This window comes from Flexivirga sp. B27 (assembly GCF_052905685.1).
Genome location: NZ_JBPYUM010000002.1, coordinates 397,349 through 624,627, shown reverse-complemented (window position 1 = coordinate 624,627; position 227,279 = coordinate 397,349). Strand labels below are relative to the sequence as shown.

Annotated in this window: 222 protein-coding genes, 3 tRNA genes, 1 pseudogene and 1 riboswitch (2 of these 227 running past the window's edge); of the genes and pseudogenes, 95 read left to right on the top strand and 131 right to left on the bottom strand. The window is 68.0% G+C overall.

Going from position 1 to position 227,279, the window contains the following annotated elements:
- The 4 genes from ACSZL9_RS11830 to fabF all read left to right on the top strand — a co-directional run.
- Positions 1-627: the 3' portion of an ACP S-malonyltransferase gene (locus ACSZL9_RS11830; protein WP_446665691.1), read on the top strand. Its footprint begins 297 nt before the window's first position; 627 of the gene's 924 nt are visible here — the last part of the coding sequence; the start codon falls outside the window, past its left edge; its stop codon occupies positions 625-627.
- A gap of 50 nt (positions 628-677) precedes the next feature.
- A complete protein-coding gene (locus tag ACSZL9_RS11825) occupies positions 678-1,757 on the top strand; it encodes a beta-ketoacyl-ACP synthase III (RefSeq protein WP_446665690.1) in 1,080 nt (359 codons plus the stop codon).
- Positions 1,758-1,918: 161 nt separating this feature from the next.
- Positions 1,919-2,167 carry an acyl carrier protein gene (locus tag ACSZL9_RS11820; RefSeq protein WP_446665689.1) on the top strand — a complete coding sequence of 83 codons (249 nt, stop codon included), beginning with the start codon at positions 1,919-1,921 and terminating at the stop codon, positions 2,165-2,167.
- A gap of 116 nt (positions 2,168-2,283) precedes the next feature.
- On the top strand, positions 2,284-3,528 hold the full coding sequence (gene fabF, locus ACSZL9_RS11815; protein ID WP_446665688.1) for a beta-ketoacyl-ACP synthase II: 1,245 nt from the start codon (positions 2,284-2,286) through the stop codon (positions 3,526-3,528).
- A 97-nt stretch (positions 3,529-3,625) separates the two neighbouring features.
- On the opposite strand, the gene ACSZL9_RS11810 is transcribed toward fabF, so the two are convergent.
- A complete protein-coding gene (locus ACSZL9_RS11810; RefSeq protein ID WP_446665687.1) occupies positions 3,626-4,141 on the bottom strand; it encodes a DUF3145 domain-containing protein in 516 nt (171 codons plus the stop codon).
- Positions 4,142-4,511: 370 nt separating this feature from the next.
- Between ACSZL9_RS11810 and ACSZL9_RS11805 the strand changes: the two genes are divergently transcribed.
- From ACSZL9_RS11805 to ACSZL9_RS11785, 5 genes are all read left to right on the top strand, one after another.
- The gene (locus ACSZL9_RS11805) at positions 4,512-5,636 is read left to right on the top strand and encodes a sugar ABC transporter substrate-binding protein (RefSeq protein ID WP_446665686.1); all 1,125 of its coding nucleotides are present in this window, start codon (positions 4,512-4,514) and stop codon (positions 5,634-5,636) included.
- Positions 5,637-5,805: 169 nt separating this feature from the next.
- Positions 5,806-6,588, top strand: coding sequence for an ATP-binding cassette domain-containing protein (locus tag ACSZL9_RS11800; protein ID WP_446665685.1), 783 nt, complete (start codon positions 5,806-5,808; stop codon positions 6,586-6,588).
- Positions 6,585-7,943 (top strand): sugar ABC transporter permease, encoded by a 1,359-nt coding sequence (locus ACSZL9_RS11795; protein ID WP_446665684.1) that lies wholly within the window; start codon positions 6,585-6,587, stop codon positions 7,941-7,943. Before ACSZL9_RS11800 ends, ACSZL9_RS11795 begins: the two co-directional genes overlap by 4 nt.
- Positions 7,900-9,174 carry an ROK family transcriptional regulator gene (locus tag ACSZL9_RS11790; RefSeq protein ID WP_446665683.1) on the top strand — a complete coding sequence of 425 codons (1,275 nt, stop codon included), beginning with the start codon at positions 7,900-7,902 and terminating at the stop codon, positions 9,172-9,174. The genes ACSZL9_RS11795 and ACSZL9_RS11790 overlap by 44 nt, the downstream gene beginning before the upstream one ends.
- A 33-nt stretch (positions 9,175-9,207) precedes the next feature.
- Positions 9,208-10,041, top strand: coding sequence for a hypothetical protein (locus ACSZL9_RS11785; RefSeq protein ID WP_446665682.1), 834 nt, complete (start codon positions 9,208-9,210; stop codon positions 10,039-10,041).
- Between the two features lie 28 nt (positions 10,042-10,069).
- On the opposite strand, the gene ACSZL9_RS11780 is transcribed toward ACSZL9_RS11785, so the two are convergent.
- Entirely contained in the window at positions 10,070-10,594 is a 525-nt protein-coding gene (locus ACSZL9_RS11780) for a general stress protein (RefSeq protein ID WP_446665681.1), read from the bottom strand.
- Between the two features lie 104 nt (positions 10,595-10,698).
- On the opposite strand from ACSZL9_RS11780, the gene ACSZL9_RS11775 reads away from it, so the two are divergent.
- On the top strand, positions 10,699-11,430 hold the full coding sequence (locus ACSZL9_RS11775) for a lysoplasmalogenase (protein WP_446665680.1): 732 nt from the start codon (positions 10,699-10,701) through the stop codon (positions 11,428-11,430).
- Here the strand turns inward: ACSZL9_RS11775 and ACSZL9_RS11770 are convergent.
- Complete coding sequence (locus ACSZL9_RS11770) at positions 11,402-12,595, bottom strand: helix-turn-helix domain-containing protein (RefSeq protein ID WP_446665679.1); 1,194 nt, start codon at positions 12,593-12,595, stop codon at positions 11,402-11,404. The two genes, ACSZL9_RS11775 and ACSZL9_RS11770, sit on opposite strands and share 29 nt — an antisense overlap.
- Positions 12,596-12,664: 69 nt before the next feature.
- Between ACSZL9_RS11770 and ACSZL9_RS11765 the strand changes: the two genes are divergently transcribed.
- The 3 genes from ACSZL9_RS11765 to ACSZL9_RS11755 are packed head-to-tail and all read left to right on the top strand — an operon-like array spanning position 12,665 to position 16,014.
- The gene (locus ACSZL9_RS11765) at positions 12,665-13,774 is read left to right on the top strand and encodes a ferredoxin reductase (RefSeq protein ID WP_446665678.1); all 1,110 of its coding nucleotides are present in this window, start codon (positions 12,665-12,667) and stop codon (positions 13,772-13,774) included.
- Positions 13,775-13,801: 27 nt separating this feature from the next.
- Positions 13,802-14,989: a fatty acid desaturase family protein gene (locus tag ACSZL9_RS11760; protein ID WP_446665677.1), complete on the top strand. Its 1,188-nt coding sequence runs from the start codon at positions 13,802-13,804 to the stop codon at positions 14,987-14,989.
- A gap of 20 nt (positions 14,990-15,009) precedes the next feature.
- Positions 15,010-16,014, top strand: a complete 1,005-nt coding sequence (locus ACSZL9_RS11755; protein ID WP_446665676.1) for a 2-dehydropantoate 2-reductase — start codon at positions 15,010-15,012, stop codon at positions 16,012-16,014.
- A gap of 37 nt (positions 16,015-16,051) precedes the next feature.
- On the opposite strand, the gene ACSZL9_RS11750 is transcribed toward ACSZL9_RS11755, so the two are convergent.
- Together ACSZL9_RS11750 and ACSZL9_RS11745 are read right to left on the bottom strand one after the other, a co-directional pair.
- Positions 16,052-16,801, bottom strand: coding sequence for a DinB family protein (locus ACSZL9_RS11750; RefSeq protein ID WP_446665675.1), 750 nt, complete (start codon positions 16,799-16,801; stop codon positions 16,052-16,054).
- Between the two features lie 52 nt (positions 16,802-16,853).
- Positions 16,854-16,927, bottom strand: a tRNA-Ile gene (locus ACSZL9_RS11745).
- Positions 16,928-17,111: 184 nt separating this feature from the next.
- Here ACSZL9_RS11745 and ACSZL9_RS11740 point away from each other — a divergent pair.
- The 4 genes from ACSZL9_RS11740 (at position 17,112) to ACSZL9_RS11725 (ending at position 20,515) form a co-directional block, all read left to right on the top strand.
- Positions 17,112-17,894 carry an amino acid ABC transporter ATP-binding protein gene (locus ACSZL9_RS11740; RefSeq protein WP_446665674.1) on the top strand — a complete coding sequence of 261 codons (783 nt, stop codon included), beginning with the start codon at positions 17,112-17,114 and terminating at the stop codon, positions 17,892-17,894.
- 93 nt (positions 17,895-17,987) lie between these two features.
- Positions 17,988-18,833: a glutamate ABC transporter substrate-binding protein gene (locus tag ACSZL9_RS11735; protein WP_446665673.1), complete on the top strand. Its 846-nt coding sequence runs from the start codon at positions 17,988-17,990 to the stop codon at positions 18,831-18,833.
- A 105-nt stretch (positions 18,834-18,938) separates the two neighbouring features.
- The gene (locus ACSZL9_RS11730) at positions 18,939-19,619 is read left to right on the top strand and encodes an amino acid ABC transporter permease (protein WP_446665672.1); all 681 of its coding nucleotides are present in this window, start codon (positions 18,939-18,941) and stop codon (positions 19,617-19,619) included.
- A complete protein-coding gene (locus tag ACSZL9_RS11725) occupies positions 19,616-20,515 on the top strand; it encodes an amino acid ABC transporter permease (protein WP_446665671.1) in 900 nt (299 codons plus the stop codon). The genes ACSZL9_RS11730 and ACSZL9_RS11725 overlap by 4 nt, the downstream gene beginning before the upstream one ends.
- Positions 20,516-20,606: 91 nt before the next feature.
- Here ACSZL9_RS11725 and ACSZL9_RS11720 read toward each other — a convergent pair whose 3' ends face one another.
- From ACSZL9_RS11720 to ACSZL9_RS11655, 14 genes are all read right to left on the bottom strand, one after another.
- Positions 20,607-21,155: a putative immunity protein gene (locus ACSZL9_RS11720; RefSeq protein ID WP_446665670.1), complete on the bottom strand. Its 549-nt coding sequence runs from the start codon at positions 21,153-21,155 to the stop codon at positions 20,607-20,609.
- Between the two features lie 40 nt (positions 21,156-21,195).
- Entirely contained in the window at positions 21,196-21,435 is a 240-nt protein-coding gene (locus ACSZL9_RS11715; RefSeq protein ID WP_446665669.1) for a hypothetical protein, read from the bottom strand.
- Positions 21,432-21,809 carry a hypothetical protein gene (locus tag ACSZL9_RS11710; RefSeq protein ID WP_446665668.1) on the bottom strand — a complete coding sequence of 126 codons (378 nt, stop codon included), beginning with the start codon at positions 21,807-21,809 and terminating at the stop codon, positions 21,432-21,434. The genes ACSZL9_RS11715 and ACSZL9_RS11710 overlap by 4 nt, the downstream gene beginning before the upstream one ends.
- On the bottom strand, positions 21,806-22,132 hold the full coding sequence (locus tag ACSZL9_RS11705; RefSeq protein ID WP_446665667.1) for a PadR family transcriptional regulator: 327 nt from the start codon (positions 22,130-22,132) through the stop codon (positions 21,806-21,808). The genes ACSZL9_RS11710 and ACSZL9_RS11705 overlap by 4 nt, the downstream gene beginning before the upstream one ends.
- A 170-nt stretch (positions 22,133-22,302) precedes the next feature.
- A tRNA-Asn gene (locus tag ACSZL9_RS11700) sits at positions 22,303-22,375 on the bottom strand.
- A gap of 62 nt (positions 22,376-22,437) precedes the next feature.
- Entirely contained in the window at positions 22,438-22,956 is a 519-nt protein-coding gene (locus tag ACSZL9_RS11695; RefSeq protein ID WP_446665666.1) for a hypothetical protein, read from the bottom strand.
- A 77-nt stretch (positions 22,957-23,033) separates the two neighbouring features.
- On the bottom strand, positions 23,034-24,917 hold the full coding sequence (gene dnaG, locus ACSZL9_RS11690) for a DNA primase (RefSeq protein ID WP_446665665.1): 1,884 nt from the start codon (positions 24,915-24,917) through the stop codon (positions 23,034-23,036).
- A 58-nt stretch (positions 24,918-24,975) separates the two neighbouring features.
- The gene (locus ACSZL9_RS11685; protein ID WP_446665664.1) at positions 24,976-25,680 is read right to left on the bottom strand and encodes a DinB family protein; all 705 of its coding nucleotides are present in this window, start codon (positions 25,678-25,680) and stop codon (positions 24,976-24,978) included.
- A 116-nt stretch (positions 25,681-25,796) separates the two neighbouring features.
- Complete coding sequence (locus tag ACSZL9_RS11680) at positions 25,797-26,861, bottom strand: NAD(P)H-dependent flavin oxidoreductase (protein WP_446665663.1); 1,065 nt, start codon at positions 26,859-26,861, stop codon at positions 25,797-25,799.
- Between the two features lie 45 nt (positions 26,862-26,906).
- Positions 26,907-28,145: a deoxyguanosinetriphosphate triphosphohydrolase gene (locus ACSZL9_RS11675; RefSeq protein ID WP_446665662.1), complete on the bottom strand. Its 1,239-nt coding sequence runs from the start codon at positions 28,143-28,145 to the stop codon at positions 26,907-26,909.
- Positions 28,142-28,612 (bottom strand): hypothetical protein, encoded by a 471-nt coding sequence (locus ACSZL9_RS11670; RefSeq protein ID WP_446665661.1) that lies wholly within the window; start codon positions 28,610-28,612, stop codon positions 28,142-28,144. Before ACSZL9_RS11670 ends, ACSZL9_RS11675 begins: the two co-directional genes overlap by 4 nt.
- Entirely contained in the window at positions 28,612-29,031 is a 420-nt protein-coding gene (locus tag ACSZL9_RS11665) for a DUF3806 domain-containing protein (RefSeq protein ID WP_446665660.1), read from the bottom strand. The genes ACSZL9_RS11670 and ACSZL9_RS11665 overlap by 1 nt, the downstream gene beginning before the upstream one ends.
- Positions 29,028-29,306 carry a DUF2277 domain-containing protein gene (locus tag ACSZL9_RS11660; protein WP_446665801.1) on the bottom strand — a complete coding sequence of 93 codons (279 nt, stop codon included), beginning with the start codon at positions 29,304-29,306 and terminating at the stop codon, positions 29,028-29,030. The genes ACSZL9_RS11665 and ACSZL9_RS11660 overlap by 4 nt, the downstream gene beginning before the upstream one ends.
- 93 nt (positions 29,307-29,399) lie before the next feature.
- Positions 29,400-30,161: a DoxX family protein gene (locus ACSZL9_RS11655; protein ID WP_446665659.1), complete on the bottom strand. Its 762-nt coding sequence runs from the start codon at positions 30,159-30,161 to the stop codon at positions 29,400-29,402.
- Between the two features lie 137 nt (positions 30,162-30,298).
- Here ACSZL9_RS11655 and ACSZL9_RS11650 point away from each other — a divergent pair, with 137 nt between their 5' ends.
- Positions 30,299-31,126, top strand: coding sequence for a sulfurtransferase (locus tag ACSZL9_RS11650; RefSeq protein ID WP_446665658.1), 828 nt, complete (start codon positions 30,299-30,301; stop codon positions 31,124-31,126).
- A gap of 19 nt (positions 31,127-31,145) precedes the next feature.
- Here ACSZL9_RS11650 and pdxR read toward each other — a convergent pair whose 3' ends face one another.
- A complete protein-coding gene (pdxR, locus tag ACSZL9_RS11645) occupies positions 31,146-32,558 on the bottom strand; it encodes a MocR-like pyridoxine biosynthesis transcription factor PdxR (protein WP_446665657.1) in 1,413 nt (470 codons plus the stop codon).
- 38 nt (positions 32,559-32,596) lie between these two features.
- Between pdxR and ACSZL9_RS11640 the strand changes: the two are divergent.
- A pseudogene (locus tag ACSZL9_RS11640) lies at positions 32,597-33,832 on the top strand (amino acid permease); the annotation flags it as partial.
- A gap of 35 nt (positions 33,833-33,867) precedes the next feature.
- Here the strand turns inward: ACSZL9_RS11640 and dusB are convergent.
- Complete coding sequence (dusB, locus tag ACSZL9_RS11635; protein ID WP_446665656.1) at positions 33,868-35,085, bottom strand: tRNA dihydrouridine synthase DusB; 1,218 nt, start codon at positions 35,083-35,085, stop codon at positions 33,868-33,870.
- Positions 35,086-35,305: 220 nt separating this feature from the next.
- Here dusB and ACSZL9_RS11630 point away from each other — a divergent pair, with 220 nt between their 5' ends.
- The 5 genes from ACSZL9_RS11630 (at position 35,306) to ACSZL9_RS11610 (ending at position 39,733) form a co-directional block, all read left to right on the top strand.
- Positions 35,306-35,611 (top strand): EthD family reductase, encoded by a 306-nt coding sequence (locus ACSZL9_RS11630; RefSeq protein ID WP_446665655.1) that lies wholly within the window; start codon positions 35,306-35,308, stop codon positions 35,609-35,611.
- Positions 35,612-35,703: 92 nt separating this feature from the next.
- A complete protein-coding gene (locus ACSZL9_RS11625) occupies positions 35,704-36,408 on the top strand; it encodes a GntR family transcriptional regulator (protein WP_446665654.1) in 705 nt (234 codons plus the stop codon).
- A gap of 73 nt (positions 36,409-36,481) precedes the next feature.
- The gene (locus tag ACSZL9_RS11620) at positions 36,482-38,038 is read left to right on the top strand and encodes an NCS1 family nucleobase:cation symporter-1 (RefSeq protein ID WP_446665653.1); all 1,557 of its coding nucleotides are present in this window, start codon (positions 36,482-36,484) and stop codon (positions 38,036-38,038) included.
- A gap of 43 nt (positions 38,039-38,081) precedes the next feature.
- Entirely contained in the window at positions 38,082-39,011 is a 930-nt protein-coding gene (locus ACSZL9_RS11615; RefSeq protein WP_446665652.1) for a universal stress protein, read from the top strand.
- Positions 39,008-39,733 (top strand): aspartate/glutamate racemase family protein, encoded by a 726-nt coding sequence (locus tag ACSZL9_RS11610; protein ID WP_446665651.1) that lies wholly within the window; start codon positions 39,008-39,010, stop codon positions 39,731-39,733. Before ACSZL9_RS11615 ends, ACSZL9_RS11610 begins: the two co-directional genes overlap by 4 nt.
- Positions 39,734-39,853: 120 nt before the next feature.
- On the opposite strand, the gene ACSZL9_RS11605 is transcribed toward ACSZL9_RS11610, so the two are convergent.
- The 4 genes from ACSZL9_RS11605 to ACSZL9_RS11590 are packed head-to-tail and all read right to left on the bottom strand — an operon-like array spanning position 39,854 to position 43,543.
- The gene (locus tag ACSZL9_RS11605) at positions 39,854-40,459 is read right to left on the bottom strand and encodes a response regulator (protein WP_446665800.1); all 606 of its coding nucleotides are present in this window, start codon (positions 40,457-40,459) and stop codon (positions 39,854-39,856) included.
- Positions 40,460-40,497: 38 nt separating this feature from the next.
- The gene (locus ACSZL9_RS11600) at positions 40,498-41,760 is read right to left on the bottom strand and encodes a sensor histidine kinase (protein ID WP_446665650.1); all 1,263 of its coding nucleotides are present in this window, start codon (positions 41,758-41,760) and stop codon (positions 40,498-40,500) included.
- 26 nt (positions 41,761-41,786) lie between these two features.
- A complete protein-coding gene (locus ACSZL9_RS11595; RefSeq protein ID WP_446665649.1) occupies positions 41,787-42,599 on the bottom strand; it encodes an ABC transporter permease in 813 nt (270 codons plus the stop codon).
- 2 nt (positions 42,600-42,601) lie between these two features.
- Positions 42,602-43,543, bottom strand: coding sequence for an ABC transporter ATP-binding protein (locus ACSZL9_RS11590; protein ID WP_446665648.1), 942 nt, complete (start codon positions 43,541-43,543; stop codon positions 42,602-42,604).
- A 168-nt stretch (positions 43,544-43,711) separates the two neighbouring features.
- On the opposite strand from ACSZL9_RS11590, the gene ACSZL9_RS11585 reads away from it, so the two are divergent.
- Positions 43,712-44,023 carry a DUF6703 family protein gene (locus ACSZL9_RS11585; RefSeq protein WP_446665647.1) on the top strand — a complete coding sequence of 104 codons (312 nt, stop codon included), beginning with the start codon at positions 43,712-43,714 and terminating at the stop codon, positions 44,021-44,023.
- Positions 44,024-44,029: 6 nt separating this feature from the next.
- Positions 44,030-44,434: a Fur family transcriptional regulator gene (locus ACSZL9_RS11580; RefSeq protein WP_446665646.1), complete on the top strand. Its 405-nt coding sequence runs from the start codon at positions 44,030-44,032 to the stop codon at positions 44,432-44,434.
- A 7-nt stretch (positions 44,435-44,441) separates the two neighbouring features.
- Here ACSZL9_RS11580 and ACSZL9_RS11575 read toward each other — a convergent pair whose 3' ends face one another.
- On the bottom strand, positions 44,442-44,858 hold the full coding sequence (locus ACSZL9_RS11575) for a type II toxin-antitoxin system VapC family toxin (protein ID WP_446665645.1): 417 nt from the start codon (positions 44,856-44,858) through the stop codon (positions 44,442-44,444).
- Positions 44,851-45,078, bottom strand: a complete 228-nt coding sequence (locus ACSZL9_RS11570) for an AbrB/MazE/SpoVT family DNA-binding domain-containing protein (protein ID WP_446665644.1) — start codon at positions 45,076-45,078, stop codon at positions 44,851-44,853. Before ACSZL9_RS11570 ends, ACSZL9_RS11575 begins: the two co-directional genes overlap by 8 nt.
- Positions 45,079-45,199: 121 nt before the next feature.
- On the opposite strand from ACSZL9_RS11570, the gene ACSZL9_RS11565 reads away from it, so the two are divergent.
- Positions 45,200-46,600 carry an MDR family MFS transporter gene (locus ACSZL9_RS11565; RefSeq protein WP_446665643.1) on the top strand — a complete coding sequence of 467 codons (1,401 nt, stop codon included), beginning with the start codon at positions 45,200-45,202 and terminating at the stop codon, positions 46,598-46,600.
- Positions 46,601-46,663: 63 nt separating this feature from the next.
- Here the strand turns inward: ACSZL9_RS11565 and ACSZL9_RS11560 are convergent, their stop codons facing one another.
- Positions 46,664-47,455: an isoprenyl transferase gene (locus ACSZL9_RS11560; RefSeq protein ID WP_446665642.1), complete on the bottom strand. Its 792-nt coding sequence runs from the start codon at positions 47,453-47,455 to the stop codon at positions 46,664-46,666.
- Positions 47,452-48,201 carry a DNA repair protein RecO gene (gene recO, locus ACSZL9_RS11555; RefSeq protein ID WP_446665641.1) on the bottom strand — a complete coding sequence of 250 codons (750 nt, stop codon included), beginning with the start codon at positions 48,199-48,201 and terminating at the stop codon, positions 47,452-47,454. The genes ACSZL9_RS11560 and recO overlap by 4 nt, the downstream gene beginning before the upstream one ends.
- A 283-nt stretch (positions 48,202-48,484) precedes the next feature.
- Here recO and ACSZL9_RS11550 point away from each other — a divergent pair, with 283 nt between their 5' ends.
- Both ACSZL9_RS11550 and ACSZL9_RS11545 read left to right on the top strand, forming a co-directional pair.
- Positions 48,485-50,035 carry a phytoene desaturase family protein gene (locus ACSZL9_RS11550; protein WP_446665640.1) on the top strand — a complete coding sequence of 517 codons (1,551 nt, stop codon included), beginning with the start codon at positions 48,485-48,487 and terminating at the stop codon, positions 50,033-50,035.
- Positions 50,036-50,074: 39 nt separating this feature from the next.
- Positions 50,075-50,710, top strand: a complete 636-nt coding sequence (locus tag ACSZL9_RS11545; RefSeq protein WP_446665799.1) for an alpha-ketoglutarate-dependent dioxygenase AlkB — start codon at positions 50,075-50,077, stop codon at positions 50,708-50,710.
- 54 nt (positions 50,711-50,764) lie between these two features.
- On the opposite strand, the gene ACSZL9_RS11540 is transcribed toward ACSZL9_RS11545, so the two are convergent.
- Positions 50,765-51,319 (bottom strand): GNAT family N-acetyltransferase, encoded by a 555-nt coding sequence (locus ACSZL9_RS11540; protein WP_446665639.1) that lies wholly within the window; start codon positions 51,317-51,319, stop codon positions 50,765-50,767.
- Between the two features lie 98 nt (positions 51,320-51,417).
- Here ACSZL9_RS11540 and ACSZL9_RS11535 point away from each other — a divergent pair, with 98 nt between their 5' ends.
- On the top strand, positions 51,418-52,416 hold the full coding sequence (locus ACSZL9_RS11535; RefSeq protein ID WP_446665638.1) for a serine hydrolase: 999 nt from the start codon (positions 51,418-51,420) through the stop codon (positions 52,414-52,416).
- Between the two features lie 19 nt (positions 52,417-52,435).
- Here ACSZL9_RS11535 and ACSZL9_RS11530 read toward each other — a convergent pair whose 3' ends face one another.
- Positions 52,436-53,041, bottom strand: a complete 606-nt coding sequence (locus ACSZL9_RS11530) for a hypothetical protein (protein WP_446665637.1) — start codon at positions 53,039-53,041, stop codon at positions 52,436-52,438.
- A 126-nt stretch (positions 53,042-53,167) separates the two neighbouring features.
- Here ACSZL9_RS11530 and ACSZL9_RS11525 point away from each other — a divergent pair, with 126 nt between their 5' ends.
- Positions 53,168-53,953 carry a maleylpyruvate isomerase family mycothiol-dependent enzyme gene (locus tag ACSZL9_RS11525; RefSeq protein WP_446665636.1) on the top strand — a complete coding sequence of 262 codons (786 nt, stop codon included), beginning with the start codon at positions 53,168-53,170 and terminating at the stop codon, positions 53,951-53,953.
- A gap of 23 nt (positions 53,954-53,976) precedes the next feature.
- Here the strand turns inward: ACSZL9_RS11525 and ACSZL9_RS11520 are convergent, their stop codons facing one another.
- From ACSZL9_RS11520 to leuA, 3 genes are all read right to left on the bottom strand, one after another.
- On the bottom strand, positions 53,977-57,342 hold the full coding sequence (locus ACSZL9_RS11520; RefSeq protein ID WP_446665635.1) for an ATP-binding cassette domain-containing protein: 3,366 nt from the start codon (positions 57,340-57,342) through the stop codon (positions 53,977-53,979).
- Between the two features lie 36 nt (positions 57,343-57,378).
- Positions 57,379-57,864: an AAA family ATPase gene (locus ACSZL9_RS11515; RefSeq protein ID WP_446665634.1), complete on the bottom strand. Its 486-nt coding sequence runs from the start codon at positions 57,862-57,864 to the stop codon at positions 57,379-57,381.
- 138 nt (positions 57,865-58,002) lie between these two features.
- Entirely contained in the window at positions 58,003-59,751 is a 1,749-nt protein-coding gene (gene leuA, locus ACSZL9_RS11510) for a 2-isopropylmalate synthase (RefSeq protein WP_446665633.1), read from the bottom strand.
- 477 nt (positions 59,752-60,228) lie between these two features.
- Here leuA and ACSZL9_RS11505 point away from each other — a divergent pair, with 477 nt between their 5' ends.
- The 5 genes from ACSZL9_RS11505 (at position 60,229) to ACSZL9_RS11485 (ending at position 65,631) form a co-directional block, all read left to right on the top strand.
- Entirely contained in the window at positions 60,229-61,413 is a 1,185-nt protein-coding gene (locus ACSZL9_RS11505) for a sensor histidine kinase (RefSeq protein ID WP_446665632.1), read from the top strand.
- A 23-nt stretch (positions 61,414-61,436) separates the two neighbouring features.
- A complete protein-coding gene (locus tag ACSZL9_RS11500; protein WP_446665798.1) occupies positions 61,437-62,066 on the top strand; it encodes a response regulator in 630 nt (209 codons plus the stop codon).
- 189 nt (positions 62,067-62,255) lie between these two features.
- Complete coding sequence (locus ACSZL9_RS11495) at positions 62,256-63,023, top strand: ABC transporter ATP-binding protein (RefSeq protein WP_446665631.1); 768 nt, start codon at positions 62,256-62,258, stop codon at positions 63,021-63,023.
- On the top strand, positions 63,020-64,429 hold the full coding sequence (locus ACSZL9_RS11490; protein WP_446665630.1) for an FtsX-like permease family protein: 1,410 nt from the start codon (positions 63,020-63,022) through the stop codon (positions 64,427-64,429). Before ACSZL9_RS11495 ends, ACSZL9_RS11490 begins: the two co-directional genes overlap by 4 nt.
- A 50-nt stretch (positions 64,430-64,479) precedes the next feature.
- Complete coding sequence (locus tag ACSZL9_RS11485; RefSeq protein ID WP_446665629.1) at positions 64,480-65,631, top strand: M4 family metallopeptidase; 1,152 nt, start codon at positions 64,480-64,482, stop codon at positions 65,629-65,631.
- Between the two features lie 11 nt (positions 65,632-65,642).
- Here ACSZL9_RS11485 and ACSZL9_RS11480 read toward each other — a convergent pair whose 3' ends face one another.
- The 6 genes from ACSZL9_RS11480 to ACSZL9_RS11455 form a co-directional block, all read right to left on the bottom strand.
- A complete protein-coding gene (locus ACSZL9_RS11480) occupies positions 65,643-66,389 on the bottom strand; it encodes a class I SAM-dependent methyltransferase (RefSeq protein ID WP_446665628.1) in 747 nt (248 codons plus the stop codon).
- Positions 66,390-66,463: 74 nt separating this feature from the next.
- Positions 66,464-68,164, bottom strand: a complete 1,701-nt coding sequence (locus tag ACSZL9_RS11475) for a hypothetical protein (protein ID WP_446665627.1) — start codon at positions 68,162-68,164, stop codon at positions 66,464-66,466.
- Positions 68,165-68,173: 9 nt separating this feature from the next.
- Positions 68,174-69,085: a GTPase Era gene (gene era, locus ACSZL9_RS11470; RefSeq protein WP_446665626.1), complete on the bottom strand. Its 912-nt coding sequence runs from the start codon at positions 69,083-69,085 to the stop codon at positions 68,174-68,176.
- 29 nt (positions 69,086-69,114) lie between these two features.
- Entirely contained in the window at positions 69,115-70,428 is a 1,314-nt protein-coding gene (locus ACSZL9_RS11465; RefSeq protein WP_446665625.1) for a hemolysin family protein, read from the bottom strand.
- Between the two features lie 5 nt (positions 70,429-70,433).
- Positions 70,434-70,931: an rRNA maturation RNase YbeY gene (gene ybeY / locus ACSZL9_RS11460; protein WP_446665624.1), complete on the bottom strand. Its 498-nt coding sequence runs from the start codon at positions 70,929-70,931 to the stop codon at positions 70,434-70,436.
- On the bottom strand, positions 70,928-72,031 hold the full coding sequence (locus tag ACSZL9_RS11455; protein WP_446665623.1) for a PhoH family protein: 1,104 nt from the start codon (positions 72,029-72,031) through the stop codon (positions 70,928-70,930). The genes ybeY and ACSZL9_RS11455 overlap by 4 nt, the downstream gene beginning before the upstream one ends.
- Positions 72,032-72,207: 176 nt before the next feature.
- On the opposite strand from ACSZL9_RS11455, the gene ACSZL9_RS11450 reads away from it, so the two are divergent.
- Entirely contained in the window at positions 72,208-72,564 is a 357-nt protein-coding gene (locus tag ACSZL9_RS11450; protein WP_446665622.1) for a hypothetical protein, read from the top strand.
- A 196-nt stretch (positions 72,565-72,760) separates the two neighbouring features.
- Here ACSZL9_RS11450 and ACSZL9_RS11445 read toward each other — a convergent pair whose 3' ends face one another.
- From ACSZL9_RS11445 to ACSZL9_RS11435, 3 genes are all read right to left on the bottom strand, one after another.
- Positions 72,761-73,546 (bottom strand): class I SAM-dependent methyltransferase, encoded by a 786-nt coding sequence (locus ACSZL9_RS11445; protein ID WP_446665621.1) that lies wholly within the window; start codon positions 73,544-73,546, stop codon positions 72,761-72,763.
- 95 nt (positions 73,547-73,641) lie between these two features.
- The gene (locus ACSZL9_RS11440; RefSeq protein ID WP_446665620.1) at positions 73,642-75,048 is read right to left on the bottom strand and encodes a DUF222 domain-containing protein; all 1,407 of its coding nucleotides are present in this window, start codon (positions 75,046-75,048) and stop codon (positions 73,642-73,644) included.
- Between the two features lie 587 nt (positions 75,049-75,635).
- The gene (locus tag ACSZL9_RS11435; RefSeq protein ID WP_446665619.1) at positions 75,636-77,009 is read right to left on the bottom strand and encodes an MFS transporter; all 1,374 of its coding nucleotides are present in this window, start codon (positions 77,007-77,009) and stop codon (positions 75,636-75,638) included.
- Between the two features lie 103 nt (positions 77,010-77,112).
- On the opposite strand from ACSZL9_RS11435, the gene ACSZL9_RS11430 reads away from it, so the two are divergent.
- Positions 77,113-77,877 (top strand): ArsR/SmtB family transcription factor, encoded by a 765-nt coding sequence (locus ACSZL9_RS11430; RefSeq protein WP_446665618.1) that lies wholly within the window; start codon positions 77,113-77,115, stop codon positions 77,875-77,877.
- Positions 77,878-77,888: 11 nt separating this feature from the next.
- Here ACSZL9_RS11430 and ACSZL9_RS11425 read toward each other — a convergent pair whose 3' ends face one another.
- The 3 genes from ACSZL9_RS11425 to hrcA are packed head-to-tail and all read right to left on the bottom strand — an operon-like array spanning position 77,889 to position 80,816.
- Positions 77,889-78,626, bottom strand: coding sequence for a 16S rRNA (uracil(1498)-N(3))-methyltransferase (locus ACSZL9_RS11425; RefSeq protein ID WP_446665617.1), 738 nt, complete (start codon positions 78,624-78,626; stop codon positions 77,889-77,891).
- 12 nt (positions 78,627-78,638) lie between these two features.
- A complete protein-coding gene (gene dnaJ / locus ACSZL9_RS11420) occupies positions 78,639-79,766 on the bottom strand; it encodes a molecular chaperone DnaJ (RefSeq protein ID WP_446665616.1) in 1,128 nt (375 codons plus the stop codon).
- 24 nt (positions 79,767-79,790) lie between these two features.
- Complete coding sequence (gene hrcA / locus ACSZL9_RS11415) at positions 79,791-80,816, bottom strand: heat-inducible transcriptional repressor HrcA (RefSeq protein WP_446665615.1); 1,026 nt, start codon at positions 80,814-80,816, stop codon at positions 79,791-79,793.
- 185 nt (positions 80,817-81,001) lie between these two features.
- Between hrcA and ACSZL9_RS11410 the strand changes: the two genes are divergently transcribed.
- From ACSZL9_RS11410 to nadC, 5 genes are all read left to right on the top strand, one after another.
- On the top strand, positions 81,002-81,880 hold the full coding sequence (locus tag ACSZL9_RS11410) for a DUF3097 domain-containing protein (RefSeq protein WP_446665614.1): 879 nt from the start codon (positions 81,002-81,004) through the stop codon (positions 81,878-81,880).
- Positions 81,881-81,969: 89 nt separating this feature from the next.
- Complete coding sequence (locus ACSZL9_RS11405) at positions 81,970-82,899, top strand: NUDIX hydrolase (protein WP_446665613.1); 930 nt, start codon at positions 81,970-81,972, stop codon at positions 82,897-82,899.
- A 138-nt stretch (positions 82,900-83,037) separates the two neighbouring features.
- The gene (nadA, locus tag ACSZL9_RS11400) at positions 83,038-84,024 is read left to right on the top strand and encodes a quinolinate synthase NadA (RefSeq protein WP_446665612.1); all 987 of its coding nucleotides are present in this window, start codon (positions 83,038-83,040) and stop codon (positions 84,022-84,024) included.
- A complete protein-coding gene (locus ACSZL9_RS11395; RefSeq protein WP_446665611.1) occupies positions 84,024-85,472 on the top strand; it encodes an L-aspartate oxidase in 1,449 nt (482 codons plus the stop codon). Before nadA ends, ACSZL9_RS11395 begins: the two co-directional genes overlap by 1 nt.
- Complete coding sequence (gene nadC, locus ACSZL9_RS11390) at positions 85,469-86,347, top strand: carboxylating nicotinate-nucleotide diphosphorylase (RefSeq protein ID WP_446665610.1); 879 nt, start codon at positions 85,469-85,471, stop codon at positions 86,345-86,347. The genes ACSZL9_RS11395 and nadC overlap by 4 nt, the downstream gene beginning before the upstream one ends.
- A 264-nt stretch (positions 86,348-86,611) precedes the next feature.
- On the opposite strand, the gene ACSZL9_RS11385 is transcribed toward nadC, so the two are convergent.
- The gene (locus ACSZL9_RS11385; RefSeq protein ID WP_446665609.1) at positions 86,612-87,034 is read right to left on the bottom strand and encodes a winged helix-turn-helix transcriptional regulator; all 423 of its coding nucleotides are present in this window, start codon (positions 87,032-87,034) and stop codon (positions 86,612-86,614) included.
- Positions 87,035-87,172: 138 nt separating this feature from the next.
- On the opposite strand from ACSZL9_RS11385, the gene ACSZL9_RS11380 reads away from it, so the two are divergent.
- Positions 87,173-87,820, top strand: coding sequence for an FMN-dependent NADH-azoreductase (locus ACSZL9_RS11380; RefSeq protein WP_446665608.1), 648 nt, complete (start codon positions 87,173-87,175; stop codon positions 87,818-87,820).
- 63 nt (positions 87,821-87,883) lie between these two features.
- Here ACSZL9_RS11380 and ACSZL9_RS11375 read toward each other — a convergent pair whose 3' ends face one another.
- Together ACSZL9_RS11375 and ACSZL9_RS11370 are read right to left on the bottom strand one after the other, a co-directional pair.
- Positions 87,884-88,384 carry a DinB family protein gene (locus tag ACSZL9_RS11375; protein WP_446665607.1) on the bottom strand — a complete coding sequence of 167 codons (501 nt, stop codon included), beginning with the start codon at positions 88,382-88,384 and terminating at the stop codon, positions 87,884-87,886.
- 43 nt (positions 88,385-88,427) lie between these two features.
- Positions 88,428-88,973 carry a DinB family protein gene (locus ACSZL9_RS11370; RefSeq protein WP_446665606.1) on the bottom strand — a complete coding sequence of 182 codons (546 nt, stop codon included), beginning with the start codon at positions 88,971-88,973 and terminating at the stop codon, positions 88,428-88,430.
- Positions 88,974-89,059: 86 nt separating this feature from the next.
- Between ACSZL9_RS11370 and ACSZL9_RS11365 the strand changes: the two genes are divergently transcribed.
- Complete coding sequence (locus ACSZL9_RS11365; RefSeq protein WP_446665605.1) at positions 89,060-90,079, top strand: RNA polymerase subunit sigma-70; 1,020 nt, start codon at positions 89,060-89,062, stop codon at positions 90,077-90,079.
- Here ACSZL9_RS11365 and hemW read toward each other — a convergent pair.
- Positions 90,073-91,305: a radical SAM family heme chaperone HemW gene (gene hemW / locus ACSZL9_RS11360; RefSeq protein WP_446665604.1), complete on the bottom strand. Its 1,233-nt coding sequence runs from the start codon at positions 91,303-91,305 to the stop codon at positions 90,073-90,075. The two genes, ACSZL9_RS11365 and hemW, sit on opposite strands and share 7 nt — an antisense overlap.
- Positions 91,306-91,426: 121 nt before the next feature.
- On the opposite strand from hemW, the gene ACSZL9_RS11355 reads away from it, so the two are divergent.
- Positions 91,427-92,410 (top strand): N-acetylglucosamine kinase, encoded by a 984-nt coding sequence (locus ACSZL9_RS11355; protein WP_446665603.1) that lies wholly within the window; start codon positions 91,427-91,429, stop codon positions 92,408-92,410.
- Positions 92,411-92,419: 9 nt separating this feature from the next.
- Here the strand turns inward: ACSZL9_RS11355 and ACSZL9_RS11350 are convergent, their stop codons facing one another.
- The gene (locus ACSZL9_RS11350) at positions 92,420-93,502 is read right to left on the bottom strand and encodes a YeiH family protein (RefSeq protein ID WP_446665602.1); all 1,083 of its coding nucleotides are present in this window, start codon (positions 93,500-93,502) and stop codon (positions 92,420-92,422) included.
- Positions 93,503-93,573: 71 nt separating this feature from the next.
- Between ACSZL9_RS11350 and ACSZL9_RS11345 the strand changes: the two genes are divergently transcribed.
- Entirely contained in the window at positions 93,574-94,455 is an 882-nt protein-coding gene (locus ACSZL9_RS11345; RefSeq protein WP_446665601.1) for a LysR family transcriptional regulator, read from the top strand.
- A 6-nt stretch (positions 94,456-94,461) separates the two neighbouring features.
- Here ACSZL9_RS11345 and ACSZL9_RS11340 read toward each other — a convergent pair whose 3' ends face one another.
- The 3 genes from ACSZL9_RS11340 to lepA all read right to left on the bottom strand — a co-directional run bounded on the left by ACSZL9_RS11340 (position 94,462) and on the right by lepA (position 97,760).
- Positions 94,462-94,926 carry a hotdog fold domain-containing protein gene (locus tag ACSZL9_RS11340; RefSeq protein ID WP_446665600.1) on the bottom strand — a complete coding sequence of 155 codons (465 nt, stop codon included), beginning with the start codon at positions 94,924-94,926 and terminating at the stop codon, positions 94,462-94,464.
- A 206-nt stretch (positions 94,927-95,132) separates the two neighbouring features.
- Positions 95,133-95,915, bottom strand: coding sequence for a tRNA (guanosine(46)-N7)-methyltransferase TrmB (gene trmB, locus ACSZL9_RS11335; RefSeq protein WP_446665599.1), 783 nt, complete (start codon positions 95,913-95,915; stop codon positions 95,133-95,135).
- Positions 95,916-97,760, bottom strand: coding sequence for a translation elongation factor 4 (gene lepA / locus ACSZL9_RS11330; protein ID WP_446665598.1), 1,845 nt, complete (start codon positions 97,758-97,760; stop codon positions 95,916-95,918).
- Positions 97,761-97,969: 209 nt separating this feature from the next.
- On the opposite strand from lepA, the gene ACSZL9_RS11325 reads away from it, so the two are divergent.
- Complete coding sequence (locus ACSZL9_RS11325; protein WP_446665597.1) at positions 97,970-98,614, top strand: hypothetical protein; 645 nt, start codon at positions 97,970-97,972, stop codon at positions 98,612-98,614.
- 57 nt (positions 98,615-98,671) lie between these two features.
- Here ACSZL9_RS11325 and ACSZL9_RS11320 read toward each other — a convergent pair whose 3' ends face one another.
- Positions 98,672-99,913: an MFS transporter gene (locus ACSZL9_RS11320; protein ID WP_446665596.1), complete on the bottom strand. Its 1,242-nt coding sequence runs from the start codon at positions 99,911-99,913 to the stop codon at positions 98,672-98,674.
- 211 nt (positions 99,914-100,124) lie between these two features.
- Here ACSZL9_RS11320 and aceB point away from each other — a divergent pair, with 211 nt between their 5' ends.
- From aceB to ACSZL9_RS11285, 7 genes are all read left to right on the top strand, one after another.
- Positions 100,125-101,726: a malate synthase A gene (gene aceB, locus ACSZL9_RS11315; RefSeq protein WP_446665595.1), complete on the top strand. Its 1,602-nt coding sequence runs from the start codon at positions 100,125-100,127 to the stop codon at positions 101,724-101,726.
- Position 101,727: 1 nt separating this feature from the next.
- The gene (locus tag ACSZL9_RS11310) at positions 101,728-103,200 is read left to right on the top strand and encodes an FAD-linked oxidase C-terminal domain-containing protein (RefSeq protein WP_446665594.1); all 1,473 of its coding nucleotides are present in this window, start codon (positions 101,728-101,730) and stop codon (positions 103,198-103,200) included.
- Positions 103,200-104,417, top strand: coding sequence for an FAD-binding oxidoreductase (locus ACSZL9_RS11305; RefSeq protein WP_446665593.1), 1,218 nt, complete (start codon positions 103,200-103,202; stop codon positions 104,415-104,417). The genes ACSZL9_RS11310 and ACSZL9_RS11305 overlap by 1 nt, the downstream gene beginning before the upstream one ends.
- The gene (locus ACSZL9_RS11300) at positions 104,417-105,742 is read left to right on the top strand and encodes a (Fe-S)-binding protein (protein ID WP_446665592.1); all 1,326 of its coding nucleotides are present in this window, start codon (positions 104,417-104,419) and stop codon (positions 105,740-105,742) included. The genes ACSZL9_RS11305 and ACSZL9_RS11300 overlap by 1 nt, the downstream gene beginning before the upstream one ends.
- Positions 105,739-106,326: a type II toxin-antitoxin system PemK/MazF family toxin gene (locus tag ACSZL9_RS11295; protein WP_446665591.1), complete on the top strand. Its 588-nt coding sequence runs from the start codon at positions 105,739-105,741 to the stop codon at positions 106,324-106,326. Before ACSZL9_RS11300 ends, ACSZL9_RS11295 begins: the two co-directional genes overlap by 4 nt.
- A 239-nt stretch (positions 106,327-106,565) precedes the next feature.
- Positions 106,566-107,897 (top strand): acyl-CoA dehydrogenase family protein, encoded by a 1,332-nt coding sequence (locus tag ACSZL9_RS11290; RefSeq protein ID WP_446665590.1) that lies wholly within the window; start codon positions 106,566-106,568, stop codon positions 107,895-107,897.
- A gap of 70 nt (positions 107,898-107,967) precedes the next feature.
- Positions 107,968-109,215 (top strand): acyl-CoA dehydrogenase family protein, encoded by a 1,248-nt coding sequence (locus ACSZL9_RS11285; RefSeq protein WP_446665589.1) that lies wholly within the window; start codon positions 107,968-107,970, stop codon positions 109,213-109,215.
- Positions 109,216-109,369: 154 nt separating this feature from the next.
- Here ACSZL9_RS11285 and ACSZL9_RS11280 read toward each other — a convergent pair whose 3' ends face one another.
- Both ACSZL9_RS11280 and ACSZL9_RS11275 read right to left on the bottom strand, forming a co-directional pair.
- On the bottom strand, positions 109,370-109,516 hold the full coding sequence (locus tag ACSZL9_RS11280; RefSeq protein ID WP_446665588.1) for a hypothetical protein: 147 nt from the start codon (positions 109,514-109,516) through the stop codon (positions 109,370-109,372).
- Between the two features lie 151 nt (positions 109,517-109,667).
- Positions 109,668-110,033: a GntR family transcriptional regulator gene (locus ACSZL9_RS11275; RefSeq protein WP_446665587.1), complete on the bottom strand. Its 366-nt coding sequence runs from the start codon at positions 110,031-110,033 to the stop codon at positions 109,668-109,670.
- A gap of 209 nt (positions 110,034-110,242) precedes the next feature.
- On the opposite strand from ACSZL9_RS11275, the gene ACSZL9_RS11270 reads away from it, so the two are divergent.
- The 6 genes from ACSZL9_RS11270 (at position 110,243) to ACSZL9_RS11245 (ending at position 117,733) form a co-directional block, all read left to right on the top strand.
- Positions 110,243-111,550 (top strand): sugar ABC transporter substrate-binding protein, encoded by a 1,308-nt coding sequence (locus ACSZL9_RS11270; protein ID WP_446665586.1) that lies wholly within the window; start codon positions 110,243-110,245, stop codon positions 111,548-111,550.
- Between the two features lie 33 nt (positions 111,551-111,583).
- On the top strand, positions 111,584-112,498 hold the full coding sequence (locus ACSZL9_RS11265; protein WP_446665585.1) for a carbohydrate ABC transporter permease: 915 nt from the start codon (positions 111,584-111,586) through the stop codon (positions 112,496-112,498).
- On the top strand, positions 112,495-113,319 hold the full coding sequence (locus ACSZL9_RS11260; RefSeq protein WP_446665584.1) for a carbohydrate ABC transporter permease: 825 nt from the start codon (positions 112,495-112,497) through the stop codon (positions 113,317-113,319). The genes ACSZL9_RS11265 and ACSZL9_RS11260 overlap by 4 nt, the downstream gene beginning before the upstream one ends.
- Positions 113,316-114,860 (top strand): glycoside hydrolase family 3 N-terminal domain-containing protein, encoded by a 1,545-nt coding sequence (locus tag ACSZL9_RS11255; RefSeq protein WP_446665583.1) that lies wholly within the window; start codon positions 113,316-113,318, stop codon positions 114,858-114,860. The genes ACSZL9_RS11260 and ACSZL9_RS11255 overlap by 4 nt, the downstream gene beginning before the upstream one ends.
- A gap of 146 nt (positions 114,861-115,006) precedes the next feature.
- Positions 115,007-116,635 (top strand): hypothetical protein, encoded by a 1,629-nt coding sequence (locus ACSZL9_RS11250; RefSeq protein ID WP_446665582.1) that lies wholly within the window; start codon positions 115,007-115,009, stop codon positions 116,633-116,635.
- Between the two features lie 36 nt (positions 116,636-116,671).
- Positions 116,672-117,733 carry a DUF4185 domain-containing protein gene (locus ACSZL9_RS11245; RefSeq protein WP_446665581.1) on the top strand — a complete coding sequence of 354 codons (1,062 nt, stop codon included), beginning with the start codon at positions 116,672-116,674 and terminating at the stop codon, positions 117,731-117,733.
- Between the two features lie 37 nt (positions 117,734-117,770).
- On the opposite strand, the gene ACSZL9_RS11240 is transcribed toward ACSZL9_RS11245, so the two are convergent.
- Positions 117,771-119,162 (bottom strand): malic enzyme-like NAD(P)-binding protein, encoded by a 1,392-nt coding sequence (locus tag ACSZL9_RS11240; RefSeq protein WP_446665580.1) that lies wholly within the window; start codon positions 119,160-119,162, stop codon positions 117,771-117,773.
- A gap of 189 nt (positions 119,163-119,351) precedes the next feature.
- Between ACSZL9_RS11240 and ACSZL9_RS11235 the strand changes: the two genes are divergently transcribed.
- Genes ACSZL9_RS11235 through ACSZL9_RS11210 form a run of 6 tightly spaced genes read left to right on the top strand, consistent with a single transcriptional unit; the run spans position 119,352 to position 126,420 of the window.
- Positions 119,352-120,128: a hydroxypyruvate isomerase family protein gene (locus tag ACSZL9_RS11235; protein WP_446665579.1), complete on the top strand. Its 777-nt coding sequence runs from the start codon at positions 119,352-119,354 to the stop codon at positions 120,126-120,128.
- Positions 120,129-120,167: 39 nt separating this feature from the next.
- Complete coding sequence (locus tag ACSZL9_RS11230; RefSeq protein WP_446665578.1) at positions 120,168-121,088, top strand: 2-hydroxy-3-oxopropionate reductase; 921 nt, start codon at positions 120,168-120,170, stop codon at positions 121,086-121,088.
- The gene (gene gcl / locus ACSZL9_RS11225) at positions 121,085-122,863 is read left to right on the top strand and encodes a glyoxylate carboligase (protein ID WP_446665577.1); all 1,779 of its coding nucleotides are present in this window, start codon (positions 121,085-121,087) and stop codon (positions 122,861-122,863) included. Before ACSZL9_RS11230 ends, gcl begins: the two co-directional genes overlap by 4 nt.
- Positions 122,864-122,898: 35 nt before the next feature.
- Complete coding sequence (locus ACSZL9_RS11220) at positions 122,899-124,080, top strand: glycerate kinase (protein WP_446665797.1); 1,182 nt, start codon at positions 122,899-122,901, stop codon at positions 124,078-124,080.
- Positions 124,077-125,534, top strand: a complete 1,458-nt coding sequence (gene allB, locus ACSZL9_RS11215; protein WP_446665576.1) for an allantoinase AllB — start codon at positions 124,077-124,079, stop codon at positions 125,532-125,534. The genes ACSZL9_RS11220 and allB overlap by 4 nt, the downstream gene beginning before the upstream one ends.
- Before the next feature lie 31 nt (positions 125,535-125,565).
- The gene (locus tag ACSZL9_RS11210) at positions 125,566-126,420 is read left to right on the top strand and encodes a fumarylacetoacetate hydrolase family protein (protein WP_446665575.1); all 855 of its coding nucleotides are present in this window, start codon (positions 125,566-125,568) and stop codon (positions 126,418-126,420) included.
- A gap of 14 nt (positions 126,421-126,434) precedes the next feature.
- Here the strand turns inward: ACSZL9_RS11210 and ACSZL9_RS11205 are convergent, their stop codons facing one another.
- From ACSZL9_RS11205 to ACSZL9_RS11165, 9 genes are all read right to left on the bottom strand, one after another.
- Positions 126,435-126,926, bottom strand: a complete 492-nt coding sequence (locus ACSZL9_RS11205; RefSeq protein ID WP_446665574.1) for a DUF4395 domain-containing protein — start codon at positions 126,924-126,926, stop codon at positions 126,435-126,437.
- Between the two features lie 167 nt (positions 126,927-127,093).
- Positions 127,094-127,732, bottom strand: a complete 639-nt coding sequence (locus ACSZL9_RS11200; protein ID WP_446665573.1) for a methyltransferase domain-containing protein — start codon at positions 127,730-127,732, stop codon at positions 127,094-127,096.
- A gap of 570 nt (positions 127,733-128,302) precedes the next feature.
- Positions 128,303-128,375, bottom strand: a tRNA-Ala gene (locus tag ACSZL9_RS11195).
- Positions 128,376-128,507: 132 nt separating this feature from the next.
- Entirely contained in the window at positions 128,508-129,332 is an 825-nt protein-coding gene (locus ACSZL9_RS11190) for a siderophore-interacting protein (RefSeq protein ID WP_446665572.1), read from the bottom strand.
- 918 nt (positions 129,333-130,250) lie between these two features.
- The gene (locus tag ACSZL9_RS11185; protein WP_446665571.1) at positions 130,251-130,796 is read right to left on the bottom strand and encodes a DUF4442 domain-containing protein; all 546 of its coding nucleotides are present in this window, start codon (positions 130,794-130,796) and stop codon (positions 130,251-130,253) included.
- Positions 130,793-131,455 carry a histidine phosphatase family protein gene (locus ACSZL9_RS11180; protein ID WP_446665570.1) on the bottom strand — a complete coding sequence of 221 codons (663 nt, stop codon included), beginning with the start codon at positions 131,453-131,455 and terminating at the stop codon, positions 130,793-130,795. The genes ACSZL9_RS11185 and ACSZL9_RS11180 overlap by 4 nt, the downstream gene beginning before the upstream one ends.
- Entirely contained in the window at positions 131,452-131,808 is a 357-nt protein-coding gene (gene rsfS / locus ACSZL9_RS11175) for a ribosome silencing factor (RefSeq protein WP_446665569.1), read from the bottom strand. Before rsfS ends, ACSZL9_RS11180 begins: the two co-directional genes overlap by 4 nt.
- The gene (nadD, locus tag ACSZL9_RS11170; RefSeq protein WP_446665796.1) at positions 131,805-132,413 is read right to left on the bottom strand and encodes a nicotinate-nucleotide adenylyltransferase; all 609 of its coding nucleotides are present in this window, start codon (positions 132,411-132,413) and stop codon (positions 131,805-131,807) included. Before nadD ends, rsfS begins: the two co-directional genes overlap by 4 nt.
- Positions 132,414-132,415: 2 nt before the next feature.
- Positions 132,416-132,610, bottom strand: coding sequence for a hypothetical protein (locus ACSZL9_RS11165; protein ID WP_446665568.1), 195 nt, complete (start codon positions 132,608-132,610; stop codon positions 132,416-132,418).
- Positions 132,611-132,786: 176 nt separating this feature from the next.
- Here ACSZL9_RS11165 and ACSZL9_RS11160 point away from each other — a divergent pair, with 176 nt between their 5' ends.
- The gene (locus ACSZL9_RS11160; protein ID WP_446665567.1) at positions 132,787-133,791 is read left to right on the top strand and encodes a hydroxyacid dehydrogenase; all 1,005 of its coding nucleotides are present in this window, start codon (positions 132,787-132,789) and stop codon (positions 133,789-133,791) included.
- A 141-nt stretch (positions 133,792-133,932) separates the two neighbouring features.
- Here the strand turns inward: ACSZL9_RS11160 and ACSZL9_RS11155 are convergent, their stop codons facing one another.
- The 10 genes from ACSZL9_RS11155 to ACSZL9_RS11110 all read right to left on the bottom strand — a co-directional run bounded on the left by ACSZL9_RS11155 (position 133,933) and on the right by ACSZL9_RS11110 (position 145,970).
- Entirely contained in the window at positions 133,933-135,228 is a 1,296-nt protein-coding gene (locus ACSZL9_RS11155; RefSeq protein WP_446665566.1) for a glutamate-5-semialdehyde dehydrogenase, read from the bottom strand.
- 131 nt (positions 135,229-135,359) lie between these two features.
- Entirely contained in the window at positions 135,360-136,166 is an 807-nt protein-coding gene (locus ACSZL9_RS11150; protein ID WP_446665565.1) for an SDR family oxidoreductase, read from the bottom strand.
- On the bottom strand, positions 136,163-136,981 hold the full coding sequence (locus ACSZL9_RS11145; protein ID WP_446665564.1) for a DedA family protein: 819 nt from the start codon (positions 136,979-136,981) through the stop codon (positions 136,163-136,165). Before ACSZL9_RS11145 ends, ACSZL9_RS11150 begins: the two co-directional genes overlap by 4 nt.
- 77 nt (positions 136,982-137,058) lie before the next feature.
- Complete coding sequence (gene proB / locus ACSZL9_RS11140) at positions 137,059-138,210, bottom strand: glutamate 5-kinase (protein ID WP_446665563.1); 1,152 nt, start codon at positions 138,208-138,210, stop codon at positions 137,059-137,061.
- On the bottom strand, positions 138,203-139,741 hold the full coding sequence (obgE, locus tag ACSZL9_RS11135) for a GTPase ObgE (protein ID WP_446665562.1): 1,539 nt from the start codon (positions 139,739-139,741) through the stop codon (positions 138,203-138,205). The genes proB and obgE overlap by 8 nt, the downstream gene beginning before the upstream one ends.
- Positions 139,742-139,881: 140 nt before the next feature.
- On the bottom strand, positions 139,882-140,148 hold the full coding sequence (rpmA, locus tag ACSZL9_RS11130) for a 50S ribosomal protein L27 (RefSeq protein ID WP_446665561.1): 267 nt from the start codon (positions 140,146-140,148) through the stop codon (positions 139,882-139,884).
- Positions 140,149-140,244: 96 nt separating this feature from the next.
- The gene (rplU, locus tag ACSZL9_RS11125) at positions 140,245-140,553 is read right to left on the bottom strand and encodes a 50S ribosomal protein L21 (RefSeq protein ID WP_446665560.1); all 309 of its coding nucleotides are present in this window, start codon (positions 140,551-140,553) and stop codon (positions 140,245-140,247) included.
- A 181-nt stretch (positions 140,554-140,734) separates the two neighbouring features.
- Positions 140,735-143,434, bottom strand: a complete 2,700-nt coding sequence (locus ACSZL9_RS11120; protein ID WP_446665559.1) for an Rne/Rng family ribonuclease — start codon at positions 143,432-143,434, stop codon at positions 140,735-140,737.
- A gap of 303 nt (positions 143,435-143,737) precedes the next feature.
- The gene (locus ACSZL9_RS11115; RefSeq protein WP_446665558.1) at positions 143,738-144,445 is read right to left on the bottom strand and encodes a TIGR03936 family radical SAM-associated protein; all 708 of its coding nucleotides are present in this window, start codon (positions 144,443-144,445) and stop codon (positions 143,738-143,740) included.
- A 13-nt stretch (positions 144,446-144,458) separates the two neighbouring features.
- Positions 144,459-145,970, bottom strand: coding sequence for an MFS transporter (locus ACSZL9_RS11110; RefSeq protein ID WP_446665557.1), 1,512 nt, complete (start codon positions 145,968-145,970; stop codon positions 144,459-144,461).
- A gap of 105 nt (positions 145,971-146,075) precedes the next feature.
- Here ACSZL9_RS11110 and ACSZL9_RS11105 point away from each other — a divergent pair, with 105 nt between their 5' ends.
- Positions 146,076-146,657 carry a TetR/AcrR family transcriptional regulator gene (locus ACSZL9_RS11105; protein ID WP_446665556.1) on the top strand — a complete coding sequence of 194 codons (582 nt, stop codon included), beginning with the start codon at positions 146,076-146,078 and terminating at the stop codon, positions 146,655-146,657.
- A gap of 175 nt (positions 146,658-146,832) precedes the next feature.
- Complete coding sequence (locus ACSZL9_RS11100) at positions 146,833-147,108, top strand: hypothetical protein (RefSeq protein WP_446665555.1); 276 nt, start codon at positions 146,833-146,835, stop codon at positions 147,106-147,108.
- Between the two features lies 1 nt (position 147,109).
- On the opposite strand, the gene ACSZL9_RS11095 is transcribed toward ACSZL9_RS11100, so the two are convergent.
- Both ACSZL9_RS11095 and ACSZL9_RS11090 read right to left on the bottom strand, forming a co-directional pair.
- Complete coding sequence (locus tag ACSZL9_RS11095; RefSeq protein WP_446665554.1) at positions 147,110-149,134, bottom strand: PhoX family protein; 2,025 nt, start codon at positions 149,132-149,134, stop codon at positions 147,110-147,112.
- Positions 149,135-149,362: 228 nt separating this feature from the next.
- The gene (locus ACSZL9_RS11090) at positions 149,363-149,731 is read right to left on the bottom strand and encodes a VOC family protein (protein WP_446665553.1); all 369 of its coding nucleotides are present in this window, start codon (positions 149,729-149,731) and stop codon (positions 149,363-149,365) included.
- Positions 149,732-149,805: 74 nt separating this feature from the next.
- On the opposite strand from ACSZL9_RS11090, the gene ACSZL9_RS11085 reads away from it, so the two are divergent.
- Positions 149,806-150,264, top strand: coding sequence for a MarR family winged helix-turn-helix transcriptional regulator (locus tag ACSZL9_RS11085; protein ID WP_446665552.1), 459 nt, complete (start codon positions 149,806-149,808; stop codon positions 150,262-150,264).
- A 2-nt stretch (positions 150,265-150,266) separates the two neighbouring features.
- Here ACSZL9_RS11085 and ACSZL9_RS11080 read toward each other — a convergent pair whose 3' ends face one another.
- From ACSZL9_RS11080 to ACSZL9_RS11035, 10 genes are all read right to left on the bottom strand, one after another.
- Entirely contained in the window at positions 150,267-152,222 is a 1,956-nt protein-coding gene (locus tag ACSZL9_RS11080; protein WP_446665551.1) for a TIGR03960 family B12-binding radical SAM protein, read from the bottom strand.
- A gap of 281 nt (positions 152,223-152,503) precedes the next feature.
- The gene (locus tag ACSZL9_RS11075) at positions 152,504-154,336 is read right to left on the bottom strand and encodes an AMP-dependent synthetase/ligase (RefSeq protein WP_446665550.1); all 1,833 of its coding nucleotides are present in this window, start codon (positions 154,334-154,336) and stop codon (positions 152,504-152,506) included.
- Positions 154,337-154,368: 32 nt separating this feature from the next.
- Positions 154,369-155,334 (bottom strand): bifunctional riboflavin kinase/FAD synthetase, encoded by a 966-nt coding sequence (locus ACSZL9_RS11070; protein WP_446665549.1) that lies wholly within the window; start codon positions 155,332-155,334, stop codon positions 154,369-154,371.
- A 35-nt stretch (positions 155,335-155,369) separates the two neighbouring features.
- Positions 155,370-156,251: an energy-coupling factor ABC transporter ATP-binding protein gene (locus ACSZL9_RS11065; protein ID WP_446665548.1), complete on the bottom strand. Its 882-nt coding sequence runs from the start codon at positions 156,249-156,251 to the stop codon at positions 155,370-155,372.
- On the bottom strand, positions 156,241-157,170 hold the full coding sequence (cbiQ, locus tag ACSZL9_RS11060; protein WP_446665547.1) for a cobalt ECF transporter T component CbiQ: 930 nt from the start codon (positions 157,168-157,170) through the stop codon (positions 156,241-156,243). Before cbiQ ends, ACSZL9_RS11065 begins: the two co-directional genes overlap by 11 nt.
- The gene (gene cbiM / locus ACSZL9_RS11055) at positions 157,167-158,282 is read right to left on the bottom strand and encodes a cobalt transporter CbiM (RefSeq protein ID WP_446665546.1); all 1,116 of its coding nucleotides are present in this window, start codon (positions 158,280-158,282) and stop codon (positions 157,167-157,169) included. Before cbiM ends, cbiQ begins: the two co-directional genes overlap by 4 nt.
- Positions 158,283-158,407: 125 nt before the next feature.
- Positions 158,408-159,310 (bottom strand): tRNA pseudouridine(55) synthase TruB, encoded by a 903-nt coding sequence (truB, locus tag ACSZL9_RS11050; RefSeq protein WP_446665545.1) that lies wholly within the window; start codon positions 159,308-159,310, stop codon positions 158,408-158,410.
- Positions 159,307-159,738 (bottom strand): 30S ribosome-binding factor RbfA, encoded by a 432-nt coding sequence (rbfA, locus tag ACSZL9_RS11045; RefSeq protein WP_446665544.1) that lies wholly within the window; start codon positions 159,736-159,738, stop codon positions 159,307-159,309. Before rbfA ends, truB begins: the two co-directional genes overlap by 4 nt.
- A gap of 53 nt (positions 159,739-159,791) precedes the next feature.
- On the bottom strand, positions 159,792-160,820 hold the full coding sequence (locus ACSZL9_RS11040) for a TRM11 family SAM-dependent methyltransferase (protein WP_446665543.1): 1,029 nt from the start codon (positions 160,818-160,820) through the stop codon (positions 159,792-159,794).
- Positions 160,821-160,844: 24 nt separating this feature from the next.
- Positions 160,845-161,702 carry an AraC family transcriptional regulator gene (locus tag ACSZL9_RS11035; protein WP_446665542.1) on the bottom strand — a complete coding sequence of 286 codons (858 nt, stop codon included), beginning with the start codon at positions 161,700-161,702 and terminating at the stop codon, positions 160,845-160,847.
- 78 nt (positions 161,703-161,780) lie between these two features.
- Between ACSZL9_RS11035 and ACSZL9_RS11030 the strand changes: the two genes are divergently transcribed.
- Entirely contained in the window at positions 161,781-162,164 is a 384-nt protein-coding gene (locus tag ACSZL9_RS11030) for a VOC family protein (protein WP_446665541.1), read from the top strand.
- Positions 162,165-162,195: 31 nt separating this feature from the next.
- On the opposite strand, the gene ACSZL9_RS11025 is transcribed toward ACSZL9_RS11030, so the two are convergent.
- The gene (locus ACSZL9_RS11025) at positions 162,196-163,242 is read right to left on the bottom strand and encodes a hypothetical protein (RefSeq protein ID WP_446665540.1); all 1,047 of its coding nucleotides are present in this window, start codon (positions 163,240-163,242) and stop codon (positions 162,196-162,198) included.
- Between the two features lie 169 nt (positions 163,243-163,411).
- On the opposite strand from ACSZL9_RS11025, the gene ACSZL9_RS11020 reads away from it, so the two are divergent.
- The gene (locus ACSZL9_RS11020; RefSeq protein ID WP_446665539.1) at positions 163,412-164,386 is read left to right on the top strand and encodes a zinc-binding dehydrogenase; all 975 of its coding nucleotides are present in this window, start codon (positions 163,412-163,414) and stop codon (positions 164,384-164,386) included.
- A gap of 3 nt (positions 164,387-164,389) precedes the next feature.
- Here the strand turns inward: ACSZL9_RS11020 and ACSZL9_RS11015 are convergent, their stop codons facing one another.
- A complete protein-coding gene (locus ACSZL9_RS11015; RefSeq protein WP_446665538.1) occupies positions 164,390-164,608 on the bottom strand; it encodes a hypothetical protein in 219 nt (72 codons plus the stop codon).
- A 44-nt stretch (positions 164,609-164,652) separates the two neighbouring features.
- Entirely contained in the window at positions 164,653-165,525 is an 873-nt protein-coding gene (locus ACSZL9_RS11010; protein WP_446665537.1) for a Gfo/Idh/MocA family protein, read from the bottom strand.
- A gap of 65 nt (positions 165,526-165,590) precedes the next feature.
- Between ACSZL9_RS11010 and ACSZL9_RS11005 the strand changes: the two genes are divergently transcribed.
- Together ACSZL9_RS11005 and ACSZL9_RS11000 are read left to right on the top strand one after the other, a co-directional pair.
- Complete coding sequence (locus ACSZL9_RS11005) at positions 165,591-165,941, top strand: ArsR/SmtB family transcription factor (protein WP_446665536.1); 351 nt, start codon at positions 165,591-165,593, stop codon at positions 165,939-165,941.
- Between the two features lie 6 nt (positions 165,942-165,947).
- A complete protein-coding gene (locus ACSZL9_RS11000) occupies positions 165,948-166,475 on the top strand; it encodes an SRPBCC domain-containing protein (RefSeq protein WP_446665535.1) in 528 nt (175 codons plus the stop codon).
- A 141-nt stretch (positions 166,476-166,616) separates the two neighbouring features.
- Here the strand turns inward: ACSZL9_RS11000 and infB are convergent, their stop codons facing one another.
- From infB to rimP, 4 genes are all read right to left on the bottom strand, one after another.
- On the bottom strand, positions 166,617-169,481 hold the full coding sequence (gene infB / locus ACSZL9_RS10995) for a translation initiation factor IF-2 (protein WP_446665534.1): 2,865 nt from the start codon (positions 169,479-169,481) through the stop codon (positions 166,617-166,619).
- A gap of 203 nt (positions 169,482-169,684) precedes the next feature.
- Positions 169,685-170,047: a YlxR family protein gene (locus ACSZL9_RS10990; RefSeq protein WP_446665533.1), complete on the bottom strand. Its 363-nt coding sequence runs from the start codon at positions 170,045-170,047 to the stop codon at positions 169,685-169,687.
- Entirely contained in the window at positions 170,028-171,038 is a 1,011-nt protein-coding gene (nusA, locus tag ACSZL9_RS10985; protein ID WP_446665532.1) for a transcription termination factor NusA, read from the bottom strand. Before nusA ends, ACSZL9_RS10990 begins: the two co-directional genes overlap by 20 nt.
- A gap of 18 nt (positions 171,039-171,056) precedes the next feature.
- Positions 171,057-171,578, bottom strand: a complete 522-nt coding sequence (gene rimP / locus ACSZL9_RS10980; protein ID WP_446665531.1) for a ribosome maturation factor RimP — start codon at positions 171,576-171,578, stop codon at positions 171,057-171,059.
- Between the two features lie 133 nt (positions 171,579-171,711).
- On the opposite strand from rimP, the gene ACSZL9_RS10975 reads away from it, so the two are divergent.
- Both ACSZL9_RS10975 and ACSZL9_RS10970 read left to right on the top strand, forming a co-directional pair.
- Positions 171,712-172,029: an ArsR/SmtB family transcription factor gene (locus ACSZL9_RS10975; RefSeq protein ID WP_446665530.1), complete on the top strand. Its 318-nt coding sequence runs from the start codon at positions 171,712-171,714 to the stop codon at positions 172,027-172,029.
- Positions 172,026-172,442, top strand: a complete 417-nt coding sequence (locus tag ACSZL9_RS10970) for an SRPBCC family protein (RefSeq protein WP_446665529.1) — start codon at positions 172,026-172,028, stop codon at positions 172,440-172,442. Before ACSZL9_RS10975 ends, ACSZL9_RS10970 begins: the two co-directional genes overlap by 4 nt.
- Positions 172,443-172,537: 95 nt before the next feature.
- Here the strand turns inward: ACSZL9_RS10970 and ACSZL9_RS10965 are convergent, their stop codons facing one another.
- Genes ACSZL9_RS10965 through ACSZL9_RS10930 form a run of 8 tightly spaced genes read right to left on the bottom strand, consistent with a single transcriptional unit; the run spans position 172,538 to position 180,459 of the window.
- Positions 172,538-173,416 (bottom strand): ABC transporter permease, encoded by an 879-nt coding sequence (locus ACSZL9_RS10965; RefSeq protein ID WP_446665528.1) that lies wholly within the window; start codon positions 173,414-173,416, stop codon positions 172,538-172,540.
- A complete protein-coding gene (locus tag ACSZL9_RS10960; protein ID WP_446665527.1) occupies positions 173,403-174,194 on the bottom strand; it encodes an ABC transporter ATP-binding protein in 792 nt (263 codons plus the stop codon). Before ACSZL9_RS10960 ends, ACSZL9_RS10965 begins: the two co-directional genes overlap by 14 nt.
- 2 nt (positions 174,195-174,196) lie before the next feature.
- A complete protein-coding gene (locus ACSZL9_RS10955) occupies positions 174,197-175,300 on the bottom strand; it encodes an ABC transporter substrate-binding protein (RefSeq protein WP_446665526.1) in 1,104 nt (367 codons plus the stop codon).
- A gap of 28 nt (positions 175,301-175,328) precedes the next feature.
- Positions 175,329-176,624, bottom strand: coding sequence for a sulfate adenylyltransferase subunit 1 (locus tag ACSZL9_RS10950; protein WP_446665525.1), 1,296 nt, complete (start codon positions 176,622-176,624; stop codon positions 175,329-175,331).
- 2 nt (positions 176,625-176,626) lie between these two features.
- A complete protein-coding gene (gene cysD / locus ACSZL9_RS10945; protein ID WP_446665524.1) occupies positions 176,627-177,541 on the bottom strand; it encodes a sulfate adenylyltransferase subunit CysD in 915 nt (304 codons plus the stop codon).
- 31 nt (positions 177,542-177,572) lie between these two features.
- The gene (gene cysC / locus ACSZL9_RS10940; protein WP_446665523.1) at positions 177,573-178,130 is read right to left on the bottom strand and encodes an adenylyl-sulfate kinase; all 558 of its coding nucleotides are present in this window, start codon (positions 178,128-178,130) and stop codon (positions 177,573-177,575) included.
- Complete coding sequence (locus ACSZL9_RS10935) at positions 178,127-178,819, bottom strand: phosphoadenylyl-sulfate reductase (protein WP_446665522.1); 693 nt, start codon at positions 178,817-178,819, stop codon at positions 178,127-178,129. The genes cysC and ACSZL9_RS10935 overlap by 4 nt, the downstream gene beginning before the upstream one ends.
- Positions 178,816-180,459, bottom strand: a complete 1,644-nt coding sequence (locus tag ACSZL9_RS10930) for a nitrite/sulfite reductase (RefSeq protein WP_446665521.1) — start codon at positions 180,457-180,459, stop codon at positions 178,816-178,818. The genes ACSZL9_RS10935 and ACSZL9_RS10930 overlap by 4 nt, the downstream gene beginning before the upstream one ends.
- A gap of 116 nt (positions 180,460-180,575) precedes the next feature.
- On the opposite strand from ACSZL9_RS10930, the gene ACSZL9_RS10925 reads away from it, so the two are divergent.
- Entirely contained in the window at positions 180,576-181,520 is a 945-nt protein-coding gene (locus ACSZL9_RS10925) for a DUF4439 domain-containing protein (RefSeq protein WP_446665520.1), read from the top strand.
- Between the two features lie 3 nt (positions 181,521-181,523).
- Positions 181,524-182,477, top strand: a complete 954-nt coding sequence (locus tag ACSZL9_RS10920; RefSeq protein ID WP_446665519.1) for an aminoglycoside phosphotransferase family protein — start codon at positions 181,524-181,526, stop codon at positions 182,475-182,477.
- A gap of 126 nt (positions 182,478-182,603) precedes the next feature.
- On the opposite strand, the gene ACSZL9_RS10915 is transcribed toward ACSZL9_RS10920, so the two are convergent.
- The 5 genes from ACSZL9_RS10915 to ACSZL9_RS10895 form a co-directional block, all read right to left on the bottom strand.
- A complete protein-coding gene (locus ACSZL9_RS10915) occupies positions 182,604-183,383 on the bottom strand; it encodes a DsbA family protein (protein ID WP_446665518.1) in 780 nt (259 codons plus the stop codon).
- A 54-nt stretch (positions 183,384-183,437) separates the two neighbouring features.
- A complete protein-coding gene (locus ACSZL9_RS10910) occupies positions 183,438-184,220 on the bottom strand; it encodes a DsbA family protein (RefSeq protein WP_446665517.1) in 783 nt (260 codons plus the stop codon).
- Between the two features lie 12 nt (positions 184,221-184,232).
- Positions 184,233-184,760, bottom strand: coding sequence for a DoxX family protein (locus ACSZL9_RS10905; protein ID WP_446665516.1), 528 nt, complete (start codon positions 184,758-184,760; stop codon positions 184,233-184,235).
- A 62-nt stretch (positions 184,761-184,822) separates the two neighbouring features.
- Complete coding sequence (locus ACSZL9_RS10900) at positions 184,823-185,539, bottom strand: HAD family hydrolase (protein ID WP_446665515.1); 717 nt, start codon at positions 185,537-185,539, stop codon at positions 184,823-184,825.
- Positions 185,536-187,317, bottom strand: coding sequence for a proline--tRNA ligase (locus ACSZL9_RS10895; RefSeq protein WP_446665514.1), 1,782 nt, complete (start codon positions 187,315-187,317; stop codon positions 185,536-185,538). The genes ACSZL9_RS10900 and ACSZL9_RS10895 overlap by 4 nt, the downstream gene beginning before the upstream one ends.
- Before the next feature lie 287 nt (positions 187,318-187,604).
- Here ACSZL9_RS10895 and ACSZL9_RS10890 point away from each other — a divergent pair, with 287 nt between their 5' ends.
- Genes ACSZL9_RS10890 through ACSZL9_RS10880 form a run of 3 tightly spaced genes read left to right on the top strand, consistent with a single transcriptional unit; the run spans position 187,605 to position 191,752 of the window.
- Positions 187,605-188,765: an imelysin family protein gene (locus ACSZL9_RS10890; protein WP_446665513.1), complete on the top strand. Its 1,161-nt coding sequence runs from the start codon at positions 187,605-187,607 to the stop codon at positions 188,763-188,765.
- Positions 188,762-190,030, top strand: a complete 1,269-nt coding sequence (locus tag ACSZL9_RS10885) for a Dyp-type peroxidase (protein WP_446665512.1) — start codon at positions 188,762-188,764, stop codon at positions 190,028-190,030. Before ACSZL9_RS10890 ends, ACSZL9_RS10885 begins: the two co-directional genes overlap by 4 nt.
- Positions 190,031-190,075: 45 nt before the next feature.
- Positions 190,076-191,752, top strand: a complete 1,677-nt coding sequence (locus ACSZL9_RS10880) for a phospholipase C (RefSeq protein ID WP_446665511.1) — start codon at positions 190,076-190,078, stop codon at positions 191,750-191,752.
- A 73-nt stretch (positions 191,753-191,825) separates the two neighbouring features.
- Here the strand turns inward: ACSZL9_RS10880 and ACSZL9_RS10875 are convergent, their stop codons facing one another.
- A complete protein-coding gene (locus ACSZL9_RS10875) occupies positions 191,826-193,499 on the bottom strand; it encodes an acyl-CoA dehydrogenase family protein (protein ID WP_446665510.1) in 1,674 nt (557 codons plus the stop codon).
- 48 nt (positions 193,500-193,547) lie between these two features.
- On the opposite strand from ACSZL9_RS10875, the gene ACSZL9_RS10870 reads away from it, so the two are divergent.
- Positions 193,548-194,333, top strand: coding sequence for a maleylpyruvate isomerase family mycothiol-dependent enzyme (locus ACSZL9_RS10870; protein ID WP_446665509.1), 786 nt, complete (start codon positions 193,548-193,550; stop codon positions 194,331-194,333).
- A complete protein-coding gene (locus ACSZL9_RS10865) occupies positions 194,327-195,691 on the top strand; it encodes a CoA transferase (protein WP_446665508.1) in 1,365 nt (454 codons plus the stop codon). The genes ACSZL9_RS10870 and ACSZL9_RS10865 overlap by 7 nt, the downstream gene beginning before the upstream one ends.
- Positions 195,692-195,701: 10 nt before the next feature.
- Here the strand turns inward: ACSZL9_RS10865 and ACSZL9_RS10860 are convergent, their stop codons facing one another.
- Entirely contained in the window at positions 195,702-196,091 is a 390-nt protein-coding gene (locus tag ACSZL9_RS10860; RefSeq protein WP_446665507.1) for a DoxX family protein, read from the bottom strand.
- A gap of 12 nt (positions 196,092-196,103) precedes the next feature.
- Positions 196,104-196,889: a GNAT family N-acetyltransferase gene (locus ACSZL9_RS10855; RefSeq protein WP_446665506.1), complete on the bottom strand. Its 786-nt coding sequence runs from the start codon at positions 196,887-196,889 to the stop codon at positions 196,104-196,106.
- A 140-nt stretch (positions 196,890-197,029) separates the two neighbouring features.
- Here ACSZL9_RS10855 and ACSZL9_RS10850 point away from each other — a divergent pair, with 140 nt between their 5' ends.
- On the top strand, positions 197,030-197,575 hold the full coding sequence (locus ACSZL9_RS10850) for a DUF402 domain-containing protein (protein ID WP_446665505.1): 546 nt from the start codon (positions 197,030-197,032) through the stop codon (positions 197,573-197,575).
- A gap of 15 nt (positions 197,576-197,590) precedes the next feature.
- On the opposite strand, the gene ACSZL9_RS10845 is transcribed toward ACSZL9_RS10850, so the two are convergent.
- From ACSZL9_RS10845 to ACSZL9_RS10835, 3 genes are all read right to left on the bottom strand, one after another.
- Positions 197,591-199,306, bottom strand: a complete 1,716-nt coding sequence (locus tag ACSZL9_RS10845) for an alpha/beta-hydrolase family protein (RefSeq protein ID WP_446665504.1) — start codon at positions 199,304-199,306, stop codon at positions 197,591-197,593.
- Positions 199,307-199,384: 78 nt separating this feature from the next.
- The gene (locus tag ACSZL9_RS10840) at positions 199,385-200,002 is read right to left on the bottom strand and encodes a response regulator transcription factor (protein ID WP_446665503.1); all 618 of its coding nucleotides are present in this window, start codon (positions 200,000-200,002) and stop codon (positions 199,385-199,387) included.
- A gap of 5 nt (positions 200,003-200,007) precedes the next feature.
- Complete coding sequence (locus tag ACSZL9_RS10835; protein WP_446665502.1) at positions 200,008-201,141, bottom strand: sensor histidine kinase; 1,134 nt, start codon at positions 201,139-201,141, stop codon at positions 200,008-200,010.
- 110 nt (positions 201,142-201,251) lie between these two features.
- Between ACSZL9_RS10835 and ACSZL9_RS10830 the strand changes: the two genes are divergently transcribed.
- Positions 201,252-201,941 (top strand): DUF2867 domain-containing protein, encoded by a 690-nt coding sequence (locus ACSZL9_RS10830; RefSeq protein ID WP_446665501.1) that lies wholly within the window; start codon positions 201,252-201,254, stop codon positions 201,939-201,941.
- Here the strand turns inward: ACSZL9_RS10830 and ACSZL9_RS10825 are convergent.
- Positions 201,928-202,641 (bottom strand): hypothetical protein, encoded by a 714-nt coding sequence (locus ACSZL9_RS10825; protein ID WP_446665500.1) that lies wholly within the window; start codon positions 202,639-202,641, stop codon positions 201,928-201,930. The two genes, ACSZL9_RS10830 and ACSZL9_RS10825, sit on opposite strands and share 14 nt — an antisense overlap.
- Positions 202,642-202,845: 204 nt before the next feature.
- Here ACSZL9_RS10825 and ACSZL9_RS10820 point away from each other — a divergent pair, with 204 nt between their 5' ends.
- Positions 202,846-203,790, top strand: coding sequence for a hypothetical protein (locus ACSZL9_RS10820; protein WP_446665499.1), 945 nt, complete (start codon positions 202,846-202,848; stop codon positions 203,788-203,790).
- Positions 203,791-203,810: 20 nt separating this feature from the next.
- Here ACSZL9_RS10820 and thiE read toward each other — a convergent pair whose 3' ends face one another.
- Positions 203,811-204,500: a thiamine phosphate synthase gene (thiE, locus tag ACSZL9_RS10815; protein ID WP_446665498.1), complete on the bottom strand. Its 690-nt coding sequence runs from the start codon at positions 204,498-204,500 to the stop codon at positions 203,811-203,813.
- Positions 204,501-204,515: 15 nt separating this feature from the next.
- Positions 204,516-204,630, top strand: a riboswitch (TPP riboswitch).
- On the opposite strand from thiE, the gene thiO reads away from it, so the two are divergent.
- From thiO to ACSZL9_RS10795, 4 genes are all read left to right on the top strand, one after another.
- Positions 204,623-205,708: a glycine oxidase ThiO gene (gene thiO, locus ACSZL9_RS10810; protein ID WP_446665497.1), complete on the top strand. Its 1,086-nt coding sequence runs from the start codon at positions 204,623-204,625 to the stop codon at positions 205,706-205,708. Its footprint overlaps the riboswitch before it by 8 nt.
- Positions 205,709-205,963: a sulfur carrier protein ThiS gene (gene thiS / locus ACSZL9_RS10805; protein WP_446665496.1), complete on the top strand. Its 255-nt coding sequence runs from the start codon at positions 205,709-205,711 to the stop codon at positions 205,961-205,963.
- A 1-nt stretch (position 205,964) separates the two neighbouring features.
- Complete coding sequence (locus tag ACSZL9_RS10800; protein ID WP_446665495.1) at positions 205,965-206,756, top strand: thiazole synthase; 792 nt, start codon at positions 205,965-205,967, stop codon at positions 206,754-206,756.
- Positions 206,753-207,874, top strand: coding sequence for a ThiF family adenylyltransferase (locus ACSZL9_RS10795; protein ID WP_446665494.1), 1,122 nt, complete (start codon positions 206,753-206,755; stop codon positions 207,872-207,874). Before ACSZL9_RS10800 ends, ACSZL9_RS10795 begins: the two co-directional genes overlap by 4 nt.
- A 33-nt stretch (positions 207,875-207,907) precedes the next feature.
- On the opposite strand, the gene ispG is transcribed toward ACSZL9_RS10795, so the two are convergent.
- Positions 207,908-209,050 (bottom strand): flavodoxin-dependent (E)-4-hydroxy-3-methylbut-2-enyl-diphosphate synthase, encoded by a 1,143-nt coding sequence (gene ispG / locus ACSZL9_RS10790; RefSeq protein ID WP_446665795.1) that lies wholly within the window; start codon positions 209,048-209,050, stop codon positions 207,908-207,910.
- A gap of 271 nt (positions 209,051-209,321) precedes the next feature.
- On the opposite strand from ispG, the gene ACSZL9_RS10785 reads away from it, so the two are divergent.
- Together ACSZL9_RS10785 and ACSZL9_RS10780 are read left to right on the top strand one after the other, a co-directional pair.
- Positions 209,322-210,767 (top strand): nucleobase:cation symporter-2 family protein, encoded by a 1,446-nt coding sequence (locus tag ACSZL9_RS10785; RefSeq protein WP_446665493.1) that lies wholly within the window; start codon positions 209,322-209,324, stop codon positions 210,765-210,767.
- A gap of 144 nt (positions 210,768-210,911) precedes the next feature.
- The gene (locus ACSZL9_RS10780) at positions 210,912-212,237 is read left to right on the top strand and encodes a DUF222 domain-containing protein (protein WP_446665492.1); all 1,326 of its coding nucleotides are present in this window, start codon (positions 210,912-210,914) and stop codon (positions 212,235-212,237) included.
- 39 nt (positions 212,238-212,276) lie between these two features.
- On the opposite strand, the gene ACSZL9_RS10775 is transcribed toward ACSZL9_RS10780, so the two are convergent.
- The 6 genes from ACSZL9_RS10775 to ACSZL9_RS10750 form a co-directional block, all read right to left on the bottom strand.
- Positions 212,277-213,008 carry a class I SAM-dependent DNA methyltransferase gene (locus ACSZL9_RS10775; RefSeq protein ID WP_446665491.1) on the bottom strand — a complete coding sequence of 244 codons (732 nt, stop codon included), beginning with the start codon at positions 213,006-213,008 and terminating at the stop codon, positions 212,277-212,279.
- Positions 213,009-213,111: 103 nt separating this feature from the next.
- Entirely contained in the window at positions 213,112-214,443 is a 1,332-nt protein-coding gene (locus ACSZL9_RS10770) for a M50 family metallopeptidase (RefSeq protein WP_446665490.1), read from the bottom strand.
- Between the two features lie 35 nt (positions 214,444-214,478).
- On the bottom strand, positions 214,479-215,681 hold the full coding sequence (gene dxr, locus ACSZL9_RS10765; RefSeq protein ID WP_446665489.1) for a 1-deoxy-D-xylulose-5-phosphate reductoisomerase: 1,203 nt from the start codon (positions 215,679-215,681) through the stop codon (positions 214,479-214,481).
- Positions 215,678-216,433, bottom strand: coding sequence for a hypothetical protein (locus ACSZL9_RS10760; protein WP_446665488.1), 756 nt, complete (start codon positions 216,431-216,433; stop codon positions 215,678-215,680). The genes dxr and ACSZL9_RS10760 overlap by 4 nt, the downstream gene beginning before the upstream one ends.
- Positions 216,434-217,121: 688 nt before the next feature.
- Positions 217,122-217,403: a hypothetical protein gene (locus ACSZL9_RS10755; protein WP_446665487.1), complete on the bottom strand. Its 282-nt coding sequence runs from the start codon at positions 217,401-217,403 to the stop codon at positions 217,122-217,124.
- 86 nt (positions 217,404-217,489) lie between these two features.
- The gene (locus ACSZL9_RS10750) at positions 217,490-218,956 is read right to left on the bottom strand and encodes an NAD-dependent succinate-semialdehyde dehydrogenase (RefSeq protein ID WP_446665486.1); all 1,467 of its coding nucleotides are present in this window, start codon (positions 218,954-218,956) and stop codon (positions 217,490-217,492) included.
- 54 nt (positions 218,957-219,010) lie between these two features.
- Here ACSZL9_RS10750 and ACSZL9_RS10745 point away from each other — a divergent pair, with 54 nt between their 5' ends.
- Positions 219,011-219,688 (top strand): copper homeostasis protein CutC, encoded by a 678-nt coding sequence (locus tag ACSZL9_RS10745; protein WP_446665485.1) that lies wholly within the window; start codon positions 219,011-219,013, stop codon positions 219,686-219,688.
- 19 nt (positions 219,689-219,707) lie between these two features.
- Here ACSZL9_RS10745 and ACSZL9_RS10740 read toward each other — a convergent pair whose 3' ends face one another.
- From ACSZL9_RS10740 to ACSZL9_RS10715, 6 genes are read right to left on the bottom strand one after another with little or no spacing between them, the layout of a single operon-like run.
- Positions 219,708-221,183, bottom strand: a complete 1,476-nt coding sequence (locus tag ACSZL9_RS10740) for a M81 family metallopeptidase (protein WP_446665484.1) — start codon at positions 221,181-221,183, stop codon at positions 219,708-219,710.
- Positions 221,180-223,093: a M3 family metallopeptidase gene (locus ACSZL9_RS10735; protein WP_446665483.1), complete on the bottom strand. Its 1,914-nt coding sequence runs from the start codon at positions 223,091-223,093 to the stop codon at positions 221,180-221,182. Before ACSZL9_RS10735 ends, ACSZL9_RS10740 begins: the two co-directional genes overlap by 4 nt.
- A 22-nt stretch (positions 223,094-223,115) precedes the next feature.
- Positions 223,116-223,988 carry a bifunctional DNA-formamidopyrimidine glycosylase/DNA-(apurinic or apyrimidinic site) lyase gene (mutM, locus tag ACSZL9_RS10730; protein ID WP_446665482.1) on the bottom strand — a complete coding sequence of 291 codons (873 nt, stop codon included), beginning with the start codon at positions 223,986-223,988 and terminating at the stop codon, positions 223,116-223,118.
- Entirely contained in the window at positions 223,981-224,799 is an 819-nt protein-coding gene (gene rnc, locus ACSZL9_RS10725; RefSeq protein WP_446665481.1) for a ribonuclease III, read from the bottom strand. The genes mutM and rnc overlap by 8 nt, the downstream gene beginning before the upstream one ends.
- A gap of 16 nt (positions 224,800-224,815) precedes the next feature.
- Positions 224,816-225,010: a 50S ribosomal protein L32 gene (gene rpmF, locus ACSZL9_RS10720; RefSeq protein ID WP_446665480.1), complete on the bottom strand. Its 195-nt coding sequence runs from the start codon at positions 225,008-225,010 to the stop codon at positions 224,816-224,818.
- A gap of 1 nt (position 225,011) precedes the next feature.
- The gene (locus tag ACSZL9_RS10715) at positions 225,012-225,596 is read right to left on the bottom strand and encodes a YceD family protein (RefSeq protein ID WP_446665479.1); all 585 of its coding nucleotides are present in this window, start codon (positions 225,594-225,596) and stop codon (positions 225,012-225,014) included.
- A gap of 159 nt (positions 225,597-225,755) precedes the next feature.
- Here ACSZL9_RS10715 and ACSZL9_RS10710 point away from each other — a divergent pair, with 159 nt between their 5' ends.
- Positions 225,756-226,859, top strand: a complete 1,104-nt coding sequence (locus ACSZL9_RS10710) for a hypothetical protein (protein WP_446665478.1) — start codon at positions 225,756-225,758, stop codon at positions 226,857-226,859.
- On the opposite strand, the gene coaD is transcribed toward ACSZL9_RS10710, so the two are convergent.
- Positions 226,792-227,279 carry the 3' portion of a pantetheine-phosphate adenylyltransferase gene (coaD, locus tag ACSZL9_RS10705; RefSeq protein ID WP_446665477.1) on the bottom strand. 13 nt of this gene lie beyond the right edge of the window, so only the last 488 of its 501 coding nucleotides appear in the window; the start codon falls outside the window, past its right edge — the gene reads right to left on this strand; its stop codon occupies positions 226,792-226,794. The two genes, ACSZL9_RS10710 and coaD, sit on opposite strands and share 68 nt — an antisense overlap.

Here is a 227,279-nt window from a genome sequence, read left to right as displayed (position 1 = left end):
GCAGCAGGCGTGCTCAGCGAGGACGACGCGATGGCCTTCGTCACCGCACGCGGTCGCGGTATGGCGGAGGCTGCCGCCGCCAAGCGCACCGGCATGGCGGCCGTGGTCGGCGGTGCCGAGGACGACGTCCTGGCGATCCTCATGGAGCACGACCTGGTGCCTGCCAACCGCAACGGCGCCGGCCAGATCGTGGCGGCCGGGACGCTGGAACAGCTGGCCCGGCTGCAGGACAACCCGCCGGCGAAGGCTCGCGTCATACCCCTGCAGGTGGCGGGTGCGTTCCACACCACGCACATGGGGAACGCGGTCAACGGACTGCGCGCATCTGCCAACCAGCTGCAGCCGCAGAACCCGCAGGTCACTCTCCTGTCCAACCGTGACGGCGCTGCGGTGCCTGAGGGCAAGGAGTTCCTCGACCGGCTGGTCACCCAGGTCGCCGGGCCGGTCCGCTGGGACAGTGCGATGCAGACGATGCTCGACCTCGGCGTCACCGGCCTGCTCGAGGTGTGCCCCGCGGGCACGCTCGTCGGCCTGGCCAAGCGCGGCATGCGCGGCGTCGCGGGCGTCGCGCTGAAGACACCCGACGACCTCGACAAGGCGCGGGACCTGATCCGCGAGCACGCCTGACCCCCACCTCCGCACCTCCACCAATGGCACATCCCCAAGGGAGCTGATCCATGACCGTCCAGCCGAAGAACACCGGCACCATCGCCTCGGTCGGCGGTGACCGCCATTCGCGCATCCTCGGAGTCGGGGGCTACCGCCCCGAGCGTGTGGTGACCAACGAGGAGGTCTGCACCTGGATCGACTCCTCCGACCAGTGGATCCGGGAGCGCTCCGGCATCGAGACCCGGCGCTTCGCCCGCGAGGACGAGTCCGTGGTGGACATGGCCGAGCAGGCTGCGGTGCCGGCGCTGGAGATGGCCGGCATCACCGCCGACCAGGTCGGGGCCATCGTCATGGCCACGATCAGTCATCCCTTCCAAACCCCAGCAGCCGCACCGCTGTTGGCGACCCGGCTGGGCACCGGCAACGTGCCGGCGTTCGACGTGTCCGCCGCGTGCGCCGGCTACTGCTACGGCATCTCGCTGGCCAGTGACATGGTGCGAGCCGGCAGCGCTGACAACGTGCTGGTGATCGGTGTGGAGAAGCTGTCGCAGTGGACCTACCGGCACGACCGCGGCACGTCGTTCATCCTGGCCGACGGCGCGGGAGCAGCCGTCGTCAGCGCATCCGACGTGCCCCGCATCGGCCCGACGGTCTGGGGCTCCGAGGGCGACAAGTGGTCGACCATCCAGCAACGAGTCGGCTGGGACGAGATCCGCCGCATCTGGGAGCACGTCGAGGCCACCGGCGAGGAGCCGGACTACAGCAAGTTCGAGGTCGCCAACATCGCCGAGGCGTCGACCATGCAGATGGCCGGCCAGTCCGTCTTCCGCTGGGCCGTCTGGGGTATGGCGCCCATCGCCCAGCAGGCTCTCGACAAGGCGGGGATCACCGCCGACGACCTCGACGCATTCATCCCGCACCAGGCCAACATGCGGATCATCGACGCGATGATCAAGCAACTCAAGCTGCCCGCGGACATCCCGGTCGCGCGCGACATCGCCGAGACCGGCAACACCTCTGCCGCGTCCATCCCGCTGGCGACCGAGCGCATGCTGCGCCAGGGCGAAGTTCCCCACGGCGGCCTCGCCCTGGAGATCGGTTTCGGCGCCGGCCTGGTCTATGCCGCACAGGTCGTGGAGCTGCCCTGAGCCGGCACGAAAAAGTTCGGCTCCACCGCGCCGCTCGTCCGCCGGTACTCGGCGGGGAGCACGGCTAGAGTCGAACGTGACACTCCCGCGGCCCGGCGGGTAATCCGGGTCAGCCCGAAGGTGCAAAACCCAACACCAGCAACGTCCTAAGGAGACAGACAATGGCGCAGAGCGAGCAGGAGATCCTGCAGGGCCTTGCCGACATCGTGAACGAAGAGACCGGGGTCGAGGCCTCGGAGGTCCAGCTGGACAAGTCGTTCACCGAGGACCTCGACATCGACTCGCTGTCCATGATGACGATCGTTGTCAACGCCGAGGAGAAGTTCGGCGTGCGCATCCCCGACGACGACGTCAAGAACCTCTCCACCGTCGGTGACGCGGTCAGCTACATCCAGAAGGCGCAGAGCTGAGCCTTCGGCCGTAGCCTGAGGCGAGCACACCTCGCCCTGCTGCGCAGCGGCCTCACATCCATCGAGGCCGCTGCGCGCCATACTCTCTGCACCCCGCCTGAGGAGCCTGAACTTCCATGAGCGCAGACACGCGCGTCGTCATCACCGGCCTCGGCGCCACCACGCCGATCGGTGGCACGGCCCCCGAGACCTGGGACGCCCTGCTCGCCGGTGAATCCGGTGCCAAGCCCCTGCCGCCCGAGTGGCTGGAGCGCTACGAACTCCCGGTCACCTTCGCCGCGAGCCTGAAACAGGACCCGAGCGAGGTGCTCGCCAAGGTTGAGGTCCGCCGTGCGGACCCGTTCGCCCAATACGCCATGATCGCTGCTCGCGAGGCCTGGGCCGACGCCGGCAGCCCCGAGGTCGAGCCGGAGCGACTGCTCGCGGCGATCGGCACAGGCATCGGTGGCGTGCACACCCTGCTGGCGCAGTACGACGTCCTCAACGAGAAGGGCCCGCGGCGGGTCTACCCGTTGACGGTCCCGATGCTGATGCCCAACGCCGCATCCGGCAATGTCTCCCTGGAGTTCAAGGCCCGCGCTGGTGCACACACCGCCGTGTCGGCCTGCGCGTCCGGCGCGGAGTCGATGGGGATGGCGGTCAAGATGATCCGCGAGGGCCGCGCCGATGTCGCGATCGCCGGTGGCACCGAGGCCGCGATCCACCCGCTGCCGATCGCCGGTTTCGCAGCATCCCAGGCACTGTCGAAGCGCAACGACGACCCGCAGGGCGCCTCCCGCCCCTGGGCCGCCGACCGTGACGGCTTCCTGCTCGGCGAAGGCGCCGGAGTCATGGTCCTGGAGTCCTACGACCACGCGAAGGCACGCGGCGCGAAGATCTATGCCGAGTTCGCCGGGCTCGGGATGTCGGCAGACGCCTATCACATCACCGCCGGTGACCCCGAGGGCGCGAGCCAGGCGCGGGCGATGACCGAAGCCATCGACGACGCCGGCCTGAAACCGTCCGACATCGTCCACGTCAACGCACACGCGACGTCGACCCCAGTCGGCGACGCCGCCGAGATCACTTCGCTGAAAAGGGCTTTCGGCGACGCGATCGACGGCGTGTGCCTGACCGGCACCAAGTCGATGACCGGTCACCTGCTCGGTGCCGCGGGCGCCATCGAGGCGGTCTTCCTCGCGCAGACGCTGCACCACCGCACCGTCCCGCAGACGATCAATGTCACCGAGGTCGATCCGGAGATCGATCTCGACCTGGCCATCGACGGCAACCGGAAGCTTCCCGACGGAGACATCGCCGCACTGAGCAACGCCTTCGGTTTCGGCGGCCACAACATCGCGATCGCGATGAAGTCGGTCTGATCAAGCGGCATACCACCGCATTGAGCGGCGTACGCAATCAAGCCAATTGCGTACGCCGCTCAATCATTCGGTATGCCGCTCGACCGCGAGACGCCTCTCACGAGACGCGGTGCAACCAGCGCACCGGAGCCCCCTCACCGGCGTAACGGAACGGCTCGAGCTCCTGGTCCCACGCGGTCCCGAGCAGCTCGGCCATCTCCTCCCGGAACAACTCCGGGTCACCCTTGCTCGCCGCGAGTGACGCGCGCAGCCGGTCCTCACCGACGACCGCGTCCCCCGACGCAGCGGTCCAGGTGTGGTGTATGCCGAGCGTCGGCGTGTGCGACCAGCGCGATCCGTCGCATCCGGGGCTGGGCTCCTCGGTGACTTCGTAGCGCACGTCGACCCATCCGCGCAGTGCGCTGGCCAGCTTGGCGCCGGTGCCCGGCTCGCCCATCCAGGACAGCTCGGTGCGCACCGTGCCTGCGGCGACGGGCTGCTTGATCCACTCGATGGGAGCTGCGGCACCGAGCACGCTCTCCAGCGCCCAGCCGATGTGTGGGCACAACGCAACGGGGGTGGAGTGAACGAACACCACCCCACGGGTCACGGCACGCGGGTTCGCGGCAGACATCCTGGCCTCCTGACAATGACGAGGGACGTCTTCCCCAACGACCTCGTGAGCGGCGGCCGGCATACGTGCCGTGCAAGTGCCATCTGTGGTTGTGAGCGCCATTCTGCCTCATCCACCACAAGAGCACCACCCAGGCGTCGGGACGACGAGTAGATCGCCGTCCCGCGGCGGCTCAGGTCACGGTCGGATCACGATCGGCGTGACGCTTCGCGGATTCCGGAAAATGTGGTCCGCGTCACCTCCACGTCATATATGTTGCCGTGCACAACATATTCACATCCTCCAGCGGACCGAGCTTGGGCGAACCGGCTCCCCCGTTGACCGAAAGGTGGAAACGATGCGCAAAGGTGCACTCAGCACGGTGTGTGCAATGGCGGGAATCATCGCTCTGGCCGGTTGCGGCAGCAGCAGCGGCGGTGGCTCCGGAAGCAACGACACCGGGGGCGCGAACACCCCCGCAGCCTCGGCCGACAGCGGTGGCTCGACCGCTGCCGCCGGCGGAAAGGTCGATGGCAAGGGCGCCAAGATCGGCGTCATCCTGCCGGACCGCCAGTCGTCCAACCGGTGGATCTCCTCCGACCCGGATGCGCTGAAGGAACGCTGCAAGATCGACAACCTCAAGTGCGACATCCAGAACGCCAACAACTCCGCCCAGCAGATGACCACCATCGCGTCCAAGATGATGGACGACGGTGTGAAGGTCCTGGCACTGGTCAACCTGGACTCCGCCTCGGCGGCACAGATCGAGAAGAAGGCCAAGGCCAAGGGCATCTACACCATCGACTACGACCGCCTGACGCTCGGCGGGTCGGCCAGCCTCTACGTGTCCTACGACAACACCAAGGTCGGTGAGCTGCAGGGCAAGACCCTCACCCAGTGCTCGCAGGTCAAGGGCAAGTCGGCGGTCACGTATGTCGACCTCAACGGCGCGCCGACCGACAACAACGCCACCTTGTTCAAGCAGGGCTACGACTCGGTGCTGTCCAAGCAGAAGGGCTGGAAAAAGGTCAGTGACCAGTCGGTCGCCGACTGGGACAACCAGAAGGCCGGCATCATCTTCACCTCGATGCTGCAGAAGAACCCGAAGCTCGACGCCGTCATGGTCGCCAACGACGGTATGGCGGGATCGGTCATCACCGACCTGAAGAAGCAGAAGCTGGCCGGCAAGGTCGCGGTCTCCGGACAGGACGCAACGGTCGAGGGCCTGCAGCGGATCATGGACGGCACACAGTGCTTCACCATCTACAAGCCGTCCAAGGACGAGGCCTACCCGGTGGTGGACGCTGCGGCGCAGCTGGCCAACGGCACCCCGCCGAAGACCACGCAGAAGATCAAGGACACCAAGACCGGCCGCATGGTGCCGGCGATCCTCGCCACCCCGATCGCCATCACCAAGGCCAACGTCGCGCAGCCGATCAACGACGGTTACACGCCGAAGTCGACGACCTGCAAGGGCTCCTACGCCGCCAAGTGCAAGGCCGCAGGCGTCAAGTAAGCACCTTCGAACCACGCGCAGCAGGGGGCCGGCGGGCTCGTCCCCGTCCGGCCCCCTGGTGCAGTGAAGCAGAAATAGAGCTGGTGCGGATGTGGGCAAAGTTTCTGGTCAGACGCGGAGCGGCTGTCCAGCAACTTTGGACGCACCGCACTGGGCGACAAGGAGATTCATGTCTGACCAGCCGATCCTGCAACTGCGCGGGGTCAACAAGAGTTTCGGCGCCGTGCACGTGCTGCACGACGTCGACTTCGCGGCATACCCCGGACAGGTGACCGCCCTCGTCGGTGACAACGGCGCCGGCAAGTCGACACTCGTGAAGTGCATCGGCGGCACCCACCAGATCGACTCCGGCACCTACGAATTCGACGGCAAGCCCGAGCACGTCGCCGGTCCCCGGGACGCGTCGGCACTGGGCGTCGAGATCGTCTATCAGGACCTCGCGCTCTGCGAGAACCTCGACGTCGTCCAGAACATGTTCCTCGGTCGCGAGCGCGTGCGTGGCATCGTGCTCGACGAGGAGTCGATGGAGATCGCGGCGTCCGAGACGCTGACCTCCCTGTCGGTCCGGACCCTGAAGTCGGTGCGCCAGCGCGTCTCCAGCCTCTCCGGCGGACAGCGCCAGACCGTCGCCATCGCCAAGGCCGCGCTCTGGAAGTCCAAGGTCGTCATACTCGACGAACCGACCGCCGCGCTCGGTGTCGCCCAGACCGAGCAGGTGCTCGAACTGGTGCGGCGCCTCGCCGACCAGGGCACCGCCGTCATCCTCATCTCGCACAACATGCTCGACGTGCTGCAGGTCGCCGACAAGATCTCGGTCCTCTACCTCGGGCAACTGGCCGCGACCGTCGACCGGGCCGACGTCAACCAGACGCAGATCGTCGAACTCATCACCACCGGGCGCAGTGGCGATCTCGGCCTGCAGCCCACCGCAACCTCCGGAGCCTCCCGATGACCCCACACCTGACCAAGAGCGCCACCGCCGACGACGTCGATGCCGCGGTCGAGGAGACCGCGGCGGCAACCGTGCCAACGAGCAGCGTCGGCACCTACCTGCACAACTACTGGCAGCGCATCCGCGGCGGAGACATGGGCTCGCTGCCCGCGGTCTCGGCACTCATCGTGCTGTTCCTGATCTTCGCGGTCGTCGAGGACGGCTTCCTGTCCAAGAACAACATCGCCAGCCTGATCACCCAGGCCGCGCCGGGGATCCTGCTCGCGATGGGTCTGGTCTTCGCACTGTTGCTCGGCGAGATCGACCTGTCCGCGGGCACCGCGTCGGGTGTCAGCGGCGCGATCGTGGCGGTGCTGCTGATCCACAACTGGATCTGGCCGCTGGCTGTCCTCGTCGCGCTCGTCGCGGGCGCCGTCATCGGCCTGCTGATCGGCTGGATGCGGGCTTATCTACGCGTGCCGTCCTTCGTGTCCACCCTGGCGCTCTTCCTCGGCCTGCAAGGAGTCGTCCAGATCGTCGTCAACAGTGCCAACACCCAAGGCAACCTGGCGCTGCAGAGCAAGACGCTGGTCGCGCTGGAGAACGACAACATGCCCCGCTGGGCGGGCTGGACGATGGCCGCACTGGTCATCGTCGGGTATGCCGCACAGCGTCTGCTGGCCGTGGCCGGCCGGCGTCGCCGGGGCCTGCCGACCGAGCCGGTTGTCGTCACTGCCGCGAAGATCGGCGCCATCGCACTGCTGGCAATCGTCTTCACGCTGGTGCTGAACCTCAACCGCTCCCCCAACGCCGACGGCGGATTCAAGATCGTGCAGCGCGACGGCGCGCTGGTGAAGGTCAAGGTCGCCGGTGAGTACCTCGGCGGCATCCCCTGGGTCGTGCCGGTGATCCTGGTGCTGGTGATCGCGCTCGGCTTCGTTCTCAACCGCACCCGCTACGGACGGCACATCTACGCCGTCGGTGGCAGCGACGAGGCCGCCCGCCGGGCCGGCATCCGGGTCGACGCGGTGCGCGTGTCGGTCTTCGTCATCTGCTCGGTGATGGCCGGCGTGTCCGGTGTCGTGCTCGCCTCACAGACCGCGGTCAACGCCTCGCAGGGCGGCGGCAACACACTGTTGCTGGCCGTCGGGGCCGCGGTCGTCGGTGGCACCAGCCTCTTCGGCGGCAAGGGCAAGATCACCGACGCCGTCGTCGGTGGAGCGGTCGTCGCCGTCATCACCAACGGCATGGCGGACCTCCTGCAGGGCAAGAACAACTCGGCATGGCAGTGGATCGTGACGGGCTTGGTGCTGTTGCTGGCCGCGACCGTGGATGCGGTCTCCCGGCGTCGCGCCGGCGCAGCCGGACTCGGCTGACGCGCTGATGGCCAGTCGCGCTTCGTCCGTCTCGCGCCCGGAGGAGATCCGTCGCCAGAACCTGTCGGTCGTGTTGCGCCAGGTTCACCTGCACGGTGCCGTGTCCCGCCCGGACCTGGCCCGCAGCACCGGCCTGAACCGCAGCACGATCGGCGCACTGGTCGGTGACCTGCTCGACCTCGGCATGGTCACCCAGCGCACGCCGGATCGGCACCGTGACGGGGCCGGGCGACCGCCATACCTGGTGGTCCCCCGGCCCCGTTCGGTGCACGTGATCGCGGTGGACATCGACGTCGCTCGCGTCGAGGTCGCAGCGATCGGCCTGTCCGGTGAGGTGCTGGGGCGGGTCGAGTGGCAACTGGTCGGTCGCGAGCGCTCTGCAGCACAGGTGGCCGACCGGGTGGCGTCGGCGACCACGGAGCTGACGGCAGCGGCCGGCGGCATACGAGTCGGGATCGGCGTGAGCCTGCCGGCCATGATCGACAACCCGCGTGGCATCGCCGTCTACGCACCCAACCTGCAGTGGAGCTACGAGCCGTTCGGCGACCTGTTGCGCGACCGCCTGTCCGATCACATCGTGATCGGCAACGACGCCGACCTGGCGGCCCTGGCCGAACACCGCCGTGGTGTCGCGGCCGGCTACACCGACGTGGTCTATGTGCTCGGCCGGGTCGGCGTCGGCGGCGGCGTCATCATCGGCGGCGAGCTGCTGCGCGGCAGCCGCGGGTATGCCGGCGAGATCGGGCACATGTCGGTGCAGGCCAACGGTCCGGTCTGTCACTGCGGCAACCGCGGTTGTCTGGAGGAGTATGTCGGCGAGGCGGCGATCCTGCGCTCCGCGGGCGCTGCCGGAGTTGCGACGCCGGAGCTGGGTCCGCTGTTCGCGCAGGCCGAGCGCGGCGAGGAGATCCCGGTCGAGGTCGTCGCGGCGGCAGGCCAGTGGCTGGGTCGTGGCCTGTCGAACATCTCGCACGTGCTCAACCCGGCCGCGATCGTTGCGGGGGGCCACCTGGCCGAGGTGCTGCGCCTCGCCGAACCGTCGGTCCGGATCGGTCTGCAACGCGGCATGGTGACCATCGGTCGCGCCCCGATCACGTTGCTGCAAGGCGGGATTCGCGATGCGCCGCTGGTCGGTGCTGCCGAACTCGCCTATGAGCAACTGCTCTCCGCGCCGGATCTGATGAGCTCTCTCATCCACAGGGGAACTGCCGATCCCGCGCTGGACGGTTAACCTGGGAGGACAGTTCACGGGACGGGGATGACCATGGAGTGGATTCTGCACCTGGTTGCAGTCGGTGCATTCATCACGATGCTGACCAGTGCGTTCTGTAGGGGCAGCGAGGCACGGATACGGACGATCGCCTGCACCGCAGTCATGGTCGGCCTGGCGTTCACTCCCGCACAATGGATCGTGCACGTGGGGATGCCGGTCCTGATGCTCTCGAGCGTGGAGTTCCTCTTCCGGCCGCTGCACAAGTGCCGTGAGGAGCTCATCACGGCGTTCGGCTGCCTCGCCGCGGTCATCGTCGCAACGATCGTGAGCGGCCAACCGCCGTGGGTGCTCTTCCCGCTCGCCTGCTTCATCGGGCTCTGGCTGATCAGCGGTGGACCCCAGCGCAACCGGCGCCGGCAGTCGCGCGAGTTGCAGCGTCGGGCCTTCCACGAAGCAGCCGCCCGGGACGCCAGCATGCGCATCAACCGGCAGGAGCTGCACCAGCTCTTCAACCACCCTCGGTTGCCCGCTCAGTCCCGGCAGACGCTGCACGAATTGCTACGCCGCGCCGACGCGTTGCACCGCGAGTTGCGGTCGCACGACGCCAGCGCACGGCTGGTCTTCGAGGTCGAGCAGATCCATGAGGACTTTGCGCCGACCGCCGTCCGCGGCTATCTCGCGCTGCCGCCGTCGACCGCCGACAGCCTTCCGTTGCAGGACGGCAAGACCGGAGTGCAGCTCTTCGACGAGCAGCTCGCCTTGCTCGACGGTGCCCTCGACGACATCGCGGCGGAGGCGCGCACGCACGGGTCGGAGGGCCTGCTGGCCAGCTACCGCTTCCTGCAGGACAAGTTCGGCCACGCCGACGACGAGCTGAAGCTCTGACCCCGAGACGGCCGAGCTGCCGACGAGGTCAGGTCAGCGTCGGTCCCCCACCGGGCATGTTGTCCAGGAGCTCGTGCGCCTTCATCGCGAACTTGTGCTCCACGAGCACTTCGTATTTCGTCGCCACCACCTGCGTCACGGACTGGAAGTCACGCTGGCCGCCGGTGAGGCTGTAGCCGATCGCTGCCCAGACGGCGCCGAAGATCGCACCGAAGATGACCGTCGACAGCACGACGCCCAGGACGTTCACGCCGGACTCGAAAAGCGACAGGATGAGGCCGATGAACGCACCGAACCAGGCACCCGACAGTGCACCGCCGGCCAGCACACGGCCCCAGGTCAGCCGGCCGACCACCCGCTCGATCTGCTTCAGCTCGGTGCCGACGATCATGCAGTTCTCGACCGGGAACTCGTTGTCGGACAAGTAGTCGACCGCGCGCTGCGCGTCCTTGTATTCGGTGAATACCCCCAAGGACATCGGGTATTCGAGGCTGAGCCCGCCGCGGAGGTTGGCTGCTTGGCGGCCGAAGCCGCCGTTCATCTGACTGGACATGTATCCAGCCTATCGACCTGATGGCTTCGGCAAGACCCGACAACTTCGTGGCCGGTGCGCAGTCGTGGGCCACCGCCTGCTGACCGGCCAGTAGGTTGGCCCGCATGAAACGACTGCGTGCCAGGCTTCGGACGGCATACGACTCCGTGGCGGACACCCGCCGCGGCCGCGCTGCGGTGGCGGGGTTCGGTGCGGTGGCAGCGCTGCACCTGGCCTGGCAGTTCGTCGACGAGGACGGCCCGGTCAGTTCGGCGACCCAGATACTGCTGATGCCCGCACTCGCCGCGGTGCTGCTGGCCGGGCGGTCGGGTCGGTCCCGGTTGACGGACCTGACCCTGGTTGCGCTCGGCGCTTCGTGGCTCGGCGACTCCGTGCCGCGGTTTCTGACCGACGATCCCGGATTCCTGGCGATGGTCGGCTGCTTCCTGGTCGCCCAGGTTGCCTACATCAGCGGGTTCCTTCCCTACCGGGCACGGTCGAGACCGTGGACCGAGTGGCCGGCTCGAGTGCCCTATCTCGCGGCATTCGCAGCCCTGATCGCGTGGTGCCTGCCCGGGGCAGGTGCGCTCGCTCCCCCGGTGATCGGGTATGGCGCAACGCTGACCGCGATGGCGCTGCTGGCCCCGGGCGTGTCCGGTCTCGCCGGTGTCGGCGGCGCGGTCTTCATGGCGTCCGACGGGCTGATCGCGTTGCACGCCTTTGCGGACGTGACGCTGCCCGTGCACGACTTCTGGGTGATGCTGACCTACTTGATCGGCCAGGGGCTGATCGTCGCCGCCGTCATCGCGGATGACGAGGAGCCGGCGATCACGCGTCCGGTGCAGCCAGTCCGATGACGAGGTCACGCACCACATCGGGATCGGCCAACCGGTCGCCATACAACTCGCGGATCTGACCCATCCGATAGCGGACGGTCTGCGGATGCACGTGCAGCTGTGCAGCGACCGCGTCCCGACGGCCCTGATGCAGCAGCCAGGACCGGAGCGTTTCGGCGAGCCGCTCCCCCGTCGCGGGCGGCAGCTCGGCGAGCGGTGCCAACGCAGCCGCCCGCAGGTCAGCATGCGCCAACGGATCGGCCTGGGTCACCAGTCGCGCGAGATGGTCATCGGTGTCGACGGGTTCGCGTCCGGCGAAACCGAGGTCGTGTGCCCGCAACGCCCGGTCGTATGACGCCCCCGCATCCAGCCACGGTCGCACCGGGCCGACATACGCGGGCCGCCCGGCGAGCACTCGGAGCAGGTGCACACGGCCCGGACCGTCCGCATCGGGCACCAGCAGCACGGCGACCGGGTGCTCTCGGTCGGACTCGTCCTCCGCGCGCAGGCAACCGGATCCGAGCTGGGCGGTGATGGCGCTGACCCGCTCGGCGGGCAGCACGATCGCCGTCAGGGTCACCGGCGGCACCCAGTCGGCGCGCTCCGCGAGTTTCAGCACGGTCTCCTTGCCACGGCGCTCCAACAGCGCGCCCGCAAGCCGTTCACGTCGTCGCTCCCGGACCCGACCCTCGACGGCCAGTTCCTCCGCATGGCCGGCGACGCTCGCCGCCGAGAGGCTGTCGATGTAGGCGAAGACGAGCTCGGCGAAACGCGCAAGCGTGCTCGCGTCCAGACCGGCCGCGACGGCTGCCGCGGACCAGTCCTGCCAGGCCACGCGCGCACCGACGCGGTATGCCGCGAGTAGTGCGTCCATCGAGCGACCGCTGCGAGCTTCGCCCCGGCCGAGGGCGTAGGCACCCTGGACCGACGTCTGCATCGGAGTGCTCGGATCGCCGCCGGGCCCAGCCGCTGCCAGGCGGAGGAATCCGGCGAGCGCAGACTGCACCGCCTGCTCGATCGTCTCCCGCATCTGGTCGGCGAGCGCTCCGGCGTAGCTGGGCACGCTGTCGACCACGGCGCCGACGACGCGCTCGCTCACCGCGGGCAGTAGATCGACGAGCGATGCAATGACCGATTTCGGGATCTCGAGTCCGACCGCATCGGGCACTGTTTGTTCGCTGCGCACAAATCAAGTGTATCTGCTCACCCGCAGAGGGCAAGTATTTGATCCAGAGCGTGCGCCAGTCTGGTATCCATGACAGCTGCACCGCACGGTCGTACCTCCCCCGACGTGGCCACACCCGGTCGCGGCGGATGGCGCACGCACGCCTTCCGTCTGGTGAAGGCGGCCACCACGCCGCTACTGCCGGAGGACTACGTCGACCTCTTCGACCCACTGCGGTCGTCCACCCTGCTGCGCGGCCGCGTCGAGTCGATCACTCGCGAGACGGCCGATGCCGTGACGGTCACCATCCGTCCCGGCCGCAGTTGGCGCGGGCACCGACCCGGCCAGTACACCCGCGTCGGCGTCGACGTCGACGGTGTCCGGTTGTGGCGGGCCTACTCGATCACGTCCGGTCCGCGGACGGACGGCTGCATCTCGATCACCGTCAAGGCGATCAGCGGCGGCGCAGTCAGCACGCAGCTGGTCGGGTCACTGCGCGTCGGGCAGGTGCTGCAGATGGAGCAGGCGGACGGCGAGTTCGTGCTGCCCGAGGTGCTGCCTGCCAAGGTCCTGCTGCTCACCGGCGGCAGCGGCATCACTCCGGTGATGGGCATGCTGCGGCATACCCTCGACCGGCTGGACGACGTCGTGCTGCTGCATTCGGCGCCCCGACCGGAGGACGTCATCTTCGCCGCCGAGTTGCGGGCGCTGGCCGACGAGGGCCGGATGTCGTTGCAGGAGAGGCACACCGACGTGCACGGCATGCTGGACACTGCCGCGCTGGATGACCTGGTGCCCGACTGGCGCGACCGCGAGACCTTCGCGTGTGGCCCGGCCGGCATGCTCGAGGCGCTCGAAAACCATTGGGAAGCAGCGAGTCTCGCGGGCCGGCTGCACACCGAACAGTTCCGCCCGACCCTGGCCGAACCCGGCGAGGGCGGCACGGTTCACCTCACCGGCCTCGACAAGGACATCGAATGCGACGGCGCGCAGCCGATCCTCGATGCCGGCGAGGAAGCCGGAGTCCTCATGCCGTCCGGCTGCCGCATGGGCATCTGCTTCGGCTGCGTCCTGCCACTGCGTGAAGGCTCGGTGCGCGACCTGCGCACGGGCGAGACGACCACCGCCTCCCCCGGCGACGGTGTCCTCGTGCAGACCTGCATCTCCGCGGCGGCCGGCCGCTGCGACATCGACCTCTGACCACTCCCTCCGAACCGAAGGAACCCCATGACTGCCCTGCAGAAGAAGGAACACAACCCCGTCGCCCACCTCACCCGGGAGGACATCAAGTCGCTGGGCCGTGAGCTGGACGCAGTCCGCGCGGGCGTCATCGAGACGCGCGGCGCGAAGGACGCGGCATACATCCGCAAGGTCATCAAGACCCAGCGCAGCCTCGAGATGGGTTCGCGTGCACTGCTGCTCGCATCCCGCTGGAAGCCGGCGTTCGTGGTCGGCACCGTCGGGCTGACGGTGTCAAAGGTGTTGGAAAACATGGAGATCGGGCACAACGTCATGCACGGCCAGTGGGACTGGATGCGTGACCCGAAGATCCACTCGACCACCTGGGAGTGGGACAACGCCTCCCCCGCAGACCTGTGGAAGCACAGCCACAACGAGCTGCACCACACCTACACGAACGTGCTCGGCCGTGACAACGACCTGGGCTACGGCATCATGCGCGTCGACGAGGACCAGAAATGGGTGCCGATGTATCTCGGCCAGCCGGTCTGGAACTTCGTGAACGCCTGCTTCTTCGAATACGGCATTGCGGCATACGACCTGGAGCTCGGCAAGTACTTCATCGGGCGCAAGGACAAGGACGTCTTCAAGCGCGATGCCAAGAAGGTCGTGAACAAGATCCGCGCGCAGGTCACCAAGGACTACGTGGTGCACCCGGCGCTTGCGTTGCTCACCGGTTCGGCACGTCGCACGCTGATCGCCAACTACACGGCCAACCTCGGCCGCAACCTGTGGACCCACTCGGTCATCATGTGCGGACACTTCCCCGAGGGCGTCGAGACGTTCACCAAGACCTCCATCGACGGCGAGACCCGCGGTGACTGGTATCTGCGACAGATGATCGGCTCGGCCAACATCCACGGCTCGACAGCGATGCACATCGCCACCGGCAACCTGTCCTACCAGATCGAGCACCACCTCTTCCCCGACCTGCCGAGCAACCGGTATGCCGAGATCGCGCCGCAGGTGCGCGACATCTGCGAGCGTTACGGCCTGCAGTACCTCACGGGGTCGCTGCCGCGGCAGGTGGGATCGGCGTGGATGAAGGTGATCCGGCTGTCGCTGCCCAACCACCTGGCAGCACGCCTGAAGCGGCGCAGCCGGCGTAGGCCGATCGAGCCCACTGCGTTGCCGTCCCGCCGACAGACTGCGAGCGCCGAGGCGACTGCGGCCTGAACCACACCTATGGTGTGGCCATGACGATCTGCGTCTTCGGTGCCGGGAGCATCGGTTGCTATGTCGGCGGTCGGCTGGCCGCCAGCGGCGCCCCGGTGACGTTTGTCGGTCGCGCTTCGATGCAGGAGCAGGTGTCGGGCGGCATACGACTGAGCGGCCGCGACGGCCGAACCCTTTGTGTCACACCAGAGTTCACCACTGACCCTGCAGTCGTATCTGACGCCGACCTGGTCATCGTGACGGTGAAGTCCGGTGCGAACAAGCAGGTGGCCGAGCAATTACGGCCGCTGCTGGCCACCGACTCCGTCGTGCTCAACCTGCAGAACGGCCTCCATGGCGGGGCAGACCTGCGGGCGGGCCTGCCCGGCCACCGGGTCGTCACCGGAATGGTCGGCTTCAACGTTGTGCGCGACGGCGCGAGCTTCCAGCAGACGACCGCGGGCGAGATCATGGCTGCTACCGACCCGATGTGGGTCCGGTATGCCGGAGTGTTTGCGGCGGCCGGCGTGCCGGTCGAGCAACGCTCGGACATGGAAGCCGTCCTGCGCGCAAAGCTGCTGCTCAACCTGAACAACGCGATCAACGCGCTGTCCGGATTGCCGTTGCGCGCCGAACTCGAGGACCGCGACTTCCGGCGCTGCCTCTCCCTCGCTCAAGGTGAAGCGCTGCGTGTGATGGGCGCGAGCAAGCCGGCTCCCGCGAAGCTCACGCCGGTCTCCCCCGGGGTGATGGCCCGCGCGCTCCGGTTGCCCGACTTTCTCTTCCGCAGGCTCGGCGGCAAGGTGCTGGCCATCGACCCGACGGCCAGGTCGTCGATGGCTGATGATCTTGTCGCAGGTCGCCCGACCGAGGTCGATTGGATCAACGGCGCGGTGGTCGACCTGGCGCGCGAGGCCGGCGCCGACGCTCCCGTGAACGCCCGGCTGGTGGCCCTGGTCCATGACGCGGAGCGCGCCATACATCCGCAGTGGACGGGGGCAGAGCTCTATGCACAGTTGGCTACTGCCGCGAAAGTCGTTGACTGACAACGCTATCCACTCTGTGTCGAGGTGGATCGGGACGCTAGATCGGCGTGCCGGTGACTCCGTCGGCGAGGGCGTCCAGGTCGCGCACGGCATAGCGATGGTGGTGCCACTCCTCGTTGGCGATGATCCACACGCACTGCCGGACCGGGAAGGAATTTGCCGTGAAGAAGGGCTCGCCGGCCGTCCCGTCCAGGTCTGCATCGGTCGCAGTGTCCAGGTAGTCGCGCACCTGTGCGACGCGCTCGGCGCGGACTTGCAGCACCTCGGCGAAGCCCACCGGCACGTCGAGGTCGATGCCCGCATCCGGTGCGCGGTCACGCCATCCGGAGAACGGCTGACCAAGCCGGTGGTAGGGGTGCTCGCGGCGTAGGATCGCGTCGCCCAGCCAGACGTCCGTCGCGAAGACCAGGTGCCGCAGGGTCTGCGAGAACGACCATTCGCCGTGCACCGACAGGTCCACGGTCCCTGGTGGCAGCGTCTCCACGCGGTCAATTGTCCGCTGCCACATCGTCTCCAGCGCCGCCCACCCCGACCGGAACTCCTGCGCGGACTGCGCACGGAGCACCGCGCGTTCGGGATGTCGGCGGTCGAGCTCCGCCTCGACCAGATCGGCGACCTCGACACCGTTGACGACCAGTCCGTCGATCTCGCCGTCGATCTCGGCGTTCGTGAAGTCTGCTCCGCGCAGATGGGATTTCTCGAGATCTGGCCGGCGCAGCCACGCCTCCCGCAGGTCGGCGTCGACGATCTCCGTACCGCGCAGGTTCAGGTCAGCATGCTGCTCCATGCTTCGACGATAGATGCGCGCTCGGACACAGCACGGGGAACAGGATTCTGGGTGGGGCGACTGGGGCTTGAACCCAGGACCGACGGATTATGAGTCCGCTGCTCTAACCGGCTGAGCTATCGCCCCCTGTGGTGCAGGCACATTCTGGCATCACCCCGGCATGCGGGCGCGTGCAGGTCCACGTCCGGCGGCCGCGCGGACCGCTTGAACAGGGCGAGCGGACGGCGACATACAACGGCACGGCAACGAAATCGCGCCCTACCCCAAAAACCTCAAAAATCTCTGACCCCGGCTTGTAAGGTTCGTACTCATGACGGACCAGGCGCCCCCCGCGGGTGAGACCAACGTGGCCTCCGGTGAGCCGCTCGTGCGTATGGCGGGGGTCAACAAACACTTCGGTGATCTCCACGTGCTGCGCGACATCGACCTGGAGGTGGCAAAGGGCGAAGTCGTCGTCGTGCTCGGACCGTCCGGCTCGGGCAAATCGACGCTCTGCCGCACGATCAACCGCCTGGAGACCTACGAGAGCGGCGACATCACGATCGACGGCGAGCCGCTGCCCGCGGAGGGCGCCGCGCTGGCCAAGCTGCGTGCCGACGTGGGGATGGTCTTCCAGTCGTTCAACCTCTTCGCGCACAAGACGATCCTGCAGAACGTCACGCTTGGCCCGATCAAGGTCCGCAAACTGAGCAAGTCCGACGCGGAGCAACAGGCGATGGATCTGCTGAAGCGCGTCGGGGTCGAGGCCCAGGCGGAGAAATATCCGGCCCAACTGTCCGGTGGGCAGCAGCAGCGGGTCGCCATCGCGCGTTCGCTGGCGATGCGTCCGAAGGTCATGCTCTTCGACGAGCCGACCTCTGCGCTCGATCCCGAGATGATCAACGAGGTCCTCGATGTGATGGCCGGACTGGCCAAGGACGGCATGACGATGATCGTGGTCACCCACGAGATGGGCTTCGCGCGTCGCGCCGCGGACCGTGTCGTCTTCATGTCGGACGGCCAGATCCTGGAGCAGCAGGCACCGGAGGCCTTCTTCAGCAACCCGCAGTCCTCGCGGGCCAAGGACTTCCTGTCCAAGATCCTGACCCACTGACCACGCCATGACCACCACAGCAAGGACGATCTTCGTCACCGATCGCCCTGGCAACGCTTGCGATTCGTCATCGATATCTGGAGGAGAAATCTCATGAAGTTCCGCGCGTTCTATGCCGCAACGGCGGCTGCCGCGCTCGGCCTCGGACTCACCGCCTGTGGCGGCAGCTCCGGTGGCTCGGGCAGCAGCGAAGCCGTTTGCAAGCTGCCCGACTCGGGCCCGTCGGTGAAGATCGGCATCAAGTACGACCAGCCCGGCCTCGGGCTGAAGGACGGCGACAAGTACACCGGCTTCGACGTCGACATCGCACGCTGTGTCGCGGCCGAGATGGGCTACAGCAAGATCAAGTTCGTCGAGTCGCCGTCACCGCAGCGGGAGAAGATGCTGGCCGCCGGCACGGTCAAGATGATCGTCGCCACCTACTCGATCACCCCGGAGCGCCTGAAGGAGGTCGGCTTCGCCGGTCCCTACTTCGTGGCGGGCCAGTCGCTGCTGGTCGGCAAGGACTCCAAGGTCAACAGTGTCAAGGATCTGGGTGGCAAGAAGGTCTGCTCCGTCACCGGCTCGACGTCGGTCGACAACCTGAAGAAGGAGCAGCCGAAGCTGGTGCCGCAGAAGTACGACACCTACTCCGCTTGTGCCGAGGCTCTCGCATCCGGCTCCATCGACGCGATGACCACCGACGACGCGATCCTGGCCGGTTACGCCAACCAGCCGCAATACAAGGACAAGGTGAAGCTGGCCGGCGGCACCTTCAGCGAGGAGAACTACGGGATCGGCCTGAAGAAGGGTTCGGCCGACTGCAAGAAGGTCGCCTCCGCGATCAAGAAGACCCTCGACAACGGCAACTGGAAGAAGGCGCTGGAGAACAACCTCGGCGCCGACTACAAGTACAACACCAAGCTCAACCCGCCGAAGGCTCCCAGCTGCAAGGGCTGAGTCTGCAACGTGGGCAACGTAGTTCGGACCCGACGATGACCAGCCGTCACGTGGCCATCGTCGGGTCCGACGACCACCATCCCGAGAGAAGATAGGAACGGCCTGGTGTCTTCGCTCTTCTCCGACTATCAGATCTGGACCGCGCTGTGGGCGACGATCAAGCTCACTCTGATCAGCGCGGTCGGCAGTCTGATCGTCGGCACGATCATCGCGACGCTGCGCCTGTCGCCGGTCGGCATCCTGCGGTTCGTCGGCACGTCATACGTCAACATCTTCCGGAACACTCCGCTGACGTTGATCATCCTGTCGTGCAGCTTCGTCCTCTATATCCAACTCGGGATCTCGCTGGCCGACTCGAACGACGCGAAGTTCGCTGATGTCAACGGCTTTCGGCTTGCTGCGGTCGGTATGACGGTCTATCACGCGACCTATGTGTGTGAGGCGCTGCGGTCCGGCGTCAACACCATCCCACTCGGCCAGGCCGAGGCCGCCCGGTCGATCGGACTGACCTTCAGCCAGACGATGCGCGAGATCATCCTGCCGCAGGCGTTCCGCGGCGCTGTGGTGCCGCTGGGCAACACCCTCATCGCGCTGACCAAGAACACCACGGTTGCGGTGACGATCAGCGTCTACGAGTTGTCCGGCGTGCTCAAGACCGTGACCGAGCGTGACCCGGGGATGCTCAACCTGGCGTTCATGGTGGTCGGTGCCTTCTTCATCATCCTGACCCTGCCGATGGGCGTGACACTCGGCTGGCTCGGCAAGCGTGTGGCGGTGAAACGATGAGCGCATCAGTCCTGTTCGACGCGCCGGGTCCGAAGACCCGGCGACGTTACGCGATCCTCGGGGTCGTCGGCGGCCTCGTCGTCGCAGCGATCCTGGCGCTGGTCATCTGGAAGCTGGCCGACAAGGACCAGTTCGCCAGCTACAAGTGGAAGCCCTTCGCCGAGTGGGGCACCTGGAAGAACTACATCCTCCCCGGGCTGCGCGGCACGCTGATCGCCGCGGCCCTCGCCATCGTCATCAGTTCGGTCCTCGGTGCGGTGCTGGCCATACTTCGCATGTGGGAGGTGCCCAAGACCAAGGGTCTCGGCGCGGTCGGCATACGTGCTGTGCGGTGGATCGTCACCGCGTGGGTGGAGCTCACTCGCGCCATACCGGTGCTGCTGATGATGCTCTTCATCTTCGGCCTGCTCGCCGCCAACGGCCACGGCGGCGGAAGCGGACCGCTGATCGCGACAGTGGCCGGCCTGGCGTTCTACAACTCCTCGGTGATCTGTGAGGTCATCCGCTCCGGGGTCGACCAACTGCCCTCCGGTCAGCGCGAGGCCGGCAGCTCGATCGGGCTCAGCGCCGGTCAGACGACTCGGATCATCCTGCTGCCGCAGGCGATCACCGCGATGCTGCCGTCACTGATCAGCCAGGTCATCGTCGTGCTGAAGGACACCGCGCTCGGCTACAACGTGCTGTATGGCGAGCTGCTCTACAAGAGCAAGCCGGCGACGTCGTTGAACGGCAACATCTTTGCCATGTTGATCGTGCTCGCCGCGATCTACATCCTGATCAACTACGGGCTGAGCAAACTGGCGACCTGGGTCGAGCACCGGATGCAGGCGCGCGGCCGCAAGGTCCAGGAGCCCGACGCCGTCGAGGGAGCTGTCGCAACGCCCGGCGAAGGCTGATCGTCCCTACGGAGTGGCCGAGCCCCCATGAGGTGACCGAGCCCCAAAAGGTGGCCGAGCCTGTCGAGGTCACACCGTCGTTTCGACAAGCTCAACGAGCTCCGTCGTCGCGGAGAGCGTCCTGCAGCCGGCGGATGTTCGCGCCGACCTCGCCCGAGGTGAGCAGGCCCGCGCCCAGCGGCCCCGACCGGTTCGTCCCGAGTGCCGGCAGTGCACACAGTGCGGCGCGTATCTCGGGTGTCAATTGCGCCAGCTGCCAACGGATCTCGGCAGCCGCGGCGTCAGGTTGATCGGTCGCCGCAAGCGACGCCGCCTTGGCCGCGTAACCTGCCGCACCCAGCGCATGCGCACCCATGTGACACACCCCGACTGCTTGGCCCGCCGCGCGGGCGGCGGCGCCGGCCGCGGCATGGGGCATCTCGGCAGCCGGCACTCCGCCGACGAATCGACGCCGGATCTCGTCAGCCGTGCCCAGCTCCCCGCGAGAGAAGGCACGCGCACGCGCGATCGCGTCCCGTGGCCGGCTATCGGTCGGCGCTGCATCCTCGAACACGTGCAGCACGTGCTCGGCACAATCGGCCGCCCATCCCGCGACCAGACGCCGATCGGCTTCGGACAGTGTCTGCGGGGATCTGGTCATGCAGCGACCCTACGGGTTGCCACTCTCCGGGTCGTCCGCGTCATACGCTGCGCCGCCGCACCAGGCGAAAGATCACGAGCGCGCCGATCAACCCCGGCACACAATGGACGGCCAGGATGCCCGCGGTGGTCGGGCCACCCCAGTCGTTCGGATCGAGCGACTGGCCACTGACGACCATTGCGCCCTCGACGACCGCGCGCACGACCAGGTAGGCACAGACCAAGATCACCACGGTGAAGCCGACGCGTCGGAGACTCCTACCCAGCCTGCTCCCGGTCACCGGCGCACCGCCCGGATCGCCATTCGGCCCATGCCGGCGGCCAACGGAACGACGACGACGGCAAGCGAGACGACGGCCACGGCCAACAGCACCAGGCTCGCCGGCTCGCGTGGCAACCACAGGATGTTCTCGGTGTAGCCGGCAGCGAGCGCGAGTGCCTCCGCCATCGCGAACACGATCAACGCCCCGAACCGCAGCAATGCGGTGCGGTGCTGCTGCGTCCGGACCAGCCCTGCGTGCAGGAGCACATTGCCGACAACCGCGGGGCGCAGTCCGGTGTCCTCCAACAGGGCCCGGTATTCCTCGCCGTAACGGTCCCGCCACGCCCGCGGGTAGAGGGCCAGCAACGCCCCGATCATGCGATGCCCGATCATGCGATGCCCAGTCGTCGGGACGTCGTGCGGACCACGTTGGACCACATCGCGACGTGCTCGGTGACTGCGGCCCGGCCGGAGTCGGTGATGGTGTAGGGCCGACGCCTGTCCTGCGACGGCACCGCCTGGATCAGCCCACGATCCTCCAACTTCGCCAGGGCGCCATACAGCGTGCCCGGCCCGAGATCGATCCCGGTCACCTCACGAACGTCCTCGATGATCGCGTAGCCGTGCTTGGGTCCATCGAGCAATGCTGATAGCACCAACAGCCCGGGTTCACCGAACCTCGCCAGTCCGTATTTGTCGCGCCCCTGTCTCGCCATACGTTGCATCGTATGACGTACTAGCTAGCCTGCCAAGTGCTGGTCGGTCACGGACTGCGCGGATGAAGATGCCCGATCTCGAGAGGCCTGACCCTCGGGTGGTTCCGGGTAGCAGCGAGGCCGGGCACGACATACAAAAAACGGCCCGGAAATCCGGGCCGTTCGGGTTGCTCCCCCACTTGGACTCGAACCAAGAACCCTCCGGTTAACAGCCGAATGCTCTGCCAATTGAGCTACAGGGGATCGCGTGTTGTGCGCGTGCAGAACCATAGCAAATTCGCCCGCCCAACAACCAATCGGGCGACCTAGGTCAGGCCCACTGCGTCCTCGACGAACGCCTTGGTGCGGGCGACCGCGTCCTGCACCTGCGGGTCATTCGGGCGGACGCCACGTCCGAGCACTGTCTGGGTCAGCAACGAGTCGTTCTGCAGGTCACGCCGGACGACGACGCGACCCGACCCGCGACCTGTCAGCGGCAACTCCTCGCTGAGCACGATGCTGGCCTGCACCCGCTCGTGGAACGTTTCCGGCAGCCGGGTGTCCTGCTCGTCGAAGGTCCACTGCCCAGGACGCTTTCGGTCGATCCAGGTCACGGTCAGCGACCAGGTCTGCGAGTCCCACTGCCCGGAGTCGACGTCGTGCCACGGACGCGCGACGACCTGCCCGTCAGGATCCACGACGAACAGATGCCAGGTGGTTGCCACGACGTGTGCGCCGGTGGGTTTGTCCACCGCCGACGCCAGCACACGCTCGCGCTTGGGGAGATCCAGTTGCTGCTGCACCTCTGGCGGAAGTTGCGGACGGGCGCGTTTCAGGAAAGACATGGTGCCTCCATTGTCCATTGCTCGGCGTCGAGGGACCTCGAGACGCTCGTCCCTCGCTCCTCGGTCACCTTTCGTGATCACTCCAGGTTTGCCAGCAGGTCGGCGAGCGAGCGCTGCAGCGTGGTCAGCTGCGCCGAGATCGTCCGCGATTGCTCCGGGTCGTCACTGCGTCGCAAGGCACTCATCGCCTGCGAGATCTTCCGGCGCAGCGCAACCTCCCGCACCCGCACCACCAGCGAGCGCACGTAGTGCCAGTCGGGACGTCCCTGGGAGTCGAGCTTGGTCGGCAACGGCTCGACCGCGAGTTGCGCAACGAGCGGACGCACCACTTCGGGCACCGCCTCGTTGATCGCCGACACCCACGCACCTTGGGTGCGCGTCGGATCGATACCAACGGTGCGCACCGCCTCGAACACCGCGCGGTGGGCAGGAGCAGTCAGATCATCCGGGTCGATCGGATCGAGCTGCTGGGTCGGCACGGCCGACGGGAATTGCACGACGCACTGCAGCAGCATGTGCTCGGCGCGCACGATCGGGTCGCGCAGGTTGGGCGGCTCGTATGCCGGAGCCGGTGCCGCGGTCTCGGCCGGCGCGTCGGGTTGCCGATCCCGTGTCTTCTTGGCCGCTTCGGCGATGCCGCCACGCGGTGCGCGCCGGACCGCCTGGGTGAAATCGTCGACGTGCACCCCGATGTTGCGGGAAACCTCCCGGATGATCTCGTCACGGCTGAGCGAGTCACGTATGTCGGCCACGATCGGCGCCAGAGCACGGGTCGCCGCCACCCGCCCGCTGACCGAGTCCAGGTCGAAGCGCGCCAGTGTCGTGCGCACGACGAACTCGAACATCGGGGTCGCCCCGTCGACCAGCTTCTGCACGGCCTCCGGCCCGTCGGAGATCCGCAGCTCGCACGGGTCCTGCCCGTCGGGCGCGACCGCGACATACGCCTGGGCGGCCCAGCGCTGGTCCTCGTCATACGCCTTGAGCGCGGCCTTCTGCCCGGCCGCGTCACCGTCGAAGGTGAAGATCACCTTGGCCGGGTCTCCCCCGCGCTCGTCACGCAGCAGCCGACGCAACAGCTTGATGTGGTCGACGCCGAACGCGGTGCCGCACGTCGCGACCGCCTGGGTCACACCGGACAGGTGGGCGGCCATCACATCGGTGTAGCCCTCGACGATCACCGCTTTGCGATCATCCGCGATCGACTTCTTGGCCAGGTCGAGGCCATAGAGCACCCGCTGCTTCTTGTAGATCGCGGTCTCACCGGTGTTGAGGTATTTCGCCGGCCTCGGGTCGCCGTCGAAGATCCGTCGCGCACCGAATCCGACCGTGTCGCCGGTGATGTCACGGATCGGCCAGAGCAAGCGGCCCTGGAAGACGTCATAGCCACCACGGTTGATCAGGCCGGCTGCGAGCATCTCGTCGCGGTTGAATCCCTTGTCGCGCAACACTTTTGACAGCGCGTGGCCATCGGTCGGCGCATAGCCGAGCCCGAACTGCTCGGCGATCGCACCGTCGAACTCCCGGCCGCGCAGGTAGTCGCGGGCGGTCCGGGCCTCGGGCATGGCCGGAAGCAGCGAGGTGTAGAACTCCTCCGCGACACGATGCGCCTCGAGCAGGCGGGTCCGGCGGCCGATGCTCTCCTCGCGCGGTCGAACGCCGTCCTCGTAGTGCAGCTCGACGCCGGCCTTGCCGGCCAGCCGCTCGACGGCCTCGGCGAAGCTGAGGTGGTCGACCTCCTGCACGAACGAGATGACGTCACCACCCTTGCCGCAGCCGAAGCAGTGATAGAAACCCTGGGTCGGGTTGACCGAGAAACTCGGGGTCTTCTCGTCGTGGAAGGGACACAGACCGACCATGTTGCTGCCGGACCTGCGCAGCGTGACGTGCTCGCTGACGACGTCCTCGATCGAGCTGCGCTCCTTGACGAGCTCGACGTCCTCGGACTTGATGCGACCCGCCATAACACCCGCAGTCTAGGTGGCCACGTTCGTCGGGTGGGCAGCCTGTCCACAAGCCAGGTCAGTCGAGCGTCGCGAGGTCGCGGACGGCGAAACCGTGATGCTCGAACTCTTCGTTCAGAACCGTGCGCAGGCACTGCGCCACAGTGCGCCCCTTCGCGTATGGCGGCCAGACTTCGTCGTCGGGCACCGGCGCCGGCAGTGCGAGGTCTTCCGCGCTGACCTCCGCGAGCCACTCGGTCAGCAGCATCGCCTGTCGCTCCCGGACCGCCAGCACCTCCTCCAACGCCGGGTCCGCGGCCGGGTCGACACCTGGCGCTGCTTCACCCGGCACGTCGGCGATCGTCAGCCCCATCGGCGTGAACGGATCGGTCCGCCCCAGACAGCACCGCACGAACCAGGAATCGTGCACGAAGACCAGGTGCCGCAACGTCTGGATGGCCGACCACTCACCACCCACCGACTCCCGCTCGGTGCCGGGCGACCGGCGCAGCCGAAGGATCGTCGCCGCCCAGTCGTCCTGCAACTGCTGCCAGGCGCGTCGCAGGTCGACGACGTCGTCGGACCGGATCAGCACCCGCACCGGATGACGGCGGTCCAACTCGGCCTCGACATAAGGCATCACCTCGACACCGTTGACAGTCAGGTCGGCGAGCAACCCATCGATCTCCGCGCCGCGCATGACCACTCCGACGAAGCGGGCGCGGTCGAGCATGCACTCACGGAACTCGACACCGGTCAGGTCGCGATCGACGAACGTGTCCATGCCCCGACGATAAGTGCGAGCTAGGACATTCCCGGTCGGTCGGCGGGACCTCGAGACGCCTGCTCGTCCCCCTTCGTGACGCCCGCTCGTTCCTCACGGGCTCCTCAGGGCGGAGCTCACAGGCTCCTCGGCCACCTTGACGATTGTGACTTCTCGGCCACCTCGGCGGCGAGCGCAGCCACGATGTCGGCGGCAGGACCCGGCCGTGCCTGCCGCCAGCCGGTGCCGGCCCACAGGCTCACCAGGTCACGGTCGCCGGTGGCCGCACCGGCGGCACGCAGCGGCTTCGTCAGCTGATTGACGATCGGATAGACCGGCACCGCCACGGGGTCCAGGCGTGCCACGAACCCATTGCGTATGGCGCGCGCCGGGCGCCCGCTGAACGCGCGTGTCACGACCTGCTCGGTCAACGCCGGATCGGTGAACCCGGCGCGGTAGGCGTCGTTCATCCCCGACTCGTCGGTGAGTAGGAACGCCGAACCGCATTGCACCGCAACGGCTCCCGCGGCCAGCGCGTCCGTCACGTCCTGCGCGGACATCACTCCGCCGGCCACCACGACGGGGATGGCGACCTCGGCGAGGACTGCCGGCAGCAGCTCCCGCCAGCCCTGGTTGTTGGGCTCGGCGTCGACGCGGTGCGTGCCGCGGTGCCCACCTGCGTCGGTGCCCTGCAGGCACAACAGGTCGGCCCCGACGTCGACCGCTGCCCGGGCCTCCGAGGAGTCGGTGACGGTTGCCATGACGACCGATCCTGCAGCGTGCAGGCGCTGCACCGAATCCACCGGAGGCACGCCGAAGATGAAGGACACCAATGGAATCCGCGCCTGCTCCAGCACCTCGATCTTGTCCCGGAAGTTGTCGCTGCCGTCCCACCGCGGCGTCGGCAGCTCGACCTCGGCCGACATTGCGACCGGCGCAAGCGCTTCGGCATACGAACGCAACCGGTCGCCGTCACGCTCCTCGTCGACCGGTGTCGGCAGGAACAGGTTGACGCCGAACGGCCGATCGGTGAGCGCACGGACGGCATCGATGCCCTCGGCAAGTTTCTCCCCGGTCAGGTAACCACCCGGGAAGATGCCCAGCCCACCGGCGTCGCTGATCGCGGCGGCCAATGCGGGTGTGCCGGTGCCGGCCATCGGTGCGCCGATGATCGGCAGTGGACTCAGAGACCATGCGCTCATGCCGGGGTCCTTTCCAGTCGTCAGGCTTCCGAACGTAGCGGGCGGCTAGCTCCACTCCTCGGCGAGGGCCCTCGCGCGATGATCGGTGAGGGACGCGATCTGGTCGACCACGACCCGTAGTGCCGCAGCGTCATCACCCGCACCCGCGTGGTCCTCGGCGAAGAGCGGGTCGAGCCGCTCCGGGTGCTCCTGCAGGACCGTGAACAGCGTCTGGACGATCCGGCGTTGCTCGGCCTGGAGTGTGCGACGGGCGTCGGTCATCATCACCCAGCGTGCGGCGACGGCCTTGAGCATGACGCACTCGGCCAACACGTCGGTCGGGATGACGACGTCGGCGGCGTAGCGGGTCAGGGCACCGTTGCCGAATTTGTCGCGGGTCGCCTGCTCCGCAACACCGACGAACCGGCCGATCAGTCGGCTGGTCATGTCCTTCAGGGCGGCGACGCCGCGACGACCTGACTGCTGCTGATCGGGTATGACGCCGGACCCGACCAGGCGCTCGAACGACCCTGCCAGCTGGGCAGTTTCGAGCTGCGGCGCGTAGATGCGGCGGGCGAGGTCGGCCAACGCGTCGACCTCGGAACGCGACCGCAGCGCGCGCACATCGATGAGTCCGGAGGTGATGCCGTCCTCCACGTCGTGCACGGAGTAGGCGACGTCGTCGGCCCAGTCCATCACCTGCGCCTCGACGCATCTCTGCTGACGGCGGCCGCTAGGCACCGTCGCGCGCACCCAGCCGAAGATCTCCTCGTCCGCCGCGTAGCAGCCGAACTTGCTGGGATGAGAGCGACTTTCGCCCCGGAACCACGGGTATTTGCTCGCCGCATCCAGGGACGCGCGAGTCAGGTTGAGGCCGACCGACTCACCGCCGACGCCGGCCCGCGAGCGCTTCGCCTCCAGCCTGGTCAGGATGCGGAACGTCTGCGCGTTGCCCTCGAATCCGCCGATGTGGCCGCACAATTCGTTCAGCGCGCTCTCGCCGTTGTGCCCGAACGGCGGATGCCCGAGGTCGTGCGCAAGGCACGCGGTGTCGACCACGTCGGCGTTGCAGCCGATCGCCTCGCCGAACTCGCGGCCGATCTGCGCGACCTCCAGCGAATGCGTGAGCCGGTTGCGGATGAAGTCGTTCTGCGGCTGCAGCACCTGGGTCTTGAACGCCAGCCGTCGCCACGCCGCGGAGTGCAACACCCGTGCCCTGTCGCGGGCGAAATCGTCTCTGTCCGCACGCTTCTGGGCCGGGTCCTCCCGCACGAAGCGCTGCCGGTCGTATGCCGAGTAGCTCAACCTCGAACCGCCCGCACACTGCGCACCGCGGAGCCGAGCGACCGCACCGAATGCTCGTGGTAGCCGCCCATCGCCAGCCCCGCGTTGCGCTCGAAGACGTTGCGGGACGCGAAATCGCCGGTGCGCACCCAGGACCAGGCGAGCGCCGCGGCATACAGGGGTAGGAAGGGCAGTCCGCCACAAACGGCGTATTGCCAGCTGTGTTGCTCCTCGTGGGTGATCAGGTCTGGATCGTCACGCTGCAACTGCGCCCAATCATGTTTGGAGACAAGCACATTGCCGACCGTGAACGCGCCGGCCACCGGGAACCCGAAGCGATAGCCACCGGCGAGGTAGAGACCGCGCGGACCGCTCGCGACGCAGGCGCGGCCCAGCCGGGCGACCGCGAAACCGAGCGCGGTCGAGCCGTTCGCCCAGTTGAGGCACCACTTCACCCGCGATGCGGCGGTCCTGCCTGCAGTCCCCATCAGTCGGATTCGTCCCCGATGTTCTTGAGCAACTCGCGGGCGAAGACCGGGATCCAGCCGCGCCGTCGTTGTTCCCACGCCTGCGCGATCGGGTCGATCGGATAGAGCACACCCAGGTCGTCGGCCGAGGAGAGCGCCAGATCGATCCCCTGGGCGTCCTCGACGACTCGCCACTGCAGGGACGAGTTGCGCTGGAGGTACTCCCCCATCGCCATGGCGATCATCGTCAGGGTCGGTGTGGGATCGGGCCGGTCGTCCGCGGGCAGCAGCAGCACCCGGTCGACGTAGTCGTCATACGTGCTGCCGACCGAGCCGATGTCGTCGACATCGATGCCCGCGGCCTGCGCGTCGCCCAGCCAACCGGCCAGCGCACGCTGCGCCTTGCGGTCCAGCGGCTGGACGGTGATGTCGGCCGTCATGACGCCTGGGACTGGTAGCGCGCGGCGGAGCGGGCCTTGGCCTTGGCCGCCTCCTCCTCACGGTTCTTCGGCGGCGCAGTGGTCACCAGCGAGTCGATCAGCTCTCGACTGGCCGCGGTGATCGCGGCGACGGCCTTGTCGTAGGCCGCCTCGTTGGCTTTCGACGGTTTGCTGCCGCCACCGATCTTGCGGACGAACTGCAGGGCGGCGTCGCGCACCTCCTCGTCCGAAGCGGGCGGCTCGAAGTTGTTCAGCGGGCGGATGTTGCGGCACATGTCTTCATTCAACCCGATCCGGCTCCCATGCACGAGCAGCGCACGCCGGGCCACTGCCTTCCGACGGCGGACCGGCGTGCGCGTCGCGGAGACTCAGGCCAGTTGTGCGCGTGCCTGCTTGGCCGCCTTCGCGGCCTGCTTGGCGGCACGACGACCGGCGCGCCCGCCGCGCTCGCGGACCGCCTCGGCCACGACCGGTCCGTGCTCACGGAAGGCCTCTGCGACCGCCTCGCCTCGCTCACGAGCGGCCTCGGCGACGACCGGCGCCTGCTCCTTGGCAACGTCCGCCAGGTGCGCGCTGTGCTCCTTGGCTGCCTCGGCCACGTTGCCGACGGTCTCCTTGAACGAGCTGATCGTGTCCGCGCCCTCGCCCGAGGACAGTGACGACGACACCGCCTCGCCCGCGTGCTGGGCCGCTGCGCGGCTGCGCCACGCAACGCTCGGCTTTCCCTCGGTGTCGACGGCTGCGATCAACAGGCCGCCGAAGAGGCTGACGTTCTTGAAGAAGTGGATCTGCTGCTGTGCGCGCTTGGCCGGGTCGTCCTCCTGCCAGAACGGGTGGCCTGCCAGCGTCGTGGGCACCAGGGTCGCTGCCAGCACCGAGGACGCCACGCGCGGGAACTTGCCGGTCGCCAGCAGCAGACCGCCGACCACGTGCACCGCACCGTTGACGCGCACACCCGTCGCGGGGTCCGCCGGGACGAGCGACGCGACCTGCTGAGGCAACATCGCCCGGCACTTGTCGAGCACCGGTGCTGCAGCCGGTGCGGCGTGGTCGGGATTGCGCAGTGAGTTGAAGCCTGCGACGACGAAGATCGACGACAGCATCGGGCGGGCAAGGCGACGAACAATCACGGGCTGGCCTCCATTGGTAGGACGTGTTCTCGAGTGCCCGCGGGGGCACCTGGACGTCCTGAGCCTACCCACGCAGCCGACTTTGATGCCTCCCGCCGCCGTTGCGGCAGTTCGCCCTCGACCATCAGACTTCAGGTATGACGCGTCCCACACACCCGCTGATCATCCCCAGTGCCCTGTCGACCGTGCTGGACTCGGTAACTCTGATCGACACGCGGTGGCAGATGGGCGAAGCCACCCGGCGCCCGGCGTATTACGCCGGGCACCTGCCCGGTGCGGCGTGGGTGGAGTTCGAGGGCGTCATGGCCGACGCACCCGGTGCGGGCGGACGGCACCCGATGCCGTCACGTGACGTCTTCGCGGCCGCGATGCGCGCCGCAGGAGTCTGCAACGATCGACCCGTCGTGGTCTACGACGACGGCAATTCCCTTGCCGCCAGCCGCTGTTGGTGGCTGCTGAAGTATTTCGGCAAAGAGGACGTGCAGGTGCTGGACGGCGGGCTCGCCGCTTGGCACCGCGCCGGACTTCCCGTCACGACGGAGCTGCCGGACGTGGCGCCCGGGGACTTCCACCCCACCGACCCGGGTGCTGCACTGCTGGACGCCGACGGCGCGGCCGAGTTCGCGGCCGACCGGCTGCTGCTCGACGCGCGCCCGGCCGACCGCTTCGCCGGGCAGAACGAAACCGTCGACCCTGTCGCAGGCCACATCCCCGGCGCGGTGTCGGCTCCGGCCCTGGCCAACCTGACCGACGCCGGCACGTTCCTGCCGCCGGACGATCTCGCGCTGCGGTTCACCGGCCTCGGCATACGGACGGACAGCGCGGTGGGCGTCTATTGCGGGTCCGGCGTGCAGGCCACCCACCTGGCACTGGCGCTGGAGGCCAGCGGCATCCGGCCAGCGACGAGTGTCTACATCGGCTCCTGGTCGCACTGGATCACCGACCCCGAGCGGCCCGTCGAATAGCCCCACGCTTCCTGCAGATTCACCGGCCGCGCACGGCGACACCGATCCGTCGCACTGCCTCGGGGATGCGCTCCTCGTCGGTGTGCCGCAGGCCGAGAGCCAAGCCCTGTATGGCGGGCTGCTCGACATACCGAGGGGACAGCGGCTCGACACCGACGCCCTCGTTCGCCAGGGCGGCGACGAGCTTCCGGTCCGACCGGCGCTGGTCCCGCAGGCGGGTGCACACATGCAGTCCGGCACTCGACGGGTAGGTGATCAGCACGTCCTCGAGTTCGGACAGCGCGTGCAGCAACACTTCTCGGCGGCCCGCGTAGACCCGGGTCGCGCGGCGGATGTGCGCAGCCAGCAGACCCTCGGCCAGGAAACGGGCCATCGCGCCCTGGGTGACGGTGTCTCCCTGCCAGTCGCTGAGCATCTTCGCCGCCCGCAGCGCCGGCTGCAACGAGCGGGGTGCCACCAGGTAGCCGATGCGCAGCATCGGCATCAGCACCTTGGAGAACGACCCGACGTAAGCGACTCGGCCGCATCGGTCGAGGCTCTGCAATGGCGCGAGTGCCCTTGCTCCATAACGAAATTCGCTGTCGTAGTCGTCCTCGACGATCAGCGCGTCGTGGGATGCCGCCCAGTCCAGCAACGCGGTGCGGCGCCGTAACGACATGACCGCACCGGTCGGGAACTGGTGCGACGGTGTGACGTAGACAAGGCGTGCGTCGTCGGGCAGTGCGTCGACCACCAGGCCCTCGTCGTCCACGGGCACGCCGCGCACGACAGCGCCGTGCGAGGCGTAGAGCCGCAGCGCCGCTGTGTAACCGGGGTCCTCGATGGCGACGGTGTCGCCCGGGGCGAGCAGGACCCGGCAGATCAGGTCCAGCGCCTGTTGCGCGCCATTGGTCAGCAGCACGTCCGCGCCGTCAGTGATCACCGACCGGGACAGTCGCAGTTGCCGGGCGATCTCACGCTGCAGCTGAGGATGCCCGCTGCCGTCATAGACCGGCTGCTCCTGTAGAGCCGGGCGCAAGGTGGACGAGACCAGGCGCCGCCATACGGCGAACGGGAAGAGACGGGTGTCCGGCCCGGCAACGGACAGGTCGTAATCCAGCGACGGCGCGTCGGGCACCGCGGCTGGCAAGGTGTCCCACATCCGCAGTGGTTGCACCTCTCCGGCGGGGACCGAGGCAGGGAGAACCGAACCCACTTCGCGACTGACGAACGTGCCTGCGCCCACGCGGGATTCGAGATATCCCTCTGCCACGAGCCGGTCGTATGCGGTCGAGACCGTCCCCCGAGCGACGCCGAGCTCCTGTGCCATCGCACGCGTCGCCGGCAACCGCTCGCCAGGGGGCAATCGCCCGGACGCGATGCCGTCGAGCAGGTGCTGATAGATGCGCGTCGCCCGGTCACCGGGCCCGGACAGGTCCACGAGGAGGTCCATCGGGTCACCGTAGATTGGCCCAATCGAATTGACCAGAAATGGATCTTCAGCAAGCCATTGACGCGGAGCAGGATCGAGCCGTGAAGAACTTCCTGTCGGTGCCGCAGGGCGCCGCACTGTCCATCGGCGCCGTGCTCGGCACCGGGGTCATCACGCTGCCGTCACTTGGCGTGCAGGTCGCCGGTCCGGCGTCACTGGTGGCGTGGATCGGGTTGGTGGTGCTCAGCATTCCGCTCGCGACCACCTTCGCGGTGATGGGCGCACGGCACCCGGACAGGCGCGGCGTGTCGGCATATGTCGACCGGGCGTTCGGCTCGCGCGCAGCCGGTGCCGTCGGGTGGTGCTTCTTCCTCGCGGTGCCGGTCGGCGCTCCCCCGGCGAGCCTGATGGCCGGGGCGTATGTCGCTGAGGCGGTCGGTGGTGGCCGCACCACGGCCGTGGCGACGGCAGTGTGCGTCATCGGCGGCGTCGGGCTGCTGAATGCGGCCGGCCTGCGGCTGTCCGGGCGCGTGCAACTGGTGCTGACCGCGGTCCTCGCGGTGCTCATCGCGGTCGCGGTCCTGGTCGCGGCGCCGCACGGCAGCACCGAGCACCTGACACCGTTCGCACCGCACGGGATCGGCGCCATCGGTTCCGCCGCCGCGCTGCTCGTCTGGGGGTTCGCCGGCTGGGAGGCGATCGCACCGCTCGCCGGTGAATACCGGGATCCGCAACGTGACCTGCCGCGGGCAACGACGATCGCGATCGTCGTCGTCGGGATCCTCTACCTCGCACTCGCCGCCGCGACCGTCCTGGTGCTCGGTCCGGGCGCCGCCGACACCGACGCACCGCTCTCTGCGCTGCTGGTGACCGGACTCGGCGGACCGGCCCGCGCCATCACGGCGGTCATCGCGGTGATGCTGACCTTCGGCGCCATGAACGCCTACTTCGCGGGCGGCTCGCGGCTCGGGGCGGCGCTGGCGGCCGACAACGCGTTGCCGGCCGCGCTCGCCAAGGGGTCGGAGGCGGGCGGGATCCCGCGCAGGAGTCTCGCCCTGGTCACCGGCCTCGCATTCTGCTCGCTGGCCGCGAACGAGGTGTTCTCCTTCGACCTGACCGAACTGATGTTGCTCACGACCGGCTGCTTCACGGCGGTGTACGTGCTCGGGACCGCTGCCGCCGTGCGGCTGTTGCCTCGTGGCAGCGCGGGCTGGTGGACCGCGCTGCTTGCTTTCGTGAGCGTGTGCGCGTTGCTCGTGATGAACGGCGTGCACGTGCTCTGGGCGATCGGTGCGGCCGTGGCGTCGCTGGCGTATCGCCAGCTACGGCGTCAGCCGCCGGAGTTGAACGCCTCCGCCGCCGCGACGTCGCGCCGGGTGTCGTCGTCGACGGTCCGTGAGTCGAGCCAGCCCTCGGGCAGCACGACGTGTCGCTCGGAGCCGGCGCGCCCCCGCTGACCCTCGGCAGCCTCGCCCGGCCACGGCTGGTCGAGGTCGAGCGAGCCGATGAGATCGTCCAGGGACGCCAGCGACTTCACCAGGCCGAGATTGGCCCGCAGCTGCGACCCGACCCTGAATCCCTTGAAGTACCAGGCGATGTGCTTGCGTATGTCGCGACAGGCCTTGTCCTCGGACTCGAAGAATTCGGCGAGATAGACCGTGTGCAGCCGCAGCGTCTCAGCCACCTCGCGCATCGTCGGCGTGACCCGGGTCGGTGCACCTGCGAAGGCGGCCGCGAGATCGGTGAACAGCCACGGGCGTCCGAGGCAGCCGCGACCGACGACCACGCCGTCGCAGCCGGTCTCGGCGACCATCCGGAGCGCGTCCTCGGCCGACCAGATGTCGCCGTTGCCCAGCACCGGGATGCTGGTGACCGCCTGCTTCAGCTGCGCGATCGCCTCCCAGCGGGCGTGCCCGGAGTAGGCCTGGGCGGCAGTGCGGGCGTGCAGCGCCACCGCAGCCGCTCCCTCGCCCTCGGCGATGCGGCCGGCCTCCAGGAAGGTCAGGTGGTCCTCGTCGATGCCTCGGCGCATCTTGACCGTCACCGGGATGTCGTATGGCGCCGCCGCACGCACAGCGGCCGACACGACGCCCCGGAAGAGGTCGGTCTTCCACGGCAACGCCGATCCCCCGCCCTTGCGGGTGACCTTCGGGACAGGGCAGCCGAAATTGAGATCGATGTGATCGCAACGGTTTTCGCTGGCCAGCAAGTGTGCTGCGCGCCCGGTGGTCTCCGGGTCGGTGCTGTAGAGCTGGATCGATCGCGGCGACTCGTCCGGGTCGTGCTCGATGAGCCGCATCGTCAGGTCGTTGCGCTCCACGAGTGCGCGCGACGTGATCATCTCGCTGACATAGAGGCTGGTCGCACCCGACGCGCCGCCTGCTGTGGAGCCCTCGTCGCCATACCTGCGACACAACCGGCGGAACGCCCGGTTGGTGATACCCGCCATCGGCGCCAGCACCACGGGTGAGGCGATCGTGTGCTTGCCGATCTGCAGCGGCGGCAGCGCGGGCGCGGGAGATTCGGTCTGGGTCAGGGTGTCGGTCATCGCGTCATACATCGTCCCAGGAGGGACGTCTCACCGCCAAAATCGGTGCCCATCCCGTCTTCGGAACGGGCGGTCGACGCGGCCGGACGGTGGCGAGCGGCGGGTGAGCGGTCAATCCGCGCGTGTCCTGTCGCGTACGTCACAACCGTGCAAGTCTGACCTGACTGGGGTTCACCGAGCTCCGGCACAGTCCAACCAGCACGTGATGTTAGGAACTCTCATGCCTTCGCTGATCGTCACCTATGGCCAGCCCGACGACCCCGCCGCGTTCGACAGCTACTACACATCGACCCACAAGCCCCTGGTCGACAAGATCCCCGGCCTGCAGGGCTGGCACGCCGGCCACTGCTCCACCACCGACGGCTCGGAGTCGCCCTACTACCTGATCGCGGTCCTGAACTTCGCAACCCAGGAGGCTCTGACCGGCGGCACGAGCTCGCCCGAGGGCGAGGCTGCGGTGGCCGACGTCCCCAACTTCGCCACCGGCGGTGCGACCATGCTGGTCATCGACGACCTGATCAGCTGACCCCGGACCGCTGACGCCCGGTCGCACCCGGCCAGGACATCTCCGCCGCGCCAACGGTGACGACACGGGCGCCGAGCGCGATACTTGTGCCGATGGCTGCTGAGGTGACGGACTGGGGCGCACGACTTCGCGGATCCGACGGATATGCGTCGGGTCCGTATGTCCTCAGCGAGCTGCGGCGGGTGATCGTCGCCGGGCAGGTGCGCCCCGGCGAGAATCTCCCCGTGGACCAGATCGCAGCGGTCTTCCAGGTCAGCTCGATCCCGGTGCGCGAAGCACTCAAGACGCTGATCGGCGAAGGCCTGGTGCGCCACCAGCCGCGCGGCGGCTACACCGTCACCGTGCTCAACGGCCCGGAGCTCCGGGAGCTCTACCTCGTGCGCGGGGCGCTCGAAGCCACCGCGATCGAGGCCGCCACGGCCGCCGCCACCGAGGCGGACGACCTGCTCGCCGACGAGACACACCGCGACCTCATGGCCGCCATCGAGGCCGACGACGTGCACCGCTACCAGTCCCTCAGCCGCGCCTTCCACGAAGTCCTGCTCGCCCCGTGCGGTATGCCGCGGCTGCTGCACATGCTGAAGCTCGTCGCCGACCTCACCGAGCCGTCACAAGCCATGGGCCTGCTCACCCCGGAGCAGCGCGCGGAGTTGCAGACCGACCACACCCGGATGCTGGACGCCTTCCGGCAGCGGGACGGTTTGCAGCTGAGCGCCGCCGCCCGCGCGCACCACGGCAAGCTGACGGCATACATCGACGAATCGCGCAATAGCCGCGGAGATATATCTGCCTCCTGACGGATATATCTGTCGGCGCACCCGCAGGCGCTGCCGGCCCTCCTAGATTGCTCTGCAACCAACAGGAGGCGCGATGTCGAACACCGAGCGGATAGCTCAGCCGATCGAATTCGGCCAGCACGACACGGCCGACACGGATGCCGTCATTACGGTGTGCGACAACCGGCTCTACAACTACGACATCGCACCAGCCAAGAAGGAAGGCCGCACCTGGGGCTCCTACAACATCTTCGCGTTGTGGGCCAACGACGTGCACAGCCTGGGCAACTACACCTTCGCGATCGGCCTGTTCGCCCTCGGCCTGGGGGCCTGGCAGATCCTGCTCGCGATGGGCTTCGGCGCCGTCTTCCTGCTCGTGCTGCTGACGATCTCCGGCTTCGTCGGCTACACCGTGGGCGTGCCGTTCCCGGTGATGAGCCGGATCAGCTTCGGTGTGCGCGGCGCACACATCCCGGCGCTCTTCCGCGGTGGCGTGGCCATCGCCTGGTTCGGGATCCAGACCTACCTCGCGTCGCTGGTGTGCAACATCCTCGTGCTGGCGCTCTTCCCCGGCGCGCGGGCACTCACCGAGCACAAGCTGCTGGGCCTGACCCACCTGGGCTGGATCTGCTTCGCGGTGCTGTGGGTCGTCCAGGTCGCCATCGCCTGCTACGGCATCGAGATGGTCCGCAAGTTCGAGGCCTACTCCGGTCCGATCATCCTGGTCACGTTCCTGGGTATGGCGATCGCGGTCGTCATACAGGCGAAAGGGCACATCACCTGGGAGCCGGAAACACTGATGAACGGCAAACCGTGGGCGTTGCACGGCTGGGACATGTGGCACGAGATCCTGGCGGGCGCGTCCGGGTGGGTCGCCATCTACGGCACGTTCGTGCTCAACTTCTGTGACTTCACCCGCGGCGCGAAGTCCAAGCGGTCGATCCTCGTCGGCAACATCGCCGGCATCCCGGTCAACATGATCTTCTTCGGCGTCATCGTGGTGCTGCTCGCCGGTGGCCGATTCACCGTCGACGGGACGGTCATCGCCGGCCCCGAGGACGTCCTGCACACCTTCAGCACCCCCTTCCTCGTGCTCGCCTGTCTCGCCCTGGTCATCCTGACCATCGGCGTGAACCTGATGGCGAACTTCGTGGCACCGGCATACGCACTGACCAACATCGCGCCGAAGCACCTCGACTTCCGCAAGTCGGCGATCATCTCCGGCGTCATCGGCTTCGTCATCCTGCCGTGGAATCTCTACAACTCCCCCGAGGTCATCACCTACTTCCTCGGTGGCCTCGGCGCCGTCCTCGGGCCGCTGTTCGGCATCGTCATGGCGGACTACTGGGTGCTGCGCAAGCAGCAGGTGAACGTCCCCGACCTCTACACACTCGACCCGAGCGGCGACTACTACTACACCAACGGCATCAATCACCGCGCGGTGATCGCCCTCGTCCCCTCGGCGGTGGTCTCCATCGCGTTCGCCTTCTCGGGCCGGATCGACGCTCTCGAGCCACTCAGCACGTTCGGCCCGTTCTCCTGGTTCATCGCCGCCGGCCTGGCCTTCGTCCTCTACCTGCTGGTCGCCGATCGGTCACGGACCTTCCGCCAGGTCGACGGCGACGCCATCGCCGTGCACGCCCACCACTGACCACCCACTGAGGTCCGAAATTGACGTTCGAAAGAGAGCCATCATGACCACGATCGTCGCGTATCAACCCGGAGTCGCCGGTCTCGAAGCGTTGCAGGTGGGCGCGTTCGTCGCCCGCTCGACCGGGTCGCCACTCCTGGTCGTCATGGTGCTCGACAAGCCGCCGGCCCCCTCCGTGGCGCGAGTCGACTTCCAATACACCAGCCTGCTGCGTCAGCAACTGGTCGACGAGTTGGAGGAAGCCAAGCGTGACATCCCCGGCGATGTCGACGCCGAGTTCCGCATCCACGACGCCCGCTCGGTGCCGAGCGGCCTGGTGGATCTCGCGGAGCAGGAGTCGGCCGACCTCATCGTCGTCGGCAACTCCTCCCGCGGGGTTCTCGGCAGGGTGTCGCTCGGCAGCACGACGAACCACCTGGTGCACTCGAGTCCTGTCCCGATCGCCTTGGCACCGCGCGGTTTTCGTGCCGCCGAGCCGGACCGGGTCACGCGGGTGAACGCGGCATACGGCGGAGAAGCCGGCACTTCCGGGTTGGTGCTCGCGGCCGCCGGGCTGTGCGCCGAGATGGGCGCCGAGTTGCGGTTGACGTCATTCTCGACGCGCTCGCGCAGCTTGACGACCGACCTGATCGCCGAGAACGACCTGCGCGCACGGGTGACCGCGGACGTCCGCCAGAACGCCGAGCAGTCGCTGTCCGAAGTGCGCGACCTCCCCAATGCCCCGACGATCGCCGAGACCACTGTCGGGTTCGGCGAGGACTGGGCGGACGCGATCGGACACGTCGAGTGGAGTGACGGGGACGTGCTGGTCGTCGGCTCCAGCGACATGGGCCCGAGTCGGCGGGTGTTCCTCGGGTCGACCGGGATGCGGATCGTGCACGAGTCCCCGGTGCCGGTCATCGTGGTGCCCGGTGAGGCCGTGCAGCACCTCGTCGACCGCGCCGAGGACGTCGAGGCGGGGGCGCACCGATGAAGATCCTCGTCGTCAACGTCAACACCACCGAGACCATGACCAAGTCGATCGGCGAAGCCGCACGTGCCGTTGCCTCGCCCGGCACCGAAATCGTCCCACTCACACCGCTTTTCGGCGCCGAGTCGTGTGAGGGAAACCTGGAGAGTTACCTTGCCGCGGTCGCCGTGATGGACCGGGTGATGGCGTATGACGGCGAGTACGACGCCGTCATACAGGCCGGGTATGGCGAGCACGGCCGCGAGGGCCTGCAGGAGCTGCTCGACGTCCCGATCGTCGACATCACCGAGGCCGCGGCGTCGACGGCGCAGTTCCTCGGCCATCGGTACAGCGTCGTCACGACCTTGGACCGGACCGTCCCGCTCATCGAGGACCGGCTGTTGCTTGCCGGACTCGATCGTCGGCTGGCGTCCGTGCGCTCCTCGGGTATGGCAGTGCTGGAGCTCGAGTCGGACCCGGAGCGTGCCGTCGAGGCGATCGTGCGCGAGTGCGAGTCGGCCGTGTCGCAGGACCGGGCAGAGGTGATCTGCCTCGGCTGCGGCGGCATGGCCGACCTGGAGGAGCGTGTCAAGGAACGCACCGGTGTCCCGGTGGTCGACGGTGTGGCCGCGGCGGTCACCATCGCCGAGGGCCTGGTGCGACTCGGCTTGCGGACTTCGAAAGTGCGCACTTACGCGCCGCCACGCCCGAAGCAGATCACCGGTTGGCCGATCACCCGCTGGTAGCCGGTCGCAACCGGCGACCGTTGCCGGTTATGTACGGGATTTCGGCCGATCGGCGCCACAACCAGCGACCGTTGAGGCTTATGCACCGGATTCCGTCCGACGCGCGATCACAACCAGCGCCTACAGCCAACCGTTGGTCTCCGCGATCTGCGCCGCTTCAGCACGCGTCCGGGCACCGGTCTTGCCGATGACCGACGACAGGTGGTTGCGGACCGTGCCCTCGGAGAGGAAGAGCTCGCCGGCAATGTCTGCGACGGTGCCGCCACCACGCGCCGAGCGCAAGACATCGGTCTCCCGGGCCGTCAGCGGCGACTCCCCCGCGATGAGGCTGTCCGTCGCGAGCGCCGGGTCGACGACCCGCAGCCCCTGGTGGACACGCCGCACCGCATCGGCAAGCTCCCGTGCAGGGGTGTCCTTGACGACGAAACCCGCTGCGCCCGCTTGTAATCCGCGGCGCAGGTAACCCGGTCGACCGAACGTCGTCACGATCAGCACGCGGGTCGTCGGCACCGCCTTGCGCAGCTCGGCGGTGGCGGTGATGCCGTCCATGCCGGGCATCTCGACGTCCATCAGGACGACGTCCGGTGTCGCCTCGACCGCAGCCGCGACCACCTCGGTGCCGTCCCCCACCTCGCCCACGACCGTGAGGTCCGTCTCCAGCTCCAGCAGCGCGGCGAGCGCCCCACGCACCAGCGCTTGGTCGTCCGCGAGCATCACCTTGATCATGCGGGGTGACGAAGCGGAGGAGAACCTTTGTGGGCTGCTCATGCGAGCGACTCCCCCGACGGCTGCTGGGCTGTATGACGCAAGGCATCCCCTTCCGAAGCGGTGCCGTCGGCACGGTCCGGCTGGTCCGCCGACGTGGCAACAGTGACCGAAAAGCCGTGTGGGTCAACGGATCTGCTGACGAGCACTGCGCCCGCGGCGAGTGCCCGCTCGCGCAACCCCGACAAACCGTTGCCGTCACCGACGTCGGCACCGGGTCCGACGCCGTCGTCCGTCACCGTGATCGACGACGGTGTGACCTGGATCGTGCAGGCCGATGCCCGACTGTGCCGCAGCACATTGGTCACACACTCGCGCACCGTCCAGGCGAACGGCTCGACCAGGTCGGCCGGCACTTGGTCGAGAGCGGTCGGGATGCTTGCGGTGATGTTGGCTGCGGCCAGCGCTTCCTTGGCCCTGGCGAGTTCTCCGGACAGTGAGATCTCGCGATATCCCTCGACGGCTCGGCGGACGTCCGCCAGCGCGGTCCGGGACAGCCGCTCCAGGTCTGCGACCTCGGACCGGGCACGCTCCTGGGCGCCTGCATCCATCAGTCTGCCGGCCAGCTCCGCCTTGACGGTGATCACCGTCAGCGAGTGCCCGAGGATGTCGTGCAGGTCGCGGGCCATCCGGTTGCGTTCCTGCTGCACCATCAGCTCGGCGTTGACCTGCCGTGACTCGCGCAGCTGATGCTGGCGACGTCCGGCGATCATGCCGACGCTGATCGCCACAGCGCCGAAACCGAGACCGATGAAGCTGCTCGGGTCGGCCTCCCACCCCGGCAGGTTCCACAGCAGGACGTAGGTCACGGCCGTCGCGATCACCGTGATCCAACCCCATACCAACGGCATGGTCCACAGACCGGAGAGTGCGAAGAAGATGACCGCCGCGATCCCGTCCTGCCCGACGGCGAGCACGCAGGCGAGGGCGAGCGCGCCGAGCCCGACATACCGCAACTGATCGATCGGGCGGGTGCGATGTCCCCACGGGTAGGACAAGCGGAAGAAGGCCGCCCGGCAGGCCCAGAAGTGCGCCAAGTAGGCGATGCAGAAAAGCGGCACCGCCACGACGCCGACCACGCCTCCGACGGTGTCGATGTGCTGGACGGCGTCGACGAACGGCTGCAGCATCCAGAAGAGCCAGACGCCGGCCCAGAAGAGCATGATCAGCCGGTTGCCCACCGACTCCTCGGAGTCACGGCTGAACGCAGCGTCCAGCGCCGAAGTCCGTTTCGGCGCCGGTCGCTGCTTGTCGTCGTCCATGAGTGCTCAGTCTGCCAAAGCCGGTGTCAGACCCGGCTGGTGTCGCGGCGGAAGCGCCATACGGCTCCGGCTGCGAACAACCCGATCCAGACCACCGCGCTGACCAGCCACATCGGGTCGAACGACCCTCCGAGCAGCGGGTATCGAGCGATCTGCGAAAGCCCCCACATCGGCGTGAACGACGCGACGGTCTGCATGGTGTCACTCATCACGGCCAGCGGATAGAAGACACCGCCGGCGAAGGCGAGCAACGAGATGCCCGGTCCGAGGATCTGCATGGCGTTCTCGGACGGCACCAGGTATCCGACGAAGAGACCCAGTGAGGCGAAGAGGCCACCGGCGATCCAGGACAGGACGAAGGCGGCCGGCCACGCGCCGGCCGACATGGACGCACCGGTGATGATGCCGATGGCGAAGACGACCACCACCGGCAGCGCAGCCGCGATCATCGCCGTCAGCACCTTGACCCCGATGTATGCCGCGCCGGTGAGCGGCGTCAGGCGCAGCTGCCGGCTCCAGCCCTGTGCACGCTCCACCGCGACGCCGGCGCCGATGGCGCAGGACGCTGAGAGTGCGCCATACAGGGCGAAACTGATCATCTCGTACGACTTCGGGTCGAAGTCGGTGCCCGGCCACTTGTCGGACTGCGGGACACCGAACGCGATGTAGAAGACGACCGGCAGCAGCATCGTGAAGATCAGCGTCCGCTTGTTGCGCAGCACCCGGAGCAGCTCGATGCGCAGCAGCCGGGCGTTGAAACCGCCATGCGCGGGCACCCGGCGCGTCAGGTCGATGCGGTCGTCCGCCGGCAGCGCTCGTGGCGCGGTGAAGTCGGTCATCGTCAGGCTCCTTGCTGGTCGTCGCCGGTGAGGGCGATGAATGCTTCTTCGAGGCCACGGGCGGTGATCTCCACGTCGCGGGCGTTGGTGTTGGCGAAGAGGTAACGCGCGACCGCATCGCTGTCCTTGGAGTGAAGCGTCACCGAATCCCCTTGCACCTGAACGGAATCCACACCCGGTATGGCGGCAAGCTGCTGATCACTGAGACCACTCATCGTGGCCCGGACCATGCGACCGGTGGCCATCGCCTTGATCTGCGCACCGGTGCCGTCGGCCACGATCTGACCCTTCCGCACCAGCACGATGCGGTCGGCATACTGATCGGCCTCCTCCAGGTAGTGGGTGGCGAAGAGGACGGTCCGTCCGCGCCGGGCGTCCTGGCGGATCGCGGCCCAGAAGTCACGACGGCCGGTGACGTCCATGCCGGTCGTCGGCTCGTCCAGCACGACCAGGGCCGGGTCAGAGACCAGTGCCATCGCGAAACGCAGCCGCTGCTGCTGGCCGCCGGAGCACTTCTGCACCCGCCGACCGGCGATGTCGGCGATGCCGGCGCGCTCCAGGCACTCCTCGACCGATCGGGTCTGCACGAAGAGGCTGGCGGTCAGATCGACCGTCTCGCGGACGGTCAGGTCCTTCAGCAGTCCGCCGCTCTGCATGACCGCGGCGACCAGGCCGCGGCCGACCGCGTCGCGCGGGTCCATGCCAAAGATGCGTGCGCTGCCGACGTCGGGCGTCGACAGCCCGAGCATCATGTCGATGGTGCTCGTCTTGCCGGCGCCATTCGGGCCGAGGAACGCGACAACCTCCCCCTGCTCGACCGTGAGGTCGACGCCGCGGACGGCGTGGACCGAGCCGAAGCTCTTCTGCAGGCCGACGAGTTCGATGGCCGGCGAGTCGTGCGGGTCCCGGATCGCCGTGGCTCCCGGCTGTGGTGTCGTCATCATGTCCTGAACTCTTCCGTGTCCGGGTCTTCCACGCCCCTGCCACGGATCATGACCCGCCCATGACATCGGTCATGGATCGAGCCGGCCGAGCCTCACAGCGGGCCGGCCGAGGCCACCGGAGCCCTCACCGGCGAATCGCCCTGAAACACGCCGGATATCCTGGAAGGGATGTCAGCTTCCTCCCGCCCGACCGTCAGCAGCTCGCCCCTGCGCGTCCGCGTCGAACACGCCAGCGATCCGCTGCTGCAGCGCCTCGCCCGGGCACCGCGCGGCCTGCCGGTCCTGGCCGTCCTCGTCCTGCTGGTGATCGGCGCGGTCTTCCGCGGCGTCGTCGGCACCGTCTGTTTCGGCCTCTGTGCGCTGGTCGTGGCCTGGTTGCTCTACCTGGCCTGGCCGCGGATCGAGCCGATCGAGCGGATGATGCGTTCCTCCGTGCTCCTGCTGGCGATCGCACTCGCCGTCGTCAGCACCGGGATGTGATCTGCGATGGCCGCGAAACAACCCGCCCGCCGCACGACCCGTCAGCAGGTCGCGGTCGCCGAGCAGTTGCGCGACCAGGACGACTTCGTGTCCGCACAGGAGCTGCACTCCTCGCTGAAGGAAGGCGGTGAGTCCGTCGGTCTGGCAACGGTCTACCGCATCCTGCAGACCATGGCCGCCGACGGCGAGCTGGACGTGCTGCGCGCCCCGGACGGTGAGTCCATCTACCGCCGTTGCAGCACCGGCCATCACCATCACCTCGTATGCCGCCGCTGCGGGCGTGCCGTCGAGGTCGAAGGACCGCAGGTGGAGCGCTGGGCCGCATCGGTCAGCGCCGAGCACGGTTTCACCGAAGTTGAGCACACGGTGGAGATCTTCGGCATCTGCGCCGAGTGCGCCGGCACAACCTGATGCAGTCTCAGTCCGCGGGCGTGATGAGTTCGACCCTCGGAAAGTATGTGCGGTAGCGCCGGGCGTCACGGGTGAGCAGGCGGTAACCGGCCACAGCAGCATGTGCGCCGATGTAGAAGTCGGGCAGCGGGGTCGGCCGCGATCCACCGCGTTCCCGATAGGACAGGAATGCCTTCCCCGCCAGGAAGCCCGCCGGGAACGGCAGTGCTTCACGCCGGATCCGTGTCTCCGGCAGCGCTTCGTCGAGTGACTCGATCGAGCTGAACCGGACGGACACCTCGGCGTACACGATCGGGTTGATGAGCACGCGCCCGTCGTCCGCGGCCGCCGCGAGAGCAGTGGCCGACCAATCACCCCAGCGGGGGTCGTCGGTCGTCACGTCGAGCAGCACGTTGCTGTCAACGAGTGTGGAGACCTCAGTCATCGCGAAGCAGAGCCATCAGCTCGTCGGTGGACCGGCCCGGCCCTGCGGTGCCGCGCATGCGGGACACCAACCGCTGCCCGCGAGTTGCGGGCGCACCGGCGTGCACGATGCGCAGGGAGTCACCGTCCTCGATGACGTCGACCTCGTCGCCTTCGGCGAAGCCGTGCTTGGTCCGCAGCTCCGCGGGGATGGTGACCTGGCCCTTGCTGTTGAGTCGCATGCGTATCTCCTACTACGAGTGTTACGTATTACATGCTACGCGCAGCTTCGGACTCGATGCCAGGCGTGAGCTCCAGCTCACCGCCGATCTGGGGAACGAGTCCGTGTGATTGTCTGAACAAGTGCCATCTCTGAAGCGCGATCCGCGCACCCCGGTGCTCATCGCGCTGGTCCTGACGATGGCACTCGTGGCGATGGACACCACGATCGTCGCGACCGCCATCCCGCAAGTGGTCGAGGACCTCGGCGGGATCGACCAAGTGGGCTGGGTCTTCTCGGTCTACCTGCTGGCCCAGACGGTGACCATCCCGATCTACGGCAAGCTGGCCGACCTCTACGGCCGCAAGCCGATCCTGGTCTTCGGTGTCGTGGTCTTCCTGGCCGGCTCGGCGTTGTCGGCAGCTTCGTGGAACATGTTGGCGCTCATCGGTTTCCGCGCCCTGCAGGGCCTCGGTGCCGGGTCGATCGGTGCCACGGTCAACACCGTCGCCGGCGACCTCTACACCGTGCAGGAGCGCGGGCGCGTGCAGGGTTACCTGTCGAGCGTGTGGGGCATCTCGGCGGTGATCGCACCCGGGGTCGGTGGGCTCTTCGCGCAATACGCGTCCTGGCGGTGGATCTTCCTGATCAACCTGCCGCTCGGTGCCCTCGCCCTCGTACTGATCCTGCGCGGCCTGCACGAGGACGTCCCGCGTCACAAGCACCGCATCGACTACGCCGGCGCAAGTCTGGTGCTGCTGTCCGTCGGACTGCTCATCCTCGGCCTGCTCGAGGGCGGCAGCACCTGGGCGTGGGACTCGGTCGGCAGCATCACCACCTTCGCAGGCGCCATCATCGCCGGTGTCGCCGCAGCGTTCGTCGAACGCCGCGCCGCCGAGCCGATGCTCCCGACCTGGCTGTGGACTCGGCGTCTCACCCTGGCGACATTCGCCGCGACCGCCACCGCCGGCATGATCGTGATCGGGCTGTCGGTCTACCTGCCCAACTGGGGCCAACAGGTCCTGCACCTGTCGCCGGTCGCCGCCGGCTTCGTGATGGCGACGATGAGTATGACGTGGCCGGTCTCCTCGGCGCTGTCGTCCCACCTCTACCTACGCGTCGGATTCCGCGACACCGCTCTGCTCGGGGCGGGGCTGGCGACGGTCGCCGGGGTCTGGTTGTCCTTCCTCGGCCCCGACTCAGCGGTCTGGCGTCCCGTGCTCGGGACGGCGGTGATGGGTGCCGGCATGGGGTTGATCTTCACTCCGCTGATCGTCGGCCTGCAGGGCACGGTCGGCTGGTCGGAGCGGGGCACGATCACCGGCGGCACGATGTTCGCCCGATTCCTCGGGCAGAGCCTCGGGGCGGCGGCATACGGCGCGGCCTTCAACGCCGGAATGCAGGCGCACGCGGATGCGTCACCGGCCCTTCGGGTGCACGAGTCGACGCACGTGGTCTTCCTCGGGCTCCTGGCGGTCGCGGTGCTCACCTGCGTGCTGCTGGCGCTGGCCGTCCCGCGTCACTTCCCGGCATACGACAGCTGACCGAGAGGAGCACCAAACGACCGAGAGGAGTAGCAAATCGGGCCGATTTGCTACTCCTCTCGGTCAGTTGGTCGTCCTCTCGGTCGTGGCGGCTGCGTCGATCGCGCCGCCGAAGCGCCGGTCCCGCTCCGCGTAGATCTGGATGGCGCGCCACAGGTCACGCCGGTCGAAGTCGGGCCACAGCGTGTCGAGGAAGACCATCTCGGCATACGCCGACTGCCAGAGCATGAAGTTGCTGGTGCGCTGCTCGCCGGAGGACCGCACGAAGAGGTCGACGTCGGGCATGTCGGGCCAGGTCAGGTTGCGGGCGATCGTCTTCTCGTTGATCGAGGACGGCTTCAGCTTGCCCGCCTGCACCTGCTCGGCGATCCGTCGGGTGGCGTCGGCGATCTCGGCACGGCCGCCGTAGTTGACGCACATCTGCAACGTCATCACGGTGTTGCCGGCCGTCATCTCCTCAGCGCGCTTGAGCTCTTTGAGCACCGAGCGCCAGAGCCGCGGACGTTGTCCCGACCAGCGGCAGCGCACGCCCCAGGAGTGCAGCAGGTCGACCCGGCGCCGGATCACGTCCCGGTTGAAGCCCATCAGGAAGCGCACCTCGTCGGGTGAGCGGCGCCAGTTCTCGGTCGAGAACATGTATGCCGACAGGTTCTTCACTCCCGCGTCGATGCAGCCGGCGATGACGTCGATCAGCTGCGCCTCGCCCGCCTCGTGGCCCTTGGTGCGCGGCAACCCGCGCTGGTTGGCCCACCGGCCGTTGCCGTCCATCACCATCGCGATGTGCTGCGGCACCAGCTCGGCGGGTATGACAGGAGGCGTCGCACCGCTCGGGTGCGGGAAGGGGCGCTCGGTCATCGGGTTGATTCCAGGTGCGAGGTGCGGTCCACGAGACGCAACGATCTCACGCCGCGCTCCAGGTGCCACTGGATGTATGCCGCCACCAGGCCGCTTGCTTCCTTCCGCGTGCCCGGCTCGCTGGAGTCCGCCGTCTCCCAGTCGCCGGTGAGCAGCGCGGCGAGCAGCACGAACGTTGCGGGCCACGGAGCGGAACTGCCCGGGGTGCGACACGAGTAGCAGACCGCGCCGCCGGACGCGAGGTTGAACGCGCGGTGCGGTCCGGTCGCACCGCAGCCCGCGCAGTCGACGAAGCTGGGTGCCCAGCCGGCGATGGCGACGGCGCGCAGCAGGTAGGAGTCGAGCACCAGACCGGGCTCATGCTCCTTGTGCGCCAGCGATGCGAGGGCACCGGCGAGCAGGTTGAACTGCTGCGGGACGGCTTCCTTCTCCTCGACCAGCCGCTCGGCGGTCTCCAGCATCGCGGTCGCTGCGGTGAACGCGCTGTAGTCGCGGGTGAAGCGCTCGCCATACGGGGCGATGATCTCGGCCTGGGTGATGGTGTCGAGCGAACGGCCCTCGTAACACTGCAGGTCGACGATCATGCCCGGCTCCAGGCGGGCGCCGAACTTGGACTTGGTGCGCCGCACACCCTTGGCGACGGCACGGACCTCGCCGCGGCCACGCGTCAGCATGGTGACGATGCGATCGGTCTCCCCCAGCTTGTGGGTGCGCAGCACGATGCCGACGTCGCGATAAGTGGCCATGACCGGTCCATTGTCCCCGATAGCGCGGGCAACCACACGCAGGCGCGCCCCCACAAGCTGATCGAGTAGCCCCCAAGCTGATCGAGTAGCGGAGTGATCGGTGAGCTTGTGAACCGATCACCCCGCGTATCGAGATCTGGCGCGTCGAGATCTCGCCCCTTCGAGACGGTCGCTCGTCCCTCACGACCTCCTCAGGATCTCGGTACGAGATGGCCGAGGAGCCCGTGAGGAACGAGCGGGCGTCTCGAGGCCCCGGCAACCCACTGCGGCATACCCTGCCTACATGTCCCGCACTCGGTATGACGTCATCGTTGTCGGCGGCGGCCACAACGGCCTCACCGCGGCTGCTTACCTGGCCAAGGCCGGCAAGTCCGTGCTGCTCCTGGAGCGGCAGGATCACCTCGGCGGAGCATCGGTGTCGGCCGACGCATTCGCCGGGATGGGCGCGCACCTGTCGCGCTACTCCTACCTCGTCAGCCTGCTCCCCCAGCAGATCATCGACGACCTCGGTCTGCGGATCTCGTTGAAACGCAGGCGCTTTGCGTCATACACCCCGATGCCGGGCGGCGACACCGGACTGCTGGTCGACCACGGCGACGCGTCGGCGACGGCTGCGTCCTTCGCGTCGGTCGGAGCCGCCGGGGACCTGACCGGCTGGGACGACCTCTACGCGCGCGCCGGTCGTATGGCGCAAGCCCTGTGGCCCACCGTGACCGGGCCGCTGCGGCGTCGGTCTGAGATCGCCGACACCATCGGTGACCCGGGCATCGTGCGCGACTTCCTCGAGCGGCCGCTCGGCGAGGTGATCGAGGCCAGCGTGCGGGACGACCTGGTCCGCGGGGTGATCCTGACCGACGGACTCATCTCGACGTTCGCGAGCGCACACGACGCCGACCTGCAGCAGAACATCTGCTTCCTCTACCACGTGATCGGCGGCGGCACGGGCGACTGGGACGTGCCGGTGGGCGGCATGGGTGCCGTCTCCGGCGCCCTGGAGCGCGCCGCTCGGGATGCCGGCGCCGAGCTGCGGACCGGCACCGAGGTGACCACTGTCGACGACGGCACCGTCACCTGGCGTGACCGGGACGACGAGGTGTCCGCCGACGCGGACCTGGTGTTGTGGGCCGGCGCACCCGCGGTGCTCGACGAGTTGCGTGGCCGCACGCCCGCCGCGGCCGAAGGCGCACAGGTGAAGGTGAACCTGCTGCTCCGCCGCCTGCCGAAGCTGCGCGAGAGCGGCATCGACCCGACAGCTGCGTTCGGTGGCACGTTCCACATCAACGAGACCTACTCAGGCCTCGAAAAGGCTTATCAGCAGGCGCTTTCCGGCACAGTGCCCACACCGATGCCGGCGGAGATCTACTGCCACTCGCTGACCGATCCGACCATCCTGTCGGCCGGCCTGCGCGAGTCCGGCGCGCACACACTCACGGTCTTCTCCCTGCAGACCCCGGACCGGTTGCTGGCCGGCGGTGACACCGAGCGCGACCGGCTGCAGCGTGCGGTGCTCGACTCGCTGTCCAGCGTGCTCGCCGAACCCATCGACGACGTCCTGCTCACCGATGCGGACGGCCGTCCGTGTGTGGAGACCAAGACCACCCGGGACCTGCAGGACGTCCTGCGCATGCCGGGCGGCAGCATCTTCCACGGCCCGCTGTCGTGGCCATGGGCCACTGATGACGAACCCCTCGACACACCGGCGCAGCGCTGGGGAGTCACGACCTCGGATGATCGGATCCTGTTGGCCGGAGCGGGTTCTCGACGCGGCGGCGGCGTCAGCGGACTCGGCGGCTACCACGCAGCACGCGCCGCGCTGGAGATGACCGGAGAGTAGACATTTGTTCGAATGCGTGCTTACTCTGGAGCGGTGAAAATGACACTCCAGGGCTCGCTGTTGGACCAGGTCGACGAGGTCGGCCTGCGACCACTGGCCGGCGCGATCCGACGGGTGCCGCTCACGGGCGGCGCGTGGATCGACCTGCGACCGGGCTGGCTGACCGGAGCCGACGAGCTCTTCGGGCGGCTCGCTCTGGGCGGCAGTGCCGGCGTTGACTGGCACGGCGAGCGACGGCAGATGTACGACCGCGAGGTCGCCACGCCACGGCTGCTGCGCTTCTACCACAAGCACGAGACGTTGCCGGATCCTGTGCTGACACGGGCACGTTCGGCGCTCTCGGCACACTACGCGGACGAGCTCGGTGAGCCGTTCACCACCGCGGGCATGTGCCTCTATCGTGACGGCCGCGACTCGGTCGCCTGGCACGGCGACCGCATCGGTCGGTCCAACACCCAGGACACGATGATCGCGATCGTCTCGATCGGTCAGCCGCGGGTCTTCGCGATGCGACCCGTGGGCGGCGGCACGTCGATCCGGCATACGCTCGGCCACGGTGACCTCATCGTGATGGGCGGTTCGGCCCAGCGCACGTGGGAGCACTCCATTCCGAAGTCCAGCACCGCGACCGGGCCGCGCATCAGCATCCAGTTCCGCCCGTATGACGTCCGCTGAACTGGCGGTCTCGATACACCGCTCGTTCCTCGCGGCACTCGACCAGCCAGTCGATCAGAGGTCCGCGCGGGTCTTGCCGAAGATCACCAGGTCGACACGACCGCCGTGGGTGTAGCCGGCGGACCGCAGCACGCCCTCCTGGCGATATCCGGCAGCGAGTGCAGCCCGCTGGGACCCGATATTGCCGGTGGCCGACCGGATCTCCACCCGCTCCATGCCCTGCTCGAGCATTGCCCAATCGCCAAGCACACGAGCGGCTTTGCCGGCCAGACCGAGTCCCCGGTGGTCCGGTGACACCCAGTAGCCGATCTCCGTCGTCATCCCCCGCCAGTCGGTCTTCTTCAGGTCGATCATCCCGGCGAAGTCGCCGTCCCACTCGATTGCTCGCACGATGCCGCGCCCCTCGCGCAGCGTCGTGTCCGCTTGCTGCGTGACGAAGCCGCGTGCATGGGTCTCGTCATACGGGTCGGGCAGCGGAAGCCACTGCTGCGTCAACGGATCACGGCAGGATCGCACGATCGCCGGCACATCGCGCGTGTCGGGAGCGCGCAGGGTGAGCTTGCCGTCGTGTAGCGCTATGTCGTCGAAGGTCTGCCGCTCACCAGTCACCGCGCGAGTTTCGCACAGGACCGGCAGGCCCTCGCGGTCGGAGTCCGACAGGGATCGGTCGCACGCGGTCGACGCACTTGCGCATACGGTGTGACCCGATGAGTGCCACCGAAGTCAGCCGCCGACTGCTCGTGACCAGTGGGTTCTGCGCGGCCGGCAGCATAGCTTTGGCGGCGCTCGCCGGATGCGGGTCCGCTCATGCCGGGCACCCCGACCGGTCTCGCCGCAGTGCGACACCCTCGAGCAGCACACCGTCCGAGCCGACGTCGTCGTCCGCACCTGCCGGCAGCTCCACCGGCACGGTCAGCGCACCACCGACGGTCGACGCATCCAGCCCGCTCACAGCAGCACAGCTGGCCGCCAAACTCGAGGCATACGAGCGCAGTCGAGCTGCAACCGTGGCGGTCGCACTCCATGACCGCCGACACAACGACACGTTCACCTTCCACAGCACCTGGCGCACCAACACCCTCAGCATCGTCAAGGTGCTGATCCTCGCCACGGTCCTGAATCACTGTCAGGAGCGCCAGGTGAGCCTGACCCGGGCACAGTCCGCCCAGGCCGACGCGATGATCGTCCGGAGTGACAACGACGCGGCCAACGCGCTGCTGGTCTGGGTCGGCGTCGCCAACGTCCGGCGGATCGCCGGGCGTTACGGGCTGACCAGCACCGTCATACGCAGCGGCATCCTGCAGGGCGAGAGCGACTGGTGGGGCTACTCGACGACCACTGCCCGGGATCAGCTGCACCTGCTGACCGCGGTCATACACGGCGACTCGGTGCTGACCGCGGCGAACCGGACCTATCTCATCGGGCTGATGTCACGCATCACCCCGGCGCAACGGTGGGGCGTGTGCACACCGCCGTTACCGGCCGGGGTGCGCTGGAGCACCAAGAACGGCTGGGGCGCGCGTGCCGACAGCTACCTGGCCAACTCGATCGGCCGCATCGTCGGCAACGGACGCGACTACGACGCCGTCATCCTCAGTCGCTCGCCGTTCCGCGGGGACTACACCACTGCGCGCAGCTACGCGGCCGACACCGCGAGCGGTGTCTCCCGGATCTTGTATGCCGCGCTCGCACACCCGATCGGCTGAGTGCGGCACCCGTCGCCGGTCAGCTGGCCAGGACGGCAGCGAGGATCACGACAAGGATGACCACGACGATGAGGACCATAAGGCCGACGAAGAAGCCCTTGCCGTTGCGCTTCTGCTTGGTCGGCCCCATATTTCCCTTGGCAAACTGCACCAGCGGTGCGGCGTAGAAGACCGGCACGCTCTGCCCGGGCCTAACCTCGACGTCGTACGACGCTTGGCCGTATTTCACGATCCAGGTCGCGTAGGCACTCACCGTGTGCCGACCGGCAGGCACCGGCAGGTGATTCAGACCGTATGCCGCGGGCACGGGGTGCCCGTCGATCGCGACCTGCGGAGTGAGCATGTTGGAGGTCATCGCACTGCCCTGGAGCGTCAGGTCGATGTATCCTTCAGCGCCGTAGTTGCCCGGCCCAGGCGGCGGAAACCCTTGCGGCTGCTGCGGATAGGCCTGTGGACCACCAAATTGCTGCGGTGCCGGCTGTGGGTGCGGTGGTGGTTGCGAGCCGGGGTGGGGACCGGCGCCCTGGCCCGGCAACGGTGCGCCGCGGCCGGGCTGCGGTCCCCCGGCATTCGGTGGCTGCCACGGGTTGTTCGGGTTATTCGAAGGGTCCCCGGATTGCGTCATGCCCGACAGCCTAAACGCGCGGGCAGCACGCAACGCCCCTCACCGACCGCGCGACTCCATCCAGCGCAATTCGAGCCTCCGAAATCCACTCGCGGCTGTCCGTGCGTGCCCCTACCGTCCTTCGATATGACAACACCAGACTTCCTGACCACCATCCATGACGAATCCGCGCGGTTCCGTGCGGCATTGGCCGAGGCTCCCGACAACAGCGTTCCCACGTGTCCCAACTGGTCGACCGACGACCTGTTGTGGCACCTGGCGGACGTGCAGTGGTTCTGGGGCAGCATCGTCGCGGACAACGTCGACGATCCCGAGAACCTGCAGCATCCCGATCGGCCGACCGACAGGTCGGCCATGCTCGCGGCGTTCGACGACGCGAGCGACGCCCTGCAGCAGACTCTGCAGACGACGCCGCCGGGCGAAGCACGATGGATGTGGACCGTCGACGAAGGACTGCACACCGCCGGCTACATCCGCCGGCGCCAGGCGCACGAGGCACTCATCCACCGAGTCGACGCCGAGCTGACCGCCGGCCAGGAGGTCTCCGCCATCGACCCGGCACTGGCCGCCGACGGTGTCGACGAGGTCGTGGACGTCATGTATGGCCGCGACCACCCGCTCGTCACCTTCCACCCCGGCGACGGGAGGGTCGTGGAGCTCGTCGCCACCGACGCCGACCGGCGCTGGGTGCTGCAACTCGGCCGCGAAACCGCCTCGATCGACGGCGAAGACATCGACGACGCCAACTTCCGGCCGGCGCCGAACGCCACTGCCGTTGCGACGATCTCGGGCACCGCCGCCGACCTCGACCTGTGGCTGTGGAACCGCCCCACCAACGGCAAGCTCATCGGCACCGGCGACCAGCAGACACTCGACGCGATGAACGAAGTGCTCGCGGAGGGCCTTCAGTAGCGCGCCCTGCCTGCCGTGAAGACTCACCGCTGCCCGGCGGCCGCTACACCCGCGCCGGCTGCTCGCAGCTCCAGCGGCGGGACACTACCGATGCCGTCCTGATTCGCTCGCCGATGCAGCACGACGAGCGCCGCGACGTCGGGAAGCAGCCCTTTGAGTGCGTCCATCACCCGAGCTTCCTGCGCCGCCGGGAGTGCAGACGTCGCCTCGTCGAGCAGCAGGAGTGCTGGGTCAGCTGCGACCGCGCGCGCCAACGAGACAAGCTGACGGTCCGCGTGGCTCAGCCGATCGAGGTGCAGGTCGACGGCGATCGGCTCCCGTCCGGCGGCTGCGCACAACTGGCGCAGCGCCTCGACGCCGGTGGCGTCAAGCACCTGGCGCGCAGCCATCGGCAGGGCCGGAAGGTCGGAGTCCAGCAAGGCGATCCGCGCCGTTTCCGGCCGCTGGAGCAGGCATCCGGCCGCCAGGCTCCGCGCGCCGCCGATGCTCCGCAGCAGGGTGCTCTTGCCCACCCCGGACGGCCCGACCACGACCTGCCACTCCCCCGAAAAAAGCGTGACATCGACCGGGGCGACCGCTCCCAGCTCCGGGCTGAGCGGCACAAGCTCCTCCCCGGCCAACACCGGCTCAGTTGACGGGTGGCCGGTCACCGGTGGCGTCATACAGCCGACGTGCTCGGGTTCCGTCCCGTCGAGCCGGCTCGCGCGCTCGCCTTCCTCCGCAAGGTCGAAGACCCGCGACGCACTCTGCAGAACGCCATTCATCATCTGCGTCTGGTCGATCAGCGCCCCGACCTGCTGCGAGAAGATGTATGCCGCGTAGACCACCACCCCGTCGCCGATGCCGAAGCTTGAGCTGCCCAGGGTGGTGCCCCAGATCGCAACCGCCAGCACACCGAGACTCAGCAGCTCCACACCGAGGATGGTCCGCAGCTGCACGTTCGACCACCTCGCGATCGCCGCCGCACGGACCGTTCCCAGCTCCGCAAAACGCGCGGCGAGGGCTCGACGCAGCGGCACGGACCGGTGAAATCCGGGGTCTCCGATCGTGCGCGTGCCGAACGAGAGCAGCGGGACACGAGCGGCGGCCGAGAGCCGGGTGGCTGTCTCGAGGGCGTCCTGTCCCCGTCGCACCTGCACCACGCCGAGCACGGCCAACAGCAACAGAGCCGGGACTGCGATGGGGCCGGCTGTCACCACGACGAGCAGAGCGACGACCACGCCGAGCACACCCGCGAGGTATGACGCAACGGCACTCGGGATCCGGATCTCCAACGCGTAGAAGTCCCGCCCCACTCGGGCGGGCACGACGTGGTGCCGCCCGGCGAAGTGTCCGCGAGCGAGCGAGTCGAGCAGACGACGATGCAGTCGATCGATCCGCGGGCGGGCAGAGTGCAGCGGCAACAGGCGCCCGGCGAAGATCGCGGCGCAACCGAGCAACACCACGACGCCCAGACGAATCACCGAATCCATAGTGGTCGCACCGGTTTCCACCACGCCGGCGATGATCAGCTCCGCTGCGGCCGCACCGGCCAACAGCACGGAGAAGCCCACGAGGGCCCATCGTGGCCACAGTGCGGAGACGACGCGCCCGAGTCCGAACGAGCTGGCGTCCCGCCCCACCAGGTCGAAGGCAGCACGCGCGGGCGGGTCGAATGCCTCGACGAACTCGTATCCACCGGCAGCGGGCTGTGCGGTGCGAACGGGTGTTGGGAGGTCGGCTGCCAGGCTGTCGGTGAAGTCGCCGCCGAGCAGCTCCACCAGCTGCTCACGGGACGCGTCGAAGTCCTCGCGCCAAATGTAATCGACGCCGGATCCTTCAACGACCGCGATCCCGTCGACCCAGCGCAGCGGCTCGGGGCGGGTGCTGCGGAGATAGACGGTGGGCCGGGTCGGGGCGCTGAGCACCTCCCGGCCGACCTCCTGCGCCGTCACGGGGTCGAGCGGCGCGAAGACGTCGTCGAGCACGAGCGTGTGGGGCCGGAAGTACAGCGCCCGTGCGAGCGACAGTCGGACCAGTTCACCGTCGGACAAGGTCTCGTGCTCGCAGTCGAGCAGCTGGCCGTCGACCAGCTTGGCCGAACCATCCGCTGCACGCCGGAAAAGCGCTGCGGCTGCCGTGCTTTCGACATACCGTTGACGGTCCACAGAGCGCGACCACAGGACGACGTTCTGCGCAATGACGCCATCGAGCGCCGGCTGCGAGCGACCTACCCAACAGTCCGTGGAGGTGGTGCTGCCGTCGAGTCTGCAGCTGAGCCAGGACGTCACCGCATCGTCGTCCCGGCCCACCACCAGGAGGCGTGCTCCGTGCGGCACGTCCGGAAGCGGCGACGACGCCTCCTGGCCGTTGGTCTCGGCGATGAGGTGATGCAGATCCGCGCCGACGTGGCGGGTGAAGTTGATCGATCGATACGTCCCGAGGGCGGCGGTGACCGCACCCATCAGCATGCGGACCAGGACGAGCAGACCCACAGCGCGGCCTGCTGCGAGGTCGGCGCCCGCAGTGAGCGACAACGCGGCCGCCAACCAGACTGCGACGCCGGCGATCCCGTAATCGGCCGTGACGTTCACTGCGGCGAGTCGGCTCCATTTCCGCAACAGCCGCAGCTGAACCCTCCTGATCGACTGCACTTCGTCGCACACCGCGCGTGCGAGGCGGGCACGCGCGACCGCCTGCCATGCGGTCGCGAAGACCTCGATCAGCGAGGACCGCGACTGCTCAGCATCAAGGAATCGCTTTCCGGCAGCGCTGCCCGAGGATGCGAGGCGGGCGACCGCGAGCACTCCGCAGGAGACGGCGACGGTCACGATCACGCCGACCCAGCCGTACTCGACGACAAGGATCGCGGCGAACACCGTGGCGAGCACTGTGTTCACCAGAAACTCCGGGACGAAGGCGACCTGGCTGGTCATCTGCCCGTATTCCAACAGGAACGTCGTCGTCGCTTGCTTGCGACGAGCGAGCCAGCCGGCGTCGGCCCGCAACAGTCGACGGTAAATCACCTGTTGCACGGACAGATCGATGCGATAGACGAGATATCGGATCTGGACGGTGCCGGCGAATCTGAGCAGCGAGGCCGCCACCAGCACACCGGTCAATAGCGTCGCGGTGCGCGTCGTCGGCTCGTCCACCAGATGACGCACGAAGTGCGGGATGAACGGCGACGCGACGACGAGGCACACGCCGGTGAACAGGTAGCCCAGCGACGACCGCCAGAAAACGATGAACAACCCGCGCCACAGCCCACGCTCCGTCAACGCCCGGTCGAGGGCTTCTGCCGAATCGTGAACGTCGAGACCGGCTTTGCGCGCGTCAGCCGGTCCGAGCGCGTCCGGCTCGACATACGCGTCGGCATACGACCGACGCAGCGTGCGCGGCCCGATCACGAGGCAGCAGAGTATGCCGCGAGGTTCGACAGCACGTCAGGCGCGCGATCCGAGCAGCTCATCCAGCTGCTCGACCGCCACGTCGACCTCGCCGTCGGCGATCTGCAGCGTCGGCAGGTCCGGACGCTGCGACACGAGCTCGCCGAACCGCTGCCGGTAGAACTCGAATTCCTTCGGGGCGACCTCCTGCTGCCACGGCTGGTCGCCGAGCCTGGACTCACCCTGCACGAGCACCATCACGAAGTCGAAATCTGCTGCAGCGTCGTCAAATCGGCCCAACTGGTCTGGATTCGCGACCAGCTGCGGCACCACGACATCGTGTCCGGACTCCAGGTGCGCCTCGATGATCCGCAAGGCGAGCGAACGACCGAGCTCAGCTGTCTCTTCCCACTGCCCGCCGAGCATCGTTCGCAACACGTCGATGTCGAGGTTGAGGACGCCCGGCCGGGTGGCGACATACGCACCGGCGAGGGTCGACTTGCCGACGCCCGGCAGGCCGTTGAGCAGGATCAGGCGTGGCATCCGGCCACCCTAACCGCTGTAGCGAGGAGGCCGAGCGCCCCTTCTCCCTTCGCGACCGCCGTTGACGCTCGAAGCGGTCGTTGACGGTGCAGCAGGGCCGTCAACCGCTGGTTCGAGCGTCAACCGGCCCGATGTCAGTTACTCAGCCAGCTCCGCGTCGCGCTCGGCTCGGTTGACCGCGGACAGGATCGCGGTGAGCGAGGCCTTCACGATCGAGCTGTGCACGCCGACACCCCAGATCACCCGGTCACCGATCGCGCACTCGAGGTATGCCGCGGCGCTCGCGTCGCCACCGGTCGACAGGGTGTGCTCGGCGTAGTCGAGCACCCGGACATCCACACCGATCGGCGCCAGCGCGTTGACGAAGGCGTCGATCGGGCCGTTGCCCTCACCCTCGACGGTGATCTCCTTGCCGTGATCGGTCATCGTGGCGCTGATGTGGTCCTTGCCCTCGGCGCCGCTCTGCAGGGTGTGGGTGATCGGACGGAACCGGCCCCACGCGGACTCGCCCTCCCCTGTGCTCGGCAGGTATTCGTCCCGGAACGCCTGCCACAAGGCCTCGGCAGTGACCTCGCCGCCGGTGGTGTCGGTGTGCTGCTGCACAACCCCGCTGAACTCGATCTGTAGGCGCCGCGGCAGGTCCAGCTGGTGCTCGGTCTTGAGCAGGTAGGCGACGCCGCCCTTGCCCGACTGGCTGTTGACCCGGACGACCGCTTCGTAGGAACGGCCGACGTCGTGCGGGTCGATCGGCAGGTAGGGCACACCCCACACCAGCTCATCGATCGCCTTGCCGGTCTCGCGTTCCTGCCGGTGCATGTCGGCGAAGCCCTTGTTGATGGCGTCCTGGTGCGAGCCGGAGAACGCGGTGAAGACCAGGTCTCCGCCATACGGGTGACGCTCGTGCACCGGCAACTGGTTGCAGTGCTCGACGGTGCGACGAATCTGGTCGATGTTCGAGAAGTCGATCTGCGGGTCGATGCCCTGGCTGAAGAGGTTCAGGCCCAGCGTGACCAGGTCGACGTTGCCGGTGCGCTCACCGTTGCCGAAGAGGCAGCCCTCGATCCGGTCGGCGCCGGCCTGGTAGCCGAGTTCGGCTGCGGCCACACCGGTTCCGCGGTCGTTGTGCGGGTGCAGGCTCAACATCACCGACTCGCGGTGGGACAGGTGCGCCGACATCCACTCGATGGAGTCTGCGTAAACGTTCGGGGTGGCCATCTCGACGGTCGCCGGCAGGTTGACGATCATCTTGTGGTCCGGCGTCGGGTCGATGACGTCGATGACCTCGTTGCAGATCCGCGCGGCGAAAGCCAACTCGGTGCCGGTGTAGGACTCCGGCGAGTATTCGTAGTAGACGTCGGTGTCCGGGACTGTCTCCTCGAGCTTCTTGACCAGCCGGGCGGCCTGCACGGCGATGTCGACGATGCCGTCCTGGTCGAGTCCGAAGACCACCCGTCGCTGCAGCACGCTCGTGGAGTTGTAGAAGTGCACGATCGCCTGCTTGGCACCGCGGATGGCGTCGAAGGTGCGCTCGATCAGCTGGTCACGGCACTGGGTGAGCACCTGGATGGTGACGTCGTCGGGGATGTGCCCGCCCTCGATCAGCTCGCGGACGAAGTCGTAGTCGGTCTGGCTGGCGCTGGGGAAACCGACCTCGATCTCCTTGTAACCCATGCCGACCAACAGGTCGAACATGCGCTTCTTGCGCTCGGAGTTCATCGGGTCGATGAGCGCCTGGTTGCCGTCCCGCAGGTCGACGGCGCACCACCGCGGCGCCTTGGTGATGATCTTGCTCGGCCACTGCCGCTCCGGCAGGTCGACCTTGATCTGCTCGTGGAACGGGATGTACTTGCCTACCGGCATCGTGGACGGCTGCTGAGGGTGCTTCATGACTCGCCTTCTGGGTGGGTGCTGGGCTTCGGCCCGGGCAGCAAGCACTCCGCGGCGAGGACGGCCGAATCAGGCCTCGCCGCGGCAGCCAAGAAGAAGGTCGTATGCCGCACGCACGTCTCGGATGTTACGGCACGTCCGCGAGCGATGTCCACGAGACGGACGTCACGTCCAGGTCGTGGACGCGATGCGTGCGCCCTGTTCCCGAGAAGGCCGAGCCTGGTTCCAAGGTGGCCGAGCCTGGTTCCAAGGTGGCCGAGCCTGTCGAGGTCAGGGTTTCGACAAGCTCAACCATCTCGGAGCCTGGTTTCGAGGTGGCCGAGCCTGTCGAGGTCATGGTTTCGACAAGCTCAACCACCGTGACCTCGGCTCAACCACTTTGATCTCGGCCCAACCACCTTGACCTTGGCTCAACCACCTCGACATACATCCTGCGGCCGATGCACGCGACTGGCGGGGTCGGTCACACTGGGTGGCATGCAGCGCATCTGGGAGCAGAACCGCCCGACGCGCCGTCAGGTGGTCTTCGACGTCGTCGGCGGCACCGCGTTCGCTGTGCTGATCGGGCTGCTCTATTCCACCGTCGGGTGGGGACAGGTCGTCGTCGTCCTCCTGCTCGCCGTCGCCCTCTGCGTGCGGCGCATCAGCGTCCCGCTGATGGTTGCCTTCGGACTGGCAGCAGCGGCAGTGCAATTCGCGCGACCGGACTGGTATCTCGGCCTCGCCGTCGCGGACGTTGCGTACGCCGCGGTGTTCTACGTCCTGGGCGCCCACACACGCGCGCCGGTGCGTCGATTCGGTCTGATTGCCGCCGCGCTCGGGTGCGGTGCGCTGCTGATCTGGGTGCCGCTCCTGGCCGAGAGTGGTGAAAGCCTCGAACGGCGGGCCTTCGCCGGGGTGGCGATCACCGCAATGGCGGCACTGGTCTGCTTCGGCGGATGGGTCGGCGGCTACCTGCGACTACAACGCCGACAGGCATTCCAGTCCGAGCTGGAAAGGGTCGAACAACGTCGCCTGGCCGAGAGCTACGAGCACGAACTGCAGCGGACGCGAGTGGCGGCAGACATGCACGACATCGTCGCCCACTCCTGGGCGGTCGTCGCGGCACAGGCCGACGGCGCGCGCTACAGCCTGCGCAACAACCCCGATGCCACTGAGCAGGCGCTCGAGGTCATCGCCGAGACCGCACGCTCCACCATCGCCGACTTGCGGACCATCCTCGCCGAACTGCGCGACAACGATGCCGAGCAATCGACACCCGGCTACGAGCAGCATGATCGCCTGCTGCAACGAATGCGGTTGACCGGCATGGACATTCGCGACGATCGTGTCGGCGAACCACCGCAGTCCTCCCTCATCGCACTGACCGCCTATCGACTGCTGAGCGAGGCGCTCACCAACGCCCTCAAACACGGAGACCTCGACCGGCCGGTGCACGTGACACAGGACTGGACCGACGGCTACCGACTACGCGTCACCAACACCATCGGCACACCCGGCGACGGCACCGGCCACGGGATCGTCGGCATGATGGAGCGGGCCGCCATCGCCGGCGGCCATCTCGAGTCCCAGCGGGACGGCGCCGACTGGGTCGTCACGGCCGTGATCCCCAATCCGCAACGCAGCGAAGCCAATCCAGAACAGGAGTCAGCAACCACGTGACCAGCCAGCCGATCCGGGTAGCCATGATCGACGACCAGGCACTGTTCCGCAGTGGCCTCGGCCTGGTCATCGACAGCCAGCCCGACCTGACCGTGGTGGGCGAAGCCGCCGACGGCTCCGAGGCCGTCGACCTCGTCCGCCGCACAACCCCCGACGTGGTGCTGATGGACGTGCGTATGCCGACCGTCGACGGCGTCACCGCGACCCGGTCGCTGTGTGCCGAGTTCGGCGACGACGGTCCGAAAGTGTTGGTGCTGACCACTTTCGACCTCGACGCTGCCGTCGCCGACGCCATTGAGGCGGGGGCGTCCGGGTTCCTGCTGAAGGATGCTCAGCCGGAGTTCCTGCTGGGCGCCATACGAAGCGTGGCGGCCGGCAGTCAGGTGGTCGCAGCAAGTGCCACCAAGGCGCTCTTCGAACGAGTGCGTGCCAAGCGGACCTCACCTCCGGGGGCCGAGTTCGACCAGCTGACCACCCGCGAGCGGGAGATCCTGCTGCGCGCCGCAGAAGGCCTGTCGAACGCCGAAATCGCCTCCGCCGAATACCTTTCCGAAGCAACGGTGAAGACACACATGTCCCGGATCCTCACCAAGTTGCAGTTGCGTGATCGCGTGCAGGTCGTCGTCTACTGCTACGAGCACGGTCTGTTGTGAATCGCCGGTCGAGTAGGGCGAGGCGCTAGCCGAGGCCGTATCGAGACCAGCGAGCCGTGGTCTCGATACGCACGCTCGTCCCTCACGTGCTACTCGACCGACGGCATCGCCGCATACACCCTGCGGTGTAGTCGAATTCGCTCCTGCGCCCGATGCGCCGGTGCTCCTCCGCGGGCGACGCTGGATGACATGTCCACAACACCGATCACACCCGACCAGGCCGTCGTCGCCTTCCGCGGCGCGAGCAAGCACTACGGCACAGGCTCCGGCACGGTGCGCGCCCTCGACGGCATCGACATCGACATCCGACAGGGCGAATTCACTGCGATCATGGGGCCGTCCGGGTCCGGCAAGTCGACCTTCATGAACGTCGCGGCGGGCCTGGACGACATCACCGAGGGCGGTGTCTTCCTGGCAGGGCAGCCGCTGCACACGATGGACGACACGGCGCGCACCATGCTCCGGCGCGGCCGGGTCGGATTCGTCTTCCAGTCCTTCAACCTGGTCCCCACGCTGACCGTGGCCGAGAACATCGTGCTGCCGTTCCAGCTCGCCGGCCACCGCGTGACCAGGGACGAGCAGCAGTGGATCGACCACCTCGTCCAGGTCCTGGGTCTGACCGAGCGGGTCGCGCACAAGCCGGCCGAGCTCTCCGGCGGCCAACAACAGCGGGTCGCGATCGCCCGGGCCCTGGCTGCACGTCCCGCGATCGTCTTCGCGGACGAGCCGACCGGCAATCTCGACACCCGCACCTCGACCGAGGTGTTGCGTCTGATGCGTTCTGCCGCAACGGAATACGGCCAGACGATCGCGATGGTCAGTCACGACCCGATCGCTGCGTCATACGCCGACCGGGTGTTGGTGCTGGCCGACGGCCGCATCGTTGCCGACCACGGTCGGCTCAGCCCGCAGCAGATCTCGCACCTGCTCCTGACCGCCGAAGGCGTGCCAGCATGAGCACCACGATGCGACGCGACCTCGTCCTCGGCTCCCCACGCGAACTCGGCACCGTGGCCCTGGTCGCCGGACTCTCCGGTGCGTATGCCGGCGCGCTGCTGACCTGCAGCAGCCTGATCTCGGCCGTCAACGAGGGCACCGGCGGTGCCGTCAAAATCCTGCTCGCCGTGGTCGCCACGGTCTTCATCGGTATGGCGCTGTATGTCGCTGCCGTCGTCATCTCGGCAGGCGTCACGACGGTCATCGCCGGACGCCTGCAGCACATCGCGACATTGCGGCTGCTCGGTGCGAAGAGCTCGGACCTGCGACGCTCCGTGGGTCGCAGCACCGCGCGAATCTGCTTTGCCGGCAGCCTGATCGGGGCTGTCTCGGCGACCCTGGCCACCGACCTCGTCCGGGTCGTGCTCGTGCACCAGGGGCACCTGCCCGGTGACGTGCACTATCCGTGGTTCACCCCCGGAGTGCTCGTGGCGGTCGTCGCGATCACCGCGGTTTCGGCGATCGCGGGCTGGATCGGTTCGCGCCGGGTGCTGGAGGTGTCGCCCGCCCAGGCGATGGCCGGCACCGCGGGCGCCCGGCAGGACACCCGAGCACTGTCCCGACTGCGGTCGGTGTGCTCGATGCTGCTGATCGTGGTCGGCCTCGGGTTGTTCGCGCTGGCCATGGAGCTCGGCGAACGCGGCGGCGCCTCAGGCTTTTTCACCGTTTTCGTCGCGGCCTGCACCACCTCGACCGGGCTTCTCCTCGGTGCCCGGTCGGTCCTGCCGTGGGCCGTCGGCCGGCTCGGGCAGCTGCTCGGGCGGGACGCCGCCAGCACTATCGCCCGCCGCAACGCGGTCGCCGATCCGTCCCGGACGACGCAGTCCACGCTGGGGCTCTTCGTCGGCGTCACACTCGTCACCACGATCGCCTCCGGCACGTCCGCGCTGCAGGGCGCGGTCGACTCGTGGCAGGACCTGAGCGCACACCAGCGCGACGTGGCGCACTCCATGCTGTCGATCGCCTCCACCGTGACGATCACTGTCGGTGTGGTGTCTTCACTCATCGCCGCGGTCGGGTTCGTCAGCACGATGTCACTCACCGTGATCCAGCGACGCCGTGAGTTGGGCCTGCTGCGAGCACTGGGTTTCACCGGCTCCCAGGTGCGTCGGATGATCACCCAGGAGTCGGTGGCGATGTCCGCCGCAGCGACCTCCGCGGGGATCGGGGTCGGGCTGCTCTACGGGTCGGCGAGTGCGCAGGCACTCGTGGGTGTGGAGACCGACGGCTTCGTCTGGGGTCTGCCCTGGCTGGTCCTGGTCGCGATCGTGCTGGCCTCTGTCGCGCTGATCCTGGTGGCATCACAGCCGCCGGCCCGCCGGGCGATCGCCACCTCACCGGTCACCGCGCTTCGGGTGGACGCCTGACGGGGCGGCATACAACCGGGTTGTCAGGGATCGGGTCCACCATGGAAGACATGAACAGCTGCCAGATCGTCCCGCCTCACCTGCTCCGCCGACTCGCGGAGGCCGGTGAGCCGGACGCCGCACGCGCTGCGAGGCACACGCTCGAGCTCAGCCTGCGGCACTCGGGGCAGCGGGCTGTTCGCAGCGCGCAGGCTTCGTCCCGTGGTGGCAACGGCGCGGTCGGGCTCATTCCTTCGCAGCTGCGCGATCAGGCGGAGCAGGGGGGTGACTACGAGTTGCCCGCGAACGCCCAGCGGCGCCAGGCGGATCCGTCCGAGCCGTTCCACCCCGACCGGACGATCTACGACGCCGGCCACACAACCGACCTGCCCGGCACGAAGCGCCGTGGCGAGGGTGACCCGACCAGCGACGACGAGTCGGTCAACGAGGCATATGACGGGCTCGGCGACACCTTCGCGCTGTATGCCGATGTCTACGACCGCAACTCGCTCGACGGCAAGGGGCTGCCGCTGATCGCGTCGGTGCACTACGACCGCAACTACGACAACGCCTACTGGGATGGCGAGCAAATGGTCTTCGGGGACGGTGACGGCGTCTACTTCCGCTCGTTCACCGACTCGGTCGACGTCATCGGGCACGAGTTGACCCACGGTGTCACGCAATACACCGCGGGGCTCACCTATGTCGGGCAGTCCGGCGCGCTCAACGAGTCGATCTCGGACTGCTTCGGCTCGATGGTCAAGCAGCGTGTCAACGGCAAGACGGCGGCCGACGCCGACTGGTTGATCGGCGCGGGGCTCTTCACCGCCAAGGTTCATGGCGTTGCGCTGCGCTCGATGAAGGCACCCGGCACCGCCTATGACGACCCGCACTTGGGCAAGGACCCGCAGCCGGCCACGATGGCCGACTACCAGGACCTGCCGCACGACGAGGAGCACGACAACGGCGGGGTGCACATCAACTCAGGCATCCCCAACCACGCGTTCTACCTCGCGGCCACCGGCATCGGCGGCAACAGCTGGGAGGGCGCCGGACGCATCTGGTACGCCGTGCTCACCGGTGCCAACCTTCCGAAAGACGTTGATTTCCAAGGCTTTGCGGAGGCGACCATCAAGACTGCCGGGACACTCTTCGGGGCCGGCGGAAGCCAGGAGCAGGCCGTGCAGCAGGCCTGGATCGACGTGCAGGTGCTGGGCGCGTAGGACGCCGGCGCTCAGCGCTTGATGTCGGGCAGTCGCCGGATCGCGAGATAGCGGTCGTCGAGTTCCTCGATGCCGAAGTGCCCGATGGGAACCTCGCTGAGCACACGTTCCTCGTCCAGACCCACGGGATCGACGGTGGTGACCACCTCACGCACCTGCTCACCGTCCCGCAGCACCCGGTAGGTGTTGACGATCTCCACCTGGCCGTCGCCGACCGGGCGGGATTCGTACCACCGCTGATATTCGTGTCGTCCCATCCGTGCGGAGTTGACCAGCTTGCGCTCCACCACCTCCGACAGCTTCCCGCCGTAGGAGCGGCTCACCAGGATCGGCGCACCGGGCACCAGCACCTCAGCCATCCGGTGCCAGAACTCCTCGCGCGACCGGCTCCCCAGGAAGTAGATGACGTTGAGCAACAGGGCGCCACCGCACTTTGCCGGTAGCCAGGCGTCCTTGATCGTCTCGGGCAGGACTGTCGTCCGCGGTCGGATGTCATCCCGCTCGGCGACGCGCAGCATGAGAAGCGAGCGCATTGCAGGATCCGGCTCGATCGCCAGGATCTCGGTGTCCGGAAAGCGCTCCGCGAGGGTCACCGTGGTCAGTCCGCTCCCCGAGCCGATGTCCAACAGCGGCCACGCAGCATCGAATTTCGCTGAGTCCCAGGGGATTCCGTGGATGTAGTCGTTGTCCGGGTCCACTGGCAACCGCAACGTGTCGCCGAATTCGGCCCAGGCCAGACTGTCTCGATCGCGCGCCATATCGATCCATCCTGCTGTATCGGCGCCGCGCGTGCACCGCCGACCCCTCCCCGCGGCCCGGGTCCGTCTCGCTATCAGTCGTCCGGCGGCACGGCATAGATCCGAAAGATGTTCTCGCCCTGGTGGACGGTGCCCATCGTCACCGCGGTGGACGGCAGGATCACCTTCGCGGACTGTTCGTTCAGCCAGACCACGAACACCTCCACCGCACCGGCGGGTGCCCGGTCGGTGCGACGGAACGCGGTGTCGTCGTGCCGCTGGATCGTGGCCGGGAGATAGACCTCGAAACCGTCGTTGCGCAGTGCCATGCCGAGCAACGGGGAGATCTCGAAGACGGGGCCGAGGCCGCTGCCGTGCACGGCGACCGGGCGCAGCTCCCCGTCGTCACCGGGCCACTGCCGCATCGAGTCGGCGAGGTGTGCCTCGGCGGCGAGCACGTCCCGGCCCACGGCGATCTCCCCTGCCGACACTTCGGTCGCGTCGGCCACGAGGCGGACGTTCATCGCCAGCAGTGCGCATGCTGCTGCCACAGCGACCGCCGCGACCAGCGGCTTGCGCACCGCCGGGAGTCGCGGCAGCACCTGCGAGCGCACCAGACCCGCGCCATACGCAATGAGCACGACCCACGCGAACGCGGTGACCGGCGCGCCGGAGGCCACCATCCACGGCTCGGCGAAATAGGCGGTATGCGGCACCATCAGGATCTGTATGACGAAGAGGGCGACCCCGGCCAGGCCGACCCGTGCCGCCATCGTCAACACCCGCGTGACCCGCAGCCGGGCCCTTCCGGATGCGACCAACAGCAGCGACACGACGGTCACCGCCGCGAGCACCTCTGCGGTGCGGGCGCCGACCACCGGCACCATCCCCTGCGCGATGGTCTCCCAGCGATCCACCGGCGGCGCGAGCACGTCGGGCGCGGCCTTGATCCGCATCTGCTCCAGCACGCTGGTGAAGTTGTTGGGGTCGTAGGTCAGCAGCTCGATGAGGACCGGCACCCACAGCAGCACGGCCAGCAGCAGACACAGTCGCATCGGCCAGCTGAGTCGCCACCGGGCGACACCCTCTCTGCGCCACCCGCGCAGCGGCCACCATGCGTCGCGTTCGCGATGCCAGGCGATCGTCCCCACCACGAGCAGCATCACGGTGAGTCCACCGACTAGGTAGGCATAGGAGATGTGTGACTGCACGGCAACGGTCGCTGCGAGCGCGAAGACCGGCCACCTCTGACGCCGGCCGGCGACGAATTCGGTTGCCACGCAAAGCATCAGCAAGATCATCAGCAACGGCGGGAACGGGTTGAACGGCCGGAACAACAGACCGACGCCGATGTGCAGGGCGGTGATCAGCACCGCGAATGCCGCCGCCAGCATCCCCGGCAGACCACCGAGACGACGCCCTGAGCGCACGGTCTCGACCACGGACAAGACGTTGATCAGCCCCACCCCGACGAGAATGCCGAGCGCGCTGAAGCCGAACGGCAGCGCACCGACGGACGTCACGTAGTAGAGCGCGGGCCCGGGATGGTGCGGGTAGACGCCGATGAACCCGAGGGTGCTCGACCACGGGCCCATGACGCGCGGGTGCCCGGTCCAGGTGTCCCGCATCGCCATCGCGGTGAACGCGTCGTCGTTCGTCGGCCACCAGCCGCGGGCGTGGACCACCACCACCGCCAACACGATCGGCGCGACGACAGCGGCATACGGCAGCCACCAGCTAGCACGAGCAAGATGCCCACGGACCGGCGTCGACGCCCGCCCGGTCGCTCGACGCATGGGCAGGGGTCAGAAGCCGAGTTTCGACAGCTGGTTGGGGTCGCGCTGCCAATCCTTGGCGATCTTGACGTGCAGATCGAGAAAGACCTTCTGACCGAGGAGCTCCTCGATCGCCTGTCGGGAGCGCGTGCCGACATCGCGCAGCCGTGAGCCGCCGCGGCCGATGATGATCGCCTTCTGGCTGGAGCGCTCGACAAAGATGTTGACCCGCACGTCCATCAGCGGGCGGTCGGCAGGGCGGCCCTCCCGCGGCACCATCTCCTCAACCACCACGGCGATGCTGTGTGGCAGCTCGTCACGCACTCCCTCCAGGGCGGCCTCGCGCACCAGCTCCGCGACCATCACGTCGTCGGGCTCGTCGGTCAGCACGTCGTCCGGGTAGAGCTTGGGCGACTCGGGGAGATGTTTCATCAACACCTCGAGCACGGTGTCGACCTGCTCGCCGCCGGTGGCCGAGCACGGCACGATCTCCTGCCAGTCCCCCAACTGCTCGATCGCCACGAGGTGCTGGGCAAGCCGGTCACGGTCGACGGTGTCGGACTTGGTCGCCAGGGCGATGACCGGGCGCTTGCGGCCGCGCCGCAGCTCGGCCAGCTCGGCGGCGATGAACTGGTCGCCCGGTCCGATCCGCTGGTCGCACGGCAGGCAGAAGCCGATCACGTCGACGTCCATCAGCGTCTCGCGCACGACATCGTTGAGCCGTTGCCCGAGGAGGGTGCGGGGCTTGTGCAGCCCGGGGGTGTCGACCAGGATCAGCTGGCCCTCGTCGGTCGTGGCGATGCCGCGGATCGTGTGCCGCGTGGTCTGTGGCTTGCTCGACGTGATCGCGACCTTCTGGCCCACGAGCGCGTTGGTCAGCGTCGACTTGCCCGCGTTGGGTCGGCCGACGAGACATGCGAACCCTGCTCGATAGTCACTCATTGCTGCTTCCTCCACCGACACGACGAACCTCAATCCTGCTGTATGGCGACAGGCTCGTCCACGACCACCCCTGCATCGGGGACGTCGTCGGCGACCTCGGCCCGGTGGACCACCACCGTCGCGATCTGGTGGCGGCGACCGGCCAGTCGCTCCGCGGTCAGTCGCAGTCCCGCGACGTCCGCGGCTGCACCGGGGATCGGCACGCGCCCGACGAGCTTGCCCAGCAGGCCACCCACTGTCTCGACGTCGTCCTCGTCGATCGTGACGTCGAAGTAGTCGGCAAGGTCGTCGACCGACATACGGGCCGGCACACGCACCCTGCCGTCCGGCAGATCCTCGGGACCCGGTGTGACACGGTCGAATTCGTCGTCGATCTCACCGACGACCTCCTCGATGATGTCCTCGAGCGTGACCAGGCCCGCGGTGCCGCCATACTCGTCGATCACGATCGCGAAGTGCCGGCGAACCAGCTGCATCTCGCGGAGCAGATCGTCGGCCGGCTTGCTGTCGGGCACGAAGGTCACGTCACGCATCACCGACGTCACCGGTTGGTCGAGCAACTCATCGCGGCGGAAGACCCGCGCGGCGACGTCCTTGAAGTAGAGGACACCGTCGATGGCGTCCGGGTTGCCGTCCGCGACCGGTATCCGGGAGAAACCGGACCGCATGAACAACCGCATCGCCTGGCCGAGCGTCTTGGATGCGTCGATGGTGATCATGTCGGGGCGCGGGACCATCAGCTCGCGCACGACGGTCTCGTCGAGGTCGAAGACGGACTGGATCATCTTGCGCTCGTCGTCCTCGATGAGCTCCGAATCCGTTGCCAGGTCGACGTATTCGCGCAGCTCCTCCTCGGTGTCGAACGGCCCGTCGCGGTAACCGTGGCCGGGAGTCACCGCGTTGCCGACAGCGACCAAGGCCCGGGCGATCGGGCCGAGGATGCGGTGCAGCCACAGGACGATGGGCGCCGTGCCCAGTGCGACAGAGATCGCGTGCTGGCGCCCCAGAGTGCGTGGTGAGACACCGACGAGCACGAAGGAGACGATCGCCATCACCGCAATTGCGATGAGCAGGGCGACCCAGAAATTGTCGATCGCCTCACGCACAGCGAGCGTGACGAGCACAGCTGCGGTGACCTCTGTGGCGACCCGCAGGAAGGTGAGCACCATGGCGACCGCCGAAGGGTCGGCGACCAGCTTGTCGAGCGCATCCGATCCGCGGCGCTGCTGCTCCACCAGATCTTCGGCGGTATGGCGCCCGATCCGCGCCATGGCAGCGTCGACCGCGGCGAAGCCGAAGCCGAGCACGACCGACACGAGTGCCGCGATGAGTAACGGAACCATGGCGATCAGTCGCCGGTCGGCGGAATGATGCGCACGTCCTCACCCTGGCGCTCACGGCTCGCCAGGAAGGTCAGCAGCAACGTGCGTTGCAGCGAGAACATCTCGCGGCGCTCGTCGGGCTCAGCGTGATCGAAGCCGAGCAGGTGCAACAGGCCGTGGACGGTCAGCAGCAGCAGCTCCTCGGCGGTCGTATGACCTGCCTCGGCGGCCTGCTTGGCCGCGACAGTGGGGCACAGCACGATGTCGCCGAGCACGCCCTCGACCGGCTCGTCGCCGGCCCTGCCGGGCCGCAGCTCGTCCATCGGGAAGCTCATCACGTCGGTCGGTCCCGGCAGGTCCATCCACTGGACGTGCAAAACCTCCATCGCGGCCTCGTCGATGATGCCGATGTAGAGGTCGACCTCGGGGTGCACGTTGAGATCGCGCAACACGTGCACCGCGCACTCGTGCAACTCCGGCAGGTCGACCTCGAAGTCGGTCTCGTTGAGCAGGTCGATGCTCATTTGCCGCCCCGCCGGTCGCGGACCACGGGTGTGGGCCGCGCGGAGCCGCCACGGGCGTCGAACTCGCCATACGCCTCGACGATCGCGCTGACCAGCCGGTGGCGGACGACGTCGTGAGCGGTGAGGCGGGAGAAGTGGATGTCGTCGACGTCGCCGAGAATGTCCTGGACCACCCGGAGCCCCGACTGGGTGCCACCGGGCAGGTCGACCTGGGTGACGTCGCCGGTGACGACCATCTTGGAGCCGAAACCGAGCCGGGTCAGGAACATCTTCATCTGCTCGGCGGAGGTGTTCTGCGCCTCGTCGAGGATGACGAAGGAGTCGTTCAGGGTCCTGCCGCGCATGAACGCCAGCGGCGCGACCTCGATGGTGCCCGCAGCCATCAGGCGCGGGATGGAGTCGGGGTCGACCATGTCGTGCAGCGCGTCATACAGCGGGCGCAGGTAGGGGTCGATCTTGTCGTTGAGGGTGCCGGGCAGGAAGCCGAGCTTCTCCCCCGCCTCGACGGCCGGACGGGTCAGGATGATGCGGTTGACCTGCTTGGCCTGCAGCGCCGCGACCGCCTTGGCCATCGCAAGGTAGGTCTTGCCGGTGCCGGCCGGGCCGATGCCGAAGACGATCGTGTTGGCGTCGATCGCGTCGACATACTCCTTCTGACCGAGCGTCTTCGGACGGATCGTGCGGCCGCGGCTGCTGACGATGTTCATCGTCAGCACATCGGCCGGACGCTCGCGGGTGCGCTTGCGCAGCATGCCGATCGAGCGCTCCACCGCGTCGCGGTTGAGCTGCTGGCCCGCGTCGAGCACGGTCAGCAGCTCGTCGAGCAGCTCCTCGACCAGCGCCATGTCGGCCGGCTTGCCCGCGAGGTGGAAGACATTGCCCCGCACGTGGATCGACAGCTTGGGGAACGCCCGCTCGATGGTGCGCAGCAGCTCGTCACGCGGCCCGAGCAGCGTCACCATCGACACGTCGGGCGGGATCTCGACCGTGTGCTCGGCATGTATGTCGCCCGGCACGCCGTCGGTGGCACCGTCGGACTCGTGGCCGTCGGTCGACCGCTTCAGCGCCCCGGGCTGGGGATCGTGCTCATCACTTGTCATCGTGCGGTCCATTCTACGGGCGGCGCACGACACGATCGAATCGTTTGCTCGCGGTGGCAAGCCAGTCACCCCTGGGCTCGTTGACCCGGTCGAAACGACACCCCGCTTCCGTGACCAGCTGAGTCACCACCAGATTGCACGCGCACACCAGTCGCGTCTTTGCCAGGATGCTGCGCATGCCGGAGTCACCAAGCAAGATGGTCGCCGAGTTTCATCACCATGTCGGAGCGGCGATCGCCGCGTCGCCTCGACTCGGCAAGTCAACTGATCTGGATCGGTGCGAGTTCATCGAGGAGGAGGCGCGCGAGCTGCGAGAGGCCGTCAATTCCCGTGACCTGGTCGGCGTCGCCGATGCGCTGGCGGATCGGGCTTACACCGTCTACGGCGCCGCGCTGCACTTCGGGATCGACCTGGATGCGGCGATTGCCGAAGTGCACCGATCCAACATGACCAAGAGCCCTGCCGGGGACGGGAAGGCTGTCAAAGGGTCGTCATACTCACCGCCGGAACTGGCGAGCATCGTCGGGCAGTAGAGCCGCGACTCATGGCGGGGTCGGAAGGTTCCCGTGGTTCCCTTGTCGGTCCAATTGATGACCTGCCGCAATCGCCGTCTCATCGAGCGTGCTCACGCGATCGAACGTCACCTCGCGGCTATGCGCAGGTAGACCGGACTCGTGAAAGGACCGTGCAGGCAGCACGATCTCCCATCGCCGGGCGATACCTCCCCGCTCAACTCTTCCGCAGGACGTAAATGACAGGAACGAAGCGGCCGAGAAATTGATAGGTCGCCCACTGCGTGCTGGCCTCGGTCAGTCTGTAACGCTCCTCGCCATACTCGGCAATCATTCGGTCACGTTGACGCCTCAGCCGTGCGAGTCGCAGGAGGTCGCGCGAGACGAGATGGTCTCTCTCCTCGAGGTATTCGCGCCATCGAGTGCCCACAACGATCTTCTCGGCGATCGTCAGGCCGTGCCGGCTCCAGGTTGCCTCGAGACCGGTCTCGACCATGTTCGCCACGACGTTGCCCAGTGGCTCGTGGATCGCCGCTGTCTCGTCCGCGTCGGGTGGTCCGTTCAAGATGTTCGTGAATGCGATCAGCACGCCGTCGGGTGACAGCAGGTCACTCATCCGCGAGACGGCTCGGTCGAGGTCGGGCAGGACCTCGATCACGTCGCGACACCACACCAGGTCAAACGCTTCCGGCGCGGACTCGTAGGACTCGATGGAGTCCAACTCAGCGCGCAGTGTGCCGCCGAGTCCCGCATCCTCAATCGCTGCCGCCGCGCGATCGATGTGCCACGGCACAGGATCGATCCCCACTCCGGAGAACTCGAACTGCTGCGCCAATCGAACGAGATGCCTGGCATCTCGGCAGCCGACGTCCAACGCATGTCCGCCGCTGACGTGCCGGGCAGTCACCTCGAACAGTTCATCCGGACCGGTCGGGTCCAGATCGAGGTCCAGCCGATCGAAGATCTGCCAGCTCGCCGGGCTGTAGATGTCGGACATCGCCATCCGCACAGTGTGCCCGGATTTCCCGGCGACGAGCACCGCATTTACCCGGTCTGCAACTGACCCCGGGACGTGATCGGTCGTTTGCCTGCAAGTGCTCAGGCCGCGGTGGATCCATGGCCGGGCATGCGGCCGGGTGTCAGGTCCCAGGTAACGCCGTCGGGTTGTATGTCGGCCATGTATCCCTGTCGGTGGACGGTTTGGTGGTGCCGGCCGCACAACAGGGCGGAGTCGGCCAGGGAGGTGTGGCCACCGGCCCACCAAGGCACCACATGGTGCACCTCGCAGAAACCCGGCGGCCGATCACACCCGGGGAACGTGCACCCCTGGTCGCGCAGGATGGCCGCGGCTCGGATCGCCTTGGTCGCCAGGCGTTCTCGCCGGCCCACATCCAGCGGTGCGCTCGGTCCACCCAACACGGCCGGGATCAGATCCGCACTGCACGCCAGCCGGCGGGCTGCGCCGGCATCGAGCGTGTCACCCGTGGCCGTGGTGGCACCGCCGACACCCACGATCAACGCTTCCAAGTCCATCGTCAGCAGCACCGTCGCCGCGCTCGCCTGCACACCACCGTCCCCGGTCGCGGCACGCGCTCCGACACCGACCAACTCCATCAACGCATCCGCCCGACGCTTCCCCGGGGACCGTTCATCCTTCAGAGAGTCCCCACCACCGTTCGCCGATGCATCGTCGTCGAAGCGGAGCCCGAACGCCGCACCCTCACCCGTCACCTCAGCCGTGGCAGTTGCGTCGGCATTTCCAGTGGTGTCAGTGGGTTTCGCAGGTCGCGGCGCCGACTTGGCGTTGATCGCTTCTTTGAGGATCGCCGCGTTCGCCGGGGACAACTCGGCCACCAACCGGGTCATCCCCGTCGCAGTGGTCGACCAGGACAACGACTCGGTGCGTTCGAGTTTCTCGTCATCCTTCGACAGCTTCTCCGGCGCAAACCTGGCCAGGATCCGCCGCGTCAACAACGTCAACCCCGCCGCACCCAAACACGGATCGATCTGCAGGAACCAGCCCAACACCTCGTCACGGTCCGCGGACGGAATCACCGGCGCCACCTTGTCCGCCTGATGCAACGCCGTCCGCGCCGACTCCACCGAACACGACCCGTCGCGCAACGCCGCCGCGATCACGGTGTTCTTCCGGTCCCGGCACTTGTCCGCCACTGCCGCCATCATCCGAACCGACTTCGGCTCCACGGGCACACCATCACCGACATGACCGCCCAACCATTGCGCCGTGGTCGCCGCGTCCGACTCGCGCACCGCGCCACGGTCGGCCGCGTCCGCCGTCACCAACGTCGTGACCTGCGCGGACCGACCGTGCAACCGCAACAACGCGGTCACCAGTTCGCCTTCTTGCTCGTTGCCGAGCTGGTGCACTGCGCCCGGCACCTCGTCCAACACGTGGGCCGCAGCCTGCAGGATCGCGAGCACTTCCTGGCCTCGCCCCGGCGCCGCGGGCGGGGCATCTTCCAGCACCGTGTGCTCAAGGCTCATGCGGCGAATCCCCTTCCCCTGTCAGCGTTTCCGCTCACTTACAGGATACCGGGATTCGGTGTCAATGGCCAGAGTTTTATCGAACACATTTCTAACTACTTTGCCCGAGATCGTTGACCTTGGCGCAAGCATGCGCGGGACCTCGACAGGCTCGGCCGGCTCGACGGACAGGCTCGGCCAGCGCCCGTGGTCTCGATACACCGCCCCCGCTTCGCTCCTCCGGCACTCGACCACCTTGGTGCGGCGATCCGCTCGGCCTAATGCAAGCTGGTCGAGTAGGCGTGCTCACTCAAGTGGTCGAGTAGGCGAGCCCCCTAGGGCGAGCCGTATCGAGACCTCGTGTGTGTCGAGTGCTGGGTCTCGATACACCCTCCGCCGCTCCGGCACCCCACGAAGTTTCTCCCCCGCTTCGCTCCGCCGAATACTTCGCAGGGACCCCGCCTGCGCTCCCCCGGGCACTCGACCAGCTTTACTCAAGCTGGTCGAGTCGAGCTGGCACTGATCGGGCCCGACGGTCCGACCGGCACCTTCACGAGCGACGAGGGCCCCGTTCCGTGGTAGAAGATCCGAGCTGCGCGGCGCCGGCCTCATCGATGCGGCCGGCCGCCGGCCAGCATCCCCGCAACCAGCCAGACGCCAGCGCCGAGCACGAAGCAGCACGCCATACGCGAGCCGGCGCCGGGCGCACTGGCCGAGCCGGCGATCACTCCGAACAGCGCCACCCCGAACGACGTGCCGATCTGCCGCGCGGCGTTGTTCAGCCCGCCCACCACCCCGCTGTATGACGGCGCTGCCGCCATCGATGTGGCGACCAGCGGCATCACCAACATGCCGAGAGCTACCCCCGTGAGCAGCATCCCGGGGACCAGGGGCAGCAGCGAGTGCGGAGCACGCCATACGCCGAGTGCGAGGATGACCTGACCCGTGATGCCCACCGCAAAACCGCTGCGCACCAACAGTTCTGGACGCATTCGCACCATCCAGCGACGCCCCAGCAGCGGCACCAGGGTCAGCGGCGCGAAGATCGGCAGCGTCGCCAGCCCGGCGGCGAACGCGTCCCGACCCTGCACCGCCTGCAGCAGGAATGCGAGCACCAGCAGCGACCCGTTGCCGACCAGATTCATCCCGAGCGCACCGACGCACGACCGCATCAGCGGCCCGTTGCGCCACAACGCGCGCGGCACCATCGGCGCAACTGCACGCCGCTGACCGATGACGAACGCGAGCACACCGATCACCGCCCCTACGACGAAAAGTGTTGCGGTCCAAGTCGATCCAGCTCGGCCGAACTCGATGAGCCCGGCGATCGCACACGCGAGCACCATCGTCGACGACAGCGCGCCGAACCAATCCAGCGGATGCTCCCGCCGATGTCCCATCGGCAACGCCCGCGCCCCGAACACTGCGGCCACGACCACCGGCAGATTGAGGAGGAAGATCAACCGCCAGCTGCCCACCCCGATGAGGGCACCACCGACCAGCGGACCGACCGCGACAGCCGACCCGGACACACCCGACCAGACCGCGATCGCGCGTGCCCGCTGCCCCGCGTCGACCCAGATCGCAGTGATGAGAGCGAGACTCGCCGGCAACATCGCAGCTGCGCCCACACCCTGCACCACCCGGCCGACGACCAGCACCGGCAAGCTCGGCGCGACCGCGCAGGCGAGAGATCCGACGCCGAAAGCCAGCAGTCCGGAGACGAACGCACGGCGTGAACCCCATTTGTCCGCAACGGTTCCGGCGGTCAGCAGCAGTGCAGCCAACGGCACCGTGTAGCTGTCCACCACAGCCTGGGCGCCGGACGTGCCACCGCCCAACCCGTGGTCGATGCTCGGCAACGCGACGTTCACGATAGACACGTCGAGCAACACCAGGAACATCGCCGCGCACAGAACCACCAGGAGAGGTCCCTTGGTCCGTCGCGAGGCATCAGCCGGCATGGTGCGGGTTGTCGTCATACCTTCGAGGCTCGGTGCCGAAACCTTCGGTGCACGCCGAACCGTGCAGACAGCACTCCACACTTCGGTGGCGACCGAAGCGTCTGTCGCGGAGAATGGCGACATGGCCGAGAACCCGCACCAGGACGTGTCCGACGTCGCCGCAATCTTCGCCGACCGGGCACGTGCCCGCATGATCGGCGCGCTCATCGACGGGCGTCGGCTGCCGGCGTCGAGGCTCGCAGCCGAGGCGGGCATCAGCGCCGCGACCGCGAGCGGCCACCTGCGCAAGATGCTCGACGGTCACATTGTGCAGGTCGAGGTCAGCGGCCGGCACCGCTTCTACTACCTCGCCGACCAACAGGTCGCGACCGCCTACGAGGCGATGAGCGCGATGACACCGCTGCCGTCGGTCACCTCACTGCGAGCCGGCACCCGGATGCAGCGGCTGCGCTCGGCGCGCACCTGCTACGACCACTTCGCCGGACGCCTCGGCGTCGCGATCACGGCCGCACTCATCGACTCGGGAGTCCTCGTGCCGCTCGACGAAGTGGCCGACACCCGCCGTCGCGAGGGCGACGGACTGTCGAGCCAGCTGGCCCCGGGGCACTTCAAGCTGGGATCCGACGCAGCAGCCGAATTGCATTCGTGGGGCGTCGATCTCGCGTATGTCGAGTCCCTCACACGGCCGACGCTCCGCTTCTGCCTCGACTGGACCGAGCAACGCAACCACCTCGCCGGCGCGCTCGGCGCCGCGATCCTGCAGGCGGCACGCGACCGCGAATGGATCGCTCCGGGACCGCGCCCGCGAGAGCTCGCGATCACCGAGGCCGGCGCGGCAGGCTTCGCCCGCCTGGCTCCCGCACTCGGCGAACAACTCGCCGGCTGACCGCCGGCCGCCTACCAGCGCGTCCGCGCGAGCAGCACCGCGAGTGCGGTCGGTCCCGCATTCGAGGCACGCAGCACAGTCGGCCCGAGTCGTATGGCGCTGCCACCGGCATCCTCGAATGCCGCGAGCTCCTCCGGCGTGATGCCGCCCTCCGGACCGACGACGACAACGACTTCGCCTGCTGGAGCATCGAATTCGGCGATCGATGCCTCCGCGTCCTCATGGAGTATGACGACAGCATCCGCCTCCTGCAGCCGTGCCGATGCGGTGCGGCCGGTGGCCAACTGCTCGACCTGCGGCACCGTCGCCCGGCGGGACTGCTTGCTCGCGGCCAGCACGAGCGACTCCCACTTGCGGTGCGCCTTCGCGGCCTTCTCGCCACGCCACTGCACAATGCTGCGGTCGGCCTGCCAGGGGATGACCCCGTCAACCCCCAGCTCGGTCGCAGCTTCGACCGCCTGCTCATCACGACCGCCCTTGGCGAGAGCCTGCATCAGCACGAAACGTGTTGCGGGGCGGTCGGATTCGCGGATCGAGGCGATCCGCACCACCAGCTCGTCACGGGCAGCGGTGACGATCTCGCCCTCGGCAACCCGACCGGACCCGTCCGCGACCTGCACGGACTCCCCCACGGCCAGCCGGCTCACGACCACGGCGTGCCGTGCCTCGTCCCCGGTGACCGCCACGACGTCGCCGGGCCGCGAGGACTCCAACGCGCCGGCTTCGGCGAAGAACAGCCGGGCGGTCATCGGGGCGGTGTCCTACTTGGTCTGGAAGGCGTCACGCAGCTTGCCGAAGAGGCCCTTCTCGACGCGGCTGAAGCGCGCCTCCGGCCGCTCCTCGCCACGCTCCTTGGCCAGCAGCCGCAGAAGCTCCTCCTGCTGCGGGTCCAGCTTCGTCGGGACCCGGACGTTGGCGTGCACCAACAGGTCGCCACGGACCTGCGAGCGCAGGTGCGTCACCCCGAGGCCGCGCAACGTGATCACGTCACCCGGCTGAGTGCCCTGCGGGATGTCGACGTCACGGGCACCGTCGAACGTGTCCAGCGGCAGCGACGTGCCGAGCGCAGCGGCAGTCATCGGCAACTCGACCGAGCAGTGCAGGTCGTCGCCCCGCCGCTGGAAGGTCGAGTGCTTGCGCACCCGCACCTCGACATACAGGTCACCGGCGGGGCCGCCGCCGGGGCCGACCTCGCCCTCGCCACTGAGCTGGATGCGGGTGCCCGTGTCGACTCCTGCCGGCACCTTGACGGTGATGGTGCGCCGGTCGCGGATCCGGCCCTCCCCGGAGCAGTTGAAGCACGGGTCGTCGATGATCTCGCCGTAGCCGCGGCAGGCCTGGCAGGGGCGGGTGGTCATCACCTGACCGAGGAACGAGCGCTGCACCTCCTGCACCTGTCCGGTGCCGTGGCAGATGTCGCACGTGTGCTTGCCGGTGCCGGGGCGGGCTCCCTCGCCGTCACAGACCGAGCAGGAGACCGCGGTGTCGAAGGTGAGCTCCTCGGCACCACCGAAAACCGCTGTGCCCAGGTCGATCTCAACGGCGATGAGTGCATCCTGACCACGCTGCGTGCGCGAGCGCGGACCGCCCTGCGCAGCGCCCGCGCCGCCGAAGAACGCGTCCATGATGTCGGAGAACGAGAAGCCCTGGCCGTAACCGGCGCCGCCGGTCGCAGTGGCGTAGGGATCGTTGCCCATGTCGTAAGCACGCCGCTTCTCGGCGTCGCCCAGCACGTCATACGCCTGGGAGATCTTCTTGAACTGGTCGGCGGCCTCCTCGGACGGGTTGACGTCCGGGTGCAGCCTGCGCGCCAGCTTGCGGTAGGCCCGCTTGATCTCTTCCGGGCTCGCGCTCTGTGCGACCCCCAGGTCGCCGTAGTAGTCGTTCACAAATTTCCTTCGAGCAGTTCGAGGTCAGTTGTCGAGGATGTCGGCGACGTAGCGTGCCACTGCACGCACCGCCGCCATGGTCGAGGGGTAGTCCATCCGGGTCGGACCGAGCACGCCCAGGCTGGCGAGGCTTCCCGTGTCGTATGCCGTGCTCACGACCGAGGTCCCGGCGAACCCGCTGATGGAGTTTTCGGTGCCGATGCGGACTGCGACGCCGTCGGTCGGGTCGCTGCCCTGCTGGGACAACAACCGCAGCAGCACCATGTGTTCCTCGAGGGCGTCGAGCAACGGACCGAGGGACATCGCGAAGTCGCTGGAACGGACGAGGTTTGCGGTGCCGCCGAGCACCACCCGGTCCTCGCGCTCCTCCTCGAATGCCGCAGCGACCGCGTCGATCACGACCGGCCTGGCATCGACAGCGTCCTCGGCGAGCTCGGCCGACCAGCGCCGCAACGGCACCGCCGCGGCGGCCCGCCGCAACCCGATGCTCTTGTCGTTGAGACCGGACCGCAACTGGTGGATCAGCTCGTCCGCCTCGGCCTCGGTGAGTGACCTGTCGAGCTCGATGACCCGCTGGTCCACCTGCCCGGTCGACAGGATCACCACGAGGGTCAGGCGGTCAGCCGACCGCGGCACGAGCTCCACGTGGCGCACCTGCGCGGCGTTGAGCGACGGATATTGGACGACGGCCGCCTGCCCGGTGAGCGTGGACAGCAGCCGGACCGTGCGGGAGATCACGTCGTCCAGGTCGACCGATCGCACCAGGAACGTCTCGATCGCGTTGCGCTCGGCCCGCGAGAGGGGCTTGATCTGGCTGAGCTTGTCGACATACATGCGATAACCGGCGTCGGTTGGGATGCGGCCCGCTGAGGTGTGGGGTGCGGCGATCAGGCCCTCGTCCTCGAGCGCGGCCATGTCATTGCGCACGGTCGCCGCGCTGACACCCAGCTGGTGGCGCTCGAGCAGCGCCTTGGAGCCGACCGGCTCGGAGGTCGACACGTAGTCCTGCACGATGGCGCGCAGCACCTGCAACCTGCGGTCGTCGCTCATGTCACCCTCCTTCGTCACTCGCCGTCAGCACGCGGTACTTGGCACTCAGGTATGTCGAGTGCCAAGTCTACTTGCCTCCGGCAACTCGGCCGAATCGCCTTTCCCCGACCCGCGCCCCGACATCTGCGATGGCGCGGCTCCTCACCTCCGATAATTCGCCGCGAACGCCGACTAGTCTTCACGACGTGACGGACAGATATGGCACCGACGTTCTCGCCGGCGACTGGCGCAAACCGCCACGGGGGCGCTCCGAACAGGTCCCCGCCGAGCTCGGTCTGGTCGTCGAAGAGGTGCAGACCGGCTGGTGCGGCGCCGTCATCTCCGTGGAGAAGTCCGGCGGCATGCGGGTGGTGCTCCTGGAGGACCGGCGCGGTCGCAGCCGCGCCTTCCCGATGGGTCCGGGCTTCCTCATCGACGGCAAGCCTGTCGAGCTGGTTGCCGCCACCTCGAAGTCGGACGCCGCTGCCCTGCAGACCGCCCGGGAGGCCGCGACACGCACCGCGAGCGGCTCACGTGCTGTCGCCGACGCCCCCGCTCGCGTGGCCCGCGGGTCGCGGATCTTCGTCGAGGGCAAGCACGACGCCGAGCTCGTCGAGAAGGTCTGGGGTGCCGACCTGCGCATCGAGGGCGTCGTCGTGGAGTTGCTCAACGGTGTCGACGACCTGCGCGAGGTCATCCGCGACTTCGCGCCGACACCCGAGCGTCGCATGGGTGTGCTGGTGGACCACCTCGTGCCCGGTGCGAAGGAGGAGCGCATCGTGCGCGAAGCCCTCGCCATACCCGAGGCGCGGCAGGACGTGCTCGTCCTCGGTCACCCGTATGTCGACGTCTGGCAGTCGGTCCGGCCGGAGCGGCTGGGCTGGACGAAGTGGCCCGTCATACCGCGTGGAACGTCTTGGAAACACGGCATACTCGCCGAACTCGGGTGGGCGCACGCGACGCAGGCGGACGTCGCAATGGGTTGGCAGCGCATCCTCGGCACCGTCCGCAGCTACACCGACCTTCAGCCCGAACTCCTCGGCCGCGTCGAGGAACTCATCGACTTCGTCACCGCGACCAGTTGAGTTCCGAGCCGAGTGAGGACACGAACGACGTGAGGCCCGCAGCGAAGAGAACCGGCGCGACAGCGAAGCGAACGGGCGCGACGGAAGGCATGCAGCTCGAGGCCGAGCTGGTCGCCGTCGTGCTCGCCGTCGACGCCGGCCGACCCTGGGTGCTGGCGACCGGCGAGCCGCCGTCGCTCCCCGCCGGACCGCTGACCGCTGAGGAAGACTCACTCCAGGCCGGCGTGCGCGAATTCGCCCGCGAACGCAGCGGATTCGACCTCGGCTATGTCGAGCAGCTCTACACCTTCGCCGACCTCGACCGGTCCAGCAACGGCCGCCGGATGGTGTCGATCTCGTACCTCGGGCTGGCCCGCGCCACGATCACCGGCAGTGTGCGCCCGACCGACTGGTCGGCGCTCTACGACCTGCTGCCCTGGGAGGACCGCCGGCACCTCGCCGACTCCGGCAGCGACCGCCTCGGCGAGGGGTCCGGCGGCGCCCGAGCCGACCGGCTCGGCGAAGAACTCGAGCGCGCCCTGCGCCGCTGGTCCGACGGCTCCCCGGAGCAACTTGAGCGCTGTCGCTTCCTCTTCGGGTATGACGGCCGACCCTGGCGACCCGATCTCGCTCTGCAGCGCTACGAGCTGTTGTGGGAAGCTGGCATGGTCGCCGAATCCCCCTCTGCCGGAAGGATTTCCGCGCTCACCGCGGGTCCGATGACGCACGACCATCGACGCATCCTGGCGACCGGCTTGTCCCGCATTCGGGCGAAGCTGCAATACCGCCCGGTCATCTTCGAGTTGATGGCCGCGACCTTCACCCTGCTGACCCTGCAGGAGACCGTCGAGGCGATTGCCGGACAACACGTCCACAAACAGAATTTCCGCCGCGCGGTCGAGGTTCAGCACGAGCTCGTGGAGCCGACCGGTGAGGTCTCCCACGAGACCGGTGGCCGTCCGGCGAAGCTCTACCGCTTCCGCGGCTCGGTGCGTGAGGAGCGCGCCCAGGTCGGCACCAAGTTGCCGTTGCCGCGATAGACCGCTCGCTCGACCGTCCGACATACCGACCGTCGGCACTTCGGGACACACCGCGTGCCGGACCACCCCATTTCCGGTGTTATGCTCACTTTCAGCATTTACTCATCGTGAGCATTAACCCATTCTGAGGAGTCGATGGTGAGCATCAGCGAGCTGCAGGAATACGACCACGAGGCGGCATACGAGCAGGTCCGGCACGTCATCCCCGAGGTCGAGTGGGCGATGTATGCCGAGGACATCGAGGCCATCCAGCGGCTCAAGCGCGAGCAGGACGCGGTCATCCTGGCGCACAACTACATGACGCCGGAGGTCTTCCACGGCGTGGCCGACATCAAGGGTGACTCACTCGCGCTCGCTCGCGAGGCCGAGAAGGTCGATGCCGGCACCATCGTGCTTGCCGGTGTGCACTTCATGGCGGAGACCGCCAAGCTGCTCAACCCCACCAAGCGCGTGCTGCTCCCCGACCTGCGGTCCGGGTGCTCCCTTGCGGAAAGCATTACGCCGCAAGACATTGCGCAGCTGCGCAAGGAGCACCCCGGTGCTCCGGTCGTGACCTACGTCAACACGTCGGCCGCAGTGAAGGCCGCCAGCGACATCTGCTGCACGTCGGGCAACGCGGTCAAGATCATCCAGTCGCTCGGCGTCGACAAGGTCATCATGATCCCCGACCAATACCTGGCACGGAACATCGCCGCGCAGACCGGTGTCGAGGTCGTCACGCACCCCGGCTCCTGCGAGGTGCACGAGCGGTTCAGCCCACTGGACATCGTGCAGATCCGCGAGGGTCACCCGGGCGTCACCGTGCTGGCCCACCCCGAGTGCCCGCCGGAGGTCGTCGCCGAGGCCGACTTCGCCGGATCCACCGCCGACATGCAGCGGTATGTCGAGGACGAGCACCCGGCCAGCGTCGCGCTCATCACGGAGTGCTCGATGAGCGACAACATCGCCGCGCAACACCCCGATCTGGAGTTCGTGCGGCCGTGCAACCTGTGCCCGCACATGAAGCGAAACACGTTGGGCGCCATACGAAAAGCGTTGGAGACCGGCGGCCCCGAGATCGATGTCGATCCGGCTCTCGCCGTGCCCGCCCGGCGCGCCATAGACAACATGTTGGCGGTGAAGTGATGACGAACCCCATCGTCATCGTCGGCTCCGGGCTCGCCGGACTCACCTGCGCCTGGGCCGCGACCGAGCCGTGCGTGCTGGTGACCGCCGGGTCGCTCACCGCCGGCGCCGCGAGCATGTGGGCCCAGGGCGGCATCGCCGCGGCCGTGGCTGCGGACGACTCACCCGCGTCCCACGCGGACGACACCTGGCGCGCGGGAGCATTCGCCGGAGACCGCGCCGTCATCGACCGCATCACGACCGACGCCCCCGACGTCATCCGGCTGCTGACCGAGCTCGAAGTCCCCTTCGACCGAACCCCGGACGGCCACCTCGACCTCGCCCTCGAAGGCGGCCACAGCCGCCCGCGCGTGGCTCACGCCGGGGACCACAGCGGCGCCGCCGTCACCGCCTGTATGGCGTCCGCGGTGCTGCACTCCCCCACCGTCGATGTCCGCGAAAACCACTCTGTCGTCGAGGTTCTCACCGACGATGAGGGTGCAGTCAGTGGCGTCGTCGTGCGCAATGCCGATGGTGCCGACGAGACCATCGCGACGCAGCGCGTCGTGCTCGCCACCGGCGGTCTCGGCGGTCTGTGGGCGCACACGACCAACCCGACCACCGCACTCGGTCAGGGAGTGGCGCTGGCAGCACGCGTCGGAGCCCGGACCGATGACCTGCACCTGGTGCAGTTCCATCCGACCGCGCTCGATGTCGCACGCGACCCGAAACCCCTGCTGACAGAGGCTCTTCGGGGCGCGGGCGCAACTCTGCTCGCCGACGGGGTCCGGTTCGTCGACGAGCTGCAGCCGCGCGACGTCGTCGCCGCGGCCGTCTGGGAGCAGCTCTCCGCCGGCCGGACCGTTCGGCTGGATACCCGCGAAATCGATGACGTCACAAGGAGATTCCCTGCCGTCGCCGACCTCGCAGCAGCATCGGGGCTGGACATCGCAGCGGACCTGCTGCCGGTGTGCCCCGCCCTGCACTACTCGATGGGTGGCGTGACCGTCGACGACCGCAGCCGGACCACAGTGCCCGGTCTGTGGGCGATCGGCGAGGTCTCCCGCACCGGTCTGCACGGCGCCAATCGGCTGGCGTCCAACTCCCTGCTCGAGGCAGTCGTCACAGGCCGCGCAGCAGCTGCGGACATGTGTGCGCAAGCCGGCACTTCGTGGAACACCACTGTCCCGCAAGCAGATCCGACGACATTGCTGCCGCGAGGCAACACGTCCATCCCGGTGCAGGTCGTGCGCGACATACTGGGCTCGGCGTGTGGTGTGTTGCGTGACGGGCAGAGCTTGCAGGACGCTGTCGACGCATTGGCACCGCACACCGGTGACGATGTCGCGTATGTCGCCTGGCTCATCGCCCGGTCCGCGCTGGCGCATCCGCACAGTGTCGGCGCACACCGCCGCACCGACGACCCGGCAGCGACAGTCGGCCCCACACCTCAAGGAGCACCCGCGTGACCACGCCAGAACTGGACCGAGTCGTTCGAACCGCACTGGCCGAGGACCTCGGCCTGGGCGGCGACCTCACCACGCGGCTCACCGTGCCCGGCGACGCGGCCGGGACGGCATACATCGTCAGCCGCGAGGAGGGTGTGCTGTCCGGTGCCGAAGCTGCAACCGCGGTCTTCGCGGCGGTCGACCCGGCACTGCAGGTCGACTGGGCCAGGCACGCGGGAGACAAGCTCGCGCCCGAGGATCTCGTCGCCACGGTCAGCGGGTCTGCGCGCTCGATCCTGACCGCCGAGCGCACAGCTCTCAACCTCCTCGGTCGCCTGACCGGAATCGCCTCTCGCACCAGCGTTTTCGTCGCCCTGGTGGACGGCACGAAGGCACGCATCGTCGACACCCGCAAGACGACGCCCGGCCTGCGTGAGCTGGAGAAGCGCGCCGTGCTTGACGGCGGCGGCACCAACCACCGATTCGGGCTGTATGACGCCGTCCTCGTCAAGGACAACCACGTCGGCCTGGGCGGCGGACTCCTGCCCGTGCTCGAGCGCCTCGCCGCGAACAGCGGGCATCTGGTCCGGGTCGAGATCGAGGTCGACACCATCGAGCAACTCGACACCGTGCTGGCCTTCGACGCCGAGCGCGTCGGCAGCGGGCAGGCACCTGTCGTGCACGCCGTGCTGCTGGACAACATGGAGGCCTGGCAGGTCGCGACCGGCGTCGCGCACATCCGCCGTCACCCGGCGCCGCTCATCGCGGAGGTCTCCGGCGGGGTCAACGAGGAGACGGTGCAGGAGCTCGCCCGCGCCGGCGCCGACGCGATCTCGGTCGGTGCTCTCACGCACAGCGTGACGTGCCACGACTTCGGCCTCGACCTGCAGGTCTGATCCACCCGCTCGACGACACTGACGGTCGCCTTCACTGTTGCCCGCCGAATTCGGCCGTCAACGGTGCAGGCGGCCGCCAGACGCGCACGGCCGACGCACTTGAAAGTGCCTTTTGTAAGCCGTCCGATACCCACTCATGATGGTGTTACGCACCAGCAGTGAGGGAAGGACGAAGACATGGTCGATCACTCGACACGCGAACGCCTTCCACGCCGCGAACGCCACCCGCCGGCGCATGCGATCCAGCGCCGCATCGCCGACGAGTCAGCGCACACCAGCGTCAGCGGCCGCCCGCCGCCTGCCGACGCCGAGACGTTCGCTGGCCGCCCGGTTGGTCGCGATCTCGTCGTGATGCGCCGCCGCCCACGCGGCAAGCGACATCACCGCATCCATCAGCGAGCGGCCCAACTTGGTCAGGTCGTACTCGACCCGTGGCGGGACCTCCGCGTATGCCGTCCGGGTGAGGACGCCGTCACGCTCGAGCTGCTTGAGCGTCTGGGTCAGCATCCGCTGGGAGATGCCCGGAATACTCGCCTGCAGATCGGTGTACCGCAGCGGGCCCGAACGCAACGTGCTGACGATCAGGACGGTCCATTTGTCACCGATCCGATCGAGCACCTCCCGGATGAAGGCGCTGTCCTCCGGCCAGGTCTGACACGGACCTTGCAACTGCCGCGCTGACGCCATCTCAAAACCTCTCATCCGGTCTGTAACCGCATCCTCAGTATGCAACGTCCACCGGTGAATCACATCTCCACCAACCACAGACTGCCCCGAATCCTCGGAGCGCACGTGCAAATCCATTCTCCCGAAAGGAATTTCAGCATGAGCTACCTACTCCACATCGACTCCTCCGCAGCCGGCACCGCATCCGTCTCCCGGCAGGTCGCCCAGTCGTTCCTGAACGTGTGGGACGGCGCCGTCGTGCATCGCGACCTCGCGGCCATGCCGGTGCCGCACCTCACCGCGGCCGGCATCGCCGCGCGTGACACCGACGCCGCCGCACGCAGGGACGACGAGGCCACCGCGGCGTTCGTGCAGGACACCCTGATCGATGAGTTCCTGGGCGCCGGCGCCTATCTCTTCACGGTGCCGATGTACAACCTGACAATGCCGTCGGTGTTCAAGGCGTGGCTCGACCAGATCATGGTCTTCGGCCGCACGATGACCATGGAAGGCCCGTCCCCTGCCGCCGGTCGTCCGGCCGCCGTGATCTCGGCGCGCGGGGGTGGTTACAGCCCCGGCTCGCCCCGGCACGGGCTCGACTACGTGATCCCGACCGTCGAGGCACTGCTGGGTCGCGAGGAGATGCTCGGGCTCGACGTCACGAGCGTCGTGCCTGAGCTGACGATGGCACCGCACACACCTGCCCTCGCCGAGCTGCTGCCGAAACACGAGGCGTCGATGGCGGATGCCCACGAGCTCGCCCGACGGCTTGCCGGCTCGTTCACCGACCGCAGGACGGTTGCCTGAGTCACCAGCCGAGCAGCCGGCGCATCACGGTGTCGGCAAGCAGTCGGCCGCCCGGACGCGACATCAGTCGAGGACCAGCCACTGGTGGCCGTCGATGAGTTCGCGGGCGGCGTCCAGATGTCCCGCGTGCGAGGCGGTTTCGACGATGGCGTGCAGCACCACCTCACCGACGGTCGCCATCCGCCACTCGCCGAACAGTTCTCTCGGCCACCAGGTGGGTGGCGCGTCGAGCGCCGCGTCCGCAAGGGCGCGGTCCGCCCTCGCGCATTCGTCGCGGTATGCCGCAAGCACGACCTCCGGCTCGGTGTCCGGTGGGACGTGCCAGGCGTTCGACGGGGTGTCGAACGTCGCGATCGCTGCCGGGTCGGCGGCCGTCACGGCGTTGAACCACAGGCGTTCCACGTCCACGGTCAGGTGATTCACGAGGCCGAGCATGCTCCATCCGCTGGGCAGCATGGCTCGGTGCAGGTCCGCCGCTGCGAGTCCGTCGACCGTGTCGAGCACGTGCGCCCGCGCACTCTGCAGTCCGGCAAGGGTGGTGGCCTTCAGGCTCGTGTCGGTCATGTCGTGCTCCGTATCCATCGGTGTGTCCATCGGGTGTCGTCCGTTACCGCGGGCCGAGTCCGGTGCGTCCGTCGAGGAGTTCGCGCGCGATGTCCAGATGGCCGGCATGCCGAGCAGTCTCCTCGATCATGTGCAGCACGATGGTCCGCGCGCTCTTGGCGAGTTCGACATGCTCCGGCATGAACGAACCGCTCGGAGCGTCATCGAGTGAGACCGCCGCGAGGAACTGGTCCGACAGCCGGCACTGCGCACGGTAGGCCTCGAGCACCTCGGCAATCGGGTCGTCGACACGGAATCCCTGCGACACCTCTCGGTCCGCCGGCTCGCCCTGGTCCTCCCCCTCGTCAGCACCATCGTGCTCCGGCACCCGCCCGGCCAACACGATCTGGAACCAGTACATCTCGGCACCGCCGAGATGCCAGATCAGCCCGATCGGCGTCCACCCCGACGGCACCACCGGCGTCCGGAGCGCAGTCTCGTCCAGGCCGTCCACGATTGCGAGCACCGCCGCACGCTGCTCGCGCAGGTATGCCGTCAGGGTCGCCTTCTCGACGTCCGCACTCACCTCGACAGTTGTGTTCGTGTTCATGGTTCAGCTCCTTCTGTGGGCCGCGTGCCGCGACCGTTCGTGTTCCGACATGAGGTGAGACGTCGCGTTCGCGCCATACTCATCGGGTGAGCACTGACAACGACCTGCTGCTGGCCCAACAGGGCGACCACGCGGCATACGACCGCCTCCTGCGGCCGCTGCTGCCGGAACTCCACGCACACTGCTACCGGATGCTGGCCGCCTCCCACGACGCCGACGACGCACTGCAGGACGCCCTGGTGAAGGTATGGCGACGGCTCGGCGACTTCGAGGGCCGCAGCACCCTGCGCACCTGGCTCTACACGGTGGTCACCCGTTCGTGCATCGACCTCGCCCGGGCAAGGGGCCGACGGGCGATGCCGATCGATCTCGGTCCGTCGAGCGCCCGCGCGGTCGTCGACGATGCGCCGAGCACCGAGATCTCCTGGCTCGGTCCGTATGTCGGCGAGGCGCCGCACGGTGCGACGTCGCCCGCGGCACGCTACGAACAGCGCGAAGCGGTCGAGCTGGCCTTCGTCGCAGCGCTTCAGCACCTGCCCGGGAACCAGCGCGCCGCGCTGCTGCTCTTCGACGTGCTCGGCTTCTCGGCCGAGGAGATCGCGACGATGATGGACACGACGACGCCCGCCGTGAACAGCACGCTGCAGCGGGCACGGGCGACGGTCACACGCAGCGTGCCCGACCGGTCGCAACAGGCCACCGCGCGTGCGATCGGTGACCGGCAGCTCGGATCGATCGTCGAGCGTTTCACCATGGCGTTGGAGTCCCGCGACACCGACGCTCTCATCCAGCTCGTCACCGAGGACGTCACCTGGGCGATGCCGCCGATGCCCCACTGGTATGCCGGGCTGGGCGCGGTCGGCGACTTCGCCGCGCAGGTCCCGATGGGCAACTGCGGCAGCTGGCGGACGCTGCCGACGAGCGTCAACGCCCAACCCGCCGTCGCGTGCTACCTGCGCCCGGACCGTGCACCCGCCCATGGAGCGTGGGCCATCACGGTCCTGACCCTGCGCGAGACCCGGGTGTCGGCCATCACGTCCTTCCTCGGGGTGCAGCACTTCACCGCACTCGGCCTGCCGACCGAGTTGCCACCGATCGGTCAGTAGCCGAGCAGCCGCCGCACCACCGTGTCGGCGAGCAGCCGGCCACGCAGCGTCAGTCGGGCCACCGGGGCATCACGGCGGACCGCAGCCGGCCCCTCCAGCAGCCCGTCGGCGATCAGGCCCGCGACGGCGCGGCGGCCGCTCTCGTCGAGCACGGCCAACGCCAGTCCGTCGGACAGCCGCACCCCGAGCAGCACCTGCTCGTCATACCGCTGCTCAGGGGTGAGGATCTCGCGGCCGGCGCCCGGCGACGACCCCGCCATCACCCGGTCCGCGTATGGCGACGGGTGCTTGACGTTCCACCAGCGCACCCCGCCGACGTGACTGTGCGCACCCGGGCCGACACCCCACCAGTCGTCGCCGCGCCAGTACGACTCGTTGTGCCGGCACCGCGCGTCCGGTCGACGCGCCCAGTTGCTGATCTCGTACCACTCGAATCCCGCTGCTGACAGGACGGATTCGGCGATCTCATACTTCGCCGCCTCGTCGTCGTCCTCGGGCATCTGCACGACGCCGCGCCGCACCTGAGCCGCGAGCTTGGTGCCCTCCTCGACCACCAGTGCATAGGCGCTGATGTGGTCCGGCTCCAACTCGACCGCCGCCTCCAGGCTGCGGCGCCAGTCATCGGTGCTCTCCCCCGGCGTCCCGTAGATGAGGTCGAGGCTGACCTGCATGCCGGCCTCGCGCACAGCACGCACCGCCGCGCCGACGTTGGCCGGGTCGTGGGTCCGCTCGAGCGTCGCGAGCACGTGCGGCACAGCCGACTGCATCCCGAGGCTGACCCGTCCGAAACCGCCCTTCGCCAGCGTCTGCGCCACCGCCGCATCCACGGTGTCCGGGTTGGCCTCGGTCGTCACCTCGGCGCCCGGTGCCAGTCCGAACCCGGCGCGCACCTCGCCCAGCATCCGCGCCAGGTCCCCGGCGCGAAGCATCGTCGGTGTGCCTCCGCCCACGAAGACGGTGCTCACCGCCGGAGCCGCCTCACCGAGCACCTGTCGCGCCAGTCGCAGCTCGGCCGAGGCCGCGTCCGCGTATGTCGAGACCCCCGCGCCGTGACCGCCGAGCTCGCCGATCGTGTACGTGTTGAAATCGCAATAGCCGCACCGCACTGAGCAGAACGGCACGTGCAGGTAGACGCCGAGCTGACGGTCCGCGATCCCTTCCGTCGCCGATCGGGGCAGCGCACCGTCGGACGGGACGGGTTCTCCGTCGGGCAGGGCTGAAGGCACCGCACAATCGTAGGTCGGCGGACTCACCCCACGAAGTTCTCCCCCGCTTCGCTCCTCCGATACTTCGCGGGGACCCCGAGTACCTGTGACGGCATTTCGAGCAAGCGAGTTGAATGGACCCATGACGCTCTTCCTCACGATCGACGCCGGCGGCACCTCGACGCGCGCCCTGGTCCACGACAGCGATGGCGCGTGCACGGGGTATGCCGTCGCCGGCGGTGGCAACCCGACGGCATCAGGCGTGGAAAGCGTTGCCAACGTGATGCGTTCAGCTGCGGACGACGCCTTGCAGCAGGCCGGTGCCCAGCCCGGGGACGTCGACTGCGCGCTCGCCGCCATGGCAGGCTCCGCCGTCGGACTGACCGGCGTCGAGCGAGGACTGCAGCAGCTCGGCGTCAGCGCGCCCTTGCGGATCGGCAGCGACCTGGAGGCGATGTTCTTCACCGGCACGCCGCAGCTCGACGGTGCCGCGCTCGTGTCGGGCACCGGTGCCGCCGCCATCGTCGTGCAGGACGGCGTGACGAAGGCCCGCAGCGATGGACGCGGGTGGCTGCTGGGTGATGTGGGTTCCGGCTACTGGATAGCGCACCGCGTCGTGCGTGCGGTCACCGCCGACCTGGATGCGCGAGGCCCCCGCACAGCGTTGACCGACGCGCTCCTGCACGCGGCGGGCGTGACCGGCGGCCGGTCAGCCGGCAAGGACGTCCTCCTCGATCAGCTCGTCTCAATCCTCTATGCGATCCCGACGCCCGGCATCGCCCGATTCGCGCCGCTCGCCTTCGAGTTCGCCGACTCCGACCTGGTCGCCGGAGAGATCATCGCCGGTGCCGCGGAGGGCCTGGCCGAGACTGTCCTCGCGCTGCATGCTCCGAGTGACGACGCACCGCTCATCGTCGGCGGCAGCATCCTCTTCCACCAGGACGGGCTGCGGGCGGACGTCGCGCAACTGCTGCGCGACGGCGGCTGGACCGGGGACATCCTGCCGGTCCCCGACGGCACCCTCGGGGCCGTCGTCATGAATCTGCGCGTCGCCGGCGTCGAGGTCGATGCCGCGCTCCATGGTCAGGCCCGGAAGTCGTTGTCCGTCATACGGTCTCGCAACTGACCTGCTGCGTCACAAGGTTCCGGTCAACCCTTGCAGGCCGAGGCTGGCGAGGGACACGCACACCCAAAGGAGCGCTCCCAGCAACAGCGGCCGGTGGCCGGCTTCCCGCAGTTGCGCCGGCCGCATGCCGACCCCGATCCCGGCGAGGGCGACGGTGATGAGGAAGGTGCCCAGGAACGTCAGCGCATCGTGCCACCCGGCCGGGATCAGGCCGAGCGAGTTGATCGCCGCCGCCACCAGGAAGCCGACCAGGAACGCCGGAACCACCTTGCGCCACGGGATGCTCACGCGCTCCCCCTGACTCGCTGCCTCCCGCCGCGCGGTCACGAAGGCCAGCACGATGACGATCGGGATGATCAGCAGCGACCGCGTCAGTTTCACCACGATCGCGTAGGGACCGGCGCCGTCGCCGAAGCTGTATGCCGCGGCGACGACTGACGAGGTGTCGTTGACGGCCGTGCCGCTCCACAGTCCGAAGGAGTGCCCGGTCATCCCGATGAGGTGGCCGATCGGCGGAAACAGCAGCACCGCAAGGATGTTGAAGGTGAAGATGGTGCCGATCGCGTAGGCGACATTCGACTGCTTCGGGCGTATGACGGCCGTGGTCGCGGCGATCGCGGACGCGCCACAGATGCCGGTGCCGACACCGATCAGTGTGGACAACTCGCCGTTGATGCCCAGTGCACGACCAATCAGGAAGGCGCCCCCGAGCGCGACCACGAAGGTGCCGAGCATCACCGGCAGCGAGCTCCCGCCGACGTCGACGACCTTCGCGAGCGACAGTCCGGTTCCCAGCACGACGATCGACAGTTGCAGAACACCCTTGCCGGCGAAGCCGATGCCCGGTGCCAGTCGGTCGTCGTGCAGGCGCGGCACGAGCGCACCGGCCACGATGCCCAACACGATGCCGAAGACCGGGCCACCGATCACGGGGGCGAAATGCCCGAGGACTGATGCGACAGCAGCGATCACGACGGCCACCAGGAGGCCGGGCGCTCGCTCCAGCAGCGCAGCGGATCGCGATGGTTCCTGCGGTGCGCTGGTGCTGTCCGGTGTCCGCTCGGTGCGGTGCTCATGCGTCGTAATTGCCACGATTACAGCTTCGGCCGACCGCGCCACGGGCGGTAGCCGTCATCTCTCCATGCCGGGTATATCCTCCGCATATGACTTCATGGCCGGATCTGAGCGCGCTCGAGCTGCTCGTCGCCGTCGCCGACCACGGCAGCCTGTCCGCGGGAGCGCGTGCGACCGGCGTCGCGCAACCCAATGCCAGCCGGTCGATCGCCCGACTCGAGCGGCATCTCGGGGTCACCCTGCTGCACCGGTCGACGACCGGGTCGACCCTCACGGCCTCCGGGCTGCTGGTGGTGGACTGGTCGCGGAAGGTCATGCAGGCCGCGCGCGAATTGGCCGAGGGCGCAACGTCGCTCGCCAGCGACAGCGCCGAGTCGATCGTCGTCGCCGCGAGTCAGACTGTCGCCGAGCACCTCCTGCCGTCCTGGCTGGCCGCCCTGCGCGAGACCCATCCCACGGTCCGCACCAAGATCCACGTGCACAACACCTCCGACGTCCTGGCCGACCTGCACGAGGCACGGTGCGATGTCGGTTTCATCGAGGGCCCGCGGCCGCCGCGCGGCGTCAACCATCTGGTCGTCGCCCACGACGAACTCGTGCTCGTCGTCCCGCCGCGTCATCCGTGGGCCGGCCGCACCGATCCGGTGACTGCCGACGACCTGTGGATCACCCCGCTCGTCACCCGCGAGCCCGGATCCGGCACCCGAGTCGCGCTCGACGAGGCGCTCGGCTCGCCCGCCCAGTCGGTCGTGGAGCTCGCGAGCAACGCCGCGGTGCGCGTCAGTGTGCAGTCCGGCACCGCACCCGCGGTGCTGAGCAGGCTCGCCGTGTCCGACGCCCTGGCCGGCGGGACGCTGGTCGAAGTCCCGACGTCCCTGCGACTGCACCGACAGCTGCGCGCCGTGTGGACCGGCCCACGGCGCCTGCGCGGACCGGTCGCCGAGCTGGTCGCGATCGCCGGCCGCGAGTGAGCGTTCCTACTTCGCTGCCGTCACCCACAGCGGTATGACGCCCTTGACCACCTCGGTGCCGTCGGCGAGTTTGCCGGTGACACGCACCCGCACCTCGTGCGGCGTCGGCTGGTCCCAGTCGGCCGGGTCAGTCTCGGCAACACACTCGACGGCCGACGGCACCTTGGTGATGTAGTCCAGCTGAATTCCCCTGGGAATCCAGCGAGTTCCCGGCTTCACGGTGGCTTCGGCGAGCAGACCCATGGCCGCTTCCATGCCGTTGGCGACCGCGATGGCGTGGATGGTGCCGATGTGGTTCTGCACGCCCTTCCACTTGCGGATCCGGACGACGCCGCGGTTTGGCGCCATCTCCCGGATCTGCGGTTGCACCGTCGCGAAGTAGGGTGCGCGAGCCATGAAGCCCAGGGCGAAGAGCTGCCGGCCGAAGGGTTTGGCAGTCAGCCGTTGGTAGAGCTGGTAGGTCGAGGTCATGCCCCGATGTTACTGGTCAGTAGGGGGTTTCGATACGGTTCCCCGCTTCGCTCCTCCCCTACTCAACCACCTTGAAACAGCTCGGCCCCAGCTCGCCGGTTTCGATACGCTCCCCCGCTTCGCTCCTCCCCTACTCAACCACCTTGAAACAGCTCGGCCCCAGCTCGCCGGTTTCGATACGCTCCCCCGCTTCGCTCCTCCGCTACTCAACCAGCTTGGTGCGGCTTGGTGCCGAGCACGTCGCGCACGACCCGGTCGACCCGCAGACCCTTGCGCTCGAATCGGGTCTCCACCCGCCCGTCGAACCGGGGCGCGAAGCCACCGTGGGCACCACGCGGGTCGACCTCGGTATCACCGGGATCCGCGAGCCTGCCGGCATACGGATTGACCAGGCCTGCACAGCCTTCGACGACGTCCCGGATCTGCCAGGCGTAGTCGGCCCAGTCCGTCGCGAGACGCCAATTGCCTTCCGGCTCCAGCAGATCCGCGATCTTGTCGGCGAACTCCGGCTGCACCAGTCGCCGCTTGTGATGCTTGGTCTTCGGCCATGGGTCCGGGAAGAACGTCCACACCTCACGCACGCTGCCGTGCCCCAGCATCGACGGCAGGCTCTGTGCGGCGTCGGCACAGATCAGCCGGACGTTGTCGATGCCTTCATGCACGCATTTCGCGATCGTCTGCGCGACGCCGGGCACCCATACCTCGACCGCGAGGAAGTTGCGATCGGGATGTTCCTTCGCGGCGTGCACGACGCAATCACCGCCGCCGGAGCCGATCTCGACGATCAGCGGTGCGGGCCGCCCGAACGCGGCCGCCACGTCGAGCCGGAAGTCGGGCTGCACCGAGGTGCCCTCCCCCACCATCGGCACGTCCAGCAGGTAGGTCGGCCCGTGCTCGGCGAGCGCTCGATGATGGCGCTCGGCCATCCGTCCGCTGCGGCGAGTGAACGACCGGGTTCGAGCGAGGTATGGCGAATCCGGTTGCGACACTTACTTCTTCGCCTTCTCGGCGCCGGAATCCTGCGAGAGCGCAGCAATGAACGCTTCCTGCGGCACCTCGACGGAGCCGACCATCTTCATCCGCTTCTTGCCTTCCTTCTGCTTCTCCAGCAGCTTGCGCTTGCGGCTGATGTCACCGCCGTAGCACTTGGCCAGCACGTCCTTGCGGATGGCGCGGATGTTCTCGCGGGCGATGATCCGGGTGCCGATCGCTGCCTGGATCGGCACCTCGAACTGCTGGCGCGGGATGAGGTCCTTGAGCTTGGTCGCCATCGAGACGCCATACGCATAGGCCTTGTCGCGGTGGACGATGTTGGAGAACGCGTCGACCTTGTCTCCCTGCAGCAGCACGTCGACCTTGACCAGGTCGGCGACCTGCTCACCGTCCGGCTCGTAGTCGAAGGAGGCGTAGCCGCGGGTCTTGGACTTCAGCGCGTCGAAGAAGTCGAAGACGATCTCGGCCAGCGGCAGCGTGTAGCGCATCTCGACCCGCTCCGGGGACAGGTAGTCCATCCCGCGCAGCGTGCCGCGGCGAGACTGGCACAGCTCCATGATCGAGCCGATGAACTCACTCGGCGCGAGCACGGTGGCACGCACCACCGGCTCGGTGATCGAGGCGACTTTGCCCTCGGGGAATTCACTGGGGTTGGTGACGGTCACCGTGGTGCCGTCGTCGAGTGTCACGTCATAGACCACGCTCGGCAACGTGGAGATCAGGTCCAGGTCGAACTCCCGCTCCAGCCGCTCGCGCACGATCTCCAGGTGCAGCATGCCGAGGAAGCCGATCCGGAAGCCGAAGCCGAGCGCGGCGGAGGTCTCCGGCTCGTAGACCAGTGCGGCGTCGTTCAGCTTCAGCTTGTCCAGTGCGTCACGCAGGATCGGGTAGTCGGAGCCGTCGATCGGATAGAGACCGGAGAAGACCATCGGCTTCGGATCGCGATAACCGCCCAGCGGCTCCTGCGCACCACCGCGCGCCGAGGTCACCGTGTCACCGACACGTGACTGCCGCACGTCCTTCACACCGGTGATCAGATAGCCGACCTCGCCCACGCCGAGTCCGTCGGCTGGCTTGGGTTCCGGTGAGATGACCCCGATCTCGAGCAACTCGTGGTTGGCACGCGTCGACATCATCTCGATGCGCTCGCGCGGCTTCAGCGATCCGTCGACCACCCGCACGTAGGTCACGACACCGCGGTAGGTGTCGTAGACCGAGTCGAAGATCATCGCCCGCGACGGAGCGTCCGCGTTGCCTTCGGGCGCCGGGAACTGCCGGACGATCTCGTCCAGCAACGGCTCGACACCGACACCGGTCTTGCCCGACACCTGCAGCACGTCCGACGGCTCGCAGCCGATCAGCCCGGCGATCTCCTCGGCATACCGCTCCGGCTGCGCGGCCGGCAGGTCGATCTTGTTCAGGACCGGGATGATCGTGAGGTCGTTCTCCATCGCCAGGTAGAGGTTCGCCAGCGTCTGCGCCTCGATGCCCTGCGCGGCGTCGACGAGCAGGATCGCACCCTCGCACGCCGCTAGCGACCGCGAAACCTCATAGGTGAAGTCCACGTGACCGGGCGTGTCGATCATGTTCAGGCAGTATGTCGTGCCGTCCAGCTCCCACGGCATACGGACCGCCTGGCTCTTGATGGTGATGCCACGCTCGCGCTCGATGTCCATCCGGTCGAGGTACTGCGCGCGCATCGCACGGTCCTCGACGACTCCGGTGATCTGCAGCATCCGGTCGGCCAGCGTGGACTTGCCGTGGTCGATGTGGGCGATGATGCAGAAGTTCCGGATCAGGTCCGGGCGGGTTGCGGCGGGCGGCAACGCCTGACGAGCCATGGGAGACAACGGGGCTTACCTCGAGAAAACGCGGGACGGGTGATCGCGCTCAGTGTCCCATGCACTCGTCGAAGTCCCGAACTCGCGAACCACCACGGGACGCGATCGCAGAATTCGGCGAAACCTACTCCACAGAAAGTTACGTGTTGGTAGGTTGTGATCTCCCTCACACAGGCCGGCTGCCACCGGTCTGACCGAAAGGAACCGCCATGGCTCATACCGCACGACGGATCGGGATCGCACTGGTCGCCGCCGGCGCCGCAACGGGCGTTGCTGTCGGCACCTCACCCGGAGCGAGCGCAGACCCGGTGGTGACGCTGCAGCAGACCGCCAAGGTTTCCACGCACGTGGCCAAACCGGACAAGACGGTCGTCTTCAACGGCACCCAGACAGTCAAGATCGACCTCGGTGCCACGAGCAACAACCTGTCGGCCGATCTCGACCTCAAGGCGGCCACCATGAAGGTCGACCTGCCGGTCATCCCCGGCGTCTTCAGCATCCCGGGCATCGCCACCGCGACCCTGCAGATCGAGCCGGTCGGGCCGGCCACGGGCAACGTCAACCTGGCCACCAAGGACGTCGAGGCGACGCAGCGGTTCAACGTCCACATCACGAAGCTGACGCCACCGATCTTCAGCTTCCTCAACCTGGTCCCGAGCAAGACCTGCAAGACCTCGACACCGGCATCGATGCATCTGACCGGCAAGCTGACCAGCCTCAGCGACCCGTTGGACCTGTCCTCGAGCTACACGATTCCGTCGTTCTCCGGGTGCGGCCTGCTGACCCCGCTCATCACCCAGCTGACATCGGGCAGCGGCAACACCGTCAACGCATCCTTCACACCGCAGCTCTGAGATCGCGATCCTGCGCGCAGAACCCGCTCGCCACCCACCAGGGTGCGAGCGGGTTTCTCATGCCGGTCCGACCGGTCCCTTCCCACACGCCTCCCGCCGCGCGAGCAGGGCACTGGCGCCGGCGATCGCGATGCCGGCCACCGCGAGCATCGCTCCGACCCGGCTGGGCCACTCGTAGCCGAGGCCGTGGGCGAGCACCAGGCTGCCGAGCCAGGCGCCGAGCGCGTTGGCGATGTTGAGCGTGGAGTGGTTGAGCGCCGCAGCCAGCGACTGCCCTTCCTGCGCGACATCCATCAGTCGGGTCTGCAACAGCGGCACCAGCACCGAGGGCAGCATGCCCAGCAGGAACACCGCGACGACAGCAGTCGGTCGAGCCTGTGCCAGCACACCGAAGAACGCCAGGAGCACCGCAATGGCCAGCAGCATGGCGATCATGCCGCGGAGCATCCCGTATGCCGCGACCCGCCCGGACAGCATCGTGCCGACCGTCATACCGACGCCGTAGACGACCAGGATGAGCGGCACCGCCGCGTCCTCGAAGCCGGACAGGTGCGTCATGGTCGGGGTTATGTAGGAGAACGTCGCGAACATCCCGCCGAAGCCGACCGTGCCGACGCCGAGGGTCAGCCAGACCTGCGGTCGCGTCAGCGCACTGAGCTCGGAGCGCGCGGACGCACCGGAGTCGGCCGGCTGCATCGGCACCCAGACCAGGACCGCCGCGACCGTGACCAGTGCGATGAATCCGACGAACACGTAGGGCCATTGCCACCCGAGGTGCTGCCCCAGCACGGTGGCCAGCGGCACGCCCACGACGTTGGCGACGGTCAGCCCGGCAAGCATCATCGCGACCGCCGAGGTGCGTCGGTGTGCCGGCACCAGCGAGGCGGCCACCACCGAGCCGATCCCGAAGAACGCGCCGTGCGGCATACCGCTGATGAACCGGGCGGCCAGCAACGTCCAGTAGCCGGGCGCAAGGGCGGAGGCGAGATTGCCGACCGCGAAGGCCACCATCAGCGCGATCAGCACGGTCTTGCGGCGCACGCCGGCGGCGAGCATCGCGACCAGTGGTGCTCCGACGACGACCCCGAGCGCGTATGCCGACACGACGTGTCCTGCGGTCGGGATGTCGATGTGGACCCCGTCGGCGATCTGCGGCAGCAGCCCCATCGTGACGAACTCTGTTGTGCCGATTGCGAATCCGCCGAGCGCAAGGGCCAACAACGCCAGTCGGGTCCGGTTGTCGGACCGGCTGTCGGGCCGGCCGGGGACCGCCGACTGCGGGCGGAGCGAAGTGGTCACGGTCCCAGCGTTCCGTTCCGATGTGGTTACTCGCGAGTAGAAGGACCTCGACGTGATCGGATTCACTCACCACTCACCGCACGGCGACTGCCACTTGCCGATGATGCTCGGGGCGGAAATGATCGTGCAGAGACCGCGCGCTAGAGTGCGGTAGCGAGCCAGGAAATTCCGACATGCGAAAATTTCACATCACATTGTGGAGGTTGCACCAATGTCCGACACGACCGCGCCGAACCTGCCGAACGGCGTGACCGTCACTGGCCCCATCAAGGAGCGCTACGACGAGATCCTCAGCACCGCTGCCCTGGAACTCATCGCCGAGTTGCACCGCGGGCTGAATTCCCGACGTCTCGAGGCACTCGAAGCGCGCTCCCAGCGGGTCGCCGACGTCGCCGCCGGCAAGGACCTGGACTTCCTGGCGGAGACCCGATCGGTCCGAGAGGACCCGTCGTGGAAGGTCGCCCCGCTCGCTCCCGGGCTGGAGGACCGCCGCGTCGAGATGACCGGCCCCACCGACCGGAAGATGACGATCAACGCGCTGAACTCCGGTGCGAAGGCGTGGCTCGCCGACCAGGAGGACGCCAACACCCCGCTGTGGGAGAACGTCGTCGAGGGACCGTTGAACCTCAAGGACGCGATCGACGGGACGATCGACTTCACCAGCCCGGAGGGCAAGGAGTACAAGCTCGTTCCGCCGGAGCAGCAGCCGACGATCATCGTGCGGCCGCGCGGCTGGCACCTGCCGGAGAAGCACATCCTGGTCGACGGTGAGCAGACCTCCGGCGGGCTGGTCGACTTCGCCCTCTACTTCGTGGCCTGCGCGCAGAAGCAGATCGATCGCGGCAAGGGCCCCTACTTCTACCTGCCGAAGATGGAGAGCCACAAGGAAGCACGGCTCTGGAACGACGCGTTCGTCATCGCGCAGGACCGGCTCGGCATACCCCAGGGCACCATCCGAGCGACCTGCCTGATCGAGACGCTGCCCGCGGCGTTCGAGATGGAGGAGATCCTCTACGAGCTGCGCGACCACTCCTCCGGTCTCAACGCCGGCCGCTGGGACTACCTCTTCTCGGTGATCAAGACCTACCGCACGCGAGGCACGGATTACATTGTGCCGGACCGCAATTCGGTCGGTATGACGGTGCCGTTCATGCGGGCCTACACCCAGCTGCTGGTCAACACCTGCCACCGTCGCGGCGCCTCCGCGATCGGCGGTATGGCGGCGTTCATCCCCAGCAAGGACGAGTCGGTCAACAAGGCGGCATACGAGAAGGTGACCGCGGACAAGACGCGTGAGGCCGGCGACGGCTTCGACGGCTCGTGGGTCGCCCACCCGGCGATGGTCAGCACCTGCCGCGACGCGTTCACCGAGGTGCTGGGTGACAAGCCCAACCAGATCGACAACGTCCCAGACGCAGATGTGCAGGCCGCGAACCTGCTCGACGTGAAGTCCACCCCCGGTGAGGTCACCTCCGCCGGTCTGCGCAGCAACATCGACGTCGCCCTGCAATACCTCAAGTCGTGGCTGGCCGGCCGCGGCGCCGTCGGCATCTACAACCTGATGGAGGATGCCGCGACGGCCGAGATCAGTCGCTCGCAGATCTGGCAGCAGATCCGGAACGACGTGCACCTGGCCGACACCGGCGAGAAGGTCACCGAGGAGATGGTGCTCGCGCTGGCCGACGAGGTGATCGCGGATCTGCCGGGTGAGCCGGCCGACTACGAGGACGCGAAGGCCACCTTCCTGCAGGTCGCGGTCGCGGACGACTACGCCGACTTCCTGACGCTGCCGGCCTACGAGCGCATGCCCTGACATGTCCACCGCGCACGCACCGATCGCGGCCGTCACCGAACGGCTGCGGTCGGTGCTTGCGTCCGGCACTGTCGTCGACGACCCGACCCAACTGGCCACCTACGACTGCGACGGACTGCTGCACTATCGCGTGACGCCCGCACTCGTGGTGCTCGCGCGCACTGCCGACGATGTCCAGCAGGCAGTGCAGGCGTGTGCGGAGCACGGCGTGCCCTTCGTGGCACGCGGCTCCGGCACGGGTCTGTCCGGCGGGGCGCTCCCCCACGCCGACGGTGTGCTCATCGTGATGAGCGGATTCCGCCGGATCACAAACGTTTCCGCGCGTGACCAACGCGCCGTGGTCGATCCCGGCGTGATCAACCTCGACGTCTCGACCCGGACCCGCCCCGAGGGCTACTACTTCGCGCCGGACCCCTCCAGCCAGCAGGTGTGCAGCATCGGCGGCAACGTCGCGGAGAACTCCGGCGGGGCGCACTGCCTCAAATACGGCTTCACGGCGACGCATGTCGTGGCCGCCGAGGTCGTCCTTCCCGACGGCGAGCGAACGACGCTGGGCAGCGTCGCGCCCGACGCCCCGGGGTATGACGTGCTCGGCGCGTTCGTCGGCTCGGAGGGCACCCTCGGCATCACCACCGAGGTGACCGTGCGACTCACCCGCTCACCGGCAGCCGTCGAGACGTTCCTCGCCGGGTTCACCGACACCGACTCGGCCGGCGCCGCCGTGTCTGCCATCATCGGCGCCGGCATCGTGCCGGCCGCGATCGAGATGATGGACGCGCTCGCCATCGAGGCTGCCGAGGCCGCCGTCGCCTGCAACTATCCGCAGGGCGCCGGCGCAGTGCTCGTGGTCGAGCTGGACGGGCCCTCGCACGAGGTCGCGGCCGAGCTCGCAGCAGCGGAGACCCACTGCCGTGAGGCCGGCGCCTTCGAGATCCGGATCGCCGCAGATGACGCTGAGCGCCAGGCCATTTGGCGCGGCCGGAAGTCCGCGTTCGCTGCCGTCGGTCGGATCAGTCCCGACTACATCGTGCAGGACGGCGTCATACCTCGCACGGCGCTGCCGGAGGTGCTGACCGCCATGTCCGCCCTCGCGGCCGAGCGCGGAGTCCGGGTCGCCAACGTGTTCCATGCCGGCGACGGCAACCTGCATCCGCTGGTGCTCTTCGACGAGCGCGTGCCGGGTCAGGCGGACGCGGCCGAGGAGGCGTCGGGCGCCATCATCGACCTGTGCCTGGAGCACGGCGGGTCGATCACCGGCGAGCACGGGGTGGGCGCCGACAAGGCCAAGCACATGCCCAAGATGTTCACCGCGGACGACCTCGACACCATGCAACTCGTGCGCTGCGCGTTCGATCCGACCGGGATATCCAACCCCGGCAAGGTGTTTCCCACTCCGCGACTCTGCGGCGAGGTCCCGGGCAAGCGACGGGCAGCGCATCCTGTGCAGGACGCCGGACTCGGCGAGGTCTTCTGATGGTTGATCTCAGTGCCGCCCTGCGTGATCGCGGCGTCGACGTGCGTGCCGGCACCCCGGCCGACGCCGTCGACGGACATGTCCCGACCTGCGTCGCCCGCCCGACGAGCACCGCCCAGGTCTCGATCGTCATGCGCGAGGCCGACACCGTCGATGCGGTTACCGTCGTCCGTGGCAACGGCAGCAAGACCGATTTCGGTGGCGTCGTCACCGGGGTCGACCTGCTGTTGGAGACCGGTGCCATGGACCGGCTGCTGGAGCACCAGCCGGGGGACCTGATTGTTCGTGCCGAAGCCGGAATGCCGTTGGCAGCGTTACAAGCCCACGTCCGCGACAGCGGCCAACGACTCGGCCTCGACGAGCCGATCCCCGGCGGCACCATCGGCGGGGTGCTGGCGTCCAACACCAGTGGAGCACGTCGACTGCACCTGGGCACCGCCCGTGACCTACTCATCGGCGTGACCGTCGTGCTCGCCGACGGCACCGTCGCCCGATCGGGCGGCAAGGTGGTCAAGAATGTCGCCGGTTATGACCTGGGCAAGCTGCTCATCGGCTCGCAGGGCACGCTGGCCGTGATCACCGAGGCGACGTTCCGGCTGCATCCGGTGCCGGCGACCGGTGCCTGGGTCACCGCCGCTGTCGGCGCGCACGACCTCGAGCCACTGCTTGCTCGTCTCTGCCACTCACAGCTAGCTCCCGCCGCTCTCGAGATCGACTGGCAACCGGGCGGATCGGCGACCGTGGCGATGCTTCTCGAGGGCACTGACGACGGTGTCCCACCACGCATCGAGGCAGCACGAGAGCAGTTCGCGACCGAGACTGCGACCGTCGCGGAGTTGGACTGGCCCTGGCAGCTGCCGGGCACACTGGACTCGGCCGTGCTCAAGATCACCTGTCGCCTCGGCGCAGTGGCCGAGATCGCCGACGCCGCAACCGAACTCGGGCTCCACGTCCGTGGTGCAGCAGGCACTGGCGTGCTGTATGCCGCCACCCGGCCACAGACCCCTGTGGCAACGGTGGCCGGGATGTTGCAGTTGCTGCGACCCCTTGCGGCGCGTGCCGGCGGTGCCGTCGTCGTGCAGAAGGCGCCGCTGGCGCTGCGTTACGAGCTCGACGTCTGGGGCCCGGTCAACGGGCTGCAGGTGATGCGCCGACTGAAGGACCAGTTCGACCCCGGCCGCCTGCTGGCACCCGGCCGATTCGTGGGAGGCATCTGATGGCATTGAACTCGTCCGGCACCGGGGCGTTCGACGCACACAACCCACCCTCGCAGGAGCTGATCGCCGACTGTGTGCACTGCGGCTTCTGCCTGCCGACGTGCCCGACCTACCAGCTGTGGGGCGAGGAGATGGACTCGCCTCGTGGTCGCATCCACCTGATGCAGGCCGGCCTGGAGGGCGCCCCGATGACCGACCGGATGGTCGAGCACTTCGACGCTTGCCTGGGCTGCATGGCCTGTGTCACGTCCTGCCCGAGCGGTGTGCAATACGACCGTCTGCTGGAGCAGACCCGCGCCCAGGTCGAGCGCAACCATGAGCGCACCCGCGCCGAAAAGGCTTTGCGCACAACGATTTTCAACCTCTTCCCCTACCCGGAGCGCTTGCGCAAGCTGCGCGGTCCGCTTCGTGCGACGCAACGACTCGGCCTGGACCGGGCACTACGCCGCACCGGGCTGCTCGAGCGGCTACTGCCCGGGCTGGCCGCCATGGAGCGACTGACTCCGAAGCTCGCCGCACCGGAGCGACTCCCCGCGCAGGTCCCGGCTACGGGCACTGAGCGCGCCGTCGTCGGGCTGCTCACCGGATGCGTCCAGGACGTCTTCTTCTCCGATGTCAACGCGGCGACGGCTCGGGTGCTCGCGGCGGAGGGCTGCCGGGTCGTCATACCGCAGGGGCAAGGATGCTGCGGCGCGCTCAGCAGCCACTCGGGCCGCGAGACCGAGGCGCAGCGCTTCGCCCACGAGACGATCGCGACGTTCGGCGAGGTTGAGGTCGACACGGTCGTCGCCAACGCTGCCGGGTGTGGCAGTGCGATGAAGGACTACGGATCGCTCTTCGAAGCCGAGCACGACGATGCCGCAGCGGAGTCCGCGCGTGGTTTCGCTGCCAGCGTGCGCGATCTGAGTGAGGTGCTGGCCGACCTCGGCACCGTCGCCACCCGGCATCCCCTGCCGTTGAAGGTCGCCTACCACGACGCCTGTCACCTCGGGCACGCGCAAGGCGTGCGGTCGCAGCCGCGACAGCTGCTGCGAGAGATCCCGGGTCTGGAGATCGTCGAGATCCCGGACGCAGCGATCTGTTGCGGGTCCGCAGGTGTCTACAACATCCTGCATCCGGAGACCGCCGGAGAGCTGGGCGAGCGCAAGGCGCGCAACATCATGGCGCTCGAGCCCGATCTGATCGTCACCGCCAACCCGGGCTGTCTCATGCAGATCGCGAACGCACTCGACAAACTCGGCGCACCGATCCCGATGGCGCACACGGCCACGGTGCTGGATGCGTCGATCCGCGGTCTGGACGTGGCAGAGTTGCTCGCACCATGAGCACCCGATCCAACCTTGCCCGCACCGCCACCCGCTTCCTCGGTGATGTCCTGCGCGAGTCCCTCAAGCAGTCCGGTCGCCGCCGCCCGAACTCGCGACGCAACGACCGCGCGCGGTCGGCGGGGTCCCGCTCGACCGGTCCGCACCACGAGCCGCACTCTGGCGCGCAGCCTGCGTCCGACTACCCGGGCGACTTCACCGGCGCACCCGACCTGAGCTACTCCCCCAAGCCCGACGGTAAGCCAGACCCCGGCGAAATCGTCTGGGGTTGGGTGCCTTTCGAGGAGGACCACAGCCAGGGCAAGGACCGGCCGGTGCTGCTCGTGGGACGCGACGGCGACTGGCTGCTCGGCCTGATGCTGACCAGCAAGGACCACGACCGCGATGCTGAGCAGGAGCGCCGCGCCGGCCGCCTGTGGTGCGACATCGGCAGCGGCGACTGGGATCCGAAACATCGCCCCAGCGAAGTGCGGGTCAACCGGGTGGTCCGATTGTCCGCGGCTGCGATACGCCGTGAGGGCGCCGTGCTGCCCCGCGACAGGTTCGACACCGTGGCCGACGCGGTCCGCGCGGCATACGCCTGACCCCGCCCCTTCAACCGAGCGGACACCCAACGACCGAGCGGACACGAAATTTTGCTCTCCACGAGCCGGATTTCGTGTCCACTGGGTCCTCTTCGTGTCCGCTCGGCGCGAGAACGTGTGGCGTGATTCCGGCGTTCGCAGTACCCGATACTCGATGTTTCCGGTACCGTAAGTTACAAGAACACCGCCTGCACGGTTCGTCGTCGCATGAGCCGCCACCGACACACGGAGAGGCATCCATGAGCCACCACACCTCCAAGCCGACGCTGGCCGACCGCGGCCAGAACTTCGGCATGCGCCTCATCACCCGCGCGGGTGGGCTGGAGGCCATGAAGAACCCCGCGCTGCGCGCCAAGGTCGAAAAGGTCCTCTATCGCGGAGCACGTCAAGGCTTCCGCGCTCAGGTCGCCGCCGGGCGCACTTTCGCTGCCAGGAGCGGCTCGGGCAGCCCGACACGGAGCAAGCCGGCCAAACCCCGCGTGCAGTTCGACCTGACTCCCAGCGACGACCAGGAGATGATCCGCGAAGCGGCGCGCGAGCTCGCCGACGAGGTGCTGCGTCCCGCCGCCTCGGCTGCTGACTCCGAGCGGACCGCACCCGACCAAGTGCGCGAGCAGGCCGCTCAGATGGGTATGGCGCTCCTCGGTGTGCCCACCGAGCTCGGCGGTGTCGCCGAGGAAGCCTCTGCAGTGACCAGCGCGCTTGTCCTCGAAGAACTCGCCCGCGGCGACATGGGTCTCGCCGTCGCGGTGATGCACCCCGCGGCAGTCGCGAACTGCCTTGTCAACTATGGCGATTCAGATCAGCAGGCGACCTACCTCGGCGCTTTCACCGACGAGCAGTCACCTGCAACCGGTGCTCTGGCGCTGATGGAGCCGCAGCCGCTCTTCGACCCGGCGAAGCCGCGGTCCACCGCCCGCCGCGAGGGCAGCGAACTCATCATCGATGGCACGAAGGCCCTCGTGCCCGGCGCCGCCAAGTCCGACCTGTTCATCATCTCCGTCAAACTCGACGGCGAGCCGCGCTTGGTCATCGTCCCGCCGGCCGCGGACGGCGTCACCGTGTCCGACAACCCCGCGATGGGCGTTCGCGCCGCGCACACCGGCACGCTGCACCTCGACGGCGTCCGCGTCCCGGCCAAGAACGTGCTCGGCAGCGCCGACGACCACACGGACGCGGTCGCCCGTGCACGGCTCGCCTGGTCCGCCGCAGCCGTCGGCACCGCGCAGGCCGTCCTCGACCAGGTGAAGACCTACACCAAGGAACGCAAGGCATTCGGCGAGCCGATCGCCAACCGTCAGGCGGTCGCCTTCACCGTCGCCAACATCGCCATCGAACTCGAGGGCCTGCGCCTGGTTGTATGGCGCGCGGCGTCCCGCCTGGACCGCGGCCTCGACGCGTCGGAGCAGATCGCCAACGCGCGGGCCCTGACCGAGAAGCACTGTGCCCAGATCGGATCCGACGGTGTGCAGCTGCTCGGCGGTCACGGCTTCGTCAAGGAGTTCGACAACGAGCGGTGGTTCCGCGACCTGCGCGGCGCGGGCCTGATGGAAGGCGTGCTCCTCGTATGACGACAGCGCCCTCCGGTGACGCATCGCCCGTCTGCTCCCGAAACATCTTTCGTGCCAAAGGATTTCGCTCATGATCGATCTTGAGATTCCGAAGAAGTTCGTCCCGCTCGTCAAGCAGGCAGCCGGCCTGGCCGACGAGGTCTTCCGCCCGATCAGCCGCAAATACGACCTGGCCGAGCACGAGTACCCCCGCGAGCTCGACCTGATGTCCGCCGTCATCGACGGTCTGTCCGACTCCGGCGCCTCGCAGGGTGCCGGTGCCCGCACTACCAGCGGTGGTGGCTCGACCGAGCCGGCCGGAGTCGGCGCCGGCTCGCACAGAAGCAAGCCCAAGGAGACCGTCAACGGCTCCAATCTGTCGTCCGTGCTGTCGATCATGCAGACCTGCCGCGGCGATGTCGGGCTGACCTTGTCGTTGCCCCGCCAGGGCCTGGGCAACGCCGCGATCGCCGCCGTGGCCAACGACGAGCAGAAGCAGCGCTACGGCAGCAAGTGGGCGGCCATGGCGATCACCGAGCCCGACACCGGCTCGGACTCCGGCGCGATTCGGACCACCGCCACCAAGGACGGCGACGAATACGTCCTCAACGGCGAGAAGATTTTCGTGACCAGCGGCGAACGCGCCGAACTGGTCGTGGTGTGGGCGACGCTGGACCGCTCGCTCGGCAAGCGCGCCATCAAGTCGTTCGTCGTGCGCCGGGACAACCCCGGGCTGAAGCTGGTGCGGCTGGAGCACAAGCTCGGCATCCGCGCATCGGACACCGCCGCGTTCTCACTGGACAACTGCCGCGTGCCGGCCGACGACCTGCTCGGCGACCCGGAGATCCGCACCGAGGGCGGCTTCGGCGGGGCGATGCAGACCTTCGACAACACCCGCCCGCTGGTCGCGGCGATGGCCGTCGGCCTGACCCGGGCCAGCCTCGACCTGACCACGGATCTGCTCGCCGAGGCGGGCATCCGGGCGGACCCGGCGGCCCCCGCTCACACGCAGCCGTATGCCGCGGCGCGCCTGCTGCAGATGGAGGCCGACTACGAGGCGGCATACCTGCTGACCCTGCGCGCGGCGTGGATGGCGGACAACGGCAAGCCCAACTCGATGCAGGCGTCGATGGCCAAGGCCAAGGCCGGCCGCACCTGTGTCGACGTGGCACTGACCTGCGTGCAGCTTTGCGGCGCAACGGGATACGCCGAGACCGAGCTGCTGGAGAAGTGGGCTCGCGACAGCAAGATCCTGGACATCTTCGAGGGCACGCAGCAGATCCAGTTGCTGGTGGTCGCGCGTCGCCTGCTCGAGCTGAGCTCCAGCGAACTGAGGTAGCTCAGACAGCGAGAAGGCCCGACCGGTGAACCGGTCGGGCCTTCTTGATGTGTGGCAGCACCTCGAGACGCTCGCTCGTACTCCTTCGAGACGCCCACTCGTCCCTCGTGGGCTCCTCAGGACGAAGCTCACGAGCTCCTCGGTGACCTCACAGTCAGCTCTTGGTGTTGGCGCGCTGCATCGCCATCACCAGATCGTCCCGCGCACTCTGCGTGGAGGCGTTGTGGATCGCGTCCATCAGGGCGCGACGGCTGCGGGCGTTTTCACGGCGGTCACGGATGGCGCGGGCGAACGTGGTCATGCTGGTCTCTCCTTCGAGACGAACTTCGAGAACGAATTTTTCGTTATCGAAATTTTATCTCTCCGAAACCAGGCGCCGCCACTCGCCGGTAGGTGATTTCCGGCACACCCCTGAGACGCACACCGACGCACGCACACCGGCGGGCCTGTCGTCAGCCCCGTTCGAGGCTGGCACGCACGATCCGCAGCACCTCGTCGGTCCCCAGCCCGAGCCGGCGAACCCGCACCGCGAAGTCGTCCGCGGCGGCCGCGGCGAGCGCTCGCGTCGTGTCGCCGCCGGCCGCGACCTGCGTGCCCGAGCGACCCTTCGCCACGACCAGCCCGGCCGTCTCGAGCTCGGTGTAGGCCTTGGCCACGGTGCCGGGTGCGACACCGAGCTCCTCGGCCAGCCCGCGCACTGACGGCAGGCGTGCCCCGACGGTCAGCTCCCCCGCCTCGATGCGCGCGGCGATGCCGTCACAGATCTGCTGGTATGGCGGGACTGCTGCGTCGTGGTCGATCGTCATCATGACCCCCATCGAACAACCTCCTGCACCGCAGCGGATCCCGGACGGCCACGACACGCCGCCGACACCCGGCCGACAGCCCGCCGACACGCTGCAAACACGCTGCGTTCAGTCACCGCCGAGGAAACAATTTTCCCCTAATCTGCCACTTACGATTCCATTTTCCGTAGGGTCGCCCTGATCCCCGGCCCACCCCGTTCCGCGTCCCCAAGGAGAACCCCATGCGCACCACGACAGCCGCGGCCCTCGCCTCGCTCACCGCGCTCACTCTCGCCCTCGCCGGTTGTGGCGACAGCGGCGGCAGCTCGAGCGCCGGAGACGGCGACTCCGGCGCCAAGGGAGGCTCGAAGTCGCTGACCTTCTGGGTGATGAAGGGCACCAACCCGGACGCGTCGAAGTTCTACTCGGCGATCAAGAAGGAATTCAAGAAGCAGACCGGCGCCACGCTGAAGGTCCAGGAGGTCGAGTGGGCCGACGCGCACGACAAGCTGGTGCGTTCGTTCGCCGGCGGCGGCGGTCCCGACGTCTCGGAGATCGGCACCACCTGGACGCCTGAGTTTGCCGCGGCAGGCGGCCTGGCCGACATCACCAAGCAGGTCACGGCCTCGGGGATGGCCAAGGACGAGCTGCAGGCGTTGAAGGACTCGGCGACCTACGACGGCAAGCAGTACGGCGTCGGCTGGTATGCCGGTGTCCGCGGCATGGTCTACCGCAAGGACATCTTCAAAAAGGACGGCGTGAAGGTCCCGACCAACTGGGCCGAGCTGGAGAAGGCCGTCAAGACGCTGAAGGCCAAGGAGCCGAAGATGGCGGCGATGCCGGTCGCCGGTGGCTCGTCATACGGCGCGGCACCGTTCATCTGGGGCGCCGGCGGTGCCTTCGCCACCAAGGACGGCGACAAGTGGAAGGGCGCACTGGACTCCAAGGCGTCGCAGGCCGGGCTGAAGTTCTACACCGACCTGGCGCTGAAGGACGGCTCGTCGACGACTGCCGCGTCGACCTGGAAGGAGACCGACCTGCTCGACGCGTTCGCCAAGAACAAGGCGGCGATGGTGATCCAGGGCAACTGGACACCCAAGACCGTGATCGAGCAGAACCCGGACCTCAAGGGCAAGGTCGGCGCGTTCGCGATCCCCGGCAAGGACGGCGGTGTGGCACCGGCCTTCCTCGGCGGATCCAACCTGTCGGTGATGGCGACCAGCAAGAAGCAGGACCTGGCCTGGAAGTTCATCAAGATGATGACGACCGGCGACCTGGCCAAGAAGTGGGCCGACCAGACGGGCTACCTGCCGACCACCAAGACAGCGCTCAAGCCGTATGCCGAGAGCTCGGACAAGCTCGTCGCACCGTTCGCGACCGCCATGCTCAAGGGCGGCCGCAACGTGCCGAGCGCGCCGCAGTGGGGCACCGTCGAGGGCAACAAGACCATCACCGCGATGCTGCAGTCGATCCTCACCGGCACGTCGGTCGAGGCGGCGACCAAGAAGGCATCGGCATCGATCGAGACGACGCTCAACGCCAAGAACTGACGCCCGCAGCGACCCGATCCGAAGAATCGATACGTGCCTACTTCCAAATCACGACCCTGGCTGCTGCTCGCCGGCCCGCTGATCGTCATCGCGGGACTGCTCCTCTACCCGATCGTCCGGGTGACGGTGTTGTCCTTCCAGCGCTACAACCTGCGCGAGGTGATCAGCGGGCACCCGGTGGGCATCGGGTTCGACAACTACAAGCAGATCTTCACCGGGGCGCCCGGGCTACCCGCGTCATACCTGTGGAAGACGATCCTCCCGAACACCGTTGTGTTCGCTGCACTTGCGGTGATCTGCACAATTGTTCTCGGCACCCTGGTCGCGCTGCTGTTGCTGAATGTCGGCACGAAGGTCCGGGCCCTCATCATCGGGTCGGTCCTGATCGCCTGGGCGATCCCCGCGGTGTCGGACACCTACGTCTGGACGTGGATCTTCGCGCCCGACGACGGTGTCGCCAAGAGCGTGCTGGAGTGGCTCGGCCTGATCGGGCCGGAGGGGCATAACTGGTTCACCGATCGGTGGTCGTTCTACGCGATCGTGCTGCTGAACGTCGTCCACCACAGCTTCCCCTTCGTCGCGGTGACGCTCTTCGCCGGGATGCTCACCGTGCCCACCGAGTTGCACGAGGCGGCCAAGATCGACGGAGCATCGGCGTGGCGGCGGTTCTGGTCGGTCACCGTCCCGCTGCTGCGGCCGGTCTTCGCCGTGGTCACCATCCTGTCGACGATCTGGGACTTCAAGGTCTTCACCCAGATCTATCTGATGCCCGGCGGTGACGGCAGCAACCCTAAGGTGTTCAACCTCGGTGTCTGGTCCTACGTCTCGTCCATCAACCAGACGAAATACGGCCTCGGCTCCGCGATCGCCGTGCTGCTCACGCTGGTGTTGCTGGTGATCACACTGATCTACCTGCGGGTGATGTTCCGTGAGGAGGAGACCGCATGAGGACCAACTCGCCGTGGCGCACGGTCGGCAAGACGGTCGCCGTGCTCGCGCTGCTCTTCTTCACGCTCTTCCCCGTCTATTTCATGTTGAGCACCGCGTTCAACGCACGCAACGGCTCCGGCACCGACAGCCTGCTGCCCGACCACGTCACGTTCGACAACTTCACCCGGGTATTCACCGAGCACGATTTCGGTCAGTACCTGCTCAACTCGGCGATCGTCACGGTCGCGGTGGTCGTGCTCTCCGGAGCGCTGGCGTTGCTCGGGGCCGTCGCGATCGCGCGGTTCCGCTTCCGGTTCCGCTCCACCATGCTCGTGCTGATCCTGGTCGTGCAGATGCTGCCGGCCGAGGCACTGGTGATCCCGCTGTTCCTGCAGATGAAGGACTGGCGGATGCTCAACTCGTTGCTCGGGTTGATCCTGGTCTACATCGCGTTCTCGTTGCCCTTCGCCATCTGGAACCTCCGGGGGTTCGTCGCGGCCGTGCCGCGCGAGTTGGAGGAGGCGGCATACCTGGACGGCTGCGGGTGGTGGCGCATGTTCCGGTCGGTGCTGCTGCCCCTGGTGGTGCCGGGACTCGTTGCTACGTCGGCGTTCTCGTTCGTCATGGCGTGGGAGGAGTTCACCTTCGCGCTGACCTTCCTGTCCAAGGACAGTGTGCTGACGGTCGGGGTCGGTCTACAGCACTTCTCCACCGCGAACACCAATGACTGGGGTGGCCTGATGGCAGCGTCCACAGTCGTTACGCTGCCGGTCGTGATCGTCTTCGTGCTCGCCCAGCGGCGCCTCGGTGCCGGCCTCGTCTCCGGTGCCGTGAAGTGAACGCGCCATCCGCGGACTCGACCCGCCTCAGCTCCGACCCCGCTGTCGACCGACTGGTCCACAGTGTGCTCCAGCCCGGCTTCTCCGGCCGCGAGACTCCGCCCCGCTGGCTTGCCGAAGCGATCGAGCGCGGGTTGGGCGGCGTCGTCTATTTCAGTCACAACATCGGCGACGTCGCCACGACCGCTGCGTTGTCGCAACAACTGCACGACATGGGCGACCTGCTGATCGCGACCGACGAGGAGGGCGGCATCGTCAGCCGACTCGGCGCACGCAACGGGTCGCCGCACGTCGGAGCCGCCATGCTGGGCCGGGTCGATGACGTCGGGGTGACCCGCGCTGTCGCGGCGGCGATCGGCGCCGACCTGCTCGCCTCCGGCATCGACATCGACCTGGCACCGGTCGTCGACGTCAACAGCAACCCGCGCAACCCGGTGATCGGGGTCCGGTCCTTCGGCAACACACCGCAACTGGTCTCCCGGCATGCCGTCGCGTATGCCGATGGCCTGCAGTCCACCGGCGTCGCCGCCACCGCCAAGCACTTCCCGGGACACGGTGACACCGCAGTCGACTCGCATGTCGGCCTGCCTCGCGTCGACGCACCACTTGACGTGCTGCGGGAGCGGGAGCTGGCTCCCTTCGCCGCCGCGGTCTCGGCCGGCGTCCGGTGCATCATGACCGCCCACGTGATCGTGCCCGCCCTGGACCCGACCCGGCCGTCGACGATCAGCGCCGCTGCCCTCGCCCTGCTGCGCGAGGAGCTCGGCTTCGACGGCGTCATCATGACCGACGCGCTGGACATGGGCGCAATCAACGACACGATCGGCCTCGGCGAGGGCTGCGTGCAGGCGATGCTCGCCGGCGCCGACCTGCTCGGCCTCGGCAACCCGGTGCTCGGCGCGGACAGCCCGGACAAGGACAAGCGTGTCTTCACCGAGGCGCGGGATGCGTTGTCGGGCGCGATCGACGAAGGTCGTCTGCCCGTGGAGCGGCTGGAGGAAGCGGCCGCACGCATCGACGCCCTACGCGCCTGGCGACGGGCACACGCATCCGCAGCATCGCAGGTCCGACCCGATGACAGTGCCGACCGATCCGCCGCCCGACGCGCGCTGGCGACACGCGGCACCATCGCCATACCTCGGAAACCGTTGCAGGTGGTGGACGTTCGACGCCAACGCAACGTCGCTGCCGGTGCCCTGCCGGCAATGACCACAGCAGCGGTGCTCGCCGCCGCGCCGGGGTCGATGCTGACGTCGGCCTTCGTCCTGTCCGACGCGGCGGAAGGACACGCTGGCCACTCCGAGATCCGGACACAGGACGAGCTGCCGGTCGCCGATGTCGTCGTCACCGGGTCGCCCAGACATGACGCCGCGCAGGACGAGCAGCTGCAGCGCTGCCTGCTGACCAACCCCGATGCACTGGTCATCGTCTCCGGATATGCGGACGGCACCGAGGACCTCTTCGGTGCGCGCCGGGTGATCTGGACCTTCGGCGACAGCGTGCCCACGGCGGCAGCCGTCCGCGAGTTGCTCACTCGCTGAACGACGCTCGCCGCCCGGGGCGCCCCGACGGTCACCCATCCGGGCACCTTCAGTGTTTGGTCAAGACTTCGCATTTTTCTTGGCAGCCCGTCGCTCCGGGAGAACACTGATGCCGAAGGTAATCGTTTACTCACCTGGGGTGTCCAATGCGTGTTCGTTTCCGTGGCCGGTCGGAGCACGCCATCGGCATCACCCTCGCGGCATTCGCACTGCTGGTCAGCGGATGCTTCCTGCCCGCCGCTGCTGCGGCTCCGCGAGCGTTGTCCGCCTCCGACTCGGCCAGCTCGACCCAGGCCGCGAATCTGCTGGCCGACCCCGGATTCGAGCAGCAGACCTCGTCGACGCTGAGCGCGCCGTGGCACTGCACCGGCAACTGCGGCGCGGACATCGACAAGGGCTGGGCACACGGCGGCACGAACAACGCGTTCGCCCGCTACAACAGCGGGTGGAACAGCGTCTACCAGACGGTGACCGTCACTCCGCACACGACCTACGTGCTCACCGGCTGGGTGCAGACGTCCGCCAACTCGGCCGAGGGTTACATCGGCGCCCGGGTGCCCGGCGGCGGCCCCGTCCGCAACGAGGACCGCTTCGCTGCCGTGGGGTCCTGGAAGCAATTCAGCGTCACGGTCGACAGTGGCGATGCCACGTCACTCGATGTCTATGCCGGCGTCTGGGCGTCCGAGGACACCTGGATCCAGGCGGACGACTTCTCGCTCACGGCCGTCGGCAGTGACCTGCTCGGCGAGGGCACCAACATGTATCCCCGTGCCATCCGCCTCGCTCACTCCGGCGACGCGAACGGCCAGATCATCGCGTCGAGTTCGTATGACGCACAACGTATCTCGTCGATCTACCGGAGCACCGACGATGGCCGCAGCTTCCAGAAGATCAGCGCGATCGACGAGCCACGCGCGCCGCAGGGAGTCTGCTGCGCGTCCATCTACGAGTTGCCCCGAGCCGTGGGCGACCTCCCGGAGGGCGCGCTGCTCTTCGCGGCGTCCTACGGGATCAACGCCAAACCGATGTCGTTGGAGCTGTGGGCATCGCTCGACCACGGGGTGACGTGGACGAAGCGATCGACGGCCATCACCGCCGCAGCCGGCGGCACGTTGTGGGAGCCGGAGATGCGGGTCAATGCCGAGGGCCAGCTGACGATGTACTACTCGGACGAGACCCAGCCGGGACACAGCCAGACCCTGATGGAGATCTTCTCCCCCGACGGTGGCAAGACCTTCGGCAAGCCCTATCCCGTTGTCAGCCTGTCGGATTCGTCAGCTCGTCCCGGCATGCCCGTTGTCCGGGAGCTGCGCAACGGCACCCGGATCATGACCTACGAGATCTGCGGTGGCGGCTACAACTGCGACGTCTACTACCGCACCTCGGCCGACGGAGCGGACTGGGGCAACCCCGCCGCTGCCGGCAGCAAGATCGTCGCGACGGACGGCACGCACTTCCGGCATACGCCGGTGATCACGGTGCTCGACGACGGGTCGGCGACCGGCAAGCTCGTGCTGGCCGGCCAGATGTACGTCAACTCCGCCGGCGGCATCGACGGCGGGAACGGCATCACCCTGCTGACCAACTCCACCGGCGGCAGTGGCGCGTGGCACCGAATCATCGCCCCGGTCAGCGTGCCGCAGGCGGCCGACGACGTGTGTGAGAACTACAGCCCGGCGCTGGTCCCGACGGCCGACTACGCGCACGTCGTGGAGATCGCCACCACCTGGCGCGACGGCACCTGCATCGCACGGTTCGCGACCGGTCGCGTCTGAGACAACAGCACACAGCACCCGCGAAAGGATCCCATCGTGAAACCGACTCGTCGCGCCGTCCTCGGCGCAGCAGGCACCGCAGCACTCATCGGTGCACTCAGCGTCAACGCATCTCGCCACCCCGCGAGCGCAGCGACCGGCGCCACCAAGATCAAGGACCTCAGCGGGCCGGCCCAGACCGGGCCCTTCGCCACACCCTGGTCCGACCTCGGCATTCCGGCCAGCTGCCCGGACGGCTCGATGCTCTTCGTCGGCGGCGACTCCTTCGACGGCGCCGGTGTCGGCGGCCCCAACTGGCGCTCACCGGTCGGATTGCGTTCCAGCAGCAGCGATCTGGGCTCCCTCACCATCGACAGTGCCGTCGGTGGGAGCTCCGCGGTCGGCCTGGTCCCCGAGGGGCACGCGCCGGTCGGCGGCGGCTTCACCACCGCGATCCCGAGCGATGTCTTCACCATCGGCAACACGATGTACATGCACCTGATGCGGGGTGTCATCTATCAGACCGATCACAGTGACTTCTGGAAGTCCGACGACAACGGCAACACCTGGACCTACCTGTGCCAGTGGCCGGGCAACCTGCTCGGCGGGCAGTTCCAGCAGAAGACGTATGCCGTCGCGGACGACGGCTACTGCTACGTGCTGTCCAGTGTCTTCAACCGCGGCACGACGTCGGGCCTGCTGCTGCACCGCGTCCGGCACGCCGAGGTCGGCACCCCGGCGGCATACCAGCCGTGGGGTTACGCGAACGGCGCATGGGCATGGGGCAACCCGGCGACGACCATCACCACAGCGCGAGGATGGGGCGAGATCTGCTTCCGGCAGATCGAAGGCCACTTCGTGCTGACCTACCTGCAGGGTGACCGCATCTACGCACAGGTCGCCGACTCGGCGATCGGCAACTTCTTCACCGCCCCGAAGCAGACGCTGATCGTCAACGGCCCGGCGAACGCACAGGGCGGCAACGTCGTGACCGCGCCCTACGGCGGCTTCGTGATCCCCGGGTCCACCCTCGCCGACCTCGAGCTGGTGATCAGCCAGTGGTATGACGACCAGAACTACCGCTTCATGCAGTACCGGATCAGCGGTCTCGCGGTGTGACCGGACGAGCCGGGTCCAAGTCCAGGTCCTCGTCCGGTCAGGACCGCTTGGCCTCGACCGTCCGGCGGACCGCGGCGGCGACCTCGGGCGCCACCACCGGGTCGAAGACACTCGGCACGATGTAGCTCGCGTTGAGCTCGTCCGGGCGGACGGCATCGGCGATCGCGCGTGCCGCTGCTACCAGCAACGAGGTGCTGATCTTGTGGGCGGAGGCATCCAGCAGGCCGCGGAAGAGGCCCGGGAACGCAAGCACGTTGTTGATCTGGTTGGGGAAGTCGCTGCGCCCGGTCGCGACGACGGCGGCGTGCTTGGCCGCTTCCTCCGCCGGGACCTCGGGGTCCGGGTTGGCCAGCGCGAAGACGATCGAGTCGTCGGCCATCGCGGCAATCTCCTTCTCCCCCAGGATGTTCGGGCCCGAGACCCCGATGAAGACGTCGGCGTCGACCAGCGCCTCCGCGAGCGTGCCGTCGACCCCTCGGGGGTTGGTGTTCTCGGCGATCCACACCCGGTGCTCGTCCTGGTAGCTGCCTCCGCGGTGGATGGCCCCGGAGCGGCTGCACGCGACAATGTCCGATGCTCCCTGCGCACCGAGCAGCTGGATGATGGCGTGCCCGGCCGCGCCCACGCCTGACACGACGATGCGGACGTCCTCGATCTTCTTGTCCACCACACGCAACGCGTTGATCAGCGCTGCGAGCACCACGATCGCGGTGCCGTGCTGGTCGTCGTGGAAGACCGGAATGCTCAGCTCCTCGCGCAGCCGACGCTCGATCTCGAAGCAACGCGGCGCAGCGATGTCCTCCAGGTTGACCCCGCCATACACGGGCGCGAGCGCCTTGACGATCTGGATGATCTCCTCGGTGTCGGTCGTGTCGAGGCAGACCGGCCAGGCGTCGACATTCGCAAACTGCTTGAACAGCGCGGCCTTGCCCTCCATCACCGGCAGCGCGGCCTCCGGGCCGATGTCACCGAGCCCGAGCACCGCGGTGCCGTCGGTCACCACGGCGACGGCGTTGCGCTTGATGGTCAGCCGGCGCGCGTCCTCGGGACTGTCGGCGATGGCCAGGCACACTCGAGCAACACCGGGCGTGTAGACACGGGACAGGTCGTCGCGGGTCCGCAGCTCGACTTTCGGCTCGACCGAGAGCTTGCCGCCGATGTGCATCAGGAAGGTGCGGTCGCTGACCTTCTTGACGTCGAATCCGCCTGCCGCGATGAGGGATTCGCGGATGCGAGTGGCGTGGTTCTCGTCCGTCGTGTCGCAGGTGACGTCGACGACCAGACCCTCGGGAGTCGACTCGGCGACGTCGAGCGCGGTCACCGACGCACCCGCGTCGGCGACGGCAGACGCGAGGTCGCTCGCGCTGCGCCCGCCGGGTGTGAGTCCGACACGCAATGTCACCGAGTAGCCGGGGCTGGTCTGAGTCATGAAGGTCTCCGATCTGACGAGAACGACGGCAGCGCCGCCCGAAGTGGGTCGCAGTATGCCGCATCCGTTCACTGCGGCGTGCAGGCGACAGCAAATGCGGACAACACCTTGACGTGGTCGGGACCAGCTTGGCACACTTCCATCATTCAATATTTTAATTCCGCGTTATGAAATACAAAGGAAGGTCCGATGACACGTCACACCGTGAACGCCTCGATCCTGCTGACCGACCTGCCCGTGCTCGAGCGGCCGGGTGCAGTCCGGGACGCCGGCCTGGATGCCGTCGAGTTCTGGTGGCCGTGGTCGGTGGCGGTACCGTCCGGCGACGAGGTCGACGACTTCGTTGATGCGGTCCGCGCAGCGGGCGTGCAACTGACCGGCCTCAACTTCTTCGCCGGGGACATGCCCGGTGGCGAGCGCGGCATCGTCAGCAACCCCGAGCGCCAGGACGAGTTCCACGCCAACGTCGAAGTCGTCGTGGACATCGGGGAACGCCTCGGCTGCCGGCACTTCAACGCGCTCTACGGCCTGCATGAGCCGTCGCGTGATGCATCCGCGGAGGCGGAGACCGCGCGGGCCAACCTGACCCACGCGGCCAAGGCCGTCGACGCCATCGGCGGCACCGTCCTGCTGGAGCCGGTGTCGGGCGCCGACGCCTACCCGTTGAAGACCGCGGCCGACGCCCTCGCGGTGATCGACTCGCTGGACGTCGAGAACGTCAAGCTGCTCGCCGACTTCTACCACCTCGCCGTCAACGGCGACGACGTGCCGCAGGTCATCGCCGACCACGCAGCCGACTTCGGCCACATCCAGATCGCCGACTCCCCCGGGCGTGGCGCGCCCGGCACCGGCGACCTGCCGCTCACCGAGTGGATCACCGCAGCACAGCAGGGCGGTTACGACGGGCCGATCGGCCTGGAATACAAGAGCGACCAGGGCGACCCCTTCGCCTGGCTGCGGCACTGAACTTCCCTGACCGCCATACAGTTTCAAGGAGCCAACGTCATGAGCAACACCACTTCCGTCGCCGTCATCGGCCTGGGCATCATGGGTGCCCCGATGGCCGCCAACCTCGTGCGAGCCGGCTATCAGGTCACCGGCTACAACCGCAGCCAGGAGCCGATCGACAAGCTCGTCGCCGAAGGCGGGCGGGCCGCGTCCTCGGTCGCCGAGGCAGTGCAGGACGCTGACGTCATCATCACCATGGTCCCCGACTCCCCCGACGTCGCGGCGGTCGCGCGCGGCGAGGGAGACGAGGCGGGGCTGATCGCCACGGCGAAGTCCGGAGCGATCTGGATCGACTGCTCGACCATTCGTCCGGACGTCGCCCGAGAGGTCGCCGAGGAGGCCACCGCGGCCGGGCTGAAGGTGCTCGACGCACCGGTGTCCGGCGGGCAGGCCGGCGCCGTCGAGGGGACCCTGTCGATCATGGTCGGCGGCAATGCCGAAGACCTCGAGCAGGTGCGCCCGATCCTCGAAACCGTAGGCAGCACAGTGGTGCACGTCGGGCCGAGTGGGTCGGGACAGACCGTCAAGGCTGCCAATCAGCTGATCGTTGCCGGCACCATCGAGCTGGTCGCCGAAGCGCTCGTTTTCCTCGAGGCGTATGACGTCGACACCACGGCCGCGGTCGAGGTGCTGGCCGGTGGCCTGGCGGGCAACCGGATCCTGGACCGCAAGGCCGCCTCGATGATCAAGCGCGAGTTCGAGCCGGGCTTCCGGATCGACCTGCACCACAAGGACATGGGCATCGTGCTGGACTCGGCCCGCGCGGCCGGTGTTGCCATACCGCTCGGGGCACAGACCGCCCAGCTCGTGCAGGATCTGCGCAACCTCGGTCACGGCGGGCTCGATCACTCCGCCCTGCTGCTGCTGGTCGAGCAGCTCTCCGGTCGCAACGCACAGGACGGCGGTGAGCAGCGATGACACGTATGCAAGCTGTCGACGCGGCCTGCCTGATCCTCGAACGCGAAGGCGCCACACAGACATTCGGCCTTCCCGGCGCCGCGATCAACCCGCTCTACGCAGCCATGCGACGTCATGGCGGCATGCGGCACGTGCTCGCCCGGCATGTCGAGGCGGCTTCGCACATGGCCGAGGGATACACCCGCGCAGCGGCCGGCAACATCGGCGTGTGCCTGGGCACCTCCGGACCGGCCGGCACCGACATGATCACCGGCCTGTATTCCGCCTGGGCCGACTCCACACCGATCCTGGCGATCACCGGACAGGCACCGATCGCCAAGCTGGACAAGGAGGACTTCCAGGCGGTCGACATCGCCTCGATCGCCTCCCCGGTCACCAAGTGGGCGGTCACGGTCAAGGAGGCCGCGCAGGTGCCGGGCACCCTGGCGAAGGCGTTCTGGCTGATGCGTGAGGGACGGCCCGGACCGGTCCTGGTCGACCTGCCGCTGGACGTCCAGCAGACCGAGATCGACTTCGACATCGACACCTACGAGCCGCTGCCGGTGCTCCGCCCGGCCGCAACGCCCGCACAGGCCGGCAGGGTCTTCGACATGCTGCTGGCCGCGGAGCGTCCGGTGATCGTCGCCGGTGGCGGCATCATCAACGCCGATGCGTCCGCACAGCTGCTCGAAGTGGCCGAGCTCCTCGGCATACCGGTGATTCCGACGCTGATGGGCTGGGGCGTCATACCCGACGACCACCCGCTGCACGCAGGCATGGTCGGCATCCAGACCGCCCACCGCTACGGCAACGAGACGATGCTTGCCGCCGACTTCGTGCTCGGTGTCGGCAACCGGTGGGCCAACCGGCACACCGGTGCGCTCGATGTCTACCGCGCGGGCCGGAAGTTCGTGCACGTCGACATCGAGCCGACCCAGATCGGCCGGGTCTTCGCGCCCGACTACGGAGTCGTGTCGGACGCCGGAGCGTTCCTCGACGCGTTCCTCGCCGAGGCTCGGCGCCGTGCGGCCGACGGGCCGCTGCCCGACTACGCCGTGTGGGCCAAGGACTGCCAGCAGCGCAAGGCGACCCTGCAGCGCAAGACGCACTTCGACAACGTGCCGATCAAACCGCAACGCGTCTATGAGGCGATGAACGCGGCGTTCGACCGGGAGACGACCTACGTCTCCACGATCGGCCTGTCCCAGATCGCCGGCGCCCAACTGCTGCACGTCTTCGGCCCGCGCCGCTGGATCAACTGCGGCCAGGCCGGACCGCTGGGCTGGACCCTGCCCGCAGCGCTCGGGGTGGCCACCGCGAAGCCCGACCAGCCGGTGGTGGCCCTGTCCGGCGACTACGATTTCCAGTTCCTGATCGAGGAGCTGGCGGCCGGAGCACAGCACAACATCGGCTACGTGCACGTGCTGGTCAACAACTCCTACCTCGGCCTGATCCGGCAGTCGCAACGCGCCTTCGACATGGACTACCACGTGTCGCTCGCCTTCGAGAACATCAACTCTCCGGAGGTCGAGGGGTATGGCGTGGACCATCTGAAGGTGGTGGAAGGCCTGGGCTGCAAGGCGATCCGGGTGCATCACCCCGACGACCTGGAGCCTGCCCTGCGCAAGGCGAGTGCACTGGCCGGCGAGCTGAAGGTGCCGGTCGTCGTCGAGGTGATCCTCGAGCGGATCACTAACATCTCCATGGGTGCGGCCGGCATCGACGCCGTCAACGAGTTCGAGGCGGTGGCCGAGGCTGCACAGGACGCGCCCACCGCCATACTTCCCATCGGGTGACCGCCGAAGCGGTCAGCCCAGCCATCGGAGGACCCGTGCAGGTCGTCATCGCACCGGACAAGTTCAAGGGCTCACTGTCCGCCGACGGCGTCGCCGACGCACTGGCGGCCGGGCTGGCAGCTGCGTTGCCGTCGGCCGTCGTCGACCTGGTGCCGATGGCCGACGGCGGCGACGGCACGGTCGATGCTGCGCTGCGCGCCGGATACGTCCGGTCGCAGCACACGGTGACCGGCCCGACCGGATCCCCGGTCCGCGCGGCCATCGCCGTCCAGGGACAGACGGCCGTGGTCGAACTCGCCGCGGCATCGGGGCTGGTGTTGCTCGAGCCCGGTGCCCTGGCGCCGATGACCGCGTCGAGTCGAGGGACCGGTGAGTTGCTCGCCGCGGCGCTCGACCTCGGATGCACTCGCATCGTGCTGGGACTCGGTGGCAGCGCGTGCACCGACGGCGGTGCGGGATTGGTCGCCGCCCTCGGCGGGCGGTTGCTCGATGCGACCGGCGCGACACTGCCCGACGGCGGCGGCGCGCTGGCCGACCTCGCCCGAATAGACCTGAGCAGCTTGGACGCTCGGCTCTCCCAAACGGACTTCGTCGTCGCCCTCGACGTGGACAACCCGCTGTTGGGTGACACCGGAGCAGCACACACCTTCGGACCACAGAAGGGCGCGGATCACGACCAGGTCGAGCAGCTCGACGCCGGGCTCGCCCGCTTCGCGGACGCGCTCGCGGACGTCGCCGGTCCACAGGTCCACGACACCGCTGATGTGCCGGGTGCCGGTGCTGCCGGCGGTGTCGGATTCGCTGCTCTCAGCGTGCTGCAGGCAACGCCGCGCCCCGGACTCGATCTCGTCGCCGATCTGGTCGACCTCGCCGGACGAGTGCAGGGTGCGGACCTGGTCGTCACCGGTGAGGGCAGCCTGGACCGGCAGAGCCTGTCCGGCAAGACTCCCGTGGGAGTGGCTCGCATCGCACGTGCGGCAGGGGTGCCCGCTGTCGTCGCCGCGTGCGGAGTGAGCACGCTGAGCGGGCAGGAGGCCGCCGACGGTGGTCTCGATGCAGTCTGGACGCTGGCCGAGATCGAGCCCGACGCCCGGGCGAGTATGGCGAACGCTGCGCAACTGCTGACTGCGGTGGGCAAACAGATAGGTCGGTGGGCCGCCGACGAGGCACACTCGACAAGAGCTCAGTCAACAACCCGTTCAAAGGAGTCCCGATGACCGACCTCGACGCTCTCGCGCATGTCAACCAGCCGGACGTCGTGCGCGCGCAGATCACCGAATTCATTGCCGCTCATGGTCATCCGCAGGACGAGGGGGCGACCCCGACAACACCGCCGGGAGCTGTCGAGCTGGTCATCCGCGCCGAGCGGGTGCTGACACCCCAGGGCGAGGCCGCCTGCGAGGTCGGCGTCGCAGCAGGATGCATCTGCGCCATCGAGCCGTTGGGCACCGAGCTGCAAGCACCCCAGGTCGTCACACTCGGTGCCGACGAGGTCCTGGTCCCGGGAGTCGTTGACGCACACGTGCACGTCAACGAACCCGGCCGCACGGACTGGGAGGGCTTCGCGACGGCCACTCGCGCAGCGGCCGCGGGCGGTGTCACAACCGTCATCGACATGCCGCTCAACTCCATCCCGTCGACGGTGACCTCGGACGCACTGGAGTACAAGCGGATGGTGGCGGCCGGCCAGACCTTCGTCGACGTCGGCTTCTGGGGCGGCGCGGTGCCCGGCAACCGGAGCGAACTGGCAGGACTCAACGATGCCGGAGTCTTCGGCTTCAAGTGTTTCCTGCTGGACTCAGGGGTCGAGGAGTTCCCGCCGCTGACACCCGACGCGTTGCAGGACTACCTGGAGACCGTCGCCGCCTTCGACGGGCTGATGATCGTGCACGCCGAGGACGCCGAGACCATCGCGACAGCCATCGCCGCCCACGGCACTCTTTACGCGGACTTCCTGCTCTCGCGCCCTCGCGAGGCGGAGAACCTCGCGATCGCTCTGGTGATCGAGCGTGCGCGACGGACCGGCGCACGCGTGCACATCCTGCATCTGTCCTCCTCCGATGCATTGCCCCTGTTGCGGGCGGCCAAGCAGGAGGGGGTGGACATCACCGCCGAGACCTGTCCGCACTACCTGACCCTGACGGCCGAGGACGTGCCGGGCGGCGGCACGGCATACAAGTGCTGCCCGCCGATCCGCGAGGCGGCCAACCGCGACCTGCTCTGGGAGGCACTGGCGGACGGCACGATCGACTACATCGCCTCCGACCACTCGCCGTCGACCGTGGAGCTGAAGGATCTCGAGCACGGTGACTTCGGATCCGCCTGGGGCGGCATCGCGTCCGTGCAGGTCGCGCTGCCGGCTGTGTGGACCGAGGCCCGCAGCCGCGGCATCGCGCTCACCGAGGTGATGGGCTGGATGTCGCAACGCCCGGCGGAGCGAATCGGCCTGCGCCGCAAGGGAGCCATCGCGTTGGGCTACGACGCGGACCTGGCCGTCTTCGCGCCGGACGAGCAGTTCGCCGTCGACGCCGCGGCGCTGCACCACAAGAACCCCGTGTCGGCGTATGACGGCAAGACCCTCAGCGGCGTCGTGCGGCGGACGTTCGTCCGCGGCCACGCGGTCGACTTCGAGCAGCCGCACGGCCGGCTGCTCGTGCACGGCACCGACTGACCGCACACCACCCACCGGAAGGCGGACCACCATGCGTTTGCTTCGTGTCGGCGAGCCCGGCTCCGAGCGCCCGGCGGCCATCGCCGCGGACGGCTCCACCGTCGACGTCTCCTCCGTCGTGCCCGACTACGACCACCGCACGCTCGGCGCCGCCTCACTGGCTCGCGTCGCCGATGCGGTCGCAGCAGGCGGCCTGCCAACCGTCGACCTAGAACGTTCCCGAGTCGGCGCCCCCGTCGCGCGACCGGGCAAGGTCGTGGCGATCGGCCTCAACTACCGCGATCACGCGGCCGAGACCGGCGCCGAGATCCCTTCGGAACCCATCGTTTTCATGAAGGACCCGTGGTCCGTCACCGGCCCGGATGACGATGTGCCGATCCCCCGCGGCAGCAACAAGACCGACTACGAGGTCGAGCTCGCCGTCGTCATCGGGAAGACGGCCCGGTATCTGGAGTCACCAGCCGACGCGAGCGACCACATCGCCGGCTACGCGGTCGCCAACGACGTCTCGGAGCGAGAGTTCCAACTGGAGCGCGGCGGCGGGCAGTGGGACAAGGGCAAGAGCTGCGAAGGATTCAATCCGCTCGGCCCGTGGCTGGTGACCCCCGACGAATTCGAGCCCTCCGACGCACCGATCAGCCTGCAGGTCAACGGCGTTGACCGTCAATGCAGCCGCACGAGTCAGCTGATATTCGACGTCCCGACCGTCGTGCACCACCTGAGCCAGTGCATGGTCCTGCACCCCGGCGACCTGATCGTCACGGGCACCCCCGGCGGAGTCGCGATGGGCCGTCCGGACCCCAAGCCCTACCTCCGTGATGGCGACGTCGTCGAGGCGGCGATCGACGGTCTCGGCCGGATGCGCCAGGTCTTCCGGCAGGCCTGACGCTCGTCGTCGGCTCAGGCGGACACCCGATGCCGCAGGCTGATGTCTGAGCAGGCTTCACATGTGTCCTCCGAGATGACACCGGCACGCATCAGCTGACCGAACATGAAGCAGCCGGCACAGAATCCGACCACGCTCTCGAGCGTTGCGAAGACCGCCAGTACGACGAGCAACACAGTTGAGATGCCCTGAAAGCCGAGCAGGTTGAGGGCCAGAGCGGCACCGGAGAAGACCAGGCCGACCGCTTGCGCGAACCGCTTCGGAGGACCGGCGACCGGCTTCACCGCACCCAGTCGGGGCGCAACGAGGCGCGTCGCGATCTGTCCCAAGGGGCTGGCCGTCGGCCCGGTCGCCACACGAGCGGCAAAGCCATAGGCGAGCAACACGAGGACCAGCCACCACCCGGTGACCGCGCCCACGGTGCTCAAGACGACAACGCCCGCCGCAACCGCGCGGGCGGCCTTCTCGTTGACGGGATTCGGGAAGCCGAAGATCTGGTGTGCCACCCCCAAAGCATAACTAGTTGTTTCTGACCCAATAATTCGGTGTCAGTCCTCGGTACGCTCTACCGGCACTCGTACCTCAGCGCCCTGCCACGCCTACGGCGACATAGGAGTCGGTCGTATCCAGCGCAGCTTCCAGGACCAGCACCGGGCAGGCTGCCCGGCAAGCGTCACTTCTTCTTCTTGGGCGGCAGCGGCTCGGCGGGCGCCAGATGGACAGCGCCGAAGTAGTCGGCGACCTTCTCCATCGTGTGCCGGGACTTGCTGAAGATCACGTAGCGCTTCCGGCGTGGAGTCGCACCTCCCGGGTAGCGGAAGTCGAGGTGGTAGCCGAACGCCTCGGCGATCATCCGCAGTGACTGCGGCGAGTAGTAGGCGGTGTGGTCCGGGAAATAGATGTAGCGGTCCTCGTTGAGATCGCCGCCGTCGGTGATGTTGGTGCCACAGACGACGACACCGTCCCGGTCGACCAACCTGAGCAGCTTGTCGAAGTCGCTCCAGGGGTCACGGAAGTGCTCGATGACCTCACAGGCGATGACCACCGAGAAGCGCCGCTTAGGAGGCTCGTTCGCGTCGATGAACTCGGCGTCGTCGCGGACCTGCATGATGTCCCCGATCGCGACCTGTGTCACTCCGGGCAACTTCTCCATGTGATGGTTGTCCAGGCTTCGTCCCGGCCCGTAGACCAGGATGTCCAGCTTGTCCTTGTTCAGGATGTCGACCGCCATCTGGGCCATGTAGAACTCACGGCCCTTCTTGGTCGGAGTCCCCGCCCGAGTCGCACCCGGCAGGCTCTTGAAGTCCTTCACCTCCGTGTAGTGACTCTTGTCCTCCTTCGGGCATCGGACGAATCCGCACCTGCCGCAGATCCGCACCGGGCAGACCAGCTTCGGGTCCCGGAAGTAAGTGACGGTCTTGGCAATGATGCGCGGTGACCCGCAGACCAGACAGCGCTCCCCGCTGCCCGGTGCCGTCCTCCCCGATGATGTCGATGGCCGACGAATGCGTCGGCGAGCAGCCGCGACGTAACGCGAGCGGGTAGAGGGGCTGATGAGACCGCGCGCAATGCGAGCGCCGCGAACCTTCGACGACCTGAGCTTGCGAACTGTCGACTGACTCATCCGTTGCACGCCCGGTCACGCAGCCGCGCCCGGGATCTGGAGGACGAAGTGGCAGAACGAGGCGTCCCGAAGGCGCTGGGTTCACCACACAAACAGCAGAGGGACCAGGCACAAAGTGTGCCTGGTCCCTCTGCCGATCGGTGGAGCATAGGGGAGCCGTCGTCCTCGCTCCGCTGCGGCTCCTCCCGAATCCACTGTGTTCAATAGATCGAGAAATGGGACCGGGCGAAAAGCATGCCCGGTCCCATTTTCGATCAGTGGAGCATAGGGGATTCGAACCCCTGACCTCTTCCATGCCATGGAAGCGCGCTACCAACTGCGCCAATGCCCCGAAGTGGGTTGTCGTGCCGGAGAACCGGCGACCGACATACTGTAGCCAGCGAGGGTGCAGAGCGCCAAATCGGCGGCCCGTCGGGGCCAGCCGGACCGGGCGATCTTGCCCCGCTCGCCGCGCGGGGGTCCGTCAGCCGGCGACCGGCGCCGCTGCGTCCTCGGCGGCCAGGTCACGTTTCCAGGTGCGGAAGGCTTCCTCGCTCCGGCCGTGCCGCCAGTAGCCGGAAATGGACGCGAGCGCCGCGGGGACGGCGCGCTCCTTGCGGAAGTAGGGCCGCAGGCCGCGCATCGTCAGCTCCGCCTCACCGTGGGCGAAGACCTGCACGACGCCCTCGGGCCACGGCGCCGCCAGCACCGCGTCGCGCAGTTGCGAATGGTCCTCCCCGACACGACGCACGAAGTGCGCCTCGAAGCCCTCCGGCAACGGCAGCTCGACCTCGTCCGACGGTTCGCTCGTCTCGGCATACACGATGCCGCGAGCTCCGGCCGGCATCCCGAGGAGAGCTGCGCTGATCGCCGGCAGTGCCGTCTCGTCGCCGACGAGGAAGTGGAAGTCTGCGTCGGAGCTCGGCGAGTAACCGCCGCCCGGACCCATCATGGGCAGCGTGTCGCCCGGCTGCGCTCTCGTCGCCCACGGGCCGGCCACGCCCTCATCGCCGTGCACGACGAAATCGATTGCGAATCGACGGTTTTCGTCATCGACCTCCCGCACGGTGTAGGTACGCAGGACCGGTTGCGCCTCGGGCGGCAGCGTCTCCTGCACGACGCCGAGGTCGAGCGGCTCCGGGTAGTCGACTCCGGCGACGAGGAAGACGAGCTTGACGTAGGCATCGGTGTGTTCGCGCGCTGCGATCGCGTCGAAGCCAGGCCCGGAGAACCAGACGCGGATCAGGTGCGGCGTCACGGTGTCGGTCGAGACAACGTGCAGGTCGTGCGGCTTGCGCGAGCGAGGCATCAGGCTCCTTCTGGAAGTTAGGTGTGCCTAACTTATCAGGGTCTCGATACGCTCCTCCGCTTCGCTCCCCCGCTACTCGACCACCTTGCGCTGCCGCGCTCCTCCGCTTCGCTCCCCCGCTACTCGACCACCTTGCGCTGCCGCGCTCCTCCGCTTCGCTCCCCCGCTACTCGACCACCTTGCGCTGCCGCGCTCCTCCGCTTCGCTCCCCCGCTACTCGACCACCTTGCGCTGCCGCGCTCCTCCGCTTCGCTCCCCCGCTACTCGACCACCTTGCGCTGCCGCGCTCCTCCGCTTCGCTCCCCCGCTACTCGACCACCTTGCGCTGCCGCGCTCCTCCGCTTCGCTCCCCCGCTACTCGACCACCTTGCGCTGCCGCGCTCCTCCGCTTCGCTCCCCCGCTACTCGACCACCTTGCGCTGCCGCGCTCCTCCGCTTCGCTCCCCCGCTACTCGACCACCTTGCGCTGCCGCGCTCCTCCGCTTCGCTCCCCCGCTACTCGACCACCTTGCGCTGCCGCGCTCCTCCGCTTCGCTCCCCCGCTACTCGACCACCTTGCGCTGCCGCGCTCCTCCGCTTCGCTCCCCCGCTACTCGACCACCTTGCGCTGCCGCGCTCCTCCGCTTCGCTCCCCCGCTACTCGACCACCTTGCGCTGCCGCGCTCCTCCGCTTCGCTCCCCCGCTACTCGACCACCTTGCGCTGCCGCGCTCCTCCGCTTCGCTCCCCCGCTACTCGACCACCTTGCGCTGCCGCGCTCCTCCGCTTCGCTCCCCCGCTACTCGACCACCTTGCGCTGCCGCGCTCCTCCGCTTCGCTCCCCCGCTACTCGACCACCTTGCGCTGCCGCGCTCCTCCGCTTCGCTCCCCCGCTACTCGACCACCTTGCGCTGCCGCGCTCCTCCGCTTCGCTCCCCCGCTACTCGACCACCTTGGTGTCGCGCGACTCGACCACCTTGTCGCGCGAGTCGGCCGGCTTGGGGCGGCGCTTGCGCACATAGACCTGGCGGCGCACGTGCGCCACGACCGTGCCGTCGTCGAGCGTCAGGTCGGTCTCGAACCAGTGCAGGACCTTCTGCCCGGACTCGGCCTCTGCCCGGATCTGCTCCGCCACCTCGCGAGGCACCTCGAAGCGGCCGTGCACGGTGGACACGCCAGGACTGAGGTAGTCGATCTCGGCCTTGGTGTCCCACACGTGGTAGCCCTTGCCGAGCTGACTCCACAACAGCAGCGCGAAGAAGGCGTCGGACATCGAGCCGATGGACCCACCGAACGCAGTGCCCTGCTGGTTGCGGTTGAAGCGGTTGAGCCGCAACTCGGTGCGGCATACGGTCCAGTCGTCGGAGAACTCCCGCACCCGGATACCCGCACCGAGCAACGGCGGATAGAAGCACATCGCGCGAGCAAACCACCGCGGCGGAATCGACCGCCGCTCACCGAATTTCGACGACTTCTTGCCGCTCATCGGGACGTCACCTCGGGCTTGCTCGACGGGGTGTTCAAGGGAGTACGTCGCAGATTCCAACCGGCGAGCAGCCAACTCCCGCGCTGCTCGGCGAGCAGGGCCCAGTGGCAGTTGCCCATGCCCTGGAAGGATTTCAGGGCCACCGACTGCGGTATGCCGGCGAGCGACGCACACAGCACGCGTGCGGCGAAGCCGTGCGTCGCGATCACAGCGGTCTCCCCCGGTCGCAAGTCCGCGATCACCTCGCGGGCGGCAGCAGTCGTCCGCTCGCAGACCTCGACCATCGTCTCGCCGGTCCCGCCACGACGCACGTCCTCGCCGGCGGCCAGCTTCTGCAACTCCTCGGGTTGCCGCGCGCGGATCTCCGCCGTCGTCATACCGGCCCAGTCACCGACGTTGACCTCCCGGAAGCGCTCGTCGAACGTCAACGGCGCGTCACACACACTCGCGAGCGCCTTCGCGGTGTCGGCGGCGCGCGTCAGGTCCGAGGCAACGATCCGCGAAATGTCTTGCTGGGCAAGGTGTTCGGCGACAGTCGCGGCCTGCTCGCGGCCGCGGTCAGACAACGGCGCGTCGAACTGCCCCTGCCACCGGCCGGCAGCGTTGTAGGTGGTCTCACCGTGGCGCCATACGATCAGGTGCCGGGGAGCGGCGCTCACTGGCGCAGGTCGATGGTCGGGCAGTCGCGCCACAGGCGCTCGAGGGCGTAGAACTCACGTTCCTCGTCGTGCTGCGCATGCACGATGATGTCGTCGAAATCGATGAGCACCCAACGGCCCTCACGATTGCCCTCCCGACGGATCGGCTTGCTGCCCAGCTCGTGCAGGCGCTCCTCGATCGCATCCACGATCGAGGCCACCTGGCGCTCGGTCTCACCGGAAACGACGAGGAAGACGTCGGTCAACCCCAGCTGGTCACTGACGTCGATCGCGACGACCGACGTCGCGAGCTTCTCCTCCGCCGCGGCGGCCGCGGCCCTGGCCAGGTCGATGGCACGTGCGGTCGCGGTCACCTTGACGCCTCCTTCATCTCGCCGGCATCCGGCTTGTAGAGCTGATATTTGCCGATGTATTGGACGACACCGTCCGGCACGAGATACCAGACCGGCTCGTCGTCCATGACCCGCTGTCGGCAGTCGGTCGAGCTGATCGCCATCGCGGGGACTTCCATCAGCCGCACATGATCGCGCGGCAGCCCCCGGTCGGACAGGATGTGCCCGGGCCGGGTCACCCCGATGAACTGCGCCAGCGGCCACATCTGCTCCACGCCCCGCCACGACAGGATCTGCGCGAGCGCGTCGGCACCGGTGATGAAGAACAACTCGGCATCCGGGCGCTGGGCCCGCAGGTCGGTGAGCGTGTCGAGCGTGTAGGTCGGTCCGGGCCGGTCGATGTCGACCCGGCTGACGGTGAAGCGCGGGTTGGATGCCGTCGCGATCACCGTCATCAGGTAGCGGTGCTCGGCCGAGGTGACCCCGCGGCCTTCCTTCTGCCACGGCTGGCCGGTCGGGACGAAGACCACCTCGTCGAGATCCAGGCGTGCCTGCACCTCACTGGCGGCAACGAGGTGACCGTGGTGGATGGGATCGAAGGTGCCACCCATCACGCCCAGCCGGATGGTCAGTGCTCCTTCTCGCCTTCGGCGCCGTCACGGTAGGGGGCGCCGGCGTTGCGGAATGACCACACGATGCCGAGCAGCAGCAGGAAGATGACCATCGCAAGTGCGCCATACATCCAGTGCGGCATGGGCAGGTGGTTCTCCTCCAGCTTGGGAACGCTGGAGTCTGTTGCTAGCTGGACCAGGGACGACCTCATGCGCGACAGCCTACCGGGTATGACGCACACGTTTTCACCGGTGGCGTCGATCCCGCGCAGGGGCCACCGCGGTGCGCCGATGTGACACGCTGACAGCTGACCGGCAGGCCCCTGTGCCGGCCCCGAAATCAGCCCGAAGACGGCCTCGGAAACGGTCCCGAAGAGAAGGAGTCACAGTGCAGCCGACGGTCGCGTTCGCGATGCCGAACACCACGTTCGAGCGGGTCTTCGGCGAGCGCCAGGTGGATCGGATCCGCCGCGCCGGAAGCCTGTTGCAGGACGACCCGATCCCGTCCTTCGACGGTGCCGTCGCAGACCGCGTGTTGCGCGAGGTGGAGGTGCTGGTCACCGGCTGGGAGACGCCGACTATCGACGCCGCAGTCGTCGCCCGAGCGCCCGCCCTGCGGGCTGTCGTCCACTCCGCGGGCTCGGTGAAACAGCTCGTGACACAGGCGTGCTGGGACCGGGACATCGTCGTCACGTCTGCCGCGGACGCCAACGCCCGCCCGGTCGCTGAATACACCGTGGCAATGATCCTGCTTGCCGGCAAGAACGTCCTGCAGATCGCCCGGGCGCTCCACGAGCGACGCGAAGCCTTCGAGCCGGACGCGCTCTTCCCGCGAATGGGCAACTACGGCAAGCGGATCGGCATCATCGGCGCCTCGAAGATCGGCCGTGACGTCATACAACTGCTGCAGCCGTATGACGTCCAGATCGTCGTCTCGGACCCGTTCCTGAGCAGCTCCGAGGCCGCCGAACTCGGGGTGGAGCTCGCCGAGCTCCCGACGCTGCTGGCGACGTGCGACATCGTCAGCGTGCACGCCCCGTCGCTGCCCGAGACCCGGCACCTGCTGGACGCCGGGGCGCTGGACCTGCTGCGGCCGGGCACCACCCTGATCAACACCGCACGCGGGGAGCTGATCGACCAGGACGCGCTGGTCGAGCGGCTCCGCCGGCGGGATCTGTTCGCCGTGCTCGACGTGACCACGCCATGGACGCTGCCGGCAGACCATCCCTTCCACGACGACCCGAACGTCCTGCTGACCCCGCACCTGGCAGGGTCGCTCGGCGCCGAGCTGACCCGGCTCGCGGACGCCGCCGCGGACGAGGTCGAGCGCATCGCCGACGGGCGCCCGCCCGCGCACCCGGTCGATCCGGCCACCTGGTCGATCACCGCCTGATGCACCGAAAGGCGTAGAAAGCGACCGAGAGGACCAGCAAATCGGGTCGGCCTTCTACGCCGCTTGGTCTCGATACGGTCTCGCCTAGCGGCTCGACCTACTCGACCAGCTTGGGCGACGGTCCGAATGTGCGCTTCTCGGTCAGGAGCGGATCTGGCCGTCGCCCTCCACGACCCATTTGGTGCTGGTCAGCTCCTGCAGGCCCATCGGGCCGCGCGCGTGCAGCTTCTGGGTGGAGATGCCGATCTCGGCGCCGAAGCCGAATTCACCGCCGTCGGTGAACCGGGACGACGCGTTGATGGTCACGACCGCTGCGTCGACACGGGCCACGAACTGGCGTGCAGCCGCGCGGTCCGCGGTGACGATGACTTCGGTGTGGCCCGATCCGAAGCGATCGATGTGCGCGATCGCGGCATCGACGTCGTCGACGACGGCGACGCTCATCTGCAGGTCGAGGTACTCGGTCGCGAAATCGACCTCTGTCGCCGGCGTGTATGGCGTGCTCCCCCGCTCCGCGATCTCCGAAGCACGCTGATCGGTGTGCAACGCGACATGTGCGGAGGTCAGTGCGTCATACAGCTGCGGGAGCACGGCGTCCGCGATGTCACGGTGCACGAGCAACGATTCCGCCGCGTTGCACACGCTCGGGCGGTGCGTCTTGGAGTTGAGCACGATCGCGACCGCCTGCTCGACGTCCGCGGCAGCGTCGACATACACGTGGCAGTTGCCGACGCCCGTCTCGATGACCGGCACCGTCGCACCCTGCACGACTGCCTGGATCAGCCGGTCACTGCCGCGCGGTATGACGAGGTCGACCAAGCCGCGGGCGGTGATGAGTGCATCGACGTCCTCGTGTCCGCCGTCCAACAACTGGACCGCATCGGCGGGAATGCCCTGCTCCTGCAAGGCATTCCGCAGCACATCGACGATCACCCGGTTCGTGTCGGCTGCAGCGGAACCCCCTCGCAGGATCATCGCGTTGCCGCTCTTGAGCCCGAGTCCGGCGGCGTCGACGGTGACATTGGGGCGTGCCTCGTAGACCATGCCGACAACGCCCATCGGCACGCGGACCTGCCGCAACTGCAGGCCGTTGGCGAGGGTGGAGCCACGCACCACGTCGCCGATCGGATCGGGCAGCGCGGCCAGCTGGCGCAGCGCCTCAGCGATCGCGGCGACTCGCTCCGGCGTCAGCCGCAAGCGGTCCTGCAGACCGTCCGGCATACCCGATTCGCGTCCGCGCAACAGATCCGCCTCATTGGCGGCCACAATGCGGTCGGTCGAGGCGAGCAACGCGTCGGCCAGTGCGTGCAGTGCCGCGTCCTTGTCAGCTCGGGTGAGCAACGCGAGGTGCTTGGCTGCGACCTTCGCCGCTCCGCCGGCCTCGTGGAGACGACTCGACGCGTCCGCGCGGGTGGGTTGATCGATCGTGCTGGTCATGTCACTAGCGTAGAAGTGGTTCGAGCCTTCGCGTTCGGGCATTCGCCACCCGGACACCGACCCGTGGGCGACTCTGACGGTCGTATTGTCCGCTGACGGTCGAATTCGACCGTCAGCGGTGAATCGGACCGTCAGGGTCGGGTTCGGCGGTGCGCCAGGAACTCCTGCACGCCGCGCAGCCGGGTGCGCAGCACGGACTGGGTCTGCCGGGAGTCCAGTCGCACCTCGAGCTGCTGGCCGGGACCGAGCGCCGCACGCGATCCGATGCGGATCGCCTCGAAGTCCAGCCCGTCACGCGCCGCGATCAGCCTGCCCATGTCGGCATGGCTCACCGCGTCGACGCCGCCGCAGTGGAATGTGCCCGGTCGTCGTGCCTCGGCCAGTTCCAGCAGCGCGGCCGCCAGGTCGTCGCGGTGCGCCGGACAACGGATGTCGTCGGCGAACAGCACACCGTCAGCACCGGCCGCGAGCTCGTGGACGAGCCGCTCGATGGACGAGTCCGGGCCGAGGATGCGAGAGCTTCGGGCGATCGTCGATGTCGGCGCCAGCGCACGGATCGCCGTCTCCGCGGCGGCCTTCGCCGCGCCGTACGGCGTGATCGGGTCGGGCGCCGCCTGTTCGTCATACGAAGCGGCGCGTCCGGAGAAGATGGCGTCGGAGGAGACGAAGACCAGGTGCGCACCGGCCGCGTCGGTCGCGAGCGCCACGTTGACCGCACCGTCGGCCGTCACCCGCCAGTCACCCGGGTCGTATGCCGTGTGTATGACAACATCCGGGGCGACCTGGGCGATGACGGCTCGACACGCGTCGGCGTCGGTGATGTCGAGGCGAACCTCCGACCCGCGTGAGACGGCGACGGCGTCGTGGCCCGCTGCACGTGCGGCGGCAACCAGCGCGGCACCGAGGTATCCGGTGCCACCTGTGACGAGGACCCTCACTGTCCGGACGCCGCGAAACGACGCTGCTGGCGGTACACCCCGATGAAGACGATGATGATGCCGCCGATGGTCAGGTAGAGGCTGTATTTGGCCAGCTGGTTGACCAGGTCCTTGGCCGGCTCGCCCATCCGGTAGCCGGCATACATCCACAGCCCTCGGTAGACCAGCCCGGCGGCGAAGTCGATGAGCAGGAAGCGGCGCAACGTCATGCGGGCGTCACCGACGAATGCGTAGACGATCGAGCTGGGCAGCAGCGGGATGAACCACACCAGGAAGACCGCCGGGCCGCCGAAGCGGCGGGCAATGCTCTCGGCCCAGTAGGCCGTGCGCGCAGCCCATTTTGACCGTGCCGCGATCATGTCGATCACGCCACGACCCCACAGTCGACCGGCCCACCACCACAGCCAGTCGAACTTGATCGACGTCAGAGAGGCAGCGATGATCGCCAGCCACCAGAACTGCTGGTGCTGACCGACCCGCATCAGCGCGCCGATGTCGACCATCGCGATGTTGGATCCACTGAAGCAGGCCAGGATGTAGTCGCGTGCAGGCGCTGAGAAGTTGCCCAAGATCCACGGTCGGACGGGGATCGTGGCCATGCCGTAGATGCCGGTGGCGATGATCAGCCCGATGCACCACATGTCGGACTTGCCGGGCTTGCCCTTCCACGGCATCCGGGGGTCGTCCCACCACTCCTTCGTGGGCGGCTCCTCCTCCTGCGCCTCGGCGGCCAACGCCTCCGCCTCCGCGTCCGACTCGGGCACCGGCCGCTCGCGCAGCCGGGCCGCGTCCAGTGCCTCGCTGCGATCGCTCACGCCACCATCCTCGTGCATCCCCTCGTTCGTGTCGTGCCGCGGGTCACGCACCGGATCGGCATCCCCGTCGGCCGGGCTCATCCGGTCGTCGTCCGCGGCTGCAACACCGTCAGGTCGTCGCGGTGCACGACCTCCCGCTCGTAGGTCGGGCCGAGTGTGCGTGCCAGCTCGTGGGTGTTGTGTCCCAACAGGTCGGGCAGCTCCTTCGCGTCGTAATTGACCAGGCCGCGAGCGACCACGACGCCGGACTCATCCACCAGATCAACGGCGTCACCCGCGGTGAAGTGCCCGGACACGTCACGGATCCCCGCGGGCAGCAGCGACTTCCCCCGTCGGGTGACGGCCTGCACCGCACCGTCGTCGATGATCAGCGTGCCCTGCGGCGAGGTCGCATAACGCAGCCACAACTGCCGAGCGCTGGGCCGATGCCCCTGCGGCGTGAAGAACGTGCCGACGTCCTCGCCGGCCAGCGCCGCACCCGCCAGCGCCGTGGAGGTCAGCACGGTCGGGACACCGGCAGCGGTGGCGATCTCGGCGGCTTCGATCTTGGTCACCATGCCGCCGGTGCCGACGGCGCTGCCGGACCCGCCGATGTCGATCCGGTCCAGGCCCGCCCGGTCGTCGACCTCCCCGATGCGCCGGGCGCCGGGGTGGGTGGGCGGGGCGTCATACAAGGCGTCGACGTCGGACAGCAGCACCAGCGCCGAGGCGTTGATCAGGTGGGCGACCAGGGCGGCCAGCCGATCGTTGTCACCGAAGCGGATCTCGTGGGTGGCCACGGTGTCGTTCTCGTTGATGACCGGCACGACGCCGAGGGCGAGCAACCGCTCGATGGTGCGCCGGGCGTTGACATAGTGCCCGCGGCGGGTCACGTCGTCGGCGGTGAGCAGCACCTGACCGCTGGTCAGTCCGTGCCGCCCGAACGCGAGGTTGTATGCCGCCAGCAGCGCACCCTGGCCGACGCTCGCCGCTGCCTGCTGGGTGGCCAGGTCCCGGGGACGGCGCGGCAGCCCGAGAGGGACCATGCCGGCCGCGATCGCACCGGACGAGACCAGCACGACGTTGCTGCCGGCCAACCGGCGGGCGGCGAGCACATCGGTGAGCGCGGTCAACCGGGCCGGGTCCAGCCCGCCACGCTCGCCGGTGAGCGAGCTGGAGCCGACCTTGACCACAACAGTCGCGGCCGACGCGAGCGCGCGGCGCTGTGCGGACGCGTCGTGATCAGTCATCGCTGTCGATCACTGTGGGGTCGCGGTCGGTCCACAGTCCGGCCTTGCGCTCGGCATCCAGCTCCTCGCGGGCCTCCCGCTGGGCGTCCTTGCGGCGGTGGAACTCCTCGCGCTTCTCGGCGCGGGTCGCTCGACCGCCGGGCTCCTCCAGGCGCAGGTCCGTGCCGCGCGGGCCGAGCAGCTCGGCACCGGTGGCCATCGTCGGCTCCCAGTCGAAGACGACGGCGTTGTCCTCGGGGCCGATGAGCACCGTCGAGCCGGGCACCGCGCCCGCCTTGAAGAGTTGCTCCTCGACGCCGAGCCGATTGAGTCGGTCGGCGAGGTAGCCGACGGCCTCGTCGTTGGCGAAGTCGGTCTGCCGGACCCAGCGGGTGGGGCGCTCACCGATGATGCGGAAGACGTCGTCGTTGCCGTGCTTCTCCTTGCGGATCCGGAAGCCGGAGTCGTCAACAGCCTTGGGCCGCACCACGATCCGCTGCGGCACGATGTTGGATTCGATCTCCGCGCGGGCCCGCTCGACATGCTTCGCGAGGGAGAAGCTCAGCTCCTTCAGCCCGATGTGTGCGACCGCGGAGACGATGTGCACCTCCAGGCCGCGCTCCTCCAGGTCGGACTTGACCATCTCGGCCAGCTCGCGGGCATCGGGCACGTCGGCCTTGTTGAGCACGACGATGCGAGTGCGCTCCGAGAGCGGCTTGCCGCCGAGGGTGTCGTCGGCGACATACTCGGCGAGCTCCTGCTCGATGACGTCCAGGTCCGACATCGGGTCGCGGCCGGGCTCAAGCGTCGCGCAGTCGACGACGTGCACGAGCACCGAGCAGCGCTCCACGTGCCGCAGGAACTCCAGCCCGAGGCCCTTGCCCTGACTCGCACCGGGGATCAGGCCGGGCACGTCGGCGATGGTGTAACGCTGCGAACCCGCAGTGACCACACCGAGATTGGGCACCAGCGTGGTGAACGGGTAGTCGGCGATCTTCGGCTTTGCCGCGGACATGACCGAGACCAGGCTCGACTTGCCAGCCGATGGGAAACCGATCAGCGCCACGTCGGCGAGCGTCTTCAGCTCCAGCGTGATGTCCGACTCCTCGCCCGGCTCACCGAGCAGGGCGAAGCCGGGCGCCTTGCGTCGGGGCGAGGCCAGCGCCTTGTTACCCAGCCCGCCACGGCCGCCCCTGGCGGCAACGAAGGTCGTGCCGGCGCCGACAAGGTCGGCGAGCACCTCGCCGCGGGAGTTCTTGACCACCGTGCCCTCGGGCACCTGCAGGACCAGGTCGTCGCCGTCGGCGCCGTTCTTCTCGTCACCGGCGCCGGGACGGCCGTTGGGAGCCACCCGCTGCGGGCTGTGGTGGTATTCCAGCAGCGTCGTCGACTGCGGGTCGACAGCCAGGACCACGCTGCCGCCCTTGCCGCCGTTGCCGCCGTCAGGTCCGCCGAGCGGCTTGAACTTCTCCCGGTGCACCGATGCGACGCCGTGCCCGCCGTGGCCGGCACGCACGTGCAGGACCACTCGGTCCACGAAGTTGGTGGCCACGTGATTCTCCTAGGACTGTGAACCAGAAATAGAGCTGGTGCGGGTATGACGATGCGCTGGGTATGACGGCAAAAAGGGGTGGGTCCGCATCATCTCGGACCCACCCCCTTCCGCGAGGTGCTGTGTGGCTGACGCCTGGCTCAGGCCTCGGCGCTCTCGGCCAGCACGACGTTGACGGTCTTGCGGCCGCGCTTGGCCCCGAACTGGACCGCGCCCGCGCGCAGCGCGAACAGCGTGTCGTCCTTGCCGCGGCCGACGCCCTCACCGGGGTGGAAGTGCGTGCCGCGCTGGCGGACGATGATCTCGCCGGCGCCGACGACCTCGCCGCCGAAGCGCTTCACACCGAGACGCTGGGAGTTGGAGTCCCGACCGTTGCGGGTCGAGGACGCACCCTTCTTGTGTGCCATGTCTTAAGCCTTTTCTTGAGAGATGAGTTCAGAAACGAAGATCCGTGTCCCGCGAAGTATCAGCGCGTGGAACGAGCGGAACGCTTCGTGGGGTAATCAGGCGTTGATCTCGGTGACCTTGACCTGGGTCAGCGGCTGACGGTGACCCTGACGCTTGCGGTAGCCGGTCTTGTTCTTGTACTTGATGATGGTGATCTTCGGGCCCTTGGCCGACTTCATCACCTCGGCCTTGACCGTGACCTTGGCCAGCTTCGCGGCGTCGCTGGTCACGGTGGAGCCGTCGACCAGCAGCAGCGGCTGGAGCTCGATGCTCTCGCCGGCCTGGGTGGCGACCTTGTCAATGGTCAGGACATCGCCCACGGAGACCTTCTCCTGGCGACCGCCTGCGCGAACAATCGCGTACACGTCGGAACTCTCTTTCGTCATGGATGCGCAACTTGTCTTGGGACCGGCAGGCAGCTACCCCGGTTGACCGGGACGCCCGCGCGGTGGGCACACCGAGGCACGAGTTTACGGGCCGGGCCGGTGTTGCTCCAAATCCTGTGTTGCTTGTCTGGGTCGGTTGTATGCCGCCGGTTGTATGGCGTCAGTCGTCAGCGGACGGCGGCCCGGCAGGCGCCACCACTCGCGCGCGCTTCTTACGCTTCGGTGCAACCGGCTCGGGCGCGGCGGCAACCGGTGCCGCCGATTCACCCGACTGACCTGCAGCCGATGCGTCCGACGCTGCGACCGTCGCCGTCGGCGCCACGGCCGGTGCCTCGACGTGCTGGGCTGCACCGGCGGCCGACGTCGCCCTGCGGCGAGCGCGGCCGGTCAGCTTGCGCTTCGGCTGCTCGGTGGTGTCTGTGGTGTCGGCGCCGGACTGCTCCGTGTCTGCCTGCTCCGGCGCAGCCGAAGCAGCGGCGCCGCGCTGCGAACCGGCTCGACCGGTCACGACCTTCCCGCTCGGCTGCTTCGTGGCCCGCTGACGGGTGTCCTTGACGTCGGTGCTCTCGGAGACCTCACCGGAGACGTCCTCGGCGGACTGGTCGGCTGCCTCGACCGCCGTGTCGGTGCTGCCGGTGTTGTCGTCCGTGCTGTCCAGAACCTCGTCGTCCGCCTTGCTGCCGGACTGTGCCGCGGCGTGCGCGGCGGCAGCGATCTGCGCGGCGGTCGGCCCGGACGGCTTCGCCGGCTCCTCGGACTGCTTCTTGGCCTTGCCCTTGCGGGAGCGGTTGCCGCCGCCGGACCCGCCGGACGGCTTGTCCACCGGATCGGAGTGCACGATGATCCCGCGGCCGCCGCAGTGCTCGCACGGCTCGGAGAACACCTCGACCAGCCCGGAGCCGACCCGCTTGCGAGTCATCTGCACCAGACCGAGGGAGGTGACCTCGGCGACCTGGTGCTTGGTGCGGTCCCGGCCCAGGCACTCCAGCAACCGGCGGACCACGAGGTCACGGTTGGACTCCAGCACCATGTCGATGAAGTCGACGACGATGATGCCGCCGATGTCGCGCAACCGCAGTTGGCGCACGATCTCCTCGGCAGCCTCGATGTTGTTCTTGGTGACGGTCTCCTCGAGGTTGCCGCCCGACCCGACGAACTTGCCGGTGTTGACGTCGATGACCGTCATCGCCTCGGTGCGGTCGATGATCAGCGAGCCGCCGCTGGGCAGCCAGACCTTGCGGTCCATCGCCTTGGCGAGCTGCTCGTCGATGCGGTGCACGGCGAAGGCGTCCTGCTCCCCCGTCCACTTCTCCAGCCGCTCGGCCAGATCGGACGCGACCGAGCTCACGTAGTCGTGAACCTGGGTCCAGGCCTTGTCACCGGAGACGACCAACTTGCTGAAGTCCTCGTTGAAGACGTCACGGATCACTCGGACGGTCAGGTCCGGCTCACCGTGCAACAGGCTCGGGGCGCTCGCAGACTTCGCGTCGGACTGGATCTTCTCCCACTGGGCCTGCAGCCGCTCGACGTCGGCGCGCAGGTCCGCCTCGCTGGCGCCCTCGGCAGCCGTCCGGACGATGACGCCGGCGTCGCTGGGGACGATCTCCTTGAGGATCTTCTTCAGCCGCGAGCGCTCGGTGTCGGGCAGCTTGCGGGAGATGCCGGTCATCGAGTTGCCCGGGACGTAGACCAGGAAGCGACCCGGCAGCGACACCTGACTGGTCAGTCGGGCGCCCTTGTGGCCGATCGGGTCCTTGGTCACCTGGACCAGCACCGTGTCGCCGCCCTTCAGGGCGTTCTCGATGCGCTTGGCCTGGCCGTTCTCCAGGCCGGCTGCGTCCCAGTTGACCTCCCCGGCATACAGGACGGCGTTGCGACCGCGGCCGATGTCGACGAACGCAGCTTCCATGCTCGGCAGGACGTTCTGGACCTTGCCGAGGTAGACGTTGCCGGCCATCGAGGCCTGCTGGACCTCACGCGAGACGTAGTGCTCGACCAGGACGCCGTCCTCCAGGACACCGATCTGGGTGCGGCCGCCCTTGTCGCGCACGACCATCTGGCGGTCGACGCTCTCGCGACGGGCGAGGAACTCCGCCTCGGTGATCACGGTGCGGCGACGGCCGGCCTCACGGCCTTCACGGCGGCGCTGCTTCTTGGCCTCGAGCCGGGTCGAACCCTTGATCGCGGTGACCTCGTCGCGGTCCTTGCGCGGCTCGCGCACCTTGGTGACGGTGCCGGGCGGGTCGTCGCCGTCGGTGGCCGCTCCGCTGCGGCGACGCCGACGGGTGCGACGGCGGTTGCTGTCGGTCTGGCCGTCGGTGTCGTCCTTGCTGTCCGAGGACTCCGGACCGGAGCCGTTGTCCGAGCCGCCACCCTTCTTGGTGTTCTTGCCCGAGTCGTTGCGCTTGCCGTTCGAGCCCTTGCCGGAGGAGTCCGACCCGGAACCGTTCCCGGAGCCATTGCCGGACCCGTTGCCAGAACCGTTGTCGGCATTCTTCTCGGAGTTCTTGTCGCCGCTCTTGTCGGAGTCGTCCTTGGCCCGGCGCCCGCGGCCGCCGCGGCGGCGGGAGCGGCTGCCCGAGGAGCCCTCGTTGTCGTCGTCGTGGTCGTCGTCGCTGTTGTTGTTGCTGTTGCTCTCGCCGTGGTTGTTGCCGTTGTCGCGAGCGGTGTCGTCGCGGGAGCCGTTGTCCTTGTCGCCGGACTGTCCGGACTCACGTCGCGGGGCGACGGTCTGCGGGTCGGGTGCCTGGAACAACAGGCCGAAGTTCAGTGCGGTGGACGATGCGGCCGGCGGCTGGCTGTCGTTGCCGGGTTCGGCTGCGTCGGGTGCCAGGAACGGGTTGGTCTCTTGCGGGGCCATAGCCCTCGTTTCTTTCTCAAGCATGCGGGTGACCCACAACGAGGCAATGCCTGCACACCCGCATGTCGCGGTTGGGCCGTCGCTCACGGTCGAAACACTCGCCGTGGCGACGCGAAAGTCGTCTGTTACGTCACGTAGGGGGTTCGCGTGTCGCGGCACCCATCCGGTCGGACGCCGTCGGTCCTGCACTCGGCTGATCGCGAGGTCTCGCGGGCTCAAGTAGCTGCCAACGGGGCGTCGAACAGGTTGTGGCACTGCCGACGACCACAAGCATTGTCGCATACATTCGACCGCTCGCCGGTCTCAGCGCAGCGGGTCTCCGATGGTTGCGTTCTGCTGCAACGGCCCCTGGCTCAATCGAGTGATCTGCGGCGGGCGTGTCGGGCGCAGTCCGCCATACATCCCCAACGCGGTGAGGACGTCGTCCGGGCGCACGAGCGGTGTCAGGTGCCGCAGTATGACGATCGCGCTCGCTCCGTCGAGGCTCATCGCGGCGATCGCGCCGCGCACGTCGAACTCGCGCTCGCCCTTCTTGGTCATCCGGGACACCGTCGCCGCATCACGCTCCAGCAGTCGCCCGACAGCCGACTCGACCGCGGCCAGGTCGCCGGCCACAAAATCCAGTCGCCAACAACTCGCCTCCAGGCGGTCCGCCAGGGCTCCGGGCAGCGCCGGCGCGACGTCGAGGACGACCAGGTCGGTCGGCAGCGCGGCATCGAGGGCGTCGCGCAACTGCTCGGGATCGCGCTCCTCGGTGAGCAGGATCTCGAAATACTCCGCTTCGCTCGCCGTCCCGGTGGGTGCCGCGTTGGCGTAGCTGATCCGCGGGTGCGGGTGGAACCCCGCAGAGAACGCGACGGGGATCTGTGCCCGCCGGACCGCGCGCTCCAGCGCGCGCTGGAAGTCACGCGTCGAGGAGAACCGCAGCCGGCCGCGCTTGGCGTAACGCACTCGCACGCGTTGCACTGCAGGATCGGGCTCGGGTCCGTCCGGGACGCGTTGTCTGGCCACCGCACCACGGTAGTCAGCGCGTGCTGACATACTGCGCCGGCTCTTCCGCCGGTGCATTCCTCCGTCGCGCGCCGATCACCGCGACGACCACGCCTGCGCACACGATCATGAGCGCGGCGGCGAGTCCGAGGGTCTGGCCCAGCCCGGTGACGAAGGCATCACGTGCTGCCTCGCGCACCGGACCGCCGAATTGTGTTGCGGCACCCACGGATTCACGAGCAGCGTCGGCGATCCGGGCGGACCCTGGCGGCAGATCCAGCGCCGACCGGTAGCCGTTGCTCAGCACACTGCCCAGCACCGCGATCCCGAGCGCTCCGCCGACCTCCCGTGCGACGTCGTTCATCGCTGAGGCCACACCTTGTTCCGCCGCCGGCAACGCGTCGGTGATGCTCGCGGTGGCGGGCGTCATTGCCCAACCCATGCCGGTGCCGCCGATCCACAACAGCACGGCGATCACCCAATAGGACGTGTCCGCCCCCACCGTGGCGAGGCCGGCCATCGCCACGGCCACCAGCGTCATACCCGCACCGCAGAGGACGCGGACACCCACTCGTCGCACGATGTATGGCGCAAGGCGTGCCGCCGGCAACAGTCCGATCGCGATGGGTGCAGCGGCGCATGCAGCCACCAGCGGCAACCAACCGCGGACGAACTGCAGGAACTGCATGAAGACGAAGATGAAGCCGAAGAAGACGAAGAACAACGACGACACAGTGAGCATGCCTGCCGTGAATCCACGATGCTTGAAGAGGCGAATGTCCAGCAATGGTGCACTGTTTCGCAACTCCCAGACAGCAAAGAGAAGCAGGATGACGACCCCGGCGGCGAGGCCGCCGATGGTGCGCCCACTCCCCCAGCCCTCGATCGGCGCCTCGATGATCGAGTAGACGAGCACGCCGAGCCCCGCGACCGACAGGACGGTGCCTCCGGCGTCGAAACCACCCGTGGACTCGGCCCGCGACTCCGGGACCTCGCGCACCGTCAGCACCGCGGCCACCACGGCGACCACCGCCGTGAACCAGAAGATCGACGGCCAGGTGAACCACTCCAGCAACAGCCCGGCCGCGAAAAGCCCGAGAACCGCACTGCCGCCGGCCAATCCGGCCCAGACAGCGACACCCTTCACCCGCTGTGCGGGCGGGAAGGTCGCAGTGATCGTGGAGAGCGTCGCCGGCATGATCATCGCCGCGGCGACACCCATCACCACGCGGACCGCGATGAGTGCACCGGGCCCGGTGACCGACGCACCGACGGCAGCCGCGACGATGATCAGCCCGAGCCCGCCGAGCAGCACCCTGCGTCGTCCGAGACGGTCACCGAGGTAGCCGCCGGGCAACAGCAGCGCCGCGAAGGTGAGCGCGTATCCGTCGACGATCCAAGACAAATCGGTCTGCGTCGCTCCCGTATGCCGGGCAACGTCCGGCAGAGCCACCATCAGCGACGAGACCGCGGACACCACCGTGGCGAGACCGACGCAGACTGCGACCAGTGCGCCCCTCGTGCGATCCATGATCGGCACATCCATGATCAGCACCCTCCTCCTCGCGATCCGGGTGATCGCGTCGACAACGACGATCCGCCCCGGCGAACGCTAGGCTCAACGGTGATGAATAAACCTCGTGGACGACGTGTGGGTAATCCCGACACCCGAGCGCAGATCCTCGGCATCGCACGCGACCGCTTCCTCAGCGGCGGGTACGCCGGGACCTCCATGCGTGCGATCGCCCGCGACGCCGGAGTCGACGTAGCACTGCTGAGCTACCACTTCTCCTCGAAACAGGGGCTTTTCGCGGCTTCGATGGAGTTGCCGGTGCGACCGGGTGACCTGATCGAGGAGGCCCTGGACGCACCGATCGACCAATGGCCGGCCCGCATCCTGCGCACGGTGCTGCGCGCGTGGGACGACCCGACGATCGGCCCCGTTCTCGTGCAGACGGTGCTCGCCAGTGCCGCCCAGCAGGAGGGGCCGGTCGGCTTCGTTGAATTCCTGCAGACCGAGTTGCTCGACCGGATCAAGGGCAAGCTGGTCGGCCGCGACGCCGAGGCGCGGGCCACCGGCATCCTGATGACCATCGCCGGGCTGCTGATGACCCGCTACGTGCTGAAGGCGCCGGCCATGGCAGACCTGTCGTCCGAGCAGGTCGTGCGCATCGCATCGCCGGGCATCGCCATACATCTGCGCGGGGCACGGGTGCAGAAGCCGGCACGCTGACCGCAGCGGCCTTCTCGTCCACAGCCGGCGGGCCGCACCCGCAACCACACGGGAAATTCACCCGTTGTTGAGCCACGACTTCCACGCAGGTCAGCCGCGTTCGCTTACCTCTCTTGCGGCCGGCGTTCCCGTCAAGCTCAGCCGAGCCTGCACCGGCCGACCGAGGAACTTCTTGATGACTGCCTTTCGCTCGATCTCGCACTCCGGCAAGGCATTCGGCGCTGTCGCAGCTGTCGTGCACCAGCCAGATCGTGCCTGCCGGGAGCACCACCGCGGGTGTCACGCGACGCTGACGACGGCAGACAACGCACCGATGACGATCAGCTACGCCACGGCTTCCCAGCCCGGCGGCAGCCAGGAGCACACCGGCACTCAGACCCGGCACTATCTGTGCGAGCAGGAAAGCAGTGCGGCGTGCGAAATCTCGCACGCCGCACCGCTTTTCGGGTGACTCAGGTCAGCGGGTAGGCCTGCACGATGGACGGACGCGGGCCCTTCCACTCCCCCTTGTGCGCCTTGCGGCCCACGTAGTCGGGGAAGTAGGAGCGCTGTTCCTCCCAGCTGCCGTCCTCGCCGGGGTGCTGCACCGCGACGAAGACCAACCGGTCCTTGTCGTGGACGACCGGTCCACAGGTCTCGGCGTCCTGCGGCACGGCGAGGAACTGCTCGACGTGGCCGCGCTCGGGTCCGGTGAGCGGCATCCGGAAGAGCCCGTCGGACAGTCCGATCGCGCTCGGCATGCCGTCCGTGGCGATCCACAGATTGCCCTCACTGTCGAATGCGACGTTGTCCGGGCAGGAGATCGGCGACACCTTCGCCTTGGGGTAACCGGCGAAGTAGGTGTCGGCTGCCGCCGGGTCACCGGCCACCAGCACGAGGTTCCAGGCGAAGCGCGTGGAGTCCTGGTCGCCGACCTCGGTCAACTCGACGATGTGCCCGTGCTTGTTGGCGTTTCGCGGGTTGGGCTCGGTCGGGCCTTCCTTGCCGGCCTTGCCTCGGTCGGTGTTGTTCGTGCAGACGACATACACCTTGCCGGACTGCTGGGACGGCTGCACGTCCTCGCAGCGGTCCATCTTGGTGGCGCCGACCTTGTCCGCCGCGAGCCGGGTGTAAACCAGCACTTCCTCGACGGACATCCCGGGCACGCGTGACTCGCCGTCCACGGTCAGCGCGATCCACTCACCGGAACCGTCGAACTGGCCGTCGGACGGCAGCTTTCCGGTGCCGTCGATCTCGCCGACCGGCGAGTCACCGTTGAACCGCGCGACATACAGGTTGCCCTGCGACAGCAGGGTCTTGTTGTGCTCCCGCGCGCTGCGGCTCTGACCGGGCTGGTAGGCGTCCGCGGACACGAATTTGTAGAGATAGTCGAAGCGCTCGTCGTCGCCCATGTAGGCGACCGCCTTGCCCGAACCGGACAGGATCACGTTGGCGCCCTCGTGCTTCAGCCGGCCGAGCGCGGTGTGCTTGACCGGTGTGGAGTCCGGCTCGAACGGGTCGATCTCGACGACCCAGCCGAAGCGGTTGGGTTCGTTCTCGTAGCCGGTGCCCGAGCGGGCATCGAAGCGTGGGTCGATCGTCTCGAAGCCGTATGACGACTCGCCGCTCGCCAGGCCGTAACGCTTCTGCTCCGCGCTGGTGCCGTCCGCGCGGAAGTAGCCGTTGAAATTCTCCTCACCGGACACGACTGTCCCCCACGGGGTCGTGCCACCGGAGCAGTTGCCCAGCGTGCCGAGCGCCAGGCGCCCTGACGGGTCGGCCTTGGTGCGCAACAACTTGCTGCCGGCAGCCGGACCGGAGAACGCGAACGGCGTCTGGCCGGTGATCCGCCGGTTGCGGGCTGCCTTGCGAACGTCCTTGGTGCGCCACGGTTTTCCCGCACGCGGACGCCACAGCTCGACGACCGAGAAGCCGTGTGCCGCCAGCGACACCGCACGCTGCTCACTCTCGGGCATCGTCGGCGGATACATGATCGCCGGGTTGACGTATTCGTGGTTGCAGACCAGCAGTGCCTCACGGCCGCGCCGGTCGGTGGCGATGATGTCGGTGTAGTCGTTGTTGTAACCGAACTGCGTCTCCTGCGCTGCAGCGCTCTGCTTCATCGGGTCGAACGCCGGGGCGCCGGGCAGCACCGGGTCGCCCCAGCGGATGATCGGCTCCCAGCGCCACCCCTTCGGCACGGTGAAGTCGTCGACCGTCTTGGCGACCGGGGCGATCGGCCGGAACGACATGCCTGCACCGGGCCAGTGGCCCTTGCCGGGCGTCGCCGCTGCCGGTGCCGCGCCCGCCGCCGCGGCGGCGACGGTGATCGCACCCGCTCCGGCCAGGCCGAGCAGCGACCGGCGGGTCAGCGCCGCGCCCGCGATGTCGCGGAAGGTGGAGTTGTCCGAGGTGTTGGGGACCGGTGCGAGACAGGCGTTCCTGCACTTGAGCTGGCAGGTCACGGGCGACCGCTTGCCGACAACGTGGTCGGCCATGGGCAGGCTGCGTAGGCGAGGTTCTACTGACACGAACAACTTCCTCACGGTGAGACGGGGCCGAGACGGACGATGCCCGACCCAGCACGGATCGTGACGCCGGCCGGATCCTCCGAACAGGCGTCGATCGCGACGCTAGAAGCGCCTGCGAGCCGTGCGGTGTCCGCAAACTGACCACGCGGTGAACAACCTGCAAGAAGCGGCGGCCACCGACCGGGTCAGACCCGGTCAGGCGCGGTCGTGCAGCGTGACCCGATATCCGTCGGGATCGGCGAAGGTGAAGGTCCGGCCGAAGGGGCCGTCGACCGGCGCCGCGACGATCGGGTGCGAGTCGGCGGCGAGCGCATCGTGGATGGCCTGGACGTCCGTGGCGTGCAACCAGATCGCGGTGCCGACGCCCGGATGCGGTGCAGCGCTCAGATCCGTGCCCGGGATGACGTCGCGCAACGCGAAGGCGATCGGCTTGGTCTCGAAGACAACGGCGTGCGGAGGGCCTGCGGGGGAACGCACGAGTCCGAGGTAGTGCTCGTAGAACCGTTGTGCCGCAGCGAGATCGCGCACTTGAAGGGAGATGAAGTCGGGTCCGGTGACGGGCATGATGAGCTCCTTTGTCGAATGCGTTCGATTCGTGTCAGTTTTCTGACACAATCAATGTATGTCAGAATACTGACATGAGTCAAAGGGATGCTGGAGTCGACCTGGAGACATCGCTGGGCTACCTGCTGAAGGAAGCGTCGAGCGCGTTGCGGACGGCCATGGAGGAGGTGTTGCGACCCCTCGGGATGAACGTGACGCACTACTCCTGTCTGGAGTTGCTCGCCCAACGCCCCGGGCTGTCCAACTCCGAGCTCGCGCGCGGCACGTTCGTGACACGACAGTCGATGAACGTGCTGCTGCGCAATCTCGAGCGCGAAGGTCACGTGACCCGGCCGACGACAGCTCCCGTGGGCAAGGCCCTCCCCACCCGGCTCACCCCGCGCGGACGGCGCAGCTTGGCCAAAGCGTCCGCCGCAGTGCGTGCAGTCGAGGTCCGGATGCTCGCCGGACTGACCGACACCGAGCAGGCCGTGGCATCCCACATGCTGCGGAGCATGATCCGCTCACTGCAGGACGTCGGCGACGATGCGTGACGTCAGATGACCGTCAGTGGGAGCAGCTTCTTGCCGGTGGGCCCGATCTGGATCTCGGTGTTCATCTGCGGGCACACGCCGCAGTCGTAGCAGGGCGTCCACCGGCAGTCGTCCAGCTCCCGCTCGTCGATCGCGTCCTGCCAGTCGTCCCAGAGCCAGTCCTTGTCCAGACCGGAGTCCAGATGGTCCCAGGGCAGGACTTCGTTCTCGTCCCGCTCACGCGTTGTGTACCACGCGACATCCACCGGCGATCCTTCGAAAGCCGTTGCCGCGCAGTCCATCCAGCGGTCGTAGCTGAAGTGCTCGCTCCATCCGTCGAAGCGGCCACCGTCGCGCCATACGGCCTCGATGACCGCACCGACCCGACGGTCGCCGCGGCTCAGCAGTCCTTCGACGATGCCCGGCTTGCCGTCGTGGTAGCGCATGCCGATCGAGGATCCGAGTCGGCGGTCGGACTTGATCGCGTCCTTCAGCTTGGCGAGCCGGACGTCGGTCTCCTCCGCGCCCAACTGGGCGGCCCACTGGAAGGGTGTGTGCGGCTTGGGCACGAAGCCGCCGATCGACACCGTGCAGCGAATGTCCTTGCGGCCGCTGACTTTCCGGCCCGTCTCGATGACCCGCTTGGCCAGATCGGCGATCTGCAGCACGTCCTCGTCGGTCTCGGTCGGCAAGCCGCACATGAAATAGAGCTTCACCTGACGCCAGCCCGCGGAGAAGGCAGCCGCGACGGTGTTGATCAGGTCTTCCTCGGACACCATCTTGTTGATGACCTTGCGGATGCGCTCGGAGCCGCCCTCCGGAGCGAAGGTCAGCCCGGACCGCCGGCCATTGCGGGTCAGCTCGTTCGCGAGGTCGATGTTGAACGCATCGACCCGGGTCGACGGCAGCGACAAGCCCGTCTGGCTACCTTCGTAGCGATCGGCGAGGCCCTTGGTGATGTCGCCGATCTCGGAGTGGTCGGCCGACGAGAGCGACAGCAGCCCGACTTCCTCGAAACCCGTTGCAGCCAAACCTTTCTCGACCATCTCACCGATGCCGGTGATCGACCGCTCGCGCACCGGGCGCGTGATCATGCCGGCCTGGCAGAAGCGGCAGCCACGGGTGCAGCCACGGAAGATCTCCACCGACATCCGCTCGTGCACCGTCTCGGCGAGCGGCACGAGCGGCTGTTTGGGGTAGGGCCATGCGTCCAGGTCCATCACGGTGTGCTTGGAGACGCGCCACGGCACGCCGTGTGCCGCCGGTGACGGGGCGACCCGTTTGATCCGGCCGTCCGGCAGGTAGTCGACGTCGTAGAACGCGGGGACATAGACGCCACCGGTGCGGGCCAGTCGCAGCAGGAGCTCGCGGCGGCCACCGGGCCTGCCCTCGGCCTTCCACGCCTTGATCAGGTCGGTGATCCGCAGCAACGCCTCCTCACCGTCGCCGATGACCGCGGCATCGATAAAGTCCGCGACCGGCTCCGGGTTGAACGCCGCATGCCCGCCGATCAGCACGATCGGGTCGTCGTCGGTGCGGTCCGCAGAATGCAGCGGTATGCCGGCGAGGTCGATCGCCGTGAGCATGTTGGTGTAGCCGAGCTCGGTCGACAGCGAGAAACCGAAGACGTCGAAATCACGCACCGCCCGATGCCCGTCGACGGTGAACTGCGGCACGCCGGCGTCGCGCATCGCGGCTTCCATGTCCGCCCACACCGAGTAGGAACGTTCGGCGATCGTGTCCGGGCGCTCGCCCAGCACCTCGTAGAGGATCATGACGCCCTGATTGGGCAGCCCGATCTCGTAGGCGTCGGGATACATGAGCGTCCAGCGGACCGTCAGCTCCTCGCCGTGCGGGCCGACGCCGCCGCAGTGCCAGTCCTTGACCTTCGAGTTGAGTTCGCCGCCGACATACTGGATCGGCTTGCTGACCTGCTCCAGCAACGGCTCGAGCTGCGCGAAGAGTGACTCACCTGCCATGCCGACAAGAGTATGGCGCGAGGGGCCCTCCACGGAACGCCACTGATCTGGTGACGGCCGTCAGATGGCCGCGGCCCGTCGCCAGACCCGACCAGGCAGGCAGATGACGCCGAAGCGCCGAGTGCACTACCCCGGCCGGGCCTATGCAGCGGAGCGGAGCGCTAGCGGAGTGCAGTGGAGTGAGACCGGCCGGGGTGGTGCGGGAGGCACACCCAAGGTGACCAACGGTGCTTGATCTCGATACGCCCACTCGTTCCTCGCGGGCTACTCGATCAGCGCCTTCAGTCGTACAGGCCGTCGAGGTCTTCCTGGAACTTGCGGATGACGACCTTGCGCTTCAGCTTCAGGCTCGGCGTGATCTCACCCTCCTCGACCGTGAGGTCACGTGGCAGGATGATGAACTTCTTGATCTGCTCCCAGCGGTTCAGGCCGAGGTTGAGCTCGTCGACATACCCCTGCACCATCTCGCGGGCAGCGTCGGAGGTCACGACCGTGTGGTAGTCGGCGCCCGACATGCCGTTGGCGGCGCCCCAGTCCATGATCGCTTCCTCGTCGAGCGTGACCAGTGCGGACACGAACTTGCGGCCGTCACCCTCCACCACGAACTGCGAGGCGTAGGGGCAGATGCCCTTGAACGTCGCCTCGATCAGGCTCGGCGCGACGTACTTGCCGTTGGAGGTCTTGAAGAGGTCCTTCTTGCGGTCGGTGATCTTCAGGTGCCCGGTGGGCAGCACCTCGCCGATGTCGCCGGTGTGGAACCATCCGTCGACCAACGTCTCCGCGGTCACGTCGTCCAGGCCTCGGTAGCCCTGCATGACGCCGGGGCCCTTCACCAGCACCTCGCCGTCGTCGGCGATCTTGATCTGCGTGCCGGGGATCGGCCAACCGCAGGTGCCGACCTTGTTGGCATAGGGACGGTTGACGCACGATGCCGCGGACGTCTCGGTCAGGCCGTAGCCCTCGAGGATCGGCATACCCATGGCGTCGAACCAGCGGGCGACGTCCTGGTTGAGCGCCGCGGAGCCGGAGATGAAGAAGCGCACCTGGCCGCCGAACCGCTCACGGATCTTGCCGAGGACGATCTTGTTGCCGATCGCATGCTGGGCGCTGACGATCGGGCTGACCTTCTCCCCCGCCGCGCGGGCCGTGGCCACCTTGCGGGCGTTGCCGCTGGCCCAGTCGAAGAGCTTCGCCTTGACGCCACCCTCGTCGGCCATCATCGTCGTGATCCGGCCGTAGACCTTCTCGAAGATGCGCGGCGCGGCGCCCATCCAGGTCGGCTGCACGGTCGGGAGGTTCTCGACGATCTTGTCGACGCGACCGTCGATCGCGGTCGGGAAACCGATCTGCAGCGGCAGGGTCAGCAGCACCTTGCCGAAGACGTGGGCCAAGGGCAGCCAGAGGTATTGCACGTCGTCCTCGCCGAGGATGTCGACCGAGTCGACGGCTGCTGCCTCGTAGGTCCACGCGTCGTGCGGCAGCCGCACTCCCTTGGGCCGGCCGGTCGTGCCGGAGGTGTAGATGAGCGTGGCGAGGGACTCCGGCTTGAGCTGCGCCATCCGCTCCTCGAGCGCACCCTCATGCTCACTGAGGTATTCCGCGCCGAGCTTCTCCAGCTCGGCCAGGCTGATCACCCAGTCACCGTCACCCGCTCCGTCGATCTGCACGACCTTCTGCACGTCGGGTATGACGTCACGGCCGCCACGCAGCTTGGTGACCTGCTCCTCATTTTCGGCGAAGACGACCTTGCTGCCCGAGTCGGAGGTGATGAACAGGACGTCGTCCGCCGTGGTCGACGGGTAGATCGTGGTGGTGGCGGCGGCACACAGCATGATCCCGAGGTCGGCCAGTGCCCACTCCAGGCGCGTCGCCGAGGCGACCGCGACACGGTCGCTCGGCTCCACGCCGAGTGATGCGAGACCGGCCGCGATGTGCCGGGCGCGCTCGTCCACCTGCTTCCAGGTGATCGAGTGCCACTGCTCCCCGACCGGGTAGCGGAAGGCTTCACGATCAGGGGTCTTGGCGACCCGGTCTACGAATAGGTGTGCCACCGAGGTGGCGCGACCTTCCACGACCTTCAGGTCGGGCTGCTCTTCACTCAGTGACATCGTCATGGCCGGAGCCTACCCGCCAGTTCGGCTCCGGGTCAGGGGGTGTCCAGAGAAGTTCGACAGATCTCGCGAGCCTGGTCGACATCCCTGCGCATCTGGGCGATCAGCGCGTCGATCGAGTTGAACTTGGTGTTGCCGCGCAGCCGGCGCAGAAACTCGATCCGGACCGTCTCGTCATACAGGTCCAGGTCGTCACGATCGAGCACGTAGGCCTCGACGGTGCGCTCCGGCACGTCATCGAACGTCGGATTGGTGCCGACCGAGATCGCCGCGGGCATCCGGCGCTCCGGGTCGTCGGGCGCCACACCTTCACGAACGAGCCAGCCGACATACACCCCGTCTGCGGGGACCATGCCTTCCGGGCGACGGCCGAGGTTTGCGGTGGGGAAGCCGAGCTCGCGGCCGCGCTGCAGGCCACGGACCACCACTCCGCGCACGTCGTGCAGGTGCCCGAGCGACCGTCCGGCCACGTCGACCGCGCCGTCGGCGAGCGCCGAGCGGATGTCGGTGGACGAGATGCGGTGGTGCTCACCGACGTCGGGCATCACCTCGACGGTGAAGCCGTAGCGGGCACCGAGCTCGCGCAGCGTGTGCACGTCACCGGCGTTCTTTGCTCCGAACCTGGTGTCGCCGCCCACGACGACCTCGACCGCGTGCAGGCCTTCGACGAAAACGTCCCGGACGAACTCCTCCGGCGTCATCGCCGCGAGTTCGTGGGTGAAGTCGAGCACGAGCACGGCGTCCAAGCCGGTCTCCGCGAGACGCTCCAAACGCGTCGTGGTGGAGGCGATCAGCTGCGGAGCCCGCTCGGGGTGCAGCACCTGCAGCGGGTGCGGGTCGAATGTCACCGCGCAGGATCGGACACTCCTGGCTGCAGCGCGATCGACGACCTCGCGCAGCAGCGCCGCGTGTCCCCGGTGCACGCCGTCGAAGTTGCCGATGGTGACCACGCATTCGCCGAAGTCGTCCGGGAGCTCGGTCAGATGGGAGAGGCGCAGCACGTTCGCAACTTTAGTGGAGCTTCTCCAGCTGCGACTCAGGGCCGGTCGTGGTGATGGCCGACGACCGGATGCGGGTGGCTGTGAGTCGTGATGTCGCCGTCCGCGGTGCGGTGCCGGTGGCGGTGTTGGTGCACGAGGTTCGTGGCGAGCAACAACTCCTGGTTGGCGAGTATGTCGCGCGGCGTGCCGCTGCGCAGCAGCCGATGCTCCTCGGAGAACACCAGGCACCTAGTCGCGATCTGCTCCAGCACATGTAGATCGTGCGTTGCGTGCACGATGGTCTTGCCGGACTCGTGCAACTGCACCAGCAGGTCGATCAGCCAGGACTGCGTGCGCGGGTCGAGGCCGGCAGTCGGCTCGTCGAAGAGCAGCACCTCGGGGTTCATCACCAGCACCGAGGCGATGGCGACCCGCTTCTTTTGGCCGCCGGACAGCTGGAACGGCGCCCGGTCGGCCAGGTCGCGTATGTCGAGCATCGCCAGCACGTCGTCGACCCGCCCCAGCGTCTCGTCCTGGCCCATGCCCAGCTGCAGGCAGCCGAACGCGACCTCCTCGCGGACCGTGGCCGAGAAGACCTGGGCGTCGGAGTTCTGGAAGACGAAGCCGACGCGGGAGCGGAATCCTGCGGCGAAGCCTTCGTCCTCGAGGTTGTCCTCGGTCACCTGCTCACCGAAGGCGTGCAGTGTGCCCGAGGTCGGGAAGACCAGGCCGTCGAGCACCTTGAGCAAGGTCGACTTGCCGCACCCGTTGGCGCCGAGCAGCGCCAGCATTTCGCCGCGCCGCACGTCGAAGGAGACATCGTCCAATGCGGGGAACTTGTCGAGGTAGGAGTATCCGATGCCCTTGCCGACGAAGACGGTGTCCCGGGTCGCATCCACCGGCGGTTCGCCGGGCTCGTGGGATCGCTCAGCTGCCAAGGAACCTGTCTCCTGCATAGATCACCAGACTCACGCACACGGCCACCAACAGTGCCACGACGTCGCCGCGCCCGATGCGCGGCTGGCTCAACGTGTAGGCCTCACCCCGGTAGCCGCGGGCGACCATCGCCTGGTGCACCTCTTCGGCCAGGTGACTCGCCTTGCCGACGACCGCGCCGGCCGTCGCCCCCACCGTCGCGCGTGCCCCGGCGTCGTGCTTGATCGTCGTGACCCGACGTGCCTTGCGCGACTCGTACATCTCGCTGACGGCGTCCAGCAGCAGGAAGATGTAGCGGTAGGCCATGTTGATGATGAGCACGAAGATCCGCGGCACCCCGAGTCCCCGCAGCCCACCGAGCAGCCGGGTCCACGGTGTGGTGACGGTCAGCAGCACCGCCAGCGAGACCGACACCGCAACGCGCGTGACGATCAGCGCAGCGGAGTTCAGTCCCTGCGACGTCAGGCCCTCCGGGTGCCCGTGCCAGGTCCACAACTGCACGACGACGTCGCCGTGGTTGACGACCGAGAACATCGCCGGGATCACCACGATCGCGGTGAAGACCGGGATGAACAGCCACACGCGCTTGATGAAGAACCCCAGCGGCACTCGGGACGCCCAAGCGACCAGCAATGTCAGGAGGTATGCCGCAAGCAGCGTCTCGACGTTGTGGGCCAGCCCGACTGCGATCAGCAACAGCACCATGCCCAGGATCTTGATGCGCGCGTCCAACCGCTGCAGCAGCCCCGGCAGCTTGGCGACGTCCTCGCTGAACATCACCTGCCGCATCAGGTCGGAGCTGCCGACGAGGGTCTTCTCCACGAACGAGACCTTGCTGCGCTTGCCGATGCAGCCGCACGGGCAGAGCCCGACCGGTTGCCGCAGCAACCAGTCGGGCGTGGTGATCTCGTCGGTGGTCACGAACTGGCTCGGCTGCCTTGCCGGACTCCGGTGTCATCGGTGCCGTTGGTGTCGCCGTTGCCGGGTCGGGCGCCCCATGCCCACTGGGCGAGTTTGCCCACGACGAAGACGCAGGCCGTGACGACGGCGATGCCGACGACCGCGGACAGGATGTAGGCCAGGTTGGCGTGGTCACCGCTGTTGAACCCGTAGTCGCCGAGCAGCGTGTGACTCCACATGCCGTTGTATTTGTCCAGGCCCGACGGCACTGCCTTGAGGCCGAGCTTCTTCAGGTCGAGATCGGCCGGCGCGTCCTCGCCGAACGCGCCGCCGGGGGCCAGCAGTCCGATCGGTGTCAGCACGACCAGCGCAGCCCCGACACCCAGGGCGACCTTCCCCGGAGTGAGCCGGCGGTGGGTGGCCGGTGCGGCGCCGTCGGCCGTGATCGGGACGCCGGGGTGGCCCGGGACCAGCCGGGTCACGTCCGCGCGTTGCAGGTAGGCGACGATCGCACCGGTGAGGATCAGCTCCGCGAGGCCGGCGATCGTCAGATGCGCGAGCATCATCGCCGGGATCGTCTTGCTCATGCTGTATGGCGCATACAGCGGGCTCCCGTCGGAGGCGGTGAACAAGTCCGGTTGGATGCCCAACTCGATGGCGGTCGCGAGCGCGGCCGCATTGATGCCGGCATACCCACCGATGCCGGCGGCCACCACCCGTCGACGACTCGTGAGTGGTGCGCGACCGGCGATCGCCCGGTAGACGCCGTAGCCCACGAAGGGCATCAGCACCGCCATGTTGAGGCAGTTGACGCCATAACTGAGCACACCGCCGTCACCGAACAACAGGGCCTGGAAGAGCAGTGCCACCGACACCGATATCACCGCGGCCCATGGGCCTAGGACAACTGCGACGACCACCCCTCCCACGGCATGCGCGGTCGTGCCGTCCGGGATCGGGATGTTGAACATCATGATGACGAAGCTCAGTGCGGCGAACACTGCGAGCGTCGGCACGTTGCGGGTCTTGACGACGTCGCGGATCTTGTGACTCGCCACCGCCCAGGCGGGCGCGACGGCGGCAAAGCCGACCGCACAGGTCACCGGACTCAGATATCCGTCCGGAATGTGCACGACGACTCCTGACTCTCGGGGGTGAAGGCGGGCCGCCCCGATAGAAGCGGGGGCGGCGCCGTGACCCGCCGAGCATATCCATCTCGACGCGACTGCGTCGCATCTGTGTCGCCCGTGCGGTCGGGCTACGCCGGGAAGACCACGCGCGACTTCGCCAGCGGTCCGGACTCGTCCAGCATCGCCACGAGCTCGCCCTTGCCGGTGATCGCAGCCGACACCTCGTGCCGGTCGGCTCCGGCGGGCAGTCGCTTGCCGTGGCGCAGGTCGATCGCTTCCTCGGCCGAGATCCGGCGCACCGGGAACTGCGCTGCTGCAGCCTCGCCCATCCCGATCACCGGCAGCGGCTCACCGCGCTCCTCCAGCGCGACCAGCTCGTCCAGCGGAGTGGTCTCCGCCAGCTCGAAGCGTCCCACCCGGGTCCGGCGCAGCGCCGTGAGGTGTCCGCCCACCCCGAGCGCGCTCCCCAGGTCGCGTGCGAGCGCCCGGACGTAGGTGCCCGAGGACACCTCCACCTCCACGTCGATGTCGACCAATACCCCTGTGTCGGAGTCGATTTCGCGTTGCCCATGGATGTCGAACCGACTGACCCGCACCGCACGTGGCTGCAGCTTCACCTCGTCGCCACCGCGCACCTTGGCGTAGGAGCGCACCCCGTCGACCTTGATCGCGCTGACCGAGCTGGGCACCTGCTGGATGTCTCCGCGCAGGTCGTCGACCGCTGCCGAGACGGCTTCGGTGGTCAGGCCGGCGGCGTCATACGCCTCGACGATGTCGCCCTCGGCGTCATCGGTGATCGTCGACTGCCCGAGGCGGATCGTCGCGGTGTAGGTCTTGTCGCAGCCGACGAGGTAGGTCAGCAGCTTGGTGGCCTTGTTGATGCCGAGCACCAGCACGCCGGTCGCCATCGGGTCCAGCGTGCCGGCATGACCGACCCGGCGGGTGTGCGCCAGGCGACGGCTGCGTGCGACGACGTCGTGGCTGGTCCAGCCGGCCGGCTTGTCGATGAGCAGCAGGCCGTCGGTGGTCATTCGGTGTCGTCGCCGCTGTTCTTGTAGGGGTCGGCGTCCCCGGCATACGAGGCGGAGGACTTGCTCCGGGCGAGTTCCTCGTCGCGCTCGCGCGCAGCCTTGAGCGCCTCCTCGATGTGCGCCGCACCCTCGGGGATGGCGTCCGGGATGAACTCCAGCGACGGCGTCAGGCGTATGCCGAGCCCCTTGCCGACGTGTGACCGGATCCGACCGCGCCAATCCTCAAGCGCTTCAGCGGTGTTCGTCCGCTCGTCGTCGGAGCCGAAGACGGTGTAGAAGATCGATGCGTGCTGCAGATCACCGGTGACCCGCACGTCGGTCACGGTGACGAAACCGAGCCGCTCGTCCTTGAGGCGGCGCTCGATGAAGTCGGCGACGAGAGTCTTGGTGCGCTCGGCGATCTTGCGGGCGCGTGCCGGGTCAGCCATGCGAGCCTCCTGAGCTGGTGCGGACGTGGTCGGGGCAACGCACCACCCTACGTTCACCCGTCCTTACGGGCCACGATGAGGTCCCGGTCGATCGACGCGTCGACCCGGTGCCGGAAGGCGTCTGCTTCGCCGTCCACCGGGGTGAGGCCGTGCTCGACGAGCAAGGTCGCCAGGTCCTGCCGCGGAGCGACGTGCCGGTTGTAGGACAGGCCGATCGCTCCGCCGGTGCGCAACAGCGGCTGCCACTGCGGGAGCGCGCGGCTCAGCAGGTCGAGCGGACTGCGGGCGAGCCGGTCACCGTGGGAGCCGTGCTGCACGCCGTACGGGGTGTCGGTGACGATGACGTCGACGCTGCGGGGCCGGATCAGCCCGTCGACGTCGGTGGTGTCGGTCGACAGGTAGGTCACGTGCTGGGTGCGGCCGGCCTTGTGGTCCTCCTTGGACGCCGCCACCTCGACCTGCAACTGCTTGCCTCGATTGCGCCCACTGGTGCGCAGGTTGGTCTCGTCGGCCGTGTGCTTGAGCCGGTGCTGACGCATCCAGGTCTTGATGAAGGCTGAATACGCTTGGAAATCCTTGCTGTCCAGGTCCACACCGGTCACGTCGAGGCCGAGCGACAGTGCGATGTTGAGAGTCGTGCCCCGGCCGCACATGGGGTCCAGCACCTGCAATGTGCCGTCCAGCAGCTTCTCCGGGCGACGGATCGCAGCCGCGGTCACATTGAGCAACAGCCGGGTCCACTGCTCGTTCGTCTTGCCCTGGTATTTCTGGATGGTCACCAGGTCACTGGCGTATGGCGCCCGCCGCTGCAGCGGCACCGGTGCCAGCAGGTCACCCTCCCGGCGGAAGATCCCGTATGCCGCCGACAAGGCGGACAGGATCTGCCGGCCCGTTTCGTCGAGGCGGTCGCCGGTCTGCACGGCCAGGTAGTCGACCCCGGCGATCCGGGTCGTCTCCACATCAGTGGCGGACAGTCCGAAACCACTTGTCATTGCACGGAGTTCGGACTCCGCGAGGCGCGGCGCGTCGGCGGCATACACACGGTTGGCCGACGGCGCGAGCAGGATCAGGTGTTGAGGCACAGCCGCCACGGTAGTCCGACCGGGTCAACGACCACGCGGGTCGGTCGCAGGGTCGGATGCCAGGTAGGCGCGTGGCGGCATACCGACCAGCGCGGAGAAGTCGCGCCCCATGTGGGACTGGTCGAACCAGCCCAGCTCGATGGCGAGTGCCGCAAGCGTCTCGTAGTCACCGGAGTGCAACCGGTCGATGGCCGCGTGCACGCGGGCCCGCGCGACCAGCCACTGCGGGCCGACCCCGATGTAGTGCCGGCAAAGGCGTTGCAGCGAGCGGAGATTGAGCCCGCAGCGCTCGGCGAGCTCGGCTGCGGACAGCGCCGGCGAGGACTCCTCGAGCGTGGCGGTCACAGCAGCGATGGCATCCAGTGCGTCCTCCGGCTCCCGGTCGTTGACCACGACCGACAGCAGGAAGTCCTCGAGCCGCGTGATCGCGTCGGTCTGCTCGGGCTTCAGATCGCGCAGGTAATCGACCCCCGGGAAGAGGTCCTCGGCCGGGACCACCCGGTCACGCCACTCGGTCGCAGCGATGCCGGTCAGTGCCGTGAGCGCGCCCGGCCGGAACTTCGTGCCGACGACACCCCCGGATCCGGTGAGCGCGACGTCGAAGCGGCTGCGACTGACCACGCCGGTGACGAAGACACCGGGGCCAGCTGCACCGTCGCGGGAGCAGCCGCCGAACTCGACGGTGAGGTTGCTCTGCGCGACCGGCACCAGCGACGTGCGGTAGGAGGTGCCGCTCGGCAGGCGCCACCGCACTGTCCAGTGGTGCTCGATCCACGGCTCCAGTGCGGGGTGACAGGACGGGCGGTCCAGGGTCGCGTGCTCGGCGAAACGTCGCGGATCCAGGATCACTCCGCGAGCTGTCGCGAATGTCCTAGTCGGCATACCTCGCAGCCTATGACGATGGCCGGACACACACATCCGACAACACGACACGTCTCGACACCTCGAGGAGATCCGCAGATGACCGACACCACCACGGCCCTGGCGACCATCGGCATGGTCAGCATCGACTGTGACGACGCCGCGGCGATGGCGAAGTTCTACGCAGCTGCGCTCGGCTGGGAGGTCGCCTACGAAGGCGACGGTTATGCGATGTTGCAGCACGGCGACCAGCGCCTCGGTTTCGGGCAGACGCCGGACTACCGGCGCCCCTCCTGGCCGGACGACGGCCACAAGCAGTTCCACCTGGACCTGGCGGCCGACGACGTCCCGCAGGCCTGCGATCGGCTCGTCGAGCTCGGCGCGACCAGGCCCGAGCAGCAGCCGGGCGGCGACAACTGGACGGTGCTGCTCGACCCGGCCGGCCACCCGATCTGCGTGACCAAGCTCGACAACTGGGTCTGACCACGGTCAACCGCGCGCGGGCTCAGTTGCCTCAGTTGTTGAAGTACGCCCGCTCCCGGGCACGCTGGTTCGGCGTGTTCAGATCCTCGTCCGCGGGCAGGAAGCTCGTCTGCCCCGGATGGGTCTCGCCATACAGCTCCTGCTCGTCGTCGACATACACGACGTCGAAACGCAGCACCTCCCCGCCCGCGAGCGGTCTGGTCAGCGGGAAGGTGACCCCCAGGCTCACGTCCTGCCACACCGAGGACTCCCCCGGCCCCAGGATCGAAGTGGCAACACCGTCGACGGTCACGTTGCGCACCTCGATGTCGCGACTCATCCGTGCATCGGTGCTCACGTGCACACCTGCCCCGCCGAGCGTCGGCTTCGGGCCGACGGACTTCATCTCGACCCGCGTCGGACGACGCAGGGTCGTCCCGTCCGTCCACTTCACGGTCTCCTGTGCGAGGCGGGTGGCGACGACACCCCAGATGTCAGCAGGACCCTTGTCCTCGAAACCCGCATATGCCACAACGTTGTTGGACGCATCGGCGTCCCCGGCCGGTGGCATCACCTCCCAGCGGGTGCCCGTCGGCGCGGTGACACCGTCGTTCGGATAGACCGCCTTGAACTCGTTGTCGACAATGACCCAGAAGCCGCTGTAACTGTCGGTGTTCGGCGGGATGTCGTCCGGGATCAGGAACGTCACCGTTGTCGAGTTGCCGTCCGAAACACGTTTGGTGATAGGGAGATTCTTCAGCTTGTTGTCCAGCCCGCCCTTCACCGAAGCGACCTCCCAGATCCGGTTGTCACACGTGAGGGACATCGGGAAACCGCCCGGAGCCACGGCACTTCCGTGATTGGCCACGACCCACGCCATGATCCCGCTGATCGAGTAGATGTGCGTGAAGTCGCCGTTGTAGGCGGTGATGCTGTCACCCATCTGAGGCGGATCGAGCGCGATGTCGAATCCCGCCGTGCTTGCCGAGGCCGCCGGTGCAGCCGCGGCGGTGAGGATCACCGGCGCCGCCCATGCGGACGCGACCACGCTCCGCCGCGCCGGACCACTGTGCGCTGCGCTGCGCTTGTTGTCGACCATCTTTTCGTGCCCTCCCACAGATCGCGTTGTCGGCGTCAGGCTGCCGACCGATGCTCCAAACAGACGGCGCCAGAACGCAGTTGGTTCCGTCATCGAATGCCGTGGTCGATGCGGCCGCCGATGCCGCAGTCGGGCCGGGCCGCGCGCACGACGGCATAGGCTGGCAGACATGCTCGCCGCGTATGCCGCCCGAATCGACCGCACCGATCCCCTCGCCGCACTGGAGGTGGGCGAGCGACCGGATCCGGCGGTGCCGGACGGCTGGTCGCGGGTGCACCTTCGGGCCGCCGCACTGAACCGGCACGACCTGTGGTCGCTGCAGGGTGTCGGCCTCAGCGACGACAAGCTGCCGATGATCCTCGGTTGCGACGGCGCGGGCGTGACCGATGACGGGCGAGACGTGATCCTGCACAGCGTCATACCGAGCCCGATCTGGACCGGTGAGGAGACGTTGGATCCGCGCCGGACACTGCTGTCGGAGAAACACGACGGCACCTTCGCCGAGCAGGTCGTGGTGCCCACCGCCAACCTGGTGACCAAGCCGGAGGCCATGCCGTGGTCCGTTGCCGGCTGCCTGTCCACGGCATGGCTGACGGCATACCGCATGCTCTTCAGCAATGCCGGAGTCTCCCCCGGTGACACGGTGCTGGTGCAGGGCGCCGGTGGCGGCGTCTCGACCGCGCTGGTGCAGCTCGGATCGGCGGCGGGGCTGCGGATGTGGGTCACGTCCCGCGACGAGCAGCGCGGCGCGCGGGCGGTCGACCTCGGCGCCGAGCGTGCCTTCGGCACCGGCGAGCGCCTGCCCGAGCGGGTCAACGCCGTGATGGAGTCGGTCGGTGCCGCGACCTGGAGTCACTCGGTCAATTCACTCAACCCCGGCGGCCGGATCGTCATCTGCGGCGCGACGTCGGGCGACGCACCGCAGAAGGCCGAGCTGACCAAGATCTTCTTCAAGCAGCTGCAGGTGATCGGCTCCACGATGGGTTCCATCACCGAGCTGCGCAGGCTCGTCGATTTCGTTGCCCGCGAAGGCATTTCGCCGGTCATCGACCAGGCGGTCCCGCTCGGTCAGGCTCGCGATGCGTTCACGCGGCTCGCCGCCGGGGACAGCTTCGGCAAGATCGTGCTGACGATGGGCGACTGACCTTCAGATGACGCCCGAGTCGCGGTGTTGCGCCGCCTGCTCGCGGACCTCCGGAGTCTGCATCTCTTCGGGCACCTGGGAAGCCATCTCCCACTTGTGGTGCACGGGGCATCGCTGAAACCTTTTGGCGCCCAAGCGGATCGCTTTGAACGACGCCAATGGGACCCACTTCGTCTCGTAGAACGCGCCACCGGAGCAGCGCACGACAGTCCACTCAGCCATGCAGGCATGCCAACACACGAGTCTCAACGCCGGCTGTGCGTGTCCTACCTGCCCAACTGACCCGCCGCGTCGGCGAGCAGTTCCACCACCCGAGCGCCGAAGGCCAGCCCCAGCGGGTGTTCGGCATCGGCGTCGACGGCAGCAGCGAGTTCCTCCGCGGCCGTCGTGAGCGACTCGACCGCGGTCGTCACCCGCTTCGACGCGGCACTGACACCTGCGTCACCCCACACCCGCATGTCCCAGGTGTATGCCGCCGGCGGCCCCCAGAGCGCGATCGTCGCAGTGCTCACCGGACCGTCCTCGTGGGTCAGCGTCAAATGCACCGTGTCTCCCGGACCCGCCACTGCCACAACGGATCTCACCGGTCCGAGGGCGGGGATCAGCGTGCCGAGCAGGTGCGGTCCGAGGTCCCAGAGGGCGCCCTCGCGCTGTCGCCACGGTGAGTCCTTGTAAGGGCTCTCCGGTCGCTGGTTGGCCGCGATCCACTCGGTCCACGACCCGCGCCATCCGTCTCCGGCCGCCAGGTCGTCCAGCCACGCGCGCGTTTCGGCGGCATACCTCGCGGTGAAGAAGACCACCGACCGCGAGCCGGACGCTTGCGCTGCATCGTGCAGCGCCCGGGCACTGTCAGCATCGAGGGCGACGGGCTTGTCGAGCAGCAGGTGGCGGCCGGCGCGTGCCGCATCGAGCGCGAGCGGCGCCTGGATGTCCGGCGGCACGGCATACGACACCGCGTCGACAGCCGCGAGGAGGTCTGCGTGGCTCGCAAAGGCCTCGACACCAAGGCTTTCCGCGAGGTCTGCGGTCTTCGCGGGGTCGCGCCCCCACACGCCGACCAGGTCCTGGCTCGATGCCTGTATGCCGGGCCCGTGCGTCTCGCGTGCCCAATATCCCGTTCCGACCAGTCCGAATCGCATGCCTCAGCCTGTCAGATCGAAATTCACTCTTCCCTGATATCACTCAATACTGATATACATCTTGGGTGCACGCATTCGATGTCCTGGGTGACCCGGTGCGCCGGCGACTCGTCGAGCTGCTGGCCGACGAGTCGCGCTCCGCGGGTGAGCTGACGGCGATCATCACGGCCGAGTTCGGCATCAGTCAGCCCGCCGTCTCCAATCACCTACGGGTGCTGCGTGATTCGGGGTTCGCCACGTCGAGCCGCGAAGGCTCGTTGCGCCGGTATGCCGTGGTGCCCGACCGGTTGGCGGAGGTCGACCGATGGGTGAGCCGCTATCGCAGCCTGTGGACCAACACCCTCGACGCACTGGACACCGAGCTGAAACGCGGGCGCCGTGCCAACCGTCAGCAAGACCGCCATCACCAGGAGTGAGAGCAGATGAGCACACCGAGCATTCAACGCACCCTGCAGGGCACGCCGGATCAACCGGTCCTCGTCTTCGAGCGCGAGTATGCCGCCGACGTCGCAGAGTTGTGGAGCGCCTGCACCGAGCCGGAGCGGGTGCAACGCTTCTTCGGGACCTTCAGCGGAGAGCCGCCGCAGGGCGTCGGTGCGCAGTTCCGGATCGACCTGGGCGGGGACGACGACGTCGCGGTCGGGACGGTGACCGACTGCGAGCCGATGCGGCTGATCGGCTACGACTGGTCCTGGCAGGGTGAGCAGTCCAGCCACGTGCAGGTCAGCTTCTCCCCCACCGACGGCGGCACCCGGCTGCGCATCGTGCACCGAATGGGCGAGCCCGACCACGCCGCCGGTTACGGCGGCGGCTGGGAGCAGATGATGGCCGCTCTCGGTGCCGAGACGGGCACCGAGAGCTACGACGACGCGGCATACCAACAGCTGGAACGCACCGCCGTCGGACAGTGGCGGCAGCTGCTCGGCGCAGCGCCTGCCGAACGCGACTGACGGCTCCCCCGCCGAGTGACGGTGCAATTGCACCGTCACTCGTCGAGGAAGCCGTCATTCAGTCCTTGCGACAAACCGTGCCCCGACCGGGGCCCCCGCGAAGTATCGGAGGGAGCCTGCGACCGGAGAACTTCGTGGGGTTCAGTCGCGGGGCTTCTCGCGCATCTCGTATGTCGCGATCAGGTCGCCGATCTGCAGGTCGTTGTAGGACCCGAGGTTGATGCCGCACTCGAAGCCCTCACGGACCTCGGTGACGTCGTCCTTGAAGCGCCGCAGGCCGGAGACCTCGACGTTCTCGGACACGACCTTGCCGTCGCGGGTGATCCGCGCCTTCGAGCCGCGCTTGATCTCGCCGGACCGGACGATCGAACCGGCGATGTTGCCGAACTTGCTGGACCGGAAGATCTCGCGGATCTCCGCGGTGCCGAGCTCGACCTCTTCGTACTCCGGCTTGAGCATGCCCTTGAGGGCCTGCTCGATCTCCTCGATGGCCTGGTAGATCACCGGGTAGTAGCGGATCTCGACGCCTTCCTTGTCGGCGTACTCGGCGTTCTGACCCTCGGCTCGCACGTTGAAGCCGATGATCACCGCGTCCGAGGCGACCGCAAGGTTGATGTTGTTCATCGTGATAGCGCCGACGCCACGGTCGATGATCCGCAGGTCCACGTCGTCGCCGACGTCGATCTGCAGCAGGGCGTCCTCGAGGGCTTCGACCGAACCGGACACGTCACCCTTGAGGATGAGGTTGAGGGTCTCGATCTTGCCGGCCTCGAGCTGCTGGTTGAGGTCCTCCAGGCTGATCCGCTTGCGGACCTTGGCCAGCGCGGCCTGCCGGTCGGCGGCCTCACGCTTCTCGGCGATCTGGCGGGCCGTGCGGTCGTCGGGAGCCACCACGAAGGTGTCACCCGCACGCGGCACCGACGCCAGACCGGTCACCTGGACCGGACGCGACGGGGTCGCCTCACGCACGTTGTTGCCGTGCTCGTCGAGCATCGCGCGGACGCGGCCGTGCGCCGTGCCGGCGACGATGCCGTCACCGACCCGCAGCGTGCCCTGCTGCACCAGCACCGTGGCCACCGCACCGCGACCGCGGTCCAGGTTGGCCTCGATCGCGACACCCTGGGCATCACGGTCGGGGTTGGCACGCAGGTCCAGAGCAGCGTCAGCGGTCAGCAGTACAGCCTCCAACAGCCCGTCGATGTTCTTGCCCTGCTTGGCAGAGACCTCGACGAACATCGTGTCGCCGCCGTACTCCTCGGCGATGAGGTTGTATTCGGTCAGCTGCTGCTTGACCTTGTCCGGGTTGGCCCCGTCGACGTCGATCTTGTTGATCGCCACGACGATCGGCAGGTCGGCCGCCTGCGCGTGGTTCAGCGCCTCCACCGTCTGCGGCATGACGCCGTCGTCGGCAGCGACCACCAGGATCGCGATGTCGGTGACCTTCGCACCACGTGCACGCATGGCGGTGAACGCCTCGTGACCCGGGGTGTCGATGAAGGTGATCGCGCGATCGTTGCCCTCGTGGTCGACGTGCACCTGGTAGGCACCGATGTGCTGGGTGATGCCGCCGGCCTCACCGGACTGCACGTCGGCGTGACGCACTGCGTCCAGCAAGCGGGTCTTACCGTGATCGACGTGACCCATGACGGTCACGACCGGCGGGCGAGGCTTGAGGTTCTCCTCGTCCTCGACGGCTTCGAGGTCGATGTTGAAGGAGTCGAAGAGAGCCTTCTCCTCCTCCTCCGGCGACACGATCTGGATGTCGTAACCCAGCTCGGCGCCGAGCAGCGAGAACGTGTCCTCGTCCAGCGACTGCGTGGCGGTGGCCATCTCACCGAGGTGGATGAGCACCGTCACCAGCGATGCCGGGTTGGCGTCGATGCGGTCGGCGAAGTCGGTGAGCGATGCACCGCGACGCATCCGCACGACGGTCGAGCCGTCACCGCGCGGGACGGTGACACCGCCGACCGACGGCGCCTGCATCTGCTCGAACTCTTGACGCTTCGCGCGCTTCGACTTGCGACCGCGGACCTTCCCGCCGCCGCGACCGAACGCACCAGCGGTGCCGCCACGACCCGGACCGCGACCACCCGGTCGACCGCCGAAGCCACCGCGGGGACCGCCGCCACCGGGGCCGCCGCGGCCACGGGCCGGACGCTCACCGGGACGAACAGCGGAGCGGTCGGGCATCATGCCCGGGTTGGGACGCGGGGCGCCCGGACGCGGAGCAGCCGGACGTGCGCCGCCGGCGCCACCTGGGCGCGGAGCACCCGGGCGCGGCCCTGCGGAGCCGCCCGAACCGCCACGGCCGGAGGCCGGGCGCGGCATACCTTGGCTGGAGGCGAAGGGGTTGTTGCCCGGACGTGCCGGACCGCCCGATCGCATGCCCTGGCTGGATGAGAACGGGTTGTTGCCCGGACGCGGAGCGCCCGGTCGCGGTGCACCGCCACGGCCTCCACCGGACCGCTGCTGCCGCTCGGGCCGCGGGCCCGGAGCCGTCGGACGCGGACCGGACTTGCGCGACGGCGGAGCGGCCGGGGTCGGCGCTTCGGGCTTGGCTGCCGGAGCCGGTGCCTCGGCCTTGGCAGCCGGTGCCTCGGTCTTCGCGGCCGGAGCCTCGGGCGCCGGTGCGGGCTTCGGACCCGGCTTCGGGCCGGGCCTGGGCGCAGCCTTCTTGGCCGGCGCCGCGGACGCCGAGGACTGCGCTGGGGTCGACGCAGCCGTGGACCGTGCAGTGGACGGTGCCGGCGTCGTGGTCGTCGATGTCGACTTGTCGGCGGTCGGCGGCGCGGGGACAGCCTTCTTCGCCGGAGCCTTCTTCGTGGTCGCTCCGTCACCGGCGCCAGCGCCGGCCGGAGGGTTTTCCTTGATCTTGCGGACTACCGGAGCCTCGATCGTCGAGCTCGCCGTCTTGACGAACTCGCCCTGCTCCTTCAGGTAGGCAAGCAGATCCTTGCTTGGCATTCCGAGCTCTTTCGCGAGCTCGTGAACCCGAACCTTAGCCACACTTCTCCTTGTCGGATTTGCGGCGGTCCGGGTCCGCCGGCCAGGTCAGCCGGGCAGCACGAACCGCCAGTTATGGGTGCTTCATCGCTGAGTACTCATCGGGTGCTCATCAGCGTCAAAACCCGCCTTCGGTAGTTGTTGCTCGCGCAGGCGTCGCCGCCCACGTGTCACAGTCCGCTCGTCATACAGGGTGTATGGCGAGCTCATTGCTCGGCGATCCGGTCCCGGACGCGCGCCAGGTCCACCCCATGGGTGATCCGCAACGCTCGAGGGAACGCTCGTCGCTGGACCGCCAAGTCCAGGCAGTCCAGCCGGGGGTGCAACCAGGCCCCTCGGCCCGGCAACCGGCCGCGCTCATCCGGGACCAGCAGCGAAACATCTGTCCGCGCCGCGTCATTCCCGGCGAGTGCGACCACCCGCAGCAATGCTGATCGTTCGTCGCGAGCCCGACACCCCACACACGTCCGCAGCCCGGCGTGCCGGGGAGCAGAATCAGGTGGGTTGCGGCGGTCTCGCGTGCGACCGCTCACCACCAGCCTACCGCAGTCAGTAGCTATCCCCGGCATCGCCGGGGGCGTCGGTGTCGGGTCGGATGTCGATCCGCCACCCGGTCAGCTTCGCGGCGAGGCGCGCGTTCTGGCCCTCTTTGCCGATCGCAAGACTGAGCTGGAAGTCCGGCACGACGACCCGTGCCGACCTGGCGTGATCGTCGATGATCTCGACCGACTCCACCCGGGACGGCGACAGCGCCGCCGCGATGAACTCTGCCGGGTCGTCGGAGAAGTCGACGATGTCGATCTTCTCGCCGCGCAGCTCGGTCATCACCGCACGGACCCGCGACCCCATCGGGCCGATGCAGGCTCCCTTGGCGTTGACGCCCTGCTGCTTGCCGCGCACGGCGATCTTGCTGCGGTGCCCCGCCTCGCGCGCCAGGGCGGACACCTCGACGGTGCCGTCCGCGATCTCGGGGACCTCGAGCGCGAAGAGCTTGCGGACCAGGTTGGGGTGCTTGCGGGACAGCAGGATCTGCGGGCCCTTGGGGCCGCGCTTGACGCTCACGACATAGGCACGCAGGCGCTCGCCGTGCACGTAGTGCTCCCCGGGGACCTGCTCGGCCGACGGCAACAGGCCCTCGACGGTGCCGAAGTCGACGTGCACCGCGTGCGGGTCGCTGGACTGCTGGATGACACCGGCGACGACGTCACCCTCGCGGCCACGGAAGTCGCCCAGGATCGCCTCGTCCTCGACGTCGCGCATGCGTTGCACGATGACCTGCCGTGCGGTCGCCGCCGCGACGCGACCGAAGTCGCTCGGGGTGTCGTCGAACTCGGGGCCCGGCTCGCCACGAACGCCCTCGTCGTCGACCGGAGCGTCCTCACGCGCCCACACCACGACATGGCCGGACTTGCGGTCCAGCTCGACGCGCGCGTTGCGGTAAGTGCCGTCCTCCCGGTGGTATGCCGTCAGCAGTGCCTGCTCGATCGCGGGCACGATCACGTCCATCGGGATGTCCCGCTCACGCTCCAGTGCGCGCAACGCGGCCATGTCGATGTCCATCAGTGGTCGTCTCCTTCTTCAGTCGCTGCTGCGGTTGAACTCGACCTGCACGGTGCCGCGCAGGCTGTCGTCATACGAGAAGGACTGCTCGCTCGTCGCGCCCTTGGTGCCGGCGACCGACAGGGTGAAGGAGTCCTCGTCCGCGCGGATGATGCGCCCGGTCACGGGTGCCTGCGCCGGTCCGGCGAGTTCCACCAGTCGGCCGACGTTGCGGCGGAAGTGTCGTGGCAGGGTCAGCGGACGCTCGGTGCCCGGCGAGCTCACCTCGAGCACGTAGGGCTGCTCCCCCATCGCGTCGGTCGCGTCGAGTCGCTCGCTGATGACCGGGGTGACCTGCGAGATCTCGTCCAGATCGAGCGGGGGCGTGGCGGCCGTCGGGTCGGCGTCGGCGGGAAGATCACGGTCGACCAGCACGCGGACCAGCCGACGCTTGCCGGCGGGCATGACGGTCACGTCCTCGACCAGGAGCTGCAGCGGGGCGAGGACCTCGGCGAGGTCGGCGGAAATGCGTGCCGTGCGGGCGGATTGCTTCTCGCTCATTCCTGACGCGCTCCTGCTGTTCTCGAGTGGAGTGATCAGCCTACAGGCACGGCGGTGCCGTTCCGGCCGAGCGCGACACGCAGTCGTGGGCCGGCCCTTGCGGCGAGCTTCGCCATCGGCAACACTGAACCTTATGGTTCAGCACGACCCTGCGGCGGTGTTCGCCGCGCTCGGTCACCCCCTGCGGATGCGGATGGTCACCGAGTGCTGCCGGGCACCGCGGACCACGTCCCAGTTGCAGCACGCGTGCGGGCAGATCTCGCTCCCCGGCACGCGCAAGCATCTGCAGGTGCTCGAGGACGCAGGACTGGTGCGCCGCAAGAAGGTCGGCCGCACCGTGTGGTGCACGGTCGTCCCGGGCGCCGTCGATCCGGCGCTGACCTATCTGCAGCAGGTGCGGGACTTCTGGACCATGCAACTCGACTCGATGGCAACAAGTCTGGGGAAATGATGAACGAGTTCACCTTGGAGCGCCGCGTCGGCGCGGACGCCGAGGCCGTATGGCGGGCGTGGACTACCCGGGAGGGCCTCGCGTCGTGGTGGTGGCCGCAGTTGCCGGACACGACATACGAGATCGATGCGCAGGTCGGTGGCACCTATCGCTTCGAGTCGAAGGACGCCGGGATAGGGGTCTTCGGCGAGTTCACGGTGGTCGACGAGCCGAGGCTGCTCGAGCTGACCTGGATCTGGATCGGCGGCGACGCCCAGGACGAGCCCGACCGGGTCCGGGTCGAGATGCGCCCGGACGAGGCGGGCACGACTGTCGTCGTCACGCACCGGGTCAACCACCACAGCGACCCCGGCGACGGGCTGCGTCAAGGATGGGGCGACGTACTCGACCGCCTCGCCCTGCTTGATGGCTAGCGCTCCCGATCTCGATACGTCGCTCGTCCCTCACGACACTCGATCAGCATGAGGGACACGTCGCTCGTCCCTCACGACACTCGATCAGCATGAGCTCAGATGCCGGTGGGCGCCAGGCCGCGGTCACGCAGGATCTTGCGCTCGATCGGTGCGAAGACACCGAGGTCGACGACGACACCGACGACGAGGATGAGGATCATCACGCAGATCACGGTCGGCATGTCGCTGAGGTTGCGACCGTTCTGCATGACCTGCCCGAGTCCGGTGCCGAGCTTCGGACTGTTGACGATGAGTTCGGCGCCCATGAGCGACCGCCAGCAGAACGCCCAACCCTGCTTCAGCCCAGTCAGGTAGGTCGGCAATGCGGCCGGCACCAGGACGTGCCGCACCAGCGACAACCCTCTGGCTCCGAGTACCGTGCCCGCGCGCCGCAGGATTGGCGGGGTCTGGTCCAGCCCGCCGATGAGTCCGTTGGCTATCGACGGCACGGCGCCGAGCAGGATCACGAAGTAGAGCGCGGACGGCTTCAGCCCGACGAGGAGTATGGCGAAGGGCACCCACGCGACCGACGGCATCGACTGCAGTGCGGACAGGATCGGGCGAAACCCCTTGCGCAGGAAGCTGATCTGACTGACCAGCAGTCCGAGCACGGTGCCGATGAGCAGCGCCAGCAGGAAGCCGCCGGCACCTCGGCGCAGGCTGGTCCAGGTGGCCGACCAGGCGGAGCCGTCGGTGATCATCCCCCACAGCTGATGGCCGACGGTCGCGGGCGACGGTATGACGTACTCCGGCTTGATCGCCAACGCCCAGACGGCCTGCCAGATCGCGATGAATGCACCGACCACGACCAGGGGCGCGACAACTGCCACCAGATCGACGCGGCGGCGCTCCGGGCGATGATCTTCCAGAGCGTCGAGCCCGTCGCTGATGCGGGCGAACTCCTGCGTGGCCCGGTCCTCCTCACGCACCGGCATGGCGGCCGATCTCCGTTCGCAGGGAGGCGGTGATCTCGGCCGCCAGCTCCATCACGGGCGCGTCCTCGAGGGACCGGGTGCTCGGCAGGTCGACGTCCCAGGTGCGCAACACCCGGCCGGGCCGCGACGACAACAGGACGACGCGCTGGCCGAGTCGGACCGCCTCGCGAACGTTGTGGGTCACGAAGACGACGCTGAGGTCGGTGTCCTGCCACAACTGGGTCATCTCCTCGTGCAGCACGTCACGCGTGATGGCATCGAGTGCCGCGAACGGCTCGTCCATCAGCAACAGGTGTGAACCCTGAGCGAGACTGCGGGCCAACGCGATCCGCTGGCGTTGCCCTCCGGAGAGCTCGTGCACGCGCCGGTCACCGGCGGCGCCGAGACGGACCAGGTCGAGCAGCTGCTGCGCGCGCTCGGAGCGCTCGGAGCGCCGGGTGCCACCGAGCTTGAGCGCGAGCTCGATGTTGCCCCGTGCGGTGAGCCAGGGGAACAGCGCGGACTCCTGGAACATCAGTGCCGGACGCTCGGTGGTCTCGACCGTGCCGGACGTCGGCCGGTCCAGTCCCGCGATCAGTTGCAGCAGCGTGGATTTGCCGCACCCGGATGCTCCGACCACGGTCACGAACTCGCCGGGCGCCACGCTCAGGTCCACGCCGTCGAGCGCGGTCACCACCTGGTCGCGCTGACGGAACTCCTTGCGCAGGGAACGTATCTCGACCCGAGGGGCCGGCGACGTCCGTCGGTCGGGGCGCTCCAGTGTCAGGGTGCTGGTCATTGCTACTCCTGTCCCAGGCCGGCATCCGAAACTGTCTGCAAACCCTGCGCTTTCAGCACGCTGTTGACGATCGACAGGTCGTAGATGCCGTGCAGGTCGGTCTTCTTCAGCAGTCCGATCGACTCCGCGTGCTGCGCTGTGCCGTGCAGCGACGCGGCATACGGGTTCCAGCCGGGCGTGAGGTTCCGCAGAGCGGCTGCGGTCACCCCGGTCGGCAGCGCCTTCCCGTTCAGTTTCGTCAGCGCTGCGTCGATCCGCTTCGCCGAGCCGGTCGGGTCCTGCGTGATCCGCTGAGCGGTCTTGACCTGCCCGGCGATCAGGGCGCGCACGGTCTGTGGGTGTTCCGCCAAGAACTTCGTCGAGACCAGCAGGTTGGTGGTGACGAATCGTCCCTTCGGCCACTGGCTCTTCTCGTCGACCAGCACCTTGCCGCCGCCCTGCTTCACCAGGCGGGTGGCCCAGGGCTCGGGCAGCCACGCACCGTCGATGCGGCCTTCTCGGAACAGCTGCAGGCTCTGGGCGTTGTCCTGTGCGACGACGTCGACCTTCTTCGAGCCGCTGCCGTTGCCATCACCGTTGACACTGAACCCGTTCTTCTTCAGGAAGTACTTGAGCGCAACATCCTGGGTGTTCGCCAATTGCGGTGAGGCCAGTGTCTTTCCGGCCAACTGGGCGACCGACTTGATGCCCGGTCTCACGACCAGCGCGGCTCCGCCCGAGGCACCGCCGGCGACGATGCGCACATCCTTGCCGCCGGTCTTGGCGAAGGCATTGATCGCCGGGTTCGGGCCGAGGTAGACGGCGTCGACCGAGCCGCCCAGCAACGCCTCGGTGGCTGCCGGACCTGCGTTGAACGTCTGGGTGGTCAGCTTCGTCGCACCCAGTTCTTCGGCGAACTCACCGTCCGCGACACCGAGGACCGGCACCGCGTGCGTGACGTTCGGGAAGTAGCCGAGACGCAGTGTCTTCGCCGGTGAGCCGCCACCGGAAGCCGACGACGGGGTGCCTGCCGCATCGGCCCTTCGCGAGCAGCCGCTGAGCGACGCGATCGCGAGCGCAGCGATGACGGGCACGGTGAGGACACTCACCTTGCGGGTGGGTTTCATGTTGGAAGTCCTTGGAATAGTGGGATTTTCACCCGGCGAGAGCACCGAGTTCGGCGCCGGTCAGGCCGGCGCCGAGGGTCGCGCCGGTGTCCGGGTCGATCACCAGGAACGCACCGGTCGCGCGCTGCTGGGCGTATGCGTCGACCGCGACCGGCTCGGCGAGCTGCAGTCGGACACGGCCGATGTCGTTCAGCTGCAACGGGTCCGAGCTGTCCTGCCAGCGCAGCTCGTCGACGTTCCAGACGGCGTGCGGTGCGTCCAGCAGCGCACGCGTGGTCTTGGTGCCGGCCTTGACCAACACCCGCCGTCGCGGAGTGGTCGGCCGCTCGTCGAGCCAGGTCACGACCGCATCCAGCTGTTGCGCCACGTCGATGGGCCGGTCGGTCGTCAGCACTTCCCCGCGACCGACGTCGAGCTCGTCCGCGAGGCGGATGGTCACGGCTGCTCCGGCCGACGCACTGTCCACCTCACCCGTGACCCCGTCGATCGCCACGACGGTCGAGCCACGACCGCTGGGGTATGCCGTGACGGTGTCGCCGACGCGGACGCTGCCGGAGGCGATCCGGCCAGCCAGCCCGCGATAGTCCGGATGCTCCGGAGTCCGCGGACGGATCACCAGTTGCACCGGCAGCCGGAAGGGCTCGTCGGTCACTGTGTTGGGCGGCAGTGTCTCGAGCACCTCCAGCAGCGGCAGCCCGGCATACCAATCGGGGCCTGGCGACGCGACGTTCTCGCCGGTGAGTGCACTGATCGGGATGATGTGCGTGGCTTCGATCCCGATGCGTTCGGCGAGCGCACGCACGTCGTCCGCCACCGCGGCGAAGCGGTCTTCGGACCAGTCGACGGCGTCCATCTTGTTGATCGCGAAGACGACCTGTGGCACGCGCAGCAGCGAAAGCACCGCGGCGTGCCGTCGGGTCTGCGGGGACACGCCGTTGCGGACGTCGATCAGCACGACCGCAGCCTCCGCGGTGGAGGCGCCGGTGACGGTGTTCCGGGTGTATTGCACGTGTCCCGGCGTGTCCGCGAGCACGAAATTCCTTCGTGGCGTTGCGAAGTAGCGATAGGCGACGTCGATCGTGATGCCCTGCTCACGCTCGGCGCGCAGGCCGTCGGTGAGCAGCGCGAAGTCGAACTCGGTCGCTCCCCGTCCCTGGCTCGCGTGCAGCGTCGCCTCGAACTGGTCAGCCAGGATCGACTTGGTGTCGTGCAACAGTCTGCCGACGAGCGTGCTCTTGCCGTCGTCGACCGACCCGGTGATGACCAGGCGCAGCTGGTCGCGATCGGTGATGACCTCGGTCGTCGTGGCCTCGGTGGTCGTCATCTCTAGAAGTAGCCTTCCCGCTTGCGGTCCTCCATCGCGGCCTCGGACAGCCGGTCATCGGCACGTGTGGCACCCCGCTCGGTGAGGGCGCTGACCGAGATCTCCGCGATCACGTCCGTCACCGTCGTCGCGGCGCTGAGCACGGCACCGGTGCACGACCCGTCACCCACGGTGCGGTAGCGAACACTCAATGTTTCCAATATTTCTGCGCCTCGAGGCCCACCCCACGGACCCGGTGTGAGCCACATGCCGTCGCGGCGGAAGACCGGCCGCTCGTGGGCGTAGTAGATGCTCGGCAGCGCGACGTCCTCTGCTTCGATGTAGCGCCAGACGTCCAGCTCGGTCCAGTTGGAGATCGGGAAGACCCGAGTGTGCTCCCCCGGCGCGTGCTTGCCGTTGTAGATGCGCCACAGCTCCGGCCGCTGCGTGCGCGGATCCCAGCCGCCGAACGCGTCGCGGACCGAGAAGATGCGCTCCTTGGCGCGGGCTCGGTCCTCATCGCGCCGGGCTCCGCCGAGCAGCGCGTCGAACTTCTGGTCCGCGATGGTGTCCAGCAACGGCACCGTCTGCAGCGGGTTGCGGGTGCCGTCCGGGCGCTCGGTGAGCCGGCCGTCGGCGATCCACTCCTCGACCGCTGCCACGACCAGGCGGTGCCCGCCCTCGGCGACGACGCGATCCCGGAACTCGATGACCTCGGGCAGGTTGTGACCGGTGTCGACATGCAGCAGGGTGATCGGCAACGGTGCCGGCCAGATCGCCTTCCGGGCGAGGTGCAGCAGCACGGCAGAGTCCTTGCCACCGCTGAAAAGCAGTGCGGGACGGTCGAATTCGGCGATCACCTCTCGGATGATCTCGATCGACTCCGCCTCCAGCTCGCGCAGCGACACGTCGGTCGCCGAGAGCGTCGTGGTCGTCATACCGGACTCCTCGTGTCTCGGGTGCGGTCGTTCATGCTGTTTCCTTGAGCTCGGTGAGCAACGTGCCGATGACCGTGACGGCGTCAACGAGATCCACGTGCTCGGTGTCGATGGTCAAATCGGGTCGTCGCGGCGGCTCGTACGGGTCATCGACGCCGGTCAGGCCGGTCAACTCACCCGCAGCCGCCTTGGCGTAGAGCCCCTTCACGTCCCGCCGCTGACACTCCCGCAGGGGTGTCGCGACATACACCTCGTGGTAGGGCGTTCCGTGCGCCTCATGGTGCGCGCGCACCGTGTCGCGGGCGTCGGCATACGGCGCGATGACCGGCACCAGGGCGATCACGCCGTGTCGAGCGAGCAGCTCGGCGACGAAGCCGACCCGCTGCACGTGCGTGTTGCGGTCCTCGCGTGAGAAGCCAAGTCCCGCAGACAAATTCGTCCGGACTTCATCGCCGTCGAGGATCTGCACGCGGTGTCCGCGGCGGATGAGTTCGCCCGCCACCGCCTCGGCGATGGTGCTCTTCCCGGCGCCGGACAGCCCGGTGAGCCAGATGGTTGCGCCGGACGCGGCCGAATCAAGTGGGCTCATAGGTGCATTCCGCATTCGATCTTGTCGGTGCCGGCCCACCGGCCGGAGCGTGCGTCGGCTCCTGCTGCCACCCGCCGAGTGCAGGGGGCACAGCCGATGGACGGATAGCCCTGTGCCAGCAGCGGATTGCTGATGAGGTCGTGCTTGTCGACGTATGCCGCGACGTCGTCGTCCGACCATGCCGCAAGGGGTGCCAGCTTGATCCTGTCGCGGCGTTCGTCGAACGACACCACGGGAGTGTCACGGCGTGACTCGGACTCGACACGACGCAATCCCGTTGCCCACGCGTCGTATTCGTCGAGCACCTCGTCCAGCGGCTGCGTCTTGCGCAGCGCACAGCACAGGTCAGGGTCACGCTCGTGCAGCGCGACGCCGAAGTCGGCGTCCTGCTCGGTCACTGTCTGCCGCGGTGTGATCGTCCGCAGATGCACCCGGTATGACGCCGCCACCCGGTCGCGGGTCTGCAGTGTCTCCGGGAAGTGGTAGCCGGTGTCCAGGAAGAGCACGTCGACACCGGGGAGCACCGTGCTCGCGAGGTGGACCAGGACGGTGTCCTGCATCGACCCGGCGACGGCCAGTCGCAGCCCGGCATCGACAGCCCAGCGCAGGATGTCGGTCGCCGACGAATCAGCAAGCGCCGCAGCGCCTTCGGCAGCCAGTGTGCGGAGTTCGGCTTCGCTGAACGTCATCGCAGCGACTCCTCCGGCGCCCGCACTGCCCAGTCCGAGAAGGTCTCCCCGTCCGAGCGTTCGGCCACGAAGTTGCGGGCGACGCGCTCGATGTAGTCGCCGAGCTCCGCCGAGGTGACCTTGTGGCCGCGCAGCTTCCGCCCGAAGTCGGCCTTCTGACCGAGCCGGCCGCCGAGGTGCACCTGGAAGCCTTCGACCCGATTGCCGTCCTTGTCGGTGACGATCTGGCCCTTCAGCCCGATGTCGGCGACCTGCACCCGAGCGCAGGAGTTGGCGCACCCGTTGAGGTGCACCGAGATCGGGTGCTCCGGGTCGATGTCCGCCAGTCGCTGCTCCAGCTCCGGCAGCAAGCGGTGTGCACGTTCCTTGGTCTCGACGATTGCGAGCTTGCAGTATTCAACCCCGGTGCACGACATGATCGTGCGTCGCCACGGTGTCGGATTCGCGCTGAGGCCAAGCGGTCCGAGCGTGGCGATCAGTCCGTCAACCGCGTCGTCGCGCACGTCGGCGACGATCAGTTTCTGGTAGGGCGTGAAGCGGACACGCTTCGAACCCGCACTCTCCGCCGCGTCGGCCACGGCGGCCAGCGTGGTCCCGCTGACCCGGCCGGCGACTGCGGTGAAGCCGACATACTTGCCGCCGCCGCGCTGTTCATTGACACCGACGTGGTCGATGGTCCTGGCCGGCACCGGTGCCGCGGGCCCGTCCGGCAGCGGCGCCTTGAGGTATTCGTTCTCCAACACCTCGCGGTATTTGGCGGTGCCCCAGTCGGCAACGAGGAACTTCATCCGCGCCCGGTTCCGCGACCGCCGATAGCCGTAGTCGCGGAACAGCCTCACGACCGACACCCAGACGTCCGGCACCTGCTCGAGGGTGACGAACACCCCGAGCCGCTCGGCGAGGAACGGGTTGGTCGACAGGCCGCCACCGACGTGCAGGTCGAACCCGGGCCCGAGCTCCGGGTGCTCGACACCCACGAACGACACGTCGTTGATCTCCGGCGCGGAGTCCGGCAGCCAGGCGATGGAGGTCTTGAACTTGCGCGGCAGGTTGGACAGGTCGGGGTCGCCGACATACAGCCGGTTGATCTCGGCGATCGCGGACGACACGTCCAGCTTCTCCTCGACGCTCAGTCCGGCGACCGGCGAACCCATCACGACACGGGTGCAGTCACCGCAGGCCTCGGTCGTCTCCAGGCCGACGGCCTCGAGTCGCCGCCAGATCTCCGGGACGTTCTCGATCTGGACCCAGTGGAACTGCACGTTGCCGCGGTCGGTGATGTCCGCGGTGTTGCGACCGAACTCCTGGGAGATGCCCGCGAGCACCCGCACCTGATCGGTGGACAGCTGCCCGCCGTCGATGCGGACCCGCATCATGAAGTACGGCGCCTCGAGCTCCTCGGGTGTCAGCGTCGCCGTCTGTCCGCCCGGAATCCCTTCTCTGCGCTGGGTATACAAGCCCCACCAGCGCATCCGGCCGCGAAGGTCATCCGCCGGTATCGACGCGAATCCTTCTCTGGCGTAGGTCTCCTCGATGCGTGCTCGCACGCTGAGACCGTCGTCGTCACGCTTGTATTCCTCGTTATGGTTCAGCGGCTCGTGCTCGCCGAGCGCCCACTGCCCATTCGTCTTGGTCGCCACGTCGCATAACGTTTCATTTGATAGTCCAAAACGTCAACTAATGTCCAAGGAATGGCATCACCCCTGCCGTCGAGGCGTTCGCCGCTGGGACACGGCGGCCGTGCGAGGATGCGGGCATGCCGAACGCCCCGCACCGCGCCACCGTGCGCCGTCGCGCGATCCTCGCTGCCGCGCTGGCCGGCTCGCTCGGGTCGCTCACCGGGTGCGGCATACGGCTGGAAAGTGACGCACCACACATTCCGGGCATCAAGACCCAGGGTCCGCCGCCGGACCAGAAGTCACTCCGCCGACTGCAGGACGAGCTCGATGCGGCGATCCGCGCGGCCAGCAAAACCTCGAGTAGCGAGTCGAAGAGCGAATCCTCAGCGTGGGCAGGCAAACTCGCCACGTTGCACCGGACACAACGCCGGCGGCTGGCCGCTGTCATGGCGACACAAGGTATGACGCCGGTCTCCACCGCCTCGCCGTCGAGTCGGCCCAACACGGACCTGGGTCCGCTCCATTCGGTCGAGCAGGAGGCCGCCCGGGGCATCGGCTCGCTGGCGAGCCTGTCGGCTCGGAATCTGCCGATGGCCGCGTCGATCGTCGTAACACAGAGCGCCGGAGCGGACCTGCTCGGTCACCCGGCCGAATCCTCCGGTGGCAAACCCCCGAACGCCGACCAGGTGACCGCGATCCTGCCGTCGCTGCGCGCAGCCATCTACGCGTTCGAGGAGATCATCGCCAAGACACCGCTGAAGGACCGCAAGCGCGCCGAGGCGACACTCACCCCACTACGCGCCACTCGCGCGACGTGGGAGGCGTCGTTGGGCAAGGACGTTCCGCAGTCGCCCGACGGTTTTGCGTTGCCCGTGCAACCGACGACGGATGCGCGTCGCCGCACGCTCGCCCAGCGGGTGCTCACCGATCTGATCGACGCGTGCGCGGGACAGGTCGTCGCCACCCGGGCCGACCGGAGTGCGTTCGTCGGATTGACCGCTCTGTGGGCGGACGCCACCGCACAGCTGTGGCGCTGGGGTGCCACACCGACGGCGTTCCCCGGCCTTTCGCCGGTCGAGTAGCGGATGGCGGAGCGCAGCGGGGGAAATCCGCGTATCGAGACCGACCTCACCGACTTCGCGCGGAGCATCCCGGCGGAGTTCCGGGAGATCGTGCAGGGCCGGCCCGCCGAGCCCGACGTCGGCGGGGACGACTGGTTGGACCACCTGCCCACGCAGCTCGCCGAACTCGCCGCCGCCTGGGACCTCGTCGCCGACGGCCCGGTCTGGCACGGAGTGTGCGCCGTCGTCATACCGTGCCACCGCGACGGGGAGCCGGTCGTGCTGAAGGTCAGCTGGCCGCACGAGGAAGCGCGACTGGAGCACCTGGCACTGCAGAACTGGGGCGGCCGGGGCGCGGTGCGGTTGCTCGCCGCGGACCCGGCCCGCTGGGCGATGCTGCTGGAGCCGCTGCTGCACGATCGCAACCTGGATGACATCGGCCTGCTCGACGCGTGCGAGGTCATCGGCGACCTGATGCGACGACTCGACCGACCTGCAACACCGCAATTCACCACGCTGAGTGACGAAGTCGACCGGTGGATCCCGGTGTGCCGCAACGGTTCTCCGCTGGTCCCCCGCCGGATGACCGAGCAGGCTGCGAGCCTGCTGGCGGACCTGCGCGCAGACTGCGACGGCCGGCTGATCCACCAGGATCTGCACTTCCAGAATGTGCTGGCCGCCGAGCGCGAGCCATGGCTGGCGATCGACCCGAAGCCGCTGTCCGGCGAGTGGGCGTTCGGTGTCGCACCCGCGCTGTGGAACCGGTGGGATGAGGCGACTTCGGCATACAACCTGCGCACGCACCTGAGGCTGCGGCTCGGGATCATCACCGAGGCCGCCGGCATCGACGAGGACCGCGCGCTGGCGTGGAGCTTCGTGCGGCTGGTCACCAATGCGATCTGGGAGGCGCAGGACCCGCAGCCGGGCCAGCCGGAGCTGTCCCGGTGGATCACCGCCGCGAAGGCCATGACCGACTGACCGACGCCGATCGCGGGGCCTGGAGACGGTCGGCTCTTGGTGAACACGAAAGGGCGGCCACACCGTGATCGGTGTGGCCGCCGTGCGGCTCCGGTGACCTCGACAGGCTCGGCCAGCTCGGGTGGGCTACTTGGTTGCCTTCTCCAGGATCGCCTTGAAGGAGTTCTTGCTACCCAGCAGCTGGCCGTACTCGGTGCTGTGCTTGCTCTGGGAGTATTCGTCACCGTTGATGAACATGGTCGGTGTGCCGGTCACGCCGTTCTTGCCGGCATTGTCCATCGTGGCCGCGACGTACTTGTTGTACGTCTTCTTGGTGACGCACGAGTTGAACTTCGTCAGTGCGGCGCCCTTGATGCCGGCCTGCTTGCCGTATTTCTTGATGTCCGAGGTGGTGTAGGTGTCGCCTTGCATCTCCTGCTGCTCGGGACGCTGCCCGGCGAAGGCCGCCTTGTGGTACTCGGCCGCCTTCCCGGCGTCGGCCGCGCAGTAGAGACCGTTGGCGGCGACCGTCGACGCGGGCGCGTTGCGGAAGTTGTCCTCCAGGAACGTCATCAGGTGCCACTGCAGCTTGATCTGACCGGCCTTGGCCATCTTCAGGATCTGCTCGCCGTTGGACTTCTCCAACTCGTTGCAGATCGGGCACTGGAAGTCCTCGTAGATGTCGACCGTCGGTGCGCCCGACTTCAGCTTCACATCCGGGTAGGCACGCAGGCCGTCGGCGTTGTCCGTGCCGCCCTTGGGGACCGCGCCGGCAAAGGAACCGCTCTTGTTCGCCTGCGTGACGAACACTGCGACCACGATCACAACCACGATGACCGCTGCGATGATGCCTCCGATCAGCCCCTTGGAGGGGCCGTCCTTCGGCTTCGTGGCGGCAAGTCTCTGCGAGGCATCAGGGCGGGGCATGAAGTCACCTTAACTTATTTGAAAATGCAACGATCTCGGACATTGGTGGTGTGCTCACTTCGCTTCCATCGAGGCGAGCACGGAGTCGAAGGAGTCCGGCGTCTTGAGCAGCTTGCCGTATTCCTGCGAGTTCTTGGTCGGCGAGAGTTCCTCGCCGTCGATGAAGACACTCGGGGTGGAGTTGACGCCGTCACGTCCGGCATTGTCCGCCGTCGCGGACACGAAGCCGTTGTAACGAACCTTGTCGACGCACGAGTCGAACTTCGTGCGGGCCGCACCGTCGATGCCGGCCTGCCGGCCGAACTTCTTGATGTCGGCCACCGAGAAGCCCGCGCCTTCCTTCTCCGGCTGCCCCGCGAACGCCGCCCGGTGATAGGCGCCCGCCTTGTGCGCGTCGGCGGCGCAGTAGAGGCCGTTCGTAGCGATCGTCGAGGACGGTGCGTTCTTCAGGTTGTCCTCCAGGAACGTCACCGGATGCCAGATCAGCCGGATCTTGCCCGCCTTCGCCTGGGCGAGCATCGCGTCACCGTTGGCCGTCTCGAGGTCCTTGCAGAACGGGCACTGGAAGTCCTCGTAGACCTCGACCGTCGGCACACCTGTCGGCAGCGAGAGTGAGTGATAGGGGTTGATCCCGTCGGCTGCCGAACTGCCGCCCGCGGGCACCGCACCGTCATACGACTGATGGGACTCGGGGCGGTTGAGGAACACGGCGATCACCACCGCGACGATGACGGCGGCTGCGATCACGCCGATGAAGACCAGCCGTGACGGGCCGGTCGTCGTCCCGGTCGTGGTCCCGGTCGTCGCCGGTCTGCGGGCAGGGTCAGGTCGTGGCATGGGCGCGAGAGGTCAGCCCCAGAGGGCGCGGTCGACGCTCAGCCGGGTGCGCGGCCAGATCACCAGCCAGGCCGCACAGAGCAGCAGCCCGACGTCACGCAGGATGTCCCACTTGTATGCCGCCGTGGTCGGCAGCTCGCCGTTGCTGCCGAAGCAACCGCATTGGATCACGATGCCGCGCGCCCACACCGAGCTGATGCCGATGATGAAGGCGATCATCAGCAGGCCGCCGAGCACTGCGGTCATTCGGGTCATCAGTCCGGCGATCAGCAGCACGCCGAGGATGATCTCCAGGAAGGGCATGAACGTGCCCCAGATGTTGGCCAGGTCGTAGGGCAGGATGCGGAAGGCGCGGGTGTCGAGCTTGGTCGTCTCCACGTCGCGGGCCTTCAGCACCCCGGCGACCAGGTAGGTGACACCGAGGATCAGTCGAGCGGCCACTCCGACCCACTCCATCGCGGGGTGCTGGTGCCACTTGGTCACGGGCACCCCGGAGGGCGCCGGCGCCCCGGAAGACTTCGACTCGGTCTGCTCTGCCACGCGGGACAGACTAAACGACGGCGCTGTCGAGAACGACGGATGAGCGGTGCAACAGCTGTGTGTCAGCTGTGCTTCCGCCCCTGCTTCCACTGGGTCACCACGCGCAGCACGTCGCTCAGCTCGTGCGCGACGGCGTCCGGCTCGGCGTCGGTCGGCACGACCTGCTCGGCCGGCAGCACCGAGTGCGGGACCCAGATGGCGTGCATGCCGGCCTGCTGCGGACCGTGGACGTCCTCGAAGAGCCGGTCACCGACGTAGACGCAGTCGGCCGGGTCGACCCGGACGGCGTCGGCAGCCGCGAGGAACGCCTCCTGGTGCGGCTTCACCCACGGGATCTCGCTGGAGTAGACGTCACCGTCGATCAGGTCGAGCACGCCGTCGCGCTCGAAGAGGCCGCGGTGGTAGTCGCGGTCCCAGATCGTGTTGGACAGGACGCCCACGCGGATCCCGCTGGCGTGCAGGCCTTCCCAGACCTGCCGCACCTGCGGGTTGATCTGCGTGTGCGGCTCCCAGAAGGCGCGGTATGCCGCGAGTCCGCCGCGATGCGCAGCGCCGTGCACGTCCGCGCCCGCTTCGACCAGGATCTCCTCCAGCCGTGCGCTGCTGTGCTCCTCACGAGCACGCGCCCAGGCGGTCATCGTCGCGTCGAGGAAGCGACCGGCGAGCGCCGGATCACCGTATGCCGCGGCGTAGGACATCGCCTCGGCGTCGAAATCGATGTCGTGCCAGGGCGTCAGTGTGCCGCCCCAGTCGAAGATGACGGCTTGGACCTCACTCACAGAGAAGTCGGCTCCTCGTCCTGCGCGATCTCGGCGGTGACCTCGGCGACGACGTCGTCGACCGTGATCTCCCGACGGTCGCCGGAGCGCCGGTCCTTGACCTCGACCTTGCCATCGGCCAGTCCCCTGCCGATGACGAGAATCGTTGGCACGCCGATGAGTTCGGAGTCCTTGAACTTCACGCCCGGCGACACCTTGCGCCGGTCGTCGAAGAGCACCTCGACCCCGGCAGCCTCCAGCTCACGCACGATCTCCTCGGCCTTGACGAACACCTGCTCGTCCTTGCCGGTCGCCACAACGTGCACGTCGGCGGGCGCGATGTTACGCGGCCAGATCAGCCCGATGTCGTCCAGGTTGTCCTCGGCGATCGCGCCGACGGCACGGGTCACGCCCACGCCGTACGAGCCCATGGTGACGGTGACCAGCTTGCCGTTCTCGTCCAGGACCTTCAGGCCGAGCGCCTCGGCATACTTCGTGCCGAGCTGGAAGATGTGCCCCATCTCGATGCCGCGTGCCAGCTTCAGCGTGCCGTGACCGGTCGGCGACGGGTCGCCCTCGCGGAGTTCGGCGGCCTGGATCGTGCCGTCGGCGGTGAAGTCGCGGCCGTGCACCAGGTCGATGACGTGGCGGCCGTGCTCGTCCGCGCCGGTGACCCAGGCGGAGCCGACGGCGACCGACGGGTCGAGCAGGTATTTGATCCGACTGCTCTTGGTCTCCCCGAGAACTCCGGGGCCGATGTAGCCCTTGGCGAGCATCGGGTATGCCGCGAAGTCCTTCTCCTCGAAGGCTTCCACCTCGGCCGGCGCGACCTTGGCCTCGAGCCGCTTGGCGTCGACCTCCCGGTCGCCCGGCAGCCCGATCGCGAGCGGCTCGCGGGTGCCGTCCGGGTGGGCCAGCATGACGATGACGTTCTTGAGGGTGTCGGCAGCCGTCCACTCGCGGCCGTCCGCGCGAGGGTGGTCCTTGTTGAGCGCGGCGACCAGCGTCTCGATGGACGGCGTGCCAGGAGTGTCCTCGACGTGCGCGGCGCCCGCGGTGACCTCCACCTCGGGGGCCTGGGCGATCTCGACGGCCTCGACGTTGGCGGCGTAACCGCTCTCGTCGCGCACGAAGGTGTCCTCACCGTGCGGGCTCACCGCGAGGAACTCCTCCGAGGCAGAGCCGCCCATCGCGCCCGAATCCGCTTTGACGATCACGTATTCGAACCCGAACCGGTTGAAGATGCGGATGTAGGCCTCGCGGTGCGCGTCATACGCCTTCTGCAGGCCGGCCTGGTCGACGTCGAAGGAGTAGGAGTCCTTCATGATGAATTCGCGACCGCGCAGGATGCCGGCCCGCGGGCGCGCCTCGTCGCGGTATTTGTTCTGGATCTGGAAGAGCGCGAGCGGCAGGTCCTTGTATGACGAGTAGAGGTCCTTCACCGTCAGGCAGAACATCTCCTCGTGGGTGGGGCCGAGGAGCATGTCGGCGTCCTTGCGATCCTTGAGGCGGAAGAGCAGGTCGCCATACTCGCTCCAGCGGCCGGTCGCGTCGTAGGGCTCGCGCGGCAGCAGTGCCGGGAACTTGACCTCCTGGCTGCCGATGCGCACCATCTCCTCGCGGATGATGTTCTCGACCTTGGCCAGCACCTGCATGCCCAGCGGCAGCCAGGTGTAGATGCCGGGCGCGACGCGTCGGATGTAGCCGGCCCGGACCAGCAGCTTGTGACCCGGCAGCTCCGCATCGGCCGGGTCCTCGCGCAGGGTTCGCAGGAACAGGGTCGACATGCGTAGTGCCACGGGGGCTCCTTCGAAGGTATGGCGTCGGGAGAGAACGCTTGCTGGACAACGAAGGATATCGGGCACGCCGGGCGGCCGCTGCGGCGTCATCCCCCGACCGAGGTCCCGGCCACCTTCCCCGGCCGCCGTCCCGGACAGGGCGCATTGCCTGGGAGCGCGCTGGGTGTTCGGCAACGCGGGGTTGAACCTCTGCCGATCGAAGCTGAACTGCGTGCAACGACAGCATCTTTCAAGTCCGACGGGCCATAACCTCATCCGGTGATGTCTCGAGCGGTAGCGTGATTCGAGTGCCACCGAAGATGTGGCCGCTCGCCGCGATGACCGTCTCCATGATCGCGCTCGCGGGGTGCCAGGCCGACGATCCGACCGAAGCCAGCAACTCCGGTGCACACCGCCTGCCCGAAGCACAGGCGTCCCGCAGCCACTGCGGCGCCGGGTGGTCGCACGCCGAGGCCGGTCCGGTGCAGGTCCGGGTGCGCAACACCGACGTCAACGCCGCGGAGGTCTATCTCGCCGACCGCGCCGGCAGGTTGTATGGCGAGATCGATCCGCTGGCTCCCGGCGCCAGCGCGGTCCTGCGCAGCACGCTGTCGGCGGGCACCTATCACTTGGTGTGCTCGGTGAACGACGGGTCCCCGGTGCACGGTCCGAAGGTGTCGGTCACCGGCGCGGCCAAGGGTGTGCGCGGCGTCCTACCGGTGACGTCGGCGGACCTGGCGCCGAGGGTGATCGCCTACCAAGGCTGGATCAAGGGCAAGCTCAAAGTGCTGCAGGCGCAGACGCGATCGCTGTCGACGGCACTGCGCTCCGGTGACCGCGCCGACGCACGGGCCGCCTGGAAGAAGGCCAACCGGACCTGGAACACCATGGGCGGTGCGTATGGCGCCTTCGGCGACCTCGGCGACGCGATCGCCGGCAACTCGCTCGGGCTCGCCGGCGGCACGCACGACAAACACTGGACCGGGCTGCTGCGGATCGAATACGGGCTGTGGCACGGCCAGTCCACCGGCTCACTCGGTGCCTTCGGCAAGAAGCTGGAGCGCGACGTCGGCGCACTCGGCAAGCAGCTGGAGACAACCCAGTTCGAGCCGATCGACATCGTCCGGCGCGCACACGAGATCACCGAGGACACGCTGCGCGAAACCCTCACCGGACACAACGACTACGGCGCACACGTCGAGCTCGACGAGGCGCTGGCCCAGCTGGACGGCACGACAGCAGTGCTGAAATTCCTGCACCCGCTACTCGCGCCGCGTTATCCCGGGCTCCCCTCGGTGAACCGGTGGATCGCCAAGTCGCGCAAGGACATTCGGTCGCAGCACGGCAGGACCCCGGCCGCGTCAGGCACCCGCAACGCAGACCAGCAGCGGGTGGATGCCGACCTGTCCCAGCTCGCCGAGCTGCTCACGCCCGTTCCCACCATCCTCGAGCCGAGAGTCACGCAGTGAAGTCCCAACCGAGCCGTCGCACCATGCTCCGCGCCGGAGCCGTCACCGGCGGTCTCGGCGCTGCCGCCGTGGCCGCTGCGACCGGGCACGCGGCAGCCGCGGACGACCCGACCCCGACGACGGCGTCCGGCGGTCCACGCGTGACCTCCGCCGGCGACGGCAACCCGTGGCGTCCGCTGCGACCGTTCCACGGGGCGCACCAGGGCGGCATACTCGGCGATCCGCTGCCTGCTGCGACGATCGTCGCGTTCGACCTGACCGTCACCGATGCCGCGCGCTTGACGGCACTGTTCCGCACCCTCACCACCACTCTCCGGTCGCTCACGGCGGGCGGCACACCGCGCTCCCCCGGCATCACGACCACGGACGGCACCGGCCTCCTCGGGCCGAGCGCACCCGCTCGAGCGCTGGAGTCCGTCGTCGCCGTCGGCCCCGGGGTGTTCACCGACAGGTTCAGCCTCGCCGACGCGAAGCCGAAGCACCTACGCACCATGACCGCCTTCCCGAACGACCAGCTCGACGCGGCCTGGTGCGGCGGGGACCTGCTGATCACGCTTCAGGGTCACGACCGGGACGTGGTCACGAATGCCCTCCGGGAGGTGTGCCGGGCGACCCGCGGGTCAATGCAGATCCGTTGGAAACAGGACGGATTCACCTCCAGCCCGCGTCCCACCGGGCACCCGCGCAACCTGCTCGGCTTCAAGGACGGCATCGCCGGTCCCGACACGTCCGACGACAAGGAGCTGGGATCGCTGGTGTGGGCCGGGTCGGGAGAGCCCGGTTGGGCGGCTGGCGGCAGCTACTACGTGATGCGGCGGATCCGGATGCTCGTGGAGTTCTGGGATCGCGTCTCGACCTCGGAGCAGGAGCGGATGTTCGGTCGCCGCAAGGACAGCGGTTGCCCGCTGACCGGCGGCGCGGAGAACTCCGCCCCCGACTATCACAACGACCCCAATGGCAACGCCATCCCGCTGGACAGCCACATCCGGATGGCCAATCCGCGCACCGACAAGACCGCGGCGTCACAGTTCCTCCGGCGGTCCTATTCGTATGACGCGGGCGTCGACCCGGTCGGCAACCTCGACATGGGCCTGATGTTCGGCGGCTTCAACGCGGACCTGGACCGCCAGTTCGTCGCAGTCCAGCGACGCCTCGTCGACGAGCCCCTCGTCGACTACATCACGCCCGTCGGCGGCGGTTACTTCTTCGCGCTGCCCGGCGTCCGCAACCGCCACGACTTCTACGGGAGCGCCCTGCTCACGTAGCCATCCACACCCCGTCAAGGCCACATCACCCCGGAAGGAAGCACCGTGCAGAAGAAACCCGCACTACTCGCCGTCGCATCGGCGGGCGCCATGGTCCTCGCAGCCGGCACGACCGTCGCCGTACAGACCGATGCGAGCGCCGCGAGCCCTACGCTCACGAAGGCGGCCGTCGTCGCACACAACGCCAGCACCCCGATCGAGCACGTCGTCGTCATCTTCGACGAGAACGTCTCGTTCGACCACTACTTCGGCACCTACCCGAACGCCGCCAACACCGACGGCACGAGGTTCACCCCGGCACGCCATACGCCGCGTGCCAACACCGAGCAGAACGCCGGCCTGATCCGCTCGAACCCCAATCTCTACAAGCCTTTCCGGCTCTCGCCCGACCAGGCGGTCACCTGCGACCAGAACCACGCATACACGCCCGAGCAGAAGGCCGCCAACGGCGGGAAGATCGACAAGGTCATCGAGCACACCAGCGTCGACACCTGCACCGGCCAGTTCGGCGCGCCCGGGCTGGCAATGGGCTACTTCGACGGCAACACGGTCACCGGCATGTGGAACTACGCGCAGCACTACTCGATGAGCGACAACTACTACGGCTCCACCTACGGCCCCTCGACGCCGGGTGCGATCAACCTCGTCTCCGGCAACACCTGGGGCATCCACGCCGTCGACCCGAAGACCGGGGAGCCGACCTCCGACGACTACGTCGTGTCGACCCCGAACACCGAAGGCGTCGGCACCATGACCAACGACCCCGACCCCGCCTTCGACGACTGCTCGGACAAGAACCACACCTCCGGCAACAACCTCGGCGTGATGGAGGGCAAGAACATCGGCGACCGGTTGAGTGCCGCAGGCGTCTCCTGGGGGTGGTTCCAGGGCGGCTTCACCCCGGACACGCCATACGCCGGCAGTGGCACCTATGCGCAATGCACCACGTCGCACGCCAACGTCGGCGGCGGCAGCTCGGTCGACTACAGCCCGCACCACCAGCCGTTCCAGTACTACAAGTCGACGGCCAACCCACACCACCTGCCACCCAAGTCGCTCGCCGAGGTCGGCCACGACGGGCAGGCCAACCACCAGTACGACCTGACCTACTTCAACAAGGCGCTGAAGAGCGGTGACATGCCGGCCGTGTCGTTCCTGAAGGCACCGTCCTACCAGGACGGTCACGCAGGCTACTCCGACCCGCTCGACGAGCAGGACTTCCTGGTCAAGGAGATCAACGCGATCCAGCAGTCACCGGAGTGGAAGAACACCGCGATCGTTGTCACGTATGACGATTCGGACGGCTGGTACGACCACCAGTTCGCCAAGATCCGGACCGGGGCCAAGGACAAGAGCCTGAACGAACCGATGTGCACCGAGGTCGAGGAGCCGGTGACCGACAGCGGCCCGCAGGACGACCGGTGCGGCCCCGGACCGCGGTTGCCGTTCCTGGTGATCTCGCCCTACTCGAAGGTCAACTCGGTGAGCCACCAGCAATTCGAGCAGGCGTCGGTCATCAAGTTCGTCGAGCGGAACTGGAAGTTGCCGCAGCTGGGCAACGGCTCGTTCGACGCACGCGCGAAGTCCTTCTCGTCCATGCTCAGCTTCGGCACACCGAAGGCATCGACGGTGCTGTTGAACGACGACGGCTCGGTCAAGAGTGTGACTCCCCCGGCCAAGGGTCACGGGCACGGCAATGGCAAGGGGCACCACGCCAAGTAGTCCGGCGAGTAACTCGCGACAGTAGCGAGTCATTGCCCCTTCTCATTGCCCCTTCGCACCGTCGGTCCTGCCGTCAGTCGTGCACCGGGCGGGCACGGTCCACGATCGCAGCCGTGCCCAGCCCGGCGGGCAGCGTGCCGAAGACGCCGGCATGCTGCCCGAGGACGCGGGATGCGAGGAACGCCTCGGACACCTCGTCCGGCGACTGCCGCACCAGCAGGCTCGCCTGCAGGAGCACGGCCATGCGGGAGGCCAGCCAGCGTGCGACATACTCGGCATCGGACGGATCGACAAGGTTGGCAATGGTTTTCAGCACTTCGGTGACACCGTCGTGCAGCTCTGGGACACCGGCCGCCTCGACTTCGTCACGCCAGGCGTCGATGCCCTCGGGCTGTCGTTGCAACACCCGCAGCACGTCAAGCGCGTTGACGTTGCCGCTGCCCTCCCAGATGGAGTTGAGCGGTGACTCGCGGAAGAGCACCGGCAGGCCGGACTCCTCGATGTAGCCGTTGCCGCCGAGCACCTCCAGCGCCTCGGCCACGTGGAAGGACGTGCGCTTGCACACCCAGAACTTCGCCAGCGGCAGCCCGATCCGGCGCAACGCGCGCTGCGCCGGGTCGTCCGGTGACTCGACCGCCCGAGCCAGCCGAAGTCCGAGTGCGGTGGCCGCCTCGGACTCGATCGCCAGGTCCGCCAACACGTTTCGCATCGCAGGCTTGTCGACGAGCAGCCCGCCGAAGGCGCTGCGGTGCTGCGCGTGCCAGATCGCCTCGACGAGGCTGCGGCGCATCAGCGCGGACGACCCGAGCACACAGTCGAGCCGGGTCGCGGCGACCATCTCGATGATCGTGCGCACGCCGGCGCCCTCGTCACCGAGCCGACGGGCGTGCGTGTCGACGAACTCGAGCTCGCTGGACGCGTTGGACCGGTTGCCGAGCTTGTCCTTCAACCGCACGATCTGCAGCGGGTTGCGGGTGCCGTCCGGCAGCACCCGGGTAACGACGAAACAGGTCAGCCCGCCGGGCGCCTGCGCGAGCACCAGGAACAGGTCGTTCATCGGCGCCGACGTGAACCACTTGTGTCCGGTCAGCCGGTAGCTGCCGTCGGCCTGCGGGGTCGCGACCGTCGTGTTGGTCCGGACATCGGAGCCGCCCTGCTTCTCGGTCATGCCCATGCCAGCCAACAGACCGCGCTTCTCCACGATCGGGCGCAGCCCGAAATCGTAAGTGGCCGAGGCCAATCCGGGCGTCAGCTCCTCCGCCAGCCCGGGGTCCGCGCGCAGCGCGGGCACGGCGGCATACGTCATGGTCATCGGGCAGCCGTGCCCCGGCTCGATCGGTGTCCATGCGATGTATGCCGCGGCGCGACGCACGTGCGGCAGCGGCTCGGTGGACGACCACGGCGCACCCGCGAGGCCGAACCCGACACCCTTGTCGAGCATCCAGTGCCAGCTGGGGTGGAAGTCGACCTCGTCCACCCGCGTGCCGTAGCGATCGACCGGTCGGAAGACCGGCTCGTGGGCATTGGCGAGCATCCCGTGCTCGCGAGCCTCCGCGGAGCCTGCCAGCTCGCCCACCGGCACCAGCGACTCGATGAGGCGGTCGGCTGCGTCGCCTGCCTGAGCACGCACAGCATCCAGCAGCGCCCGGTCACCGGTGACCGGGTTGTGGCCGACGAGCGGCGGCGGCTGGTTGCTCGCGGTGCGCGCGAAGATGTCCGGAAGCCGGCCCGTGGAAGGTTGCGCCATGGAGAAAGGGTACGCACGGTGTCGCATCGGCACGTTACGGTCGACACCATGGCTGTGTCGCTGGAGTTCGACGAATGTGTCAACGCGCTCTACACCGCGGCCGAGCGCTTGCGCGAGGACACTGTGGATGCCCCGGAGGACGCCCTCGTGCCGACCTGTCCCGGCTGGTCGACCCGTCAGCTGCTCGCGCACACCGGGATGGTGCACCGCTGGGCAACGGCCAACGTGCGTGGTGACCGGCACGCCCTTGACTCCACCGCGGAGACCGACGCGGCCGAGGAGGAAGGCATGCTCGCCGACGACCCGGGCGCCTGGCTGCTCGCCGGCGCCGGCGACCTGGTGCAGGCGCTGCAGGAGGCGCCCGACGACCTGGAGCGGCCGTTCTTCCTCAATGACGCACCGCCGGCAAAACTCGCCTGGGCGCGGCGCCAGTGTCACGAGACGACGATCCACGCGTTCGACGGCCTGACCGCCAGACTCGGAGGCATCCCGCCGGCGGTGGCCGCCGACATCGATCCGGCGATCGCGGCGGACGGGGTCGACGAGTTGCTGCAGGGCTTCGCGACCCGGCCGGACGAGACGCTGCGCACCTCGTCGCGCCCGGCCGTCACCGTCGTCGTCGAAGCTCCCGACGTGCAGCGTGCGTGGACCCTGCAGCTGTCCGGCGAGCCCATGGCCTGCGAGGAGGGCGCCGCCGTGCCCCACCCGGACGCGAAGCTCACCGGCACCGCGACCCAGCTCTACCTCGGCCTGTGGAATCGCGGCGACGAGATCGCGCAGGACGGCATCGACGTGCTCAGCTTCTGGCGCGAGCACCTGCGCGTCGAATGGTGACGCCCGGCTGGCCCGCACTGCCGTTGCCCTGGGCCTCCGACGACCTGGTGCGCGGGCCGCGGCGCTGGTGGCCGGGTGCTCTCGACGTCGAGGGACTCGCGGTCGGCAGTGTCGCCGCAGCCGCATCGGCCGCGAATGCGCTTGCCGCCGCACGGAATTCGCCGTGGCGATCGTTCGTCGCCAGCGGCTTGGTCGGGGCTTCGTTCGACTCGATCGCCCGGCTGCGGCTCGACGGCGCCCCACTGCAGGGGTGGGGTGAGCTGTCCGGCTTCTATCGCGCTGCCGACGGCTGGATCCGCTTGCACGGCAACTACCCCCACCATGCTGCGGTCATCCGTGCGGAGCTGCAGGCAGCGGATCGCGCAGGCGTGGCGGGCGCCATACAAGAGCGAGAGGCTGTGCCGCTGGAGGAGACGTTGCGTGCCGCGGGCGGCATCGCCGGTGCCGTGCGCACTGCGGACGTATGGCGCGCCCACCCGCATCATGTCGCCGCCATCGCGGACCGCCCGCTGGTCGGCACCGACGCAGCGACCGGTGCCGCCCGCCCGTTGAGCGAGTCGACGTCGCTGCCACTGCAGGGCGCACGGGTGCTGGACCTCACCCGGGTGATCGCCGGACCGACGGCAGCCAGATTCCTCGGGGCGCTCGGTGCCGATGTGTTGCGGATCGATCCGCCGGGCACACCGGAGCTGTTGGACCAGCACCTGGACACCGGCTTTGCCAAACGCACTGCTGCCGTGGACTTCTCGACCGCGGACGGCATGGCCACCGCTCACGAACTCGTCGGGACGGCCGACGTCGTGCTCACCGCTTATCGTCCCGGCGCACTGCGCCGCTTCGGCCTCGACCGCGCATCACTCCTGGCCGATTACCCGCACCTCGTGGTCCTCGAGCTGTCCGCGTGGGGCGACCGCGGACCGTGGGGTGACCAGCGCGGGTTCGACAGCATCGTCCAGGCCGTGAGCGGCATCGCCACGTGCTACGCGGACGCCGACGGCCGGCCGGGTGCACTACCGGTGCAAGCACTGGACCACGCCACCGGATATCTGCTGGCCGCGACCGCGATGCGGTTGCTGGCACGGCGACCGCAGGAAGGCGGCGCGAGCGCCCGGCTCGCGCTCGCCCGCTCCGCCGACTGGCTGCTCCAGCACGAAGCCACGGCCCCCGATCCGGCCCTCGATCCGGAGGATGCCTTCGACGGCCCCGAGTGTCCGTTGTGGCTGGCTGCCGCCGAATCGCCATACGGCACCGTGGAATACGTCAGACCGCCGCTGTTCTCCGGCGCGGAGCCGTTGGACTTCCCGTCATCACCGCGCCGCTATGCGGGCGATCCGCCCGAGTGGTGGCTGGACGACTGACCCTCTGCGGTCAGTGTCCGGCTCGCCAGGCGGCCGTGATCAACGGCCACTGCAGCGGCAGCCGTCCGATAGTGCCGGCTAGATAGGCGACGCGCTTCGCCGACGCCCCTCGCTCCGTGACGGCACGCGCGGCATCGACCGTCATCTGCACGTTCCCCGGGAACACGCCGACCAGGAGGGCGGCCGATGCAGGACCCGCGATGCGTCGCGTCCGTGGCACGAGCAACCCTGCGGCGCAGGCCAACTCGGCGACGCCGGACGCTTTGATCACCTCGAGCGGTCGCGGCACCTGTCGCGGCATGGCTGGAGTGAACGTCTGTGGTCGGACCAGATGGATGACACCGGACGTGGTGAACGCGGCAACCAGGACCTTCGCGGTCGGCGTGAGGGATGAGACCATCCCCGGAGTGTGTCAGAGGATGACAGTCGCAAACTTGCCGACCTGGCGGAACCCTGCGGCGTAGTAGGTCCGCAGCGCCGGCTCGTTGTAAGCGTTGACATAGAGCGTCACGGTCGGCGCGATCGTCTCGATGATCTGCTGCACCACGGCGCGCATCGCCGGGGTCGCCAGACCCTTGCCGCGGTGCTCCGGCGCGACCCAGACTCCCTGCACCTGGGCGACCCCCGCGGCGAGGGAGCCGACGTCCGCCTTGAAGATCACCTGATGTCCGTCAGTGATCACGAAGGTGTGCCCTGCGGCGATCAGTGAGGAGACCATGCGACGGTAGTCGCGGTCCGACCCGACGAACGGTGGGTAGCCGATCTCCTCGGTGAACATGGCGGTGGAGGCGGGCAACACCTGGTCCAACTCGTCCATCCGGGCGCGCCGCACCCGCGCGTCCACAGGCGGTGCGCCGGCGGCGGGCACCGATGAGACCGCCAGCATCGGCTGGTCACCGCGCACCGACCGGGCGTCACCCCAATGCTTCTCCAACCGCCGCCAGAGGCCGAGCACCTGCTCGGCGTCGCCGAAGATCGACGAGCAACGGCGCCGCTTGCGGCGCAACCGGGCAGCGAATGCGTCCAGCGCTGCGTCGTCGGCGCCGATAGGGACGACGTTGGCGGACGTCCAGCACATCGACCGCAGCCGGTGCCCGTCGTCGGTGCCGAGCAACGCACCGGCATACGACGGCCCGCCCTCGACCAGGCGCGCGGCGACGAAGACGTTGGCCAGCGGGTCCACCGCACACAGGTCCAACGCCGCAGAATAATCGCTCGGCCCGAGGGTCCGCGCTCCGCTGAGCGTCCGTAACACGGCTACAGCCTTGCACCGAAGGGTGTCCGGTACACCGAAATCCACCGATCAATCCATGGTGGCCCTGGTTACAGTGCCCCGTGATGACTTCTCCTTCCGCCGCCGACCCCGTCGGCGCTCGCGTCCACGCCGACTACCGCAAGTGGGACGGATCCCCACACTGGCAGAGCGACGGCACACTGCTCGGTGTCGACGAGCACGGTGTCTGGGTGGCCTTTCCCCAGGGCACGCACTTCGAGCGACCGGGCAGGGCGTTCGACATCGAGTGCAACTCCGTCTCCCTCTTCCCGACAGCGGGCTTCACGCCGGCCTTCAACGACGCGGCGGACGGCACCGAGCAGGTCACGGTGTATGTCGACATCACGACACCGCCGACCTGGTCCCGCAGCGACGACGGGGTGTGGCGGGTGACGATGATCGACCTCGACCTGGACGTCGTCCAGCGGGCGAACGGCGTGACCTACGTCGACGACGAAGACGAGTTCCTGGACCATCAAAGGGAGTTCGGCTACCCGGAGGATGTCGTGCACGACGCGGAGGCGGGCACGCGCGCCGTCTTCGAGGCGGTGCGCGACGGTCGGTCCGCATTCGACGGCACCGGCCGACGGTGGTTGCGCACGCTGGGATGAGTCCGGGTGGGAGAGTCAGTCGTCGTCCGGGTCCAGCGACTCCACCGACGTGACGATCGCAGTCTTCTCCTGCTTGCTCACGGACCTGTCCAGCACACCGGCCCAGCCGTCGATCTGCTCCGCCCGGTAACGGTGGCCGTGACCGCCGACCGAGGAATTCGCCGAGATCAGGTCGACCGTCGTCAGCCAGAACGTGATCAGCGGATACCAGGTGAGGTCCTTGTCGACGTCGTGCCCGGCCCGCTCACGGGTCCAGGCCGGCTGCCGCCAGATCAACGACGGGTCCCACCACACGATCGGATCCGAGGGGTGCTGCAGGAACAGCACCCGGGGTGAGTCCCACTCCCCCAGCGCCCGGCCGTAGGCGTCGTGCCAGATCTGTCCCGGCTCACCGGCGAACCGGAAGTTGCGCCCGTTGTCGATCACCGGCGCGACCTGCGGGCTGCCGCCCTGCCGGCTCGCCGTGAGCGAGCGCCACAGCGGTGTGGAGTTCGGGGTGCCGCTCCACAGAGCGCCGTCGACCGCCGACAGCACCTGAGCACCGTTGGTGAACGCGGCCTCGGTACTCAGCGCCCCGAGGGACTCGCCGGACAACAGCAGTTTCGGGCGGTCGCCCACCGGCCGCTGCCGGATCATCGACTGGACCGTGCGCACGAGCTCCGACCCGACCCGGGCGGGCAAAGTGCGGTTGGTCAGGAACTGCACCACACTCGGCAGGAAGGAATACTGCACCGCGATCGTCGCCACGTCGCCGTCGGTCAACGCCTCCAGCGCCCGGACGTTGTATTCGTCGACCCACCCGCTCCCGGTCGTGCCGACGACATTGACGTATTCGCGATCGAGCGCGTGGGTGCGACGGATCTCCTTGACGACGATCTGCACCAGCCCGTGCGGATCGACGTCACCGGTGTCGGGTGCGGCATACAAGCGGATGGGCTGGCGGGCGTCGTGTCCGGTGATCGACGAGATCGCCGCCGGATCCGGGGTGTGCCCGGTGTAGATCTGTCCTTCGCGACCGAGGTCCTCCCATGCCTGGGTGGCGCCCGGACCGCCCGAGATCAACGGCGACACAGGTGCGTTCAGCCAGTCCGGCGGCTCGTCGTTGACACTCGCAGCGGACGCCGACAACGCCTCCAGTCCCTTCACCGCGATGACGCTGCGGGTCAGCCAGGTCACCGAGCCGACCAGGATGCAAACCGCGAGCAGGCCGGCGACCGGCTTCGGCAGTGCAAAGCCGAGCACGAAGCGGGAAGCGCGAAAAACACTGCGAACGGTCCAAATCAGTGCCATCAGCAACGCTGTCAGTGCCACCGCCGCGAGCAGGGACAGCCCGTCGCTGAGCAACGACGGCGCAGGCAGGTCCACCAGGCGGGCGCTGTGCCGGCGCCCCTGGTAGCCGGCGAACCACAACGTGACGGTGATGATCGCTGCGAGCGACCAGAGCACCACCAGCAGGCGACTGCGGTGCCGGCGGTCCGCGACGACGACACGGACACCGAGCCAGCCGAAGATCACGGACGAGACCGACCCGAGCAGCGTGCCGACGGCATAACCGGTGATCGTGGACAGCGCCGAGGCCGCAGCCTGGACCGCCCACGGGCGCGGCAGCAGACTGGGCGCGAAACTGATCAGGAGGGACAGCCAGCCGAGGACCAGACCGGTGGCCGAGCGACGCTCCACGAACTGCAGCAGGCGGTTGGGCTCGTCCTCGACCACGTCGTGGCTAGTCACCGCTGCAGCCTAGTCAACCGGAGCGGTGGTGCCGCCCACCGCCAGTCGGGCAGTGATCAGTCGGCAATCAGTGACAGCTCAATCAACGAAACCGCTCTCGTATGCCGCGATCACGGCCTGCGTCCGATCCCTGACACGCAGCTTGCCGAGCAACGCGGTGACGTGTGACTTGACCGTCTGCACACCGAGGAACAACTCGTCGGCGATCTCCGCATTCGTCATCCCGCGGGCGAGCAGCCGCAGCACCTCCTGCTCGCGCTCGGTCAGTCGCGGCAGCTTGCGATCCCGCACGGTGCGCGCCTCCACCAGCTCCCGGATCGACTCGGGGAAGAGGACGACGTCCATCCTGGCCAATGCGCGCACGGCCGAGACCAGCTGTTGCGCGCCGGCGCGCTTGAGCAGGAAGCCGTGCGCCCCCGATACCAGCGCGTCATACACATAGGAGTCGTGCTCGAACGTCGTGACGACCAGGATCTTGGGGGCATCGGGCTCGACCAGGAGCCGCCGGGTCGCCTCGATGCCGTCGAGCCGCGGCATACGCACATCCATCACCACCACGTCCGGCCGGTGAGCACGGGCTTGTTGCAGCGCGCTGACACCGTCGTCAGCAGACCCGACGACATCCATGTCGGGCTGCGCTCCGAGGATGGCCACGAACCCGTCACGGACCATCTCGTCGTCGTCCGCGACCAGCACGCTGATTACCGGATCGGTAGGTGGGCACACAGCTTCCAGTCCTTCCCGTTGGCGGCGGGAGCGGAGTCGATCCGACCGCCCGCCACAATGACACGCTCTTGCAGGCCGACCAGTCCGTGCCCTCTCCGGCCGGACGAATCTTCCTGTCCGCTCATCGAATTCGTGATCGTCACTTGTACGGCGGAGCCGATGGCCACGCGCACCCGCGCTGCGCCACGGCCGTGCTTGACGGCGTTCGTCAGCCCTTCCTGGACGATGCGGAAGATCTCGCCGGTCAGCCGATCGGGCAACGACTCCCACTCGCCGGTCACCTCCAGCACCGAAGGTTCATCGGTGGCGGCGGCGTGCACGAGAGACTCCAGGTCGGCCGCCGACCGGCCGCGCGGACCGCTGCGCAGCGTGCCGAGCACGGTGTCCAGCTCGGCCAGTGCGGTCGAGGCCGTCACGCTGATGCGCTCGAGTGCCCGGTGCGCGACCTGCGGGTCGGACAGCCCGACGGCACGCCCGGCCTCGGCCTGCACGCCGATGGCGGTCAGCGAGTGACCGATCGTGTCGTGCAACTCGCGCGCGAGTTCGTTGCGGCGAGCCAGCTCTCGCTCGCGATCGGCGGCGACAGCGAGCCGATCAGCCGGTGTCGGCCCCAGGACCTTCGGCGCCGATGCTGCCAGCAGCCAGCCGAAGAACGTTTGTAGGGCGAACGATCCGAGCACCACGACAATGCCGACCGGCACCCGCCAGAGGAGTTGGCCGGCGGTGGCGGGGCTCTCAGCGATCAGACCGATCCCGCTGGGCACTCCCAGCAGGAGCGTCACCGCAGCCACTGCTCCGACGAGCAACACCCACCCTGCCCACGCCGCACCGCGCCAGCGAGACGCCCACGAGTAGCGATCCCGCACGGCCGGCAGGCTGACACCGAGCAGCGGTCGAGCCATGGCGACCTCGGCGTCCCGCACCGGCGGACTCACCAGCACGATGGCTGCAATCGCCACCGCGACGCCGGCGAGCACGAAGACGAAGACCCGGTCCTGCCCCGAGGAGTTGCGTGCCGCGAGGCCGAACGCATAGATCAGCCAGCCGACCAGCGCCGCACCGGCTGCACCGAGCACGAGGTATGCCGCGCCCCGAGTGCCTCTCCTCATGCGCACCAATGCTGCCACGCAGCACGCACCCGCGGTTCCCCCACGAGAGGGATGCAGCACCCCCTGTCGAGGGAAGCACCAGGGAGCGGCGGACGAGCAGGGTTGCTGTCATGCACGAACCACATGACGAACGACACCGACACCGTGACCCGCACCTACGCAGCGCCACTTCGGGCACACCGCCCGGACGGTCGATCCCCCGCAGCGAGTTCTACGCCCGGCCGTGGCGGATCCACCAGATCGCAGCCGACTTCGAGGTTCTCGACGTCTGGCAGCTGCCGACACCGGGCGGCCCCGACGATCTCACCCGCCTCGCAGAGCTCTTCGCCGAGGGCGACGGCCAATGGCACGCATCGCCGCTCGTCCGGATGATCTGGTCGGTCCGCTGGACCCTCGGCCGGCTCCTTCGCTTGGACGACCCCCAGGACGGCGTCGGGATCCGGGTGCCGTCCCTCAACGCCCGATTGCCGGAGGACATGAAGGACGCACCAATCGGGCCCGACTTCGAGCGACTGCCGTTCACGTCCGTCTACCTGTTGGAGGACGAATTCGCCGCCGAGATCGCGAACAAGACCTGCCACGGCGTGCTGCACCTCGGCTGGGTGAAACACGAATCCGGTTGCTGGACAGCGCAGATGACCGTTCTCGTGCAGCCGAACGGCCGCCTCGGGCGCGCCTACCTGGCCGGCATCGGGCCGTTCCGGCACCTGCTGATCTACCCGTCGATGTTGCGCACCGTCGAGCGAGACTGGCGCGCCGCAGGTGGGCCGGTGCGAGACCGCCCGGCTACCGCCGTTTGATCATGCCGACGATGCCGATCAGCAGCATCGCGACCGACGCCACCAGACTCAACCAGAGCCCCCAGCCGACGCCGGCGGACATTCCCTCGCTGTTGGCGCCGGAGATCTTGTCGTTGATGTCGACCACGTCGTAGATGGTCACCGCGAGGCTCAACGCACCCATCACGGCCGTGACGATCGCGGCAGCCAACGGGATCTTGCCCACCCCGCGCAACAGCCCGAAGACCAGCACGATGACGGCGAGGATCGTCACGATCACGCCGTCCTTCACCTCGTCCGGCGACTCGCGGACCGTTCCCGACACCTGGCCGAAGCCGTTCATCGACAGGTCGCCGAACATCCCCATGTTGATCGAGACCCAGGCTCCGAAGCAGCCCACGATCGCGACGATCCCGGCAACCACTGCCAGCCAGCCGAACGACCGGGCTGCACCGCCGACGGGCGCCTGCGAGGGAGGCCCGGCGTAGCCGCCGTAGGGCTGCTGTCCGTAGCCCTGGGGTTGTTGCCCGTAGCCGTATCCCTGGCCGTAACCCTGCTGCGGCGGCTGCCCATAGGGTTGCTGGCCGTAGCCCGGCTGCTGATAGCCCGGCTGCTGCTGGCCGTAGCCGGGCTGCTGCTGTCCGTAACCCTGCTGCGGGGGCTGCCCATAGGGTTGCTGCGGCGGCTGGCGGTACGGGTTGTTCGGTGGCTGCTGCGACATTGGATCTCCCTTCCCTGCGCGCAGGGTATCGGCTGCCATCTCGGCACGTCCTCCGCCATACCGACGGCGCCGGCAGGCACTGGGTTCCCGTGACGTCGCCCCGCGGGTCACGGGCCGAGCTGCGCGCCGGGCTCCCCCGAGCGAGGGAGCAGGTTCGCTCCGGCGGGTGAGGAACTGCCGCGCCGCAGCCGACAACCTTCAGGTATGGCACTGATGCAGCACACCCGCTACGACACCTGCGACGCGAGCACGGTCCCGCCCGGAAGCACCCGGGCGGATCGGATCAGGCGACGACTGGCCATCGGCGCAATCGCCGCGACGCTCCCCTACAGCGTGTTGAAGATCGCGTGGTTGTCCGGCTCCCGGGTCGGGCTGTCGGGCTCGACATTCGGCACGAGCGGCGTCATGCATGCCGGCAACGCACTCACCCTCGCACTCGACCTCGTGGCGCTGCTCCTCGCGATCACCGTCTTCTCCGCGGCCCGGGCGCCGCGGTGGTTCCTGCTGCCGACGATGTGGATCGGCTACGGACTGCTCGGTCAGATCGTGGTGACCATCGGGCCCTCCGTAGCCGTGCAACTGCTCACCGGTCCGCCGGCCGACACAAGCACGTCGACACCGATCGCGGGCTGGGTGTATGCCGTGGTCTATGCCGGATTCAGCGGGCTGGGGCTCTGCCTGCTGCCGGCATTCGGCATCTATGCGTGGCAACGTTGGGGTGAGGAGAATCGTTGGGGCGAGCGGCTTTCCGGCATACGGCGCGAAGTGCCGGTCATCCCGACGCTCGGGGTGGCGGCCGTGACGGTGGCTCTGGCGGTGCGCGCGGTCCGATCCGGGTCCGGAGCGGAAGCGACGTCCTGGACCTCCGATGCACTCATCGGTGGCATTGCTGCGCTCGTGCTGCTGGGGGTCGCGCTCGGCCGGCCGGCGCGGATGCGCCGTGCGGTGGCGTTGGCGCTGGTCTGGACCGCGTCCGGTGCGTGGGCGGCATGGGGTTGTTTCAGCCTGGTCCTCAGCACGGTGCCGAACGACCTGGTGACCGACCCGGTCTCAGCCGCCGACGTCACGCTGTATGTCGCAAAGATCATCGCCGGCGCAGCACTGCTGCTCGCAGTCCGGGCGCTGGCGGCGCGACGCCCGGGACACTGACCACGTCCGCCGACGGGCTGCTACGGCAGCAGTGCGCGCAGCGCGGCGGCACTCTCCCGAGGGGTTTCCCGCACGGCACGAACGACCACGATCCGGGTGGCACCGGCGGAGACGACCTCCCGCAGGCGGTCCTCCCGGTCGATGCCGCCGATCGCGAACCACGGCTTGGTCGCATGCTGCGCGGCGAAACGGATCAGCTCCAGCCCGACAGCTGCCCGACCGGGCTTCGTCGGCGTCTCCCACACCGGGCCGACACAGAAGTAATCGATGCCGGCGTCCGAATCAGCTTCCAGCAACTGGTCTTTCGAATGCGTCGAGCGTCCGATCAGCGTCTCCTGGCCAACGATCCGGCGCGCCTGCCCGGTCGTCAGGTCGCCTTGCCCGACGTGCAGGATGTCCGCGTCGACCAGCGCCGCGACGTCCGCTCGATCGTTGACCGCGAGCAACGCACCGGCGCGTCGGGTCTCCTCCTGCACGCGTGACAGCGCCTCGATCTCGGCACGCGACTCCAACTGCTTGTCGCGCACCTGGAGGGCGTCCACCCCGCCGGCGAGCAGCTCGCGGCTGAACTGCGCGAGATCCCCGGCCGGCGGACGTGCATCGGTGCACACGTAGAGGCGGGCACGGCTCAACCGCTCCAGGCGCTCCGTGCGGGTTGAGGTGACCGGGGGACTGACGCGGTGAGACGAGTCGGCAACGTCGGCAGGCATGCGCCTAGACTAGGCACTTGAATCCGCGGGAGCCCCGCTGCACTGCGCAAACGGGCTGAGAGGGCCGGACCGGCCGACCGCTACACCTGATGCGGGTCATGCCGCCGTAGGGAGGAACCTCCGTGCACGGTTCAGCGCCCAGCGTCGCCGTTGTCGGCGCCGGAGTTATCGGACTGTCGACCGCTCGTGAGCTGCATCGCCGCGGCTGGCGCGTCCAGGTCTATGACGAGAAGCCCGCCTCCGGTGCCAGCCACGCAGCTGCCGGGATGCTCGCCCCCGCCGCCGAGACGGTCTGGGACCAGCACGCGCTCTATCCGATGCTCAGCGAATCCGCTTCTCTCTACCCGGAGTTCGCAGCGACCTTGGAGCAGGAGAGCGGCCGACGGGTGGGCTATCTCGAGACAGGCACCGTCGTCGTCGGAGCCGAGGCAGGCGACCGGGCCGAGCTCGACGAGCTGGCCGCCCTCCAGCAGCAACTCGGCCACCCGGCCGAGCGCCTCACCCCGTCCGCAGCGCGGCACCTGGAGCCGGCGCTCGCACCGCAACTCGCGGGGGCCGTGCATCTCCCCCAGGACCACCAGGTCAATCCCCGCCGGTTGACCGCTGCGCTGCTGCAGGTGTTGGAGGACGCGCGGATCCTGGTGCGCGAGAACGTCACCGGGCTGCAAACGGTCGGTGGTCGAACCACTGGTGTGCGCCTCGCCGGTGGCGAGGTGCGACCCGCCGATCAGGTCGTGCTGTGCACCGGCACCGCGTCGGTGCCCGGTTCACCCCCGTCACAGGTCCGTCCGGTGTATGGCGACATCCTCCGGCTCCGCCTCCCGGCCGGGCGACCGCGGCTGATCGAACGCATCATCCGCGGCCTGGTGCGAGGTCGGTCGGTCTACATCGTTCCCCGGGAGGACGAAGAGCTCGTGGTCGGTGCCACCAGCCGAGAGGACGGTGACCCGCAGCCGAGCACCGAGGGCGTGCTCCGGCTGCTGACCGACGCACGCCGGCTGCTGCCCGGGATCGTCGACACCCAATTGGTCGAGGTCACCGCGCGTGCTCGTCCCGGCAGCCCGGACGACCTGCCCGTCATACAACGGCATGACCCGGGTCTGGTGAGCGCCAACGGCTTCTTCCGCCACGGGGTCCTGCTGACGCCGTGGGGTGCCCGCGAGACCGCGAATCTCGTTGAGAACACTTCGGATCAGGAAGGCAATTGAGTGAGTCAGACACAGCAGTCCACCATCGAGGTCAACGGCGAGAGCCGAACCGTGTCGCCGACCACGACCCTGCGGGAGATCGTCGAGGACGTCACCGGCCGCAAGCTGAACACCGACGGCACGCCCGACGACGGCGGGCGGCTGGGTCTGGCCGCAGCGGTGTCCGGGACCGTCATACCTCGTGGCCGGTGGCACACGACCGACCTGCCGAACGGCGCCGTGATCGACGTCGTCACGGCAGCGCAGGGCGGCTGACATGGACACGCTCGTCATCGACGGCATCGCACTCGGTTCGCGACTCATCATGGGCACCGGCGGTGCGACGACACTGGCCTCATTGGAGGCAGCACTGGTCGCGTCGGGCACCGAGCTCACCACGGTTGCGATGCGCCGCTACTCGGCCTCCGGAGGCCAGTCGGTCTTCGATCTGTTGGAACGACTGGGGATTCGCCCGCTGCCGAACACCGCCGGCTGCTTCACCGCTCGCGACGCGGTGCTGACCGCCCAGCTGGCACGCGAGGCACTGGAGACCAATTGGGTCAAGCTCGAGGTGATCGCCGACGAGGACACACTGCTGCCCGACCCGGTCGAACTCGCCGACGCCGCAGAACAGTTGGTCGCCGACGGGTTCACCGTGTTCGCCTACACCAATGACGATCCGGTCCTTGCCCGCAGGCTGGAAGAGACCGGCGTCGCCGTCGTCATGCCCGCCGGTGCACCCATCGGATCGGGACTCGGCATCCTCAACCCGCACAACATCTCGACCATCACGGACCGAGCGAGCATCCCGGTCGTGCTCGACGCCGGCGTCGGCACCGCGTCGGATGCCGCGCTGGCAATGGAGTTGGGTTGCGACGCAGTACTGCTAGCCAGTGCGGTCACCCGCGCACACAACCCGGAGCTGATGGCCCGGGCGATGAAAGATGCTGTGAATGCAGGCTTCTCGGCACGTGCCGCCGGACGCATTCCGCAGCGGGCGTTGGCCGTCGCCTCATCGCCGAACGAGGGACGGATCGCCGCCGTCGACTCCTACGAGGCTGTGCTGTGACTCCGCTGGTCGCGCCAGGTCCGGCGTTGACCCCGGCACAGAGCACGCGGTTCGCCCGACACCTGTCGCTCGCAACTGTCGGCAGCGACGGGCAGCGCCGTTTGCTGAACTCCCGGGTGCTCGTCATCGGCGCCGGCGGCCTGGGGTCGCCGATGATCAGCTATCTCGCGGCGGCGGGCGTCGGCCACCTCACGGTCCTGGACGACGATCGGGTGGAGGAGTCCAACCTGCAGCGGCAGGTCATCCACGCCGGCACACCCATCGGAGCGCTCAAGGTCGACTCCGCCAAAGAGGCGGCGCTGCGCATCAACCCGGACATGAAGGTCACGGCGCTGGCCGAACGGCTCACCGCGGACAACGCCCTGGACCTCTTCGCCGCGCACGATGTCGTCGTCGACGGTGCCGACAACTTCGCCACCCGTTATCTGGCGAACGACGCGGCCGAACTGACCGGCACTCCAGTCGTATGGGGCACGATCTTCGGGTTCGACGGACAGGTCAGCACGTTCTGGCCGGGGCACGGACCGACGCTGCGTGACCTCTTCCCCGAGCAACCCGACGCCGACTCGGTGCCTTCCTGCGCCGACGGCGGAGTGCTCGGATTGCTCTGCGGCTGGGTCGGATCGGTGATGGGGACCGAGGCCGTCAAGCTGATCTGCGGCATCGGTGAGCCGCTGCTCGGACGATTCGCCAGGATCGACGCGCTCGCCGGTCGTATGACGGAGCTCGCCTTCGCCCCCGACCCGGACCGCCCCGCAGTCACCGAGTTGGTGGAGGTGCCGCAGAGTTGTGCGACATCTCCGGTGGCCGAGGTGTCCGCGGCACAACTGCCCCAGCTGGACAACTACACCTTGATCGACGTGCGCGAAAGCTGGGAACGAGACATCGTCTCGGTGCCGAACGCTGTCGCCATACCCCTGGACGAGCTGCGGGCAGATCGGTGGAGTGCCGTCGAAAACGCAACCACCGCAAGGCGACTGGTCTTCATGTGCAAGTCGGGAGCACGTTCGCGGTCGGCCATCGAGTTGCTGGGCAGCGCCGACGGGCGCGAGCTGCTCAACCTTGCCGGAGGTGTCCTTGCCTGGGCCGCTGCCGAGGGCATCGACGCGGTCTACTGACGGCCGTCGGCGGGCCGCCTCGTCAGATGTTCGTCAACTGACGGTGACGCTCGGGCTGCCTGCGGTGTCCTCGTCGATCGGCTCGCCCATCTCGTCGGCGATGCGCATCGCCTCCTCGATCAAGGTCTCGACGATCTGTGACTCGGGGACCGTCTTGATGACCTTGCCCTTGACGAAGATCTGACCCTTGCCGTTGCCGGACGCCACACCGAGGTCGGCCTCTCGCGCCTCACCGGGACCGTTGACGACGCAACCCATGACGGCCACCCGCAGCGGCACCGTCATACCCTCGAGGCCGGCAGTGACCTCGTCGGCCAACTTGTAGACGTCGACCTGCGCGCGTCCGCACGACGGGCAGGAGACGATCTCCAGCTTGCGCGGGCGCAGGTTGAGCGACTGCAGGATCTGGGTGCCGACCTTGATCTCCTCGACCGGCGGGGCCGACAACGACACGCGGATGGTGTCGCCGATTCCCTTGGACAGCAGCGCACCGAACGCGGTGGCCGACTTGATGGTGCCCTGGAAGGCCGGGCCGGCCTCGGTCACGCCGAGGTGCAACGGCCAGTCGCCGCGCTCGGCCAGTAACTCGTAGGCGCGGACCATGACGACGGGGTCGTTGTGCTTCACCGAGATCTTGAAGTCGTGGAAGTCGTGCTCCTCGAAGAGACTTGCCTCCCAGACCGCCGACTCGACGAGCGCCTCGGGGGTCGGCTTGCCATACTTCTCCAGCAGCCGCTTGTCCAGTGAACCGGCGTTGACGCCGATGCGCAGGGAAACGCCGGCGTCCTTGGCGGCCTTGGCGATCTGCTTGACCTGGTCGTCGAACTTGCGGATGTTGCCGGGGTTGACGCGCACGGCCGCGCAGCCTGCATCGATGGCCGCGAAGACGTACTTCGGCTGGAAGTGGATGTCGGCGATCACCGGGATCTGCGACTTCTGCGCGATCGCCGGGAGCGCATCGGCGTCGTCCTGGCTCGGGCACGCGACGCGCACGATGTCACAGCCGGCAGCGGTGAGCTCGGCGATCTGCTGCAACGTCGCGTTGACGTCGGTGGTCGGGGTCGTGCACATCGACTGCACGGAGATCGGAGCATCGCCGCCGACCTCCACCTTGCCGACCTTGATCTTGCGAGACTTGCGGCGGGGCGCGAGCACCGGCGCCGGAGCGCTCGGCATACCGAGAGAAACTGTCACACCTTCAGTATGACTCTCGTCCGTCGCATTTCCGAAGGTGGTCGTCCGTCCGGCCATCGCACGGCCGTCGCACGAAATTCAACAAACCGTTGACGACAAGTGCGGCCCGTGCCACGCTTTCATGTGTCGAAACTCAAATTTCACTATATGAAAGCGAGTGCATGATGTGCACACCCGATCAGTTACACCCTGATTGCTCGACAGTCGCCCCGCTGCGCGACCCCGGACCCAGACTCCACTGAGGGTGAGCGCTGTGAAACTCCTACGACGCACGGGCAATCCGAAGCACCAAGGCCGCCCCGAGGACACGATGTATGGTCCCGGGCGCCTGCTGACCTACGGAACCCAACACATCCTCACGATGTATGGCGGAGTGATCGCCCCTCCAATCATCATCGGCGGCGCCGCGCACCTGAGCACGTCCGACGTTGCGCTGCTCGTCACAGCCGGCCTGTTCATCAGCGGCCTGGCAACCCTGCTGCAGACGCTCGGCATCGGCCCGGTCGGCAGTCGCCTGCCCATCGTCCAGGGCGTCTCCTTCGCCAGCGTGTCGACGATGGTCTCGATCGCCAGCAAGGACGGTGTCCGACCGGTGCTCGGCGCGATCATCGTGGCGGGCGTCGTCGGGGTGATCGCCTCGACCTACTTCGCCAAGATCGTGCGCTTCTTCCCCGCCGTCGTCACCGGCTCGATCATCACGGTGATCGGCGCCTCGCTGATGCCCACGGCGTTCACCTGGTGCATGGGCGGTGACTCCGGCGCCAAGGACTTCGGCTCGCCGGCGAACATCGGCTTCGCCGGCCTCACCTTGTTGATCATCGTGCTGATCAGCCGCCTCTTCCAGGGCGCGATCTCCCGCTTGTCGATCCTGATCGGCATGGTGATCGGCACGCTCGTGGCGGCTGCCACCGGGCACGCCGACTTCTCCGGGGTCAAGGACGCCAAGATCGTCGCGCTGCCGCAGTTCCTGCACTTCGGCTCACCGACATTTCAGGCGGGCGCGATCATCTCGATGGTGATCGTGATCCTGGTGATCATGACCGAGACGACGGCCGACATCCTCGCGATCGGCGAGATCGTCGAGACCGAGGTGGACGACAAGCGTGTCGCAGCCGGCTTGCGTGCCGACATGGCGGCCACGACCGTCGCGCCGTTCTTCGGCAGCTTCCCGGCGAGCGCGTTTGCGCAGAACGTCGGCCTGGTCGCGCTGACCGGCATCAAGAGCCGTTACGCGGTGGCCGCGGGCGGCGGGGTGCTGGTGGTGCTCGGTCTGCTCCCGGTGGTCGGAGCGGTGGTGGCCGGCATACCCTCCCCGGTGCTGGGTGGCGCGGGCATCATCCTCTTCGGCTCGGTGACCGCCAGCGGCATACGCACCCTGGCGCGGGTCGACTTCGAGAACGGCCTCAACCTGATCATCATCTCGGTCGCGTTCGGCTTCGGCGTCATACCGATCGCGATGCCGACCTTCTGGGACAAGTTCCCGGACTGGTTCGGGGTGATCATGGACTCCGGCATCAGCTCGGCCGCGATCAGTGCTGTGGTGCTCAACATCTTCTTCAACGAGTGGAAGTGGGGCAACAAACCGGGCGCGTCCGTCTTCGCCGAGCGCGACAGCCGGGTCTCGCGGTTCGGCGATCGCCTGGAGGACGACATCCGGGCGTCCGAACGCGAGCAGAGGAGCGTCAAAGCAGCCGAATAGCGGTGCTGTTGACGGGAGAGCCGTCCACATCCCTTCGCCGGTCCCCGGCTCGTCCACAGGCCGGTGGGTTCGGTCACGACGGTTCGGGGCTCACGGACCTACCTTCGGGCCCAACGAACAGACAGGCGAGGGGCGGGCAGACGCATGGCAGCGGACGACGATGCGGTCATCGGGCAATTGACCGCTTGTGTGCGAGCGCTCGAAGACCTGCCCGACATGATCGATCGCCTGGCGCCGACCGACCTGGCGCAGCTCATGTCCGTGCTGCTGCGACTTCGCAGCCGCAGCGAGCAACTCGGCACACTCGTCGCACGACAAGCGTCCGAGCGCGGCGACGTCCGCGCCTCGGATGCCGCCAACACAACGCAGTGGGTGGGCAATTGCGCGACCGAGGCGGGTGTGCCCCTCGACATGCGCGATGCGCACACGATGGGTTCGGTCGCCGACGCCTGCAACGGCGATACTCAGCGGCCGGTGACCGACGCCCTATTGGCCGGCACCTGCACGCCCGCCGTTGCGAGGACCGCACTGACCGAGTTCGCGAAGATCGAACCGATCATTCCGGAATCCTCGCGCGAGAAGGCTCTCGGCTGGTATCTCGCGCTGGATCCGGCCACCGGCCGCCGCGGACAAGAGCGACTCACCCGCCAGATCCTCGCCGACAACGCCGAGGACGAGCTCGACAAACGAGATGAGACCCTCGAGCGCACCGAGTCGCTGTCCTGGCGGACCACCGCCACCGGGATGACTCGACTGACGGCCGAGCTTGCGCCGGTCAATGCCGCGATCGTGACCGAGGCGCTGCTCGCACTGTCGGCGCCGCGTGGGCGGACAGTGCCCAGTGCGAACACAACCGGCCCGAACACCACCCACCCAAGCAACTCAGACCCGCTCACTAGCGGTGCGGTCGACGACCGGACACCGACCAAGCGTCGCGTCGACGCCTTGGTCGCGCTGGTCAGCCGTGGCGCCCGCTCCCCCGACGCGGTAGGAGACGTTGATCAGGTCGGGGCGGCGGCACGGGTCGTCGTGACGGTTCCGCTCCGCACGTTGAAGTCAGGCTGTGGTGCCGCGATCTCCGCCACCGGCGAGGTGCTGGACACCGCCGCTGCTCGCAGGCTGGCGTGTGACGCAGACGTCGTGCCGGTTGTCCTCGGAACAGCCAGTGAGCCGTTGGACGTCGGCCGCACGAAACGCCTAGTCACCAAAGGGATTCGGACAGCAGTCACACTTCGAGATCGAGGCTGCACGTTCCCCGGCTGTGATCGACCACCGACGTTCTGCGAGATCCATCACATCGTGCCGTGGTCCTCCGGCGGAGTCACCAGCCTGCTCAATTCAGCAATGTTGTGCACGACGCATCATCAGACGGTGCATCGATATTCATACAGCGCCACCGCGACCGCCGTCGGCGTGCGATGGGATCTCACCCGCGGCCGAATGACGAAACGACGGCCCGACGCCGCATGATCCCCGATCGTTCCTCGCAACATTCGTGAGGCCGCACCATCATTCGCCCTTGCGCCAGATCGACACGTGTGAGCGACTGTCGGAGGTGAACTCGCTGCCGTCCCAGTCCGCCATACGACGTTCCAGCGTCATACCGGCGAGCAGCGCCATCAGATCGCATTCGGCCGGCCAGACGTAGCGAAAGTTGCTGGTGCCGTGGCGAAAGTTGCCGTCGGCGGTCCTTGTGTAATGGTGCGACGTGCCCTGCTGGGTCGTCAGGTCATACGTGTCGAAGCCCAGATGATCCGCGCCCACATGGAACGGCACGGTGGACTGGCCGGGCGGCATCCGCCTGATGCCAGGGACCCACATTTCGATCAGGAAACGTCCGCCAGGGGCAAGATGCCGCGCGGCATTCCGGAAGACCTCGACCTGCTCGGCCTGGGTCCGAACGTTGCCCAGGCCGTTCCACACCAGATAGACCAGCGAGAACTCGCCGTCGACTACTGCCGTTGCCATGTCGCCGCCGACAGCTGAGATGTCTGCACTCTTGGCAAACAGCTGGTCAAGCATCGGCTGTGACAGTTCGATGCCGGAAACATCGATTCCCTTCTCATGCAACGGGATCGCTACTCGACCCGTGCCGATCGCGAATTCGAGTGCCGCGCCATGGCCGACCAGTGCAGCAAGGACGTCCACCGCGGGGTCGAGTACTTCGGGAGCGAACATGAAGGAGGACTCTTCGTCGTACCGTTCGGCCGTCTCGGAGTCCCACAGGTCACTACTCGTCATGGGACGACTGTGCCGGGCTGGACGTGTCGACCGCCACCAGTTTTCGACCGTGTGTCATCTGGCTCTGTGCGGGCCGGCTGGTACGTCGCACGCCGCGACATCGTCAGCCGAGTTTCACCGGATTGACGATGTCGGCATAGGCGAGCAGGGCGAACATCACGAGCAACACGACCGAGACGCCATACGCCAATGGCAGTGCCTTGGCGACGTCCACGTAGACCGGACCGGTCCGACCGCGAAGCCGGGCGATGCCACGCTTGACCGCTTCCCAGAGCGCTCCGGCAATGTGCCCCCCGTCGAGGGGCAGCAACGGCACCAGGTTGAAGACGAACAGCGCGAGATTCAGCGAGGCGAGGATCATCAGCAGGACGACGATCTTGTCCTGAGTGCTCGCGTATTTGGACTCGGTGACGTCGCCGGCGGTGCGTCCGACGCCGACCACTGACTGCGGGCTGTACTGGTCTCGCGTGCCGTCGCTGAAGGCGGCGTTCCAGACGCCGACCATCTTCTGCGGGATCTTCACGAAGACCGACGAGGTCTTCTTGAGGGCGTCCCCGAACGTGCCGAGGGCTGCCGGCAGCGACTGCCGCTCGTCCTGGTAGGTGCCACCGATCGACGCACCGATGACGCCCACGTTCTCGAACTCGACCTCACCCTTCCAGTTGACGACCTGTGTGCCGCTGCTGTCCTGTTTGGGCATACGTTCCAGCTTGGGTCGCACCTGCAGCGTGACTGTCTTCCCGTCTCGCTCCACCACGAGCGGGATCCGCTCGTCCGGGTGCGACCGGACGATGTTGGTGAAGTCGATCGTCGTGGAGACGTCGGTGCCGTTGATGGAGACGATCCGGTCCCCAGGTTTCAACCCGGCGGCGGCTGCGGCCGTCCGACCGCTGCTGTCGCAGTCGGTCACCGCCTTGCCGGTGTCGGTTGCCGAGCAGGACTGCACTGCCGCAATATTCGCGCTCTTCTGCACCGGAAGCCCGATGCCACTGGCGATGAGGATCAGCAGCACGAGCGCGATGACCAGGTTCATGAACGGGCCGCCGAACATGATGACGACCTTCTTCCAGGTCGGCAGCTTGTAGAAGACCCGCTCCTGGTCCTGCGGCGCTATGTGTTCATAGGCGTCCTCGCGCATCTGATCGGCGAGTTGGGTGAATCGCCCGGTCGAGGAGGCTCGGATGTAACCGTCTTCCTCGCCGGGCCGCGGAGGAAACATCCCGATCATGCGGATGTAGCCACCGAGGGGGATCGCTTTCAGCCCGTATTCGGTCTCACCGCGGCGACGCGACCAGACGGTCGGCCCGAAGCCCACCATGTATTGGGTCACCTTCACGCCGAACAGCTTTGCGGGCGTCAGGTGCCCCAGCTCGTGCAGCGCGATGGAGACACCGATGCCGAGCAGCAGAATGATCACGCCGAGCAGGAACAACACAACTACCAGCGTCTCATGGCTGGCTGCGGACGCGCTCAGCGCCGATCGAGTAGTTGCTGTGCATGACGACGTGCCCAGGACTCCGCTTCGAGGACGCCGTCGATCGTGAGTTCGCCGGCGGGCGCGGAATGCGCGTCGACGACGGCGCTCACCGTTTCGATGATGTCGGTGAAGTTGATCCGCCCGTCGTGGAATGCAGTCACACACTCCTCGTTCGCTGCGTTGTAGACCGCTGGGTATGTCGACCCGGCCATCCCGACCTTGCGCGCCAGCTGCACCGCCGGAAATGCGTCGTCGTTGAGCGGCTCGAAGCGCCAGTCATTCGCCTTCGTCCAGTCGATGGGCGTCTCCGCGTCTGCCACCCGGTCCGGCCAGCCGAGTCCGAGTGCGATCGGGACGAGCATCGTCGGCAGACCGATCTGCGCGACCACCGCACCGTCGACGAACTCGACCATGGAATGGATGTATTGCTGCGGGTGGACGACAACGTCGATCCGTTCGAACGGCACGTCGAAGAGCAGGTGAGCCTCGATGACTTCCAGCCCCTTGTTGACCAGGGTGGCGGAGTTGGTGGTGATGACCTTGCCCATGGCGAAGTTCGGGTGCGCCAGGGCTTGCTCGGGTGAGACCTTCTTCAACTCGTCGAACGGCAGCCCCCGGAACGGCCCGCCGCTCGCGGTGACGATCAGTCGGCGTACTTCGCTGCGACTGCCGGCGCGAAGGCTCTGTGCGATCGCCGAGTGCTCGCTGTCCACTGGCACGATCTGGTCGGGAGCCGCGGCACGCTTCACGATCGGGCCGCCGACGATCAAGGACTCCTTGTTCGCCAACGCGAGGGTTGAACCCGCCTCGAGCGCGCCCATCGTCGGACGCAGACCGATCGAGCCGGTGATGCCGTTCAGCACCACGTCGGCGCCGCACCGCGCGACCTGCTCCGCCGCATCCGGCCCGATCACGATCTCCGGCAGGTATGACGGCGCGCCCGCCGCTCTCGCCTCGTCCGCCACCATGGCGCGGAATTCGTTCGCGTCGCCCGCCGCGAGTCCCACGAGGTCGACCCGTGCCTGAACAGCCTGCTGCGCGATCAGCCGAGGCTGACGACCACCGGCGCTGAGTGCGACGACGCGGAATCGATCGGGGTTGCGACGCACGATGTCCATGGCCTGCGTCCCGATGGAGCCCGTCGATCCCAGAACCGAGACAGAGCGTTGTGCGGGGGTGGCGGAGAAGTCGGTCACGCTCTCATTAAATGCCATTCATCCGGGACTGGACCTTCGACCTCGCTGCCGAGCAGCGCATCGAAGATGTGTCGACCGATCTCCTTGACCGTGACCGGGCGTACCTCCACCAGGCGATCGTCGCTCTCCAACGGGTTGACGACGCGGCTACTCGACCAGCTACCGGCCGACCCCAGCAGGAAGCCGAGCACCAGCAGCGCGGGGCCTCCCCCGTCGGCTCGCCAGACTGTCGCGTTCATTTGTGCGACACCGTCACCCCAAAGCTCCGGGGACAACTCCCCTGAGTCGAACCTGTCGGCGGCCAGCTTGACGGGTTCACCCTCCCCATCGGCTGCCCCGTCGACCATGCAGAACGCCTCGATCTCGGTGGCTACGTCCGCGTGGTCGATGAAGTGAAATTGGTGTGCGCCGACATCCGTCACGTCCTCGACGAGAACGTGGTCGGTGTCGAAATGGTGATATCGGAGCACGCTGGACTCTGCATCCGATTTGTTGATCACCAAAGTGGACTTCGCGCACGACCGCACTTGCAACATCGTGACGACGGACTGGGGCAGTTCCATGCCGGCTCCATCGTTCACCACCACAGCACCGTGCGCGCAGAGCGAGCGGAGCGCGACCTCGAGAGCCACCTTTCGATGCGTCGCGTCCAACCGGCTGAGGTATGGCGCATCCACAATCGGATGCTCCGCACCGAACAGCAGCAACTCCTCGTCGGTGAATTGGATCAGCGACTCGCTCCACCTGCTCATGCTGCCAAGCCCACGGGTTGTACGGCCATCTGCTGCTCATTCCCTCCGGCACCGTTGAGCCATCGCGGTCTCCACGGCGACTGCGCATCGGCTGTCGGCCACTCGACCGGCCTGGGCAGAGGGGGAAGCCTCGGCGACCGCAGGAATCTTCGATCCCGTCTGCCCTTGTGCCAGCAATCCGGCAAGCGCACCGGTCCCGTCCAGCGGTCGTTCACCGGCTGGGACTTCGGTCCCTCGCCGGGCGGCCGCACTGGGCCGGTCCAACGATCCGAACCTGTGGGCGGCCCGATCCTCAGCCGCCCGAGATCAGTTTCGAGATCAGCTTCGACGAGCGCCAGCTGCTGCCGAAACCGGCGACGTGACAGTTCGACACGCTCTTCGAGCGCTGCCCTCTCGGCAACAGCCTGCTCCGGCAACCGCCTTGCGTCCGCCTGCGCATCGGCGAGTTCGTGCGCGAATGCACGCGTGATCACGCCGATCCGCTCGACTGCAGCCCGCACCCCGCCAACGGTCCTTCGGTGGTCCGCAGCGGACTGCGCAAACGCTGCCGCCCCGGCACCCGACCACCGGCCGAGAGCCGAACCGTGGCCGGTCCCCAACGCCCTGTCGAGGCGGTCCAACTCCAGGGCCAGTGCCCCGCATCGACCATGTGCTCGTAGCAGGATGGTCGGGTCGCCGTCCAGCGGCTTCATGACTGCTCGGCCAGGGCGATACGCACCAGCCACTCGGTGTTGCGATAGCTGCCCGCAGCGGTCGACAACTTGCTCGCGATCGTTGCGGTCCGCTCCGCCACATCGGCGACGAGCCGGGGCAACACGGACGTGATGTCGTCCACGCCACCACTTCCCTCGCCGTCGCGAAGATCATCGATGACCGCGCGGGCCAGCGTTGCCATGCCGCTGTCCGGCGCACCACGCAAAGTGGCTGAGACGTCGTCCAGTGCCCCCGGATCGACCCTGAGTTGGCCCATCGCCGACTCCCTTCCTGCTCGTCGTCACGAGAGTAGGAGCCGATGCCGGTCAGCCGCAGAAGTTGTCCACAGGCTCACGCGGTCGGTCAGAACGCCAGGCCGACATACTTCGTCTCGAGGTACTCCTCGATGCCCTCAGCACCGCCCTCGCGTCCGAAGCCACTCGCCTTCACCCCACCGAACGGCGCGGCGGGGTTGGACACGACACCCTGGTTCACCCCGACCATGCCGTACTCCAGCGCCTCACTGACTCGCAGAACCCGTGCGTAGTCACGAGTGAAGAAGTAACCCACGAGGCCGTACTCGGTGTCGTTCGCACGACGTATCGCATCGGCCTCGTCGGTGAACGTCTGTATGCCGGCAACTGGTCCGAAGATCTCCTCGCGTGCCATCGTCGCGTCACCGGGCACGTCAGCGATCACCGTGGGCGCGAAGAAGTACCCGGAGCGGTCACCCTTGGTGCCGCCGGTGACCACGCGCGCACCACGATCGGTCGCGTCCGTAACCATGGCGAGCACCTTGTCGACCGCCTTGGCATTGATCAGTGGCCCGACGTCCACACCATCGGTCATACCGTCTCCGACCGTCAGCGCAGCCATGCGCGCGGCGAACTTCTCGCTGAACTCCTCGGCAACATCCGCATGCACGAAGAACCGGTTGGCGGCCGTACATGCCTCGCCGATGTTGCGCATCTTGGCCAGCATGGCCCCTTCGACCGCGGCATCGACATCGGCGTCGGCAAAGACGATGAACGGAGCATTGCCGCCCAGCTCCATCGACACTCGCAGCACTTGTTGTGCCGACTGCTCGATCAGCGTGCGGCCCACCGGGGTCGAGCCGGTGAAGGTCAGCTTGCGGGCACGCGGGTCCCGGATCAGCGGCTCCATCACCCCTCCGCTGTCGGTGGTGGTGATGACGTTCAGCACACCGGCCGGCAGACCTGCTTCCTCCATCACTTGCGCGAGATAGAGCATCGTCAACGGGGTCTCCGCGGCGGGTTTGACGACCATCGTGCAGCCCGCCGCGATCGCCGGCCCGATCTTGCGCGTGCCCATGGCCAAGGGGAAGTTCCAGGGCGTGATCATCAATGTCGGCCCGACCGGCTGCTTCATCGTCATCAGTCGCGTCGCGCCGTTGGGAGCCACGGAGTAGCGACCCGAAACCCGCACTGCTTCCTCCGCAAACCACCGGAAGAACTCCGACCCGTAGGTGACTTCGCCGCGGGACTCCGCGAGCGGTTTCCCCATCTCCAGAGTCATCAACTCCGCGAAGACTTCGGCGCGCTCGACGACGAGTTCGTATGCGGCGCGGAGGATTTCGCTGCGGTCCCGTGGCGCGGAGTGCGCCCAGTCCTCCTGTGCCTCGGCAGCAGCGGTCAGCGCAGCGGCACCGTCAGCCACCGATGCATCGGCGACCTCAGCCAGCACGCCTCCGGTTGCGGGGTTGTCCACCTCGAGCGTCCGTCCTCCGTCGGCGTCCCTCCAGGTGCCACCGATGAACAACTGCTTCTTGACCTGGTCGACGACCGAGGACGTGCGTGGCGTGTTTGTCATGGGCTCAGCCTGCCACCCTCGTGCGCATGCCGGTCCCGGGCCCAGAATGAGTTCATGATGCGCACATGTGAAGTGATCGTGACCGGTGCGGCGGATGCTCGCGCGGCGACGGCCGGCGGTGCCGACCGGCTCGAGCTCGTTGCCGAGCCGGAGCGCGGAGGTATGACGCCGGCGCCGGACGTGCTGGCTGCCGTGCTCGACGCAACCGATCGCCCGGTGCGTGTCATGGTCCGGCGCACCGAGTCGCACCACGTGACCCAGGAGACGGCGGACATCCTGCGTTCAGATGTCGAATCTCTGCCGATGGCAACCGAATTCGTGTGTGGTGCGATCGACGTCGCCGGAGTGCCTTCCTATCGGCTGGATCCGGTGATCGCTTCCTTCGGCGACCGCAACTGGACGTTTCATCGTGCGCTCGATGACGCGCCCGACCTGTCGGCAGCTGCCACCGCGGCGCTGTTCCTGCCGGGTTGTGACCAGGTGTTGTCAGCTGGTGATCCGGCCGGGGTCGACGTTGGTATGCCGCGCCTCGCGGCGGCACTGCGTGACCCGGAGCTGGCGGCCGGATTGCTCGTCGGTGGTGGCGTCACGCTCGACAACATTCCGGTACTGATCAGTGCCGGAGCTCAGGGACTGCACCTCGGCCGGGCGGTGCGTGACGGGGCCGCCTGGGATCGACCGGTGTCGACCGACCTGGTGCGCAGGGCCGCGGAACTCGTACACGAGTCCTGAGAGGCGCGCGGGCCGGTCGTCATACGACTGATGCGCCGGCCGTGCCGAACAGCTCGACGTCGGCACGCCAGTCGTCGGCGAGCTCGTCGAAGGGATGCAACGGGCGGTCGAGGCGGTTGAAGTGCAGGTGCTCGATGCGCTGATCGACGGCACCGTCCGTCAGCGCCATGACCCAGCCTCGACTGATGTCCTGCAGGTCGGGCTCCAGGTAGCCGATCTTGTTGATCACCAGTCGAGTTCGCTGCACGTCGATGCCCACCCGCGCGTAGTCCTCTCGCGTGTGGAAAGGGGTGCGCCGCTCGGTGAGGACGACCCGCAACCGGCCGACGCGCACCACTGCGGCGCCGCCGGCAGCGTCGGACACCAGCTGATCGACAACACCCTGTAAGCGCACCCGACCGGGCGAGCCCAGGCAACCGCCGACCGCTGCATCGAAGCTCGCACCGACTCCTGCGTCTTCGGCCGTCTGCACACCGGCAGCGTCCACCAGTGCGCTCCACACAACCTCGCCGTCTCCCTGCGTGATGCGTTGATCGACGAGCAGTTCGGCCAATGTTGTTGCCACGTCACCGGATCCGCCTGCCGTCGGGTTGTCCCCGGTGTCACTGATGAAGAAGGGAGCACCGGTCTCCTCGTGTGCTGCGTCGAGTGCGCGGCTCAGCTTCTCCGCCGGACCGCAGAAGCTGAAGTCGTTGCGCGCGGCGACGAACGACTCCGCCAGCCGCCCGCATTCATCCCGTATGGCGCCGAGGTCGTCCCCCACCACGACCGCGGCGGCGGCCGTCCGGGGTTCGTCCGCCCACGCGTAACCCACCCAGAGGGCTTCCTCCCAGACACCGTCCGGTGGATGCTTCAACTGCGCGTACAACGACCGTGCGGGCTCGACTCGCGTGGAGGTCTTCTCCCCCGGGAGGATGACCGGGATCCGGCACCATGCACGCGCCGGGCGGGAGCCCGAGGTCAACGCGCGCACCAGCAAGCGGGCGGCCCGGTCCCGCGTCTCCGCTTCGTCGATGTGTGGAGCAGTCCGGTAGCAAGTCGGTAGGTCCACCTCGCGCACGAAGTCGCGCGACGGTTGACCGTGCAGATCCATCGCCGCGGCCAGCACCACCTGCGCGCCTCCGGCCGCCTGCCGGACGCGTCGAGCCAGATCCGCCTCGACGTCATCGATGCCCTCGACCAGCATCGCGCCGTGTATGTCGAGCAGGACGCCGTCCCACGGAGCACCCGATCGCACGGCGTGTAGGACGCGATCGAGGAGTTCGGCATAGGCGCTGCGCAGCACGGGGCCACCCGGCAGCGCCCGCGCGACCGGTCCGGCCACGAACTCTACGTCGTCCAGCTCTCCGGACCGCACCGACGGGAAGCGTTCGAGCGTCCTGTCATTTTCGCGAATCCCGAATTCCGACAACGACGTTCGGTGCGGCGCAAACGATGAGCACTCGGTGCCGATGCCGACGATGATCGCCCGTGGGCGGGTCGGCTGTCGGGTCACTCGGCAAGCCACGCCGCATACGCGTCGAAGGTGTAGGGCCGCCCGAGGAACTGCTCGACGAGTTTTGCCGCGTCGCGCCTCCCGCCGGGCACCAGGACGTTGTCGCGATAGCGCCCGGCCACCTCCTGGTTGAACATGTCGTCGGTGTCGAACGCGCTGAACATGTCCTTCGCGATGACCAACGACCACATGTAGGTGTAGTAGCCCGAGCTGTAGCCGTCGAGGTGTCCGAAGGCGCAGTGGAAATGCGTGTCCGGGACGTAGGGAAAGACCGAGTACTTCGCCTGCAGATCGCGCACCACGGCGGTCAGGTCGTCATACCGCCGCAGGTGCAGATTGAGCGACAGTGCCGCATAGAACATCTGGGTGCGTGCTTGGAATCCCTTGCCGAAGTCGTCTGCCTTGCGCATCTTGCGGACCAGCTCGGCCGGGATGGTCTCGCCCTGCTCGTTGCTGGCGAAGGTTGCGAGAACATCGGCGTCCCAGGCCCATTCCTCGAGCATCTGGCTGGGTGCCTCGACGAAGTCCCACTCGGTCGCGACGCCGCTGAAGGTGATGAATTCCTGGTCCCCGCCGAGCACGTGGTGGATCAGGTGCCCGAACTCGTGGAAGAGCGTCACGACCTCGTCGTGCTCCATCAGCCCGCGGCCGAAGTTGCACAACAGCACGCCTTCGGGAAGCTGGCGATCACGCAGCCCGCCACGCAGGTCGAACTGCGCTGCGTGCTTGTACTTCCCGTCCCGCGGGTGCAGATCCAGGTAGATGCGCCCGACGCGCTCCCCCGCCCGCAGCACGTCGTATGCCGCCACCTCCTCGTGCCAGGTGGTCACGTCAACCGGCTCGAACGCGATCTCGAAGAGCCGGCCCGTGACGTCGAGCAGGCCCTGCCGCACCTTCGCGAAGGAGAAGTAGGTGCGGACCTGCTGCGCGTCGACGGCGTACTGCTCCTTACGCACCAGCTCCGAGTAGTACGTGAGATCGGCCGACGAGATGTCCGTGGCCTCGGGCACGTCCTGCTGGAGGCGTTTCAGCAGGACCGCCTTGTCACGCTGTGCTCTGTCCGCGGCAGCGGCCGTGATCTTGTCGATGAATTCGCCGATGGCAGAGGCATTTCCGATCATCTTCACCTCGGCATCGAAGTCCGCCCAGGTGTCGTAGCCCAGCAGCTTCGCGTGCTCGGCGCGAAGCTCCAGCAGGCGTTGCAGCACGGCGTCATTGGCCGGCCAGGCAACGTTGAGGCGCTCGAGCGTCATCGCCATACGGGTGGATGCGTCGCTGCAGAAGGTGATGAGCGGGATCGAGTCCGGGTAGTCGGTGGTCACCGTCACCATGCCGTCGTCGCCTGCCGGGTGTGCGTCGAGCCAATCCTGCGGCATACCGGCGAGTGCCTCCGGCGGCACGGAGATCGACCGCACCCCCTCGCGGATGTGCTTGCTGTGCTCCTGACTCGCCGTCAACTCCAACTCGGCGACTTCGGTCAGCCGAGCTCGGGTGGCGTCATCCTGATCGACGCCGCTTCGGCGGAAATCCCGCAACGCACGCTCGAGGAAACGTTGCGCGTCGTCACCGAGGCCGGAGGCATCGAGCGCGTCGAGGATCGCGAAGACCTCCCGGTCCATGCCCAACTCGGTCGAGAACGCGTCGAGACGTTGCATCGCGTCGTCGGCCGCTGCCCGCACCGCGCTCGACGGATCGGTCTCGGCGTAGACGCCGGCGACACCGGCTGCGTTCGCGAGCGCGACGTGTATGTCGTTCCACGCGTGCAGCACCTCCAGCGCGTCGGCCGGTGGGGCGGCCTTCAACGAGTCCACCGCCGCACTCGCCCGGCTCAACCCGTCGTCGCACGTCTGCGCAACCCAGGTGAGGGCGTCTTCGGCGGTCGGCAGGTCCTGCGGCTCCAATGCACTCATGCACAGCAACCTAACCGGAGGCTTACCTGGCGATGACGCGCGGCTTCCGCTGGCACCGCGGGCAGCTGAACGACGACCGGTTCATGAACGACTCCCGCACCATCAACGTGCCGCAACGATGGCACGGCTCTCCTTGTCGCCCATAGGCATTCAGCGATCGCTCGAAGTAGCCGCTGGCGCCGTTGACGTCGACATACAGGCTGTCGAAGCTGGTGCCGCCACGACCGAGCGCCTCGGTCATCACTTCTGCTGCATGACCCAGCACCTCGCGCACCGCAGCAGCGGTCAGCTTCTCCGTCGCCCGCTCGCCGTGCAGCCGAGCCCGCCACAGTGCCTCGTCGGCGTAGATGTTGCCGATCCCGGAGACCAGCGACTGGTCGAGCAGAGCACGCTTCAGCTGGGTGCGCCGACGGCGCATGGCCCGGCTCACCGACTGCTGGTCGAACGCCGGCTCCAGCGGGTCAGCTGCGATGTGCGTGATGATCTCCGGCACGCTGCCCGAACCGTAGGGGTCGGGGACCAGCGACACCAGTTGCAGGCCACCGAAGGTCCGCTGGTCGACGAAGCGCAGCTGTCGGCCGTCCGACAGGTCGAACAACGCGTGCGCGTGCTTCTCCCGCGGTGCGTCAGCCGCCTCCACCAGCAGTTGCCCGCTCATCCCCAGATGTATGACGAGCGCCTCGACCCCGCCGTCCAGCTCCAACCAGAGATACTTTCCACGGCGCCGGGCACCCGTGACAACCACACCACGCAGTCGGTCGGCCAGATCGACCGGACCGGGCAGATGGCGCCGCGCGACGCGGTGCCCGAAGAGAGCGACATGCTCGAACGACCGCCCCACCACGTGCGTGGCAAGCCCGCGCCGTACGACTTCGACCTCGGGAAGCTCAGGCACTTCCGGCGCTCGTGCCCGACTTCTCGGCCGACTTGTCGGCGGTGTTCTCCACGGACTTCTCGGCTGAGTTCTCGGCGCTGTCCGACCGGGCCTTCAGCGTCTTCCACGCCGACTCGGCTGCTTCCTGCTCCGCCGACTTCTTGTTGCGGCCGACACCGTGACCGAGATCCTCGTCGGCGATCAGCACGGTCGCGGTGAACGTCTTGTCATGGTCCGGGCCTTCCTCGTCCACCCGGTAGGAGGGCACGCCGAGTCCGAGACTCGACGAGATCTCCTGCAGTGAGGTCTTCCAGTCGAGGCCGGCGCCGAGCGTCGCGGATCGCTCGATCAGCGTGTCCATCAGGCTGTGGATCAGTGCCGTGGCGCCCGGGATCCCGCTGGACAGGTAGACGGTGCCGATGACGGCTTCCATCGTGTCGGCCAGGATCGAGTCCTTGTCGCGCCCACCGGTGGTGGTCTCACCGCGACCCAGCTTCAGGAACGAACCCAGCTCCAGTTGCCGCGCAACCTTCGCCAGGGCACGCGAGTTCACCACTGCTGCACGGAATTTCGCCAGCTGCCCTTCGGGCAGATCGGGATGCTCGCGGTAGAGGTGATCGGTGACGATGACACCCAGCACGGCGTCGCCGAGAAACTCCTGGCGCTCGTTGTGCGGTATGCCGCCGTTCTCGTACGCATAGGACCGGTGCGTCAGGGCGCGCGAAAGCAGCGACTCGTCGACGACCTCGCCGGACCTGTCTTGCAGGATCCGGGCGAGGTCGGCGACGGGCCGCTGTGCGGTTTCGGGACGCTGCCGCTTGCTCGGGCTCACGTCGTCGAAGAGGCCGTCAGGCCTGGTGCTCGGTGCGCTCCGCGGCGCTGTAGTGACGGTCCTTGTACGAACCGCACGCCGGGCACGCGACGTGCGACTGCTTCGGCGCGTTGCACTGCGGGCAGGTGGACAGCGCGACCGGGGCCGCCTTCCACTGCGCGCGGCGGGACCGGGTGTTCGAGCGCGACATCTTCCGCTTCGGGACAGCCACGTCAATTCCTCTTCTCGTCGTTGTCGGTGTTCGTGTCGTCGCCGGCAAGTTGTGCCAGCGCCGACCACCGGGGGTCGATCACTTCGTGGTGGTGCGTCGGGTCGTCCGCGAGCCGCGCCCCGCATTCGGAGCACAGACCCGGGCAGTCTTCCCGGCATACCGGCTGGAACGGCAGTGCAGGCACCACCGCATCCCGCAGCACGGGCTCGAGATCGGCGAGATCGCCGTCCAGCTCGTGCACGTCTTCTTCGTCGCCGTCCTCCACCTCGTGGTGGTGGGCAGCTCGATCGGCGTAAGCGAACAGCTCCTGAAACGGGACCTCGATCGGCAGATCGACGGGTTCCAGGCACCGCACGCAAGCACCGGTCGCCGTGGCGTGGACCGTGCCGGTCACCAGAACGCCTTCCATCACCGATTCGAGCCGCAGCCGCAAGGTCATCGGTTGACCTTCCGGCACGCTGATCACATCGGTGCCGAAGTGCTCGGGCGCCGCCACCTGGACCTCACCCTCGAGCATCCGACCGGGTCGCCGCGGGAGCTCCTTGGTGTCAAGAGCCAGCGGGCGTCGCGAATCGGTGTGCATCATCCAGGGTGTTTGTCAGGTGACATGGCACGGTCTTACCGAGAACGACAAGACCGAGGGTCAAGGCTACCGGTTGGGTGCCCGGTCTCCCAAACCGACGCCGCACATCGTAGGTTTGCAGATGTTTTGCAGATGTAGTGACCGTCTTCAGGGAGGTTCGCCATGCGACAGGGAAAACACGAGGCGGGCGCAACTGCAGCACCGTCCGACGCGCCGCCGACGGACTTCCTCGGTGAGTTGCGGGGCATCGCGACACCACGGATTCTGCTGCTGATTTTCGGCGTGCTGGTGCTGCAGCTCGCCTTCATCGCGAGCTATGTCGGCGCGTTCCACTCACCGTCGGCGCACGAGATCACCATCTCGGTCACAGCCGGCCAGCGGACGGAGCAGGTCGTCGCGCAGCTGAACGGCCTGGACGGCAAGCCGCTGAAGGCACTGCCGGTCGCGAACGCCGCGACGGCGAAGCAGGAGGTGACCACCGGCGACAGCAGCGCGGCGCTGGTGATGTCCGGCTCGAGCAAGAAGGACACTTTGTATGTCGCCGGCGGCGGCGGTTCGGCCACGGTCACCGCCGTCGAGGGAGTCATCGCGCAGTTCGAGAAAGCGCAGCAGCGCAGCGCCGAGAGCACTGACCTCGTCCCCCTGCAACGGCACGATGCGCGCGGGCTGAGCGGCTTCTACGTCGTGATCGGGTGGATCGTCGGGGGTTACCTGTTGGCCGCCGCGATCGGCATCCTCGGCAGCCCACGTCCGAGTGGCATCGGCGCAGCGGTCGGGCGGCTCACCGCCCTCGTTCCGTATGCCGTCGCCAGCGGCCTGCTCGGCGCGGTGGTCGCCGATCCGATGCTCGGCGCGCTGACCGGGCACTTCTGGGCGATCGCCGGCATCGGCGTCCTGGTCGTATTGGCAAGTTCCACAGTCACGATCGCCATGGAGGCGTTGTTCGGCATCATCGGCATCGGTGTGACGATCCTGGTCTTCGTCGTGCTCGGCAACCCGTCCGCAGGCGGCGCCTATCAGTTGAATGTGCTGCCAGGGTTCTGGCGGGTCATCGGGCCGCTGATCCCGAACGGCGCCGGCACCAGCGCATTGCGCAACATCGTCTACTTCGACGGACGGCATCTGTCCGGCCAGCTGATCTGCCTGGTCGTCTACATCCTGCTCGGCGTGCTGGGGACGCTCGGCGCGACGTGGTGGTTCAGTCGTTCGTCGGGGCCAGCCGCTCGATCAGCGGCTGAAGCACCGGTGGCGGAACCATCGAGCTGATGTCGGCGCCGCGCTCGGCGATCAGCCGGATCAACGAACTCGAGTAGTGCGTGTATGCCGGATCGCCCGGCAGCAGCACTGTCTCGACGCCCGTCATCTCGCGGTTCATCAACGCCATGGGCAGTTCGTACTCGTAGTCGGTGAGCCCGCGAATGCCCTTCAGCAGCACACCGGCGTCGAGCTCGCGGCATACGTCGACGATCAGCCGGTCACCGAAGGCGACCGCCCGCACGTTCGGCAGGTGCTCGGACGCAGCACTGATCAACTCGATGCGTTCGTCGGGGCTGAACGTCCCCTGCTTGGCGGCGTTGTGCAACACCGCCACGACGACGTCGTCGTACAGCTCGTTCGCGCGCGTGATGACGTCCAGATGGCCGTTGGTGATCGGGTCGTAGGAGCCGGGGCACACGCACCGCCGGG

Coding starts and splice junctions, on each gene's coding strand:
- ACSZL9_RS11825 (WP_446665690.1), top strand. CDS start 678: ATGACCGTCCAGCCGAAGAACACCGGCACCATCGCCTCGGTCGGCGGT.
- ACSZL9_RS11820 (WP_446665689.1), top strand. CDS start 1,919: ATGGCGCAGAGCGAGCAGGAGATCCTGCAGGGCCTTGCCGACATCGTG.
- fabF (WP_446665688.1), top strand. CDS start 2,284: ATGAGCGCAGACACGCGCGTCGTCATCACCGGCCTCGGCGCCACCACG.
- ACSZL9_RS11810 (WP_446665687.1), bottom strand. CDS start 4,141: ATGTCTGCCGCGAACCCGCGTGCCGTGACCCGTGGGGTGGTGTTCGTT.
- ACSZL9_RS11805 (WP_446665686.1), top strand. CDS start 4,512: ATGGCGGGAATCATCGCTCTGGCCGGTTGCGGCAGCAGCAGCGGCGGT.
- ACSZL9_RS11800 (WP_446665685.1), top strand. CDS start 5,806: ATGTCTGACCAGCCGATCCTGCAACTGCGCGGGGTCAACAAGAGTTTC.
- ACSZL9_RS11795 (WP_446665684.1), top strand. CDS start 6,585: ATGACCCCACACCTGACCAAGAGCGCCACCGCCGACGACGTCGATGCC.
- ACSZL9_RS11790 (WP_446665683.1), top strand. CDS start 7,900: ATGCGGTCTCCCGGCGTCGCGCCGGCGCAGCCGGACTCGGCTGACGCG.
- ACSZL9_RS11785 (WP_446665682.1), top strand. CDS start 9,208: ATGGAGTGGATTCTGCACCTGGTTGCAGTCGGTGCATTCATCACGATG.
- ACSZL9_RS11780 (WP_446665681.1), bottom strand. CDS start 10,594: ATGTCCAGTCAGATGAACGGCGGCTTCGGCCGCCAAGCAGCCAACCTC.
- ACSZL9_RS11775 (WP_446665680.1), top strand. CDS start 10,699: ATGAAACGACTGCGTGCCAGGCTTCGGACGGCATACGACTCCGTGGCG.
- ACSZL9_RS11765 (WP_446665678.1), top strand. CDS start 12,665: ATGACAGCTGCACCGCACGGTCGTACCTCCCCCGACGTGGCCACACCC.
- ACSZL9_RS11760 (WP_446665677.1), top strand. CDS start 13,802: ATGACTGCCCTGCAGAAGAAGGAACACAACCCCGTCGCCCACCTCACC.
- ACSZL9_RS11755 (WP_446665676.1), top strand. CDS start 15,010: ATGACGATCTGCGTCTTCGGTGCCGGGAGCATCGGTTGCTATGTCGGC.
- ACSZL9_RS11750 (WP_446665675.1), bottom strand. CDS start 16,801: ATGGAGCAGCATGCTGACCTGAACCTGCGCGGTACGGAGATCGTCGAC.
- ACSZL9_RS11740 (WP_446665674.1), top strand. CDS start 17,112: ATGACGGACCAGGCGCCCCCCGCGGGTGAGACCAACGTGGCCTCCGGT.
- ACSZL9_RS11735 (WP_446665673.1), top strand. CDS start 17,988: ATGAAGTTCCGCGCGTTCTATGCCGCAACGGCGGCTGCCGCGCTCGGC.
- ACSZL9_RS11725 (WP_446665671.1), top strand. CDS start 19,616: ATGAGCGCATCAGTCCTGTTCGACGCGCCGGGTCCGAAGACCCGGCGA.
- ACSZL9_RS11720 (WP_446665670.1), bottom strand. CDS start 21,155: ATGACCAGATCCCCGCAGACACTGTCCGAAGCCGATCGGCGTCTGGTC.
- ACSZL9_RS11710 (WP_446665668.1), bottom strand. CDS start 21,809: ATGATCGGGCATCGCATGATCGGGGCGTTGCTGGCCCTCTACCCGCGG.
- ACSZL9_RS11705 (WP_446665667.1), bottom strand. CDS start 22,132: ATGGCGAGACAGGGGCGCGACAAATACGGACTGGCGAGGTTCGGTGAA.
- ACSZL9_RS11695 (WP_446665666.1), bottom strand. CDS start 22,956: ATGTCTTTCCTGAAACGCGCCCGTCCGCAACTTCCGCCAGAGGTGCAG.
- dnaG (WP_446665665.1), bottom strand. CDS start 24,917: ATGGCGGGTCGCATCAAGTCCGAGGACGTCGAGCTCGTCAAGGAGCGC.
- ACSZL9_RS11685 (WP_446665664.1), bottom strand. CDS start 25,680: ATGGACACGTTCGTCGATCGCGACCTGACCGGTGTCGAGTTCCGTGAG.
- ACSZL9_RS11680 (WP_446665663.1), bottom strand. CDS start 26,861: ATGAGCGCATGGTCTCTGAGTCCACTGCCGATCATCGGCGCACCGATG.
- ACSZL9_RS11670 (WP_446665661.1), bottom strand. CDS start 28,612: ATGGGGACTGCAGGCAGGACCGCCGCATCGCGGGTGAAGTGGTGCCTC.
- ACSZL9_RS11665 (WP_446665660.1), bottom strand. CDS start 29,031: ATGACGGCCGACATCACCGTCCAGCCGCTGGACCGCAAGGCGCAGCGT.
- ACSZL9_RS11660 (WP_446665801.1), bottom strand. CDS start 29,306: ATGTGCCGCAACATCCGCCCGCTGAACAACTTCGAGCCGCCCGCTTCG.
- ACSZL9_RS11650 (WP_446665658.1), top strand. CDS start 30,299: ATGACGCGTCCCACACACCCGCTGATCATCCCCAGTGCCCTGTCGACC.
- pdxR (WP_446665657.1), bottom strand. CDS start 32,558: ATGGACCTCCTCGTGGACCTGTCCGGGCCCGGTGACCGGGCGACGCGC.
- dusB (WP_446665656.1), bottom strand. CDS start 35,085: ATGACCGACACCCTGACCCAGACCGAATCTCCCGCGCCCGCGCTGCCG.
- ACSZL9_RS11630 (WP_446665655.1), top strand. CDS start 35,306: ATGCCTTCGCTGATCGTCACCTATGGCCAGCCCGACGACCCCGCCGCG.
- ACSZL9_RS11625 (WP_446665654.1), top strand. CDS start 35,704: ATGGCTGCTGAGGTGACGGACTGGGGCGCACGACTTCGCGGATCCGAC.
- ACSZL9_RS11620 (WP_446665653.1), top strand. CDS start 36,482: ATGTCGAACACCGAGCGGATAGCTCAGCCGATCGAATTCGGCCAGCAC.
- ACSZL9_RS11615 (WP_446665652.1), top strand. CDS start 38,082: ATGACCACGATCGTCGCGTATCAACCCGGAGTCGCCGGTCTCGAAGCG.
- ACSZL9_RS11610 (WP_446665651.1), top strand. CDS start 39,008: ATGAAGATCCTCGTCGTCAACGTCAACACCACCGAGACCATGACCAAG.
- ACSZL9_RS11605 (WP_446665800.1), bottom strand. CDS start 40,459: ATGATCAAGGTGATGCTCGCGGACGACCAAGCGCTGGTGCGTGGGGCG.
- ACSZL9_RS11600 (WP_446665650.1), bottom strand. CDS start 41,760: ATGGACGACGACAAGCAGCGACCGGCGCCGAAACGGACTTCGGCGCTG.
- ACSZL9_RS11595 (WP_446665649.1), bottom strand. CDS start 42,599: ATGACCGACTTCACCGCGCCACGAGCGCTGCCGGCGGACGACCGCATC.
- ACSZL9_RS11590 (WP_446665648.1), bottom strand. CDS start 43,543: ATGATGACGACACCACAGCCGGGAGCCACGGCGATCCGGGACCCGCAC.
- ACSZL9_RS11585 (WP_446665647.1), top strand. CDS start 43,712: ATGTCAGCTTCCTCCCGCCCGACCGTCAGCAGCTCGCCCCTGCGCGTC.
- ACSZL9_RS11580 (WP_446665646.1), top strand. CDS start 44,030: ATGGCCGCGAAACAACCCGCCCGCCGCACGACCCGTCAGCAGGTCGCG.
- ACSZL9_RS11575 (WP_446665645.1), bottom strand. CDS start 44,858: ATGACTGAGGTCTCCACACTCGTTGACAGCAACGTGCTGCTCGACGTG.
- ACSZL9_RS11570 (WP_446665644.1), bottom strand. CDS start 45,078: ATGCGACTCAACAGCAAGGGCCAGGTCACCATCCCCGCGGAGCTGCGG.
- ACSZL9_RS11560 (WP_446665642.1), bottom strand. CDS start 47,455: ATGACCGAGCGCCCCTTCCCGCACCCGAGCGGTGCGACGCCTCCTGTC.
- recO (WP_446665641.1), bottom strand. CDS start 48,201: ATGGCCACTTATCGCGACGTCGGCATCGTGCTGCGCACCCACAAGCTG.
- ACSZL9_RS11550 (WP_446665640.1), top strand. CDS start 48,485: ATGTCCCGCACTCGGTATGACGTCATCGTTGTCGGCGGCGGCCACAAC.
- ACSZL9_RS11545 (WP_446665799.1), top strand. CDS start 50,075: ATGACACTCCAGGGCTCGCTGTTGGACCAGGTCGACGAGGTCGGCCTG.
- ACSZL9_RS11535 (WP_446665638.1), top strand. CDS start 51,418: ATGAGTGCCACCGAAGTCAGCCGCCGACTGCTCGTGACCAGTGGGTTC.
- ACSZL9_RS11530 (WP_446665637.1), bottom strand. CDS start 53,041: ATGACGCAATCCGGGGACCCTTCGAATAACCCGAACAACCCGTGGCAG.
- ACSZL9_RS11525 (WP_446665636.1), top strand. CDS start 53,168: ATGACAACACCAGACTTCCTGACCACCATCCATGACGAATCCGCGCGG.
- ACSZL9_RS11515 (WP_446665634.1), bottom strand. CDS start 57,864: ATGCCACGCCTGATCCTGCTCAACGGCCTGCCGGGCGTCGGCAAGTCG.
- leuA (WP_446665633.1), bottom strand. CDS start 59,751: ATGAAGCACCCTCAGCAGCCGTCCACGATGCCGGTAGGCAAGTACATC.
- ACSZL9_RS11505 (WP_446665632.1), top strand. CDS start 60,229: ATGCAGCGCATCTGGGAGCAGAACCGCCCGACGCGCCGTCAGGTGGTC.
- ACSZL9_RS11500 (WP_446665798.1), top strand. CDS start 61,437: ATGATCGACGACCAGGCACTGTTCCGCAGTGGCCTCGGCCTGGTCATC.
- ACSZL9_RS11495 (WP_446665631.1), top strand. CDS start 62,256: ATGTCCACAACACCGATCACACCCGACCAGGCCGTCGTCGCCTTCCGC.
- ACSZL9_RS11490 (WP_446665630.1), top strand. CDS start 63,020: ATGAGCACCACGATGCGACGCGACCTCGTCCTCGGCTCCCCACGCGAA.
- ACSZL9_RS11485 (WP_446665629.1), top strand. CDS start 64,480: ATGAACAGCTGCCAGATCGTCCCGCCTCACCTGCTCCGCCGACTCGCG.
- ACSZL9_RS11480 (WP_446665628.1), bottom strand. CDS start 66,389: ATGGCGCGCGATCGAGACAGTCTGGCCTGGGCCGAATTCGGCGACACG.
- ACSZL9_RS11475 (WP_446665627.1), bottom strand. CDS start 68,164: ATGCGTCGAGCGACCGGGCGGGCGTCGACGCCGGTCCGTGGGCATCTT.
- era (WP_446665626.1), bottom strand. CDS start 69,085: ATGAGTGACTATCGAGCAGGGTTCGCATGTCTCGTCGGCCGACCCAAC.
- ACSZL9_RS11465 (WP_446665625.1), bottom strand. CDS start 70,428: ATGGTTCCGTTACTCATCGCGGCACTCGTGTCGGTCGTGCTCGGCTTC.
- ybeY (WP_446665624.1), bottom strand. CDS start 70,931: ATGAGCATCGACCTGCTCAACGAGACCGACTTCGAGGTCGACCTGCCG.
- ACSZL9_RS11455 (WP_446665623.1), bottom strand. CDS start 72,031: ATGACAAGTGATGAGCACGATCCCCAGCCCGGGGCGCTGAAGCGGTCG.
- ACSZL9_RS11450 (WP_446665622.1), top strand. CDS start 72,208: ATGCCGGAGTCACCAAGCAAGATGGTCGCCGAGTTTCATCACCATGTC.
- ACSZL9_RS11445 (WP_446665621.1), bottom strand. CDS start 73,546: ATGGCGATGTCCGACATCTACAGCCCGGCGAGCTGGCAGATCTTCGAT.
- ACSZL9_RS11440 (WP_446665620.1), bottom strand. CDS start 75,048: ATGAGCCTTGAGCACACGGTGCTGGAAGATGCCCCGCCCGCGGCGCCG.
- ACSZL9_RS11435 (WP_446665619.1), bottom strand. CDS start 77,009: ATGACGACAACCCGCACCATGCCGGCTGATGCCTCGCGACGGACCAAG.
- ACSZL9_RS11430 (WP_446665618.1), top strand. CDS start 77,113: ATGGCCGAGAACCCGCACCAGGACGTGTCCGACGTCGCCGCAATCTTC.
- ACSZL9_RS11425 (WP_446665617.1), bottom strand. CDS start 78,626: ATGACCGCCCGGCTGTTCTTCGCCGAAGCCGGCGCGTTGGAGTCCTCG.
- hrcA (WP_446665615.1), bottom strand. CDS start 80,816: ATGAGCGACGACCGCAGGTTGCAGGTGCTGCGCGCCATCGTGCAGGAC.
- ACSZL9_RS11405 (WP_446665613.1), top strand. CDS start 81,970: ATGCAGCTCGAGGCCGAGCTGGTCGCCGTCGTGCTCGCCGTCGACGCC.
- ACSZL9_RS11395 (WP_446665611.1), top strand. CDS start 84,024: ATGACGAACCCCATCGTCATCGTCGGCTCCGGGCTCGCCGGACTCACC.
- ACSZL9_RS11385 (WP_446665609.1), bottom strand. CDS start 87,034: ATGGCGTCAGCGCGGCAGTTGCAAGGTCCGTGTCAGACCTGGCCGGAG.
- ACSZL9_RS11380 (WP_446665608.1), top strand. CDS start 87,173: ATGAGCTACCTACTCCACATCGACTCCTCCGCAGCCGGCACCGCATCC.
- ACSZL9_RS11375 (WP_446665607.1), bottom strand. CDS start 88,384: ATGACCGACACGAGCCTGAAGGCCACCACCCTTGCCGGACTGCAGAGT.
- ACSZL9_RS11370 (WP_446665606.1), bottom strand. CDS start 88,973: ATGAACACGAACACAACTGTCGAGGTGAGTGCGGACGTCGAGAAGGCG.
- ACSZL9_RS11355 (WP_446665603.1), top strand. CDS start 91,427: ATGACGCTCTTCCTCACGATCGACGCCGGCGGCACCTCGACGCGCGCC.
- ACSZL9_RS11345 (WP_446665601.1), top strand. CDS start 93,574: ATGACTTCATGGCCGGATCTGAGCGCGCTCGAGCTGCTCGTCGCCGTC.
- ACSZL9_RS11340 (WP_446665600.1), bottom strand. CDS start 94,926: ATGACCTCGACCTACCAGCTCTACCAACGGCTGACTGCCAAACCCTTC.
- lepA (WP_446665598.1), bottom strand. CDS start 97,760: ATGGCTCGTCAGGCGTTGCCGCCCGCCGCAACCCGCCCGGACCTGATC.
- ACSZL9_RS11325 (WP_446665597.1), top strand. CDS start 97,970: ATGGCTCATACCGCACGACGGATCGGGATCGCACTGGTCGCCGCCGGC.
- aceB (WP_446665595.1), top strand. CDS start 100,125: ATGTCCGACACGACCGCGCCGAACCTGCCGAACGGCGTGACCGTCACT.
- ACSZL9_RS11310 (WP_446665594.1), top strand. CDS start 101,728: ATGTCCACCGCGCACGCACCGATCGCGGCCGTCACCGAACGGCTGCGG.
- ACSZL9_RS11305 (WP_446665593.1), top strand. CDS start 103,200: ATGGTTGATCTCAGTGCCGCCCTGCGTGATCGCGGCGTCGACGTGCGT.
- ACSZL9_RS11300 (WP_446665592.1), top strand. CDS start 104,417: ATGGCATTGAACTCGTCCGGCACCGGGGCGTTCGACGCACACAACCCA.
- ACSZL9_RS11295 (WP_446665591.1), top strand. CDS start 105,739: ATGAGCACCCGATCCAACCTTGCCCGCACCGCCACCCGCTTCCTCGGT.
- ACSZL9_RS11290 (WP_446665590.1), top strand. CDS start 106,566: ATGAGCCACCACACCTCCAAGCCGACGCTGGCCGACCGCGGCCAGAAC.
- ACSZL9_RS11285 (WP_446665589.1), top strand. CDS start 107,968: ATGATCGATCTTGAGATTCCGAAGAAGTTCGTCCCGCTCGTCAAGCAG.
- ACSZL9_RS11280 (WP_446665588.1), bottom strand. CDS start 109,516: ATGACCACGTTCGCCCGCGCCATCCGTGACCGCCGTGAAAACGCCCGC.
- ACSZL9_RS11275 (WP_446665587.1), bottom strand. CDS start 110,033: ATGGGGGTCATGATGACGATCGACCACGACGCAGCAGTCCCGCCATAC.
- ACSZL9_RS11270 (WP_446665586.1), top strand. CDS start 110,243: ATGCGCACCACGACAGCCGCGGCCCTCGCCTCGCTCACCGCGCTCACT.
- ACSZL9_RS11260 (WP_446665584.1), top strand. CDS start 112,495: ATGAGGACCAACTCGCCGTGGCGCACGGTCGGCAAGACGGTCGCCGTG.
- ACSZL9_RS11250 (WP_446665582.1), top strand. CDS start 115,007: ATGCGTGTTCGTTTCCGTGGCCGGTCGGAGCACGCCATCGGCATCACC.
- ACSZL9_RS11240 (WP_446665580.1), bottom strand. CDS start 119,162: ATGACTCAGACCAGCCCCGGCTACTCGGTGACATTGCGTGTCGGACTC.
- ACSZL9_RS11235 (WP_446665579.1), top strand. CDS start 119,352: ATGACACGTCACACCGTGAACGCCTCGATCCTGCTGACCGACCTGCCC.
- ACSZL9_RS11230 (WP_446665578.1), top strand. CDS start 120,168: ATGAGCAACACCACTTCCGTCGCCGTCATCGGCCTGGGCATCATGGGT.
- gcl (WP_446665577.1), top strand. CDS start 121,085: ATGACACGTATGCAAGCTGTCGACGCGGCCTGCCTGATCCTCGAACGC.
- allB (WP_446665576.1), top strand. CDS start 124,077: ATGACCGACCTCGACGCTCTCGCGCATGTCAACCAGCCGGACGTCGTG.
- ACSZL9_RS11210 (WP_446665575.1), top strand. CDS start 125,566: ATGCGTTTGCTTCGTGTCGGCGAGCCCGGCTCCGAGCGCCCGGCGGCC.
- ACSZL9_RS11190 (WP_446665572.1), bottom strand. CDS start 129,332: ATGCCTCGCTCGCGCAAGCCGCACGACCTGCACGTTGTCTCGACCGAC.
- ACSZL9_RS11185 (WP_446665571.1), bottom strand. CDS start 130,796: ATGAGCGGCAAGAAGTCGTCGAAATTCGGTGAGCGGCGGTCGATTCCG.
- ACSZL9_RS11165 (WP_446665568.1), bottom strand. CDS start 132,610: ATGAGGTCGTCCCTGGTCCAGCTAGCAACAGACTCCAGCGTTCCCAAG.
- ACSZL9_RS11155 (WP_446665566.1), bottom strand. CDS start 135,228: ATGACCAGCACGATCGATCAACCCACCCGCGCGGACGCGTCGAGTCGT.
- proB (WP_446665563.1), bottom strand. CDS start 138,210: ATGACTGATCACGACGCGTCCGCACAGCGCCGCGCGCTCGCGTCGGCC.
- rpmA (WP_446665561.1), bottom strand. CDS start 140,148: ATGGCACACAAGAAGGGTGCGTCCTCGACCCGCAACGGTCGGGACTCC.
- ACSZL9_RS11120 (WP_446665559.1), bottom strand. CDS start 143,434: ATGGCCCCGCAAGAGACCAACCCGTTCCTGGCACCCGACGCAGCCGAA.
- ACSZL9_RS11110 (WP_446665557.1), bottom strand. CDS start 145,970: ATGGATGTGCCGATCATGGATCGCACGAGGGGCGCACTGGTCGCAGTC.
- ACSZL9_RS11100 (WP_446665555.1), top strand. CDS start 146,833: ATGACTGCCTTTCGCTCGATCTCGCACTCCGGCAAGGCATTCGGCGCT.
- ACSZL9_RS11095 (WP_446665554.1), bottom strand. CDS start 149,134: ATGGCCGACCACGTTGTCGGCAAGCGGTCGCCCGTGACCTGCCAGCTC.
- ACSZL9_RS11090 (WP_446665553.1), bottom strand. CDS start 149,731: ATGCCCGTCACCGGACCCGACTTCATCTCCCTTCAAGTGCGCGATCTC.
- ACSZL9_RS11085 (WP_446665552.1), top strand. CDS start 149,806: ATGAGTCAAAGGGATGCTGGAGTCGACCTGGAGACATCGCTGGGCTAC.
- ACSZL9_RS11080 (WP_446665551.1), bottom strand. CDS start 152,222: ATGGCAGGTGAGTCACTCTTCGCGCAGCTCGAGCCGTTGCTGGAGCAG.
- ACSZL9_RS11075 (WP_446665550.1), bottom strand. CDS start 154,336: ATGACGATGTCACTGAGTGAAGAGCAGCCCGACCTGAAGGTCGTGGAA.
- truB (WP_446665545.1), bottom strand. CDS start 159,310: ATGACCACCGACGGCCTGCTGCTCATCGACAAGCCGGCCGGCTGGACC.
- rbfA (WP_446665544.1), bottom strand. CDS start 159,738: ATGGCTGACCCGGCACGCGCCCGCAAGATCGCCGAGCGCACCAAGACT.
- ACSZL9_RS11035 (WP_446665542.1), bottom strand. CDS start 161,702: ATGCCGACTAGGACATTCGCGACAGCTCGCGGAGTGATCCTGGATCCG.
- ACSZL9_RS11030 (WP_446665541.1), top strand. CDS start 161,781: ATGACCGACACCACCACGGCCCTGGCGACCATCGGCATGGTCAGCATC.
- ACSZL9_RS11025 (WP_446665540.1), bottom strand. CDS start 163,242: ATGGTCGACAACAAGCGCAGCGCAGCGCACAGTGGTCCGGCGCGGCGG.
- ACSZL9_RS11020 (WP_446665539.1), top strand. CDS start 163,412: ATGCTCGCCGCGTATGCCGCCCGAATCGACCGCACCGATCCCCTCGCC.
- ACSZL9_RS11015 (WP_446665538.1), bottom strand. CDS start 164,608: ATGGCTGAGTGGACTGTCGTGCGCTGCTCCGGTGGCGCGTTCTACGAG.
- ACSZL9_RS11010 (WP_446665537.1), bottom strand. CDS start 165,525: ATGCGATTCGGACTGGTCGGAACGGGATATTGGGCACGCGAGACGCAC.
- ACSZL9_RS11000 (WP_446665535.1), top strand. CDS start 165,948: ATGAGCACACCGAGCATTCAACGCACCCTGCAGGGCACGCCGGATCAA.
- ACSZL9_RS10990 (WP_446665533.1), bottom strand. CDS start 170,047: ATGCCGGGGATAGCTACTGACTGCGGTAGGCTGGTGGTGAGCGGTCGC.
- nusA (WP_446665532.1), bottom strand. CDS start 171,038: ATGGACATCGACATGGCCGCGTTGCGCGCACTGGAGCGTGAGCGGGAC.
- rimP (WP_446665531.1), bottom strand. CDS start 171,578: ATGAGCGAGAAGCAATCCGCCCGCACGGCACGCATTTCCGCCGACCTC.
- ACSZL9_RS10975 (WP_446665530.1), top strand. CDS start 171,712: ATGGTTCAGCACGACCCTGCGGCGGTGTTCGCCGCGCTCGGTCACCCC.
- ACSZL9_RS10970 (WP_446665529.1), top strand. CDS start 172,026: ATGATGAACGAGTTCACCTTGGAGCGCCGCGTCGGCGCGGACGCCGAG.
- ACSZL9_RS10965 (WP_446665528.1), bottom strand. CDS start 173,416: ATGCCGGTGCGTGAGGAGGACCGGGCCACGCAGGAGTTCGCCCGCATC.
- ACSZL9_RS10960 (WP_446665527.1), bottom strand. CDS start 174,194: ATGACCAGCACCCTGACACTGGAGCGCCCCGACCGACGGACGTCGCCG.
- ACSZL9_RS10955 (WP_446665526.1), bottom strand. CDS start 175,300: ATGAAACCCACCCGCAAGGTGAGTGTCCTCACCGTGCCCGTCATCGCT.
- ACSZL9_RS10950 (WP_446665525.1), bottom strand. CDS start 176,624: ATGACGACCACCGAGGCCACGACGACCGAGGTCATCACCGATCGCGAC.
- cysD (WP_446665524.1), bottom strand. CDS start 177,541: ATGACGACCACGACGCTCTCGGCGACCGACGTGTCGCTGCGCGAGCTG.
- cysC (WP_446665523.1), bottom strand. CDS start 178,130: ATGAGCCCACTTGATTCGGCCGCGTCCGGCGCAACCATCTGGCTCACC.
- ACSZL9_RS10935 (WP_446665522.1), bottom strand. CDS start 178,819: ATGACGTTCAGCGAAGCCGAACTCCGCACACTGGCTGCCGAAGGCGCT.
- ACSZL9_RS10925 (WP_446665520.1), top strand. CDS start 180,576: ATGCCGAACGCCCCGCACCGCGCCACCGTGCGCCGTCGCGCGATCCTC.
- ACSZL9_RS10920 (WP_446665519.1), top strand. CDS start 181,524: ATGGCGGAGCGCAGCGGGGGAAATCCGCGTATCGAGACCGACCTCACC.
- ACSZL9_RS10915 (WP_446665518.1), bottom strand. CDS start 183,383: ATGCCCCGCCCTGATGCCTCGCAGAGACTTGCCGCCACGAAGCCGAAG.
- ACSZL9_RS10910 (WP_446665517.1), bottom strand. CDS start 184,220: ATGCCACGACCTGACCCTGCCCGCAGACCGGCGACGACCGGGACCACG.
- ACSZL9_RS10875 (WP_446665510.1), bottom strand. CDS start 193,499: ATGGCGCAACCTTCCACGGGCCGGCTTCCGGACATCTTCGCGCGCACC.
- ACSZL9_RS10870 (WP_446665509.1), top strand. CDS start 193,548: ATGGCTGTGTCGCTGGAGTTCGACGAATGTGTCAACGCGCTCTACACC.
- ACSZL9_RS10865 (WP_446665508.1), top strand. CDS start 194,327: ATGGTGACGCCCGGCTGGCCCGCACTGCCGTTGCCCTGGGCCTCCGAC.
- ACSZL9_RS10860 (WP_446665507.1), bottom strand. CDS start 196,091: ATGGTCTCATCCCTCACGCCGACCGCGAAGGTCCTGGTTGCCGCGTTC.
- ACSZL9_RS10850 (WP_446665505.1), top strand. CDS start 197,030: ATGACTTCTCCTTCCGCCGCCGACCCCGTCGGCGCTCGCGTCCACGCC.
- ACSZL9_RS10835 (WP_446665502.1), bottom strand. CDS start 201,141: ATGAGGAGAGGCACTCGGGGCGCGGCATACCTCGTGCTCGGTGCAGCC.
- ACSZL9_RS10830 (WP_446665501.1), top strand. CDS start 201,252: ATGCACGAACCACATGACGAACGACACCGACACCGTGACCCGCACCTA.
- ACSZL9_RS10825 (WP_446665500.1), bottom strand. CDS start 202,641: ATGTCGCAGCAGCCACCGAACAACCCGTACCGCCAGCCGCCGCAGCAA.
- ACSZL9_RS10820 (WP_446665499.1), top strand. CDS start 202,846: ATGGCACTGATGCAGCACACCCGCTACGACACCTGCGACGCGAGCACG.
- thiE (WP_446665498.1), bottom strand. CDS start 204,500: ATGCCTGCCGACGTTGCCGACTCGTCTCACCGCGTCAGTCCCCCGGTC.
- ACSZL9_RS10800 (WP_446665495.1), top strand. CDS start 205,965: ATGGACACGCTCGTCATCGACGGCATCGCACTCGGTTCGCGACTCATC.
- ispG (WP_446665795.1), bottom strand. CDS start 209,050: ATGCCGAGCGCTCCGGCGCCGGTGCTCGCGCCCCGCCGCAAGTCTCGC.
- ACSZL9_RS10780 (WP_446665492.1), top strand. CDS start 210,912: ATGGCAGCGGACGACGATGCGGTCATCGGGCAATTGACCGCTTGTGTG.
- ACSZL9_RS10775 (WP_446665491.1), bottom strand. CDS start 213,008: ATGACGAGTAGTGACCTGTGGGACTCCGAGACGGCCGAACGGTACGAC.
- ACSZL9_RS10760 (WP_446665488.1), bottom strand. CDS start 216,433: ATGAGCAGGTGGAGCGAGTCGCTGATCCAATTCACCGACGAGGAGTTG.
- ACSZL9_RS10755 (WP_446665487.1), bottom strand. CDS start 217,403: ATGGGCCAACTCAGGGTCGATCCGGGGGCACTGGACGACGTCTCAGCC.
- ACSZL9_RS10750 (WP_446665486.1), bottom strand. CDS start 218,956: ATGACAAACACGCCACGCACGTCCTCGGTCGTCGACCAGGTCAAGAAG.
- ACSZL9_RS10745 (WP_446665485.1), top strand. CDS start 219,011: ATGATGCGCACATGTGAAGTGATCGTGACCGGTGCGGCGGATGCTCGC.
- ACSZL9_RS10735 (WP_446665483.1), bottom strand. CDS start 223,093: ATGAGTGCATTGGAGCCGCAGGACCTGCCGACCGCCGAAGACGCCCTC.
- ACSZL9_RS10715 (WP_446665479.1), bottom strand. CDS start 225,596: ATGATGCACACCGATTCGCGACGCCCGCTGGCTCTTGACACCAAGGAG.
- ACSZL9_RS10710 (WP_446665478.1), top strand. CDS start 225,756: ATGCGACAGGGAAAACACGAGGCGGGCGCAACTGCAGCACCGTCCGAC.